The following is a 209,172-nucleotide window of genomic DNA, read 5'->3' on the forward strand; positions in this document are numbered from 1 at the left end:
TCGAGCAGCGCGGTGACCTGGGGCATAAAGCCCATGTCGGCCATCTGGTCGGCCTCGTCCAGCACGGTGATGGCGACCTGGTTCAGGCGGCAGTCACCACGGCCGATGAGGTCCTTGAGCCGTCCGGGCGTCGCGACGACCACTTCGGCCCCACCGCGCAGCGCGCTCGCCTGCCGGCCGATCGACATCCCGCCGACGACGGTGGCCATCCGCAGCGCCAATGACCGGGCGTAGGGGGTGAGTGCGTCGGTGACCTGCTGGGCCAGCTCGCGGGTGGGGACCAGCACCAGGGCCAGCGGCTGGCGGGACTCGGCGCGCTGTCCGGCGGTGCGGGCCAGCAGGGCCAGACCAAAGGCCAGCGTCTTGCCCGAGCCGGTACGTCCGCGGCCGAGAACATCGCGTCCGGCCAGCGAGTTCGGCAGCGTGGCGGCCTGGATCGGGAACGGGGCCGTCACCCCTTCAGCGGTCAGTGACGCCAGCAGCGCGGGCGGCATGTCCAGTGCGGCGAAGTTCTCGGCCGGGGGGAGTGCGGGGGTGTGGGTGACGGGCAGCGCGAACTCTTCCGGCCGTGCGGCGGGCCGACGCCGCTTGGCGCCGGACCGGTTCGACGCCTGCGAGCGGTACCCACCGCGGCCGGAGCCGGAAGAGCCGGCGGAACGGTTCCGGGAAGAGCGTTCGTTCGGGCGAGCTGTGCGGTTCATGAAGAACCTTCCTCGATGCGGTACGTCGAAGAATTCCCGGCAGCTGTCAGCCACACACAAAAGAATCGCAGCACGGACCGTAGAAAACAGATGGAACGAGGCGGGGCGGAATCGACCGCCGGCGCGTGAAAAAAAGTGCCGCCGCAAAGCAAGGCGAACACGGTGCCGGAGCACGGGACTGGACGGACTGCCGTTCTGCCGCAGCAGGCTGCGGTTCGGCACCGAACAGGCTGCCCCTTGTCGCTCGTGCGGCCGCGATCGGCACACACAGCGCATTCCGCAAAGGGCAACGAGCTGGGGCCCGCACCCAAGGTGCGGGCCCCAGCTGCGGTGTGACGCGTCAGTGTCAGGCGGGGAGAATGTTCTCGGCCTGCGGGCCCTTCTGGCCCTGCGTGACGTCGAAGGTCACCTTCTGGCCCTCCTGCAGCTCACGGAAGCCCTGGGTGGCGATGTTCGAGTAGTGGGCGAAGACGTCAGCGCCGCCACCGTCCTGCTCGATGAAGCCGAAACCCTTTTCCGAGTTGAACCACTTCACGGTGCCAGTAGCCATGTCATATCTCCTTCGGGGCAGTGCCCGGGGCCGCACTGTGCGAACCCCGCGTCGCCGCGATGATTGCCCCTCCGGAAAAACCGGAAATACAAAAGCATTCCCCGCCGGCCTGGAAGGCGGGCGAGGTAGCGTCAAGTCTTTGGGAACCACAACTGCAACTGAGATCGACACTAGCACGGCACCGGCGGCCCTGCGCGGGTGTTGCTCCCGTCCATATCCGGCCGGAAAAATCCCCACCGGCCTGGCAGGTATTTCTGTCGTTGCGGCATCAGATATTCACCACCGGCGCACCGGCCCTCCGGTCGGGAAGCGCGGCCCGCCGCCCGCTCTCGCCCGGGCCTGATGCCGCGCGCAGCCGGTCCGTCCGCTGCTCGCCGCACGGCCTGCCCGCCGCCGGTCACGACGGCGCCCGCCTGGTTCCCGCCGAGCGTGGCACGGGGGCCGGCCGGTCCCCGCCCCCTCCCCGTCCCCCGGCTCATCGGCCCCGCCGTTCCGGACGGCCGTGGCGACGCCGTAAATCTATGCCAGCCGCGATAGACATTCGAAATCCAGGTGGTTAATATTTCTCTTGTAGTCAGCGAAATTGCCTGCTGTCCCGGTATGCCCCGCGGGGGTATCCGGGCCTCGGAGCGGAAGCGGGGCCCGGCCGGGCAGTCCGGCCGGTGCGCGGTGCCGGCAGATGGTGTTGACGACCTCGGGGCCCGGTGCGTACGCGCCAGGGCCCTTCGACGCGTCCAGCAAAGAGGTGCACGTGCCCCCGGAGCCCCGACCGCATGTCACCGACAAGTTCGATGACGATGACTTCCCGGCTTACACCATGGGGCGTGCCGCGGAGATGATCGGCACGACACCCGCTTTCCTGCGGGCGGTGGGCGACGCCGGGCTCATCGTTCCGCTCCGCTCCGAGGGCGGTCACCGCCGTTACTCCCGCCATCAGTTGCGCATCGCCGCGCGGGCCCGTGCACTCGTGGACCAGGGCACCCCGATCGACACCGCCTGCCGCATCGTCACCCTCGAAGACCAACTCGAAGAGGCCCGGCGGCTCAACGAAGAACTCCGCAGGGGCCCGACCGGCCCGAGTCCGTCCAACGGCTCCTGACGGCAGCCGGCGCCCACGGCCCGCGGACGGTCCGCAGCGGCAGCCGGGCCCCTGGCGCCACCGTGCCGCAGCTGCGGGACCCGCACGGCCTGGCAGGCTCCGGCGATCGGGGCCACGATGGGGACAGTGGGGCGGCGACGTCGTACCCGGGCGGAGAGGCGTCATGACGTCTGACCGACGCCGCAGGCCTCTCACCGCAGCGGCCGATCCGGGTGTCCCCGTCGGCCGATCACGAGGTCGTCCGGCGTGCTGTGGCGGACCTGCTCGGTGCCGGCCCCGACAAGGAGGGCGGCCATGGAGCCGGAAGTCATCACCGTTGGACTCGATGGCTCGCCGGAGAGCCTGGCGGCCGCGCACTGGGCCGCCGACGAAGCGGACCGGCGGCAGTCGGTGCTGCGACTTCTCCATGCGTGGATACTGCTGGCTGCCGAGGCGCCGCACACGCCCCCGGACCGGGACCGGAACGCCGGGGCCCGGGAGATCGTGCGGCGGGCCCGGGACGAGGTACGCGCACGCCATCCGGGTCTGCGGATCGTCGAGGACCTGATGGGGGCAGAGGCCGAACCCGCGCTGCTGGGCGCGGCCGGCGAGTCGCAGCTGGTCGTGCTCGGATCGCGGGCGCTCGGGCCGTGGGAGAGCTATGTACTCGGCGATGTGAGCCTGAACGTGGTGGGCCGGGCAAAGGGGCCGGTCGTTCTCGTCCGGGAGGTGGGCGGGCGTGCGAAACCACCGCGCCACGAACGGCCGGACGGTCCGCCACCCGCCCCCGAAGCGCGGGTCGTCGCCGGCCTCAGCCTGAACGGCCCATGCGAACGAATGCTCGACTTTGCCTTCGACGCCGCGGCGAGCCGGGGGCTTTCGCTGCAGGCCGTCCACGGGCGTCCGCTCCCCGTGCACGCCTACACGCCGTGGGGCCTGGACCCCGATGCCGCGACGGAACTCACCAAAGAAGCGGATATCGAGCTGCAGGACGCCCTGCGTCCGTGGTGTGAGCGATTCCCCGAGGTGCGGGTACAGCGAACCGTTCTGCCGGAGAGCCCGACCCGGGCCCTGGTCCAGTCGGTCTTCGGGGCCGAACTGCTGGTGGTGGGCCGCAAACTGCACCGTCCCCCGCTCGCGCCACGCGTCGGCCCGGTGGCGCATGCCGCCATCCACCATGCGACCTGCCCCATCGCGGTGGTGCCGCACGAATGACCGGCCTTCTGCGATCGAGCGTGACCGAGGATGCGCCGGACCCGTCCGGCCCTGCGCACACCGCACCGGTCCGAGGCAGGCTTGTCCATACCGGATTCCCCGCCCGCGAGGCCGGTGAGATCCGGCCCGTGCACCACCCGGAGGGACTGGCCCAAGATGAGGCACCGCAGCGTTGCCGACCTGATGACGCCCCACGCCGTCGTCGTCCAACGGGGCACTCCGTTCAAGGAGATCGCCCACCTGCTCGACGAGTACGACATCACCGCCGTCCCCGTTCTCGATGAGGACGAGCGGCCGGTGGGCGTGGTGTCCGAGGCCGATCTGCTGCGCAGGCAGCTCGCCAAGCTCGGGGCGACCACTGCCGAAGCGATCATGACGAGCCCCGCCGTGGTGGCGCGACCCGAGTGGAGTGTCGTCGAAGCGGCCAGGACGATGGAGAAGAAGAAGGTCAAGCGGCTGCCCGTGGTCGATGACACCGGCCGTCTCATCGGTGTGATCAGCCGCAGTGACCTCGTGCGGCTGTTTCTGCGCCGGGACCGCGCCATTCAGGAAGAGGTGCTGGAGGAGGTGCTGACGCGGACGCTCGGTGTGTCGCCGTCCGCGGTCACGGTCGATGTTGCGGAGGGCACGGTGACGCTCACCGGCGCTGTGGACCACAAGAGCCTTGTCCCTATTGCCGTGCGGCTGTGCGAAAGCGTCGACGGGGTGGTCGAGGTGGTCGACCGGCTCGCCTACCTGCAAGACGACACCGCCGCGCAGGAGCAGGGGGCGGGGGCGTCGGAGTAGACGCGGCCGGCGCGCGGTCCTCCGGCAGGCGGCCCCGGCAGCAGGCGCACCCCGGCAGGCGGCACCCCGGCTGGCGACGCCCTGCCGGCAAGCAGTGCCCCGTGATCGGCTGAAAGCAATGGTTCACGTGATATGAGCCTATTTCTGCATATCGTTCTCCTGGGCGGCCGGCCGCGCCGCCCAGGAAACGGCGGAGGGATGTCATGGAGCCGAGCGTCCACGACGACGGGCCGCACCACCCCGCCGTTGGCCCTCTTCGTCTGCCAGGCCGACCGCCGCCCGGTCCGGCACGCCCCGCGTTCTGGCGCAGCCCGCTGCGGGGGCCGTGGCTGACCTCGGTCTTCGGGCTGGTCCTGCTCGTCGGCATCCCCGTGCTCTTCGTCACCGGACTGCTCTCCTACGCCGCCTACAACCCCGACCTGGCCCCGGGCAACGACCAGACACCGGGCAAAGGCGGACTGGGCTTCTACCTTTTCTCCTGGCCGACCAGCCCCTATTGGCTCTACCGCCTGACCCAGGGCATCCATGTCACGCTCGGTGTGGTGCTGATCCCCGTGCTGCTGGCGAAGCTGTGGTCGGTCATCCCGAAGCTGTTCTCCTGGCCGCCGCTGCGCTCACCGAGCCATGCGCTGGAACGGCTTTCGCTGCTGCTTCTCGTGGGCGGGGCGCTGTTCGAGTTCGTCACCGGCGTGCTGAACATCCAGCTGCACTACATCTTCCCGGGCTCCTTCTACACCCTGCATTTCTACGGCGCTTGGGTGTTCATCGGTGCCTTCCTCGTCCATGTCGCGTTCCGTGTCCCCGTGATGGCAAAAGCCCTGCGCAGCCGCCGCCTGCGCACCGAGCTGCGTACCCCGGCCGCCCGGACGACCAGCGAACCGGCCGACGGCACCGGGCTGGTGACCCCGCACCCCGCGCCTGCCACCATGTCGCGGCGTGGCGCTCTCGGCCTGGTGGGTGCGGGGTCGCTGGGTCTGCTGCTCGTCACGGCCGGGCAGAGCATCGGCGGCTCCCTCCGCAGCACCGCGCTGCTGGCTCCGCGGGGTCAGGAGCCGGGACGGGGACCCAACGGCTTCCAGATCAACAAGACCGCGGCGAGCGTAGGGATCCGGGCCCGCGACATCGGCCCCGACTGGCGGCTGGTCGTACGGGGCAACGGCCGGGAGAGGAGCTGTACCCGCGCACAGCTGCTCGCCCTCCCGCAGCACACGGCCGCCCTGCCCATCGCCTGCGTCGAGGGCTGGTCCACCGACGACCAGCACTGGAGCGGCGTCCGGCTGACGGACCTCGCCGCCCTCGTCGGACTGCGCCACGGCCCACCGGGCGTCTTCGTCGAGTCCGTGCAGCGCGCCGGCGCCTTCCGTTCGACGCAGCTGCGCGACAACCAGGTACGCGATACCAGATCGCTGCTGGCACTCCGGGTCAACGGCGCCGACCTCTCCCCGGACCACGGATACCCGGCGCGCATCATCGTCCCCGCCAACCCCGGTGTGCACAACACCAAATGGGTCACCCGCCTCACCTTCGGGGACACGACGTGAAGGGCTTCGGCGCCCGTTACTTCGGCGCCCGCTACGGGGCGTCCCCGCTCCATCTCCTCCTCGTCCTGTGCTCCTTCTTCCTGGCCGGGTACGCGGGCGTCCGACTGCTCACCGGAGACACCCTCGGCGTCCTCCTCTGGTTCGTCGGCGCGGCCCTCCTGCACGACCTGGTGTTCCTGCCCCTCTACACCGTCACCGACCGCATGGCGCAACGGCTCGTCCGGCGCCGGGACCGGCGGCGCGACGCGCAACCTCCGGCGTCCGCGGAGACTCCGCCGCCCGTGGTGGCAGGCGGGGTCAACTACCTCCGGGTGCCCGCCTTCGTCGCACTCCTGCTGCTGGTGGTGTGGTACCCGCTCATCCTGCACCGGGTCCCGGAGTTCTCGCTGTACACCGCCCTGCCGTCCGAGGTGTTCTGGGACCGTTGGCTGCTGATCACCGCGGCGCTCTTTGCGGCCTCCGCGGTGTGTCTGCTGATCGCCCTGTGGCGCACGTATGCGGCCGGCGCACGATCCGAGGATCACCTGCCTCCGGCACCTCCGCCGGCAACGCCTCCGGCACCTCCTCCGCCGCCCCCGCCTCAGCCGCCCCCTCCGCCTCCTCCTCCGGCTACGCCTCCCTCGCCTCCCCCTCCGCCGGCGCCCCCAGGGCGGAAGGAGTAGGCGCAGAGCGGAAGGAGTAGGCACGCGGGCTGCGGCCGGTCGTCAACGGCGGCCGCCGGTCACGGTCACCAGCCGGTCAGCAACAGATGGTTGACCAGCAGGGCGAGGAGGCCCTGCGCGGCCAGCCACCAGGAGTGGAAGCGGCGGGGCAGCAGCGCACACGCGGGCAGTGTCCACACCGCGAAGGGCAGCCAGATCCGTTCGGTCTCCGCCTTGCTCATCCCGGACACATCCGCGAGCAGCAGCATGCCCAGCCCTGCCGCGACCAGAACGGCGAGGGCGCCCCGCCCGGCCGGCGCCTCGCGCCGCATTCCGCGCACCGCCGTCCACAGCGGACCGGCGGCACGGCGCAGACCCGCGACCGTGGCCAGGCCCACGCTCAGTACCTGGGCGGCCAGGTTCGCCCACAGGAAGTAGCTGTACGGGCGTACCTTCGCGGCGCCTTGGTAGTAGCGCTCGACGAGGGTCGTATAGCCGTCCAGCCACCAGAACCCGGCCGAGGTGAACGCCACCACCCACACCAGCACGCCCAGAAGCACCCAGGGCAACGGGCGGGCCGAGCGCGCGATCAGCAGCACCGCTGCCCCGGGGATGACGAGCAGGGTCAGGCCGTAGGACAGGTACCAGGCCCAGCCCAGCAGCAGCCCCGCGCCCAGCGCGGCAAGACGCGGTACCCGCGTCCTCCGCGTGGCCGCCATGGCCAGCAGGGCGAGGGCCCAGGCGGCCACGCCCGCGAAGTAGCCGTCGGCGCTGACCCCGATCCATACCGCCGCGGGGGCCAGCACGAGGAAGGGGGCGGCCCGGCGCGCCAGTTCCTCACCGGCACACGCATGGACGGTCACCAGGACGGCTGCGGTGAGGGAGGTCCCGACGGTGAGGCACCAGGCCGCGGCCCAGGCGCCGCCGCCCAGCCCGATCCGGTCCAGGCCGACGAACGTCAGCAGTGCACCGGGCGGATGACCGGCCACATGCGCCGGCCAGAGGCCGGGCGAGCCGACCAGAATGTGGTGGGTGAAGTCCCGCAGAAAGGCGCCCACATCGTGCACGTCGTCGACGGACTGCAGGTACTCCAGGCTCGTGGTGAGCCGCCCGGCGACGCCACGGCCCCACCCGTCCACGAGCGCGAGCGACCACGTCCAGGCCATCGCCGCGGCCCACACGGCCGGTACCAGCGCCCGCCACGGCAGACGCCGCGCGGTCGACGGACCGTAGACCACCACCAGTGCGGCGACGGCCACCGCCGTCGGAGTGCCGGGGCCGACGTGCGGCAGCCACCATGCGTACAACGGGGGCCAGCCCAGCCGCAGAATTCCCTCGGAACCGTAAACGGTCCGGTTGATGACGCGTCCCACGACCGCCGCCAGTACGCACAGCGCCACCGCACCCGCAACCGCCCACAGGTCACGGCGGCATGCGCGCTTGCCTGCACTTGCTGTCACCCGGCCACGGTAAGTCAGCTCGGGCCGCATACCCCGGGCGACACCGGGCACGAGGGAGCCGGCTCAAAGAGACATGCGGCGGGCGGGGGAGGGCCGGGGCACTCGTAGGGTCACGTGGGGTGGATGTCGGCGGCCACGATCACTCCGTCCACAACGGTGTAGGTGCCGGCGTAGTGACGATGGGATTCATCGGTCTGCGTGGCGTCAAGCTCGACCGCCACCTTGTTGCCCTGCACCGATTCGATCGTGACGTCGTACTTCGACACGGTGTTGAAGGACGCCACAAAGGCGTCGTACGACCGGCCCGCGATGTGCTGCCGCCCGCCGATCGCCCAAGCGGCAACGAAATCACGGTCGTTGACGACGCTGAAATACGTCTGGACCACATCCACGGGCTCCGGTGCGGGCTGACTCGGGACGACCGTGAGGCGGGCGGCCGTGACCGGGGCCGTAGTCGTAGTCGTAGTCGTACGGGTAGTCGTAGCCGTCGTCAGGGTCGTTTTCGCGGGTGTCGAGGTTGTTCGGGAACGGGCGCTGTCCGCCTGGGCAATGCCGGTGCATGCGCCGACGCCGGTAAGGACCACGACAAGGGCCAGGATCACGGCGGGGATCACGGCGGGGACCACGGGGAGGGAGACCCGCGTGGTGGTCACCGCGGGCATGCGGTGTGGGCAGCCGGGCGGGCCGGTTCCGGTAGGCGGCCGCGGTGAGCAGTCCTGCGGCGCACGACGGTTGTTCGCACGAGGAAGTCCTGGATGCTCTGTCATCGGTCATCCCGGGCGGTTCGAGGATCTGGATCTTCTTACCCCCATCGTGCGCGACGCATCTCGTAGCTGCATCCGCTGGTCGGGTTGCGGTTCGCGGAGAGCGGCCCGTGTGACGGGGACGAGGAGGCCGGGGCCGCACCACCGTGATGCGCTGAAAGGCATCGCGGGGCGGCGGTAGCAGGCAAGGGAGCGGCCGTTGTGCGCGGGGAGTCACTCATCATGACAAGGAGTGCACGTCGGATGACTCTCCTCGCAGTCGAGCCGGTCGGGTCTCTCGCTGTAGGTGATGACTCTCCTCGCAGTCGGGCCGGTCAGCTCTCTCCCTGTAGGTGATGACTCCCGCCGCACTCGTACTCGTCCTGACCCGCCCGCGCGATTACAGGCGGACGATGACGAGGGCGATGTCGTCGCGGGCGCCGGCGCTGACGCCGAGGCGTGTCAGCAGCGCGTCGGCGAGGCGTTCCGGACTGAACCGGCTGTAGCGGGAGAGGGCATCGGTGAGGCGGGCGAGACTGGCGTCGATGTCCTCGTCGCGGCGTTCGATGAGCCCGTCGGTGTAGAGGACGAGGGTGTCGCCGGATGCGTACGGAAGGCGGGCCTGCGGGCGCGGCTCGTCCTCGGTGTGGGCGCCCAGGGGCGGGTCGGTGGCCTGGTCCAGGAGTGCGTGGGTGCCGTCGGCGCGCAGCAGGACGGGGGGCGGGTGGCCGGCGCTGCTGTAGACGACCTCATGGCGGCCGGTGTCGATCAGCGCCTGGACGACGGTGGTGGCCAGGGCCTTGTCGACGGAGCGGGCGTACAGGCCCAGCACCTTCAGCGCCTGGGCGGGACCCTCGACGGAGCGGTCGGCGGCGCTGAGGGCGCTGCGCAGCATCCCCATGACGGCGGCGGCTTCCAGGCCGTGGCCGACGACATCGCCGACCGCGACGGCGAAGGCCTCCCCGGGGAGGTCGACGATGTCGTACCAGTCGCCGCAGATGTTCAGTGAGCCGATGGCGGGGAGGTAGCGCACCGCGATGTTCCGGTGCCGGGCGAGGTCGGGGGAGTGGAGCATGGACTCCTGGAGGGTGAGCGCGACCTGGCGTTCGCGGGCGTGCGCCCGGCGCAGCTCCTCGTTCAGGTGCTGCAGCGCACGCGCACGGACGTACAGCTCGGCCTCCATCGCCTCCTCGCGCTCGCTCAGCTGCCCGCCGGGCAGCTGACGGGACCGGCGGGAGTGCACGAACGCCGTGACATCCTCCACCCGGTGGACGATCCATGCCACCGTGCCGTCCGCCCCGATGACAGGGGTGTTGATGGTGGACCACCAGCGCTCCTCGAACAGGCCCGGCTGGTCGGCCACGGGGATGTCGTACCGCTGGACCGCCATGGTGTCCGGCTCCCCGGAAGCCAGCACCCGGTTCAGCGAGGGGTGCAGGTTCAGCACCCCTTCGGCGTCGGGGTCGGCGGGGTTGTCGGGGAAGGCGTCGAAGACGTACTGGCCGAGCAGCTCGTCCCGGGTGCGTCCGGTCGCCTGGAGGTATGCCTGGTTCACGTCGACGATCACCAGGCCCGGGTCCAGGACCAGGCAAGCGCTCGGCGTCGCGGCGAACAGCGCCGCATGATCGAGCTCCGGTCTCCTCACGGGTTCCCTGCCCATCCTCCTGCCGCTCACGGCCCCATGGGGCCAATCTATGAGGGGCCCGGCGCCTGCGCCCGCCGGGACGCCGTCGCCCCGCGCGACGGCCCGGGGCGGTGCCCTTGGTCGGCCGGGTCCCAGGGTGTCCGCGGCACGGCAGTGGCCCGGGGGCTGCCCGTCCTCGTGGTTCACCCGCATGGCTCCGCAGCTCCGGCTCAAGGACGCACGGCTGCGGAGCTGCTCAGGGGCGAAGCACCTTGCGGGCCGCTCGCGCCGTCGGCGCTCTCACCCGGCGGGCACCGTCTGCCGTGCCGTGAAGTGTGCGCGGAGGCTCGCGGTGTAGCGGCGCAGCAGCAGGATGGCGGTGGCGGCGAGGCCGGTGAGCAGGCCGAGCCAGATGCCGAGGGTGTGGAGTCCGGCGGCGTAGCCCAGGAGCCATGCGGCAGGCAGGCCGATGGCCCAGTATCCGATGAGGGTGATGCGGAAGCCGCTCTTGGTGTCGTCGAGGCCGCGCAGGAGGCCGACGCCGATGTTCTGGGCGCAGTCGAAGAACTGCAACACCATGATCACCAAGAGCAGGTGGGTGGCGATCGACACCGCCTGCGCATCGCGGGCACTGCCGGTGTCGAAGAAGGGGCTGAGCACGAGGCCGGGCAGCGTGACGTAGACGATGCCCACCACGACCATCACTGCACCGGCGCAGGCCAGGGCGGTGTTCTTGATCCGCAGAGCGGATTCGGGCCGGTCGAGGGCGAGTTCGCGGCTGACGTTGAGGGATGCGGCGTGCGAGAGGCCGACGGCGACCTGGAAGACGATGTAGACGAGTTGGTTGACGGCGGTGTGCGCGGCCAGTGCGGCGCTGCCGAAGGAGCCGGCCATCAGGGCGGTGACGGAGAAGAATCCGGCCTCGGAGCCGTAGGTCGCCGCGATGGGTACGCCGAGCTGGACCAGGCGGCGGACGGTGGCGCGGTCGGCCTTGGCGATACGGAGGCTGAGGAGGGGGGCGAGGACCGCGTCCTTCTTCGCCGCCAGGTAGAGGGCGAGGAAGGACAGCAGGTAGACCAGAGAGGTGGCCACGCCGACGCCGGGCAGGCCGAGCTTCGGCAGGCCCCAGGTGCCGTGGATGAGCACCCAGTTGATGCCGGCGTTGACGGCGACCGAGGCGATGGTGATCTGGAGCAGGGCCTGCGGACGGCGCATGCCGACGGTGAACTGGCGGATGGCCTGGAACCAGAGGCAGGGCAGCAGACCGGGGGCGAGGGCCAGCAGCATGGTCTGCGCGCGGTCGACGACGTCGGCGTCCTGTCCCAGGAGCGTCAGCGCCTGCCCGATGAGCAGCATGAGCACGGCGCCGGCGATCCCGGCGAGGGTGGCCACGGCGAGGCCGGCGCGGACGATCTCGCGCACCTCGTCGTCGCTCTCGCCCTGCGCCGTGGTCTGGCCGGTTGCCTGCGCCGACTCCGCGCGGGCGGAGGCGGCGGCGATCTGGTTGCCGACGGAGGTGACCAGGCCGACGCCCATGGTGCGCAGCTGGTTGAAGAGGACGATGGCCAGTCCCCCCGCCGCGAGGTCGGCTGTGCCGAGCATGCCCATCATCACGGTGTCGGTGGTGGTCAGCGCGACCTGTGCGAGCTGCGTGAGGATGAGCGGGACGGCGAGGGTGGCCAGGGCGCGACTGTCGCGGAGGAGGGTGGTCAGCTGCATGGCGGGCATCAAATCCTGCGGAGTTTGGTGAGCTTCTCGTCGATCTCCCGCTCGACGGCGGGATCGCTGAGGTTGCGGGCGTTCATCCAGTCGTCGTTGAAGACGGTGTCCAGGTACTTTTCGCCACCGTCATTGATCAGGGCGACCATTGTGCTGCCCGGCGGGAGGGCGGGCAGGCGGGTGAGGGCCTCGTGGACGACGCCGCCGGCCGAGCCGCCGATGAGCAGTCCCGTGCGGGCGAGCGCGCGGGCGGTGGCGAAGGCTTCCACGTCCCCGACCTTGACACCCTCGTCGATCAGGTCGAAGTCGACGAGGGCGCCGATCTCGGCGCCCTCGGGCGTGCCGGTGCCCGACTGGTAGTAGTCGTGTGCGGGGCCGCCGAAGGCGATCGATCCCTTCGGCTCGACGCCGATGGTGGTGAAGTCGGGTACCAGTTTGCGCAGTTCACGGGCGGTGCCGCAGAGCATGCCGCCGGTGCCGACCGCGCCGATCACGACGTCGATCTCCCCGTCGAGCGCCTGGTGGAGTTCGTGGGCGACGGGGAAGTAGCCGACGCCGTTGGCGGGGTTGTTGTGCTGCTCGGTGAAGATGGTGTTGTCCTCGCCGCGGGCCAGCTCCTCGGCGAGCTCTTCGCGGGCGGCGGTGGCCAGCTCCTCGGTCCCGTCGTCGACGACGTAGACCAGCTCCGTGCCGAGCGCCTTCATGCCGCGCAGTTTGTCGGCGGCGGCATGGTGGTCGACGACGGCGGTGAAGGTGTAGCCGCGCTCGGCGGCGATGATCGCGAGGCCGAGTCCGGTGTTGCCGGAGGTGGATTCGATGATGCGGCCGCCGGGCCGCAGCTCGTCGGCCTGCTCGGCGGCGTCCACCATCGCGCGGGCCATGCGGATCTTGGCGCTGCCGGTCGGGTTGTACATCTCCAGCTTGAGCAGGAGGCGGCTGCCCGTTTCGGTGCGGCACAGCTCCAGCAGCGGGGTGTATCCGATGAGGTGGGATATGCGGGAGACCACGGCGGGGCGCGCGAGGGCCTCTTTCATGGGAAGACTCCTGGGCGGGTCGAAGGTCAGCATGCGGGGCGGCGGTCCAGGCGCCAGCGCGGGCAGTCGCCCAGCCGGTCCAGCACGACCTTGGGCGGCAGCGGCAGGTCGTGGAAGGGGGACTCGTTGGAGTCCATCTGGTAGCCGGCCGTGTTCGGGTAGACGAGCAGGTCGCCGACCCGTGGGCGGGCGGGGAAGGGGACCTTGCGCCAGGTCACCATGTCCGACTCCAGGCAGGACGCTCCCCCCACACAGGCGGGGTGCACCTCGCCGCCGTGCACCCGGCCGGAAGGCGTCACCAGCTGCGGGTCGGGGAGGTATTCGCTGTTGAACCACTGCTCGGACAGGCTCAGGCTGGTGCCGTCGACGGTGACGATCCGGTATCCGTCACGGTCCTTGGCGCCCTGGATGCAGAAGACCGTGGCGCCCGCTCCGTCCAGCAGGGCGCGGCCGGGCTCCATCATCAGCAGCGTGCCGGTGTCCTTCAGCCGGGCCGCGAGGGTGTCCCGTCCGCCTTCAGGGACGGTGTCCAGGATGGTGCGCAGTGCGCCGGCTCCGGCGACGGGCGAGTGGTAAGGGTAGAAGTCGCCGCTCTGGAACGTCTTGTGTGCGTGGTAGTGCTCGGGGCGCTGGCCGCCGAGGAAGCCGTGCCAGTGGTCGGCGGAACTGTAGTCGACGGCGAAGCCGCCGCCGATGCTGATCCGGTCGGCCTGCAGTCCCCGCACCCGGGCCTTCAGGCACCGTTCGACGAGTTCTCCGGCGAGGTCGGCGCGCGGCTGGGTGGCGTAGCCGGACAGATGGAAGCTGAAGCCCTCCATCCGCACCGCGTCCCCGGCGCGCACGCACCGGTCCAGTGCGGTCTCCAACTCGGCGTCGTTCATGCCGAAGCGGCTGTGCGGTTGTGCGGGCGGCAGCCGGCGCAGCAGCAGGCGGGCCGGGCGCACCGTGCCGGTCAGGGCGAGGGTGACGAGCAGGTCGAGTTCATCCAGCGCGTCGACGGCGATCAAACAGCCCTGGAGGAGTGCCAGGCGCAGCAGTTCGTCGCTCTTGGCGGGGCCGGTGATGACGATGTTCTCGCCGCGCACCCCGTGCCCGAGGGCTTCACGCAGCTCCCCGACGCTGGCCACGTCGACGCCGGCCTGGTGGGCGGCGCAGCGCTCCATCCATACGGCCGCCTTGTTGGCCTTCTTCGCGTAGTACACCCGTCCCTCCACACCGGCGTCGCTCAGGGCGGTGCGGAAGGTGGCGAGGTTGGCGTCGAAGCGGTGCGGCAGGAGGAAGTGGAAGGGGCCGCCGAAGGCGTAGGACAGCTCGTGCAGCAGACCGCTGTCGAGCACTTGGTCGGTGTCCGGGTCGGGGTGGGCAGGGAGTGTCGGCAGGTTCGTGGTCGGGACGGTCACTGCCACAGCGGCACCTGCACTCCCAGGCCCTGGTCGAGGGCGAGTTGGGCGAAGCGGTGGCCGAGCGCGATGTCGGTGACGACGAGTCCGCTGTTGTAGGCGAAGATGCGTTCCTCCGCCGACCGGCGGCCCGCGACGATTCCTGAGATGACGGGCGGGAACTCGGTGTCGACAGTGGGGAAGTTGCCTTCCTCGTCGGCCATGTCCGTGCCGGTGACCTTCATCTGTGCCTCGCTGGTGGCCACCACCCGGTCGGCACGGTGGAGCGTGGAGGGCGCCAGCCCGTGGCCCACGAGGATCGAGAGCGCACCGGGCTTGAGCCAGCCCGCCTCCACCGCGGCCGGGGTGTGCCCGCCGGCGGTGGCGACGAGGATGTCGGCTTCGCCCGCCGCGGCCCGCAGATCCGTGACGATCTCCACGTCCCGGTCGGGGAAGTGCGCGCGCAACTCCTCGCGTACGGCGTCGATGCCCTCGGGGTGGGTGCCGAAGAGCATCAGGCGGTCCAGGTCCGGCAGGGTCGTCAGCAGGAAGGGCAGGGCCAGACGGCCTTGGGTTCCGGTGCCGATGACCAGGGCGCTGCGGGCGCCGGGCCGGGCGCACTCGCGGGCCAGGAGGGCGGAGACGGCGGGGGTGCGCAGGGAGCCGATGCGGCCGCAGTCCATCATCGCGACGGGCAGGCCGGTGAGGTCGTCGTAGAGGGTGAGCGCGGTGTAGTAGTGCTGCTCGTCGCGGCCCTTGTCGAGTCCGTGCTTGTAGGAGGTCTTGATGGCGACGACGTTGCGGGAGCCGTCCCGGCCGAGCATCGCGTAGGAGACCGAGTGCCCGTCGTCGGGCTTGACGGTGAGTTTGCGGGGGTTGTCCGACTGGCCTGCGTGCAGGGTGCGGTAGGCGCCTTCGACCGTTGCGACGACATCGGCCAGGGATATGTCGATCCCGGCGAGGTCCGTCGTCGACAGGATGCGCAGGGTTTTGTCGTCGGCGGGTATGGAGTGGGCTTCGTGGGCCGCGGTGGTCTCGGTCATGTCCGTCCTCGGTGCGGGGGCGTCAGGCGGTGAGTGGTCAGGCGGCGTGGGCTTCGATGGCGGCCTGACCGTAGCCGTGCTCGTCCTGCTCGGCCAGGGGGCGTGTGCGGCGCGCGGGGACACGGACGGAGGCACGCTTGAGCCACCGGTCGGTGCCGTCGTAGCGGGGACGGAAGGGCACGCGGCCGTGGACCACGAGGTCGTTGTCGACGATCAGGACCTCGCCGGGGCTCAGGCTCACGGCGCCCGAGACGCGGGCGAGTTCGGCCTCCAGTCGCTCGTAGGCGGCCCGGTGGGCGGGGGCGGCGTCATCGAGCGGTGTGTAGGCGGGATCGAAGCGGAGCGTGAGCCCGTCCTCGGCGTGGAAGAGGGTGGGGACGGGGGCCGGCTGCCCGCCGTCGAAGCCCTGGGCCTCGGTGTAGGCGTCGTCGGGGAGGATCGGCAGCCGCGGCCGGGTCAGCAGCGCGATGTCGGCCTCGTCGAGCCGGACGTTGCGGATGCTGGCGGCGGTGGTGGCGATGTGGTCGTGGTTGCGCATGCAGCCGAGCATCAGCAGGTGGGCGCGTCCGGGGTGGAAGGCGTCCTCGGTGTGCGGGCTGAGCAGGACGGTGCTGCTGGCGCCGGTCTGCTCCGTCTCGTGGCCCGGGGCGGGGACGATGTTGTGCACGAAGCGGCCGTCCTGCTGGCCTTCCCAGGCGATCGGGTTGCCCATGACGGTGGCGAGCAGCAGCAGGACGATGTCGTGGACGGCGGCGCTGTCGCCTGCCGTGGCCCAACTCGAAGGGGTGGGGCCTATTTCGGTGTCGTCGACCTCCAGGCCGCGCAGCACGAACAGGCCCGCGTCGGTGTCGACGGGGCGCAGCTCGTGGCGGGTGGACTCGCTCAGGTCGGCGGCGAATTCGGCGACGCGGGCGAGGAGTTCGGGGGAGGTGGCAGAGGTGCCGAATTCGGTGAGGATCTTCTCGGCGGCCTGGCGCAATTCTCCGGTGCGGGTGGCATCGAGCTGACGGACGGGTGCGGCTCCCGTGCTCATGTCGAGGTCATCCATTTCGGTTCGAAGGCGGGGTGAGGTCCGGTGCAATGCCGTCCCAACACGGCGCAGCACACTGAACGGACCGGGCAAGGGGGCGGTATGGGGGTTTTGCTCCATGCCGGCGTCCGGTGGACGGTGACGAAGGTACCCATGACTCTTAGGTAAGGCAAACCTAACTTTGCTTTCGGGTCTTGTGTCCGCTTTCGCGGAAGTCTCGCCCGCAAAGGGCCCGTTGACGTCCATCAATCGAAGTGCTCGACGTCGAGCGCCCTTGCGGAAACGGTTGTCATTAGGGTAGGCAAACCTAAGCAATCGGAACTGAGCGGAGCGAGGCAACGTGAACTTCAACAGGCGACAGGTGCTGTGGGCCGGCGGCGGCATAGGCGCGGCCGCGCTGTTGGCCGCCTGCGGAGGCGGCAACGACGCAGCCTCATCGGGGTCCGGTGGCAAGCCGAGAAAGGGCGGCACTCTCCGCATCGGCGCGCTCGGGCGTTCCTCGGCCATCACGCGTGACCCGCACGGCAATCAGGGCAACGAGAGCGACTACCTCGTCATCGCCCTCGTCTACGACACCCTCACCGCACCGGGCCTCAAGGACAACACCGTCGGCCGCCTGGCCACCTCTTTCAAGCCCTCCAAGGACCTCAAGACCTGGCGCTTCTCCGTCGCCAAGGGCGCGACCTTCCACGACGGCAGCCCGGTCACCGCCGACGACGTGGTCTGGTCCCTGCGCCGCCTGCGCAACACCCCCGCCGGCGCCGCCCGGCTGCCCGGCATCAAGGCGGACAACATCACGGCAGAGGGCAAGGACACCGTCGTCCTGGTCTCCGACTTCGCCAACGCCGAGCTGCCCATGCTCACACGCCTGTCGACGTTCATTCTCAAGAAGGACACCCCTGAGAAGGAGATCGCCAAGGCGCCGGGCACCGGCCCCTTCAAGCTCGACTGGTACCGGGGCGGCAACGCCCGCCTGCTGCGCAACGAACACTGGCACGGCGGCAAGGTCTACCTCGACGCCATCGAGGTGACCATGTTCGAGAGCCCGCAGGCGATGGCGAACGCCATGATGTCCGGTCAGATCGACGTCGCATCCAACGCCGGAGCCGTGGCCGCCCGGACCGCTGATGCCCGTCAGGACATCAAGGTCATCCGCCGTCCCAACGACATGGCCATGCCGATCGTGATGCGCACCTCCAGCGGGCCGTTCGCCGACCCCAAGGTCCGTGAGGCGATGAAGCTCGTCGTGGACCGCGAGGCGATGGTCAAGCAGGTGCTGTCCGGGTACGGCACGGTCGCCAACGACATCCTGGGCACCGGCGACCCCGACTACGCCAAGAGCATCCCGCAGCGCCACCGCGACCTCACCAAGGCCAAGAAGCTCCTCAAGGAGGCCGAGTTCGACTTCTCCAAGACCTACGAGCTGGTCACCACCGAGGACATCTCCGGGCTCGCCGAGTCCGCGACGCTGTTCGCCTCCCAGGCCCGCGAGGCCGGAATCAAGGTCAAGGTCGTCAAGCAGGAGTCCGGCACCTTCTACCAGAAGACCTGGCTCAAGGGTGACTTCTACACCAACTACTGGGGCACCAACGACTCCGTGGTCTTCTTCGCCTCCAAGACCATGACCACCGAAGCCGGCCAGAACGAAGCCGACTGGTCCGACAAGGGCTTCGACGCCGCGTACCACAAGGTCATCGCCACCGCGGACCCCAAGGCCCGGACCGCAGCCCTGCGCGACCTACAGCAGATCGAGTACGGCAAGTCCGGCTACCTGCTGTGGGGCATGGCCGACGGCATCGACCTGGCCGCCCCCAAGGTCCACGGTCTGCCCAAGCTCCCCGGCTACGGACGCGTCCAGCTCGAAAACGTCTGGCTGGCCACGTGACCGACACGACCACGCGCCCGGCCGAGGCCGCCACCCGGCCCGTGGCCGCCTCGGCCGCGCGCCGCGCCGGCGCCCTCGGCCTGCGGGCCGCCGCCGTACTGGGCAAACGCATCCTGATGCTGCTGGTGCTGCTCGCCGTGGTGTTCGCGGCGATCGAGCTGCTGCCCGGCGACGCGGCCTCGGCCACCTCCGAACGCGGCGAGGGCGCCGCTGGCGTCGCCGCCCGCCGGCATCTGCTCGGCCTGGACCGGCCGGTGTGGGAGCGCTTCTGGGACTGGATCACCGCCCTGCCCACCGGCGACCTCGGCACCTCGGCCCGCGGTGAACGCGTCAGTGACCTGCTGGCTGCGCCCCTGCCCAACACCATCGTGCTGGGCACCACCGCCTTCGTCCTGACCGTGATCGCGGCACTGGCCCTCGGTATCTGGGCAGCCGCCCGCCCCAGGGGCATCGTTGACCGGGTGGTCGATCTGACCTCCACGACTGCCTTCGCGCTCCCGGAATTCGTGGTCTCCATCGGGCTGCTGCTCGTGCTGTCCCTGTGGACCGGCTGGCTGCCCGCCGCCACTGTCACCGGCGGTGACGGTGCCCCGGCAACCTGGACCATGCTGATCATGCCGGTGCTCGCCCTGACCATCCCGCAGACGGGCTGGAACACCCGCATCGTCCGCGCCGCCCTCGCCGATCAGGCGGCGACGCCGCATGTCGAGGCCGCCCATCTGGACGGTCTGTCCGTCCGGCATGTGCTGCTGCGGCACGCCTTGCCGGGGGCCTGGCCTGCCATCGCCACCGGCATCGCCACATCCACCGGCATGCTGCTCGGCGGAACGGTTGTGGTGGAGACCCTCTTCAACTACCCAGGAATCGGAACGGTGCTGGCGGGAGCGGTGGCCGACCGTGACACCCCCGTCATCGCCGCCGTCGTGGCCTGCGCAGCCGCCCTCATCACCGCCGTCCTCCTCCTCGCCGATCTCGTCCGCGCCCGCACCCTGGGAGCCCGCACATGACCGCTACCGCGGTTCTCGACCAGCGGGCCACACGCCGCCCCTGGCCTCGGATCTTCCTGCCCGTCCTCCCGGCCGTCCTGCTCGTACTCGTAGCGGTCCTGGGGCCGTTGCTGGCCGCGCACCCCGTCGACAAGCCCGTCACCGCCCCCTACGGCGAAGCGGGCACGGACGCTGTCCTGGGGGGCGACCAGCTCGGACGGGATGTGCTCAGCCGGCTCCTGCACGGCGGCAGCGCTCTGATCGGCAGCGCCCTGACCGTGGCGTTCATCGTCACGCTGCTGGCCACGCTGTTCGGATGCTTCGCCGTCCTCAGTCCCCGGCTCGGGCGGCTCGTCGAGCGCATCGCGGACACCTCCATCCTGCTGCCGCCGGTCCTGGGCATCATGCTCCTCGCACTGGCCTGGCCCGGCGGCGGCCGACTGGCCATCACTCTCGCCGCCATCGTTCTGGGTACTCCCTACGCGGTGCGCATCGTGGCCAGTGCGGCCGCCCCGTTCACCACCGCAGGGTTCATCGAGGCGGCCCTCGCCAGCGGCGAGGGCACGGCACATCTGGCCCTGCGCGAAATCCTGCCCAACCTCCGCGCCACGATCCTGGCCCTGTTCGGCCTCCGCTTCGTCGACGCGGTCTACGTCATCTCGATGGCCGGCTTCCTCCAACTCGGCCCGCAACCCCCCGAAGCCGACTGGGCACTGATGATCCGTGAGAACGGGCCCGGCATCCTGCTCAACCCCTGGGCCGTCGTCGCCCCCGGCCTCGCCATCGGCCTGCTCGCCATCAGCGTCAACCTCGCCGCCAACGCGCTGGCGCCCGCCACCGCACGAAGGGCTGCCCTGCGATGACCACCACCGGCCGTTCCGCGCCCACTCCCCAGGACACCGCCTCGGCCGTGACCGACACCTCGCCGCCCGTTACGGTCACCGACCTCGCCATAGGGTTCCCCGACGGCCCGACCCTGCTGCGCAACACCGGCCTCAGTCTGCGCACCGGCCGGATCACCGCGCTCACCGGCCCCTCGGGCTCCGGAAAGACGACTCTGCTCCGTGCCCTCATCGGTGACCTCCCCGCAGGGGCCGAGGTCACCTCCGGCTCCGTCGAAGCCCTCGGTCAGGACGTGTTCACCCTCACGCCCGACGCCCTGCGCGCCCTGCGCCGCCACCGCATCGCCTACGTCGGACAGGACCCCGGCTCCGCCCTCAACCCCCGGATGACCGCCGGACAGCTGATCGCCGAAGTCGCCACCGACCCCACACCCCAGGCCGTCGCAGCCCTGATGACCGAGTGCCGGCTGCCCGAAGAACTTTCCCACCACCGCCCCGGCGCTCTGTCCGGCGGGCAGCAACGCCGGCTCGCGCTGGCCCGCGCCCTGGCTCGGCACCCCGATGTGCTTCTGCTGGACGAACCCACGGCCGGCCTCGACGCGGCCCTCCGCGACGAGATCGTCGCCCTGCTGCGCCGGCTCGCCGCCCACCGCGGCATCGCCGTCATCCTGGCCTGCCACGATCCACAGGTCGTCGAGGCCTGCGCGGACACCGTCATCACCCTCCACGCCCCCGCCAGGGCCCAGGCTGCCTCAGCCCCGATCCGCAAGACCGGCCGCCCCCGCACCCCCGGACCCCCGGCCGCTCCGGACGACGGCCTGCGTGCCGCACGTCTGCAGGTCGCCTTCACCCACAAGGGCCACACCCACCAGGCCCTGAAGGAGGCGGACTTCCACGCCCCGCCCGGCTCGGCCACCGGCATCATAGGCCCCTCCGGATCCGGTAAGACCACACTGCTACGGACCCTGGCAGGCCTCCAGAAACCCGACGCCGGTACCCTCACCTGGAACGGGCAGCCGCTGCCCGCCACCGCCCGCAGGCGCCACCGCGACCAGCAACGGCGCATCCAGCTCGTCCCGCAAAACCCCCTGGGCGCCCTCAACCCCGCCCGCACCATAGGCGCTTCCCTCACCCGCCCGCTGCAACTCCACCGCACCGTCGGCAGGTCCGAGATGCCGGCCCGTGTCGGCGAACTCCTCGACGACGTCGGCCTCCCCGCCGACTTCGCCGCCCGCTACCCCCATGAACTGTCCGGCGGCCAGCGCCAACGCGTCTCCATCGCCCGTGCCCTGGCCACCGAACCCGACCTCCTGCTCTGCGACGAAGTCACCTCGGCGCTCGACCCGACGACGGCCACCGCGGTGATGGACCTCCTCACCCGCCTGCGCACCGAACGCCGGCTCACCCTCGTCCTCGTCAGCCATGAACTCGACCTCGTCACCGCCTACACCGACAGCGTCCACCTGCTCCGCGACGGCCGCGTACACCTGACAGGTGCCGGCGAAAGCGCTGCCGGACAACCGGCCTGACAAGGATGGGTAGGTGGGACGGCGGGGCCGCGGCGGAGGAGAGCAGCACCGGGCGGGCGTGGGGCGCACAGGGCTGCGGGAGGCAGGTCAGGCCGACCGGGGAAGCCGGCTCACGACGGGCGAAGTCCAGCAGTCCGGCGTCGTCCGTGGAGCGGGCAACGCGGAAGTCGGCGCGGCGGTGCTTGCGCAGACCGGGGCGGTCGGCGATGTCCCGCACCTCCCGCTCGGCGTGCCATTCCTGCAGTTCGCCGCCCCGCTCCCCCCGACGCCGCCCGCGCGCTCGCCGTCGATCGGGATGCGGGTGCACCGGGCGCCGGGTGAGCACCGCCCGATTCGGCCGGGCCGGAGCCGGCCGCAGATACGCGACGGCCGTGCTGCATCGCATATGTCGCGCTGCGTGAGGCGGTAGCAGCCGACACCGTCCTGCTCCGGGCCGTTGAAGCCGGCGGTGACGGGGTGGCCGGCGGTGTCGGGGTGGCCGGCGGTGTCGGGGTGGCCGGCCTCTTGGGCGGCTGCGGCATCAGCAGCCATCAGCGGATGCCGGGAGCGGCCTGCGCCGACGGTCAGCGGTCCGCCTTGCCGTGCCCCGGTGACTTCTTGCCCTGGAAGTCCTCGGGGGACGCCCGGAAGCGGCCCGTCGCGTGGGCTTCCCCGGCAGGGGCACGGCGCCGTCGTCCGGGGGCACCTCATTTGGTCCCGCTGAAGATGCACGGGTCGGGATGGCGATGAGACTTGGTGTATGGCAGAACAATCCCGAACGCGGGTTCGGTCGTCCACGGCTGCCCGAAAGCACAAGAAGACATCGGGGAACGACCCCGGGGAGGTGGCTCGTCGGGCTGCCGAATTGCTGCAGAGCCTGATCAGCCAGCGGGTGGAAGGTGTTTCTGCGGTACGGCGGACCGACGACGGCTGGTGCGTCGAGGTGGATGTGCTGGAGCTGGCGCGGATTCCCGATACCACGAGCCTTCTCGCGACATACGACGTGAAGCTCGACGATGACGGCGGGCTCCTTGAGTACTACCGGACCCACCGCTATCGACGAGGTGCGGCCGACCAGTGAACGCGGCACGTTGACCAGCTGAAAGGGCACCCCACATGACCACGGCGACTTATTCAGGATTGTCCGGCGAGGTAATTCCCTGCCCGCCCAGGGCAGGAACGCTATACGACGTGATGGAACTCATCCTGGACCGGGGGATGGTCATCGATGTGTTCATACGGGTGTCCCTGGTCGGGATCGAGATCCTCAAGATTGATGCCCGCATCGTGGTGGCCAGCGTCGATACGTATCTGCGTTTTGCGGAGGCGTGCAACCGACTGGATCTGGAGCACGATTCGGGAAGTGTGACCGTCCCGGAGCTCTTCGGCGGCCAGGCCGCGAAGAGCGTCGGAAAGCACAAGGCCAAAAAGGCCGCCAAATCCATTGGCAACACCGTCCGCTCGGTGGTGGGCGGCGATGACGACTCGGATGACGAATCCGAGGAGGAAGCGCAGCCGCAGCGGCGGCGCAGCAGTTCCGCCCGGTCCGGAGCCGCCTCCCGCCGACGGCGCTCAGAGGAGGAGTGATCAGTGACGGACGACGGCATCTACGTCTACGGCATCGTCCGGGCCGACCACCCGTTGCCCTCGCATCTGCGCGGAGTGGGAGATCCTCCAGGGGCGGTGGACCGCATCGGTGAGGGACACGTTGCCGCGGTCGTGAGCCAGGCGCCGCCGAACCTGCGCGCCCGTCGGCGCGACCTCATGGCGCACCAGGAGCTGTTGCTGGCCCTGGCCGCGGCCGGGCCGGTCCTGCCCATGCGGTTCGGCATGGTCGCACCGGACGAGGCAGTGGTCCGCCGGCAGCTTTCGGACGCCGAGGCGCACCATCTGGCCGCCTTGGCCGACCTCGCGGGAAGGGTCGAGATCAACGTCAAAGCGATGCCTGCTGACGACTCGCTCGCCGCGCTCGTCACGGGGGACGCGACCATCCGCGGCCTGCGCGAGGCGGTGCGCCGGCGGCCCAGCTACGAGGCGAATATGCGTCTCGGTGAGGCGGTGTCCACCGCGCTGTCGCGCCGGGCCGCTGAAGCGGGCCATGAGATCGTGCGGGCGCTGACACCCCGGGCGCATGCGGTCACCGCCGGGCCGGAGGTTTCCGGTTGCCAGGTCAATATGTCGTTCCTGGTGGACCGGAGCGACAGCGCCGGCTTCACCGCGGAGGCGGAGCGGCTAGCCGGGCACCACCGCGATCGCGTCGAACTCCGGGTGGCGGGCCCGCTGCCCTGTTACAGCTTCCTCGAACCGCGGCCGCTCGCGGCGAGGGCGAGGGCCGGAGGCTGAGGTGGGGCTGATCAGCGGTGTGCTCACCCTGCCGCTCGCGCCCGTGCGGGGGGTGGTCTGGGTGGCCGATCAACTCGCTCAGGCAGCCGACCGTGAGCTGCACGACCCGTCCGTGATCCGCGCCCGGCTCGTCGCGCTGAACCATGAATTCGAATCCGGTCACCTCGGCAAAGAGGCATTCGAACGTGAAGAGGAGCAACTGCTCGACCTGCTCTACGAGAGCTGACGGGGCGGGCCAAGAGGAAGGAGCGACCACATGACCGACGTCGATGAGAGATGGGCCGCTTCTCCTGCCAACGGCCCGACCACCTCGAACCTCGCCGACATCCTCGAACGCGTCCTCGACAAGGGGATCGTCATCGCCGGCGACATCAAGATCGACCTCCTCGACATCGAGCTTCTCACCATCAGGCTGCGGCTGTTCGTCGCGTCGGTGGAGACGGCCAGGAAGGCCGGCATCGACTGGTGGGAGACCGACCCCGCGCTCAGTTCCAAGGCGGCACGGAACGAGTTGCGGGAGGAGAACCTCCGGTTGCGTGAGCGGGTGGAAGCACTGGAGTCCGCCGAGGACGGCGGCTCGCCCTCCTCCCGGCCGCAGGACAGGGCAGGGGCGGGGACATGACGGGCCGGGGCAGGGGCAGGGACACGGCGGACGGGGACATGACGGGCAGGGACACGGCGGACGGGGACATGACGGGCAGGGACACGGCGGACGGGGACATGACGGGCAGGGACACGGCGGACGGGGACACGGCGGGCAGCGACCCGGCGACGGAGCAGCCCGGCACCCCGGACGGAGCTACCGCGACCTACGTATTCGCCGTATGCCGACAGCTCGACCCAGCCGCCCTCGCGGGGCTCGCCGGCCTCCCCGGCTTCACCGAATGCTTCCCCGTGCGCGGTCTGCGGTTCGGGCCCCTCACGGCGGTCGTCCAGCACGTACCCGCTGCCGAGTTCAGCGAGGACGCATGGCAGCAGCGACTGTCGGACCGTGCAGAGCTGGAACGCTGTGCACGAGCCCACCACGAAGTGGTGACCGCGGCCGCCGCCTGTGGCCCCACGGCACCGTTGGCCCTGGCCACTCTCTACCGGGGGGACGAGCGCGCGCGCCAGGCCCTGGAAGCGGACACGGGCCGCTTCACCGCGGTGTTGGCCCGCATCGAAGACCACGCCGAATGGGGGGTAAAGGTCTACCTCCCCACGTCGGCCCCCGCGCCCTCCGAGACTGCACCCGCCCGACCTCTTGCGAACGGCGGCGGGGCGGCACACGGAGCGGGCCGCGCCTACCTGGAGCGGAAGCGGGGGCTGCACCAGGCGCGAGAGCATCAGCACGACCGCGCGCTGCAGACCGCCGAAGACATCGATGCCGCCCTGAGCCGCCTGGCCACCGCGGCCCGCCGGCTGCGCCCGCACAGTCCGGAGATGACGGGGGAGAAGCACCGCCTGCAGGTTCTGAACGCCACCTACCTGGTGACGTCCGTATGCGAGAAGAGACTGCGGGACGCGGTGACGGGCCTGCGACACCGCACGGGAGCAGAGGTCGAGCTGTCAGGCCCCTGGGTCCCGTACTCCTTCGTCGGGGAGGTGTGAGCCGTGTCCGCCGGGCACCCCGTCCCCTGGGAAACACCGGGCCCGCTCTCCGGGCCCATCGGCGTCCCGCTGGTCGACCTTCTGGACCGCGTCCTGTCCACCGGGGTCGTCATCAGCGGGGACCTGGTCATCGCCATCGCGGACGTGCCCCTGGTGCGGCTCTCCCTGCACGCGCTGCTGTCGTCGGTCAGCGAACGGGTGCCCGCGCCCTGGTCGGACTCGGGCCCGCTATGAGCGAACGCACCGGCCCGCGCGAGAGCAGATTCGACATCGACCGTGACCAAATGGGCCGCGACCTCGTCTCGTTGGTCCTCACCGTGGTGGAGCTCCTGCGGCAGTTGATGGAACGGCAGGCGATCCGCCGGGTGGAACAGGGAGACCTGAGCGACGTGCAGGTGGAACAGATCGGGGAGACACTCATGCACCTCGAAGAGCGGATGACCGAGCTGTGCGATCAGCACGGCCTGCGCCTCGAAGACCTCAATCTCGATCTCGGGCCTCTGGGGTCCCTCCTGCCGCGCAATTGAGGGCCTCAGGGCTTGTCCTCCGTACCGGCAGGAGTGCGGAGACGCGGGGAGTCGCCGACCGGGCTCCCGGAGACCTGTTTGCCGTTGGCCCAGGCGACCAGGACGAAGGTCACGCTGATCAGGAGTGCCCAGGCTCCGATCTTCTCCCCGGCGACGGGCTGCCAGCCGTGCAGCTGGTCGGGGTAGCGCCAGGCCCCGAGGTAGGTGGCGATGTTCTCCGCGAGCCACAGGAAGAAACCGATCAGGGTGAAGCCGAGCGCCAGCGGCATGCGGTGGCGGGTGTGCCCGACGGTGAACCTCACCTGGGTCCCGGCCGTGGCCGCGAGCAGAGCGGCGGCGAGGGGCCAGCGCAGGTCCGGGAGCCAGTGGTGGCTGAAGAAGTTCACATAGATCGCCACGGCCACCACCGAGGTCGCTCCGGCGCGGTAGCGGCTCAGCTCCAGATCCATCACATGCCAGGCGCGGCACACGTAGCTGCCCACCGCCGCGTAGAGGAAGCCGCCGTAGAGGGGCACGCCCGCGAACTTCAGTACAGCCGGCTCCGGATAGCTCCAGGACCCCAGGGCGACCTTCACCACTTCGAAGGCCAGACCGATCACATGACACACCGCGATGACCGCGACGTCCCGCCCGCTCTCCCAGCGGCAGGCCAGGAACACCGCGGTCAGCAGCACCCCATAGGCGACCAGCAGGTCATATCGGGCGATGGGCAGCTGCGGCAGCGCCTGGGACACGGCCACGCCCGACAGCAGGGCGATGGCGAAGGCACAGCAGCGCGTCTCCAGCCAGGCGAAGAGGAGGGCCTTCCGCAGAAGGGTGCTCACGGTCGACATATCTCTGTCGACGCAGGGGGACCGGGTACCGGTTGCCGCCGCCCCGGGTACCGGTTTCCACCGCCCGGCGGACGCGGGCGTACAGACCCGTGGCGGACGGGGGCGCGCGTCGTTCGCCCCCCTCCTCTTGCCGGCTCTTCTTGTCCGCCCTTCCGGGACCGCATCTTGTCCGCCCTTCCGGACCGCACTACCTTGCCGATGTGGATCTCTTCTCACGCTCATGGGCAGCGTTGCGCACGGCGGTCGCCGAACTCCCGGACCAGGACTTCGAGCAGCCGTCCGGCTGCACCGGCTGGCTCGTGCGGGACCTCGTGTGCCACCTGATCATCGACGCGCAGGACGTCCTGATCACCCTCGCCACCCCCGCCGGAACCGAGCCGACCGTGAACGCGGTGACCTACTGGAGGGTCGAGGACCAACCGCCGACCGGTGAGGACCCGCTCGATGCGCTGACCGTCCGGCTGGCCGCCGCGTACGAGGAACCGCGCCTGCTCACCTTCCACCTCGACGACGTCGGCTCCGCCGCCGGACGCGCAGCCGGACGCGCCGACCCCGGCGCCCGGGTGAGCACCCGGGACGAGGTCCTGACCGTGGGCGACTACCTCGCCGCGTACGTCCTGGAATGGACGCTGCACCACCTCGATCTGATCGCGTACCTCCCGGACGCGACGGAACCGCCCGCGGAGGGCCTGGCCCGGTCCCGCGCGATGCTGGAACAGATCGCCGACGCCGCGTTCCCCGCATCGTTCACCGACAAGGACGCCCTTCTGATCGGCACCGGCCGCCGGGCACCGACCGACGGGGAGCGGGCCGAACTCGGCGAGCCGGCCGGGAAACTGCCGCTCGTCCTCGGCTGATACGCCCACTGCGGACCGGCCGGGTGGGTGAGGCGGGGCGTCCCGGACCGCCTCCGTCCCGACGGCCGCCTGCAAAAGCCCGCCGCCGGACGGTCAGCCGAGACGGGCGACGGTGCGCACCGGAGCGCCCTCGGCGGCCGGGCGGAGCGGGAAGAGCGAGAGCTCGACCGGGCGCCGGGCGGCCTGGGCGTCGAGGACGGGCCCCAGGCCGGTGAGGTTCTCGGCGATGACGACGCCGCGCCGGCTTTGCACCGGCGGCGGTGGGCGGGGAGCGGGCCCTCGTGGTGCGGATCGCCGGGACCGGGGTTGTGCGGATCGCCGGGACCGGGAGTGGGGTCGACGCTCAGGGCGTCGATGGCTGCTCCGGACGGCGCACAAGGAGGCCCGGTGGGCGCTGGCGCCCGCCGCGACGTTGGGCGGACCGGAGCCGGCAGCGTACGGTCGCCGCCCTGAACGTCCATGAGCAGACCGTGATGTACCGGACGCAGCGGGTCGACCAGCTCACCGGGTGCACTCTCGCCACCACGGGTGACCTCGCGGAACTCTGGATCGCCCGCAGGCCAGGGAGCTCCGCGCCGGCCCGCACGCGCGGAGGGGACGTGGCGCCCACACGGGTGTCCAGGCCGTTGACCACCGGGGCGCGGCAGCGGATCCGGCGGGCCGGCCAACCGGCAGCTACATGGGCGGAGTTGACCAGGCCGCAGGGCTCAGCGCGCGAGCGGTCGCTCCCCGTTGCCGTGGGCCATGAGGTCTTGTTCCGCCGGCGTCAGCTCGGCGCGTTCCAGGGATCCAGGAGCCCTGCCTCCGCTCGCGTCCCGGAAGGGGTACGCGTCCGTGACCAGCTCCGGCGCCCCGTGCCGCGAGGGCGGTATCCGGCCACTCGGCCGACCTCCTGGGAGTGTCGTCAGGCTCCCCGGTCGGCGTCGGAGAGCGCTGCGATATGGGCGCGGTAGGCAGCGATCTCGTCGTCGGTGAGCGCCAGGCGGCCGGGGCCGGGCTGGTCGGCCGGAAGCCTGGTGGCCTGGACGGCCGCCTCATACAGGGGGCCGGGAAGATTCAGCAGCAACTGGCCCTGCTCGGCGGTCTCGATCACCACCCAGGAGTCCGCGTTCTCGTCGTGAACATCGGCGGCCCCGATGGTGCTGATGGCGGTAACGGTCAGAACCGGAGGTATTTCGCTCATGCCACCTCCCTATCAGGCATGGCCTGCCACGGCGAATCGCCGGCGGCCCCGGCCATGGCCCCGTCTTGCTTCCGCGAGTGGAATCCGTCCCGGCTCGCGAAGTAACGCATGTCATGGGTGGGCGGGCCGCAGACATACGTGGCCCACCCACCCATGACGGATTCCTGGCGTCAGTCCTTGAGCGCGTCCTTACCGGTTTCCTTTGCGTCGCGCAGGTTTCCCTTGGATTCCCGCACCACGCCGTCGGCTTCGAGACGCTCATTGCCGACCGTGCGGCCGACTTCCTTTTCCGCCTTCCCGGTCGTCTGCTCCGCCTTGGCCTTCGCCTTCTCCACGGCGCTCATGATGAGGTCCTTTCGTCGGCGTCATCATTCCGCTGCCCGCAGAACTCCGCGGGAAACGGGGGAGTTTCCCGCGGAGGGGGTGGCCCGGCGCACGGCCGGAGACGAGCCGCTGCGGAGACGGGCCCCTACGAGGACAAGAGCCCGAGCGCACGGCGTTCCCGTATCCGCACCGGTGGTCCGCTTCCCCACCGTTCTTCTCTCACCGGTTTCTGAGAGGTGATCGCCGCTGTGTGGACCTTGTGGACGAACCCGGCTCCCTAGCGGTCGAGATCCAGCAGGGCGCCACCGCCGGTGTGCATACCGCCGATGGGCCGGTGGTGGTGGTGCCTGCCGTGATGGTGCTTGCACGTGTGGTGGTGGCGGCCGTACCGGTGGTGGCCGGACCGGCCGTGGTCGTGATCCCGGTTCCCGTCACGGTCCCGGTCGCGGTCCCGGTCACGGTCGCCTCTCCGGTGACGGCCGTGGTCGTCATGGTGTGCCGAGGTGGCGCTGACCGTGGTGCTGTCCTCGGCCGCGGACGAGGCCGTCGCGGCGGGCGCGCCCACCGCGAATACCGCGGTAATGACGGCTGAGGCGAACAGGGTGCGGGCAGTGCGCATGGGCATGTTCCTTTCGGCCTACTGCGAAGGGCGACACAGCGTCGGCCTTCTGATCGCAGTAGCGATATATGACCCGCTGTCAGCTGCTTTGTCACGGCGCACCACTTGAGAGCCTCGCAAAGATGCGCTTTACGGGTGGCCTGAGCGAGAAATTGACTCGTCGGGCCGAGAGCGATTCACGTCGAACGGTTCAGGTCGAACGGCGCGCCGCAGCGGCGTACCTCCTCGCTCATCCACCCCGCGCCCCTACAGCTCATTCACCCCTCCCTCTCGCTCACGGCAAACCTCCTAGCTCACGGCAAGCCTCCTCGCTCATGGCGGGCCTTGCCTCGTCGGCCCGCGCCCCCCCGCGGTGCCTCGACGGGAGCGAAAGGCGGCAGGGGGGCCATGCGCCCCGATATGCCCCATGTGTCGCGGTGTGATGTGCGGTGATATCCCCGTCGGCACGCCAGGGGGAGTCGCTGAAGATCGTGAGGACGCTGGTGTGTGGCATTGCCTGGCCCGGAAGCTCCCATTGTTCCTCGAAGCTTCAATTTTTCCTCAAATCTATGAGGCTTTCGGAGAATCGGATGAGTAATTGCCCGGTCGCATCCTGCTACCGAACCCGTCCCGCCGGCCGCCCATTCGGGAATTCCGCGAAATGTCCAGAGAGGCGAGCTGAGAATTCGGTATGCATTCCCCCAAGGAATCTCACTATTCAGGTAACGGCTCTTTGCAGGGCCGTGAATGCTCCCTACTCTGAGGCAAATTTTCAGCCAGTCCTGTCTTGAAAGGCCTCCTATGGCAAGCGTTGACGAGATCGCTCCCGAGAGGGCACGGTCCTCCGGCTCCCTCCGGAGGGACGTGGGACTGATCGGCCTGATGTGGGCGTCGGTCGGCTCCATCATCGGATCCGGGTGGCTCTACGGGGCGCAGAAGGCCGTGGTGGTGGCGGGACCGGCCGCGCTGATCTCCTGGATCATCGGCGCGATCGCGGTGGTGCTGCTGGCGCTGGTGCACGCCGAGCTCGGTGGCCTGTTCCCGGTGGCCGGTGGTACGGCGCGGTATCCGCACTACGCCTTCGGTGGCCTGGCCGGAATGTCCTTCGGCTGGTTCTCCTGGCTCCAGGCGGCGACGGTCGCCCCGATCGAGGTCGAGGCCATGATCGGTTACGCCGGTCACTGGTCGTGGGCCCAGGGGTTCCAGCACGCCAATGGGACCCTCACCACGAGCGGCTTCCTCGTCGCGCTCGTCCTGATGGCGATCTTCGTCGCGGTGAACTTCCTCGGCGTGAAGGTGCTGGCACACACGAACAGCGCGGCGACCTGGTGGAAGATCGCCGTACCCCTCGGGGCGATCTTCATCATCGCGGCGACCCACTTCCAGCCGCACAACTTCACCTCGCAGGGCTTCGCCCCCTTCGGCGCCAAGGGCGTGCTCAGCGCCATCAGCACCAGCGGCATCATCTTCGCGCTGCTCGGCTTCGAGCAGGCCATCCAGCTCGCCGGGGAGAGCCGCAACCCCAGGCGCGATCTGCCACGCGCCACGATCGGGTCGGTCGTGATCGGCGCGGTGATCTACATACTTCTCCAGGTGGTCTACATCGGCGCCCTGCCGCTGGCCTCCTTCGCGCACGGGTGGGCCAAGCTGGACTACGCGGGCATCAGCGGCCCCTGGGCCGGCCTGGCCACCGTGGTGGGTCTGGGCTGGCTGGGCTGGGTCCTCTACGCGGACGCGATCATCTCGCCCGGTGGCACCGGCCTGATCTACACCACCTCGACCTCGCGCATCTCCTACGGCCTGAGCAAGAACGGCTACGCGCCCCGGCTGTTCGAGAAGACCGACGGCCGCGGTGTGCCGTGGTTCGGGCTGATCATCTCGTTCGTGACCGGTGTGATCTGCTTCCTGCCGTTCCCGAGCTGGCAGGAGCTGGTCTCCTTCATCACCTCGGCGAGCGTGCTGATGTACGCGGGTGCTCCGCTGGCGTTCGGTGTCTTCCGCAACCGGCTGCCGCACCACGAGCGCCCGTACCGCCTGCCCGGCGGCGGTGTGATCTCGCCGGTGTCGTTCGTCGTCGCGAGCCTGATCATTTACTGGGCCGGCTGGGACACCCTCCAGCGACTCGGCTGGGCGATCATCATCGGGTATGTGCTGCTCGGCAGCTACGCCTGGTACGCGACGAAGAAGCAGCTGCCGAACGCTCCGCGACTGGACTGGAAGGCCGCGCAGTGGCTGCCGGTGTATCTGGTCGGCATGGGCCTCATCGCCTGGCAGGGCGGCTTCGGCGGCCAGGGGCACCTCCCGCTGTGGTGGGACATGGTGCTCATCACGGCGTTCTCGCTGGGCATCTACTACTGGGCCCGCGCCACCGCCGTCTCGTCCGAGGCGATCGAACAGAACATCGAGGAGGTCGCGGTCGTGGACGAGGGCGGTCACTGACCGCACCACGACCTGACGCCCCGCAAGCCGAGGGGTCCGGCCGGTCAGCCGGCCGGACCCCTCGGCTTTTCGCTGCCGTACGGCCCCGTGCCGCCGCGCGCGACCGCTCCGCCGGCGTGCCCGCGACCGCCGCCACTGCGCCCCGCAACGGCTTCCGCGCCGCTGACACGAAGACGGGTTCCCGGGGGAGCCGCCCGCTAGAGCAGGTCGAGAGCCGCGCGTACCGCGGTGTGCAGATCGGCGCCCCGGAGGTCGAGGTGCAGGGCCGAATCCAGGACGTACCGCGGTTGCGCCTGCCAGCCACGGGTGTGCAGGCGGGTGTGATGGCGGGCGGTCTGACGGTGCAGGGCGCACAGGAAGTGCAGGCCCGTCACGTCCATGAACGGCACGTTCTGCATGTCCAGGACCACGCCGTCCAGTGTTGCGGGCAGCGAGGCGAGGACACCGTCACATGCGGGCTCGCAGGCGCGGTCGATCTCACCGCAGGCCATGAGCAGCACGGTGTCGTCCAGATACTGAGTGCTGATGGTGAAAGGAATAACGCCCTCAAAGAGTTGGGGTGGCAGTCTCCAGCAGCCGCAACACTGCGGGCACACGGCAGGCGCCGCGTGCGGTCCGGCGTTTGCGGGCCGCCACGGCAGGAGCTGCCGGGGACCACATCCCGCTTCTCGGAGCACCGGGTGAGCAGACTCACGAGCCGAACCAGGCTGTTCCGTCACCTCACTGTCCCACATCGCGCCGCTCGTTCGGAACCTGTGGCGCCACGGCCGTCGGGGCCGCACCGTCGTGCTGTCCGAGGACGGGTGGATCAACTGGGTTGTCCCGGGGGCGACTTGACCGCACAGCGGCAATGCAGTGGCAATGCGGGGGCGCAGTACGGCAATTCCCGGCGCGCCGGGGCGTCACCGGAGGGGGCCGTCCGGCCGGCGTGCGGGCCTTCGCCGTTTCAGGTGTGCGGGGCCGGCGTCTCCCGTGAGGAGGCCCCGCGCCACCCCGGGCCGAGAACGGAGAGCGCCCCGCCCGGGCATATCCGACGCTCCCTCCCCAAGTGCTTGCCCGCCGGCAACAAATACGCCATCTCTTTCTGCGCAAGCGGCCCCAAAGCAGTTGCTGCGGCGTTCACAGCAGCCGCAAGGCATGGAATCCAGCCAATTAACCGGACGTCGAAAGCAAGCCACGGAGCGAGCGGCTGCGCTGGCCGGTCAACAACCATGGAGGCCGGCCGCGATGGCCGATGAGCGCGGCAACAACGGGCCTGGCCTGCCCGGCTCCGCTGCGGACGCTGCGGCGGTGAACGCCTTCCGGCGCACCGGTGGTGGCCTCGGCCCTGGCCCGGATCTGCTCTTGAGGCTTGCTCTCCCCGCAGCGCTTTGCCAAGGTCTGGGACTTGCCGCGGAGCAGTGGTGGCATCATCCTGCGGCGGGGAAGGGTGGCCCCCTTGGAGCGCTCTGCCGCTCTCCGGGGAAACGCTCAATACCCACTTCCCCGCACGTGGATCGAACGGACAGTCGAAAATTGTTTGCCTCACGAGCAACAGGGGTCGCTTGCGGTCTCCTGGCGGGCCGAACTGAATGGGTAGAGAAATCACGCTCAGTCAAACCGCAGGGGGTTGCTATTGTATGACTGGGAGTGAAGACTGTCGGTCAAGCTGGACTGGCGTGAAAGCGCCCGGGGGCGCGGAGCGTTGACAACATCAAACTGTACCTGCGGGTAGTGTTTTGCGTTTCTCTCGTTCTCTTTTCGGGCGCCGTTGGCTCGTGTGCGGATCGCCCACCTTTACGTGTGCGGGGATGCCTGGCGCGTGTCGTGTGTGGGGGTTTTCAGTGGGGGATGTGTGGTAGCGAGATGGTCAACGGCGGCTTCGCTGCCGTGTGTTCGGGCGATGAGGAAAGGTCGGGCAGGGGATTCGCGGTCTGAGGCATCGAGCCGGCAGGCGGACCCGACGCCAAGTTCTCGATTGCCTGCGCCAAGGGGTGGGAGGGGGCTCGGTATGCGGAATGGCAGGTCCGGCTCTGTCCGGGAGTTGCCGTCGGTCTGTACGCGGGGGCGTGCCGGCCGACCGCCGAGGCTGCTTTTCTGCTGCTGTCGCCGTTGAGCGCACCCGCAGTGGTGTGCAGGCGCTGTCGAAGCAGGTCACCCGGCACGTGAGGGTCGGTGCTGCCGCGCCCGCGCCGAGCACGTAACCGGATTCAGTGGTCTGCGCAGACAATGCGTTGCGGGGCCCGTTGGGTGATCATATCGGCCTGCCTTCAACCGTTGTTCATGTTCGCGCATCTCTCTGGGCATTCATGTTGTCGGGGGATCTCGGATGCCCTTTTGGGATATCGCGGCAACGTGCTGAAGGCCATGCGCCGAGACTGGCATCGTCAATTCTTGCACAGGAAGTACAAAATTAATCCGAAGGCAATCGAGAGCATGAAAGGGCTGTGATAGTAAGCCTGTTGCGTCCTACGGCGCTCCGTCATTTCGAGGGGTATGGCCGCCGACAGTCCAGCGCATAACCGCCGGCGAGGAACGAACCCTCCCGGACCCGCACTTCAGGGAGAACCGGTGACCAGCAACGAACTGAAAGAGGCACCTTTCGTCTTCGACGATCTGGTCGGCCGGTGGAGCAGCTTGGGCGAGGCCGGTCCCGTGCGCCATGACGAGGGGCAGAACGTCTGGCAGGTGCTGGACCACCGGAGCGTGGCCGCGGTGCTCGCCGACCCGGCGACGTACTCCTCGGACTTCTCCGGGCTGACCCCCACCCAGCCGGACTTCGAAACGTTCCGCCAGGGCAACTTCGTCGGCATGGACCCGCCGGAGCACCGCAAGCTGCGCACCCTCGTCAGCCAGGCGTTCACCCCGCGGGTCGTCGCCGGACTCGAACCGAGGATCCACGCCATCACGGCGGAACTGCTCGATGCCGTCGGGGACCGCGACCGGTTCGACGTGGTGGACGAGCTCGCCTACCCGCTGCCCATCCTCGTGATAGCCGAGCTGCTCGGTGTGCCGGCCGGTGACCGCGGGCTGTTCCAGGAGTGGGCGGCCACGCTCTTCGGCGGGGACGAGATCGGCGAATCGCTGGACATGAGCGATATCGAGCGCGCACTGGACTCCATCGCACCCACCGTGCGCGAGATGAACGGCTACCTCCTCGACCACATCCGCCACCACCGGAAGAACCCCGGTGAGGGGCTGACCAGCAGGCTGCTGCAGGCCGAGGTGGACGGCGTGCGCCTGGCGGACCAGGAGATCGTCGGCTTCGTGGCCCTGCTGCTGGTCGCCGGGCACATCACCACCACCGCCCTGCTGGGCAACGCCGTGCTCAGCTTCGACGAGTACCCCGAGGCCGCCGCGCAGGTGCGCGCCGAACCCGGCCGGCTGCCGGACGCCATCGAGGAGGTGCTGCGCTGGCTGCCGCCCTTCCCCGAACTGGGGCGCCGTACCACCCGTGAGGTCGAGCTCGGCGGCAGGACCCTTCCCGCCGACGCCATCCTGATGGCCAACCTGGCCGCCGCCAACCGCGACCCGGCACGGTTCACCGATCCCGGCACCTTCCACGTGATGCGCAACCCCAACCCGCACCTGACCTTCGGCCACGGCATTCACTTCTGCTTCGGCGCACCCCTGGCCAGGCTGGAGGCACGCATCGCGCTGCGACAACTGCTGGACCGCTTCTCCTGCCTCGCCATCCCCAGCCGCCGTGAGGTCGAGTTCCAGAACCCGGCCGTCATCGTCAGTGCGCGTCGTCTGCCGGTGGAGGTGCGGAGGGCATAGCGCCGTTCGCAGAGAAGAGCGTGCCCGGCACCAAGGGCCGGGTGCACGCGAGGAGATCGGTTGCCGAGTGCCCTCGGCGATCAGGCCCAGGGGCTGGTCCGTCCGCGCCGTGAGCGGGTTGCCGTCACGGCAGGCAGGCGCGCCATTCCCCCGTGAGTTCGAGTTCCGGGAGTTCCTTTCTCATGCCGCATGCTTCGAGTGCTCCGGTCGCGAGCCGGCAGCCGACCCACATACGACGCCTCTTACAAGAGCGTCTGGACACGCTCGCGCGCACCCATCAGGTGCCGGGGGCCCAACTCGCCGTGCAGGTCGACTCGGTGACATACACCGTCCAGACGGGCGCGGCGGACGTCACCACCGGCGAGCTGTTCACCGCGGACACGGCGGTCCCGCTGGGATCCGTCACCAAGCCCTACACGGCCGCGGTCGTCCAGCTCCTGGCCGACGACGGTGACCTCGCGCTGACCGATCTCGTCGGCACGCATGTGCCGGAGCTGCGGCGGGCGCCGCACCTCACCGTGCGGCAGCTGCTCAGCCACACCGGGGGACTCCCGACCGGGCCCGACTCGGACGACGCGGCGGCGCTGACCCCCGCCCGCTACCTGTCCGCGCACTGTTCCGGCCGGGACACGGTGTGCGCGCCCGGCAGCGGCTTCTCCTACTCCAACGCCGGGTATGTCGCCGCCGGCCGGCTGATCGAAGCGGTGACCGGCATGCCCTGGCAGGATGCCGTGCGGGCGCTGCTCCTGGAGCCCCTGGGCACCGTTCCCGCCTTCCTCGGCGACAGCGTGCCGACGCGTCCGGTGGCCCGCGGCCACTCCGTGAACACGACCTCGGGCCGCGTGCTTGCGGTGCAGCAGAACCTGGCGCCGGTGGAGGCCCCGGCCGGTGCCCTGCTGGCGAGCGCGCTCGACCTGGTGGCCCTGGGCCGGGCCCTGATCGGACACGGCCCCCGTACGGTTCTGACGCCCGAGGCCGCGGAGGAGATGCGCCGCCCCGTACCGGGCGCCGCCCCGGGCGTCCTGGCGGACGGATGGGGCCTGGGCCTCGCGCTCTTCCAGCAGGGCACCCAGCAGTGGTGCGGCCACGACGGCAACGCCCAGGGCACCTCCTGCCATCTGCGGGCCGAACCGGACAGCGGCACGGTGGTCGCCTTCACCAGCAACGCCAACAACGGCACCGCTCTGTGGCAGGAACTGGCCGAGGACCTCGACCGGATCACCGGGGTGCAGGTCCCCTCGGCCGCGCGCCCGCTGGAGCGCGGCAGCGCCGTCGCACTTCCCCAGTGCGCCGGGACCTATCACAACGGAACCGTCGAGTACCGGATCGCCGCGGACGCCGAAGGCTCCCTGACGCTGACCGTGAACGGCGACACCCCGGCGCCCCTGCTCTGTTACGCGGATCTGACCTGTGACCTGGTGGATCCGGCGTCCGGCCGCCGCCATCCCGGCGGCCGCTTCGTACGGGATCCGGACAGCGGCGCCATCGACCGCGTCCAGATCTCCGGCCGCACGGCACGCCGTACCGTCACCGCCTGAATCGGGCCTGCCGCGGACCAACCCGGTGCGACTCCCCGCTCTCTCGCACCCGGCTCCGTCCGAACGCTCCGGCGCCCCGCCCGGGACCGCTCTTCCGGGCCGCCCGATGTCCTGCTGCACCGCCCCGTCCCCGCTGAGAAGGACCGACCTCCATGACGGACCAGCACGAGAGTTCAGCCCCGGAGTCCGCATCGCCGCAGGACCGGACGGTTCCTCCGGTCTCCGAGTCGGGCCCGGCCCGCCCGGGGCCCGGGATGCCGCTCGGGGACCTGTTCGCCGCCTGGGTGGCCCGCACCCCGGACGCACCCGCGGTGACGGACGGCCGGCGGACCTGGTCCTACCGCGAGCTCGACCGACTGGCCAACCGCCTCGCCCACGACCTCATCGGACGCGGGGTGGGGCCGGAGCGGACGGTGGCGGTGGTGCTGCCGCGCTCGGTCGAACTCGTCATCGCGGAACTCGCCGTGGCCAAAGCAGGCGGTGCCTTCCTGCCGGTCGACCCGGGGTACCCCGCCGAACGCCGCGCCCTGATGCTGTCCGACGCCCAACCGGCAGCGGTCATCGACGACCTGGCGCAGACCCGTCCCCCCACGGGGCCGGACCGCGCGCCGCAGGACGGCGACCGGCTCGCGCCGCTGTGCGCCGAGCACCCCGCCTACGTCATCTACACCTCGGGATCCACCGGCACCCCCAAGGGGGTGACGGTGCCCCACGCGGGCCTGGGCCCCTTCACCGCGGCGGCCGCCGTGCAGTACGACGTCGCGCCGGGCGCCCGCGTTCTGCAGTTCTCGTCCCCGAGCTTCGACGCCTCCGTCCTGGAGCTGTGCCTCTCCTTGCTGTCGGGCGCGACCCTCGTCGTGCCGCCCGACGGGCCGTGGCTGGGCGAGGAACTCGCAGCCGTCCTGGCGGACCACCGCATCACCCATGCGCTCATCCCGCCGGCCGCGCTCGCGACCGTGCCCGCCCCGTCGGACGCGGACGCCCTGCCCGACCTGCGGACCCTGATTGTGGGAGCCGAAGCCTGCCCGGCCGAGCTGGCCGACCGCTGGGCGGCGGGGCGCCGGCTGATCAACTCCTACGGTCCCACCGAGGCCACCGTGGTCGCGTCCTGGACCGGGCCGCTGGCCGTGGGCGGCGGCACACCGTCGATCGGCAGACCGCTGCCGCACACCCGGGCCCATGTGCTGGACGCGGCGATGCGGCCGGTGCCGGCCGGAACCGGCGGAGAGCTGTACGTGGGCGGTGCCGGGGTGGCCCGCGGCTACCTCGGCCGCCCGGGGCTGACCGCCACGCGCTTCGTCGCCGACCCGTACGGCCCGCCCGGAACCCGGCTCTACCGCACCGGGGACCTGGCGCGCTGGAACGCCGACGGCGAACTGGAATTCCTCGGGCGGGCCGACCGGCAGGTCAAGGTGCGCGGCTTCCGCATCGAACCCGGGGAAATCGAGGCCGTGTTGACCCGGCACCCCCGCGTCGGTGAAGCGGTGGTCATCGTGCGCGAGGACGAGCCCGGGCGGCAGCGGCTCGTCGCCTACGTCACCCCGGCCGACCCCGTCCGGGCGCCGCAGCCCGCGGAGTTGCGGGCCGTGGTCTCCCGCAGCCTGCCGGCCCATATGGTGCCCTCCGCCGTCGTCGTCCTCGACGTGTTCCCGCTGACCGCACACCACAAGATCGACCGGCGGGCGCTCCCCGCACCCGAACCGGCCCGCGCCCCGGAACGGGGGCACATCGCCCCCCGGACACCCGCCGAGCGGACCCTGGCCGGCATCTGGTCGGACGTGCTGTCGGTGCGCACCATCGGCACCGGGGACGACTTCTTCGAACTCGGCGGCGACTCCGTCCTCGCCGTGCGGGTGCTGTCCCGGATCCGGGCGGAACTCGGCGACCGGCTGTCCGTGCGCGACCTGTTCACCGCCCGGACGATCGCCGCGCTGGTGCCGCTCCTCGGCGACCCGGCCACCACGGGCCCGACGGCACCGGTCACCCCGGTCCCGCGCGACCGTCCGCTGCCGCTGTCCGGTGCGCAGCAACGGCTGTGGTTCCTCGACGACCTGACGGCCGGCGACACCGAGTACAACACCGGCGTCGGGGTACGCCTGGGCGGTCCGCTGGACGCCGCTGCGCTGCGCCGCGCCCTGGACCGGCTCGCCGCGCGCCACGACTCCCTGCGCACCACCTTCACCACGGTGGACGGGCGTGGTGTGCAACGCGTCGACACCGCCGCCTGCCTGCCGTTGCGGACCGTCGATCTCGGCGCCCTCCCGGCCGACGGCCGGGACGCGGAGGCCGAGCGGCTGCTCGTCGAGGAGCTGGAGACCCCCTACGACCTGCGCGAGGGCCCCCTCACCCGGGCCCTGCTGGTCCGGCTCGCCGAGGACGAGCAGCTGCTGCTCCTGGCCCAGCACCACATCGTCACCGACGGCTGGTCGGTCGGCGTGCTGGTCCGTGAACTGGCCGCGCTCTACGCCGCCGAGGCGGACGGCAGCCCGGACGGCCTGGCAGAACCAAGCCTCCAGTACCCCGACTTCGCCGTGTGGGAGCGCACGAACCCCACCCCGGACCGGCACGCCGACGACCTCGCGTACTGGAAGCGGCACCTCACCGGTCTACCGCAGCTGGACCTGCCCACGGACCGGCCCCGGCCGCCGGTGCGCACCACGTCCGGCGCGGCACACCGCCACGACCTGCCGGCCGACCTGGCCGAACGCCTCGGCACGCTCGCCCGGTCCAAGGGCACGACGGTCTTCACCCTGTTCGCCGGGGCGGCCTCGGTGCTGTTCTCCCGCTACACCGGCCAGCGCGACATCGTGTTCGGCACCGTCACCAACGGACGCACCCACCGGGAACTGGAGGAGGTGACCGGCTTTTTCGTCAACACCCTGGTGCTGCGCAGCGATGTCGACCCCGCCGCCACCGTCGACCACTTCCTGGACACCCTGCGGGCGACGCTGCTGGACGCCTTCAGCCACGACAGCGTCCCGTTCGACCGGGTCGTGGAGGAGCTGGCCCCGCAGCGGGACCCCAGCCGCACCCCGCTGGTGCAGGTCCTGGTCGTCCAGCAGACCGCCATGGTGCACCCGCAGGAAGCCGGCGGCATACGGATCGAGGAGCATCCGCTGCCGCGCCCGGCCGCACGGTTCGACCTGGTGCTGGAGTTCCTGCCACGCAGCGACGGCTCCTTCGGGCTGACCGTCGAGTACAACACCGATCTGTTCGATGCCCGCACCGTCGCCCGGATGTGCCGTCAGCTGCACCTCTTGCTGGCGGGGATGGCGGACGGCCCGCAGCGGACCGTCGCCGAACTGCCGCTGCTGACCGACGACGAGCGGCGCACCATGCTCGACGCCTGGAACGCCCCGCAGCAGGACGGCCCCGACACCACCCTTCCCGAGCTCCTGGAGGCGCAGACCCTCCGCACTCCCGGCCGGACCGCCGTCGTCTGCGGGGACACCCAGCTCACCTACGACGAGGTGAACCGGCGCGCCAACCGCCTCGCCCGGCTGCTGGTCCGCCGTGGGGCCGGACCCGAGACCCTGGTGGCGCTGGCCCTGCCGCGCTCTGCCGACCTGGTCGTCGTCCTGTGGGCGGTGCTCAAGGCGGGCGCCGGCTACCTGCCGGTGGACCCCGGCTATCCGGCCGAACGCATCCGCTTCATGCTCACCGACGCCGCGCCGGCCCTCGTCCTGACCACCCGGGACACGGCCGGTGCTCTGCCCGAGGGCGCCGAGCGGCTGATACTGGACGACCCGGAGACCGCGGCCGAGTGGGCCGGGCACACGGAGGACGACCTCACCGATGCCGAACGGGTCCGGCCGCTGGATCCCGGCCACCCCGCGTACGTCATCTACACGTCCGGCTCGACGGGCCGTCCCAAGGGTGTCGTGGTCACCCACCGCAGTGTGGCGGACCTGGCGGCCTGGGCGGGAGCACAGTTCGGGCCGGAGCGGCTGACGCATGTGGTGGCCTCCACCTCGCTCAACTTCGACGTCTCCGTCTTCGAACTCCTCTGCCCCCTGCTGTCCGGCGGCAGCATCGAAGTGGTGGCCGACCTCCCGGCCCTCGCCGACCGGCCGGGCACCGCGTCGCGGCAGGCGGGTCTCCTCAGCGGGGTACCGTCGGTGATCTCCCGGCTGCTCGCCCGGGACACCGGCACCGTCACGGCCGACACGGTGGTCCTGGCGGGCGAGGCGCTGCCCGCGCAGACCGTACGGGAGATCCGGGAGACGATGCCGTCCTCCCGGGTCGCCAACATCTACGGCCCGACCGAGGCCACGGTGTACGCCACGGCATGGTTCGCCGACGACGACACGCCCGAGCAGGCCCCGCCCATCGGCCGGCCCGTCGCCCGGACCCGCTGCTACGTCCTGGACAGCATGCTGCGCCCACAACCGCCGGGCGTGACAGGTGAGTTGTACCTCGGGGGAGGGGGCCTGGCCCGCGGGTACCTCGGGCGTCCCGGCCTGACCGCCACCCGGTTCCTCGCCGACCCCTTCGCCGCCCCCGGCAGCCGGATGTACCGCACCGGCGACCTGGTGCGGTGGACCACCGACGGTGAGCTGGCGTACCTGGGCCGGGCCGACCAGCAGGTCAAGGTGCGGGGCTTCCGTATCGAGCTGGGCGAGGTCGAGGAGGCGCTGCTGCGCTGCGCGGGGGTGGCCCAGGCGGCCGCCGCCACCCGGGAGAGCGGCGGCCACAAGCGGCTGATCGGCTATGTCGTCCCGGCGCCCGGGGCGGAGCTCGTCCCGAGCGCGATCCGCCGCCTGCTCGGCCGCAGCGTGCCCGACTACATGGTGCCCGCCACGGTCGTCGTCCTGGACGCGATGCCGCTCAACCCCAACGGCAAGCTGGACCGCGGCCGGCTGCCCGACCCGGACTGGACCACTGCCGGTACGGCGGACTACGCCGCGCCGCGCACCGCCACCGAACGGGCGCTCGCCACCGTGTGGGCCGACGTCCTGCGGGTCGAGCGCGTCGGCGTCGACGACAACTTCTTCTCGCTGGGCGGCGATTCGATCCTCAGCATCCAGGTCGTCGCCCAGGCGCGGCAGGCGGGCCTGGCCGTCACCTCGCGCGACGTGTACCGGCACCAGACGGTCGCCGCCCTCGCGCAGTGCGTGGACGCCGCCGGGCAGCCGGCCCCGGGCCCGGCCCCCGAGGCGGAGGCCACCGGCCCGGCGCCGCTGACACCCATCCAGCACTGGCTGTTCGAGAGCGACCCCGAGCGGGCCGGACACTTCGGCCAGACGATGTCCGTCGAGCTGGCCGACGGCCTGGACACCACGGCGCTGGAAGCCGCCCTGCACGACGTGGTCGCCCACCACGACGCCCTGCGCTCGCGCTTCGTGCGGGACGGCGACGGCCGGTGGCGCCAGCACATCGACCGTGACGCCCCCGCCTTCGCGCTGCACCGCCACACCGGCCCCGACGACGACGCACCGCACCACGGGCCGTTCGACCTGCGCCGCGGCCCCCTGCTGCGCGCCGTGCTGCACGACCGGGGCACCGGTCTGCCCCCCGTCCTGCACCTGGCCGTCCACCACCTGGTGGTCGACGGCGTCTCCTGGCGCCTTCTGCTGGAGGACCTGGACCGGGCCTACCGCACCCGGCGCGGGGGAGCGGGCGCCGCGCTGCCGCCGAAGTCCTCGCCGCTGCGCCACTGGGCGAATCGGCTGACCGGGCACGCCGAAGCAGGCGGCTTCCGGGACGAGACGGCCTACTGGACGGAACTTGCCCGCACCGGTGACCCGGCGCTGCCCGCGGACCTCGCCGGCGCCAACACCTATGCCTCGGCCCGCTCGGTGACCGTGCGTCTCACCCCGGCGGACACCTCCGCCTTGCTGCACACCCTGCCCGGGGCCTTCCGTACCCAGGTCAACGATGTACTGCTGAGCGCGCTGGGCCGGGTGCTGCACGAATGGACCGGCCGCGACCGGGTCCCGGTGGACCTGGAGGGCCACGGCCGGGAGGAACTCTTCGCCGACGTGGACCTGAGCCGTACCGTCGGCTGGTTCACCACCCGCTACCCGGTCGCCCTCACCGTGACGCGGGACGCCGACTGGGGCACCGTGCTGAAGTCGGTCAAGGAGCAGCTGCGCGCCGTGCCCCGCCGCGGTCTCGGCTACGGCGTCCAGCGGCACCTGATCCGCCCGGAGGGCCTGCCCGGCACGCCGACCGCGGACATCAGCTTCAACTACCTCGGCCAGTTCGGCACGCCGGGCGGTGACGGCAGCCTCTACCGCGGCCCGTACCGCGAACTGGCGCTGGACGCCGACCCCGCCGCGCCGCGCCCGCACGCGCTGGAGGTCGTCGGCCGACTGGACGGCGACGCCCTGGAGTTCACCTGGTTCTACTCGGCGAACCTGCACCACGAGGAGACCGTCACCCGGCTTGCCGGTCACTTCGCCCGAGCGCTGGGGGACATCGCCCGGCACGCCGCCCGGCCCGGAGCCGGCGGCCGCACCCCGTCCGACTTCCCGCTGGCCGCGCTCGACCAGCCCACCGTGGACCGGCTGGTGGGCGACGGCAGCACCGTCGAGGACATCCACCCGCTCACCCCCACCCAGGCCGGCATGCTCTTCCACCGGCTCTCCCAGGACGACCAGAGCGTCTACTTCCAGCAGCTCACCTTCGTCCTGGACGGCGTGCCCGACCCGCAGGCCCTCGCCGCGGCCTGGCAACAGGTCACGGACCGCACCCCGGTGCTGCGCGGACGCGTCGTCTGGCAGGACGTGCCCGAACCGCTGCTGGTGGTGGAGCGTGGCGCCACCGTGCCGGTCACCCAACTGGACTGGCGTGCCCTGCCGGACGACGAGCGCCGGGCCGCACTGCGGGAACTGCTCGACCGCGACCGGCTGCGCGGGATCGACCTCGACTCCGCCCCGCTGCTGCGCCTGGTCCTGGCCAGGGTCTCCGACACCGAGGTACAGGTGGTGTGGTCCTTCCACCACCTGGTGCTCGACGGCTGGAGCCTGTTCCAGGTGCTCTCCGATGTCTTCCGGTGCCACGCCGCGCTGCGCGGCACAGCGGCAGCGGACGGCGCCGCGCCCGTGGAGGCGGGCCTGTCCGGCCGCCGGCCGTTCCGCGACTATGTGGCCTGGCTGCGCGACCGCGACTGGGCGGAGGCCGAACGGCACTGGCGGACCCGGCTCGACGGGTGGCGCGAGCCCACCGCACTGCCCTATGACCGCGAGCCCATCGAGACCCACCGCGCGGAGTCCACCGAGGCGGTGCGGATCTCGTTGCCCACCGCCACCACCCGCCGGCTGGACGGCCTGGCCAAGGACGCGGGCCTGACCATGAACACGCTGGTACAGGGCGCCTGGGCGCTGCTGCTGGCCCGTCAGACGGGGCGCCGGGAGGTCGTCTTCGGCACCACCGTGTCCGGACGGCCGCCGGAGCTGCCGGGCGTCGAGGCCATGAACGGCCTGTTCATCGCGACCGTACCGACCCGGCTGACGGTCCCCGCCGACGGCACCCTGACGGCCTGGCTGCGCCGGGTGCAGGAGATCCAGACCGAGGACCGGGGCTTCGACTTCGTGCCGCTCGCCCGGATGAAGGCGTTTTGCGACCTGCCCGAGCGGGTCCAGCTCTTCGACAGCATCGTGGTGTTCGAGAACTACCCGGTCGGCGGCGACCTCGCCGCCGCGCACGGACTGCGGCTGACCGGTCTCGACGGCATCGAGACCACCAACTACCCGCTGAGTCTGGTCGCCTACCCGGGCCCGGAGCTGGCCCTGCGGCTCGGCTACGACCCGGAACTGTTCGATGCGGCCACCGTGGAGCGGATGGGCGAGTACCTCACCGTGCTGCTGGAGGGCCTGGCCGCGGATGACCGTCGCCCGCCCGCGCGGCTGCCGGTGCTCGGCGCGGCACGCCGCCGCCAGGTGGTCGAGGAGTGGAACGACACCGCCACCCCGCTGCCCGAGGGCACGGTCGCCGAACTGTTCGCCGCCCAGGCCCGGCGCACCCCCGACGCCACGGCTCTGGACGCCGGGGACACCCGGCTGACCTACCGGGAACTCGACGCCCGTACGGATGCGTTGGCCCGCCGGCTGGCCGGGCTCGGCGTGCGTCCGGAGTCCCCGGTCGGGGTTCTCATGGACCGGTCGGCCGCCCTGGTCATCGCCCAGCTGGCCCTCGTCAAGGCAGGCGGGGTGTACGTCCCGCTGGACGGCCGCGCACCACGGGAACGGCTGCGGCAGGTGCTGGCGGAGACCACGGCGGAGCTGGTGCTCACCGACGCCCCCTGGGAGGAGGCCGCCCGCGAGGCGGCACCCGGCGGGCGCACCCTACTGGTGACGGACGAAGCCACACCGGCCGACGCCGTCGCGCCGCAGGGCACGCCGCTGCCCGCCCTCCACCCCGACAACGCGCTCTACCTGATGTTCACCTCCGGATCCACCGGCCGCCCCAAGGGGGTCGCGGTGCGCCACCGGGACGTCGTGGCGCTCGCCTTCGACCGCGCCTTCGACGGACACGACCGGGTCCTGCTGCACTCCCCGCAGGCCTTCGACGCGGCCACCTACGAACTGTGGGTGCCCCTGCTGCGCGGCGGCCGGGCCGTCCTCGCCCCGCCGGCCGACGTGGACGCCACCACGGTGCGCCGGGCGATAACCGAGCAGGGCGTCACCTGCCTGTGGCTGACCGCCGGGCTGTTCCGCCTGCTGGCCCAGGAGGACCCCGGGTGCCTGCGGGGCGCCCGGGAGGTGTGGACCGGCGGCGAGGCCGTGCCGGGCGCCGCGGTACGCCGCGTCCTGGATGCCTGCCCGGACCTGACCGTGGTCGACGGCTACGGCCCCACCGAGACGACCACCTTCGCGACCCGGCGGGCCTTCCGCTCCGGCGACCCGCTGCCCGCCGCCCTGCCCATCGGACGCCCGCTGGACAATACCCGCGTCTACGTCCTGGACGATGCGCTGCAGCCCCAGCCGCCGGGCATCCCGGGAGAGCTGTACCTCGCCGGCGCCGGGCTCGCCCGTGGCTACGGCGGCCGCCCCGGTGCGACCGCCGAACGCTACCTGGCCGACCCGTTCGGCCCGGCCGGGACCCGGATGTACCGCACCGGCGACATCGTGCGCTGGAGCGCCGACGGTGAACTCCACTTCGTGGGGCGCGCCGACGACCAGATCAAGATCCGGGGCTTCCGGGTCGAACCGGCCGAGATCGAGGCCGTGCTCACCCGCCATGCCGCGGTCGCCGAAGCGGTGGTGACCGCCCCCGCGGACGGCGGCCGCAAGCGCCTGGTCGCCTACCTCGTCCCCGCCCCGGAGGCGACGGTGCCGCAGGCGCAGGAGCTGCGCGCCCACCTCGCCGCCGAGCTGCCCGACTACATGGTCCCCGCCGCGTTCGTGACCCTGGACGCGCTGCCCCTGACGGGCAACGGAAAGGTGGACCGGCGCAGGCTGCCCGCCCCCGACTGGTCGGCCGCCACCGCCGGCGAGCACCTCGCGCCGCGCACCGAGGCCGAGCGGATCCTCGCGGAGATCTGGTGCACCCTGCTGGGCGTCGACCGGGTGGGCGTGGAGGACAACTTCTTCATGCTGGGCGGCGATTCGATCCTCAGCATCCAGGTCGTCTCACGCGCCCGCCGGGCGGGCCTGACCTTGACCCCGCGGGACCTGTTCCGTCACCCCACCGTCGCCGCCCTGGCCGCCGCCACCGGCGCCGCCGCACCCCTCAGCGGCACCGGCCCGGTGACCGGGGACGTCGCCCTCACCCCGATCCAGCACTGGTTCCTCGACGCCCGGCCGGAGCATCCCGGGTACTTCAACCAGTCCCTCGTCATCGAACTCGCCGAGGAGCCCGACCCGCGGGCCCTGCACGAGGCGCTGCACGCCCTGTGGGCCCACCACGACGCCCTGCGGACCCGCTTCGAACAGCAGGCGGACGGCACCTGGCACCAGCACTGCCCCGCCCCGGACGCCACCGCACCGCAGTTGCTGCAGGTGCACGACCTGTCCGGACAGGACGAGGAGGAGTGCGCCGCCGCGGTCGAGGCCGCAATGGCCGAGGCGCACGCCGGCTTCCGGCTGGACGCGGGCCCGCTGCTCGCCGCCCACCTGTTCACCGGCGCCCGGAACCTGCCGCCGCGGCTGTTCCTGACCGTGCACCACCTGGTGGTCGACGGGGTCTCCTGGCGGGTGCTGCTGGAGGACCTGGAGAGCGCCTACCGGCAGGCCCGCGCCGGTGAGCCGCTGAGCCCGCCCGCCCGGACCACCTCGGTACAGGAGTGGGCCCGCCGGCTGCACGACCGCACCGAGGCCGGTGGCTTCGACGGCGAACGTGCGCACTGGAGCGCGGTGGCCCAGCACTGCGCGGCCCCCCTGCCCGTTGACGCCGACGGGACCAACACGATCGCCGACCTGCGCTCGGTCACCGTCCGCCTGGACCGCCGGCGGACCGGCGACCTGCTGCAGAAGGTGCCCGGCGTCTACCGCACACAGATCAACGATGTGCTGCTCACCGCGCTCGGCCGGGTGCTGGCCGACTGGACCGGACAGCGCACCGTCGCCGTCGGCCTGGAGGGACACGGCCGCGAGGACCACCTCTTCGAGGGTGTCGATCTGTCCCGTACGGTCGGCTGGTTCACCTCCCTGTTCCCCGTCGCCCTGGACGTCCCGGCCGGTGACTGGGCCGCGGCGCTCAAGTCCGTCAAGGAACAACTGCGCGCGGTGCCCGGCCGGGGCCTCGGCCACGGAGCGCTGCGGTACCTCGCCGGAGCCGCCGAAGTCACCGGCACGCCCCAGCCCCTCATCAGCTTCAACTACCTGGGTCAGTTCGACTGGACCGGCGACGGCGAGCTGATCCGCGCGGTACGCGGCGGGCTGGACGGCGCCGCCGCGCCCGGGACCGTCCGGCCGCACCTGCTGGACGTGGTGGGCCGGGTCGAGGAGCGGTGCCTCGAACTCACCTGGTACTACAGCAGCCGGGTGCACCACGAGGAGACGGTGACCACGCTGGCCACCGGCATGCTCGCGGCGCTGGAGGACATCGTCGCCCACTGCGCGGGTCCGGACGCCGGCGGCCGCACCCCCTCCGACTACCCGCTCGCCCGCCTCGACCAGGCGGCCGTGGACCGGGTCGCGGCGGACGGCCGCGCGGTGGAGGACATCTACCCGCTGACCCCGATGCAGGCGGGCATGCTGTTCCACAGCCTGATGGACCCCGACTCCCACACCTACTTCAACCAGGTCCAGCTGGTGCTCTCCGGTGTCTCCCAACCGGCCGCGCTCGCCACGGCCTGGCAGCAGACGGCCGATGCCAACCCGATGCTGCGCACCCGCCTGGTGTGGGAAGAGACCGCCGAACCGCTGCAGGTCGTCCAGGCGCGGGCCACCGTGCCCGTCACCCACCACGACTGGTCCGGGTGGACCCCCGAGGCCTGCGAGCGCGCGCTGACCACCCTGCTCGCCGAGGACCGGGCGGCCGGTCTCGACCTCGCCGCCGCCCCGTTGATGCGGCTGGCCCTGATCAAGCTGTCCGACGACCGGGTCCGGCTGGTGTGGACGTTCCACCACATCCTGCTCGACGGCTGGAGCGCGGCCCAGGTCTTCGACGAGATCTGCGAACGGTACGCGGCGCTCACCGCGGGCCGCCGCCCCGAGGTCCCCGCCCGCCGGCCCTTCGGCAGCTACCTGCGCTGGCTGGCGGAGCAGGACGGCACACAGGCCGAGCGGCACTGGCGTACCGCACTGGCCGGATTCACCTCGCCGACCGAACTCCCCCGCGACCGCAAGCCCTTGGAGGCCCACCGCGCCTCGTCGTCGGGCTCGGTCCACGTCACGCTGGACGAGGCGGACTCCGCCCGTCTGCGGGAGACGGCCCAGCACGCCGGCCTCACCATGAACACCGTGCTGCAGGGCGCCTGGGGCCTGCTGCTGTCCCGCTACGGCAACAGCGACGACGTGGTCTTCGGCACCACCGTCTCCGGGCGGCCCGCCGCGCTGCCCGGTGTCGAGTCCATGGTCGGCCTGTTCATCAACACCCTCCCCACCCGGGTCCGGGTTGACGGGCACCGCGGGCTGCTGGACTGGCTGCGCGACCTGCAGACGGCCCAGTCGGAGTCGCGGCGCTACGACTTCGTCTCCCTGGCCGAGCTCCAGACCTGGAGTGAAGTCCCGCGCGGGACCGGCCTGTTCGACAGCATCGTGGTCTTCGAGAACTACCCCTTCGACAGCGACGCCCTCGCCCGCCACGGCCTGGGCATCCAGCAGGAACGCGATCTGGAGCCGACCAACTACCCGCTCAGCGTGATCGTTGCCCCCGGTGAGCGCCTCACCGTGGCGCTGGACTACGACCCGGCCGCCTTTGACGCGGCGACGGTCGAGCGGCTGGGCACCTGCCTGCGGGTCCTGCTGACGGAGATGGCGGCCGACCCGGACCGCCGCCTGGGCGACCTGCCGCTGCTCGCCGAGGACGAACGCGGCCGCATCCTGCGGGAGTTCGGCGGAACGGCCGTCGCACAGCCGCAGCGCGTGCTGCCCCAGGTGTTCGAGGCGCAGGCGGACCGTACCCCGCACGCCACCGCCGTGCTGGCCGGCGACGACCGGCTCACCTACCGGGAGCTGAACGAACGCGCCAACCGGCTGGCCCGGCTGCTGATCGCCTCGGGCGCGGGACCGGAGCGGTTCGTCGCCCTCGCCCTGCCGCGCACGGCCGACCTGATCGTGGCCCTGCTGGCCGTGCTCAAGAGCGGCGCCGGCTATCTGCCCGTCGACCCCAAGTACCCGGCCGAGCGCGTCTCCTTCCTGTTCGACGACATCGGACCGGACATCGTGCTCACCACCGCCGCACTGGCCGGCCGGCTGCCCGAGGGGCCCGCCACCCGGATCGCGCTGGACGACCCCGGTACGGCGGACCGGCTCGCCGGACAGTCCGCCGCCGACCTCGGCGACGGCGAGCGGAGCGGTGCGCTGCTGCCCGCCCACCCCGCCTACGTCATCCACACCTCGGGCTCCACCGGCCTGCCCAAGGGCGTGGTGGCCACCCACGGGTCGGTCGTCGCACTGGCCGACTGGGCGGCCGGCGAATTCGGCGGCCGGGGTCTGTCCCACGTCGTGGCGTCCACCTCGCTCAACTTCGATGTGTCGGTCTTCGAGATCTTCAGCCCGCTGCTGTCCGGCGGCTGCGTCGAGATCGTGAGCGACCTGCTGGCCCTCGCCGAACGCTCGGCACCCTGGACCGCGAGCCTGCTCAGCGCCGTCCCCTCCGCCCTCGGCCAACTGCTCGCCGAGGACACCGTGCACGTCACGGCCGACACCGTGGTGCTGGCCGGTGAGGGGCTCGCGGCCCGTACCGTACGGGAGGTCCGCGCCGCCGTCCCCGGCTGCCGGGTCGCGAACATCTACGGCCCCACCGAGGCCACCGTCTACGCCACCGCCTGGTACTGCGACCCCGCCGATCCCGACCGCACGCCGCCGATCGGCAGCCCGGTCGCCGGCGCCCGGGCCTATGTCCTCGATCCGCACCTGCGGCCGGTCCCCGTCGGCGTACCCGGCGAGCTCTACCTCGCAGGGACCGGCGTGGCGCGCGGCTACTTCGCGCGGCCCGGACTGACCGCCGGGCGCTTCCTGGCCGATCCGTTCGGACCCGCGGGCGAGCGGATGTACCGCACCGGCGACCTCGTGCGCTGGGACGCCGACGGGCAGTTGGAGTACCTCGGCCGCGGTGACGACCAGGTCAAGGTGCGCGGCTTCCGCATCGAACTGGGCGAGGTCGAGGCCGCGCTGGCCCGGCACCCCGAGGTGGCCGAGGCCGCAGCGCGGGTCGTGGAGACCGACGGCCACAAGCGCCTGGTGGGCTATGTGGTCACCAGGGGCGCGGCGGGCGCCGATCCCGCCGCGGTGCGTGCCTTCCTCGCCCGGAGCCTGCCCGACCACCTGGTCCCCGCGGTCGTCGTCCCCCTGGAGCGGCTGCCGCTGGGCGCCACCGGCAAGCTCGACCGGCGTGCCCTGCCGGCGCCCGACTGGGCCGCCCCGGCGGCCGGTTACGTCCCGCCGCGCACGGACACCGAGCAGGCGCTCGCCGAGATCTGGGCCGCGGTGCTGGGCGTGGACCGGGTGGGCGCCGAGGACAACTACTTCGCGCTCGGCGGGGACTCGATCCTCAGCATCCAGATCGTCTCCGCGGCCCGCCGCGCCGGCCTCGCACTGACCCCGCGCCACCTGTTCGTCCACCAGACCGTCGCCGCCCTGGCCGCGGCCGCGGCGGAACTGCCGGCCACGGCGTCCACCGCCGAACAGGGCCCGGTGGTGGGCGAGGTACCGCTCACCCCCGTCCAGCACTGGCTGTTCGACAGTGTCCCGGACAGCCCCGGGCACTTCACCCAGTCGCTCTCCTTCCAACTGGCCGCCGAGGTCGACGAGGGCGCGCTGCGGGCCGCCCTGGCCGCGGTGCTGGAGCACCACGACGCTCTGCGCACGGTGTACGAGACCACCGGCGGCGGCCACCGGCGCCAGTACACCGCGGCGCCCGGTGCGGCCCCCGCCCTGGAGGTCCACGACCTCGCCCGCCTGGAGCCGCAGGACCGCGCCGCGGAGCTGCGCGCACTGACGGCGGAGCTGTGCGCGGGCTTCGACCTCGCCAACGGACCGCTGCTGAAGACCGCGCTGTGCCACCTGGGCGACCAGGACCGCCCGGTCCTGGTGCTGGCGGCCCACCACCTGGTCGTCGACGCGGTGTCCTGGCGCATCATCCTGGAGGACCTCGACACCGCCTACCGCCGGGTGCGCGCGGGGGACCGGGCCGCGCTCGGCCCCAAGACCACCTCGTTCCGGGCCTGGGCGCAGCGGCTGCACGACCACGCCGCGGGCGGCGGCTTCGACGACGAACTCGCCCACTGGAGCGGTGCGGACGGCCTGACGGACCTGCCCACCGACCACCCGGGCCGCAACTCCGCGGACTCCGAGGACACCGTGACCGTCCGCCTGGAGGCCGAGGAGACCCGCCGGCTGCTCCAGGAGGTGCCGGATGTCTACCGGACCCGGGTCAACGACGTCCTGCTGTGCGCCCTGGGCCGGGTGCTGGCCCGCTGGACCGGGCACGACCGGGTACGGATCGGGCTGGAGGGCCACGGCCGCGAGGAGATCTTCGACGACGTCGACCTCTCCCGCACCGTCGGCTGGTTCACCACCATGTTCCCGGTCGCGCTGGACCTTCCGCCGCACGCGGACATCGCCACGGCGCTGAAGTCCGCCAAGGAGGGCCTGCGGGCGCTGCCCCGGCACGGCCTGGGACACGGCGCGCTGCGCCATCTGCGCACCCCCGCGGCCCCGGGGCTGCCGGCCGACCCGCAGATCGCCTTCAACTACCTCGGCCAGCAGGACTGGAGCGCGTCCGGCGGCGACGGCCTGCTGCACGCACCGTACGGCGCGCTGGAAGGCGACATGGACCGGACGGCCGACCGGCCGCATCTGATCGATGTCGTCGGCATGGTGGCGGACAAGCGGCTGGAATTCACCTGGTCGTACTCGACGAACCTGCACCTGCGGTCCACCGTGGCCGCACTGGCCGAGGAGATGGCCGTCGAGCTGCGGGAGATCGTGCGGCACTGCGCGGAACCGGACGCCGGGGGGCGCACCCCCGCCGACTTCCCGCTGGTCCGCCTCGACCAGGAAACCGTGGACCGGCTCGTCGGCGACGGCCGGGACGTCACGGACGTCTACCCGCTGACCCCCACCCAGACCGGCATGGTCTTCCACGGGCTCGACGAACCCGACCAGGGGCTCTACATCGAACAGGCCACCTTCGTCCTGGACGGCGTCACCGACTCCCGGCTGCTGGCCGCCGCCTGGCAGCAGGTCGTGGACCGCACCCCCGTGCTGCGCAGCGCGGTGGTCCTGCACGAGGTGCCGGTACCCCTGCAGACCGTCCACCGCTCCGTCGCCCTGCCCGTCACCGAGCTCGACTGGAGCACCCTGACGCCCGGCCGGCGCGACACCGAGCTGGCGTCCCTGCTGGCCGAGGACCGGGACCGCGGGCTCGCCCTCGACCGGGCGCCGCTGCTGCGGCTCACCCTCATCCGGCTCTCCCCGGCCGAGGTACGGGTCGTGTGGACCTTCCACCATGTGCTGCTCGACGGGTGGAGCGTCTTCCAGGTCCTCTCGGACGTCTTCTCCTGCCACGCGGCGCTCGCCGGGGGGACCGCCCCGCACCTGCCCGAGCGCAGGCCGTTCGCGGACTACGCCGCCTGGCTCGCCGCCCACGACACGGCCCCGGCCGAACAGCACTGGCGCGGTGCGCTGGCGGGCCTGACCGCCCCCACCCCGCTGCCCTACGACCGGCGCCCGGCGCCAGGTGCCGCCACCCGCGCCGGCACCTGGCTCTCCGAGCGGCTCGGTGAACGGGAGAGCGCGGCGCTCCAGGACTTCGCCCGGCGCCACCACCTCACCCTCAACACCGTCGTCCAGGGGGTCTGGGGCCTGCTGCTGGCGCGCTGGAGCTCAGAGCGCGAGGTGTGCTTCGGCACGACGGTCTCCGGCCGGCCCGCCGACCTCCCCGGTGCCGACGCCATCACCGGCCTGTTCATCAACACCCTGCCGGTGCGCTGCGACGTGGACGGCGGCGCGGCCCCGGCCGACTGGCTGCGCTCTCTGCAGTCCGCACAGGCCGACGCCCGCGGCTTTGAGCACGTCCGGCTGTCCGACCTGCGCAACTGGAGCGAACTGCCCGCCGGGACGCCGCTGTTCGAGAGCCTGGTGGTCTTCGAGAACTACCCGATCAACGACACCGCGGCCACCGCACACGGCCTGAGCGTTCGTGATCTGCACGCCTTGGAGGCCACCAACTACCCGCTCACCGTGGTGATCTCGCCCGACACCCGGCTGAGCGTCGAACTCGGCTACGACCCGCGGTACTTCGAGGAGTCCACCGCCCGGTCCCTGGCCGCCCAACTGGCCCACACCCTGGGCGCCCTGGCGGAACCCGGCGGCGCGACGACCGTGGACGGGATCGACATCCTGCCGCCGGAGGAGCGCGAGCGGCTGACCGGGCGCGGTGCCCCGACGGTCGGTGACACGGTCCCGGCGGCCACCCTGGCCGGACTCGTCGAGGCGGCGGTCGACCGGTGGCCGGACGCCCCCGCGGTGAGCGCACCGGACCTTCGGCTCTCCTTCGCGCAGCTCGAGGCGCGGGCCAACCGCCTCGCGCACCATCTCCTGACCGGGGGGACCGGCCCCGGCGACCTCGTCGCCCTGGTCCTGCCGAGATCGGCCGATATGGTCGTCGCCCAGCTCGCGACCGCCAAAACGGGCGCCGCCTATCTGCCGGTGGATCCCGGATACCCGGCCGAGCGGATCGCGCTGATGCTGCGGGACGCGGCCCCGGCCGTCACCCTGGAGGCCGCCGAGGTCCACGACCTCCTGGCCGCCGGGGACGATGCCGCACCCGCCCCCCGGCCCACCGACCGGGACCGCGTGCGCCCGCTCGACCTCGACGACCCGGCCTATGTGATCTACACCTCCGGCTCCACCGGCACCCCCAAGGGCGTGGTCGTCACCCACCGCGGCCTGGCCGCCTTCGCCGCCGCCGAGGCCGATCACTACCACGTACGGCCGGGCGACCGGGTGCTGGCCTTCGCCACCCCCAGCTTCGACGCCTCGGTACTGGAGCTGTGCATGGCCCTGCCGGCCGGTGCCCGTCTCGTGGTGCCGCCGCCCGGACCGCTGCTCGGCGAGCAGTTGGCCGAGGTGCTGCGCGGTGAACGCATCACCCACACCCTGCTGCCGCCCGCCGCGCTCGCCACGGTGCCGCCGGCCCTCGCGGGAACGCTGCCGGACCTGCGCACCCTCATCGTCGGCGCGGACGCCTGCGGCGCCGACCTGGTCGGCCGCTGGGCCCCGCACCACCGGATGATCAACTCCTATGGGCCCACCGAGACCACGGTCGTCGCCACCTGGTCGGGACCGCTCGTCCCCGACGGTGCCGCGCCGCCCATCGGACGCCCCCGGCCGGGCAGCCGCAGCTATGTGCTGGACGAGCGGCTGCGGCCGGTCGCCGACGGGGTCCCGGGCGAACTGTGGATCAGCGGGCCCTCGCTGGCCCGCGGCTACCTCCACCGCCCCGGCCTGACCGCCACGCGGTTCCTCGCCGACCCGTACGGCGCACCGGGCGAGCGGATGTACCGCACCGGCGACCTGGTCCGCCGCGACGCCCGCGGCGAGCTCCACTACCTCGGCCGCACCGACCACCAGCTGAAACTGCACGGCCACCGGATCGAGGCAGGAGAGGTCGAGGCCACCTTGGCGGGCCATCCGGCCGTCCGGGACGCCGTGGTGGCCGTACGGGAGGACGAGCCCGGCACGCCGCGCCTGGTGGCCCACCTGCTCGCCGCACCCGACGCCGAGATCCCGTCCGGCGCGGAACTGCGTACGTTCGCCGCCCGGACGCTGCCCGGCCACATGGTCCCCTCGGCCTTCGTCGTCCTGGAGCGCTTCCCGCTCACCGAGAACGGCAAGACCGACCGCGCGGCCCTGCCCGCACCCGGCCCTGACCTGCCCGAGCCCACCGCACATGTCGCGCCGCGCACCCCCACCGAAGAGTTCCTCGCGGACGTCTGGTCCCAGGCCCTGGAGACGTCCGTGGGCGCCGAGGACGACTTCTTCGCCCTCGGCGGCGACTCGCTGCGCAGCCTGCTCATCGCCTCCCGGGTCAACGAGACCTTCGGCGTGGAGCTCACCCCCCGGGACGTGCTGACCGCCCGCACGGTCGCCGCGCTGGCGGACCTGGTGGAGGAACACGTCCTGCGCGAACTCGAAGACGCCGCACGCGGCACCAGCGACCACAACGAACGGTGAGGAACGACGACATGACGTCTTCGCATTCGAAGAAGGACCGTGCCGCGGCCCTGCCCCAGGAGTTGCAGGAGGCGCTGCGCCGCCGTCTGGCCGGACAGGCCCCGCCGGCCGCCGCCAAGGCCCGGCAGCAGATCCCCCGCGCGGACCGGTCCCGGCCCCTGCCGCTCGCCTTCGCCCAGCAGCAGTTGTGGTTCCTGGACCAGCTCCGGCCCGGCGACTCCCGCTACAACAGCGCGGTCGCCCTGCGGCTTACCGGCCCGCTGGACCGCGCCGCGCTGTCCCGGGCGCTGGACGCCGTACTGGAGCGCCACGAGTCCCTGCGCACCACGTTCGACGCCGTCGACGGCCGGCCCGTGCAGACCGTGCACCCGGCCGCCCCCGTGCCGCTTCCGCTGCGCGACCTGGGGGAGGAGCACGATCCCTCAGCCGGCGCGGGGGACCGGACCGCACCGGTCCGGGAAGGCCTGGACGACGTGCTGCTGGCGGAGTACTCCCGCCCGTTCGACCTGCGGACCGGTCCGCTGCTGCGGGCCCTGCTGATCCGCCTGGCCGACGACGAGCACGTCCTGCTGCTCACCGCGCACCACATCGTCACCGACGGCTGGTCCATGGGCGTGCTGCTGGACGAACTGTGCACGCTGTACGACGCCCTGGCCCACGGCGAGACGCCCGCGCTCGCCCCGGTGGCCACGCAGTACCCGGACTTCGCCGTATGGCAGCGCGAGCGGCTGTCCGGCGCCCTGCTGGAGGAGCAGCTCTCCTACTGGACCAAACAGCTCGACGGGACCGTGCCGCTGGAGCTGCCGCTCGACCGTCCCCGCAGCGGGGAGGAGGCGGGCGACGGCGCGGTCCACACCTTCCGGGTCCCGGCGGCCACCGCGGCCCGGCTGCGGGAGGTGGCGGCGCAGCAGCACACCACCCTGTTCGCGGCCCTGATCGCCGCCTGCCAGGCGCTGTTCGCCCGCTGGTCGGGCCAGGACGACATCGCCGTCGGATCACTGACCCCGGGCCGCGGACGCACCGAACTGGAGCGCGCGGTCGGCCTCTTCGTCAACACGGTCGTGCTGCGCGCCCCCGTCGACACCGCGCGCTCCTACCGTGAGCTGCTGGACGCCTCCGCGACCGCCGTCCTCGACGCCTTTGCCCACGGCGACACCCCCTTCGAACGGCTGGTGGAGGCCGCGGGAGCGGTACGGGAGGCGGGCCGCAACCCGCTCTTCGACGTCATGGTCCTGCTCCACCCGGCCCCGCCCGCGGCCCCCGGCCTGCGGAGCATCGCGGCCGAGGCCGTCACCGTGCCCCGCCGCGCGGCCACCTTCGACCTGAGCGTCGAGTTCGTGCCCGACGGCGACGGGCTGACCGGCCTGCTGGAGTACCGCACCGACCTCTTCGACGCCGCCACCGCCGAACGGATGGCCGGGCAACTGGTCCTGCTGCTCGGCGGAGTCGCCGCCGAACCGGACCGGCCGCTGGGCGAACTGTCCCTGCTGTCGGAGCGGGACCGGCACCGGCTGACCACGGAATGGAACGACACCGCGCTGCCCGTCACCCCCACCACCTACCCCGCCGCATTCGAGGCGCAGACGGCCCGCACCCCGCACGCGACGGCACTGGTGGCCGGGGACACCACGCTGGACTACGCCGCGCTCAACGCCCGCGCCAACCGGCTCGCCCACCATCTCATCGGCCTTGGCGCCGGCCCCGAACAGCTCGTCGCGCTGCGGCTGCCGCGCACCGCCGACATGATCGTGGCGATCCTCGCCGTCCTCAAGACCGGTGCCGGATACCTGCCGGTCGACCCCGAACTGCCCGAAGAACGGCTGCAGTTCCTGGTGGCGGACGCCCGGCCGATGCTGGTGCTCGACGAGGCGGTGCTGCGCGCGGTACCTGCCCCGGCCCGCACCGGCGACCCCGCCGATGCCGATCCCACCGACGCCGATCCCGCCTACGCCAACCCCACCGACGCCGACCGCCATGCGCCGCTGCACCCCGGCAACACCGCCTACGTCATCTACACCTCCGGGTCCACCGGCCGCCCCAAGGGCGTGTCCGTGGAACACCGTTCGCTGATGAACCTGCTGGCCGGCCACCGCAACGGCTTTGTCGCCGCGGCGGGCGGCGGCCCCCTGCGGATCGCCCTGACCGCGTCGTTCTCCTTCGACACCTCCCTGGAGGGCGTGCTGCTGATGGCCGACGGCCACCGGCTGCACCTGGTCGACGAGTCGACCCGGCTCGATCCGGCCGCCCTGGTCGACCACGTCGTCGAGCACCGCATCGACTTCCTCGACCTGACCCCCTCCTACCTGCGCCAGCTCCTGCCCGCCGGACTGCTCACCGACCCCCGCCACCACCCCCGGCTGCTGATGCTGGGCGGCGAGGCCGTCGGCCCCGCGCTGTGGCGGGAGCTCGCCGGGCTGGACGATGTCGCCGCCTACAACTTCTACGGTCCCACCGAGTGCACCATCGACGCCCTGGCCTGCCGGATCGACGGCACCGCCCGGCCGGTGGTGGGCCGGCCGTTGGCCAATGTGCGCGCCCATGTCCTCGACCACCGTCTCCGGCCGGTGCCGCCCGGCGTCGGCGGCGAGCTGTACCTGGCGGGCGACCAGCTCGCCCGCGGCTATCTGCACCGCCCCGGCCTGACCGCCGCGCGGTTCGTGGCGGATCCGTTCGGGCCGCCCGGCAGCCGGCTCTACCGCACCGGTGACCTGGCCCGCTGGACCGCCGACGGACGGCTCGACTACCTCGGCCGCGCCGACGACCAGGTCAAGATCCGCGGCCACCGCATCGAGCCCGGCGAGATCGAGGCGGCGCTGCTGGCCCTGCCCGCCGTCGCCGGGGCGGCCGTCGTCGCCGTCGCCGACCAGCGCGGCCACGCCCGCCTCGCCGCCTACCTGGTGCCCGCCGCCGGGAGCGGTCCGCTGGCCGCCTCCGAGCTGCGGGCGGCCCTGGGGCGCACCCTGCCGGCGCATATGATGCCCGCCGCGTTCGTCGCCCTGGACGCCCTGCCGCTCACCACCAGCGGCAAGCTGGACCGCCGCGCGCTGCCCGCCCCCGACCTCGACGCGGCCCCGCGAGAGCGGGAGTTCGTGGCACCGCGCACCCCGGCCGAGCGGGCACTCACCGGGATCTGGTCCGCCGTGCTCGGCCTCGCGCAGGTGGGGGTCACCGACAACTTCTTCGAGCTCGGCGGCGACTCGATCCTCAGCATCCAGGCCGTCTCCCGGGCCCGCGCCGCCGGGCTGCGGCTGACCTCCCGGGACGTCTTCCTGCACCAGACCGTCGCCGAGCTGGCCGCCGCCGTGGACCTGCGCACCGCCCCGGCACCCGTGGCGCACCAGCCGCACGACGCCGGACCGGCCCCGCTCACCCCCATCCAGGAGTGGTTCTTCGCCACCCACGGGCCGCTGCGGCACTTTTGCATGTCGATGCTGCTCGACCTGCCGCACGACGTCGACCCGGACGCCCTGGAGCGGGCCCTGTACGCCGTGGCCGCCCACCATCCGGCGCTGCGCACCCGGTTCGTGCGCGCCGACGACACCTGGCGCCAGCACCCCGTCGACGCCGTGGCACCCGGCCTCCTGACCACCCACGACCTGTCCCGGGCCACCGGCGCCGCCCGGGACGCCGCGCGCACCGAGGCGGCCGACGCCGCCCGCGCGGACCTCGACCCCGCCACCGGCACCCTGCTGCGCGCCGCCCTGCTCCGCACGGAGCCGGGCAGCCGGCCGCAGCTGTTCCTCACGGCCCACCACCTCGCCGTCGACAGCGTCTCCTGGCGCATCCTGCTCGCCGACCTGGAGAGCGCCTACCGCCGGGCCGCCGCGGGCGAGGCGTTCCCACTGGAGCCTGCCACCACGCCGTTCACCATCTGGGCGGCGCAACTGGCCCGGCAGGTGCAAGACGGCGGATTCGACGGCGACCTGGCGTACTGGACGGCCGAGGCCGCGGTGGCACGTACCCCGCTGCCGGTGGACCGCCCCGGCACCGCACTCGCCGGTTCGGTCCGCACCGTCCGCGCCCGGCTCGACCGCGACACCACCGAAGCGCTGCTGCGCCGGGTGCCCGGGGTCTACCGCACCCAGGTCAACGACGTCCTGCTCAGCGCGCTGGGCCGGGTGCTCGCCGACTGGGCGGGCACGGACCGGGTGACGGTGGCCCTGGAGGGGCACGGCCGGGAGGACATCGACGCGCACGACGCGCACGACGCGCACGACGCGCACGACGCGCACGACGCGCACGACGAGAACACAGCGTCCGGCTCCGTCGACGCCGCCGACCTCTCCCGGACCGTCGGCTGGTTCACCACCCAGTACCCGGTCACCCTCACCCTGGACGGCCCTTCGCGGGAGCCGGACTGGGGCGCGACCCTCAAAGCGGTGAAGGAACAGCTGCGGGCCGTCCCCCGCCGCGGCCTCGGCTACGAGGCGCTGGCCCGTCTCGGCTCACCGGACCCGGCCGCCCGCACCTTGCGCGCACTTCCCCTGCCACAGGTCTGCTTCAACTACCACGGCCAGTGGGAGAGCACGCCCGGCCAGGACTTCGCGCCCGCCGGCGAGGCCCCCGGCCGCGACCTGGCCGCCGACGAAGCGCTCGACCACCTGCTGGACATCTCGGCCGTGGTCGCCGACGGCGTGCTGGAGCTGACCTGGCACTACAGCGACCAGGTGCACGACGAGAGCACGGTACGGGAGTTGGCGGACGGCACGGCCCGGGCACTGGCCGCGATCGCCGCCCACTGCGCGCACCCGGACGCCGGCGGCCGCACCCCCTCCGACTTCCCCCTCGCCCGGCTGGACCAGGCCGGGGTGGACCGTCTGGCCGGGGACGGGCGCGCCGTCGAGGACATCCTCCCGCTCACCCCGCTCCAGGAAGGCATGCTCTTCCACCGCCTGATGGGCGGGGCCGACGACGTCTACCTCGACCAGGCCGGCCTGCTGCTGGACGGCGTCGCGGACCCGCGTGCGTTCGCCCGGGCCTGGCAGCGGGTCGTCGACCGGATGCCGGTGCTGCGCACCTCCGTCGTCTGGGAGGACGTGCCCGTACCGCTCCAGATCGTGCACCGGCGGGTGACCGTGCCCACCGTCCACGTCGACTGGCGCGCGCAGGACGACGACCGGCAAGCGGCCGAACTCGCCCGGCTCCAGGCCGAGGACCTGGCCCTGGGCCTGGACCTCGGCACCCCGCCCCTGATGCGGCTCACCCTGATCCGGCTGCCCGGCGGCAGGCTGCGGCTGCTGTGGACCTCGCACCACCTGATCCTGGACGGCTGGAGCCTGGCACAGGTCCTGACCGAGGTGTGCGAGGAGTACGCCGCACTCGTCGCGGACCGCACGCCGGCGCCACCCGTGCGCCGCCCGTTCGGCGACTATGTGCGCTGGCTGTCCGGCCGGGACGGCCGCGAGGCAGCGGAGCACTGGCGCACCGTCCTCGCGGGCTTCGCCACCCCGACGCCGCTGCCCTGCGACCGTCCGCCCCGCGAGGCGCACCGGGCCCGCTCCGCCGCGGTGCTGACGGCGAGCCTGCCCGTCGAGCTCTCCCGGGAGCTGCTGCACACCGCCCGGCGCAGCGGACTCACCCTCAACACGGTCGTACAAGGCGCCTGGGCGCTGCTGCTGGCGCGCTACAGCGGAGAGCCGGACGTGGTGTTCGGCACCACCGTGTCCGGCCGCCCGGACGCACTCCACGGCGTCGAGTCCATGGTGGGGATGTTCATCAACACCCTGCCGACCCGGGTACGGGTCGACGAACGCCGCAGTGCTGCCGACTGGCTGCGGGACCTCCAGGACGCCCAGTCCGAATCCCGGCGCTTCGAGGCCGTCTCGCTGGCCCAGCTGACCTCGCTCAGCGACGTCCCGGCGGGCACCGCGCTGTTCGACAGCATGGTCGCCTTCGAGAACTACCCGTTCGACGACGCCCGGACGTCCGGCGCCGGGGTCCGCATCCTCGACGTCGCCTCGCGGGACGCGACCAACTTCCCGCTGGTCCTGCGCGCCCACCACAGCGACCGCCTCGGCTTCGACCTCGCCCACGACCCCGACCTCTTCGACCCCGCCACCGTCCGTGCACTCGCCGACCGGCTGTGCCTGCTGCTCGCCGAGATCGCCGCGGGACCGGACCGGCCGCTGCGCGAGCTGGCGTGGACCACCGCCGAGGAACGCCGGCGGATGCTGGTGGACTGGAACGGCACGGAACACGGGCGGCCCGAGCACACCCTGATCGACCTGTTCGAGGAGCGGGCGGCCCGCACGCCCGACGCCACCGCCGTGACCTGCGCGGGCACCACCCTGTCCTACGCCGAACTCGACGCACGGGCAGGCCGGCTGGCCCACCGGCTGGCCGAGCACGGAGCAGGACCCGAGCGCTTCGTGGCACTCGCCCTGCCCCGCTCCCCGGACATGATCGTGGCGATCGTGGCGGTGCTGAAGACCGGCGCCGCCTACGTACCCGTCGACCCGGAGCTGCCCGCGGGCCGCATCGCCCACGTGCTCACCGACGCCGCCCCGGCCCTGCTGGTGACCACCACTGCCGTCGCCGGACGGCTCGGGGACGCCACCTGCCCCCGGCTGCTCCTGGACGATCCCGAGATCCGCGCCGACCTCGAACGGCGCCCCGCCACCGGCCCGGTGCCCGCCCGCCACCCGCTGCCGGAGCACCCCGCCTACGTCATCTACACCTCGGGCTCCACCGGCCTGCCCAAGGGCGTGGTCGTCCCGCACGCCAATGTGGTGCGGCTGTTCTCCCGCACCCGCGACCGGTTCGCCTTCGACGAGCACGACGTATGGACGCTGTTCCACTCCTACGCCTTCGACTTCTCCGTCTGGGAGATCTGGGGCGCGCTGCTGCACGGCGGCCGGCTCGTCGTCGTCCCGCACGAGGTCGCCCGTTCCCCCGAGGAGTTCCTGCGCCTGCTGGTGGACGAGCGGGTCACGGTGCTCAACCAGACACCGTCGGCGTTCTACCCCCTGATGCGCGCGGACGCCGAACACCCCGGACTCGGGGAGCGGCTGGCCCTGCGGCGGGTGGTCTTCGGCGGGGAGGCGCTGGATCCGGGCCGGCTCACCGACTGGTACGAACGGCACCCGGACACCGCGCCCGTCCTGGTCAACATGTACGGGATCACCGAAACCACCGTGCACGTCTCCTACGCGCCCCTCGACCGTGCCACCGTGGCCGAGGCCACCGGCAGCGCCATCGGCCGCGGCCTCCCCGACCTGCGGGTCCGGGTGCTGGACGCCGGCCTCGCCCCGGTGCCGCCCGGCGCCGTGGGCGAGATGTACGTGGCGGGGGAGGGCCTGGCCCGCGGCTACCTGAACCGGCCGGGCCTGACCGCCGCGCGGTTCGTGGCGGACCCGTTCGGGCCGCCCGGCACCCGGATGTACCGCACCGGCGACCGGGCCCGCTGGCGGCCCGACGGCACCCTGGAGTACCTCGGCCGGGCCGACCAGCAGGTCAAGATCCGCGGCTTCCGGATCGAACCCGGCGAGATCGAGGCCGCGCTGACCGCCCACCCGGAGGTCGCGGAGGCCGTGGTCGGGGTGCGCGAGGACACCCCCGGAGTGCGACGGCTGGTGGCCCACGTCGTGGGCACCACCGGCCGGAGCGGCCCGCCGTCCGCCGCTGAACTGCGCGCGCACCTGGCGGACACCTTGCCCGCGCATATGGTGCCCGCCGCCTATGTCGCCCTGGACGCGCTGCCGCTGACCGTCAACGGCAAGCTCGACCACCGGGCCCTGCCCGCCCCCGGCCCGGACGGCTTCGCCGCCGGCGAGGACCGCACCGCGCCGCGCACCGAGGCGGAACGCCTGGTCGCCCGGGTGTGGGCGGACGTCCTGGACACCGGAGAAATCGGCGTGGAGGACAGCTTCTTCGCCCTGGGCGGCGACTCGATCCTCGCCATCCGGGTCACCTCCCGGCTCCGCGCCGCCCTCGGCGCCGAGGTCTCGCCCCGGCTGCTGTTCACCCACCCCACCGTCGCCGCCCTGGCCGCGGCTCTGCCGGACCCGGCCGCCGCCCACCGGACACCGGACGACACGATCCCCGCGGCGGACCGCACCGCCGCCCTGCCGCTGTCGTTCCCGCAGCAGCGCCTGTGGTTCCTGGACACCTTCGAGCCGGACAGCACCGCCTACCTGACCTTCTTCGTGCTGCGCCTGCGCGGCCCCCTCGACGAAGCGGCCCTGCGCACCGCCCTGGACGCCCTGGTGGCCCGGCACGAACCACTGCGCACCACCTTCGCCGAGCAGGACGGAAACGCCCGCCAGCACGTCCACGCCCCCCGGGCGGTGGACCTGCCGCTGGACGACCTGTCGGCCACCCCGGCGCACGACCGCGAGCGCGCACTCGACGCGCTGCTGGCACGCGAGGGCGCCACCGGCTTCGACCTGGGCAACGGGCCGCTGCTGCGGACCCGGCTGATCCGGCTCACCGCCGACGAACACGTCCTGACCCTGGCCATGCACCACATCGTCACCGACGGCTGGTCCACCGCGGTGCTCGGCCGGGACCTGGGCGAGCTGTACGCGGCGGCCCTCCAGGACCGCCGCCCGGACCTGCCCCCGCTGCCGCTCCAGTACGCCGACTACGCGGCCTGGCAGCGGGCGCGGGCGGCCGCCTCCGACGGTGGGCAACTCGCCTACTGGCAGCGGAAGCTGTCCGACGTAGCGCCGCTGGAGCTGCCCACCGACCGGCCGCGGCCCGCCGTGCGGACCGAGAACGGCGCCCTGCTGGAGTTCTCCCTGCCCGCCCCGCTGACCGACCGGCTGCGGGAGACCGGCCGCCGCGCCGACGCCACCCTCTACATGACCCTGCTCGCGGCCTGCAAGGTGCTGCTCGCCCGCTGGGCCGGCCAGGAGGACATCGCCGTCGGCACCGTGGCCTCCGGACGCGAACGCCCCGAACTGGAGCACCTGGTCGGGATGTTCGTGAACACCCTGGTGCTGCGCAGCCGGGTGCCCGACCACCTGCCGTTCACCGCGCTGCTGTCCGAGGTGCGCGCCACCGTGCTGGACGCATTCGCCCACCAGGACGTGCCCTTCGAGCAGCTCGTCGGTGCGCTCCAGCCCGAACGGGACACCAGCCGCACCCCCCTCTTCCAGGTCATGGTGGCCCTGCACAACCTGGGCGGCGAGGCACCGCGCCTGCCGGGCCTCGACGTCGAGACCGTCCAGCCGCCGGGCCGGCACGCCGCGTTCGACCTCGGCTTCGACTTCGTGGAGCGCGACGGCGGCCTCACCGGTTACGTCGAGTACAACACCGACCTGTTCGACGCGGACACCGTCGAGCGGGCGACCGCACGACTGCGGCTGCTGCTGGAGGCGGTCGCGGAGGACCCGGGCGGGGCGGTGGGCGAACTGCCGCTGCTGTCCGACGCCGAGCGGCGGCAGGTACTGGAGGAGTGGCAGGGCGGCACCCTGTCCGTCCCCGACCTGACGTTCGTGGACCTCTTCGAGGCCCAGGCGGCCCGTACCCCGCACGCCACGGCCCTGGTGGCACGGGACGCCACGCTGGACTTCGCCGCCCTCAACGACCGGGCCAACCGGCTCGCCCACCACCTGATCGCGCTCGGCGTCGGCCCGGAGCGGGTGGTCGCCGTGCAACTGCCGCGCACCTCGGACCTGCTGGTGGCGCTCCTCGCCGTCCTCAAGGCCGGCGGCACCCAACTGTCCCTCGACCCCGAACTGCCCGCCGAACGGCGCGCGTTCCTGCTCTCGGACGCCGCACCGCAGACCGTCCTGACCGCCGACACGCTGCGCGACGCCCCTCTGGACCGGCAGCCCGGCCACAACCCCACGGACGCCGACCGGACGTCCCCCCTGTGCGGCGCCCACACCGCCTACATCAACTACACCTCCGGCTCCACCGGCCGGCCCAAGGGCGTCGCCGTCGAACACCGTCAGCTGGTCAACCTCTGCCACGACCACCTGGCCGGGCTCGTCACCCCGCACGCCACCGACGGACGGCCGCTGCGTTTTGCGCTGAGCGCCGCCTTCTCCTTCGACACCTCATGGGAAGGCCCGCTGCTGCTGGCGCTCGGCCAGGAGGTCCACCTCGTCGACGAGGACGTGCGCCTGGACCCGGCCGCCTTCGTCCGCCAGGTCGCCGAAAGCCGCCTGGACTGCGTCAATGTGACACCGTCCTTCCTGCACGAGCTGCTGGCCGCCGGTCTGCTCACCGGCGACCACCACCGCCCCCGGATCGTCATGGTCGGCGGCGAGGCCGTCGGCACCCCGCTGTGGCGGGAGCTGCGGGAGACCGCGGGCGTCACCGCGTACAACGTCTACGGCCCCACCGAATGCACCGTCGACGCCGTGTACGGCCCCTTCGCCGACCCCGCTGATCACGGGCGTCATGCCGACCGCGCCGGCCATGGGCGTCATGCCGACCCCGCTGATCACGGGCGTCACGCCGACCACCTCGATCACCCGGACCGCGTCGATCGTCCCGTGATCGGCCGTCCGGGCCGTAACCTGCGCGCCTACGTGCTCGACGGCGCGCTGCGGCCGGTACCGGTCGGGGTGCCGGGCGAGCTGTACCTCGCCGGTGCCCAGGTCGCCCGCGGCTACCTGGGGCGGCCCGGGCTCACCGCCGGGCGGTTCCTCGCCGACCCGTTCGGCCCGCCCGGCACCCGGATGTACCGCACCGGCGACCGTGCCCGCCGGGACCGGCGGGGGCGGCTGGAGTACCTGGGGCGCAGCGACGACCAGGTCAAGGTCCGGGGGTTCCGGATCGAACCCGGCGAGATCGAGGCCGCCCTGCTCGGCGACCCCGCGGTGGCCGACGCCGTGGTGGTGGCCGTCGAACACGGCGGCCGGGCACGGCTGGTGGCCTATGTGGTGCCCGCCGGGGCGCAGACGCCCGCGGCCGAGGAGCTGCGGGTCCGGCTGCGCCGCACCCTGCCGGACTACATGGTCCCCGCGGTGTTCGTCCCCCTGGACCGGATTCCGCGCACCAGCAGCGGCAAGACCGACCGGCGCGCCCTGCCCGAGCCCCCCGCCCAGCCCGACACCGCCACCGAGTACACGGCCCCGCGCACCGACACCGAGACCTGCCTCGCCGGCATCTGGGCGGAGGTGCTCGGCGTCCCCCGGGTCGGCGTCGAGGACAACTTCTTCGCCCTGGGCGGCGACTCGATCCTCAGTATCCAGATCGTCTCCCGGGCCCGCCGGGCCGGCCTCGGACTCACCTCCAAGGACGTCTTCCGCCACCAGACGATCGCCGAACTCGCCCTGCGCACCGCCTCCGTGACCCCGCCGCCCGCCGACGGCCCCGGGGCGCCCGCCGGCCCCGCGCCGCTCACCCCCATCCAGCACTGGTACCTCGACGGCCGCCGGCCCGGGGACGCGCTGCGCTTCACCATGACCAACCGGCTGGAGCTGGCCCCGGCGAGCGACGAGCCCGCGCTGCGCCAGGCGGCCGCCGCCCTGGTCGACCGCCACGAGGCGCTGCGCACCCGCTTCCGCCACACCGACGGCACCTGGCGCCAGGAGGTGCTGCCGGCCGCCCCCGGCGACGTCTTCTCGCGCCACGACCTGACCGGTCTCGACGCCCCCGGGCAAGAGGAGGCCGTGCAGCGCGCGACCGCCGCCGCACAGTCCTCCCTCGACGTCACCGAGGGCCGGGTTGCCCGGGTCCTCCACTTCGACTGCGGACCCGAACGTCCCGCCCAACTCGTCCTCACCGTGCACCACTTGGTCGTCGACGGGGTGTCCTGGCGCATCCTGCTCGGCGACCTGGAGGCCGCCTACCACGACGCCGCCGCCGGACGCCCGCCCGCCCTCGCCCCGGCGAGCAGCGGCTACGGACACTGGGCGGCCCGATGGGAGCGGCACGCCCGTTCGGGCGCCCTCGACGGCGACCTGGCGTACTGGACCCGGACCTGCCGGGCCCCGGCCGACCTCCCCGTCGACCGGCCGGGCCCCCACACCCACGGCACCGCCGCCACCCTCACCGTCCGCCTGGGCCGGGCCGAGACCGACGCCCTGCTGCGCCAGGTCCCCGACGTCTACCGCACCCAGGTCAACGACGTCCTGCTCAGCGCCCTCGGCCGCACCCTGACCCGCTGGAGCGGCCAGGACTCCGTCCTGATCGGCGTGGAGGGCCACGGCCGCGAGGACCTCTTCGACGAACTGGACCTCTCCCGCACCGTCGGCTGGTTCACCGCCGAGTTCCCGCTCGCCCTCTCCGTCGCCCCGGACGCGGACTGGCGCGACACCGTCCGCTCCGTCAAGGAGCAGTTGCGCGCCGTGCCGCTGCGGGGCCTGAGCTACGGCGCGCTGCGCCACCTCCTGCCACAGAGCCCGCTGCCCGAGGCACCACAGCCGCGCGTCGGCTTCAACTACCACGGCCAGTGGGACATCGCGTCCACCGACCGCCCCGACGACGAGGGGCTGTACCGGGCCGCCCTGCCGCCGGCCGGCCAGGACACCGATCCCGACGAGCCCCGCACCTACCTGCTCGACGTGACCGGCGTGGTCCAGGACGGCCGACTCGAACTCGGCTGGACCTACCCGCCCGCGGTGTACGACGAGTCCACCGTGCGCCGCCTCGCCGAGGACACCGTCACGGCCCTGACCGAGATCGTCGCGCACTGCGCCCGGCCGGACACCGGCGGCCGCACCCCGTCCGACTTCCCGCTCGCCCGGCTCGACCAGCGCCAGGTGGACCTGGTCGTGGGCGACGGACGGGACGTGGCGGACCTCCATCCGCTCACCCCGCTGCAGGCCGGCATGCTCTTCCACGGGCTGGTCGACTCGGCGGGTGCCTACTTCGACCAGATGGCCGTCCGGATCGCCGGGGTCGCCGACCCGCAGGCGTTCGGCGCGGCCTGGCAGCAGGTCGCCGACCACACCCCGGCGCTGCGCAGCAGCGTCCGCTGGCAGGGCCTGCCCCGGCCCGTGCAGGTCGTGCACCACCGGGCCGTCCTGCCCGTCGCCCACCACGACTGGCGGACCCTGACCCCCGTCGAGCGCGACCGTGCGCTGGGCCGGCTGCTCGCCGAGGACCGGGCGGCCGGGATGGACGTGACCACCGCACCGCTCAGCCGCATCGCGGTGGCCGCGCTGCCCGGCGACGAGATCCTGCTGGTGTGGTCCTCGCACCATCTGATGCTCGACGGCTGGAGCACCGGAGCGCTCTTCGCCGATGTGTGCGCGCAGTACGCGGCGACGGTCGAGGGGCGCACCGTCCGCCGGCCGGCCCGCCGCCCGTTCCGCGACTTCCTGCAGTGGCTGGCGGAACAGGACGAGGAGGAGGCCGAGCGGCACTGGACCGGCACCCTCGCCGGGTTCACCGCCCGCACCCCGCTGCCCTACGACCGGCCGCCCGTCGAGGCGCACCGCGCCCGTTCCGACGCGCTGGTGCACATGGAGCTCACCCCCGAGATCTCCGACCGGCTGCGCGAGACCGCCGGGCGGAACGGCCTGACCGTCAACACGGTGGTGCAGGGCGCCTGGGCGCTGCTGCTGGCGCGCTACAGCGGCCGCCAGGACGTGGTGTTCGGCACCACGGTCTCCGGCCGCCCGGCCGAACTGCCGGGTGTGGAGTCCATGGTCGGGATGTTCATCAACACCGTTCCGACCCGCGCCCGGACCGACGGCGACCAGGGCGTCCTGTCCTGGCTGCGCGACCTGCAGGACCGGCAGAGCGACTCGCGGCGCTTCGACTTCGTCTCGCTCGCCCGCATCCAGGCCCTCAGTGAACTGCCGCCGGGTGAGGCGCTGTTCGACAGCATGATGGTCTTCGAGAACTACCCCTTCGACGAGGCGGCCGCTGCCGGAGCGGGCATCCGCATCCAGGACGTACGCGCCGAGGACGCCACCAACTTCCCGCTGTGCCTGCGCGCCTACCTCGCCGACCGCCTCGGCTTCGACCTCGCCTATGACGGGGCACTGTTCGACCGTACGACGGTGGAGCGGGCCGCGGCCCACCTGGAGACCCTGCTGACCGCGCTCGCCGACGGCACCGCCCGCCGCCTGGACGACCTCGGCCTGCTCACCGCCGCCGACCGCGCGGTGCTGCACCGGTGGAACACCACCGCACGTCCCGCCGCGGGCACCTCGCCGGTGGACCTGTTCGCCGAACAGGCGCGCCGCACCCCGGACGCGATCGCCCTCGCCGAAGTGGACGGGTCGGAGGTGACGTACCGTCAACTCGCCGACTGGTCGGACCGGATGGCCGCCCGGCTCAGGGCGGACGGCCTGGCCCCCGAGGGTCGGGTGGCGCTGCTCATGGACCGCTCGGCCGCCCTCGTGGTGGCCCAGCTGGCGGTGCTCAAGGCGGGCGGCGCCTATGTGCCCGTGGACGGCCGCGCCCCCGAGGAGCGCCGCAGGATGCTGCTCGAACACGCCGGAGTGACGGCACGGCTGACCGCCGAGGACGTGGCCGCCGCACGGACCGCCGCACCGGCCGCTGCGCCCGCTCCGCCGCCCGCCGACCCGGACCGCCTGGCGTACGTGATGTTCACCTCCGGGTCGACCGGCACCCCCAAGGCCGTAGGGGTGCGCCACCGGGACGTGGCCGCGCTCGCCACCGACAGCCGCTTCACCGGCCCCGGCTGCGCACGGGTGCTGCTGCACTCGCCGGTGGCCTTCGACGCCGCCACCTTCGAGGTCTGGTCACCGCTGCTGAACGGCGGACGCGTCGTGGTGGCCCCGCCGGGCGCGGTGGACGCCGCCCTGCTGCGGCGGCTGGCCACCGGGGGAGGGGTGACGGCCCTGTGGCTGACGGCCGGGCTCTTCCGGCTGCTGGCCCAGGACGCGCCGGACTGCTTCGCGGGGCTGCGCCAGGTGTGGACCGGCGGCGACGTGGTCCCGGCCGCCGCCGTGCGCCGGGTGCTGGCCGCCTGCCCCGGCCTGACCGTGGTGGACGGCTACGGACCGACCGAGACCACGACCTTCGCGACCTCCTTCGCCATGAGCGACGCCGCGGCGGTCCCCGGCACCGTGCCCATCGGCCACCCGCTGGACGATATGCGGGTCCATGTCCTCGACGCACGGATGCGGCCCGTGCCGCCGGGCACCGCGGGTGAACTCTTCCTGACGGGCGAGGGCGTGGCCCGCGGCTACCTCGGCCGCCCCGGCGCGACCGCGGACCGGTTCGTCGCGGACCCCTTCGGGCCGCCCGGCGGCCGGATGTACCGCACCGGGGACCTGGCCCGCCGGCGGGTCGACGGCACGGTGGAGTTCCTCGGCCGCGCCGACGACCAGGTCAAGATCCGGGGCTTCCGCGTCGAGCCCGGCGAGGTGGAGGGCGCGCTGGCGGCCCACCCCGGCATCGCGGACATCGCCGTGGTGGCCCGCGAGGAACGGCCCGGGACCAAACGGCTGGTCGCCTATGTGGTGGGCCACGACGGTCTCGACATCGAGGCGCTGCGCGCCCACGCCCGGCAGACGCTGCCCGACTACCTGGTTCCCACGGCGTTCGTGCCGCTGGCGGCGCTGCCGCTCAGCACCAACGGCAAGGTGGACCGGGCGGCCCTGCCCGCACCCGGCACGGGCACGGACCGGCCGGAGCCGGTCGCCCCGCGCACCGAGGCCGAACGCCGCACGGCCGAGGTCTGGGCCGAGGTGCTCGGCGTGGAACGGATCGGTGTGGAGGACGACTTCTTCGCGCTCGGCGGCGACTCGATCCTGAGCATCCGGCTGGCCTCCCGGCTGGCGGAGGCGTTCCGGACCGACGTCACCCCGCGGGCGGTGTTCACCCACCCGACCCCGGCCGCGCTCGCCGCGCTGCTGGCGCAAGGGGGGAGTGCCCCCGCGGGCCACGGCGCCATCCTCCCGGCCCCCCGGGACACCGCGCCGCCGCTGTCCTTCGCCCAGCAACGCCTGTGGTTCCTCGATGCGTTCGCGCCCGGCAGCACCGAGTACATCACCCCGCTGGCACTGCGCCTGCGCGGCCGGCTCGACACCGCAGCCCTCGGCGCCGCCCTGACCGCGCTGGCCGCCCGGCACGAGTCGCTGCGCACCACCTTCGACTCCGAGGACGGCCAGGGCATCCAGGTCATCCACCCGCCCCAGGACGTGCCGCTGCCGCTGCACGACCTGTCGGCGCTGCCCGCAGGCGACCGTACGGCGCAGCTCGAACGGCTGCTGGCCGAGGACCGCACCCGCCCCTTCGACCTGCGCCAGGGCCCCCTGCTGCGGACCCAACTGGTCCGGCTGGCGGACGACGACCACGTCCTGACGCTGACCCTGCACCACATCATCACCGACGGCTGGTCCACCGCGGTCCTCACCGGCGACCTGGCCCACCTCTACCGTGCCGCGCTCGGCGAGACCACGACCGAACTGCCGCCGCTGCCCGTGCAGTACGCCGACGTCGCCCACTGGCAGCGCACCGCACACGGCGCGGCCGCCGAGGACCAACTGCGGTACTGGCAAGAACGCCTCTCCGGGACCGAACCCCTGAACCTGCCCACCGACCGGCCGCGCCCGGCCGTACAGACCAGGAACGGGGCGACGGCCCCGCTCGTCCTCCCGCCCGAGACGGCCCGCAGACTGGCGGAGTTCGGCCGGGCCCGGCAGACCACCCTGTTCACCACACTGATCGCCGCCGCGCAGACCCTCTTCGCGCGGCTGTCCGGACAGCACGACATCGCCGTCGGAACCGTCACCTCGGGCCGCGACCGCGCCGAGACCCAGCGCCTGATCGGCTTCTTCGTCAACACACTGGTCCTGCGCTCGACCGTCGATCCCGACGAGGCCTTCCCCGCGTTCCTGGCACAGGTGCGGGAGACGGTACTCGACGCCTTCGCGCACCAGGACGTGCCGTTCGAGCAGGTGGTGGACGAGGTCCAGCCGGTCCGCGACACCAGCCGTACCCCGCTCTTCCAGGCCATGGTCGTGCTCCAGAACGCGCCCGGAGCGGCACTGGACCTGCCGGGTCTCCAGGTGAGCGACATCGAGCCGGACACCCACCACGCCGGCTTCGACATCACCCTGGAGTTCGCCGAAACCGACTCCGGCGCCCTGCACGGCCTGCTCACCTACAACACCGATCTCTTCGACGCCGCCACCGCCGAGCGGATCGTCGGCCAGCTCACCACGCTGCTGACCGGCATCGCCGAGAACCCGCACCGCCCCCTCGGGGCCCTGCCCCTGGCCCCGGACGACGCACTGCGCCGCCTGCTGGCCCACGGACGCGGCACCGCCCGCCCGGTGCGCCCGGCCACCCTGCCCGAACTGTTCCAGCGGCAGGCGGCCCGCACACCCGATGCGGTGGCACTGGCCGACGGCGCGCGCGAACTGACGTACGCGGAGCTGGAGCGCGCGGCCAACCGGCTGGCACACCAGCTGATCGGCCGCGGTGTCGGTCCCGAGGACGTGGTGGCGCTGGCGCTGCCCCGCTCCGCGGAGACCGTGGTGGCCCAACTGGCCGTCGCCAAGGCCGGTGGCGCCTTCCTGCCCGTGGACCCGGCCTACCCGGCCGAGCGGCGCGACTTCATGGTGCGCGACTCGGCGGCCGCCGTGGTCCTCGACGACCCGGCCGCCGTCTGGCGAAGCGACGGCCCCGACTCCGCGCCCACCGACTCGGACCGCCGCACGCCGCTGACGGAGGCGCACCCCGCCTACGTCATCTACACCTCCGGCTCGACCGGCACCCCCAAGGCCGTAGTGGTCACGCACACCGGCCTCGCCGGTTTCGCCTCCGCCGCCGCCGACCGGTACGAGGTGCGCCAGGGAGACCGGGTCCTCCAGTTCGCCTCACCCAGCTTCGACGCCTCCGTCCTGGAGCTGTGCCTCTCACTGCTCGCCGGCGCCACGCTCATCGCGGGGGAGGAGGGGCCGCTGCTCGGTGACCGGCTGGCGCAGGTGCTCGCCGAGCGCCGGATCACCCACGCCCTGATCCCGCCGGCCGCCCTGGCCACCGTGCCGACCGAGGCCGCCGACGCCCTGACCGGCCTGCGGACCCTGATCGTCGGCGCCGAGGCCTGCCCCGCCGACCTGGTGGCGTGCTGGGCCCCCGGCCGCCGCATGATCAATTCCTATGGCCCGACCGAGGCGACGGTGGTGTCCACCTGGACCGGCCCACTGACCCCGGAAGCGGGCGCCCCGCCCATCGGCCGCCCCATCGGCAGCACCCGGGCGTACGTCCTGGACGCCGCCCTGCGTCCCGTACCGGTCGGCGTGACCGGTGAGCTGTACGTCGCCGGGGCCGGACTCGCCCGTGGATACCTGGCACGCCCGGGCCTGACCGCGGCGCGATTCGTCGCCGATCCGTTCGGCGCCCCGGGGGAACGGATGTACCGCACCGGCGACTTGGCGCGCTGGGGTGCCGACGGCGACCTGCGCTACGCCGGCCGCGCCGATGACCAGGTCAAGGTACGCGGCTTCCGCATCGAGCCCGGCGAGATCGAGAGCGCACTGCGGCGCAGTCACCGGGTGCGGGAGGCGGTGGTCGTCGTACGCGCCGCGGCCGGCCAACACCCCACCGGTCCCGCACGGTTGGTCGCCTACGTCGTCCCGTCCGTCGTCCCGTCCGACGTCCCGGCCGACGGTGCCCCGGTGCCGCTGCCCGTCCCGGAGCTGCGCGACCACCTGGCCCGCCTCCTCCCGCCGCACATGGTGCCGTCGGTCTTCGTCCCCCTGGCCGGCCTGCCCCTCACCCCGAACGGCAAGACCGACCGGCGCGCCCTGCCCGATCCCGACCCGGCCTCCGGCGCCACCGGCCCGCACATCGCGCCGCGCACCGACACCGAACGCCGGATCGCCCAGATCTGGGCCGACGTGCTCGGCCTCGACACCGTCGGAGCCGAGGACAACTTCTTCGACCTCGGCGGCGACTCGATCCTGAGCATGCAGGTGGTCTCGCGGCTGCGCCGGGCCGGACTGCACCTGGCCACCAAGGACCTGTTCACCCACCAGACGGTGGCGGCACTGGCCACCGTCGTCACCACCGGACCGGACCGGACCGACAGCGGTCCGGTGACCGGCGACCTGCCACTCACCCCCATCCAGCAGTGGTTCTTCGCCACACCCCGCGCCAACCACCACCACTTCAACCAGTCCGCGCTGCTCGAACTGGACGGCACCCCCGACCCGGCCGCCCTCCAGGAAGCGCTGACCGCCCTGCTGGAGCACCACGACGCGCTGCGGATGCGGTTCACCGGGGACGCCGGCCGATGGCACCAGCACAACCCGCCGCCCTCGCAGCCGCACGGCCTCCTCGTCCGGCACGACCTGACCGGTCTGCCGTCCGACGAGGCCGACACCACCATGGAGAAGGCGGCCGACGACCTGCACACCAGCTTCGACATCGGCCGGGGCCCGCTGCTCCGGGCGGCGCTGTTCACCGGCGACCCGGACCGCCCCGCCTTCCTGCTCCTGGTGGCCCACCACCTGGTCGTCGACGCGGTGTCCTGGCGCATCCTGCTGGACGACCTGGAGACCGCCTACCGACAGGCCACGGCGGGGCAGGCCATCACCCTCGACGAGCGGACCACCGCCTTCAGGGACTGGGCAAGAGGCCTGGCCGCACATGTCGCCGACGGCGGGCTGGACCACGAACTGCCGTACTGGGAAGAGGCAGCGGCCCCCGCGCCGCTTCCGGTGGACCACGCCGGCGACGCTCCGTCCGGCGCCTCGCGCACCGTGACCGTGACGCTCGACGAGCCGGACACCACGGCGCTGCTGCGCGCGGCCCCCACCGCCTACCGCACCCGCATCAACGACGTTCTGCTGGCCGCCCTGGCCCTGGCGCTGGCCCGCTGGACCGGTCACGACCGGGTCTGCATCGACCTCGAAGGGCACGGCCGTGAGGACGTCCTGGACGGGGTCGACCTCTCCCGCACGGTCGGCTGGTTCACCACCGTCTACCCGGTCGGCCTCCAGGTGTCCGATCCCGCCGACCTCGGCGCCTCCCGGGACTGGCGGGCCCTGGTCAAATCGGTCCGCCGCCAACTGCGCGCCGTCCCCGGCAACGGTCTCGGCTTCGGTGCGCTGCGCACCCACGGCCCCGCCGAGGTGCGCGAGCGCCTGGACCGCACCGGCCGCGGGCAGATCGTATTCAACTACCTGGGCCAGTGGGACGCCCGGCCGGGCGGCTCCTCCGGGGCACTCGTCCGTGCCGAGCACGGTTCCTTCGGCCAGGACCACGACCCCCGCGACGGCGGCTCCCACCTGCTGGAGGCCGTCGGCGCGGTGCAGGACGGCCGGCTCGCCTTCACCTGGCACTACCGCCCCGATGTGCACGAGGAGACGACCGTACGGGCGGTGGCCGAGGACTTCGCCGAGGCCCTCCGCCGGATCGCCCAGCACGCCCGGGACAGCGCATGAGGGAGCCGCAGAGCGGGTTGTCCCCGCCCCACCCGCCGCGTACGGCGGATTACCGAAAAGCCCCCCGTACACCGCCCGTTCACGGCAGCCTGAACGAGATCAACTGCCCGCCCGGTCTCGCTGACGGCATCACGTGACCGCACCCCCGAGCGCCCGCCCGCCGCGGCCCCCGCCGGCCGCCCGAAGAAACCACTCGACCCGAAGAAACCACTCGACGAAACCGCCCGACGAAACCACTCGGCGAACCGCCCGACGAGACCGCCCGATCAACACCCCAACCCACGATGGGAGAGCGTGACATGGACGAGAACGCCCGCTACCAGGTACTGCGCAACGACGAGGACCAGTACTCGCTGTGGCTGGCCGACCTGGAGGTCCCCGACGGCTGGCACGCCGTGGGCAAGGAGGGCACCCAGGACGAGTGCTCCGCCTACGTCGACGAGGTCTGGACCGACATGCGCCCCCGTAGCCTGCGCGAACGCATGGACAGCGCCGCCTCCTGACCGATCCGCCCCGCAGGGCCGCGGCCGACCGCCGCGCCCTGCCCCTGCCCGCACCACCCTCCGTGCGGGCCGCGACCACGAGCCACCGGCCGGCGCGGCCCGCACGGCCTGTCCACCGGCGCGGGCCCGGGGCGCCTGCCCACCGGCGCGGCCCGCACCGCCTACCCCACGACACCGCCGGGCTCTGCTACTCCGCCCGACCGCGCACAGGACCGCGCACAGGACCGCGCCAGGACAGCGCGCCGGCACCGGGCCGAGCAGCTTGCCGACCGGCCTTCCCCTCGCGGTCGCTCCTTCTCCGGCCACCGTGCCGCCCCCAGCCGTGCTGCCGCGCCGCCGGCCGCCGTGCCGCCGAAGAGCCCTCGCTGCTGACCACCGCCGGAAACGATTTCCCGCCGGCCTCTTCCCCCTCCACCTCCCTTCCCTTCCTCTCCCCTCCCTTTCCCCTTCCCTCTTCCTTACGGCCTTTCGCCTTTCCCCGACCGGCCGGTAGCCGACGGAGCCCCCGCCGACCGCAGACCAGACCGCGGCCGGCGCCACCCCCTTGTCTACGGCAAATGACGGCGTACGCCTGAATTACCTGTCATATCGGATTTGGCGCCAGGTAGTGACGATAGGCCGTTATTACGCTATACCAGTGACATGCGCCGCACAGGCCGGATGCCTGGGAGCGGAGTTCGGGACTTTTACGGGGTGAGGAAGCTGCGGATCGCGGGGGATTTTCTCAGTGGCCGGTCCGTGACAGGGACCCGTTCTGCCTGGCCGAAGCGTCGGGCGCCGCTCCATTCCGTCAGCGGACCGCCGCGTTCGACGGCATGACGGGGTAAGTCCGGGCGCACGGGCCGGAGTTTGTACGGGCCGGAGTTCGCACGAAATCACACACGCTCGCACATGCCCGGACGCGTTCTGCGTGCCCGCCTCGCGACTGGCGCATTCCCCGGAAGCCGGTCCTTCTGCTCCGTTCCGGCGCTTCCTTTCGCCTCACCGAGATCACTTTGACTTTCACCATGAGAAGGGACCCTGGAATGACCCCGATCTTGCGTACCGAGCGACTGATTCTTGCGCCCTACCGGCCCGAGGACGAAGAGGTCTTCGTGACTCTGCTCGGTGACGAAGAGGTCTGCCGCTGGATGGGCCAAGAACGCGTACCCGAAGAAGAGATCCGGGCCATATTCCAAGCGATTCTCCACGAGATCTACGCCAAAAACATGTTCGATGTATGGGCGGTGTGGTCCGAGGGCGTCTACGTGGGCCACGCAGAGCTCAAGAAAACAGGCAACGTCGACGGCTACGAGATGATCGCCGCACTGGTCAAGGAGAGCCGGGGACGGGGCGTGGGCAATGAGCTGGTGCGCGGTCTGCTGCACTACGCCGCTGACACCCTGCAGCTCAACGAGGTCTACGGAATGGTGGGCGCCGAAAATGCCGCCAGTCTGGCGCTGGGCAAAAAACTGGGATTCACCCACGTCCGCGACGTCGTCGCGGACGACGGTACGGTGACGAAGATGCTGGTCCTTCCCACCGGCAACAGTCCGGACCCCGGTGCAAGTCCGGCCGCCGTCCCGGTGGGCTGAGCGAGACCCTCCCGTGCGGTGCGGAGGGTCTGCACGCGGACAAGACGGAGGCCGGCGGCCTGCCGGGGCGGCCGGCCCGCCCGTGGTGTCAGAGACGGCGCCCGAAGAGTTCCAGCATGTTGCGCCAATGACGCGCGTCCGCCTCGGCGTTGTACGCGGTGGTGTCGACCTGGGTGTAACCGTGGTCGGCGCCTTCGTACAGCTCGCTGCGATAGCGCACGCCCGCCGTGTCCAGGCTCTGCTCCAGGCTCTTGATCTGCTCGACCGGCATCGAATGATCGTGGTCGGCGTGGCCGAAGTACAGCTCCGCGGTGATGCGGTCGGCGAGCAGGTGCGGGCTGTCCTCGGCGTCGGTGACCAGGCGGCCGGCGTGGAAGGCGGCCGCGGCGGCGATCCGGTCGGGAAGGGCCGCGGCGGTGCGGATGGCGAGGACCCCGCCCATGCAGTAACCGGTGGCGCCCACCGGGCCGTCAGTGACCTGGGGGGAGGCAGCCAGCCAGTCGAGGTAGGCTCCGGCGTCCCGCATCGCCAGACCCGGGGTGAGGGTCTGCATCACCGGGAAGAGCTGCTCGAAGATCTCCGGCCGCTGGGAGGGGTCGATGAAGTCGGGCAGCTCCACCACCGGGGCGCGTCCGGCGCGGTAGAAGACATTGGGTGCCAGCACCGTGTAGCCGTGCCCGGCCAAGCGCCTGGCCATCTCCTCCAGCGACGGCCGCAGTCCGAAGGCGTCCATGTACAGCAGGACGCCGGGGTGCGGCTCGCCGTCGTCGGGGTGGGCGAGATAGGCATCGGCGATGCCGTCCGGAGTGGGGATGTCCAGGGGGCCACCGTGCACGCTCGTCATGTCCGCACCTTTCATCGGGTTCCGGGCGATGCGCGAGGCGCCGCCCGTCCGCCGGCCGGCGCGTCGGCGGATTCCCCCACAGTAGCCAGCTGCGCGAAGAAGCGTCTGCCGAGGAGACCACATGTCAGCGTGACGAGACCTCAGGTCACGCTCCCGGCGGGACACTCCCTCGCCGGGAGCAGCAGACTCGCCGTCGTGCCGCCCCCCCCGCAGTCGATCTGTCAGGAGCCCACCACGGACGCCCCTCAAGTCTGTGCATGCCCGCACAAGTCCCTTGCGTTTCCCCTGTGTTGGAATCCAGACATGGCCACTACCTCCCCCGGACCCGTGCCGCTTTCCCGGAACGAGCCCTCGATCCGGCCGCGAGCCGAGGTCGAGCGGTTGGGTGACGAAGCGACGCGGCAGAAGGACCTGGCACACCGCAGGGCTGAGTTCTGGGTCAAGGCCGATATCGCTCTGGGGTTTCCCGCGGCCCTCCTCGCCGGCGTATCCGGAGCCGCGGGCCTGGCGTCAGCGGATGCCCGCGTTCCTGCGGCGTTGGTGGCTCTGACCGCGGCGGGGTTCGCGGCGGGAGCCGGCTTCCTCAGGAGCGACAGCAGGCGGCTGGCCAACAAACGCGCCCGGCAGGCATGGGCTCTCGTGGAGGCCAGGGCCCGCATGAAACTGGCCCAGGACAGCGTGCTCCCCGAGGACCTCGCCGAGGTGCTGGCAAGCCGCCAAGTCGCCCTGGCGGCCTATGAAGGAGAAGAGCCACCAGCCGGTCCGGCACCGTCCGCCCCGGGCTGACGCATGAAGCGCCGCCGGCCCGGCCAACCGTAGAAAACAGGCACTGTCCGACCAGGTACGCCGACCGGCCGACCGCTTCGGAGTCCGTGCAACCTCTCCGCACCCCCAGCGGGTCAGCGGCGGGCCCACTGCCCTGTCGGGGGCGCGGCCGAGGTCATGGGATGGCAGTGCCAGGTCGTGCTCAGACCAGGGTGGAGATGCAGAACGGATGCCCTGCGGGGTCCAGCAGGACGCGCCACCGGTCGGGGTCCGGCTGGAATTCCGGGGTGACGGCCCCCAGGGCGAGCAGCCGGGCCTGGGCGGCGTCCAAGTCGTCGACGCCCAGTTCGATGTGGGCCTGCTTCTCCTGGGAAGGGTCCGGCCAGGTGGGACGGCGGTAATCGGAAAGCCGGTTGAACCCCAGTCCGGCCCCGCCCTCTTGGCCGAGCAGGACGAAGTGGTCAGTGGAGAAGACGATGGGCAGGCCGAGAGCCTCGCCGTAGAAGCGGGCCAGTTCGGCGGGGTCCGGGCAGTCGAAGGTGACGGCCGAATAGCGGAACGTGGGCGCGGAGGTATGTGCCGTAGTCATGGAGCAGACGCTATGGCGGGACCCGGACAGATTCGGTCCTGGTCATGTGGAACACTCGCGAATGTGATCAGCGCATCCGCCCGCCTGCTGCGATTGGTCTCCTTGTTGGCCGCCCGGCCGTCGTGGACCTGCGGTGAACTGGCCGCCCGGATGGCAGTGACCGAACGCACGGTGCGGCGGGACATCGCCAAGCTCCGGGAACTCGGCTACGCCGTCGAGTCCGACCCCGGCCCCTGGGGCGGCTATCGCCTCCGGGCCGGAGCGCGGGTTCCCCCGTTGATCCTCGATGACGAGGAGGCGCTCGCCGTGGCCGTCGGGCTGCGCGAGGCCGCGCTCAGCGGCGCTCTCGGCGGCGACCAGGCCGCGCTGTCGGCCCTGCTGAAGCTGCGTCAGGTTCTGCCGCGGCGGATCGCGGACCGGCTGGGCGAGATGGATGCCACCTTCGTCCACACGCCCAGACCCGACGAACCGCAGATCTCGGCCGGCATGCTGCTGGAACTGTCGGCGGCATGCCGCCGGGGCGAGCGTGCCCGGCTGTCGTACCGCGACTGGGCAGGGAAAGCCACGGTCCGGGACGTCGACCCGTACCGCCTCGTCCACACCGAACGCCGGTGGTATTTCGTCGCCCGGGACGTCACCCAAGCCCAGTGGCGGACCTTCCGGGCCGACCGGGTCGACCGACTGCAACCAACCGGGCACCCGGTGGAACTCGTCGACCCACCCGACCCGGCGCTGCTCGTCTCCCGCTCGGTCGCGACCGGCCCCTACCCGCTCCGGGTGACGATCCGCCTCCCGATGGCCATGGACCAAGCTCTGAGGCTGATCCCGTCGTCAGTCGGTACCCACCGTCCCGAAAGCCCCGACGTCACGATCGTCGACATCGGCGGTCCCGACGCAGAAGGGCTCGCCGGATACCTCCTCAGCCTGGCCACACCACTGCGGGTCCTGTCGCCGGACGCGGTACGGCAAGCCCTGCTCCGCCGTATCCAGGAACTCTTCGAGCACAACGCGAACGGTCAGCCCGGGTAGCGACGTTGCACGAGAACGGGTGCCGAGCCCGGCGACCGGAACAACGCGCCACTGATCGGCGTTGTCCGTCGCGTCGGAGGACGCGGGTCAGGCCCGCGACGACAGCGGTGGTGACCACCACCCGGCCGAGGATGGCCCCGCGGCTGACGCCGTTTTCGCGGGCGAGAGCGGCGGAGGAGGTGCCCGGTGCCGCGTACGAGGCGGAACATCCCGGAGGTGTGCTCGGTGTCGCCCGGCCGCGCGTACGTCCGCAGCACGCGGAACTTCGGGCGCTGGAGGGGGTGGAGGCGGCTGGCGGTGCCCGGGTCCTCCTCGAAGACGACCGGGGCCTCGATCCCGGCCTCGTCCGGGACGAGGTTCTGCCGCGCCGTCGACTGCTGGTCGGTCGAAACCCGCTTGTAGACCAGGTTCGCCACCGAGGGCGGCCTCCTCCGCCTGGAGGAGGCGGACCCCATCTGTCGTCAACCCTGTCATCAATCACCATCGGATGTGATGGGATCGACGGCGCCCTGGCGTCCCGGAATGCCCGGGTTCATGGGACGCGCCCGTCCTGTCGTCCAACGATCGTTCGCCGACAGGACGGGCTGATCGGGATGTTCCTGGGCTCGTAGGGTCAACGGGGTTGGCTGTACGGCGATTCACTGCGACTGCGGCTGCGGCCGCGGCGTGGGTTCCGGCCCGGCAGGGGGCCTTGTCGGCGTCAACTGCGGGTCAGGTTCCTCGGCAGTCAGCAGTGGATCGCCGAGCACGAAAGCAGTTCCGGCGGCGCTGACCGATCTCAGCGGAACGCAGCGACATTGCGGACGGCCCAGTCGGCGAAGGGGCGCGGGGCGCGGCCGAGGACCCGCTGGACGTCCGGGCTGATGCGCAGCTCGTCCGGGCTCGGGGAACCGAGGATGTCCAGAGTGTCGTCGGCGAGCTCCGCCGGCATGCTCCGGGTCATGGCGGTCTTGGCCTCGTCGCGGGTGAGCTCGTGAAACCTCACCGGCGAGCCCAGCGCGGCGGCGATGGCCTCCGCCTGCTGGCTCGGAGTGATCACCTCCGGGCCGGTCAGCTCGTACACACCGCCGGTGTGCCGGTCATCCAGCAGGCAGGCCGTCGCGACCGCGGCGATGTCCGCCGGGTCGATGATCGGCACCCCGACGTCACCGAAGGGCGCGGCGACGACCCGATGCGCCCGGACGGACTCTGCCCACCACAGGGCGTTGGAGGCGAAGCCGCCCGGCCGCAGGATGACCCACTCCAGGCCGGACTCCCGCAGCATGTCCTCCAGCGCGCGCATCGCGATCCGCGTTTGGCCGGAGGGCCTGGTCACCACGCCCAGCGTGGAGAGCAGGACGACCCGGCGGACCCCGCTGGCCGCAGCTTCGCTGATGAGGTCGGCAGGGTTGGCTCCAGTGGCGTGCAGGTCGCCGGACAGCAGCAGAAACAGCGCCTTCGCCCCGGCCAGTGCGGGCGTGAGGCCGGCCGGCTCGGCCAGGTCGGCCACCACGTGACGGACGCCGTTCGGCACCGCCGCCGTGTGCCGTGACACCGCCGTCACCTGCTGGCCCGCCTCGGCCAGTGCCTGCGTCAACGGCCGGCCGATATTCCCGGTAGCCCCGGTCACCACGATCATGATCAGCTCCTTGTCGGATGTCCTCTGTGGTCTTCACGCTAGGACGGGGGCTAACTTTTGGTAAGGACATACCTTGAGGTAAGCTCATGACGTGGCGGGAGGCGTGCAGCGCAGAGAGGCCGCGGCGGGGAAGTCGTATGACGTGTTTCACACCGACTGCCCCGCGCGCGATGTGGTCGACCATGTGACCAGCAGGTGGGGCATCTGGGTGCTGATCTCTTTGCGGAGCAACAGCCTCCGGTTCTATGAGCTGCGCGAGAGCATCCAGGGCGTCAGCGAGAAGATGCTCGCCCAGACTCTGCGCGCGCTGGTTCAGGACGGCCTGGTCTGGCGGGAGGTCGAGCCGACGACGCCGCCCCAGGTCACCTACGGGCTGACCGAGTTCGGCCGGGACGTCGGCGAGCCGCTGACGGAGCTGTTCGACCGGATCACACGACGGCTGTCGCCGCACGGCGCGGGTTAGCGTGACAGCGGCTGGTGGACATCCGCGACGCGCTGGACGATCTGCTGAGACAGCTCTTCGCCCTGATCCCATAGCGCCCTCCGGCCGCCCTGAACGCGCTGCATGACCTCCAGGTGGAAGATCACCACAGCCGTGACCCGTCGTGCCCTGTCCTCTCCCGAAGAGGGCACCTGGCCCCGTGCTGAGGTACGTGGTCAGAGCGGGCGGTCCGGAGTCATCGCAACCGACTCCGGACCGCCTTCGACTGCACGGGGCTGGTCAGGCCGCCTGGTCGCAGCCGTCGGTGCCGGGACTGTCGCCGCGGAGTGGGCTGAAGTCGACGTCCAGGTATGGGGCGTACGCCTCGGGCTCGCGTCCGAGTTCGTGAGCAGAGCAGGGAACTTCGCGGTCTTCTCCTGCTCGACGGGGGCGTTGTCGGTGATGACGCCGGCATTGACGCCAGTCGGCGTACTCCTCGGACCCGGCCACCGCGACACCCCGGCGAGCGCGGCGAAGACCCCGCGCCCGGGCCGAGCACCTTGGGTGGGTGGACGGAACCCACCCTTCAGACACCGGCATCCCGTTCGGCCAGTTTCTTGAGCGTCAGAAGCTGTTTGCGCATCATGATGAGATCGCCCCAGGCCAGAAGCCTGCGGCGCAGTCTGCGGGGGAGTGACCCCTTGGCCTCGGCAGCGACCTTCACCACCACGCGGCAGCCTTCTCCGAGCGGGCTCAGGCTGTAGCTCACCGCCATCCGGCCGTGCCGTTCGGCGAGACGGGCCGGCAGCACGCCGGTGATGTGTGTCCCGGTCTCGAAGCCCGCGATCTCGAACACGAGGAAGGGCTGGCCCAGGGCCAGTTCCGGTAGCCCCTGGACCAGTGCGCGCGGACTTTTCTGTCCACGGAAGTCGATCCAGTCGTAGCTGTACGGCGCGATGGTCAACTGCCGAAGCCACCGGAAGACGAGGCTGGGCGGCGCCGCCACGTCCACGGCCCGGACCCACCCCTCGGCGGGTACCGCCACCAGAGAATCACAGGGATAGCGCGCTTCCTGCTCCGTAGTGGTGGCGCCCCAGACCTTCCCGGTCAAGTCCATGCCACGACCCTACGTGACGCTCCGGCGGTCACTCACGGCCGTCCTGGCGTCCGTCGTCACGGGCCCCCAAGAGCAGGCGCCGCCAGGGAACGCCCGAAGCCCCCGAACCGATCGCGCACCAGCTCGATGGCCGCTAAACAGGCGCGATGACCGATCCTTGCACGCTCCGCGCCGTCACCGAGGACGAGTTCCACGGCCGGGCAAGAATGATCGCCGAGGCCCATGGCGTCGACCGGTCCGATGAGGAGATCGCCAGCCAGCGTGCAGCAACCGTATTGCCGCGTACCGTCGTCGCGTTCGACGGGGATGCTCCGGTAGGTGGCGCGTCTCTCTGCAGGCGGCTGTTGACGGTTCCCGGGGCCATCATGCCGGTGGCAGGAGCCGCCACGGTCGGTGTGACCCCCACTCATCGGCGCCGCGGGATCCTCACCTCGATGATGCGGCGTCCGCTGACCTATCTGCACGTGCACGGCGCAGAGCCGATCGCCGTGCCGTGCCCCGCCGGGGCCGCGGTCTACGGCCGCTACGGCCATGGGCCCGCCACGCAGGGGAACCATCTGCGGTGCGACAAGCGAGGCAGGCTTTTCCGCCCCGGACAGACTTCGGCCACGGCACGGTCCGGCTCATGGGCCGCGCTCAGGCTCGCCCTCTTGTGGAGAAGATCTACGACCAGGTCCGGCGCAGCTCGGTCGGCTGGCCCGACAGGGGTGCCCCTCACCGGAAGGTCCGTCTGTTCGACGAGCCGCACTCGCGCGGTGGGGCGACTGCGCTGCGCTTTGCCGTGCATCAGGAGCCGGACGGTCAGTCCACCGGGTACGCCCTGTCGCGCCCGAGGTCGACTGCTCGGGCGCGACCGAATCCGCGTGACGCATCACGTGACGCACCATGGCCACACCGCGTGACGCACCATGGCCGCACATCGAGGGCAGCGCCGGCCGTGCCGCGAGCACCCGGGCGCGGCGGTCGGCCGTGGCGGTCAGCGTTGGTGGCGCTGGGCCTCGGCGATCTGCTGGACGAGGGAGGTGGGCGAAGCCCTGCGCTGGGCGGCAGCGGCCAGGCTGGGGAAGAGCCCGCCGATGGCGCTGCCCAGGCGTAGTTCGAGGGGTGCCACATTGACTTCGGCACGGTTGCGTTCGATCGCCCTGAGGGCGCCGGCCGCGACCTGTTCGGGGCTGACGGTACGTATGCCGGCGGGGGGCGTGGCGCCGGTGTCGGCGAACATCCCCGCATCACGGACGAAGCCGGGTTGCACGAGGGACACGCCCACCCCCGTGCCGTGCAGATCCTGGCGCAAGGCGTGAGCGAAGCCGCGCAGACCGAACTTCGCGGCGCTGTAGAGCGAGGTGGAAGGGGAGGACGTCCGGCCCGAGATCGAGCCGATCATGACCAGGTGGCCGCGGCCGGCGGCCACCATGCGCGGCGCCAGGAGCCGGGACAGCAGGAGCGGTGCGCGCAGGTTCACATCCAGCGACCGGTCGATCTGGCGGGGTGTGTAGTCGAGCAGGGGGCCGCTGGAGGGCAGGGCGGCATTGGCGACCAAGATGTCGACGGGCCCGGCCCGTTCGGCGAGATCCTCGACTGCCTCACGGTCGCTCAGATCCGCGACCAGAGGCCGGGCACCCCACGACATTTCGAGTTGCTTGAGCGCATCGGCGCGTCGGCCGGTGACCACCAAGTGGGCACCGCTGGCCGCGAGCGTGCGGGCCAGCGCGTTGCCGATACCTCCGCTGGCGCCCGTCAGTAGAACGGTCGAGCCCTTGATCTTCAGCAAGTCGTCCTCCGTTACTGTTCGTTCGAACGAACAGTAACGGAGGACGGAGGGATCCGCGAGGCCCGACGGTAGATACACGCCTTCGCGGTGAATCCGTCAACGAGGCTGATCGGCCGCCGGCGGTGGATGACGTCCTGACCGGTCGTGGGACGATGACGGCATGCCGAACACCTCCCAGGCCCGCGCACGCATCATTGCGGCCACGCTACGGATCATCGGCGATGACGGGATCGCCGCGGTCACCAACCGTCGCATCGCCAAGGAGGCCGGCGTCTCTCTCGGCTCGATCACCTACCACTTCGCGACCCAACACGACCTGCTGCGCGAGAGCTTGCGCTCCTTCGTCGACCAGGAGACCCGCCGTTTCACCGACCTGGCCACACGCTACTGCGCGGGCCGGACCACCCCGGAGCAGGCGGCCACCCTGATCGGCCAGGTCGCCGCCGACACCGCCTTCGACAGCGAACACATCGCCCCCTTCGAGCTCTACATCCAGGCCGGCCGCGACCCCCAGCTCCGCGCTGCCGCGCAGGAGTGCTTCGCGGCCTACGACCAATTGGCCGCCTCTCTCCTGGGCGCGATCGGCACACCCGACGCCGAGCGTCTCGCCGGCCCCACCGTCGCCCTCATCGTCGGCCTGCAACTGCGCCGCCTGGCCACCGGCACCAGTACCGACGACCTTGTCGATGCGCTGCTCCTGCTCGCGGGGGCTCCGGCACGGACGACGTGAGCGGTACGAGCGGGCTTTCCGTACGGAACGAGGTCCGTGGTCCGTGCTCCCGTGGCCCGTGCTCCCGTGGTCCGTGGCCCGTGGTCCGTGGGGGCATGGGCAGGCACAGCTGGGGCCTGTCCGGCGATCACGTGTAGGTGACCACTGACGGATGGCCAGAGGTTCAGGATGGACCCATGGCAACCATCGTGGCTTTCCCCGCGCACCCCGACGACGAGGTATTGCCTATCGGGGGCACGTTTGCGCGCGCCGCCGCCCACGGCCATCGCACGGTGATAGCGGTCGCCACTGACGGCCTGATGGACGCCGTTCCCAAGGACGCCGAGGCGCCGCGCCTGCTGGAGCTGAGGGCGAGTGCGACCGTGCTCGGCGTGGCCCGTGTCGCGCACCTGGGGTACGCCGGCAGTGAGGCCGGCCCGCGGCGCCATCACCTACCGGCGCATCCGGGCACGCCGTTTGACCCTCTGAGACCTTCCGGGCTTCGCCGGTACGCACCGCCACGCGAGGCCGGCGGCGGTCAGGTAGGCGAGCGCGCCGATGGCCATGCTCAGGCGCGTTCCGGCGTTGTAGTCGACGGCGGTGGCGAGCAAGGTGCCGCCGAGGGCTACACCGGTGGCGCTGCCGATCTGGCGGGTGGTGTTGAACAAGGCGGAGGCGGTCCCCGAGTACGCCTCAGGTGCGGCGCCCATCACGGTGGAGGTCGAGCCGGTGAGGGCGAAGGAGGTGCCGAAGCCCGCGGCCATCATCGGGAGCACCAGCAGCGGGTAGGACGGGGCGGCTCCCGCCGCGGCCCAGCCCGCCAGCCCCAGGGCTGCCAGGAGCATGCCGCAGACCACCAGCGGGCGATCGCCGGTTGTGCGGGTCAGCCGCCCGGACAGGACGGAGGCGAACATGGTCATCGCCACCGCCGGGAACAGGGCCACCCCGGTGCCGAGGGCGCTGTAGCCGCGCTGGTGCTGGAAGTCCAGGCTGGCGGTGAACACCATGCCGTAGAAGCCGAAGTTGAACAGCAGGCCGATCAGGGCTCCGCCGCGCATCGCAGGTGACCGCAGCAGGCGCGCCGGCAGGGCGGGAGACCGGGCCAGCCGCTCGCGCACCGCGAGTGCCCCGACCGCCGTGGCGGCCAGACCCAGTCCCGCGAGAACGACCGGAGCGGACCAGCCGCGGCGCCCGGCTTCGTTGAGGGCGGCCGTCAGCAGTGCCACCGTCGCCACGACCAGACCTTGCGCCGGCCAGTCCAGGACCCGGTCGGCGTGCCGGGGCGAGGGTGCCACCTGCCGCAGCGTCAGTACGAGGCAGGCCACGCCGACCGGCAGATTGATCAGGAACACCCATCGCCAGCCCGCCGTGGAGACCAGCAGTCCGCCCAGCAACGGCCCGGCGGACGCCGCGATACCCGCCATCGAACCCCATAGCCCGAAGGCCCGTGAGCGTGCGGCGGCTGCCGGGTAGGACTGCTGGAGCAGAGCCAGCGAACCAGGCACGATCAGTGCCGCGCCGAGTCCTTCCGCCAGCCGGGCGGCAACCAGGAACAGGGCGCTCGGCGCGAGCGCGCACGCGGCCGAGGACGCGGTGAACACGACCACGCCCGTGCAGAAGACCCGACGGTTCCCCAGCCGGTCGCCCAGCGCCCCGCCGGTCAGCAGGAACCCGGCGAAGACCAGGGTGTACCCGTCGGTGATCCACTGGATGCCGGTGAGCGAGGCCGACAGCTCCCGGCCCACCACCGGCACGGCGACGTTGATGATCGTCACGTCCAGGATCACCATGAAATACCCGGCGCACACCGCCAGCAGCGGCGCCAAGGACTGCCGCCCGGACTCCGGGGCCTGCTCCGGAGCCGGTACGGGTCCGCCGCCGGCTGCCGCCGCGCACATCATGTCGACCACTCCATCCCGTCTGCCGGGGAACCGCCCGAGATGAACCGTAAGGCGGATGGGGCGCATCGTGCGGGACCCGGGCTGACGTGGACGGCTTCCGGCGGGAACAGAGGCCGAGCGGGACGGGGCGCCGGCTCGCCGCCGGGGTGCGGAATGCGGCATGGCGCGCCCCCGTGCACCGTGCCCCTGCTCCCTGCTGCCTGCTGCCTGCTGCCTGCTTCTTGCTCCTTGGTCCCTGCTCGAAGCCGAACGACGTCGCCTGGACACGTCTCCTGGACGGCGTGCAGGGACACCCGACGGACACACACCGGAGCCGGCCGGAACATTTCTTCGTGTGCGGGAATGAGGGGCGCCCCGACCCCCGGTTGGTTTCCTCCGTACGCAGCGCAACGCTGCACCGAACGAAGGGGAGACGCGAGCTGATCGCGCACCGCTCCGGCGTCATCGGCGCGGACGACGGCTTCACCCCGCAGGAGCCTGCCGACGACCGGATCACCGCCGAACGGCTTGCCGGGCAGCGGCCGTTCTGGCAGCCGGGCGTCGGCCACGGCTATCACGCCCTGGTGATCGGCGCGCTCACCGGTGAGGTGGTACGGCGGACCACCGGCCGTTCCCTCCAGGAGGTCTACGAGGAGGTTCAACGGCCTGGGCGCGCCGCTCAAGCCGGAGACGGTCGCCGAGTTCTCCCGCATCCACTCGGTCGGCACCGACCTGGTCACCCACCACCCGAGCACGTTCGCCCTGGGCTTCGAGGCGGTCAGCATGGTCTTCCCGGCGCTCGGCGCGAACGCCTTCGGGCACAGCGGTGCGGCCGGTTCGCTCGCTTTCGGTGACGCGCGCTCGGGTCTCGCCTACGGCTACACCCGCCGCCGGTTCGCCTTCCCGGGGGTGCGGCGCCGGAGAACGCCCGCCTGCCGAAGGCGCTCTACGAGGCCGCGACCGCCTGACGCGTGAGCTGCGGGGGGATGGTCAGCCCTTAGGCTGCCCCCGGCACCAGCCTCGACCCAGGAGCGCCCCTCATGTTCGACCACGCCCAGAAGCCCCCGTATCCCGACGCCCTTCGACCGGACGAATCACCGGCTCCGCACGCACTGCTCGCGCCGGTGATCGGACTCCTGGGCACCTGGGCCGGGCGGGGCCGTGGCGAGTACCCGACGCTCGCCGAGGAGTTCACCTACGCGCAGGAGGTCACCTTCAGCCATGACGGGCGTCCCTTCCTCCACTACGAGGCACGCGCCTGGCTGCTCGACGCGGACGGCACCCCGCTGCGCCCGTCGGCCAGGGAGAGCGGCTGGTGGCGCCTGCAGCCTGAGGGGCGGGTGGAGGCATTGATCACCCAGCCCACCGGCATCGCGGAGATCTCGGTCGGCCGCGCCGACGACGGCACGGTCGACCTCGCCACCCATGAGGTGGCTCTCGCCCCCACTGCGAAGGAGGTCACCGCCACCCGCCGCCGCTATACCCTCACCGACGAGAACACACTCACCTTTGTCCACGACCTCGCGGCGGTCGGTCAGCCGCTACAGCACCATCTCTCCGCGCAGCTGCGACGCGCGGACAGGATCTAGGCCATGCGGTTGGCATAGGCATAGGCGCAGGCGCAGGCGCAGGCGCAGGCACGGGCACGGGCACGGGCACAGGCATTGGCCCAGGCGCAGATGTGCCGGTGCCTGCGCCGGGTTGCACGTCGGCGTGGTGACTTGCTGATCGTTGGAGAATGCCTTCGACGGCCTCAGCGCCATGACATCTCCGGAAGGCACCCCGAGATCGCCCCCAGGTGGTCCCCTTTTCCGGGAGCATGCACGCTTCTGCATCGAGTACCGGTCCGTCAGTCGACGGTCGGCCAGTCCCACCCCAGCTGAAGGAAGAGACCGAGCCGGTCGGAGACACCGCGGATCTCGCTGATCCGGCCGGCGGTGACGGTGAAGACGAAGATCGCCTCGTTCTCGAAGCTGAGGCCGGTCGGCACCGGCATCCGGGGATGGCCACCGGAGCTGACGCCGCTCTGGGTGATCCGGGCGACGACCTTGTCGCCCTCGGCGATCAGTTCATCGATCCGTGCACGGTAGGGCGCCAGTGCCGAGAGCTGGGTGGCAATGGCTGCGAAGGCTGCGCCGGGCTCATCCGGTTCACCGTGGATGACCTTGTTGTGGTCCACCACGTCCGCTGCCAGATAGTCGCCCAGGTCGGCGATGCGGGCTTGGTTGAGTGCGGTGAAGAAGTCTGTGACGAGCTGCTTGTTCTCGTTGTTCACGTTGTTCTCGGTGGTGATGAACATGCCCCATCCCCCTCTTACGGCGTAAGGTTTCGACTGGGCGCTACTCTTGCCTTACGGCGTAAGAAAGTCAACTGGGGATGCGATAGATGGGAACGACCAGCAAGCGGGTGGGGCTCACCCGCGACAAGGTGCTGCGCGCGGCTCTGGAAGCCGCAGACCGGGACGGCGTCGAGAAGCTGTCCATGCGCCGCCTGGGCGCCGAGCTCGGCGTCGAGGCGATGACCCTCTACCACTACCTGCCCAACAAAGCCGCCCTGCTTGACGGCCTGGTCGAGCTGGTGGTCTCGGCCGTGCGACCGTCCTTCGACGGGCCGGTAGACGAATGGCCGCTGCGCCTGAAGGAGTTTGCCGCTGCCTTCCGAGCCGAACTGCTCCGGCATACCGGAGTGATCGCGTTGGTCGCCACGCGGCCTGTCCGATCTCCCCCAGCTGTGCAGGCAGTTGAGGACACGGCAGCAGCGCTCGGGCGCGCCGGGATCGCTCCGGTCGAGGCCATGCGGATCGTCAACTCCGTCACCACACTGGTGATCGGGCACTGCCTCGCCGAAGCAGCCGACACCCCCGGGCGCCCCGAGCAGCCCACCGACGACGCCCTCGACCTCACTGCGTTCCCCACCCTGTCCGAAGCGGTCGCGGGCGGACTCGGCACGCCGGCCGACCACCAGGCCCGCTTCGACCTCGCACTGGACGCCCTACTGGTCGGCCTCCGGGAAGCCCTTGCCAAGGCGACGCAGAAGTAGGCGGCATCCCGGCCGGCGATTGACGGGATTTCCGGGCCGGCTTCAGCAGAGTGCCTGGTGAACTTGTTCCCGTTGGCCTCCGGGGCCGCAGTACCCCGCTGCTGCCCGCCCGCCGCCACCGAGGCCCCCCGACGGGGCCGGTCTCCGGCCGGGTTCGGGTTGACGGGCTTCTCTACGGATGAGCCAGGGCATGCCCTGGCGTGACGCGCCCCGCCAGATGGGGAGTTGCTCGCGTCGACTGCGTGGCGCCGCCGAGAGGAGGTGAACTTCCGCCGATGACCGTACCGGCGGCACGGTTCACCCGCGTCGCTTTCCGCCGACCGTGACGCCGGTGTCCGAGCCGGGCAGCCGCCAAGTGAACGGGCTGAGTTCCTTCTCCCATCCGGGCGCCTCGGCAAGGATGCCGGCGGCGTCGGGTGCCCGCAGGAGGCAACGGTGACGCAGGAGTTCACGCCGTTCACCGACTGCCAACTGCGCCGCGTCCTCGTTGAGGTCATCGGGAGCGTCGCTATCCGCGTCGCCGGCGACATTGAGCTGCAGGGACGTTGACGTGCGGTAGTCGAGGCGGAAGTCGGTGGCCCACTGCGATGAGGCACCCCATCCATGCGACTCGTCGACCGTCGGCCGGTAGTTGCGCCGGGAAGTCCAGTACAGCGGGAAGCAGTCGGCGACGCCGCGCTGAGCGTGGTTCCTCCCGGCCCGCACACGGACACCCGCCCGGCTGAAGAGCAGGTCGCCAAGCATCAGCCCCGGCCATACGACCTGCGTGATCCGGATCGGTGTATCGGGGTCGTCGGCTTGCTCGACCTCGACGATCTCATGGAAGAACGGGTCGAATACGCCCACCGCCGCGTCCTCGTCGTCGAACGCCGTCATACCCAGCCCGGTGAACAAGTCGACGTACTCGGACAGGGAGACCCCTGGCCATTGCAGACGACGGACCGGCCACGACGGTGGTCCGGATGGAGTGTCACCGGAGGGCTGGAACCCCAAGAGCAGGACATCGTTCACACGGCTGAGGGCGTAGAGCTCTCGGATGAGGAGCCTGCTCCCGTGCATCGCCGCCTCGCCGGTCCACCAGCCATCGTGGAAGGCGGCCCGCGCCAGCCACGTGCGATATTCGTCCCCGGCGCGCTCCAGCCACGGCACCGAGGTCACCTCGTACGCATCCGGACCTTCGTGATCATGCAGCGCCCGGAAAAGTGCCCGTGCGTTTGCCCCGTTGTCGTACATGAGCGGAGCCTACGGGACAGCCCTTGGTCGCCGGCCCGCCACCGACCCGCTCGATCCCTGTGTGAGGTCTCGTTCCTCGGTGTTGCCGCCCGTGCCCTGGCGGACATCGCGAGCGCCCTGCCACCGCCCGCCGGAGGGCACTCACCGCCTGCCGGAGGCTGGGCCCGGGTCCGGAACCAAGGCCGGGGCCAGGCCCGGGTCCGGAACCAAGGCCGGGGCCGGAACCGGGGCCAGATCCAGAGCCAGGGCAAGCCGGCCATCCGCACGCACGGGAGTCCGCGCACGGGCCCCTCGTCAACCGCACCGACCACCCGGGCGACCTCCCGGGTCTCACCAGCCGCCCTCGGACCACACACCGATGGCGGAACGGAACCCTCCGCATTGGACCGCACACCGGTGCCGGAACCCTCCCTACCCGACTGCACGGCGTGCGTGCCGGCACTGCACCGGCCTGCCGAGTGACCACTGTTGGCGCCTGACCGGGGGCGATGACCGTCAGGCGCCTTCTTCTCCATCCCCTCTTTCCCTTCGCGTGGGCTCGCTGATGGCAGCGGATTCGACGAGCAGCGGGGCCCAGCACCTCCCCGACCAGGTCCCTGCGCGGCGTCCTTACACCGAATCCGGGACGGACTCGCCGTTTCGAGTGATCCGGTGCTCCGTTTGACGTTGGTGCTTCTGCGAGGTGGTTCATTCGGTGCTGGGCTGGCGCCACAGACCGCCATAAGCCGTGCCCCGGCTGTCTTTGGCGTGCCCTTGTTTCCTTTCCACGTCCATTTCCAGGTCCGCGTGCCAGGAGCCGGATTCGCCTTTGCGTGAAGCCCCTCGACGCTCCGAAGCACCCGAGGCCCAGCGAAGGAGAAAAGTGACCACCATCGAGGAACGGCCATGAACGAGACCCGCCCTGGCGTCCGCCGTGAGCACACCGGAGCCGAGCGCGCCACCGAGAAGACCTATCAGCAGCTCGCCCGCGAGCTTCTGCTGGTCGGCGCCGAGCCGGCCAATGAAGACCTCAAGCTGCGCTACCTCGACGTACTGATCGACAACGGGCTGGAGCCCACCGTCGTTCCCCAGCGCATCCTGATCGTCGGAGCAGGAATCGCCGGCCTGGTCGCCGGTGATCTGCTGACCCGTGCCGGGCACGATGTGACGATCCTGGAGGCCAATGCCAACCGGGTCGGCGGCCGGATCAAGACCTTCCACACCAAGAAGGGCGAGCCACCGCCCTTCACCGACCCCGCGCAGTACGCGGAGGCCGGGGCGATGCGCCTGCCCAGCTTCCATCCGCTGACCCTGGCCCTGGTCGACAAACTCGGGCTGAAGCGGCGGCTGTTCTTCAACGTCGACATCGATCCGACGACCGGCAACCAGAGCGCCCCGCTACCGCCGGTGATCTACAAGTCGTTCAAGGACGGCAAGATCTGGACGAACGGCGCCCCCAGTCCCGAGTTCCGGGCCCCGGACAAGCGCAACAACACCTGGATCCGCACCAACCGCACGCAGGTACGGCGCGCCCAGTACGCCAAGGACCCGTCCGCGATCAACGAGGGCTTCCACCTCACCGGCTGCGAATCGCGGCTGCCCGTCGCCGAGATGGTCCACCAGGCTCTGGAGCCGGTGCGTGACTACTACTCCGTGCTGCAGAGCGACGGGACCCGGGTCAACAAGCCCTTCAAGGAGTGGCTGGACGGCTGGGCCGAGGTCATCCGGGACTTCGACGGCTATTCGATGGGCCGTTTCCTACGCGAGTACGCCGGGTTCAGCGATGAGGCCATCGAGGCGATCGGGACGATCGAGAACATGACGTCGCGGCTGCACCTCGCGTTCTTCCACAGCTTTTTGGGCCGCAGCGACATCGACCCCGCCGCCACGTACTGGGAGATCGAGGGCGGCAGCCGGCAGCTTCCGGAGGCACTCGCCAAGGATCTGGGGGACCAGATCGTGATGGGCCAGCGGATGGTCCGGCTGGAGTACTACGATCCGGGCCGCGACGGCCATCAGGGCGGGCTCGCCGGGCCGGGCGGACCCGCCGTCGCCATCCAGACCGTGCCCGAGGGCGATCCGTACGGAGAGCTGCAGACCTGGACCGGTGACCTGGCAATCGTCACCGTCCCCTTCTCCAGCCTGCGGTTCACCACCGTGACCCCGCCGTTCTCCTACAAGAAGCGCCGCGCCGTCATCGAGACGCACTACGACCAGGCCACCAAGGTGCTCCTGGAGTTCTCGTGCCGCTGGTGGGAGTTCACCGAGGCGGACTGGAAGCGGGAGCTGGACGCCATCGCACCCGGTCTGTACGAGTACTACCAGCAGTGGGGCGAGGACGACGCCGAGGCCGCGGTGGCCGTGCCGCAGAGCATGCGGAATCTGCCCACCGGCCTCCTCGGCGCCCATCCGAGCGTGGACGAGAAGCGCATCAGCCAGGACCAGGTGGAGTACTACCGCAACGCGTCACTGCGCGGTGGCGTGCGGCCCGCCACCCACGCCTACGGCGGTGGCTCCACCACCGACAACCCCAACCGCTTCATGTACTACCCCTCGCACCCCGTCCCCGGCAGTCCGGGAGGCGTGGTACTGGCCGGCTACTCCTGGTCGGACGACGCGGCCCGCTGGGACTCCTTCGACGACGCCGAGCGCTACGGCTACGCCCTGCTCAACCTCCAGTCGGTGCACGGCCGCCGGATCGAGGTCTTCTACACCGGTGCCGGCCAGACCCAGAGCTGGCTGCGCGACCCGTACGCCTGTGGTGAGGCGGCCGTCTACACCCCGCATCAGATGACCGGCTTCCACCTCGACGCGGTCCGGGCCGAGGGACCGGTGCACTTCGCCGGTGAACACGTCTCGCTCAAACACGCCTGGATCGAAGGCGCGGTGGAGACGGCCGTACGTGCCGCCATCGCGGTCCACGAGTCTCCCGCGGCGTCCGGGAGCGCCGCTGCCGCGCGGACCGCGGCACCCCGCGAGCGCCGGGCCGGCGCCACGTCGTCGGCCCCGTCACGAGAGGAAGTGGTGACCTCATGAACGCCTCCCAGACCTGCACCGTCGCCGAGTACCTGGCCATCAGGCTGGAACAGCTCGGCATCACCCATCTGTTCGGTGTTCCGGGCGACCATCTGGGTCCGTTTCTGTCGACCCTGCACGAGAAGACCACGGTGCGCTGGGTGGGCACCCCGACCGAGGGGGGCGCGGGCCAGGCCGCCGACGGGTATGCGCGGGTGAAGGCCGCCGACGCGCAGACCGCGCTCGGCGAGCAGGGCATCGGCGCGGTCGCGGTCACCTACAGCGTGGGCGCGTTCAACCTGCTCAATGCGATCGGCGGTGGCTTCGCCGAGTATGTGCCGCTGATCGCGATCAACGCCGCTCCGTCCTACGAGCAGTGGCTCAACCAGCAGGCGATCGGCCTGCTCACCTCGCACATGTCCCAGCGACCGGAGAGCAACCTGGAGGTCTACCGCCAGGTGACGGTGGACGCCCAGGCGATCTCCAACCCGGGCCTGGCTCCCACCCAGATCGACAGCGCGATCACCGCGTGCCTCTCCCACCGCCGGCCGGTCTATCTGGAGGTCATGGATGACGTCTGGGAGGCGCGGTGTCCCGCACCCCAGGGCCGGCTGACGCGGCGGGAGCGACCCGTCACCGCGAAGAACCAGCGCATGCTCGACCAGGCGGTCACCGCGTGCATGGAGTTGGTGCGGCATCACCGCAATCCGATCCTGTGGGCCGGTGAGGAGATCGAGCGCTTCCGGCTGTCCGACGAGTTCGAAAAGCTGGTGCGCGAGACCCGTATCCCGTTCTGCACCACCATCGGCGCCAAGTCCGTGGTCTCCGAGTACACCCCGGGCTTCTCCGGCGTCTACAACGGCAAGGCCAGCAGCCCGGAGGTGGCCGAAGTCTTCAACAATGCGGGCTGCCGCATCGGGCTGGGCTCGTGGGCGACCTCGAAGAATCTCGGTGGTGCACGGTCGATCGGCGACGACTGGACGGTGGCCGCTCACGACGGTGTGCACGTCGGGGCTTCGTACTTCCCCGATGTGCAGCTCGCCGGGTTCATCCCCGCGCTACGGGAACGCCTGGTCGCCGAGTTCGGAAGCGGTGCCTTCGAAGCGGACTACTTCACCCGCGCGCATGACGAGGGCCTGGACGTCCCCGGCAGCACCGCCGCCTACCTGGACTCCCAGACCGGCGGTCCGTACCCGCAGAACGTGACGTACGACAGCCTCTTCCGGCACCTCAACGCCTTCCTCGAAGCGCAGACCAGCGAGTCCCGGGGCGAGCGCACCAACCCGTTCACGGTGGTGTGCGACGCCGCGTTCGCGCTGATCGGCTCGATGAATCTGCGGATGGCGGAGCGTGCCTCGTACGTGGCGCAGAACAGCTGGCTGTCCATCGGCTACTCGGTCGGCGCGGCTACCGGCGTGGCCCTCGGCCGGCGCCATGTGGCCAAGCGCCCGATGGTCTTCGTCGGCGACGGCTCTTTCCAGGAGACCTGCCAGGAGATGTCCACCCATGTACGGCACGGTCTGCGCCCGGTGGTGTTCGTCCTGGACAACGAAGGCTTCTACGGCATCGAGCAGATGCTCGTCCAGCCCTGCTACTACCAGGAGGGAACACCGCGGTCCGACGGCGCCGAGTTCTACAACGAACTGCACCCCTGGCGCTACGAGAAGCTCGCGGAGGTCTTCGGCTCCGCCAAGCACCCGATGAACGGATTCGCCGTCCGCACGCACGACGAACTCGCCGCCCTGCTCCAGCGGATCGCCGAGCCCACCGACACGATCAACCAGGGCCCGATCGTCGTACGGGTGCAGCTCGGGCGGCACGACTATCCCCAGGCACTCAAGTACAAGATCGCCGAGAACTGTCCGCCGCCCGGCGGTGCACCGCGGGAGGGGACCGCTCGATGACCGGCACCGCCGAACGGCGGACCGGAGCGGCGGCGCCACCGCCGACTCCGCGAAGGCGCTCCGGCACACCATGAGCGACCTGTCCGGGCCGGACTGAGCAGTTCCGGGGCCGGCTCGCCGACACCTTCGGCGAGCCGGCCCCGCCCCTTGCCTGTACCGGGTCCTTGCCTGCTCAGGGTTCTTCCCCTTACCGGTCTTGCCGTCGGCACGACGGGCTGCCAGTGGTCGCCCTCGGCCGCGTCACCGGCCACGCCGCAGCCGCCATGGCCCCGGGGGGGCCAGGACCCGCCACCCGGACCGGACCGTCGGCGGGCTTCTTGAAGCCCCCGGTGGAACCGTGCCGCCAGTGGCCGCTGGTCGCCCTGATCACCGAGCTGGCGACCGCCCGCGCCCGGTCCGCCGCAGCGGATGCCGGAGGCTCACCTCCCGATGGGTGACGGGGTGCCCAGCAGCCGGGCGGCGCCGACCTGGTGCAGATGGACGACGATGTCGTGCGACCGCGCGAGTGCGATCCGGTACTCCACCCCGGGCCCGGGATAGGCCGTGCCGATGCTCTTGGTGGGGCGGGCCGTGGCCAGCCAGGCGCGGGCCGCGGGCGGGGCGGTTCGCAGGTCCAGGACGTAGTCGCGGTGCCGTACCCGGTCCAGGGTGTACTCATTGCTGCCGGGTTTTGCGGGGCCCACGGTGTAGGCCCGCACCTTTCCGTCGTCTCCGGTGGCATTGAACGACCCCCGGTCGAAGGTCGTGCCGACGCTCACATAGCGCATGCCCAACTTGTCGCGCAGGAAGCTGCCTTGCATCGTGGGGTAGTGCTCCGGGTCAGGGGTCTGCAGGGCTACATGCGCATCATGAGCCGACAGCATGACCTTGTCTCCGGTGCGCTTCTGCCACCAGGCCACGTTGTCCGCCATGACCGCATCGCGGTAGCGCATGCCCGCCGCGCTCTGCCGCGGGTCGTCGAAGTCAAAGGCGTATCCCCTGGCCGTCTGGTCGATGGCGGTGGCGTGCTGTACGGCCCAGGCGTGCGCCTCCCCATCGGTTCCCGCGCCGGGCCGCTGCCGCTTGAGCAGGTCCAGCGCACGCCCCGTCCTGTGGGCGATCGCCTTCCGTTCGGCCAGCGGCAGCTTCTGATAACCGTTCATATAGGCATCGACGGTGGTCGTGGGCCGCAAGCCGCGATAGAGCTCGGCAAAGCGCGGCAGCAGCGACGGGTGGGCCTTGGCCACATAGGCGGTCACCTTGTCGTAGAGCTCCGGACCGGCGTACCCGAAGTCATCGCCCATGAACTGCACCGGATCGTGCGGATGCAGCCGGTTGTAACTGCGCATCCATCGCAGCAGGTTCAGGTAATCGGAGTTGTTCCACCACGAGTAGCTGTTCTGGAACTCCTCGCGCATGATCCGCCGTGGATCGCCCTTGCCGTGCAGCACATAGTCGTTGAGCCGTAATCCGGTGCTCCAGCTCCCCTCCAGGGCAAAGCTGCGAAAGCCCTTCTCCTCGACGAGGTAGCGGAAGACCCGGTGCTTCATGGCGAAGAATTCATGGGAGCTGTGGGTGGCCTCGCCCAGACCCACCACCCGGGCGTCCTTCACCATGCGGCCGACCGGACGCAGATCGTCCAGGTTTCCCCGGGGGTCGGTGGTACGCAGCGGGTGCGCATCGCGTTCCAGGGCGGGCACCGGCGACTGCGCCGAGGACGGGGGAGCGGCGGCGACCACCGCGCCGAGCGAAAGGAGCAAGGCGGCGAGAGCGGGCTTGTGTTGTCTCATGCCCCCAAGACTTCCTGCCGGCAGGGACGGCGACCATCCGCCCCGCCCCCCGGTCAGGGGTGGGGCTACCTCCACCGGCACTCCGGCCCGCCGCCGTACCGGACCTTCCTCTGCAGGGAGATCCCCCAGGCGCTCCACCTCATTCGGGACGGCTGGACGGCCAACCTACGAACCTGTGACCCGGGTTCCCCAACTCGCCGGCGCGGCCGGTTCCACCACGTCGGACGCGATGTACGCGGCGTACGCGGCGATGCTGGAGGTCGGCCGCGCAAAAGACCATCTTCGTGGCCGCTACCTGCGGCTGCGGGGCCTCCAGCGGGAGATCGAGGAGGGCCTGAACGTGATGGAGTCCTCCAACGGCGCGAACTCCGTGATCGCCTACGGCAAGGGCGGGGAGATCGCATCCAACCGGCGCGACGAGCAGGAGATGTTCGTGCTGTGCCTGAGGATTCTGCAATCGGCCCTGGTCTACGTGAACACCCTCATGCTCCAGGACGTCCTGGACGGGCCGGAGTGGGCGGATCTGCTCACCCCGGCCGACCGGCGCGGCCTGACGCCGCTGTTCTGGTCTCATGTATGTCCGTACGGCGAGGTCAACCTTGGCATGGCCGCCCGCCTCGACCTGGCGGCCACGGTGCCCGGCCCCCGCGCTGCGGGTGGTGGAGAGCCGGCCAAGGAGCGTACGGACACGTGAGGTCAGATGTCAGGCCCGGTGACGTAGGTGAAGGTTCCTGAAGGGGTGCCGCCGGGGCCTGTGACGGTGACGTCGACGGTGCCGTCGGTGCCGCTGGGCGGGGTGGTGGCGGTCAGGGTGGTGTCGGAGATGACCGCGAAGGTGGCCGGTGTTCCGTTGAAGGTGACCTGGTCGGTGTCGGCCAGGCCGGTGCCGGTGATGGTCACCGCGGTGCCGCCGGTGGTGGGCCCGGTGTTGGGGCTGACGCCGGTGACGGTGGACGGGTCGAGGTAGGTGTAGGACAGGCCGTCGGTGGTCCCGCCGGGGGTGATCACGGTGACGGCGACGCCGCCTGGCGCCGGGGCACCGGCGGCCCTGACGGTGATCTGGGTGTTGGAGACGGTTTGGATGACGGCTCGGGTGGCGCCGAAGTACACATTGATGGTCCCGGCGAGGTTGCGGCCGGTGATGACGATCTCCTGGTCGCTGCCTGCGACAGGGCCCGCGGCGGGGCTGATGCCGGTGAGGGCGGGGGGCGGCGTGTAGTAAAAGGTTCCCAGGGTTCCGGTGCCGCCCGCGGTAGTGACCGTCACGGGAACGGCACCGGATCCGGCGGGGGCGGTGACAGTCATCGAGGTCGCGGTGTTGGCGGTGATGACGGCCTGGGCGGTTCCGAAGTGCACGGCGGTGGCGTTGGCCAGGTGGTGGCCGGTGAGTGTCACGGGGGCCCCGCCTCCGGTGGAGCCGTGGTCGGGGATCACGGTCGTTGCCAGGACACTGACGGTGCCCGCGAGCGTATTGGTCACATACGCGTGCGTCCCGTCGGGAAAGAATGCGATGTCGGTCGGGCCGTCTCCCACACCGATGTTCTCCACGACGGTGTTGGTGGCGGTGTCGATCACGCTCACTGTGTCCGGTTCGGCGTTCGGCACGTACACGTGGGAGCCGTCCGGGCTGACCGCCGGCACACGCGGCTGGGCGCTGACACCGATCGAGGCAGTGACGGTGTTGGTGGCCGTGTCGATCACACTGAGAGCGGAGTCGCCGACGACCGTGACGTAGACACGGGTTCCGTCCGGGGTGACGGCCAGCAGGATGGGGAAGCTGCCCACGCTGATGGTGTCGGTGACCGTGTTGGTGGCGGTGTCGATCACGCTGACCGTGCCCGGGACCTGGTTGGCCACGTAGGCGCGGGTGCCGTCCGGGGTGATGACCACGCCGGTCGGCGCGTCACCCACGGTGATGGTGTCGGTGACCGTGTTCGTGGCGGTGTCGATCACACTGACGGTGGAGAAGCCGACGGTCACATAGACGCGGGTGCCGTCGGGGGTGATCGCCGCGACGGTCGTGGGATCGCTTACCACGATGTCTGTGATGACGGAGTTCGTCGTGGTGTCGATGACACTGACCAGGGCGGCACCGGAGAAGGTCACGTAAGCGCGCGTCCCGTCCGGGGTGATCGCCACGAAAGTCGGCCCGGCGTTCGTAGGGATGGTGTCGGTGACGGTGTCGGTGACGGTGTCGATCACACTCACTGTGTTCGAGTCACGATTGGCCACATAGGCACGGGCGCCGTCAGGCGTGAGAGTGATTCCCTGGGGCGTATCGCCTACGGGAATGACAGCCCCTGCCACGAACGCGGCTCTCAGCCTGAAGCCGCGTGCCTGAGCCGGCAGTGGCGAATGCGGTGCGAGGGTGAACATGACACTCCCTGAGGTAGGTGGGACTCTCTCTTGTCCCACATCCGGAGATGTCTGCTCCACCGCATGGGCCGACAGCGGGCAGGCGACCGGCCGAGACCGGACCGGCGACATACACACCGTGCGAAGTACCCTCCGGATGAAGGCTTTTAACATTCGCGTCATAAATCCGATTCTCCGATTACCGCTTTACCGAGAGCCGGTTCGCGTGACCGACCCCACCGAGGTTGGCCATCGCGGGGCAGCTGCGGCCTGTACCGCACCGCGGTGTTGGTGAATCGACCGATTGCTGAGCAAGATCGGCAAGCGGCGGCGTGCGGCTGGATCGGCGCCGGATCATGCCCATAAAACGGTGTCAGAAAGCCGATGTGCTCAAATACTCAAGGAGCACCCTTTTTGCGCGATCTGGCAGGTGCAGCCACCCCAAGACGACGACACCGCCGATCTCCTCGCCCCACTCCGCCACGGCTTGGTGCACGCAGTCACTCCACCGTTGGAACCAGTCGGGCAGTGCGAGCACCAGCCGGCGGGTGTGGTCGATCCAGGATTCCAGCGGCATCAACGTGCTGGATGCGTACGGCAATTACCGCAACTACGCCACCAATGCATCGATGTCCGTCACCCCGGGTCCCCTCCGTGTCACGGCGAGACTCTAGGGACGGACCGGACTGGACCGGACCGGACTGGACCGGACTGGACTGGACCGGGCCGGACCGCACCGGACCGCACCGGGGCCAGTGGCCACAGGAGTCCCGAGGGGCAGACGGGCGTGACGAGGGAATGGGGCGGAATGGGTTGGAACGGGGGTGATGCGGGGGTGGGCGGACGGAGGAACGAGCGTGACTGCGGGGGGTCGGCGACTACGAGGCGTACGTGCAGCCGTGCTCACCGTAATACCACTCGTACTGGCCCATCACCCACGGGTCCGCCGTGATCGTGAAGGTGCCGTGCGGGGCGGGGCAGTGGAACGTCGTGGTGACGATGTCACGACCCGGCGGAGGAGGCTCCGGCGACGCGGTGGCCGCGGAGGCAATGCCGGCGCTTCCGGCACCGAACAGTGCAGCGATAAACGCCATCGCGATGATCTTCTTCATCATGTCTCCCAGTTCCATCGCGTGCGGGAGCTGCCTCTGAGGACGATACACGCAACCACCCAATTCAGGACAAGAGGAAAAATCGCCCGATATGCAGGAGGGGTGCGCGGGCCCGGCCACTGCCGGGTCTCAGGGCCGGAGCGAGCCCCGGCCCTGAGGTGGTTCCTGGGTGGTGGCGGACCGATAAGGAAACGTGAGCCGCTTCGTTCCGGTCTCGGTTCCTGGGTCTCGGTTCCTGGCTCTCGGGTCTCTGGTCTCCGGCGACGGCAGGCGACTGCAGGGGCGACTGCGACGAGGCCGGCGGTGCATGATCAGGAGCAGTGTGGCGTGGCGGTGCTCGGCCGGCTCGACGCGCTCGTCAGCCTTTTCCGTCTGAGCGGCGGGGTCCAGGCCGGCCAGACCGCGAACGTGCTCCACCTTCCGGGCACCAGAATCGAGATCAGCTTGCAGAGCAGGGTTCAGCTTCAGCAGAGCCAGACGCTGGCGGATGCACTGGCGGATGCACGGGGGGATGCGCTGGATGCGCCTGCCATGACGCGCTGCCGCCCGCACGCAGTGAGGGGTATCGCGGCGCTCAGGAGGAGCGCGGCGGCGAAGTGTCTTCGTCGTCGAAGTAGGGAGAGGGGCATGCCGATCACCCGACGCATGAGGGCACCCTCATGCGTCGGCAGCGTCGCAACTCCCGTCCGCCGCTGACGACTCACGAACGGAAACAACGTCAAGTCGCGCCGGTGGCCGCGATATACCGTGTGGCCATGTCGGCGTTCATACAACAGCTCCCCGCCCTGATCGGTGTGGTGATCGGCGCCCTGGGATCGTACTTGGCGAACATGCGTGGCGATCAGGCCCGCTTCCGTCGCGAGCAGGCGGCCCGTTGGGAGGAGCGGCGCCTGACGACCTACGCCGACTTCGCCAGGGCGCTGAAGAAGAGTGTCACCCTGACGTACCGGATCGCGGCGCATCTCGGCAATGACCCTCACCCGCATCCCTTGTCACCCGAGGAAGCGGCGGCTCACCTGGCCGATGCCACTGATGCCCGGGATCCAGCCGGGGAGGCACTGTTGATGCTTGGCACCCCGGATGTGGTGGAGAAAGGCCGCGCATGGGTCGTCGTGGTGATGGAGATGGAAGGGTTCCTGCGAGACCGGACTCATAGCCCGGAAGCCTGGTCGGACCTGCTCAAGCGCCAACGCGCCACACGTGAGGGGTACTACGCGGCCGTCCGACGCGACCTGGCGCTCCCCCCTGGCCATTCCGGGGAATGGCGGCTTGCGCCGCCGCGGACTCCCTGAGGTCGCCCTGGCCCCCGGACCCCCGGAGCTTCCGCCCACGGCCCGCCACGCCCCTGACTGCGGTCGCCCTCGCCCACTCGCCTCCGAGCCTCCGCCGACAGTTGCCACGGTGGCGCAACTGTCCCGGCCGGCCTGCGGCACCGCCCTTAAGGTGACGCGAATACCGAGGTCGGGGGCGTGTGTCGCGCCTGACCCGACCGGCGAGGAACGCCGAGCGATATCGCGGCCCGGGTCAGGGCGCAGCCGCGTACCGAACCGGCCGACGGACGCGGTCCTCGCCTCCGTCGGCCCGACCGCCACAGCCATTCGGCAGCCGGGGCGCGTCTCCTACGCAAGCTCCAGTCGGCGCGTAGGAAGGTCCACGACCGAGGGTGCTTCCTGGCGTCCACGATGCCCGGCTGGCCGCAGCTGATCCTGAAGCTGGACGAGGGGCTGCCGCTCGTCGTGCACTTCCTCGCCGACGACCGGGAGCGGCGCCCTTCGGTGTCGCAGTCGCTGGTACGGGACCGGCTCGCCGCCATCTCCGAACCGGCGAGACGTGAGCCGTGCCGCCATCCGCTGAGCGAGCCGATCACCACCTCGGAACTGGCCGGCCGCATGGGCATCGGCTGCGATTGTGAACGAAATGCTGCGCGCGCATGGCGGGAGAATCAGAAAGTGAGACAAGGGCCCTCACCGCATTGACGTGGCTGAATTTCGCTGCCAGCCTCCCGAGTGTGAGTCACTCGGAGAACTTCACCGCACGCCTGCACGTCGATCTGCGACGCCAGGCCAGTGCCATCTGTGCCGCCGGTTGCTAGAGCTGCCGACCGGCGTCAGCGCCTGAGCGACCCCTGAATAAACCCGGTGCACTCACCGGCCTGGGATTTCCTCGCCGCCTGGTGATTCTCGCCGCATACCCCACCCGGAATCCTGCCGGGTTCGGGTGCACGAGCCGACTTGTTTCGCCCCACCATGCGTGCGCCTTTCCCCTTCAGTTTTTTCGCACCTCGGGTGGTCTTTACGCCCGCCGGAAGCGGAACTGTGGAGCTGGCAGGCCGCGGAGGACTTCGCTTGGACGTATGTCTTAGGCGCTCGACCACCGCCGCATCGGTCATCGTCCCGACCGCCGCCCCGCAGCGCACCCGGCATCTCCTACCGGCCCTCCATCCATCTCCCACCCGCCCCTCCATCCCTCCATCCCACCATCCCGAGTCCGTAACAAGCGCCGTACGCGTCCCACACCGCGCTCCACCCACCACTCGAACAGGACCTTCCATGGGCACGCTGATCACCCCATCGAGCCGACGACAGTTCCTCACCCTGCTGGGCCTCTCGGCGGCCGCGGTCAGCTGCGGCTCCGGGGGTGGCGGCGCGGCCAAGGACCAGACCAAGACCCTGCGATACCAGGGGTGGGCGGGGTCCGTCATCCTGCCCGAACTGGCCGAGGATCTCGGCTTCCTGGAGGACGTGAAACTGAAGTGGGTCGGCAACACGATCAGCGGGCCGCAGGACATTCAGTCGGCCGCCACCGGACAGGTCGACTTCGGCGGCGCGTTCAACGGAGCCGTCGTCAAACTCGCTGCCAGAAAAGCTCCCATCACGGCGGTCATCAGCTACTACGGCGTCGACAAGGCCGCATACAACGGCTTCTACGTGCTCAAGGACAGCCCGATCCACTCGGCCCGTGACCTGATCGGCAAGAAGGTCGGGATGAACACCCTCGGTGCGCATTCCGAGGCGATGCTCGACATCTACCTGCAACGCCACGGCCTGTCGCAGGCGGACATCAAGAAGGCCGAGCCCTTGGTGGTGCCCCCGGTCAACACCGAGCAGTCGCTGCGGCAGCAGCAGATCCAGGTGGGCGTTCTCGGCGACATCCTGCGCGACAAGGCCCTGCAGACCGGCGGCCTCAGACCGCTGTTCACCGACTACCAGTTGCTCGGCAACTTTTCCGCCGGCATCTATGTGGTGAACGACCGGTTCCTCAAGGAGAACCCCGACACCGCGCGCAGATTCGTCACGGGCGTCGCGCGCGCCATCGAATGGGCCCGCGCCACACCACGGGACGAGGTCATCGCCCGGCAGGTCGAGATCGTCAAGAAGCGTGGCCGGAACGAAAACACCGCCCCGCTGAAGTACTGGAAGTCCTTCGGCGTCGCCGAGAGCGCCGGGCGCATCACCGACCAGGAGCTCCAGTTGTGGATCGACTGGCTCAGTAAGCGCGGTGACATCGAGAAGGGCCAGGTCAAGGCGTCGGATCTCTACACCAACGAGTTCAACGCGTACAGCCGGAAGGACAAGCCGTCCGGGGCCAAGACGCCTTCCAAGAGCGGGAGCTGATCCCATGCCGGAATCCACCACACCCAAGATCGAGTTCGACCGGGTGCGCAAGACCTTTCCCGCCAAGAAGGGGCGGACCAAGGGCCGCGGCCCGGCGCACCGTGACGGCGAGTTCACCGCTCTGGACGGTGTCGACCTGCGGATCGAAGCGGGGGAGTTCGTCGCTGTGGTCGGCCCCAGCGGATGTGGCAAGTCCACGCTCCTGGACCTGCTGGGCGGGCTCACCCGGCCGACCGGCGGACGGATCCTCCTGGACGGGGAACCGGTGACCGGGCCCGGCCTGGACCGCGGCATCGTCTTCCAGCAGTACGCCCTGCTGCCCTGGCGCACCGCCCTGGGCAATGTCGAGTTCGGCCTGGAGGCGACTGGCGTACCACGCCGTGAGCGCGTAGCACGTGCCCGCGAATACCTGGACCTGGTCGGGCTCTCCGGATTCGAGAACCGCCACCCGCACGAGCTGTCGGGCGGCATGCGCCAACGCGTGGCCATCGCCCGCTCTCTCGCCTACGACCCCGACGTCCTGCTGATGGACGAGCCGTTCGCCGCACTGGACGCCCAGACCAGGGAGTCGCTCCAGGACGAACTGCTGAGCATCTGGCAGCGCACCGGAAAGACCGTCGTCTTCATCACCCACGGCATAGAGGAGGCCGTCTACCTGGGGCGGCGGGTGGCCGTCATGACCTCCCGGCCCGGCCGTATCAAGCAGGTCGTGCCCATCGGCTTCGACTCCCGCACGGAGACGGACGACCTGCGGTCCAGCCCCGAATTTGCACGGTACCGACACGAGATCTGGACGCTGCTGCACGACGAGGTGACCAGGACCCAACTGCTGGAGAAGGAGGAGGTCTCCGTATGAGCCTCGCAAGCGGTTCGAGCACTCGGCGCAAGACCTCTGAGGAGCTCAAGACCTCTGAGGAGCTCAAGACCTCTGAGGAGCTCAAGACCTCTGAGGAACTCAGGGCTCCGCAGGAACCCAGGCCCCCGCAGGAACCCACCAGGCCCCCGCAGGAACTCAAGACTCCGGAGGAACTCAAGACTCCGGAGGGACTCAAGACCCGGGTGGCGCTCTCCGCGCCGGCCAACGCCACGCCGTCGGCATCCAGCGAGGAGCCCGCGACCGCCCTGCCGATCGCGCTGAGCAGGCCGCGGCCCCACCGCCCTCCCCTGCTGCCCCGCATCCTGCGCGCGGTGCTGACCGGCGCCACCAGGTCGGCGGCGATCGTCGCCCTGCTGCTCGCGTGGGAGCTGGCGCCCCGCTTCGGCCTGGTGGACCGGACCTTCCTGCCGCCCTTCAGTGAGGTCGCCCAGGCGTGGTGGGGACTCGTTGCCAACGGACAGCTCGCCGACAACGCACAAGCGAGCCTGCTGCGTTCGTTCACCGGATTCGGTATTGCCGTCGCCGTGTCCGTACCGCTGGGCCTGCTCATCGGCTGGTACCGGCCCGTCGCCGATCTCCTCAACCCGTTGCTGCAGGTCTTCCTCAACACCGCCGCCCTGGCCCTGCTGCCGGTGTTCGTGCTGCTCCTGGGCATCGGCGAGACGTCAAAGATTTCCATTGTGGTGTACGCATGCGCGTGGCCGATCCTGTTCAACACCATCAGCGCGGTACGCACCGTCGACCCCACCCTGCTGAGGCTGGCGAAGTCCATGGACCTGTCCGCCCCGCGGCTGTTCCACAAGGTGATCCTGCCGGCCTCGGTGCCGACGATCTTCACCGGAATCCGGTTGGCCGGAGCGGTGTCCATCGTCGTCCTGGTCGCCGCCGAGATGGTCGGTGCCAAGGCCGGTCTCGGCTATCTGATCAACGCGTCCCAGTACAACTTCGCCATTCCGCAGATGTATGCGGGCATCGTCACGATCTCCGTCATCGGCGTGGCCTTCAACCAGCTGCTGGTGGCGGTGGAAATGCGGCTCAGCTCGTGGCGCGTCCCCGCGACGAGCTGACGCCCCTCCCTCAACCCACCTGGATCCCACGAACCTCCCTGCCCTTCACCTCCTGAGATGGCCGAAACCCCTGAAAGGAATACGCACATGAGCACCAGCACAGGCTTCGACATCCGCCGGATCGGCGGACGCATCGGCGCTGAGATCGTCGGCGTCGATCTCGCCGCCGACCTCGACCCGGCGATCGTCGCCGAGATCAACGCCGCTCTGCTGGAACACAAGGCGCTGGTCTTCCGCGGCCAGCAACTGGACGACGCGGCCCAGCTGCGCTTCGCCTCCCTCTTCGGCGAACTCACCACGGCCCACCCCACCGTCCCGTCCGTGGAAGGGCAGCCCCACATCCTGCCCGTCGACGGGGACGAGGGCATCCGCGCCAACCACTGGCACACCGACGTCACCTTCGTCCGCACACCCCCGAAGGCATCCACCCTGCGCAGCATCGTTGTCCCGCCCTACGGCGGCAACACGCTGATCGCCAACTCGGCCGGTGCCTACCAGGACCTGCCCGAGCCGCTGCGCGAGCTGGCGGACAAGCTGTGGGCGGTGCACACCAACGCCTACGACTACGCCGCCCCGAAGACCGACAAGGCGGCCGAGCACCGCAAGCAGTTCGTCTCGCGCACGTATCGCACCGCCCACCCGGTGGTACGCGTGCACCCCGAGACGGGGGAGCGCGGCCTGTTCATCGGGGGCTTCGCACAGACCATCGAGGGCCTGAACCCCTCCGAGTCCCGGGATCTGCTGCGGATCTTCCAGTCGTATGTGACGCGACCGGAGAACATCGTCCGGGTCACCTGGACACCGGGTGACCTCGTCCTCTTCGACAACCGCAGCACCCAGCACTACGCGCCCGACGACTACGGAGACCTCCCGCGCCTGCTGCACCGCGTGACCGTCGCCGGGGACGCTCCGGTGGGCCTCGACGGCACCTCCAGCCGCGCCCTCGAAGGCGGTGACGCGAGCCACTACACACCCGCCGTGGCCTGACGGCTCACGGGCCCGTCTGGCCGCCGAGATCCATGTCCCTGCACCTCCTGGGGCCCCTGCACCTCCTGGGGCCCCAGGAGGTGCAGAGGGGGTACACCGGCACTCAGCCGCGTGCCCATGCTGCTTCCGCTTCCGCTTCTGCTTCCGCCGCCGCGGCGGAGAACACGCTGAGTGGAGAGGTGCATCCATCGGGTGATCGTGGGTGGCCCGGCGCCACCCGACTGATGGCGATGCGTGCTCCCCCGTCGACTCTGCGTATGCCTCGTGCGCGATTGTGACGGGGCCGATAGCGCGCTCGCGGGGCCTGTGCGCATCCTTCCCGGGTCCAGCGAGAGAGCGAGAACGGTGATGTCCATTCCCCGCAAGTCCATGTCCCTGACGGCCGGTGTGCTGGCCGGCACCACGCTGGTGGTGACGGTCTGCGGCGTCGGTGGCGCCGCGGCGTCCCAGCCCGACGACGCCAAGGGCCGGAACACGTCCGCCCCGGTGCTGCCCGCGCGCTTCACGCAGCAGAAGATCCAGTGGACGGCCTGTGGTGCGGACGTCACCCCCAAGGCCGTACCCGGTGCGGAGTGCGGCTGGGTGAAGGTGCCTGTGGACTACGCCGCCCCGGACGGGAAGACCGTCAAACTGCGGGTGTCGCGGCTGCGGGCAAAAGACCACAGCCGTCGGCTGGGGTCACTGCTCTTCAACCCCGGCGGGCCCGGCGAGGGCGGTGCGGCCGACGTGGCCGACGGAAACTGGCAGGCCGGCAAGCAGGCTCGGGCCCGCTACGACCTGGTCGGCTTCGACCCTCGGGGCATAGCCGGTTCCGAGCAGATCAAGTGCCCCGACGGCGTGGCGCAGCAACCCGATTACCCGCCGCGTACCGAGGCGCAGGCCAGGAAGGCCTTCGCCGACGCGACCAAGCGTGGCCAGGCCTGCCAGCGGGCGAGCGGGGCTGTTCTCGCGCACATGGACAGCGTGAGCGTCGCGCGCGACCTGGATGTGCTGCGTACGGTCCTGGGCGATGCCAAGTTGAACTACACCGGCTTCTCCTACGGCACCTTTCTCGGCCAGCAGTACATGAAGCTGTTTCCCGACAAGGTGGGCCGGATGGTGCTCGACAGCGTCGTCAACCCCGCCGCCGACATGCAGCAGGTCGCCCGCCGCGACGTCAAGACGTCCGATGACGCGATGCGGCGGTACGCCCACCATCTCGTCGCGCGCGGGGACGACCGTCTGGGAGCCACCACCGGGGAGATTCTGCGGAGGATCACCGGGTTCGCCAAGAAGCTGGAGCGGAAGCCACTGCGAGGGGTCGACGGCGAGAAATTCACCGACGCCACCCTGTCCATGTATCTGAACACGGCCGTGACGGCCGAAGAGACCTGGAAACCGCTGACCAAGGCGCTGGTCTCCGCCCTGCACGGGGACGGGGCCGCCTTCGAGCGCTTTGACAAGGAGACGGCCGACGGGAGCGGTGGCGGGAAGCCGACGCCGCAGGAGGAGCAGGCCGCGGAAGACGAATCCGCGAGCATGCCGGCGGTGCTGTGCCTGGACTCCCCGTCCGCGCCGAAGTCCCCGAAGGAGATGCTCGACACCGCCGATGCGTTCGCCAAGCAGTCGCCGCTCTTCGGGCGTTCCTTCGCCTGGCAGATGATCGACTGCGCAACGTGGCCGGTCGCCCCCACCGGTGCGGCCGAGCCGATCAAGGCCACCGGGGCGGCACCGGTGTTGCTGGTGTCGTACACCGACGATAAGCAAACTCCGCTGGCGAACGCGCAAGCGGTGCACCGGCAGTTGGCCAACAGCTCGCTGCTGGTACGCAAGGGACATGGGCACGCGGCGTACGCCTCGGAGAATCCGTCCACGTGCACCGACCGAGCCGTCGACAGGTATCTGGTCGGGGGAAAGCTGCCGGACAAGGTCGCCAACTGTCCGCGCTGACACGGTCGTGTCGTCCATCGAGGACGGAGGGAACGACTTACGACAGGTAGGTGTTCCGGGCGGCGTTCCAGGCAGGCAGGTACGCAGGCAGGTACGGACGCGTGACGGTGCCCAGAGGGCGTGGGTGTCCGAGTCCGGACCGGGTGGGGTCAGCGCACTCCGCCCTTCGTCGCCGAGGACACCGATTCTCGCGTCCGCCGAGCGCGCGGGCCGTGCCGGAACCACCTCCACAGGACCAGCAGGAGGCAGGCCGCCAGGCAGCCGGCTCCTGCCACGGCCAGTGGCCCGCTGTCGCCAGTCGCCGCGGCGCCGCTGGGATCGGCCGCGGGGCCCGTGGCGACCACGCCCAGCCCGGCCGCGACGGTGATGACGGTCTTGGTCAACCCGGAGGCCTCACCGGCGCGTTCGGGCCGGATGGCACCCTGGGTGGCGGTCAGCGTCAGGGCGTTGCCGAGGCCCAGCGCCGCCCCGCCGGCGGTGACCGCCGCGAGATACGGCGGCAGTCCGGAGACGAACGCCGCGCCCAGCAGCACCACCGCGCCCGCCCCCAGGCTCGTCGCCATGACCGGTACGGCGCGCACGCTGGTCACCCGGCCCGCGAACGGCGCCGCGGCCGCCATGGCCGCCGCAGGGGCGAGGAACGCCACCCCGGCCACCCAAGGCGTCAGCTGCCGGCCCTCTTGGAGGGAGAGCGGTACGACGAGGAGGAAGACCACGGTCGCGGCGTTGGCCACCGCGCCCGCCGCGGTCAGCGCCACGTAGGCCCCGTTGCGGAAGAGTGCGGGGGCGATCAGCGGCTCGGCCGTGCGGAGTTCGATCCGTACGAAGGCCGCCGCGGTCAGCGCCACCAGGCACAGCGTGCCGACGCCGGCGGGGGACACCCAGCCCCACACCGGGCCGCGGTCGATGAAGACGGCCAGTGCCGCGATGGCGGCGGCCCCGGTGATCAAACCCGCCCAGTCGCTGCGCCCGGAGGGTGTGGTGTCCCGCGACTCCGGGGCCCGGCGGGCGCAGACCGCAGCCACCACACCCAGCGGCACGTTGAGCCAGAACACCGCCCGCCACGACACCCATTGGGTCAGGGCACCGCCGACGAACGGGCCGCAGGCGGTAGCCAGTCCGCCGATGCCCAGAGCCCACCCCGTGGCCCGGCCGCGCACGGCGGGCGGGAAGACGTTCGTCAGCAGTGCCAGTCCGGCCGGCATGATCAACGCGCCGCCCGCGCCCTGTACTACGCGGGCCGCCACCAGCACCGGCAGCGAGGGCGCCAGTGCACACCACAGCGACGCCAGTCCGAACAACGCCAGTCCCGCGATCAGCAGGCGGCGCCGGCCGAACAGGTCGCTCATCCGGCCCGCGCCCAACATGAGTGTGCCGCACGACAGGAGGTATGCACTGACCGCCCACTGCAACTGGTCGATGGATACACCGAGTTCGTCCCTGATGTGCGGCAGGGCCAAGTTCAGGGCGAAGGAGTCGAGCTGGATGCAGAAGACACCCAACGCGACCGAGACCAGCGCCCAGCCGGCTCCGCTTCGCCCCTCGACGTCCCACACAGTCACAGCACTTCCCCTCCCCGCTGCCTGGCCGGGCAACGGCGTCATCTCCTGAACGTCTCTGGTTGCCGGGAGTGGGGGATGGGTGCGCCGGAAGGCAACGATGCTCAAGAGGGTTGGCCCAAGAAGGGCAAGCAAGAAGGGCAAGCAAGGGCTTGGACGTCGACGTCATCAGGGCTTCAGGAGCTGTGCAGGGAGTCTGCGCGGAAACTCACCGAGGTGCGGGAGCCGCAGACGCCCAAGGCGCCAGAATGCAAAAGCGGGGGCGGACATGGGCACCGAATGCCTCGGTCGCCGACCCGTCCCGTCACAGTACCTCAGCCACCTGCACTGCCACCGGGGGCGGTGTCAGCCCGGGCAGGAGAGCCGATGCCGAACTCGATTCCCAGGCCCGGCCCGAGGCGGACCTGGGCTTCCTGCAGCGGCTCTTCCTGCAGCGGCTCTTCGTGCAGCGGCTCTTCGCGGCCGTACCTTCCGGCTGCGGGAGTCCTGCCGGCCCGCCGTGCAATCCGCCCCCTGGCCCGGCGCGGTGCACAGGACGGAGATCGCCGCCCGGGTGCCCACCGTCCGCGGGCAAACAGGGGGAGAGGGGCGGAACCGTGGAGGGGAGTGGCCTTGTGCCCCTGCGATCAGGCGGACCCCAGGTCGGCGGACACCCAGTGTTCCGGCCGCATATAGATGGCGACGTGCTCACCGAGCTGGGTGTGGTCGTACTCCACGAAGTCGGCGACCTTGTCCTGTGGGAGGTATCGCGCGGCCATCTCCCAGGATCGCTCGCGGCTGTCTGATTCCGTCCTGGTGACCGGTCCTTCCACCGACACGTAGCGCACGGTCGGCTCGGTCCGCTGCACCATCAGACTGAAGCGCCCTGCGGACCAAATCGCTCGCGCTTTGCGGGAATCAGGCCCGGTACGCACCCACAGCTCGCCGCCCGGCGTGTAGTGATACCAGATGGGCACCGTCAGCGGTGCGCGGTCCGGCCGCTCGACCACCGACAACGCACCGATGTGAGGTTCCGCCAGAAACTGCTCTCGTTCTCGCATCGACAGTGCCATGTGCCGACCATAGCCCGACCGACAGCTCGCCGACGTGAAGGCCCGGTCCGGTCCCGATCCCGATCCCGGTCCGGCGCACCGGCCATCTGGTTGAAGAACCAGCACCTGAGATCCGTGAAGCCAGGAAAGGCTCCGCCGTAGGCATGACTACCGCCTTCGAGGAAACACCCTGAGGAGACTCGATAAGGAGCCTGGATCATGTTGATGCCCGACCCCAAGGACGTGCGGACCCTTCTGAGCCGGTATGCCGATGCACGGTTGGCTCACGCCGAAAGGTCAACTCTCAAGTCCGCCACCCGACTGGACGACGTGTCGTACACCCTGTGCGTGGCCACAGCGACCACACAGATCAACGACGCCCTCGCCGCCGCCGACCGCATTCTGGCGCAGTTCCATCCTCCTTCCCCCAGCCGCCCGTGAGGGCGTGCGGAGAACCAGCTACGTCATGCATGCGCAAGCGGAAAGCCCTTGCGCCCGGGGGCCCTGCGCTCGTCGGCCACTGGAGCATGAGTCCGGCGCCCACCCCAACGCGGCCAGTAAGCCGCCGCGCTGGCGGACCTGATCGGCGAGCGCGACGAGACCATGGATCCCTTCGAGGAACTGCACGCTCCCAAGAGGTGTCTCCACCCTCGAAGACGCGCGGGTAAATGCCGCGCGGTGCTGGTCGCCGCAGTGGGCGTCATGAACCTGCGGCGTGATGGCCATGCCCTGTACCCAACGGCGTTGATCTGCAACTGAGTTCCGGTCCCGTGCCTCCTCCCGGGACGTGCCACCCGGGGGCCGGGAGCAGCCTGGATTTTGGACGCAACGCCTTGGAACGGGAGTCGCCGGGCATACGCGAGCAATGGACCAACGTAGCGCAAGCACGACACCGCCGGCAGGCCCCGCCTGGGCAGGGTGGCTCTACCTCGGGCTGGCGGTGCTGGCCGGTACCCAGCTCTTGGCGACCGTGCTGCAGTCGGGAGCCGGCGATCCGAGTTTTCTTCCCAGCCTGGTCGGTGTGATCGCGTTTCCGGCCCTGGCCGGGGCGGCTCTGCCGCGTCGAACTGCCGTGAGGCAGCTCTGACAAGATTGCCGGCAAAGGCAGGCCTGCCGCTGCCCGCGGTCCTGGCGGCCGGTACCCGGCATTCGGCGGAGAAGACCGGTCGGCAGGCGACGACAGCGGGGACGATCACCGTCGGATCCATTGCCGATGCGCTGTTGCTCGATGCCGACCCCTACGTGGACATCGCGCACCTGGTCGACCGTTCCCACCACATCGGGACGTTGCGGGCTGGGCGGCCAAGCTGGGGTGAGGGCCACCCCGAGCCTGACACGGCCGATTCCAGGTTCAGATGTTCCGGCACGACAGATGAGGTCCTCGAACCTCGTTGGTGCACACCAACGGGCGAGACAACGGTTCCTGGCCTCAACGCCACGAGCCCGCGCTGCCGGTGGCTGATCTCATCCCGATCACCGAGGACAGATCCACAGGGACGGCTGCCCCTTCCCGTCCGGCTGAGGTTGTTCGTTGTTCGTGTGAAGGTCGACGAGCTGCTGTGCCGGACGGTGGCATCTATTTGTCTGTCACGGCAACGACCTGCGCCAAGACCGATCGGACCGGCACAGCAGAGTTCAGGAGCAGCGGCGGCGCGCGATCGGAAGGCACTGTCATGCCGCATAGCGCACCATCGGTGACCCACGCTTTCGCGCAATCCCGCCTCCGGACGCCTCGGCAACTGGCACGTTCACTGTTAGTTGAACGCCCTAAGCGCCGGGTCCGTGACCGCCCACGCGAACTCCGCTACTGCCACCCTGACACTCCAGCGACATTCGCCACTCAAACTTCAGCGAGACGAACCTACTGGTCATCAAGGATCAGTGAGAACGCTCAACCTTCGCTGATACAGGACAGCCGTCGCGCAGCCGCTCGGGAGGAGCACTTCGGTGAGCAGTTGTCGGAGCGATTGTTCGAGCGGAGAGGGTGGGGCGGTTGAGGGCAGCCGCCGGGGTGGCGGGACGGGCCGTAGGCAGGTCGTGGTGGGGCAAGGCCGTAGGCAGAAAATCCACCGCCCCGCGGGAACTCGGCACACCGCTTGCCCGACTAGTGGGCTGTGGAACGGAGCGAGGAGCGGTCAGGGTCCCCAGCAAAGCGGCAGCCGGGTGGTGCGGGCGGCCTCGATGTGCGGCTTCGGGGGGTGGTGTGCCGCCATGGCCGCCTGGAAGCGGTGACCGGGGTCGATCTGGAAGTGAGAGCCGGTGAGCGGATCGCTCTGACCGGTACGAACGGGTCGGGGAAGACGACGCTGTTGCGGGCGGTGCTCGGTCTGCACCGGCAGGTCGACGGGGAGATCGTGGTCGGTGGCCGGGGCTGCCGCAGCGCTGCCGAGTGGGCTTGGCGGAGGAGAGCGTGCGGGTGGATTCCGCAGCGGCCGGCACCCGGGCGCTTTCCGCTGCTCGCACGGGAGTTGCTGGCGAGCAGCGGTGACCTGGCGGAGGCGGAGCGGGCGGCCGAACGGTTGGGCATGGGCGGTCTGGCGGACCGGCCGGTGGGCAGTCTCTCGGGTGGTCAGTTGCAGCGCATGCACCTGGCGCGGGCGGTGGGCTGCGTGGCGGCCGGAGCGGGTGTGCTGCTCGCGGACGAGCCGACCGCGGCGCTGGACTTCGCGGGGCAGGAGGAGGCCGCCGAGGTGCTCACCACGCTGCCGGTGACGCTGCTCGTGGTGACCCACGACCGGGCCATGGCCGCGCGGTGCGACCGGACGCTGGAGATGGCTGCCGGACAGCTGCGGGAGGTGTCGTGAGCGCGTGGGGGCAGGTCGGTGACCTGTGGCAGCTGGTCCCGGTGCAGCGGGCCGGGACGGGGCTTTTGCTGGCCGCCTTCGGGTTGCCGGTCGTCGGGGTGGTGATCGTCGGGCTGGACATCGTGCCGGTGCGTTTCGCGATGATGCATGTGGCGCTGCTGGGCATCGCCGTGGGCCAACTGCTGGGCCTGGACCCGGTGTTGTGCGCGCTGGTGGCGTGTGCGCTGGCCGGGGCGGGGGTGGCGCCGCTGGCCCGCACCGCCGAGGGCCTGTCCGGAGCGATGGGCCTGCTGATGAGCTTGGCCATAGCTGCCGCCTTGTTGATGCTGGCGCTCTCCGGGGTGAATGCCAATGGGGCGTTCGCGCTGTTGTGGGGGTCGATTCTGGCGGTGCGGCCGGCCGATCTCGTCGTGCTGGGTGTGCTGGCCGTGGCCGTACCGGGGCTGTTCATCTGGCGCCGCCGCGGTCTGGCGCTGCTGCTGCACGACCGCGAGCTGGCGTGGTGTTCCGGCGTGGCGGTGCAGCGGCTGACCGTGGTGCTGCTGGTCCTGGTGGCGGTCGCGGTGGCCGGTGCCATCCGTCTTACGGGCGCGCTGCTGGTGGACGCGCTCACCTTGCTGCCGGCCCTCGCCGCCCGCCGCCTCGGCCGTTCGCTGGTGTCGATCACGCTCTGGGCGATCGGCATCGGCGTCGTCGTGAACGTCGTCGGCTTCCTGATCTCGCTGGCCTGGGACCTGCCGCCCGGTCCGGTTCTCGTCCTCGCCGCGGGGGCGGTCGCCCTTGCCGCTCATCTCGTACCCGAACGGAGAACCTCATCATGGCGCACGTCCGCATCCTCTTCCGCCCCCTCGCCGCAGTCACGGCACTGAGTGCGGGGCTGCTCCTGCTGACCGGCTGCGGTGACGGCTCCGCTAAGGCCGGTACGGACAAGGCCGGCGAGTCGGGGCCGGCGTCGTCCGGTCCCGTGGTGGTCGCCACCTCCAGCTGGGAGGCGGCGCTGGCCAAGGCGGCCGGGGCCAAGAACGTCACGTCCCTTGTTCCCGCGTCGGTCCGGCATGCGCCCGACTATGACCTGAAGCCGTCCGACCTGGCAGCGGTCGCCGGAGCCGATTACGTCCTCTACGCCTCGTTCGAGCCGTTCGCGGGCCGCATCAAGGACGCCGCGGGCTCCAAGGCGAAGCTGATCGAGGTCACGCTGGACAACGCGCCCGCGACGACCAAGGCCGAGGTGACGAAGCTGGGCAAGACGTTCGGGACGCGGCAGACCGCGGCCAAGTGGAACACCAAGTTCACGGCGGAGTGGGCCTCCCTTGCCGAGCAGGTGAAGGCCACGTGGCCCGGTGGTAAGGCTCCGGCGGTGGCGGCCCAGACGTTCACGACGTGGGCGGCCGAGCTGGCAGGGGCGAAGGTGGTCGGTACCTACGGGCCGGAGGCGGTCACGCCGGCCCAGCTGTCCGCACTGTCGGCGAAGAAGCCCACGTTCGTGCTGGACAACGAGAACATGTCGACCGGGACCGTACTGCCCGGCTCGGGCGCCAAGCAGCTGAACGTCGTGAACTACCCGGGCGCGGACCTCGACCTGCTCGGGGTCTACCGCAAGGCGGCCGGCCAGATGGAGAAGGCATTCGCCGGTTCCTGACCGGCCGGCTGGCACGAGAGGGGGAGGGGCCGCGGTGTTGCGGTCCCTCCCCCTCCCGGCCTCAGCCGGCTTGTGCGTGCTCGGTGGGGAACTCGGCAGCCGCCCTCTCCCGCAGGGCGGCGCGATCGGGCTTACCCGCCGGGGTGAGGGGCAGCTCGTCGGTCACCAGCAGCAAACGCTCCGGGTGTTTGCGGCGCTCCAGACCACGCGCGTCCAGGTGGCCGCACAGGCTCTCAAGCTCGGGCTTTCGTTGGGCCCTTGGCACCACACACGCCGCGAGTCGTTCGCCCATCAGGGGATCGGGGATGCCCACGCACATCACCTCGCGGACGTCCGGGTGGGAGGAGAGCTCGCCTTCGACCTCGGCGGGGCTGATGTTGGCACCGCCGCGGATCACGATGTCCTTCAGGCGGCCGACGACCCGCAGGGTGCCGTCGGCGTCCAGCATGCCGAGATCCCCGGTACGGACCCAGCCGTCGGCGGTGCGGTACCGCATGTTCAGCTCGGGTGCACCGACGTAGCAGAGCGGGGTCATCGGGCCGCGCGCGACGATCTCTCCCGGTTCGCCGGAGGCGCCTCCGGGCAGCGGGGCGATACGGATCTCACACACGCCGGGGTCGGGCCGGCCCACCTTGATCCCCGGGCCGTCGTCCGCAGGGTCGTCGGGGGCGCCCCGCCCGGTCAGGCCGCCGTGGCAGTTGACGCCGTCGGCGGAACCGTAGAGGTTGACCACCGGGCAGCCGAAGGCCCGGCGGGCTTCGTCGCGGGTGGCCGCGTCGAGTGCGGAGCCGCCGAGTATCAGGGCGGTCAGCCCGATCGGGGTCTCGCGTGTGTCCGGCAGCCGGTCGAGCATCATGCGCACCATGGTGGGCACGCCCAGTACATGGGTGGGCCGGTGGGCGAGGATCGCCTCCAGGGCCGCGTCGGGCGTGAAGCGGTCGAGCAGGACGAGGGATCCGCCGTGCCGGGCGAGGGTGACGGCGGTTCCGCTGCTGCCGAAGGCCGAAGCGAGCGGTACCAGGAAGAGGCAGCGAGGGCGCATGCCGTCGCGGAGCAGCGGCGCGAGTGTGTTGCCACGGCCGCCCGCGAGCGCATTGTGCGAGTACGCCACCATCTTGGGCTCGGCCTCGGACCCGGAAGAGACCAAGATCCGGGCCGCGGTGTCGGGGTCGGGGCGCGCAGGGGTGAACGCGGTCGTGTCGGCGCGGAGCAGATCGGCCAGCGACAGGCAGCCGTCGGGGACCGGGCCGGGGCCGGCTGCGATCACGGCGCGCAGAGCGGGCAGTTCGCCGGACGGTTCGGACAGCTCGGCCAGCTCCCGCGCGTGCTCGACGCCACGGTGTTCGGAGACGGCGATGACCGCGCGGGCCCCGGAGCGGCCGAGCAGCGACACGGCCTCCCGCCCGCCACGCCCGACCGGGAAGGGCAGGACGACAGCGCCCAGCGCGGCCACGGCGAGGTCGGCCGCGACCGCCTCTCTGCTGTTGGGGAGTTGGACCCCCACCACGTCCCCGGGACGGACGCCTGCTTCGGCGAGCCCGGTGGCCAGACATCGTGCCTGGTGGTCCAGTTCCGTGTAACTGACCTCGCCGCGAGCGTCGATCACGGCTGTGGCGTGCGGGTCGGCGGTCCGGCGGGCCCGGAACAGCGCATACAGGTCCAGGTCGGGGCAGTGGCCCTCGGCCGCCCAGGCGCGCCGCAGCGTTGCGGGGACCAGATCGTGGAACCGGGAGGGGAGCGGGGATGTCATGCGAACCTCCAGGGCGAGGGGACGACGAGGGAACCGTGGGAATCGCGGGTGAAGGCCCCGCGCAGGCGTGGGTCCTCAGGAAGTGCGCCGAGGTCGGTGGTGACGGCGGTGGCGGACCGGCCCTGCTCGCGAAGGGCTGCGACTGCCCGGTCGGATGACAGCTCTCGCAGGCGCGCCGACTCGGCACATGCCGTGCGGGAGGAGTCGTCGGCAGGCGCCAACCATCCGTCGGCGGTCGCCAGCGGACGGCGGAATCCGGCCGGACGGCGCGGGGCCCGGCCCGCCGCGGCCCGTCGCACCGCGGGCGCGGTGAGTGTCTCCGCGGCACCGAGCAGTGAGGACTCCACCCGTACGCCGTGCCCGGTGCGCTCACGGAGCAGAAGACCGGCGAGCACGGCCTCGGCGCCGACGAGTCCGCCGAGCACATCGATCAAGGTCATGAGGGAAGGGGCGGGCGGCTCGTCGGCCGGCCGGGCCGCTTCGCCGACGGCGGTACGGGCCTGCACCATGAAGTCGGTGCCCATGGGGGCGTCGGGCAGGCGGCCGGCCCAGCCGCTGGTATAGGCGTACACCAGGCGCGGGTTGACGGGCGCAAGATGGCCGGCGCCCAGCCCGAACTGTTCCGCCTTGCCCGGGGCCCAGTTGTGAAGGAAGACATCCGCGCCGGCGGCCAGCTCCCGCAACTCGGCCTGCCCGACGGCCGACTTGATGTCGACCTCCACGGCACGCTTGCCACGGTTGAGGGCGAGCCAGCGTGCGGAGACCCCCGAGGCGCAGGGGGGCATGCCGCGCAGCGGGTCCCCGCCGGGCGGTTCTATCCGTACGACGTCCGCGCCGAGCAGGCCGAGCAGATGGGCGGCGAGCGGGGCCTGGATGCGGCGGCCCGCTTCCAGCACGGTCAGGCCGGAGAGCGGAAGGGCGCCGAAGGAAAGGGCGCCGGAGGAAAAGGAGCCGGAGGAAAAGGGGCCGGAGGAAAGGGATCCGGAGGAAAGGGAGCCGGAGGCGGGCGGGGTCCCTGCCCCGGGAGAGGACGCCAGGGTCCATGGTGCGGCGGGGGCCGCCTCCGCCGCCCGCTCGGCCAGCGTATGCAGTGCGCACACCTCGGCTCCCGACGAGGCGGCGGCCTCCCGTATGCGCGTCCAGGAGGCAGTGCGCGCGGTCCGGTGCAGCTCCTCGGGCAGGGGTGCGCAGGCGGTGGCGTAACGGAACTGGAAGGCGGGCCAGCCGGCGCGTATCGCCTGCTCGGGCGCGCCGAGTGCGCGCCAGAACCGGGCCCAGGGCGCGGGCTCCAGCGCCTCCAGCTCGAAACGGGTGCCACCTGCGGCGGTGAACGGCGGGCCGCCGGGAGCCGGGGTGACCGCCTCCCCCTCGGGTGCGTTCGCCGCCGCGGCGTACTGGGAGATCGTCAGCAGCGCTGCCCGGTCGGCCCCGGTGGCGAGGTCTGTGGCCCCGCCCCCGCCTCGCGCCCGGCCGAGGAGTGCGGCGAGAAGGCCCTGCACGGTGAGGACGGACGCGCAGGTGGCTGCGTAGTCGACGGCGAGTCCGCGGGGTGCGCCGTCGCGTCTGCCGTGCACCTGCATCATCCCGGTGGCCGCTTGGACGGTTGCCTCGTCGGCGGCGTCCGCTTCCGGCAGGACGTCCGCCCACGCGGTGTACGCAGTCACCTCGCCCAGCCCATGGCCGGTTGCGGTGAAGCGCGCGGGGCCGGTCCGCGCGGCCGGCGTCTCCGGCGTGCATGCGCCCAGCGACCGCAGATGGGCGAGTGCCGGTGCGGTGAGTGCGGCAGGCCCCGAGACCTGTACGTCCACCTCCTCCAGCGGCCGATGCGCACCGATGACAGTGGGGCTTCCCACGGTATTCACGGTATTCACGGCGTTCACGGCGTTCCTCTCCGGCGACGGCAGTGTGCGCCGCGTGTCTCGTACGGACGTAGACGTACGGGAACCAGACGACGACCGGGGCCGACCAACTCCACGGCCAGTAAGTCGGACTGCCGGTTCACCGAGTTCCCGGTGGATACGGAGGAAAGCGGTGAACCCCATGGATCGTGCGCAGGCCACCCCGAGGTTTCCGAGTGCGGACGCGGCCCTCGGCCCTGGCTCGTTCGGGCTGCCGGACTGTCCGCCCGAAGCCGCCGAGCTGCGTGGACGCGTAGCAGCGTTCGTACGGGAGCGGGTGATGCCCGCCGAGCCGGTGCTCGACGCGGGCGGACCGGCCGCGCACCACGTGTTGCGCAACCTCCGGACGGAGGCGAAGGACGCCGGGTTGTGGGCCCTGCCGTTGCCCGTCGAATGGGGCGGACGAGGGCTGCCGCTGTCCCGCTACGCGCAGCTGGCCGAGGCCGAGGGGGCCAGCGACCACGGTCCCGCCGCCCTCGGTTCGGGCCCCCTGCTGGACGTGCTGATGCTCGGCCGCCACGCCGCCGAGCCGGTTCGTGGGCGCTATCTGCAGCGCATCGCGGCGGGTGAGCTGCGCATCTGCTACGCGATGACCGAGCCCGACACTCCCGGCACCGACCCCGCGCTCACCGCGACCCGCGCCGAAGCCGGTCCCGACGGGACGTGGACCGTGCACGGGCGCAAGTGGTTCATCACAGGAGCGGGCGACGCCGACCTGGTGACCGTGACGGCCCGGACCGGCGATGACCTGTCGCTGCTCCTGGTGCCCACGTCCGCGCCCGGCTTCCGGGTGGTGCGCGAACTGCCGGTGCTCGGCGTGGGCGGCCAGTGGGAGATCGAACTCGACGGCGTCACCGTGCCCCCGGACCACCTGGTCGGCGAGCGCGGCAAGGCGCTGCGGATCGCCGGGGAGCGGCTCGGACTCGGCCGCGTCCTGCGGTGTCTGCGCTGGCTCGGACAGGCCGAACGGGCCTTTGACCTGATGTGCGTCCGAGCCCGGTCGCGGAGCCAGTCATCGGGTCCGCTGGCCGACCGCCAGCTCGTCCAGCAGCTCGTCTTCGACGCATTGCTGGCGATCCGCACGACCAGGCCGCTGGTGTACGAGGCGGTGGCCCGCCTGGAGGCGGGCGACGACGCCCGGCTGGAGACCGGGCTCGCCAAGGTCGCGGCGGCCCGGATGCTGCAACAGGTCGCCGACGCCGCGATCCAGGTGCACGGCGCGGCTGGCCTCGGACCGGACACCGCGCTGCCTGGGCTGTTCCGTATGGGCCGTGCGGCACGGCTGCTGGACGGCCCGGACGAGTTGCATATCGCCGCGGTGGCCCGCCGTGTCCTGCGCGATGACGACGGCACCTCGTGAACTCTGCCGGCATGCCGTGATTTCGGCGGGTCGCGCTGAGAACTCCGCGGTCGCGCTGAGATCCGCCACGCCGCGATCTCCCCCTCGTCCGCGCCGCGACTTCCGCTCTGGTCACATCGTGAACGGCTCCGTCAGCCCGGTGAGTATCGCCAGCCCCCAAGCGAGGAAGAAGTCTCCCCAGATCAGCTCATGGTGCGTGGCGAGGCCGCGCGCGGCGTCGTAGCAGCCGTCCAGCAACGCACCTGAGTCCGACAGGTGCGCCTCGGCCAACCGGCGCAGGATCAGGTGCCCTCGGGTCGTCAGGCGGTCGGCTTCCTGCCCGTCGCCCGCTGCCCGCACGAGCGTGGCCAGCTTCAGCGCGGCCACCGCCTCGATCGCTGCGGCGGAGGTGTCCACCGGGCCGAACGGACACCCGTCCTGAGCCGGAGGGATGAGCCGTGCGGCCGGCGCGAGGCGCAGTGCGGCAAGCCGCCTTGCCGCCTCCCGCAGCCGGTCGTCGTCCCCGAGCCAGTGGAGCCCGTCAGCGGCCCCCAGCAGCAGCCACGCCGCCGTACGGCTCCAGCCGGGCGCGGGCTCGGAGCAGGCCGTCCAAGCACCGTGCGGCCGGGCCTGCCACGCAGGGCGCGGCGGGTCCTCGGACAGGCACAATTCAAGATGCCGGGTGAGATGGCCGTACGCGGCAGCCTGACCACTGCCCCCACTGCCCCCACTGCCCCCAGCGCCCCCAGCGCCCGGCGCGCGGGCCAGCAGCGGCACGAGCCCCGGTACACCGTCCGCTCGCGCCAGCAGTCGCGGCCCGCCGAAGGCGTCGCCCCACGGCACCAGCCCCAACTCGCCTTCGTACGCGGCCAGGCAGGCCCGCGCCGCCTCCTCTCTCAGCCGGCCCGCCGCCTCGTCGCCACCCGGACCGGCGGCCAGCGCGCTGCCGTACCAGAGCACCAGCCCGCGGGTGGCGGTGTCCTGCCGGACCCAGTACCGCAACCGCTGGGTGCAGGCGGCCGCCGCCGCACGGTGCGCCGAGTCGCCCGAGGACAGCCCGCGCAACCACAACAGCCCCGCCCAAAACCCCCCGGTCCATGAACCCCGCGAGGTGGACTTCCACGAGCCGCTGTCCCGGTCCGCGTACAGCGGGAAGCGCGGACCGACCTCGTCCGCCGTCACCGAGACCCGCTCCAGCAGGGAAGCGAGCGCCTGGTCGGCCCAACCCGCCGTACCTGATGCGGTCCAACCCACCGTTTCTGAGGGCGTATTCATTCCGTCTCCTCTTGGCGACGCGACCGAAGCGGCACGGCAACCATTGCCGCCCCTGCGAACTCGGCTGCCACCAGCAGCCATCCCGGCCCGTAGCCGGCGGCCGAGACGAGGGAGCCGAACAACGGCGGGCCCACCGCGAACCCGGCGAAGAAGCCCGCCGACACCAGCGCCGAATCCTGCCCGGCACGCCCCGGTGCCGCTCGTTGCAGCACCAGGACCATGGACACCGCATTCGCCGACACCGCGAACGATCCGACGGCGATCGCGGCCACCCACACCAGCGGATGCGCCAGGACCGCGACGGCGAGAAGCAGCGCCGCACCCACCGCCCCGGCGGCCAGCACGGCGGGCAGCGCCTCGGCTCGTCCCGGCCGCCCTGCCACCCGCGACCACCCCATGCGCCCGCCGATACCGGCAGCGCCCAGGACGGCCACCAACGCGGCGGCCGTGGTCGGGGAGAGACCCAGGCGCTGCGAACCGAACAACGCCAGGTAGGTGTTGACCGAGGCGATACCGCAGCCGAGCAGCAGGGAGAAGATCGCCAGCTGCCGCGTCAAGCCGCGCAGGGGCCGCGGAGGGCGGCCGCTCGGAGCCGCGGCGACCGCGTCGGGCGGCAGCACGAGGGCTGCCCACATCGCGGCCAACGCGGCCGTGCCCGCTGCCGTCCACACTGCGCCACGCCAGCCCACCCCCGCGGCCAGCAGTGACAGCGGCAGCCCCGCCACGAAGGCACCGAACTGGACCCCGGACTGCTTGAGCCCGGTGACCCCACCCCGCCGCTCGGCCGGAACGGCCGCCAGGATCAGCTTGTTGGTCGCCGGGTTGGCCAGGGCCTGCGGCAGACCGCCGAGCGCCACCGCCAGCAGCAGCACCGCCGCCCCCGGAGCGGCCCCGATCAGTGCCAGCGACACGGAGGCGAGCAGCAACAGCGCCACCAGACAGCGCCGTGGACCCACCCGGTCCACCAAGCGCCCCGCCGCCGGCGACAGCAAGGCCGCTGCGCCAAAACCCGCCGTCGTGGTCAAGCCCAGCACCGTACGGGAGATCCCCAGCTCGCCGACCAGCCGCGGCCCGAGCGCGCCGATCAGGAAGAGCTGCATCATCGAGAAGGCCATCGCGGACGTCAGCAGCAGTGTCACCGCCGGGCCCGCATCCCGCGGCCGGGCCATATCGCCGTCGGGCGCAGCGGCTCCCGATTCCGTCCCACGCTTCACCCGCACCGCAGCCCTCCCGAAACACCGGCCCCGGCCTCGCCTGAGGCCGGGCCCAGTCAGTCGTACGGGCCGGGCCATCAGTTCCCGGTCATCAGTTCCCGGTCACTGCGAGTTGCTCGACGCAAGCAACGGCATGCCGGGGAAGCTCCTGCTGTCCTGCTGTCCTGCTGTCCCGCTGTCCCCTTGTCTCGTTGTCCCGCATGGTCGATGGGGGCGCACTGCGGAATTGCCGAAGCACTGCGTAGCGGAGGCGGTCCGCCGAGCGCAGGAGGGCCGCCGAGCGCAGGAGATCCGCCGAGGGCAGGCGTGATGCCTGCCCTCCATCTCAGGTGCTCTGCCACTCAGTTGACCACCCACGAGGTGGTTTAGCGGATCCGGACAACAACTGAGCCCGAGGCGCCATGCACCCTCCCGATCGGATGAACCGGCTGGCACGATGACCAACATGACTGCCGGGTCGGTTTCACGAGCTGCGCGCGCCGCAATCTTCGCGGTGGTGTGCGTGACGACCGCAGCCCTGGGACATGCGTTGATGTCCGCGCAACCGTTGCCCTCGTGGGCTCTCGCTGCCGCACTCGGGGCAACGGGCTCGGCGGCTTGGTGGTCGGCAGGGCGGGAACGCGGCGGGTTCGTCGTGACCGGTTCCGCCGTCGTGGCACAACTGGCTCTGCACTCCCTGTTCGGCCTGGCGCAGTCGTTCCGGTCCGGCCTCGACCTGGAGGCGGCCCAAGCCTCGTCAGCGACACCCATGGGCGACATGACGGGGATGAGTCATCTGGCGGGCACGGCCGGCAAGCTCGCCACCTCCACCGCGCACCTGGGCGATATCGGTGCCCTGCGCGGCGACATGAGCCGGATGCAGATGGCGCACTCCGGCCACGGCACCTTCGGTATGTTCCTTGCCCATGTGCTGGCCGCGCTGGTCTGCGGGTTGTGGCTGTGGCGCGGCGAGGCGGCCGCGTTCCGGCTCGCTCGCAGTGTGGCCGCGGTGTGGTTCGCGCCCCTGATACTGGTCCTGGCGACGCTGGGCTGGACCGGCCTGAAGCCGACCGCTCGTCCGGTGGCCGGTCGCGGTCACGTCCTGGGCCTGCGCGGGGTGTTCCTGCATCACGTCCTGTCCCGCAGAGGCCCGCCGAACCCGTCCTTCTGCTGCTGACCGCCCGCCCTGGGACTTCCCCGGCACTGCTTGCCCGGGACTCCGCACTGCCGTCAGGGACGCCACTGCCGTCAATGACGCGATGTGGTCGATGTAGTCCGGGATCCCCACTCCCTTTTCTGCAAGGTCCCCTGCAGCGGTGGCGGGCGCAGTACCGGCGTGTCCGCGCGGCTGCCGCCCCCGTACCTCCGTGAGCGCAGCCGGACCACACGCCGGCCCCTTGCCCCTGCGGCTCTCCGGCCTGCCCGTAGCGCCCGTCGACCGTCGCGCCTGGACGTCGGCACCGGCCTTCGTACGGGTTCCCGGAATACCGCTCACCGACGAGGCCGTGCCATGCCTTGGTACGCCCCGCACCCTCCGAAGGACATGTGGCGATGATTCCTGCCCTTTTCGATCCGGCCGGTGGCAAGCGGACCCCCGCGGACGACGAGCATTTGACCGCCCTGGCGCTGGCCGCCCGGAACGGTGACCCCGATGCCGCCGAGCGTTTCATACGCGCCTCCCACCGCCATGTATGGCGATTCGTGGCACATCTGAGCGGCGAAACGAACAGCGCAGACGACCTCGCCCAGGAGACGTTTCTCCGCGCCCTCACCGGCCTGCCGAGATTCGCCGGCCGCTCCTGCGCCCGTACCTGGCTTCTGTCGATCGCCCGCCGGGTGGTGATCGACCGCTACCGTTCTGCCGCCGCCCGTCCGCGCATCGCCGATGTCGACGACTGGCAGGCGGTCGCGGAACACCGCCAGCCCAGCGGACTGCCGGGCTTCGACGACGGTCTCGCCCTGAGTGAGTTGCTGGAAGCACTGGACGGCGAACGGCGCGAGGCATTCGTGCTCACCCAGTTGGTCGGGATGCCGTACGCGGATGCTGCCGCGATCGTGGGCTGTCCCATCGGCACCGTCCGCTCCCGGGTGGCCCGTGCCCGTGCCGACCTCACCGGCTGGCTGAGGTCAGCCGAGAGGTGCGCACGAGTCCCTCAGGCGGTTGCGGCGTGACCGACCCCGGTTTCGCGTGATCACCGTGTTGCCGGTGCGCCGCCCCGTACGGCGAACAGCACTCCTCCGGGTTCCTCCGGGTTCCTCCGGACTCCTCCGGGGTGGCGTGCCGGAAGTTCCTGCAGCTCCCGGCGTGGCCGCCCGTGCTCAGCTCCCGGCGTCTGCGTAGGCCGGGCTCGGCCCCGGCGAAGAGAGAACCTCGCCCCTCTTACCTCACCCCCCATTTGCCTCAACCTTCGGCGTTCCCGTCCGCTGAGCCTCTGACCTGCAGAGAGGCCAGACGTACGGGGCGTTCCGGGCACCGAAAACCTGCCGCCATAGTTTCCTCATGGAAATAGTTGCCGGATGGCAGTTTTGCGTGTGGTCACCGGGTAGGTGAGGGCGTGACGGCATGACGGGGAGAGCAGGGAGGAGCAGTCATGGCAATGGCAGCGGCGCAGGCCCATATCTCGGTGAATCGCTCGGACAGGGGCACCGCATATGAGGCTGCTCGGTCGGCTGTGCCGCAGGTGGAGGAGGCTCAGCGCGTCGCCCCGCAGGACGCGCGTCGCCTGTCGAAGCTGTTCTTCGAGCGGTTGTCGGACCTGGAGGAAGGCACCCCGGAGTACCAGTACGCGCGCAACACGCTCATCGAAATGAACCTGTCGCTGGTGCGCTATGTCGCGCGCCGTTTCCGCAGCCGCGGGCAGGAGATGGAAGACATCATGCAGGTCGGCACGATCGGTCTGATCAAGGCCATCGACCGCTTCGATGTGTCGCTGGAGAACGAGTTCACCACCTTCGCCATCCCCTATATCACCGGCGAGATCAAGCGGTTCTTCCGTGACACGACCTGGTCCGTGCACGTCCCGCGGCGTCTGCAGGAGCTGCGCGTGGACCTTGCCCGCGCTCGCGAAGAGCTCGAAGGGCGCGGCAATCCCGAGCCGTCCGTCGCCGACTTCTCGGCCCATCTGGGGCTGGGGGAGGAGGAGGTCATCGAGGGGTTGGTCGCCTGCAACGGTTACGACGCCGGCTCCATCGACCGGCCCATCGAAGCCGGCGGCAGCAAGCAGCAGACCGGGCTCGTTGCCGACCTGATAGGCAACGAGGACCCCGCCCTCGCCCTGGCCGAGGACCTCCAGGCCCTCAAGCCACATCTGGCCCAGCTGGACGAGCGTGCGCGCACTCTCCTGGAACTCCGCTTCGGCTCGGAGATGACCCAGACCGAGATCGGCGAGGAAATGGGCCTGTCCCAGATGCATGTCTCCCGCCTCCTGACCCGTACGTACGCCACCCTGCGCGAATGCCTCCTCGCCGAGGCGTAGCCGAGTCCTCCTGCGCGGCGAACGAGTCGGTTGCGTAAGGGCAGGTGGTGTCACGCGCCCGTGGGTGCGGGGCCGTTCGGGTGCGGGCCTGAGCCTCCTGCACTGAACGGCCCCCATCCCCGGGTGGAGCAGCGCGCCGCCTTGATCAGCCGCCGGCCTGCCATGGGGCGGGGCCGGTGCCCGCTTCCCAGGCGAAGAGCTTGTCGTGGTCGAGGCACCGGATGCCGCTCTGCTCCGCGTAGGCAACTGCGGGCCCGGTGAAGGTACTGGTGGTGACGACTGCGGCGACGTCGGCGTCATGGACGGTGAAACAGGTTCCGCCGAAGCGCTGGAGGTCCTGGGACCCGACCCGGTTGGCTTCGGCGTATTGCTTGCACTGGATGACGAGACGGAGCCCATCGGGCGTCACGGCGAGAACATCGGCACCCAGGTCATGGGCGCCGCCGACGACGCGGACCTCCCGGCACCCGTCGCGTTCACACAGCAGCGCCACCATGCGTTCGAATTCATCCGGCCCCACGTCGGCATCGTCGGCCAGATAGACGTCCTCGTCCGACAGGTCCTCCTCGCTCTGGACGCTGAGTTCGGGGGAGGCCGGGGGCGCTTGGGCACAGGAGGTACCGGCCCCTCGCGGTATGGCTGGGCCGCGATTTCTGCGCCGGATGACGACCAGGGCCGTTGCGGCGAGCACCAGGCCGAGAAGGGCGACTGCCCCAGGGCGGATAGCCGAGCCCGGCAAGAGCGCCTTGAGGACGAGTCCGGTGCCGAGGACACCGCTGACGACGAGACCGAATGCCGTGGTCAACTGCCGCATGCGGAAACGAGGACGGCGAGTTGCGGCATGCTCCCGGCGTATCGGCGTCACCATGAACGAGTGTCTCCCAGCCTTGAGTTGAAGATCGTTCAGGTCTCCTGCCCCACGGCTTCCGGTTCATTTACCCGAAGATCACTCCTGGGAAGAACCCCTCCCTCGGCAGGCACCGGGCTCGTGGTACATGCCGCCCGTGTCCTTGCCGCCGCATTGATTGTCCGGCTGTGGCCCGATGGCGGGGACGCGGAGGACCCCGCCGCCCGGCGGCAGAAGTTCCCTCCCCGTGTCCCCTCCGGATCCCGGTGGGTGACCCGGCGTGGGCCGTTCGAACTGTCACTTTGTGTTACCCTCAAGCCTTTGGACGGCTTGGGACGCGGCGATTCCGTCGGTCCGGTCCCCTTGTTTCGTCGGCTGCTCATTCCTGCCGGGCCTTCCTCGGTACGTTCCCCATGCGGAAGGCTCTTCATGAACCCCCCGGACCGCCTCCGCACCTCGCACGGCGACCACGCCCGGCCGGTGACCGACACCCCGACGGTGTCCCCGGTCGCCTCGTTCGCCGACCTGGACCTGCCGGCCGAGGTGCTGCGAACGCTCACCGAGCTCGGCCTGCGCGAGCCCTTCCCGATCCAGGCAGCCACGCTGCCCAACGCCCTCGCGGGACGCGACGTCCTGGGGCGCGGGCGCACCGGATCGGGCAAGACGCTCGCCTTTGGTCTGCCGCTGCTCGCCCGGACGGCCGGGCGGCGCGCGGAGCCGAAACAGCCCCTCGCTCTGGTCCTGGTACCTACCCGGGAGCTGGCCCAACAGGTCAGCGAGGCGCTCGCGCCGTATGCCGACGGGCTCCGGCTGCGGATGGCCACGGTCGTCGGCGGTGTGTCGATCGGCCGGCAGGCCGCTGCGCTGCGCGACGGGGCAGAGGTCATCGTCGCCACCCCCGGCCGCCTGCACGACCTCATCGAGCGCAAGGCCTGCCGCCTGGGACGGGTACGGATCACCGTCCTCGACGAAGCGGACCAGATGTGCGACATGGGCTTCCTGCCGCAGGTCACCGAGGTGCTCGACCAGGTGCACCGCGACGGCCAGCGGATGCTGTTCTCCGCCACCCTGGACCGCGACGTCGACCACCTGGTCCGCCGCTACCTCCACGACCCCGTCGTCCACTCGGTCGACCCGTCCGCGGGGGCGGTCACGACGATGGACCACCATGTGCTGCTCGTCCACGGCCCCGACCGGTACGCCGTCACCACGGAGATCGCCGCCCGCGACGGCCGCGTACTGCTCTTCCTGGACACCAAGCACGCGGTCGACCAGCTCACCCGGCACCTGCGGGCCAGCGGAGTGCACGCCGCGGCCCTGCACAGCGGCAAGTCCCAGCCGCAGCGCACCCGCACCCTCGCGCAGTTCAAGAACGGCCGGATCGCCGTCCTGGTGGCCACCAATGTCGCGGCCCGCGGCCTGCACGTCGACGACCTCGATCTCGTGGTCAACGTCGACCCGCCCACCGACCCCAAGGACTATCTGCACCGCGCGGGCCGCACGGCCCGGGCCGGTGAGTCCGGCAGCGTCGTCACGCTGGTGCTGTCCGGCCAGCGCCACGAGATGAGCCGGCTGATGGCCGAGGCCGGCATCGAGCCCACGATCACCAAGGTGCGCTCGGGCGAGGCGGAGCTGAGCCGGATCACCGGGGCCAAGGCTCCCTCCGGCACCCCGCTCGACGGTGGGCCCGCCGCGCCCCGGGCCAAGAACACCAACGCCCCCTTCCGCGGCCTGGGCACCAGCAAGGACGCCTCCCGCGGCACCGGCGGCAAGTCCCGCAAGGCCGGCGAGGCCCGTAAGCTCGCCGAGGCCCGCAAGGCGGCCCGGGTCCGCCGCGGCAGGGGAGCCGCGTAACCCGGCTGCGGCTGCAGAGGTCGCCAACCGGGCCAACGCCGTCACCCCGGGCAACAGCACCCGCCTCCGGCGCAACCAACCTGCCGCCGCCCGGGGAGAGCCCCCGGACATCGACCAGGTCCTCGACCACGTCCCCGGACCGCTCTGCCTGCGGGCCCTCTTTGGCGCCATGCCTGCCACCCCTGCCTACCCCCGGGCCCCGGTCGGCCAAGTGCTGAAGAGCGGCACCGCGGCCCGGCCGTCCGCGCGGTCCTGACCGCGCGGCGCGGCCGCCCTCATCACCACAGGTGTCACCCCAGGTGGTTCAGGCGCGACGACCACGCGGTTCGGCCCGATCGCGGCCTTCTGCAACACGCTTATAGTCCACTGCCTTCGATTGGTTCCCCGAGAAGCGCAAGTGTGGTGCTGGACACGCCTCCAGCACACGGACGAAGACCTGCTGATGGCCGAATATGCACTAGCTGCCGCAGTACCTCCGACGTGGCGAGCTCATGGTCGCACTTCGGGGTGACCAAAATTGGATCCTACTGGCTCGTAACTTTCCCTCTCGGGCTGGAACTTATTTTCCCAGCTTGTTGCCTGGGTCATTCAAAGCCGATAGCGTGCCAATGGTGGTGATCAAGATCCGGGGGGATGTTCAGATCATTGGAGGGGGGTCGTTTCGATTGGATGCACAAGTGTTGGCTCCGTTCTCCGATCGAATGACGATGGACATTGCGGCAGCCTCATGGTGACTTGGGTCTTCATCGCGACGATTTTCGCGATGGTGGCCGCACCGGGGCCGTCATTCATGGTGTTGGTGAATGAGACGCTGCATTTTGGACGTGGGGCCGGGATGGTGACCATTCTCGGCAGCAGCACCGGGCTGCTCCTGTGGGCGGCGACCTCCGCCCTCGGACTGGCCGCACTGACGCAGACCTCTCCGCTGGTGTTCACCACCTTCAAGCTGGTGGGTGCCGCCTACCTCTGCTATCTCGCGGTGATGACGGTGCGCAACCGGCGGAACTTCGGCCACCAGCCGGACCAGGCGCCCGAGGGGCACGGCGCGGCGGACCTGTGGCGGTCCTACCGGTCCGGGCTGGTCACCAGTGCCGCCAACCCCAAAATGGCCACCGTCTACCTGGCGCTGATCCCACAGTTCCTGCCGGCCGGCGGCGGTTCGCCCGCCGACGTGGTCACGCTGACCAGCGTGCAGATCATGATCAGCGCCGGCTGGTACGCGGTGGTCGTCACCCTGGTCGGCCTGGCAAGGCGCTTGCTGGCCATGCCGGCGGTGCGGGTGGGGCTGGCCTGGGTGAGTGGGGTGGTTCTGCTGCTGCTCGGGCTGCGCACCGCAGTGATGACGGGACCCATGGCCTAGCGGAACAGCCGGAAAGGCCAAGAACTGTCCAGGGAAGAGGGATTACCTTGATGTCTCCTGAGAAAGTTGACACTCAGGTATGCGAGATCATCGCAACCGTACTCGGTTCGTCCGCACCGGCCGAAATCAAGATTGATGACGAGTTGCGCGAGATCGGGATCGACTCGTTGACCATTCTTGAAATCGTCGTCCGAGTCGAGAAGGAATGTGGCATCACGATCGGTGACAGCGAGATATTTCAGGTCGCACTGCGGCGGGTCGAGGATCTCGTGAAGTTGGTCCAGTCGCACGTGGAAAATTCCTAGAAACGAGGGTTGGAAACGCATGGTGAATTCGGCAGAAACCTCGCTGACCGCTGAAGAAATCGTTCCCACTCACTGGTACAACGTGCTGTCCGACCTCACCGGCGTTGAGGACGCGGCGAAGCTGCGCCAGGCACGGCCGGAGGCCCGCGAGGGCGGCGGCACGGTCACCCCGCAGATCCCGCTGTCGATGTACCGGCAGAGCATGGGTCAGGAGCGGTTCGTCGAGATCCCGCAGCCGGTGCGCGAGGAGTACCTGCGCTGGCGGCCGACCCCCCTCAACCGGGCACGCAGGCTGGAGCAGCTGCTCGACACCCCGGCCCGGATCTACTACAAGTACGAGGGCACCAACACCACCGGCAGCCACAAGCTGAACACCGCACTGGCCCAGGCCTACTACTACAAGCAGGCCGGTATCACCAGCCTGACCACCGGCACCGGTGCCGGCCAGTGGGGCTCGGCCCTCGCCGTCGCCTGCCGCATCTTCGGCCTGGAGTGCACCGTCTACATGGTCCGGGTCAGCTACGACCAGAAGCCCTACCGCCGGATCATGATGGAGATGAACGGGGCCAAGGTCATCTCCAGCCCCAACGAGAACTCCGAGGCGGGCCGCGCCGCGCTGGCCCGCGACCCGAACACCGACGGCAGCTTGTCCATCGCCAACGCGGAGGCCTTCGAGCATGCGCGCCAAGTGGAGCGCTGCAACCTCTCGGTGGGCAGCGGGGAGAATCACGTCCTGCTGCACCAGACCGTGATCGGGCAGGAGGCCGTCCGGCAGTTCCGTGCGATCGGCGACTTCCCGGATGTGGTGATCGGCTCGGTCGGCGCGGGCAGCAACTTCTCCGGCATCTGTCTGCCGTTCTTCCACGAGAAGGTGCGCGAGGGCTTGGAGACCCGGTTCGTCGCGGTGGAACCGGAGGCATGCCCCAAGCTCACCAAGGGGCGCTACGCATGGGACTACAACGACTACACCGGCATCACGCCGATGACCAAGATGTACACCCTGGGGCACACCTTCGTCTCCCCGGGCATCCACGCCGGCGGCCTGCGCTACCACGGCGCCGCCCCACTGGTGAGCGCGATGTATCACCAGAAGCTGATCGAGGCGGTGGCCTACCCGCAGCGCCCGGTGTTCGAGGCCGGCCTCACCTTCGCCAACGAGGAGGGCATCATTCCGGCGCCCGAGTCGGCGCACGCCATCCGGGGCGCGATCGAAGAGGCGCTGTTGGCCAAGAAGGAGGGCAGGGAGAAGGTCATCCTGTTCAACCTCAGCGGCCACGGGCTGCTCGACCTGTCGGCCTACCAGCAGTTCCTCAGCGGGAACATGACCGACATGGCGGCGTCGGACGAGTTGATCGCCGCCTCGCTCGGACGCTTGCCGGCCATGGACGACCTCGGCGCGGCAGCGCGCTGAAGGCGAGCCTGACAGATGGGGGGACAGGTCGTGGAACACCTGACTGACGCGGTGCTGGACATCGCGATCGTGGGCACAGGACCGCGCGGGATCTCGGTGTTCGAGCGGATCGCGGCCAATCTGACGGCCGAGGCGGAGCCGCCGAGCGTCAGAATCTGGCTGATCGACGCGGTGGAACTGGGAGCGGGCCGGATCTGGCGAACCGACCAGGAGACCTGCTTCCTGATGAACACCGTGGTCGGTGAGATCAGCATGTTCTCCGGGGTCTTCGACGGCGAGCCATGCCGGCCGGGCGCCGGCCTGTCCTTCCAGCAGTGGTTACACACGCAGCCGGATCCGGCACTGTCCGGTCTGGACCGTGACGACTACGCACCGAGGTACGCCTACGGCCGGTACCTGCGGTACGTGTACGACTCGGTGGTGCGTGCCGTGCCGGGGCTCGGCGAGGTCGTCGAGATGGTCGGCAAGGTGACCTCGTTGCGGGACAACGGGAACAGCTACGAACTTCGCGTGTCCACTTCGGACGATGAGCGCACCGTGACCGTCGACGCGGTGGTGATCACCACCGGGCACGCCCGAGCGGAGCTGTCCGAGCACCAGTCCGAGCTGGCGCGGTTCGCAGCGGACCGGCCCGAACTCCGTTATCTCAGCGGGGATTCGGCCGCCGACCTGGAACTGCAGTCGATCCCGCCGCGTGCCGCGGTCGGCGTCGTGGGGCTCGGCCTCTCCTTCTACGACATCCTGATGTCCTTCACCGTCGGTCGTGGCGGGAAGTTCAAGGTGAACGGCGACGGGGTGATGTGCTACGTGCCCAGCGGCAATGAGCCCTGGGTGGTCGCGGGCTCGCGCAGCGGACTGCCGATCCGTTCGCGGGGCCGCAACCAGAAAGGGGTGGCCGACCGCGCGGCACCAAAGTTCCTCACCTCGGCCGCCATCGGCAGGCTGCGCGAGCACAACGCGCTGCACCGGGGCGGCCCGGCCCTGGACTTCGACCGGGACGTGCTGTCCTTGCTGCAGGCCGAAATCAACTATGTCTACTACACCACCCAGGCAAGGACCCAGCACGGGCCGGAGCGTGCCGAGTCGGTCGGCGCCGAGTTGTGCGCACTCGGCCCGGAACCGGAGAGCTGGCGCGAGGTGGCTCTGCGCCACGGCCTCGCGGACGCGGAGCCGGTCGACCTGGACCAGCTGTCCAGGCCGTTGCACACCAAGCGGTTCGACTCCGGTGCCGACGTGGTCGCCGAGGTGCGACGTATCCTGCTCGCCGACATCGCGGAGGCCGGTCAGGGCAACGTGGACAGTCCGCTCAAGGCCGCGCTGGACGCCATCCGGGATTCCCGCGAAGTGCTGCGGCACGCCGTGGACTTCGGTGGCCTGACCCCGCGATCCCATCGGGCCGACTTCCTCGGCCGGTTCGCCTCGCGCACCTCGTCGCTGTTCACCGGTCCGCCGCTGGAACGCACCGCGCAGTTCCTCGCCTTGATCGACGCCAGGGTGCTCGACGTGGCAGGGCCGGATGTGGTGCACGGCTGCGACGCCGAGCAGGGCCGGTTCTTCATGGAATCCCCGGCCGTCGAGGGCTCGCGCAGGCACTGCGACGTGCTCATCGACTCCCGGATCCCGACCGCCGGCCTGATACGCAACACCGATCCGCTGATGCGGCAGCTGGTCGAGGAGCGGATGGCCGTCGACTTCGTGCACGGCGACACCGAAGAGACATTCGAAACGGGTGCACTGCACATCACCCCGGCCGAGCGTCGGGTGATCGCCGCCGACGGCCGGCCGCACCGGGCCCTCTACGCGCTGGGCATCCCGACCGAGCGGGTGTGCTGGTTCACCCAGATCGGCAACGGCCGGCCGGGCGTGCCCACCTCGTTCTCCCGGGACGCCGACGTGATAGCACTCAGCGTGCTGCGCCGGGCCGAGTCCAACACCTTCCAGTGATCGGGGACAAGTTGTCCGGGCAAGACGATGCGTACCGGGAGTTCCGGGCCGCGCGGGACCTCCTTCTGCACCACGCCGACGACCAGGACGCCGCGCGCAAGGCGTTCCGGTGGCCCCGGCCACGACGGTTCAACTGGGCGACCGACTGGTTCGACCGGATCGCCGAGGGCAACGACCGGGTGGCACTGCGCATCGTCGGACAAGGGGAGCGGACCTTCCAGGAACTCTCCCGACGTTCCGACCGGGTCGCCGACTGGCTGCTGTCGCAGGGCATCCGCCGGGGCGAGGTGGTGATGCTGCTGATGGACAACCGGATCGAGCTGTGGGAGCTGATGCTCGCCCTGATCAAGGTCCGGGCCGTTATCGCACCCGCCTTCATCACCATCTCGCCCGAGGAGCTGCGCACCAGGATCGGCAGGGCCGGAGCCCGGCATGTGATCGCCGACCATCGGATCGTGCCGGGGCTCGCGGTGGACGGGCTCCGGACCAGGATCATCGTGGGTGGGGAACACGAGGGCTGGGTCGACTTCGCCGCTTCGGCCGAGCACGAGGGCGACTTCGTGCCGGAGGGCCCCACCGAGGCCGACGAGCCGCTGTTCTACTACTTCACCTCCGGCTCCACCTCGCGGCCGAAGCTGGTGGTGCACACGCACGTCAGCTACGCGATCGGGCATCTGGCGAGTATGTACTGGAACGGGCTGAAGCCGGGGGATGTGCACCTCAACGTCTCCGCCCCGGCCTGGGCGAAGTACCCGTGGAGCTCGCTGTTCGGGCCCTGGAACGCCGAGGCCACCGTGGTGTCCATGGACAATGCCGACGCGACCCCGCAGCGGCTGCTGGAGGTGCTCCGGAGCGGGACGGTCACCAGCTTCTGCGCGCCGCCCAGCATCTGGCGGGCACTGATCCGGACCGGGTTGCCCGACGGTCTGCCCGGGTTGCGGCATGCGGTCAGCGTCGGTGAACCGCTCATGGGTGATGTGGTCGAACAGGTCCGCAGGCTGGCCGGGGTGACCGTCCGCAACGGGTTCGGGCAGTCCGAAGTCACCGCCATGGCCGGGGTCACCGCCTCCTCTCCGGCGGACCCGGTCTCCATGGGCTATCCGCTACCGGGCTACGAGCTGGTGGTGGTCCGGCCCGACACCGACGAGCCGGCTCAGGAGGGGGAACTGTGCCTGGACCTGGCCAACGAACCCGTCGGCATGATGCGCGGCTATCTCGACCCGGAGGACAACGCCACCAGCCATACCCCGGGCGGCCTCTACCGAACCGGTGACCTGGCCCGGTGGGACAGCGACGGTTCTCTCGTCTATCTCGGGCGTCGCAAGGACGTGTTCGAGGGGCAGGACGGGACGCTGATCGCTCCGCTCGAACTGGAACATGTGTTGGTGCTGCACCCTGCCGTCGCCGAACTGTCCGTGGTACCGGTGTCCGAGGGCACGGCACTGGTACCCAAGGCGTACGTGGTGCTGGGTGCCGGGTGGAACGCCAGCCGGGCCACCGCCGAGGTGCTCTTCGCGCACCTGCACACACAGCTGCCCGCGCCCAAGCTCGTGCGCTTCCTGGAGTTCGTGGACGACCTGCCGCGCACCGAATCAGGGAAGGTCCGGCGCGAGGCCGTCCGGGCGCTGCGCAGGTCCCGAAACGTCGAGTTCGCCGCCGAGCCGCCCACCGCCCTGGCGTAGCCTCGAACGTTCAAGGGTCGTCGTCGGCTTGGTGAAGAGCACCAACTTGCCATCTCCGTCGAAGGTGTTGGCCGTGGTGGCGAAGCAAGTGGCACGGATCGCGGACGTCGAATGTGCCGACGATATCGCCTGACCATTACTCACCGATGTGCCGAGAATGGAGTGTTGGTCTCGATGACTGTACCTCGCATGCGCGATATGAGAGGGCCGACGGCGGGATGAGAACGCGACGCCTGAAATTCGACCGGTCAAGAGGGGAAGTTGGAATCCGGAGAGCAACCAGTGGCCACGTTGAGTACATGAAAAAACGCCAAATTTGCCTTAACTTTCAGCCTTTTCCCGTTTGATTTCGACGCGTGTCGCGGCGTAGCGTGGGAAGTGGTTCAGCTGGACGGCTGGACGACCATCAGAGATCCGAGGAGGCACGATGAGCTTCCGAAGCGTATTCCCCCGCAGGCATGGCGGCGGTGACGACTGGGGCGACTACGGCCGAGGTGGATACGGTCGTGGACGTGGAGGCCGTTATGGGCGAGGCCGTGGACGCGGCTTCGGCCGTGGACGCGGCTTTGGCCGAGGTGGCGGTTTCGGTCGTGGAGGCCGTTTCTAGCGGCCCATGGGTCAACTTCGAGGCTGGTCCCCGATGGTGAGGGCTGGCCTCGAAGATGCTGCGAGACGGGGGCTCGCGAACGTGCCGATATCCGTTCGCGCTATCCGAATCGGGGCGCAATCTGATGCCGCTTCTTGACTCGCGGACCTCGATGAGGAATACATCGTCAGCGAAGGCGGCTCGAAACCTTGCCATGCTCGCGGCCCGTGAACCCGTGTTTCTCCACAGCTCATTGAGTTCACGGCGTCCCCCCGCGTTCCGGGAGCTTGAGCCAGGGAAACGCTGCGTGAGGCGCAAATGTCCACACGCAGCGCGCTTCCGGGCCTTCCCTGCCCGTATTCATCAGTATTCCCGCCGACGGCTTGCATCGCAATCCCAGATGTGCCAGGCGCCCTTTGTGAAATCCTCCCGACTGCATAACGATGCGCCATGCTCCCGATGGGCAGTCCAGTCGGCGGCCTTCACCGGTACAACCGGCTTGGGATTTAGCCGGCTAGGGGAAGAGACGTGGGATGTCGTTATCGGCCGACGTCCTTCAAGTCGCCCAGTGCGTCGCCGAGGTCGAGTTCGGTGCGGCCACGGGTCTGGAAGCCCCGCTCGAACAGCTCTGCCGTGCGTTGCTGCGCTGACTCCCCCCGAACGAGCTGCTGGAACAGGGCGGCATCCGCGCGTACGTCGGCCAGCGGCGGCAGGCTGATGGCGTTGACGGCGGCTTTGGCCGCGATCAGCCCGTCGCGGGGGAAGTCCCCGATGCGCGCGGCGAGGCCGGCTACGAATGCGTCCAGCTCGGCGTCGGGCACCGCGCGGTTGATCCATCCGTAGCGTTCGGCGAGTTCGGCATCGAAGTCGGCCGACGTCAGCACGGCTTCGAGCGCTCGGCCCCGGCCCAGCAGACGGGTGAGGTGCTGGATCGCTCCCGCGCCGGGCGAAGTGCCGATGCCGACTTCGGGCTGGCCCAGGACCGCGTTCTCGCGGGAGGCGAAGCGCATGTCACAGGCGAGGAGGAACTCGCTGCCCGCACCCCGTGCTCGGCCGCGCAGCTTGGCGATGGTGACGGTTGGGATCTCGCTGAGCTTGCGGAACAGCATCCCCAGGGAGGCGTCGCCCGGGCCGCCGGCTTTCGCGGCCTCAGCGGTGTACTCGGGCACTTTGGTCAGGTCGACGTGCGGGAAGAAGAAGTCGGGATCCGCGCTGTCGAAGACCACCACCCGTGCGGTAGCCGAGGAAGAGAGTTCCTTGAGCAGTCCGACCAGGTCGCGCACGACCTCGGGACCGATGAGGTTGATCGGCGGGGCGTGGAAAGTGGCGAACAGGACGTTGCCGTCCAGCGTGGTGCTGATGGATGCGTACGAGGCGGTCATGTTCTCTTCCTCTCGGCGCTCGTCACGGCCAGGTAGCGATCCGGGCCGGCAGAGCTGGTGCTCCTCAAGCACAGCGCTGGTGCTCCTCAAGCCACGGACGACAGCGCGGCCAGCTGCTGCGGGCCGCTGTCCGCGGTCAGGGAGCGACCTCGACAGGACCGGCGTCACGTCCCCGGGCCGGATGCGGGGCACATCGGATACCGGGCGAGTGGAGCGGCCGGGGCAGGGTCAGCTGGGAACGATCAGATCGATCCCGTAGGCCGCTACCGAGAGGCAGGCGGCGAAGCACAGCACGGCCGCGACTGCCGCCACCTTCCGGTGCCGGCCCCGGGGCACGTCGGGGGCGGGCTCTCCGTGGCCGGCGCGGGCCCACGCGGCCAGTCCGAGCGAGAACATCACGACCACCACCACGGTGATCCCGAGGCTGACACCGGAGACCCCGGCAAGAGTGCCCCAGTCGATGTCCATCTCCTGTCCCTTCCGCCGTGCCTTCCCCGACGACGGCCCGCCCGGTCGAGCCGGCTCACTCAGGCGGCCGACTTGACAGTGGGCTCCGCAGCGGGGGCCGGCACGTCATTGACGTTCTCCGGGCTCACCGGACGGCGGCGCGAGAGCACGTAGAAGCCCGCCGCGGCAGCCAGCGCGACGCCCGCCACCAGGGCCACCCCCGCGTTGCCCTGGTCGGCCACCCAGGCTGCCAGGCCCCCCACGGCGGCCGCGGCCGGCAGGGTCAGCAGCCAGGACACCGCGATCCGCCCGGCGACTCCCCAGCGCACGTGTGCCAGCTTGCGGCCCAGGCCCGCGCCGAGGATGCTGCCCGTGCACACCTGGGTGGTCGACAGCGCGAACCCCATGTGCGACGAGGCGAGGATCACCGCGGTCGCACTGGTCTCGGCGGCGAAGCCCTGCGGGGCCTGGATGTCGGTGAGCCCCTTGCCCATGGTCCGGATGATCCGCCAGCCGCCCACGTAGGTGCCCAGGGAGATCGCCAGGCCCGCGCTCAGCACCACCCACCAGGGCGGCCCCGCACCATGGCCGAGCGCTCCGCTAGAGATGAGTGCGAGGGTGATGACCCCCATCGTCTTCTGGGCGTCGTTCGTGCCGTGAGCCAGCGCCACCAAGGACGCCGATCCGATCTGACCCACGCGGAAGCCCTTACCGACGGCGCGCGCCGAGGTCCTCCGGGTGATCACATAGGCGAGGTAGGTGGCCAGCAGCGCTACCACGCAGGCCACCACGGGCGAGGCCACCGCAGGAATCACGATCTTCTCGATGATCGCGCCGAAGCGCACCGCGGAACCTCCGGCCCCCACCCACACCGCGCCGATCAACCCGCCGAACAGGGCGTGGGACGAGCTGGACGGCAGCCCGAGGAGCCAGGTGACGAGATTCCACAGGATTGCCCCGATCAGCCCGGCGAAGATCATCACCAGGGATACCTCGCTGTCGTGGACGATGCCGCCCGAGATCGTCTTGGCCACCTCCGTGGAGAGGAAGGCTCCGGCCAGATTGAGCAGACCCGCGACGGCTACGGCAACCCGGGGGCTCAGTGCCCCGGTGGCGATGGAGGTGGCCATCGAGTTGGCGGTGTCGTGGAATCCGTTGGTGAAGTCGAAGGCCAGGGCCGTGAGGATCACGGCCACGAGCAGGAAGGAGACAGATTCCATCCCGGTCCTCCACATCGAGGGCGGTCCGGCCGCGCGGGCCCACCGGACGATGTGTGCGAACCGCGCTCCCCTCCCACGCTAAGCGCCGCTCCGAATCGCCGCCAATGCGACGGCGCGGGCCGGTCGGTGGCGGCTGGATGCGGCAGCGCCGTGCCGGACTCGGCGGCGGGCGTTGAGCAGTACGACGACCTCGATACGGAGCTGGGCGCCGGGCGCAGCCGAGGGCCGGCACATCCGCCCGCCAACGGGAGCGCACGACCGTGCAACCACCCGGAAAGTCTGGTCGTTTTCCCGGTACTTGAGGCGCGGCCGCCCGCTTCGGTGGTGCTGCCCGTGATGACGACCTAGTCTCAACTTCCGCTGCACCATGCGGCACTGCTTCGTGTCGACGCCCGGCGAGGCGCGCCCCACAGGTGCCATGACAGGAGACACCGTGATGATCGACGAGTTACTGCCGGAGACGGTCTCCGTGGCGGAGCTGTCCGGCGAACCGCCGGACGGGGCGCTCCTGCGCGAGGAGGAGCCCGTTGTCTCGCGCGCGGTCGGCAAGCGCAAACGCGAGTTCGCGGCAGGCCGTTGGTGTGCCCGCCGGGCGATGGCCGAACTCGGCTCACCGCCGGTACCGATCCTGCCGGGGCCACGCGGGGAACCGCAGTGGCCGGCCGGTCTGGTCGGCGCGATCACCCACTGCGAGGGGTACGCCGCCGCCGTCGTCGCACGGTCCGCGCAGGTGCTCGCCCTGGGCGCCGATGCCGAGCCCGCGAAGCCGCTGCCGGACGGGATCCTGGAGGCCGTGACGCTGCCCGGGGAGCGCGCCGTACTGCCCCGAACCCCTTGCGGTACGACGCCGTTGCCCTGGGACCGGATCCTGTTCAGCGCCAAGGAGTCCGTATACAAGGCGTGGTTCCCGATGACCGGGCGTCCGTTGGGGTTCGAGGACGCAAGCATTTCCCTCGACCCGTACGAGGGGACCTTCACCGCACGGCTCCTGGTGCCCGGATGGCAGCTGGGTGATTCCGTGCTGTCCGGGTTCCGGGGCCGCTGGACCGTGCGGGCGGGTCTGGTCATGACCGCCATCGCCCTACCTGCCGCCGCGGGCGACCGGGCGAGCCCGGCGTACGGGCCCGCCATGGCGACGGAGCTACCGCGGTGACGGGCCGCGACACCACAGCCGGCTGTGTCCGGCGCCCGTCGGGCAAGGCGCGCGAGACCGCCGATGCCGGGACGGGACGGCGCGTACCCGCCCTACGGCCAGGACGTCACCTGGCCGCCCGGCCGGTGTCGAAGAACGAGCCGAGGTTCCGGCGCCCGGACACCCGGAGCTTGCGGTACACGGACGTCAGATGCTGCTCGACGGTGCGCTGGGTCACGAACAGCTCCTCGGCGATCTCCCGGTTGGTGTCGCCGGCCGCCGCCATGCGTGCCACCTGGCCCTCACTCGGGGTGAGCGACTCCACGCCGCTTGAGGTGACCCGGCGCGGACGGGCACCGGTGGCCAGCAGTGCTTCACTGGCCCGGGCGCGCAGCCGCACGGCACCGAGCGAGTACGCCAGATCGAGCCCCTGGCGGAGCACCTCCCGGGCCGCCTCCGTGTGTCCGTGCGCATGGAGCGCAGAGCCGTGGTCGACCAGTACACGGGCCCGTTCGAGCCGCGCCGGCGAGTTCTGGAGGACGGACCGCGCTTCCTCCAGGACGCCCAGTTTCCCGGAGGCGCCCTCCGTCGCCGCGAGGAGCCGCAGAGCGGTGCCCAGCGCATCGGTCAGATTTCCCGTGCGGGCTCGTTCCACCGCCTCCTCCGCGAGCTCCCGGGCCGGCGCGACGGCTCCCAGGGCGAGGTGGGCACGACCGGCCCAGACCCACCAGGACGACACGGCAGGACTCGTCCGGGTCCACTGATGCTGCCGTTTGCCGGACTCCAGGAGGTCCGTCAGTGCCGCCTTCGGGTCCTGACGGACGAGCCGCAGCCGCCCCCTCGCGCACAGGAACTCGTTCCACTGCCAGGTGTCCAGGCTCGTCGACGGGAAGGCCTGCGCAGCCGCGGCATCGGCGGCGTCGAGTGCACCGGAATCGATCAACGCGTGGATCTGCGTCGCAATGGGCAGCGCCAGGGTGCGGCCCCACAGCCTGGGCGGCACCACGTTCAGCGACGACCGGGTGGCCGCCAGCGACTCGGACAGCTCCCCCAGGCGGTAGCGTGTCTCGGCCCGCAGCGCCAGGCACAGCCCGTACAGCAGCAGGCGCTGGCCCTGCCGGGTGGCGTCGATGACGCGCTGAAATGCAGTGTCCGCCTCGTCCGTCAGTCCCGCGTACAGCAGCGCCGTCGCCGCCGTGGCCTGGAAGAACGGCGGGTCGATGCCGGGCACGCTGCGCTCCAGCATCGTGCGCGCCGCGGCGGCCGACTCCTGTGCCCGGTCCGCACGAACCGAGCTGAGGCCGGCACGTGCGGCGATCAGCGCCCGCTCACCGGGTGTGTCACCGGGCAGAGCGATGTCGAACGGATACTCCGGCAAGGTCACTGCGAAGCTCTGCAGACCCTCGGCCGAAGCCATGAGCCGCTGGCCCTCCAGAAGAAGCTGCAGGTCGGGGTCGCGGACCGTCGGTCCCTGCTCGGTGAGCAGCCGCACCGCCTCAAGCGACTGGCCACTGCGGATCAGACCGCCGGCCAGCGAGTTCAGCAGCCGAAAGCGCAGGGGCGGTTCGTGCACATGCGCCATGGACGCCCGCAGATGCCGGACACTCGCCTGTGGGTCCACACCGGCCTCGGCCAGGCCCAGTTCCACGAGTACGGACGGGTCCGCGGGTGGGTGCCCCTCCTCGGGCAGACAGTGCCGCAGCAGTTGCACCGCCAGCGCCGGGGCACCACGGAACGACGCCTCCCGGGCGGCCTCCCGCAGCACGGTGACCGCCCAGTCCCCGGTGACCGGCAGGGGGGTCACCAGCAGGTGGCCGGCCACCTGCTCGGCGCGCGCCCCTGCGTCCAGCATCAGACGGGCAGCGCGCTGGTGCGCCTCCGCGAGCCGCTCGGGTGGCATGTCCGCCACGATCACTTCCCTGATCAGGCCGTGGTTGAAGGACCACGCCCGGCCGTCGTCGGCCTCCGAGACCAGACCGTTGGACCGCAGTGTCCGCATCGCGGCACTGTGGGTCGCGTCATCCAGTTCGGCCAGCCGTGCACACACTTCCGGCGGGGCTTCGTCGCCCATGACAGCCAGGGCGCGGGCCGCCGCCGCGGCGGACTCCGGCTGTCCCTGCAGCATGGACCGGACCGCCCCGTGGAAGGAGGCACCGTCGTTCGCGGTGACGTGCTGCAGACCGTCTACGGTCGGCAGGTGACCGCCGAGCCGCAGGACGGTCAGCAGGGAGTGGACGAGCAGTGGATTGCCGCCGGTGATCGCCAAGCAGGCGTCGTGGAACTCGTCCTCCGCCGCATGGCCGAAGACGGACTGTACGAGGTGGCCGACCCCGTCGCCGGTCAGCGGGCCGGGCCGCAGCACCCGGCACAGCGGCTGTCCTGCGATGTCGCTGAGGAGCCCGGCGTCCGTCGCCTCGTCGCCGGTGCGCCGGGACAGGACGAGCAGGACCGGAAGTCCCTCGATCCGGCGGGCGAGATGGGCCAGGAAACGCAGCGAGGCCAGATCGGCACAGTGCGCATCATCGACGACGATGACGATCGGCGACTCCGCCGCCAGATTGCAGGTGAACCAGTACAGCCCGTGCAGTACGGCGTACGACATGTCCTCGGTGGCGAGCACGGCGTTGCACGGGAGCGTCACACCGGTGAGCGCCTGCGCGGCCGTCCGGGCACTTCCGGTCAGCAGCCGGGTGCGCTGCGGTTCGTCGAGGCCGGCCAGCAGCGGTTCGAAGAGCTGGCGCACGACTCCGAACGGGAAGTCGCGCTCCAGCGCGTCGCCGCGCGCCTCCAGCACACGAAGACCCTCGACGGTGGGAGCGGAAACCAGCCTGCTCAGCAGCAGACTCTTACCGATGCCGACGACGCCCTCCAGCAGCGCGATACCGCCTGATCCGGCGCGGGCGTCCTGCACAAGAGCGGAAAGGGAGGACATTTCCTCCTCGCGATTGACGAGTGTCAACCGGTCCCGCCGGCATTCGAACGCGTCGGTGGGTATCCCGTCGGTCATCGGGAGTCTCCTCTGTCCGCACCTGCACCCCGGCACGGTCGTGCCGGGCGGTCCGCCGTGAGCAGGGGCCCGGCGTGCGGGCGGCCGCCGGGCGACGGCCGGTCCGTTCCCGCGCGGACCCCGCGTGCCACGCGGCGACGCTCGGGCACGCGGGGCTGTTGCCTGTCCATGACCACTTCCTTGCCCCGTCCTCGTAGGGACGCTTTCTCCAGCTTCTCCCATCTGGAGGGTAGGGGAGACTCCGGGGGTGTCACCCGGGGCCGGACCCGGCACGGGAGGGGCGGCGTGGCGGCCCCCTCCGGCCACTGCCGGGATCCGGTGAGCTGACATGGTCTCAGCCGACCGGGAGGGAAAGGGCGATGGGCCGGTGCCCGGGCTCATCCACCGCGGTACCGCGCAACACCGGCTCCGCAAGGAGGGGGGAGTGCCCTCGCGGAGCCGGTGCGCTACAGGCCGGGTGCACGCGGTGCCGGCCTCGCCGTCGTGCAGCGTGACTCTCGGGGACGCGGGGGCCCATGGCCCGGAGCAGGCACGCTGACGACGGCATCTCTATCGTGACCGAAGGAAGGTGAGGAATTCCCTAGAGTCCGGGGGCGGTTCCTCGATGGGGGCGATGGACGGCCGCCCCGGTGCGGGGCCGAGGGGCCTCGGCGTACGGCGGCGGGAGTGGTCGGCGGACAGCGATGGGGCGCCCCGTCCGGGACGCCCCATCGCCGTGCCGGTCCCCGCTGAACCCCTACGAGGCCCGGGAGTTCGCCGTCGCCGGTGCGGTCCGTGTCCCGGGGTGGGTCGAACGGTGGGCGAGGCGCGCGGAGGACGGCCGCCGGGTGCTGCCGGGAGTGTCCGCCTGGCTGCGGCTGCGCCTGCGCCGGTTGTCGGTGTCCTTCACGAACTCGGGCAGGACCCTGGGCGGCCAACTGCCGATGGTGAGCATCCCCATGGAATGCGCCCGTGCGACCAGCGCGGCGCGGTTGGGCGCCTTGAGTCTGCGCAGCATCAGGCCGACGTGGTATTCCACGCCCTGCCTGCTCAGGTAGAGCCGGGCGGCCAGTTGCACCGTCGAGGCGCCACTGGCCACGCCTGCGAGGATCTGTGCGTCGAGTTCGGTGAGCAACTGCTTGCGGCTGACCGGCGCATCGTCCTGGCCGGTGAGCGACGCCGACTCGTCGTCGGGCCGGACGACCACGACGAAGGACGGTTCCTGCTCCGGTACGCTGCGCACCGCAATGCCGGTGAGTTCGCCCGAGAACGGCACTGTTTCGCCCCGGATCCCCACCATCCGTTCCACGAACCGTGGGCGGTGTCCCTCAGCCAGACGGGCGAAGTGCCGGTTGAGCAGAGCCGGTGCGCTGGGGTGCAGAAGCGAGTAGAGGCTACGGCCACAGGCTTCTGTGGAGTCCTGGCCGAACAGGTGGAAGAAGTCGGCGTCGGCGGCCACGATCGCCAGTGAGGCATCAAGGCTCGCCATACAGGCTTGTTGGTGCGGGAGCGGGCGCCGCCTTTCCCCGGGGGCGGGTTGCTCGGACGCACGTGGGAGGTGGGGGGGGGGGGGGTGAGGTGCCGCCGCCAGAGGAATCGGGTCGGCGTCGTGCTGGGATGTCAAGGGAGCTACCGTCTTTCTCGGTCGACGTACCGGGAAACCCGGCCGTCGAAGGAGGCATTGGTCGTCCCCGCTCCTTCGGTATGTGGAGCGAAGTGCCTTTCATTGCATTGGTATTCCGTTGCTCAGAGCGTAGGAATGCCGAATCCCGGGAGTCAACGCGAGATGTGGCAAATCGCAAAACACTGTGGTGTTTCGGTGCGGTGGTTCGGTGTCAATACGGTGCGGTAGTAATGACTCTTTGTCATGGTGAGATTGTTGAGCGCAGCCGGCGTCCCGCCAAGCGACGCCTGTTGCAAAGGAGAGGGCGTGCCGGTCAGTAGGACACGGCCATGACAAGGGGGGCGGACTACCGGTCGAGTTCTCGCAATGCCGTGGCGAGGTGCGCCCGTCCTGGAATTGACGCCTTTCGATAGCAACTTGTCAGATGCTTTTCCACGGCCCGGCACGTGATGTTCAACTTGTCGGCGATCAACTGGTTCGTCAGTCCCGAGGCGGCGAGTTCGGCCACCTTCCGTTCCGCGGGGGTCAGTTGACTGCGCGTGGCCTCGGGGTCCGGTGGAGCCCCGGCGAGCGACTCCTCCACGCGGCGGGCCAGCCAGGGGACGTCACACTCGGCGGCTTCCTCACGGGCATGGCGCAGCGCCGCCCGGCCACGGGCGTCGGCCGGGCCGACCTGCCGGCCGAGATCCAGCAGGGCCTGGCACCGCTCGAAGCGGTTGGCGGAGTGCCGCAGCACCTCCACGGCCTCCAGCAGGACTTCGGTGCTGTCCGGGCCTTCGACCATATGGCTGTGCACACGCAGCGCCCGGCCGAGCGGCCCCGGTGCACCCCAGGCACGGGCCCGTTCCACCTCCAGCGCACTCAGTTCGACGGCCGGCTTGCGCTCACCGAGGTAGAGGTGGAGAAACGCGGCGGCCGAGGCCCAGGGGAGCAGCGCCGGATTGAGCCATCCACACTGTTCAAGACGCCGCCCGGCACCGAGGAAGTAGTCCAGGGCCGATTCCAGGTCGCCCTTCCGGGCTGCGCTCTGCCCCTTCAGCATGGACAGCCCCGACGACACGTACGGCTCGTCCTCCGCCCGGTACTTGACGGCGAGCAGTCGATCGGCGAGCTGGTCGTCCCCGGTCAGGATCGCGCACGAGGCCAGGGTCATCGAGGACAGCGTGAAGACCTCCTCGTGCTTCGCCCCGGCCAGCTCGAAGGCCGCGAGCGCCTGCCCTTTGGCCTGCGTCAGACGGCCACGGGCCAGCGAGACGAGCGCCTGCTCGGTGCCGATCATTGCCTCTTCCACGCGGGACTGCCGGCCCACCGCGTTCTGCTGGGCCGCATCGAGCCAGGAACCCAGCCTCTCGACCGAGTCCGCGGCCACGAGACATGCCACCACCAGAGGCAATGTGGTGTGCACATGCGAGGGCAAGGCCGGCTCGCACGCCAGGACCCGGTTCGCCTGCTGCGCCACCTCATCGGCAGGCAGCGCATTGGAGAACGTCGCGGCGCCGAGCAGCGGGGCGAGCAATTCCCGCTCGGCCACGGTGCCGGTCCTCGGCTCGGGGCCCAGACCGACGAGGCGGGCCGTCGAATCGGCCAATTGCTCCGCATCGGGCAGGGCCGCTTGCCGGATGCGAGCCTCCAGGCGCAGCGCCAGCTCCCGGTCCGGCCCCTGCAGCAGGTGCTCGGGGCCCAGCGCGTCCGCCGTCTCCCGCAGCAGCTCGTGAACCGGCAACAGCGTCGAGGAGAAGGAGCTGGGCGCCAGCCGGACCACGGCCTGGGCGCGCTGTCGCGGTCCGTCGCACAGCAGAGCGGCCTGTGCGATGTGCCGGACGGACGCATACGGGGCGAAACTCCGTTCCGAGGTGGCCAGGTCGACCAGCAGGTCCGCCCGGTCGCTGTCCGGCAGGCTGTCCAGCAGAGCCCGTCGCAGATAGCGTGCGGCAATCTCGGGGGCACCCCTGCGCTGCGCGGTGAAAGCTGCCGAGCGCAGCACTTGGGTGGCCCACGGGAACGTCGGCGCCGTGAGCGCCATCAGGTGCCTTGCCACCTGCTCGGGCGGGCGGCCGGCCCGGTGCAGCAACTCCGCCGCCAGCTCGTGCATGGCGGTCCGTTCCTTCAGCGGGATGCCCTCCACCACCGACTCCCGCACGAGGGAGTGGACGAACCGGGGGCACTGCATGCCGGTCGTCAGGCCGAGGTCCGCCAGTTGCCGCAGGGCATGGTCCCGCCCCGCGGTGTCCAGGTCGGCCAGCCTGCTCAGCAACTCGGGGTTGGTGTCGTCACCCACCACGGCCACGGCTCGGGCGGTCCTCCTGACCTGCTCCGATTGAGCGTCCAGGCGCTGCAGCAGCCGATGCTGCAGCGAGGCCGGGCGGAGTGCGGCGACGGTTTCCGCGTGGCCCGCGGTGGGCTGGAGGCTCCGGGGGGCCGCATCTTCCAGAAGGCAGGTGAGGAGCAGGGGATTGCCGCCGGTGGCCTGGTGGCAGGCCAGCGCGAATGCCGCGTCCACCGCTTCCCCGTAGTACCGCCGGATCATCTCGTGGGAGTCGTGCAGAGTGAGGTTCCCCGGGCGCAGGACGTGCGTGGCGTGCCGGATGACGCTCTGGACGGCAGGATGCCCGGTCAGGGAGTCGCCCTCGCGGACGGCGCACACGAGCACGACCGGCAGGGCGGACAGCCGCTCGCCCAGGTGCCGCAGCCACCGGAGGGTCGCCGAGTCCGCCCACTGCAGTTCGTCGACGAGCATAAGAACGGGCTGGTCACGAGCCATGTTCTCCACGAGTGCGGTGAGACCGTCCAGGGCGTCCGGTGCTGCTCCGTCGGGCCGGCCGGCGTCGAACGCGCGCCGAGCGCGACTGACGACCCCTGGTTCCCACCGCGCCCTCTCCTCCGGCGAGGCGTGCCGCAGCACCGGTTCCAGGAGCTGGCGGGCCACCCCGAAGGAGAAGTCCCGCTCCATCGGAGCCGCGCTCACCCGCAGGTGCTGGGCTCCCTGCGCCGCCCCGAGTTCGCCGATGCCGTCGAGGAGGGCTGATTTGCCGACCCCCAAGGGACCGGTGGCCAGCACCAGGGCCCCTCGTCCGCTCCTCAGGGCGGTGGCCGTCAGCACGAGTTCAGCCTCGCGGTCCAGCAACATCAGGTTCAGGTCCCTTCAGACCGCGAGAGGGCGTCGTAGCGGCCGGTGCGGAGGGTGTGGCACGCGGTGCGGGCAGCAGGGCAGGCGGTACCGGCGGACTTCCCGGCCGCACCACCGTGGGCGCGCAGAGCACGGAGCGCGTACCGCTACGGAGCACAGGGGCCGTACCGATACGGGCATGCCGACGCGAGGGCGCCGGCGGAGGGGCAGGAAGCGCAAAAATCCGGCCGGCGGCACGGTCGAGGAAGCCTGCCGGGTTTCTGCCGCTCACGCCGAGCACACGGTGTATATGGCAGCCAGTTGGTTTCTGTTGTCATTTCTGTCGGCGCTCACCTTCCAACAGAAGCGCGGGTCCCGGGTATTTCGTCATTCGCCGTGTCAAGGTTGCCACATCGTTCCGGGAAACCCTCTCAGGGGTGCGCAATGAGGCACTGGTGAAGCAAAGCAAGAGCGGCCCGCGCGACGCGGGGGCGGGCCGTGCGGAAGTACTCGGCAGTAGGGGCCCCGGGGAAACAAATTTGCCTGCGAGCGGCGTCCGTCATGAAATCTTTCGCGGGAGGACTCGGGCTCGGAGTGGCTACGGCTCTGAGCGGCCTCGGCGCCAGGGAGCGCACGGTGAGGGCAGAGAAGAATTCGGCTTCGAGGCCGCCGGGCCGTCACGAGGTGACCGGTGTTTCGCACGCACAACGGGTGCGACGTGAGAATCTTGCGGAAAATCTGAGGCTTCGTCACCGGCCGGGCGCCCTCGGGTGCACAGAGCGTGGCCGTGGCGGCGCCGGTGCGGTCTCCTTGGACGAGGCCGGCGCTCCGGGGCTCACCCCGGAGCGCCGTTCCCCGCCCGGCTACGGCAGCGTCCTCATCCCCGCGACCAGGGTCCTGGCCTGCACATTCAGATGGTGGCTGTACTTCAGAAGTTCACTGATCTGACATAGCGTCGCCCAACGGAAGCCCGCGGGCGTCCCGGTCGGGAACTCGTCGCCCACCTCGATGATCAGGTAGCGGCTCCGGGCGTGACGGAACCGGCCGCCCTCCTCCGACAGCACGGCATCGAACAGCGTCCGCTCCGGACGGCGGTCCAGCACCACATCGAGATACCGGGGACGGTCCTCGGCGGGAAGCCGGGCGTAGCTCTCCGGAGTGCACTGCACGGTGGGCCCGAGTTCCACCACATCGAGAAAACCCGGCTCGACCCGCGCGCTCAGCAGGGCGTGCGGCACCCCGCGGATCCGCTTCACCAGCAGCGCGGCGACCCCCAGGCCATGCGGTTCGAGCAGTGGCTGTGACCAGGTAGGAACCTCACGCCGGTGCGAGCTGACATCAACGGCGACGATACTGAAGAAGAGCCCGCTCTCATGTGAGATCGCTTTCTCCGAGCGGCGCCAGCCCTCCGTCTCCCGCAGGGGCAGTGGCTCGGTGGTGATCTCGTGCCGGGCCCGTCGCGTCGTGACCCAGCTGCGGATCTCCGTATCGGAGTGCAGGCCGGAGTTGGCCGTCTCCGAGCCCGCCCGCCAGTCAGGGATGCAGGAAAGCACCGTACGGGCATCCATGTTGACCAGATCGGGGTGGCGCAGCAGCGCACCGAGCTGGCCCAGAGTGAGCCAGCAGAAGTCCTCGCCCGCCTCGACCTCGGGGCCCACCTCGATCACCATGTTGCGGTTGCGCTTCCGGAAGAACCACGAGCCCTGTTCGGACTGGAGCACATCGGCCAGCACCCGCCCCGGATCGGCGTCGATGAAGCAGTCCATGTACGGAACGGCGGAACCGCCGTGCACCCGGGTGTAGTTGCTCTTGGTGGCCTGCACCGTGGGGGAGAGCTGCACCCCGTTGATGTTCCCCGGCTCCGGCTTGGCCTGCATCAGACAGTGCAGTACTCCGTCGATCTCGCAGACCGCGATCCCGAGCACACCGATCTCCGGCTGGTGGATGATCGGCTGGCACCATGCGCCCACCGGCCCGTAGTCGGATCGGACCCGGATGCCCTCGATGGAGAAGAACCGCCCGCTGTCGTGCCGCAGGTTCCCGTCTCCCGGAGCAAAGTTCCACCCCTGCAGCTCCTCGAAGGGTATGCGGCTGACCTGGAGCGCGTGAGTGCGCTGCCGCTCCTCGAACCATGCGTGGAACGCGTCATTGCTCATCACCCCGCCTTCGGTGGCCAGGGCGGAGACAGCCAGCCGCGAGGGCAGTGCACCGGCCCGCCGGGAAGACACTGCGGAACCGGATGTGTGCAACGGCTCCGCTGCGCTGTCCATTTGCATTGCTGCGCACCTCCACGCTGATGTGTGTACGGCACCGGTCGGCCGCCATCTCCCCTCGCAGCCTGCACCGGGGAGTTCTGGCATTCACCTAGTCTCTGCGCCTTGTCCGCCGACGGCCGGGCGGCTACGAGCCGGTCGCCAGGGGAGCAGCGATGCCTCCGGGCCGGGCGCCGAGCGCTCCGGACGAGCGATGTCCCGAGAGGGAAGCCCTGCTCAGGACGGTGCGGAAGGCCCACCGCCTCGCCTAGGAGTTCCCCTAGTGGTGGCCTTCGACGGTCCTTTCCGTGCCCGGCGCTGTGGAACGGTGAGTTCAAGCCATGACTGTGCTGTTTCGGGTTGGGAGTGCGATTGATGAACGGGTGGGAAACCGCGGACTCCACGATGTCCTCGACGCACGGCGAGCCGATCGCCGTCATCGGCCTTTCCTGCCGCCTGCCCGGGGCGGCCGATCCGGACGCCCTCTGGGAACTGCTCCGCGAAGGCAGGAGCGCCGTCACCGAGGCGCCGGCCGACCGATGGAACGCGGAATTCCTCGCGCAGTCAGGGGTCTCCGAGCCCGCACGGGGCGGATTCCTTGACGATGTCGCCGCATTCGACGCCGGATTCTTCGGACTCTCGCCCCGTGAGGCACAGTCGATGGACCCCCAGCAGCGGCTGGCCCTCGAACTCGGCTGGGAAGCCCTGGAGAACGCCCGCCTCCGTCCGGAGCGGCTCCACGGCCACCGGGCCGGGGTGTACATCGGAGCCACCGTTGAGGACTACGCCGTCCTCGTGCACCAACAGGGCCCCGAGGCTCTTGACCACCACACTCCGACCGGTCTCAACCGCGGACTCATCGCCAACCGCCTCTCCTACCACCTCGGCCTGCGCGGCCCCAGCATGACCCTGGACAGCGCTCAGTCCTCGTCGCTCGTGGCGGTCCAGGCCGCGTGCGACAGCCTGCGTCGCGGAGACTGCGAGGTCGCCCTTGCGGGCGGGGTTCACCTCAACCTCGCCCCCGGGAGCACCCTCGCCATGGCCCGCCTCGGCGCGCTCAGCCCGAGCGGTCTCTGCTACACCTTCGATGCCCGCGCCAATGGGTTCGTACGTGGCGAGGGAGGCGGCCTCGTCGTCCTCAAACCACTCGCCAGGGCAGTGGCGGACGGCGACCACGTCCACTGCCTGATCCGCGGCGGGGCGGTCAACAACGACGGAGGCGGACCCGGCCTCACGATCCCGGACGCCTCCGCGCAGGAAGAGGTGCTGCGCCTGGCCTGCGAACGGGCCGGCGTCCACCCCGGTGACGTCGATTACGTGGAGCTGCACGGCACCGGCACCAAGGTCGGTGACCCCATCGAGGCGGCATCGCTCGGCGCCGTACTCGGTACCGCACCACGACGCAGCACTCCGCTGCGAGTGGGTTCGGTCAAGACGAACATAGGCCATCTGGAAGGCGCCGCCGGCATCGCAGGACTGCTGAAGGTGGCGCTGTGCGTGCGACACGGCCACCTCGTCCCGAGCCTGAACTTCACGACACCCCACCCCGACATCCCCCTCGACAGCCTGAACCTTTGGGTACAGACGGAGACGGACGCATGGACGGCGCAGGAGGGTCGGCAACTCGTTGCGGGGGTCTCCTCGTTCGGCATGGGCGGGACGAATGCACATCTGATGGTGGCGCGGGCTGCGGAGCCGGATCAGGCCGAGGAGGCCGAGCGCGCTGAGGAGGCCGAGCAGGCCGCCCCGGCATCGTTGCCTGGGCTGACGGACACCTCGGGTGCGGGTGTGGGTGTGGGTGCAGGTTCAGGCACGGGTGTGGTGGTGCCGTGGGTGGTGTCCGGGCGTTCTGCTCAGGCGTTGGCGGCTCAGGCGGAGCGGTTGGTGTCGCGGGTGGCAGGAGCCGGTCTTTCGCCGGTTGACGTGGGTTGGTCGTTGGTGGCGTCGCGGTCGTCGTTCGAACACCGGGCCGTCGTGGTGGGGTCGGCGACCGACGGACTGGCTGCCGGAGTCCGGTCGGTGGCGGAAGGACGCCCCGATGCCGCAGTGACGCTCGGCGGCGTGTCCGGCTGCTCGGGCGGGGCGGTGTTCGTCTTTCCTGGTCAGGGGTCGCAGTGGGTGGGGATGGCGGTGGAGTTGTTGGATTCTTCGCCGGTGTTTGCGGGTCGGTTGGCGGAGTGTGAGGCGGCGTTGGAGCCGTTTGTGGACTGGTCGCTGGGCGAGGTGCTGCGTGGGGGCGAGGGTGCGCCGGGGCTGGACCGGGTGGATGTGGTCCAGCCCGTGCTGTGGGCGGTGATGGTGTCGTTGGCTGAGGTGTGGCGTGGCCATGGTGTGGAGCCTGCGGCGGTGGTGGGCCACAGTCAGGGGGAGATTGCGGCGGCGTGTGTGGCCGGGGCGTTGAGTTTGGAGGATGGCGCGCGGGTGGTGGCGCTGCGGAGCAGGGCGATCCGTGCGTTGTCGGGGCGGGGCGGGATGGTGTCGGTTGCCCTTTCCGCGTCCGAGGTGGAGGAGTTGGTCGGGCCGTGGGGTGGGCGTGTTTCCGTTGCGGCGGTCAATGGCCCCACGTCCGTGGTGGTCTCCGGTGATGCCGGTGCGCTCGATGAGCTGATGGATGTGTGTCGGGAGCGTGAGGTGCGTGCGCGGCGGGTTGAGGTGGATTACGCCTCGCATTCGGCTCATGTGGAGGCGATCCGTGCGGAGTTGCTGGAGGCGCTCGCGCCGGTGGTGCCGCGGAGTTCGTCGGTGCCGTTGTTCTCCACGGTGACGGGGGAGTGGCTGGACACGGCGGAGATGGATGCCTGGTATTGGTATGCGAATCTGCGGGGGACTGTGGAGTTCGCTCCCGCCGTCCAAGCCCTCGCCGCTGCAGGTCACCAGGTGTTTGTCGAGGTCAGCCCCCACCCCGTTCTGACGATGCCGGTGCAGGAGACCGTTGAGGCCGTGGGCACCGAAGGGGTCGTGGTGGGCACACTGCGTCGTGGCGAGGGTGGCCTCGCCCGGGTCTACGCCTCGCTGGCTGAGCTGTATGTGCACGGTGTGGACATCGACTGGTCCCCGGCCTTCGCCGCACACCACCCCAAGGTCGTGGACCTGCCCACCTACGCCTTCCAACGTGAGCGGCACTGGATAACGAACTCAGCGGCGCCATCGGGCCCGAACACCGCTGAGCACCCCCGCCCACCCGCAGCAGACGAGCCGGACCGGACCGCTGACATCAGCACCGGCAGCCCGGGACCGCAGCGACCGACACTCGCACTCGTACGGGACCACGCTGCCGCGGTGCTGGGCCATCGGGAGCCCTCCGCGCTCCACGTCGGCTGGACGTTCAAGGATCTGGGCTTTGACTCGGTCACCTCCGTGGAGTTGCGCAACCGGCTGAACCGCGTACTCACGGTACGACTGCCGTCCACGGCCTTGTACAGCCATCCCTCGCCCGCTCGACTGGCCCGCTATATCGACGCCGAACTCCTGGGCGCTACCGACGCCACCGAGCCGGCTCACCGCCCGGTCATCGACCCCGATGAGCCGATTGCCATCGTGTCGATGGCCTGCCGCTACCCCGGTGGCGTCGGGTCCCCCGAAGATCTGTGGCAGGTCCTGCGGGACCGGGTGGACACGGTGACGCCGTTCCCCACCGACCGCGGCTGGGACACCGACGGGCTGTACGACCCCGACCCCGAACGTTCGGGCACCAGTTACGTACGCGAGGGCGGCTTCCTCGACGCCGCATCCTTCGACGCCGGGTTCTTCGGGATCTCGCCGCGCGAGGCCCTGGCCATGGACCCGCAGCAGCGTCTTCTCCTGGAGACCTCCTGGGAGGCGCTGGAACGGGCCGGCATCGACCCGGCAGGGGTGCGCAGCAGCCTCACCGGGGTCTTCATCGGTGCCATGGCACCGGAGTACGGCCCCCGTCTGCATCGGGCGGGCCACCACGTCGAGGGCCACGTTCTGACCGGAACGACCACGAGCGTGGCCTCCGGACGCATCGCCTACACACTCGGTCTCGAAGGGCCGGCCATCACTGTGGACACGGCGTGCTCCTCATCCCTGGTGGCTCTGCATCTCGCGGCACAGTCGCTGCGCGCGGGAGAGTGCACACTCGCGCTCGCCGGTGGGGCCACAGTGATGTCCACCCCCGGCATGTTTGTGGAGTTCAGCCGGCAGCGGGGGCTTGCGCCGGACGGACGGTGCAAGCCCTTCGCCGCTGCCGCTGACGGAACGGCCTGGGGCGAGGGCGCCGGGATCCTGCTTCTGGAACGTCTGTCGGAGGCCCGGCGCAACGGCCACCCGGTACTGGCACTCATCCGCGGCACCGCCACCAACCAGGACGGCGCCTCCAACGGCCTCAGCGCCCCCAACGGTCCGTCGCAGGAGCGGGTGATCCGCGCCGCGCTCACCACTGCCGGACTGCAGCCGTCCGACATCGACGCCGTCGAGGCACACGGCACCGGGACGGCGCTCGGCGACCCCATCGAGGCGCAGGCGCTGCTCGCTACCTATGGCAGGGACCGTGACGAGGACCGGCCGCTGTGGCTCGGTTCGCTGAAGTCCAACATCGGGCACACCCAGGCCGCGGCGGGTGTCGCCGGGATCATCAAGATGGTGCTCGCCCTACGGCATGGTGTCCTGCCGGAGACACTGCACCTTGACGCACCGTCCTCCCATGTGGACTGGTCGGGGGGCACCGTGCGGCTGCTCACCGAGGCCCAGCCGTGGGAGGAAAACGGGCAGGTGCGCCGGGCCGGTGTCTCGTCGTTCGGCATCAGCGGCACCAATGCGCATGTGATCGTGGAACAGCCACCGGGGGACGTCCCGTACGAGGCGGCCGACGAAGACGAGGAGCGGGTCGAAGCCGCCGACGAGGAGCGGGTCGGGGCCGGCGACGAAGCGGACGACGGCGCCTCTGTGCGGGCGGTCGTGCCATGGGTGGTGCACGGCCGGACCCCGGACGCACTGTGTGCCCAGGCAGCAGCGCTCGCTGCCCATCTCGGTTCGCTCCCCGATGCCACACCGTACGACGTGGCGCATTCCCTGCTCACGACTCGTGCGGCACTGGAACACCGGGCAGTGCTCATCGGCGACGACCCTGCCGCGCTGCTCGCGGACCTGCGCGCCGTGGCCGAGGGCGCCCCCAGTTCCTCTACCGCCACCGGCTCCGTCCCCCCTGCCCCCGGACCGGGAGCGGTGTTCGTCTTTCCTGGTCAGGGGTCGCAGTGGGTGGGGATGGCGGTGGAGTTGTTGGATTCTTCGCCGGTGTTCGCGGGTCGGTTGGCGGAGTGTGAGGCGGCGTTGGAGCCGTTTGTGGACTGGTCGCTGGGCGAGGTGCTGCGTGGGGGCGAGGGTGCTCCGGGGCTGGACCGGGTGGATGTGGTCCAGCCGGTGTTGTGGGCGGTGATGGTGTCGTTGGCTGAGGTGTGGCGTGGCCATGGTGTGGAGCCTGCGGCGGTGGTGGGTCATAGCCAGGGGGAGATTGCGGCGGCCTGTGTCGCCGGGGCGTTGAGTTTGGAGGATGGCGCGCGGGTGGTGGCGCTGCGGAGCAGGGCGATCCGTGCGTTGTCGGGGCGGGGCGGGATGGTATCGATCGCCCTTCCCTCGTCCGAGGTCCCGGGACTGATCGAGCCGTGGGGTGGGCGGGTCTCGGTTGCGGCGGTCAATGGTCCTACGTCCGTGGTGGTCTCCGGTGATGCCGGTGCGCTCGATGAGCTGATGGGTGTGTGCCGGGAGCGTGAGGTGCGTGCGCGGCGGGTTGAGGTGGATTACGCCTCGCATTCGGGTCATGTGGAGGCGATCCGTGAGGAGTTGTTGGAGGTTTTGGCGCCGGTGGTGCCGCGTTCGGCCGAGGTGCCGTTGTTCTCCACGGTGACGGGGGAGTGGTTGGACACGGCGGAGATGGATGCCTGGTATTGGTATGCGAATCTGCGGGGGACTGTGGAGTTCGCTCCTGCTGTTCAGTCTCTCGCCGCTGCAGGGCATCGGGTGTTTGTGGAGGTCAGTGCGCATCCCGTGCTGACGGTGCCGCTTCAGGAGACGGTCGAGGACGCGGGTGTCGAGGCGGTGGTGACGGGCACGCTGCGCCGTGACGACGGAGGCCTGTCCCGGCTCTACACCTCACTGGGCGAGCTGTACACGCACGGCGTGGACGTCGACTGGTCCACCGTATTCGCCGACCGCCGCGCGCGCCGGGTGGAGCTGCCGACATATGCGTTCCAGCGCCGGCGCTTCTGGCTGGAGCCGGACGCTCCGGCTGTGGCGGCAAGCCCCGAAGAAGAGGCGTTCTGGACAGCTGTCGGGGACCAGGACGCGAAAGCGCTGGCGGGCACGCTCGGGCTGCCCGGTGCCGAGGCCCTGCACGACGTGCTTCCTGCGCTGTCCTCATGGCACCGCAATCGGCGGCAGCGCGGTACCGCGGATGGTTGGCGCTATCGCATTGTGTGGCGGCCCCTCACGGAACCCGCCGCCCGCCAACTCGACGGCACCTGGCTCGTGGTGGTTCCGGCCGGGTACGAGGAGGACACGCTGGTGCACAGCGCCCGCGTAGCGTTGGAGGAAGCGGGCGCGCACACCTACTCGTTGGTGATCGAGGACGGCGCCGGTCTCACGGAACGGCTGAATACCGGGGCTGCTCCGTTCGCCGGTGTGCTGTCGCTGCTGGCCCTGGACGCACGGCCGGACCGTGCACACCCCTGCGTTCCCAGCGGTCTTTCGCTCTCCCTCGCACTGCTCCAGGCACTCGGAGATGCCGGGGTCGACGCCCCGCTGTGGTGCGTGACCCGAGGCGCGGTCGCCACCGGAACCAGCACCCGTGGCGCCACCGGCGCGGACGATGCCCCCGTGCATCCCGACCAGGCGGGGATATGGGGGCTCGGCAGGGTCGCGGCGTTGGAGCACCCGGAGCGCTGGGGTGGCCTGGTCGACATGCCCTGTCAGAGCGATGACCAGTCAGCGGCGCTGCTTGCGCGGATCCTGGCCGCCGGTGACGACGAGGATCAGCTGGCTGTCCGAGACACCGCCCTCTTCGGGCGGCGGCTGGTCCCCGCACCGGTCGCCGGTACCCCCGGCCGACGTGCTTGGCGGCCCCGCGGTACCGTCCTCGTCACCGGCGGCACAGGGGCACTGGGCGCGCACATCGCCCGCTGGCTCGCCGCCAACGGTGCGGCACATCTCGTCCTCACCGGCCGCCGTGGCGCCGATACCCCCGATGTGGCCGCACTGTGCTCCGAACTCAGCGAACTCAGCGACCAGGGCGTCCACATCACTGTGGCTGCCTGCGACGTCGGCGACCGGCAGGCGGTGGCGGACCTCGTGCGGCAGATCGAGGGCGACGGGGAGCCCATCCGGGCCGTGGTGCACGCCGCCGGGGTCAGCGCCCTCGGCCCGCTGGCGGAGGCCGGCCCGGCGGACCTCGCGGCGACGCTCGCGGGCAAGGTCGCCGGAGCCGACCACTTGTCGTGCGTACTCGATCCCGCCTCACTCGACGCCGTCGTCTACTTCTCCTCCATTTCCGGCACCTGGGGAGTGGCCGACCACGGTGCTTACGCCGCAGCGAACGCCCTCCTCGACGCCCGTGCCGAACGTGGCCGCGCCGATGGGCTGCCGGTGCTGTCCGTCGCCTGGGGCCCCTGGGCCGGCGGCGGCATGATCGCCGACTCGGTCCACGAGGTGCTGCGGCGCCGCGGCGTGCCCGTCATCGATCCGGACACCGCGATTACCGCACTCCAGCAGGCGCTCGACCTCGATGAGACATCGATCGCGGTCGCCGATGTGGACTGGCAGCGCTTCGGCAGCGTCTTCGCCTCGGTTCGGCCCAGTCGGCTGCTGACGGAGATCCCGCGCTACGCGGCGGACGGTGACCATGACCGTGACCATGATGGCGATGGCGACCGCGGTGGCGGTGGCCGTGGCGGTGACCGTGGCGGTGGCGGTAAGGAGCGAGCGCCCGCCCGATCGGAACTCGCCGAGCGGCTCGCGGGACTCGACGTCCGGCAACGCACAGCAGCAGTGTTGGCTCTCGTCCGCGAACAGGTCGCTTCCGTTCTCGGTCACGACAGGACGGCGCCGGTGGACACCGAACGCCCCTTCAAGGAGCTGGGTTTCGACTCGTTGACCGCTGTCGAGCTGCGCAACCGTCTGAGCCGGGCCACCGGCCTGCAGTTGCCCAGGACCGTGGTGTTCGACCATCCGAGTCCGGTCGCGCTCGCCGCGTACGTAGACGTCCAGCTGGCCGATGAGCAGGAACCCGCGACGAAGCCGGCCGTGCCGCCCGCTCCCGTCCTCACGGGCGATGAACCGATTGCGATCGTGTCCATGGCCTGCCGCTATCCGGGCGGCGTGCAGTCGCCCGAGGACCTGTGGCGGTTGATCCGGGACGGCGTCGATGCGGTGTCTCCCTTCCCCACCGACCGGGGCTGGGACCTGGACGGCATATATGACCCGGACGCCGACCAGCCGGGTAGCAGTTACGTCCGGGAATCCGGATTCCTGCACGACGCCGGCGACTTCGACGCCGATTTCTTCGGGATATCGCCGCGCGAGGCACTGGCCATGGACCCGCAGCAGCGGCTTCTGCTGGAGACCTCCTGGGAGGTCTTCGAGCGCGCGGGCGTTGACCCCAAGTCCCTGCGCGGCAGCGCAACCGGTGTCTACATGGGCGTCACCGACCAGGAATACGGCAGTCGTCTGCGTGCGGCGAACCCCCAGCAGATCGAGGCATACCTCGCGACCGGATCGGCCGCCAGCGTCGCTTCCGGACGGGTCGCCTACACGCTGGGGCTGGAAGGCCCGGCCGTGACGGTGGATACCGCATGCTCGTCGTCGCTGGTCGCCTTGCACATGGCGGTGCGAGCACTCCGCTCGGGGGAGTGCTCGCTCGCCGTCGCGGGCGCCGCAATGATCATGGCGGATCCGGGGCCGTTCGTCGGCTTCAGCCGTCAGCGGGGCCTGGCACGGGACGGGCGTTGCAAGCCGTTCTCCGCGGCGGCCGACGGCTTTGCACTCTCCGAGGGTGTCGGTGTGCTGCTGGTGGAACGCCTGTCGGACGCCCGCCGCAAGGGCCATCCGGTGCTGGCGGTCGTCCGTGGTACGGCGGTCAATCAAGATGGTGCGTCGAACGGGCTCACCGCGCCCAACGGTCCCTCGCAGCAGCGGGTGATCCGGGCGGCGCTGGCCGACGCCGGTCTGTCGGCCGGTGCGGTGGACGCCGTGGAGGCGCACGGTACGGGGACGTCGCTGGGCGATCCGATCGAGGCGCAGGCGCTGCTTGCCACGTACGGGCAGGAGCGGGACGGGGACCGGCCGCTGTGGCTCGGCTCGGTCAAGTCGAACATCGGGCACACCCAGACCGTTTCCGGTGTGGCCGGTGTGATGAAGATGGTGCTTGCCATGCGGAACGGCGAGTTGCCGGCGACATTGCACGTGGATGAGCCGTCACCGCATGTGGAGTGGTCCGCGGGCGCGGTGGAGCTGTTGACCGAGACTCGGCCGTGGGCGGTGGAGCAGGGCAGTCCACGCCGGGCCGGCATCTCTTCCTTCGGCATCAGCGGGACCAATGCGCATGTGATCGTCGAGCAGGGGGAGGAGCCGGCCCAGACGGAGCGGGCGGACCCGACGCCGTCGTATGAGACGGCGGACGGCCCGGTGCCGGCCTCGGTCCCGTCTGCGGCCTCGGTCCCGTCTGCGGCCCCGGTCCCGTCTGCGGGTGCGGGTGCGGGTGCGGCTGCAGGTTCAGGCGCGGGTGTGGTGGTGCCGTGGGTGGTGTCCGGGCGTTCTGCTCAGGCGTTGGTGGCGCAGGCGGAGCGGTTGGTGTCGCGGGTGGCAGAAGGCGGCCTTTCGCCGGTTGAGGTGGGTTGGTCGTTGGTGGCGTCGCGGTCGTCGTTCGAGCACCGGGCGGTCGTTGTGGGCTCGGAGACCGAGGAACTGGCGCAAAAGCTGGGGGAGTTGAGCCCTTCAGCCGCCGTGGCCGATCCGGGGAGGGCGGTGTTCGTCTTTCCTGGTCAGGGGTCGCAGTGGGTGGGGATGGCGGTGGAGTTGTTGGATTCTTCGCCGGTGTTTGCGGGTCGGTTGGCGGAGTGTGAGGCGGCGTTGGAGCCGTTTGTGGACTGGTCGTTGGGCGAGGTGCTGCGTGGGGGCGAGGGTGCGCCGGGGCTGGACCGGGTGGATGTGGTCCAGCCCGTGCTGTGGGCGGTGATGGTGTCGCTGGCGCAGGTGTGGCGTGGCCATGGTGTGGAGCCTGCGGCGGTGGTGGGCCACAGTCAGGGGGAGATTGCGGCGGCGTGTGTGGCCGGGGCGTTGAGTTTGGAGGATGGCGCGCGGGTGGTGGCGCTGCGGAGCAGGGCGATCCGTGCGTTGTCGGGGCGGGGCGGGATGGTGTCGGTCGCCCTTTCCTCGTCCGATGTGGAGGAGTTGGTCGGGCCGTGGGGTGGGCGTGTTTCCGTTGCGGCGGTCAATGGCCCCACATCCGTGGTGGTCTCCGGTGATGCCGGTGCGCTCGATGAGCTGGTGGATGTGTGCCGGGAGCGTGAGGTGCGTGCGCGGCGGGTTGAGGTGGATTACGCCTCGCATTCGGGTCATGTGGAGGCGATCCGTGCGGAGTTGTTGGAGGTTTTGGCGCCGGTGGTGCCGCGTTCGGCCGAGGTGCCGTTGTTCTCCACGGTGACGGGGGAGTGGTTGGACACGGCGGAGATGGATGCCTGGTATTGGTATGCGAATCTGCGGGGGACTGTGGAGTTCGCTCCTGCTGTTCAGGCTCTCGCCGCTGCAGGTCATCGGGTGTTTGTGGAGGTCAGTGCGCATCCCGTGCTGACGGTGCCGCTTCAGGAGACGGTTGAGGACGCGGGTGTCGAGGCGGTGGTGACCGGCACGCTGCGCCGTGACGACGGAGGCCTGTCCCGGCTCTACACGTCTCTCGGTGAGCTATATGTGCGCGGTGTGGAGGTGGACTGGTCGCCGGCTTTCGCGGCGCACCGGCCGCGGCTCGTGGAGCTGCCCACCTATGCCTTCCAGCACCGCCGCTACTGGCTGGAGTCCGGGCAGTCGTCGGTGGCCGGTGCGGTTGATCCGGTGGATGCGCGGTTCTGGGACGCGGTGGAGCGTGCGGATCTGGAGGGCCTGGCGGGGACGTTGGGGCTGGCCGGGGACCCGGGGGCGCTGCGTGAGGTGCTGCCGGCGTTGTCGTCGTGGCGGCAGGGTCGGCAGCAGCGGAGCACGGTCGACGGCTGGCGCTACCGGATCGTCTGGCGCCCCCAACCCGAGCCGGTACAGGCTCAGTTGGACGGCACCTGGCTCATCGTCGTTCCTGCCGACTACCTGGACGACGACCTCGTACAGGCGACTTCCCGTGGTCTCGGCGACCGGGCCCGGATCCTGCCCGTAGCGGCAACCGCCGACCGTGCGGAACTGGCGGAGCAGTTGGCGGCGCAGTGCCACGCAGCCGATGCGCCGCTGCATGTGGTGTCGCTGCTCGCGCTGGACGACCGGGATGTCGACGGCCACCGGGGGGTGCCCAGCAGCCTCTTCAGCGCCCTGTCCCTCACTCAGGCACTGGCTGACGCGGAGGTGCCTGCCCGTCTGTGGGCGATCACCCAGGGCGCCGTCTCCACCGACGCCTCCGCACGGGGGCCGGAATCTCAGCCGGTGTCCGACCCGATCCGCCATCCCGGTCAGGCGGCGATCTGGGGTCTGGCGCGCGTCTTCGGACTCGACCATCCTGATCGCTGGGGTGGCCTGATCGACCTGCCGGGGACCCTGGACGAGCAGGCGTTGCGCCGCTTTGTGTCGCTGCTCAGCGGTGGCGGCGGCGGCCCGGACGAATACGCCGTCCGCGCCTTTGGTGTCCATGTCCGGCGTATGGTCCGCGCGCCCCTGGTTCCGGAAGTCGGGGCCGAGCAGTGGCAGCCCCGCGGGACGGTCCTCATCACCGGCGGCACCGGCGCGCTCGGCGCCCATGTGGCGAGGGCGCTCGCTGCCGACGGCGCGGAGCACCTCGTACTCGTCGGCAGGCGTGGCCCCGATGCTCCCGGTGCGTCCGAGTTGTCCGCCGAGCTGACCGCACTCGGGACGCGCGTCACGGTGGCCTCGTGCGAGGTGACCGACCGGGCCGCAGTGGCCGAGCTGTTGGACTCGCTCGCCGGTGAGCCGCCGCTGACCGCCGTCGTGCACACCGCGGGCGTCGTGGGCGAAGCCCGCCCCCTCACCGAGGTCTCCTTCGACGATGCCATGGCCGCAGTACACGCCAAGGTCTCCGGTGCGTGTCACTTCGACGAGTTGCTGGCCGACCATCCGCTGGACGCCTTTGTTCTGTTCTCCTCCGGGGCCGGAGTGTGGGGCAACGGCGGCCAGGGGCCCTACGCGGCAGCCAATGCCGCCGTCGACGCCCTCGCCGAATGGCGCCGGACCCAGGGCCGCCCCGCCACCTCCATCGCCTGGGGTGCCTGGGCGGGAGGCGGAATGGTGGACGACGCCGTGGCCGAACAGCTGACTCGCCGAGGCGTCCCCGGCATGGATCCCGGCCCGGCCGTACACGCCCTGAGGGAAGCCGTCGAGCACGGGGAGACCACACTCGTGGTCGCCGACATCCGGTGGGACCGCTTCCTGCCCGCTTACACGGTGAGCGGGTCCCGGCCGCTCCTGGACGAGCTGCCGGAGGTAAGGCAACTGCTCGCCGGCCAGGAGGAGCAGGCGGACGAGGGAGGCGACCAGGGTCCGGACCTGCCGGACAAGCTGGCCGCGCTTTCGGAGCCCAAGCGCAAGCGCCTGCTGCTGGACCTTGTCCGCACCCAGGCCTCCGCCGTGCTGGGCCACTCCTCGGCCGACTCGGTCAGGCCCACACGGGCCTTCCGTGAGCTGGGCTTCGACTCGCTGACCGGGGTGGAGCTGCGCAACCGGCTCAAGGCGGCCACCGCGCTGACCCTCCCCGCCACGCTGGTCTTCGACCACCCCACACCCACCGCGCTCGCCGCACACCTGCGGGACGAACTCCTGCCACCGGAACCGGAAACGGAACCGGAAACGGAACCGGAGTCAGGAGACGGAACCTCCCTGATCCCCGAGCTGCAAGAGGTGGCGAGCGCACTGCAAAAGGCCACCGACGACGACACACGGCGAGCGCTCACCGAAGGGTTGCGCAGCCTGCTTGCCCACTGGGAAAGCCAGACACCGCCACCAGCGGAGGCCGTCGACGACGAACTCTCGGAAGTGAGCGACGAGGACATGTTCGACCTGATCGACAGGGAACTCGGGATCGGCTGACCCGTACGTACACCGACCGCCGGTTTCTTGAAGGGCTGACGCTACATGGACAACGAGGACAAGCTCCGCGACTACCTCAAGCGGGTCACCACGGACCTGCGGCAGACCCGCCGCAGGCTGCAGGAGGTGGAGTCGCGAGAGCAAGATCCCATCGCGATCACCGCCATGGCCTGCCGTCTTCCGGGCGGGGTGCGCTCTCCTGAAGAGCTGTGGCGGCTGGTGGCCGAAGGCACTGACGCCATCGGGCCCATGCCGACCGACCGCGGCTGGGACGTGGACAAACTGTACGACCCGGACCCCGACCGGGCGGGCAGCAGCTATGTGCGGCAAGGCGGCTTCCTCTACGACGCCCCGGAGTTCGACGCCGGCTTCTTCGAGATCTCCCCGCGCGAGGCCCTGGCGATGGACCCGCAGCAGCGTCTCCTCATGGAGACCTCCTGGGAGGTCTTCGAGCGCGCGGGCATCGACCCGACATCGGTACGGGGCAGCGGAGCAGGCGTCTTCGTCGGGTCGAGCAATCAGGGCTATGCCGCTGCCGCAGACGGGAGCACGGCCCCGGAGGGTGTCGAGGGTCATCTGCTGACCGGCGGATCGGCAGCCGTGCTTTCCGGGCGGCTCGCCTACAGCTTCGGTCTTGAGGGGCCGGCGGTCACCGTGGACACCATGTGCTCCTCCTCCCTGGTCGCCTTGCATCTGGCCGTTCAGGCACTGCGGCACGGAGAGTGCGACATGGCGCTCGCGTGCGGAGCCACCGTGATGTCCACGTTGCGGAACTTCGTGGAGTTCAGCCGGCAGCGGGGGCTGGCACGGGACGGGCGGTGCAAGCCGTTCGCCGCGGCCGCCGACGGCACCGGGTGGGGCGAAGGAGTCGGCGTCCTGCTGTTGGAGCGCTTGTCACAGGCACGTAGCAATGGCCACCCGGTGCTGGCGGTGATTCGGGGCAGCGCCACCAACCAGGATGGTGCGTCGAACGGGCTCACCGCGCCCAACGGTCCCTCGCAGCAGCGGGTGATCCGGGCGGCACTGGCCAATGCCGGTCTGTCGGCGGGTGCGGTGGACGCCGTGGAGGCGCACGGTACGGGGACGTCGCTGGGCGATCCCATCGAGGCGCAGGCGCTGCTTGCCACCTACGGGCAGGACCGGGACGGGGGCCGGCCGCTCTGGATCGGCTCCCTCAAGTCGAACATCGGACACGGGCAGGCCGCTTCCGGCATCGCCGGAGTGATGAAGATGGTGCAGGCGATGCGCCACGGCGTGCTGCCGGCGACGCTCCACATCGACGCGCCGTCACCTCACGTGGACTGGTCGACGGGGAACGTCCGCCTGCTCACGGAGGCGATGCCATGGCCCGAGACCGACGCGCCGAGGCGGACCGGGGTGTCGTCCTTCGGTGGCAGCGGCACCAACGCCCATGTCCTGCTCGAACAGGCACCGGTGGAGGAACCTGCCGACGAACAGCCCGCAGAGGACACTCCCGCAGCGGCCGCTCCCGCAGCGGACGCGGCGCCCGTCGCGCTGCCCTGGGTGATCTCCGGGCGTTCCGCGACGGCCTTGCGTGCGCAGGCAGACCGACTGGCTTCGTGGGCGGAGACCGCCGGACAGACGCCGGCGGAGACGGGGCATGCGCTGGTGGCCTCGCGTGCGGCCCTGGAGCACCGGGCCGTGGTGGTGGGGTCCGACCAGGACGCATTGGCCGCCGGACTGCGTGCCGTGGCGGAGGGCGAGACACCCGCCGGTGCGGTGGTCGGCGATGCCGGAGCCCTGGAGGGCGACGCCGATGTGGTGTTCGTCTTCCCGGGCCAGGGGTCGCAGTGGGTGGGGATGGCGGTGGAGTTGTTGGATTCTTCGCCGGTGTTTGCGGGTCGGTTGGCGGAGTGTGAGGCGGCGTTGGAGCCGTTCACTGACTGGTCGTTGCGTGAGGTGCTGCGTGCGGCCGAGGGGGCCCCGGGGCTGGACCGTGTCGATGTGGTCCAGCCGGTGTTGTGGGCCGTGATGGTGTCGTTGGCGGAGGTGTGGCGTGCCCATGGTGTGGAGCCTGCGGCGGTCGTCGGTCACAGTCAGGGGGAAATTGCCGCGGCGTGTGTCGCCGGGGCGTTGACTCTGGAGGACGGCGCGCGGGTCGTAGCGCTGCGGAGCAAGGCGATCCGCGCGCTGTCGGGTCGTGGCGGGATGGTGTCCGTGGCTCTTCCGTCGTCCGAGGTGGCGGACGTGATCGAGCCGTGGGGCGGTCGACTTTCGATTGCGGCGGTCAATGGCCCCACGTCCGTGGTGGTCTCCGGTGATGCCGGTGCGCTCGATGAGCTGATGGATGTGTGCCGGGAGCGTGAGGTGCGTGCGCGGCGGGTTGAGGTGGATTACGCCTCGCATTCGGCTCATGTGGAGGCGATCCGTGCGGAGTTGCTGGAGGCGCTCGCGCCGGTGGTGCCGCGTCCGGCCGAGGTGCCGTTCTTCTCGACGGTGACGGGGGAGTGGCTGGACACGGCGGAGATGGATGCCGGGTACTGGTTCACGAATCTGCGGCAGACGGTGCGGCTGGAGCCTGCGGTGCGTGCGCTGCTGGCTGCGGATCACCGGGTGTTCGTGGAGGTCAGTCCGCATCCGGTGCTGACGATGCCGGTGCAGGAGACCGCCGAGGCGGCGGGTGCGGATGCCGTGGTGACGGGGACCCTGCGTCGTGATGACGGCGGTCTGTCGCGGCTCTACACCTCCCTCGGTGAGCTGTATGTGAACGGCGTGGACGTCGACTGGTCCCCCGCCTTCGCCGCGCCCCGGCCCGGAGTCGTCGAGCTGCCCACGTACGCCTTCCAGCGTCGCCGTTACTGGCTGGAGTCGGGTCAGTCGTCAGCGGCCGGTGTGGTGGATCCGGTGGATGTGCGGTTCTGGGAATCGGTGGAGCGTGCGGATCTGGAGGGTCTGGCGGCGACGTTGGGTCTGGCGGATTCGGGGGCTTTGGGCGAGGTGTTGCCGGCGCTGTCCTCGTGGCGGCAGGGCCGGCAGCAGCGGAGCACGGTCGACGGCTGGCGCTACCGGATCGCCTGGCGGCCCCAACCCGAGCCGGAACAGGGCAAGGTGTCGGGCACCTGGCTCGTCGTCGTGCCCGCCGACTACCTGGACGACGACCTCGTACGCGCCACTCTCCAGGGCATGGGGGACAACGGCGCCGAGACCGTGCTCCTCGTCCTGGAGGAGTCGACCACCGACCGTCAGGGCGTGGCCGATCAGCTGCGCAACTCCCTCACGGTCGGCGTCCTGAGCGGCGTCGTCTCTTTCCTCGCCCTGGACGAGCGGCCCCTGACCGGGCACCCCGAGGTCACCGTGGGACTGGTCCAGTCCGTGGCCCTGATGCAGGCGCTCCTCGATGCCGCCGTCGAGGCTCCGCTGTGGCTGCTCACGACCGAGTCCGCCGCCACCGGTGCCGCCGACGACGACGTCCGGCACCCGCTCCAGGCAGCCGTCTGGGGCCTGGCCCGGGTGTTCGCCCTGGAGCACCCCAAGCAGTGGGGCGGCCTCGTCGACCTGCCCGCCGAACTCGACGACCGTGGGGCGGCCCTGCTGTCCGGGGTCCTCGCCGCGGGCGGGGACGAGGACCAGCTTGCCCTCCGCGGCTCCGCACTCCTCACCCGCCGGCTGACCCGCGCCCCACTGGACAGCGAGCCGGCCACCCCCTGGCGCACCAGCGGAACCGCGCTGGTCACCGGCGGTACCGGTGGCCTCGGTGCGCACACCGCCCGGCTGCTCGCCCGTAACGGAGCCGAGCATCTGGTGCTGACCAGCCGACGAGGCCCGGACGCACCGGGCGCGGACGAACTGAGCGATGAACTCGCCGAGTTGGGCGCTCGGGTCACCATCGCCGCCTGCGATGTGACGGACGCCGATGCGCTGGCCGAGCTGGTCGCCCAGGTCGAGTCCGACGGCCCGGCCATCCGCTCCGTCGTGCACACCGCCGGAGTCGGTCTGCTCGTGCCGCTCGCCGACACCACACTGGAGGAGTTCGCCGAGGGCGCCCGGGCCAAGCTGCTCGGTGCCCGCAACCTCGACGCGCTCTTCGACCGTGATGGACTGGACGCATTCGTCCTGTACTCGTCCGTCGCCGGCACCTGGGGCAGTGGCGATCACGGAGCCTACGCCGCGTCGAACTCCTACGTCGACGCGCTCGCGGCACACCGGCGCGCCCGCGGTCTGACGGGCACCTCGATCGCCTGGGGCATCTGGAGCCCGGAAGGCGGCGGGATGGCCGTCGAAGTGGTCCAGGAACAGCTGCGCTGGCGCGGCATCCCGTTCATGCCGGCGCACCTGGCCGTACTGGGGCTCCAGCAGGCGCTCGACCACGATGAGACGTTCCTCGCCGTGGCCGACATCGACTGGGAACGCTTCGTCCCCGTCTTCACCGCCGCGCACCGCCGCCCGCTGCTGCACGAGGTCCCCGAGGTACTGCGGGCACTGGAGGCCGACGAGGCCGACACGGACGCCGCCGAGAACACCTCCGAGTCGCTCCGCTCCCAGCTCGCCGGGCTGGTTCCCGCCGAACGGGAGCGGCAGCTCTCCGACCTCGTACGCAAGCAGGTCGCGGCCGTACTCGGGCACTCGGACACCTCGGAGGTCGAGGTCGGCCGGGCCTTCCGCGAGCTGGGCTTCGACTCCCTCACCGCGGTGGAGCTGCGCAACCGGCTCAACACGGCCACCGGCCTGAAGCTCCCCGCCACCGTGGTCTTCGACCATCCGACCGTGAAGGCGCTCGCCGGGCATCTGGAAACCATTCTGGTCGGTCACGGTGCCGAGGGCGTCGGCACCGCCCTGCCCGCACCGGCCGCCACTCCGGAATCCGCGGCCCTCGCCGCGTCGGCCGAGGACGACGCGATCGCCATCGTGTCCATGGCCTGCCGCTACCCGGGAGGCGTGCAGTCGCCCGAAGACCTGTGGCAGTTGGTGCGGGACCGGACGGACGCGATCTCGGAGTTCCCCGCCGACCGTGGCTGGGACCTCGACGGGCTCTACGACCCGGACCCGGACCGTACCGGCACCTGTTACGTCCGCGAAGGCGGATTCCTCGACGCAGCCGGTGACTTCGACCCCGAGTTCTTCGGGATCTCGCCGCGCGAGGCCCTGGCCATGGACCCGCAGCAACGGCTCCTCCTGGAGACCTCCTGGGAGGCGATCGAGCGCGGTGGCATCGCCCCCGGAACGCTGCGGGGCACTCCGACCGGCGTCTTCTTCGGGGCCGCCTACCAGGGATACGGCAACGGCGAGGCCCCCGAAGGACTGGAGGGGCACCTCATCACCGGAACGGTGACCAGCATCGCCTCCGGCCGCATCTCCTACACGCTCGGGCTGGAAGGCCCTGCGGTAACGCTGGACACGGGCTGTTCGTCCTCGCTGGTTTCGCTGCACCTGGCCGTGCAGGCGCTTCGCTCCGGGGAGTGTTCCCTGGCGATCGCCGGAGCCGCGGCCGTGATGAGTGAACCGATCGGCCTCGTGGGCTTCAGCCGGCAGCGCGGGCTGGCGCGGGACGGCCGGTGCAAGCCGTTCTCGGCGTCCGCCGACGGCATGGGCATGGCAGAGGGCGTCGGTGTCCTGCTGGTGGAACGCCTCTCGGACGCCCGCCGCAACGGCCACCGAGTGCTGGCGGTCGTCCGCGGGACGGCGGTCAACCAGGACGGTGCCTCCAACGGTCTCACCGCGCCCAACGGCCTGTCCCAGCAGCGGGTGATCCGTGCCGCGCTCGCCAATGCCGGTATGTCGGCCGGTGAGGTGGATGTGGTGGAGGCGCACGGTACGGGGACGTCGCTGGGTGACCCGATCGAGGCGCAGGCGCTGCTTGCCACGTACGGGCAGGAGCGGGAGGCGGCGGACCGGCCGCTGTGGCTCGGCTCGGTCAAGTCGAACATCGGACACAGCCAGGCCGCATCCGGCATGGCCGGTGTCATCAAGATGGTGCAGGCGCTGCGCCACGGCGAGTTGCCGGCGACGCTCCATGCCGACGAGCCGTCGCCGCACGTGGAGTGGGCGTCGGGCGCGGTGGAACTGCTGACCGAGGCTCGGCCGTGGACCGTGGAACACGGCCGTCCGCGCCGCGCCGGCGTCTCCTCCTTCGGTGTGAGCGGGACCAATGCGCATGTGATCGTGGAGCAGGCGGAGGAGGCCGAGCGGGCGGAGGAGTCCGAGCGGGCGGAGCCGGCTGGGGAAGGGGAGTCTGCTGCGTCGTGCTCGTCCTCGTCCTCGTTGTCCTCGCCTTCGCCTTCGCCTTCGCCTTCGCCTTCGCCTTCGTCTTCGGCGTCGTCTTCGGCTCCGGGCGGAGTGCTCGTGCCGTGGGTGGTGTCGGGACGTTCCAGTGAGGCGTTGGTGGCGCAGGCGGAGCGGTTGGCGTCGCGGGTGGCAGAAGGCGGCCTTTCGCCGGTTGAGGTGGGTTGGTCGTTGGTGGCGTCGCGGTCGTCGTTCGAGCACCGGGCGGTGGTCGTGGGCTCCGATACCGCTGAACTAGCTGCAAAGCTGCGAGAGGTGAGCCCCACTACGGCGGTGGCCGACCCGGGCAGGACGGTGTTCGTCTTTCCTGGTCAGGGGTCGCAGTGGGTGGGGATGGCGGTGGAGTTGTTGGATTCTTCGCCGGTGTTTGCGGGTCGGTTGGCGGAGTGTGAGGCGGCGTTGGAGCCGTTCACTGACTGGTCGTTGCGTGAGGTGCTGCGTGCGGCCGAGGGGGCCCCGGGGCTGGACCGTGTCGATGTGGTCCAGCCGGTGTTGTGGGCCGTGATGGTGTCGTTGGCGGAGGTGTGGCGTGCCCATGGTGTGGAGCCTGCGGCGCTCGTCGGGCACAGTCAGGGGGAAATTGCCGCGGCGTGTGTCGCCGGGGCGTTGAGTTTGGAGGACGGCGCGCGGGTCGTAGCGCTGCGGAGCAAGGCGATCCGCGCGCTGTCGGGTCGTGGCGGGATGGTGTCCGTGGCTCTTCCGTCGTCCGAGGTGGCGGACGTGATCGAGCCGTGGGGCGGTCGACTTTCGATTGCGGCGGTTAATGGCCCCACGTCCGTGGTGGTCTCCGGTGATGCCGGTGCGCTCGATGAGCTGATGGATGTGTGTCGGGAGCGTGAGGTGCGTGCGCGGCGGGTTGAGGTGGATTACGCCTCGCATTCGGCTCATGTGGAGGCGATCCGTGCGGAGTTGCTGGAGGCGCTCGCGCCGGTGGTGCCGCGTGCGGCCGAGGTGCCGTTCTTTTCGACGGTGACGGGGGAGTGGCTGGACACGGCGGAGATGGATGCCGGGTACTGGTTCACGAATCTGCGGCAGACGGTGCGGCTGGAGCCTGCGGTGCGTGCGCTGCTGGCTGCGGATCACCGGGTGTTCGTGGAGGTCAGTCCGCATCCGGTGCTGACGATGCCGGTGCAGGAGACCGCCGAGGCGGCGGGTGCGGATGCCGTGGTGACGGGGACCCTGCGTCGTGATGACGGCGGTCTGTCGCGGCTCTACACCTCACTGGGCGAGCTGTATGTGCGCGGCGTGGAAGTGGACTGGTCCCCGGCTTTCGCGGCGCACCGGCCGCGACTCGTGGAGCTGCCCACCTATGCCTTCCAGCACCGCCGCTACTGGCTCGAATCGCACAAGTCCGCAGCAGGTACGGCCACGTCGGGACCCGTCGATGCCGCAGACGCCCGCTTCTGGGAGACCATCGAGCGCGAGGATGCGGAGGCTCTCGCCGAGAAGCTCGGGTTGTCCGACGACGGTGCGCTGCGCGAGGTGCTGCCCGCGCTGTCCCTGTGGCACAAGCAGCGGCAGCAGCGGAGCACGGTCGACGGCTGGCGCTACCGGATCGCCTGGCGGCCCCGGCCGGAGCCCGAGCGGACCCGCTTGGACGGTACCTGGCTGGTCGTCGTGCCTGACGGACACCAGGACTCCCCTGTGGCCGAGGGCGTCGTCCGCGCGCTCGGGGCGGGCGCCGTGGACATCAGGACCCTGATCGTCGGAGCCGAGGACGCCGACCGGGAACGGCTCGCGGGCCGGCTGCGGGACGAGGCCGCGACGGGGGACGGGACCATCGGCGGGGTGCTGTCCCTCGCCGCCCTGGACGAGCAGCCGTGGACCGTCACGGAGTCCCTGCCGGCCGGGCTGGTCCTGATGACGTCGCTGCTGCAGGCGCTCGGTGACGCCGGGATCGACGCTCCGCTGTGGTGTGCGACCCGTGGTGCGGTATCGGTCAACCGTGCCGATGCCCTCGCGCACCCGACGCAGGCGATGGCGTGGGGACTGGGCCGGATCGCCGCGTTCGAATATCCGCAGCGGTGGGGCGGACTCGTCGATCTGCCGGGCGAGTTGGACGAGCGGGCCGGCCGACGGCTGATCGCCCTGCTGGCGCAGGATTCCGGTGAGGACCAGGTGGCCTTGCGTGCTTCCGGTGTCTTCACCCGCCGGATGCTGCGTTCGCTGCCGGGTGACCGGCCGGCCGGGGAGGGCTGGCGGCCGCGCGGCACCGTCCTGGTGACCGGTGGTACGGGCGCGTTGGGCGGGCATCTTGCCCGCTGGCTCGCCCGCAACGGTGCGGAGCACCTCGTACTCGTCAGCCGCCGGGGCCCCGAGGCGCCGGGCGCCGCGGAGCTCGTCGAGGAGCTTGCCGGGCTCGGCGTGCGGGCGACCGTGCGGGCGTGTGACGTCAGCGACCGGACGGCGGTGACGGCACTCCTCGGGAGCCTGCCGCCGGAGCAGCCGCTGACGGCTGTGGTGCACACCGCGGGAGTCCTCGACGACGGGGTGATCGACCAGCTCACCCCGGAGCGCGCCGCGACCGTGTGGGAGCCCAAGGCGGGGGCGGCGTTCGCCCTCCACGAGGCGACCCGGCAGCTGGACCTGTCGGCGTTCGTCCTCTTCTCCTCCATGGCGGGCACGCTCGGCGGCCCTGGCCAGGGCAGCTATGCGGCGGCGAACGCCTGCCTGGACGCGCTCGCCCTGCAGCGCCGCGCGGAAGGGCTGCCCGCCACCTCGATCGCCTGGGGAGCCTGGGGCGGCGGCGGTCTGGTGGGCGAGGAGCTGGCGCAGCGGCTCCGTCGTGACGGAGTGCCGCCGATGGATCCCGACCTGGCCGTCTCCGCCCTGCAGAGCGCCCTGGACGAGGACGAGACGTTCCTGGTCGTCGCCGATGTCGACTGGCGCAAGGCCACGGCCCGGCGGGTGACCGCGGTGTGTGAGCTGCCCGAGGTGCGGGCGTCGGCCGGCGAGGGGACCGAGGAGGCCGCAGGGCGCGGCGATGCCGCGCCGTTCGTCCTGCGGCTGCGGGAACGTGCCCCGGGGGAGCGGCGTGCGGCGCTGCTGGACGACGTACGGGCCGAGGCCGCCGCCGTCCTCGGCTACGACCGGCCCGACGCGATCCCGGCCGACCGGGCGTTCCGCGAGCTGGGCTATGACTCGCTGACCGCCGTCGAGCTGCGCAACCGGCTTGCCGAGGCGACCGGCCTCCGGCTGCCGGTCACGCTGGTGTTCGATCATCCGACGGCGGCCGCGCTCACGGCGTTCCTTCACGACGGACTCTTCGGCACGGTGCCGGAGAGCACGAACCCGGCTGCACCTGTCGCCCCGGTCGACGACGATCCGGTCGTCATCGTGGGGATGAGCTGCCGCTATCCGGGCCGGGCCGACTCGCCCGAGGAGCTGTGGCGGCTCCTCGACGAGGGGACCGACGCCGTCTCGGGCTTCCCCACCAACCGCGGCTGGGACATCGAGCGGCTCTACGACCCGGACCCCGACAAGCCGGGCACCTGCTACGCCCGCGACGGGGGGTTCCTCTACGACGCGGACCACTTCGACCCGGCGTTCTTCGGGATCGCGCCGCGTGAGGCGGTCGCGATCGATCCCCAGCAGCGGCTCCTCCTGGAGACCTCCTGGGAGGCGATCGAACGCGCGGGCATCGACCCGGACACGCTCCGTGGCACGGCGGCCGGGGTCTTCGTCGGCTCGAACTACAACGACTACGGCTCCCGTGCACACACCGCCCCGGAGGGCATGGAGGGATATCTGGCGACGGGCAGTGCCAGCAGCGTCGCCTCCGGCCGTATCGCGTACACCTTCGGCCTGGAGGGCCCTGCCGTCACGGTGGACACGGCGTGCTCGTCGTCGCTGGTCGCACTGCACCTGGCGACCCAGGCCCTGCGGTCCGGCGAATGCACCCTCGCGCTGGCCGCCGGTGTGACGGTGATCTCGACCCCGCAGACCTTCATCGAATTCAGCAGGCAGCGGGCGCTCTCTCCCGACGGCCGCTGCAAGGCGTTCTCGGCGGATGCCGACGGCGCCGGATGGGCCGAGGGCGTCGGTGTCGTCCTGTTGGAGCGGCTGTCCGAGGCCCGCCGGCGCGGACACCCGGTGCTGGCCGTCGTCAAGGGCACGGCCGTCAACCAGGACGGCGCCTCCAACGGTCTGACCGCCCCCAACGGGCCGTCCCAACAACGCGTCATCCGGCAGGCGTTGGCCACCGCAGGACTGGCCGCACCGGACATCGACGCCGTCGAGGCCCATGGGACCGGCACCCCACTCGGTGACCCGATCGAGGCCCAGGCCCTCCTTGCCACCTACGGCCAGGAACGGTCCGCGCAACGCCCGCTGTGGCTCGGCTCGGTCAAGTCGAACATCGGCCACACCCAGGCCGCGGCCGGGGTCGCCGGAGTCATCAAGATGGTGCAGGCGATGCGGCACGGTGTGCTGCCGCGCACCCTCCACGCCGCGCGGCCGTCGCCGCACATCGACTGGTCGGCGGGGAACGTACGCCTGCTGAGCGAGCCGCAGGAGTGGCTGCCGGGCGACGGCCCGCGCCGGGCAGGCGTCTCCGCCTTCGGCATCAGCGGCACCAACGCACATGTGATCCTGGAGGAACCCGAGCCGGTGGCCGTCGAGCCCGGCGCCGCACCACAGGACCGCCCGGCGGCCGCCGACGCCCCGGCGGCAGTCGTCCCCTGGCTGCTGTCCGCACGGGGCGTCACGGCCCTGCGGGCCCAGGCCCGGCGGCTGGTCGAACACCTCGCCCGCCACCCCGACCTCGCGCCCGCCGATATCGCGCTGTCCCTGGCGACCTCGCGTGCCGCGTTCGAGGACCGGGCGGCCGTACTCGGCCGGGACGCCGGTGAACTGACCGAGGCGCTCCGGGCGTTCGCGGAAGGCCGGGAGCACCCGAGGGCCGCCGTGGACCGCGCCCGCCCCGGAAAGCTGGCCTTCCTCTTCCCGGGCCAGGGCTCGCAGCGCGCCGGGACCGGACGGGCCCTCTACGCGACCCACGACGCCTTCGCCGACGCCCTGGACGCGGTCTGCGCACACCTGGACGGCCATCTCGACCGGCCCCTGCGCGAGGTGCTGTTCGCCGAGCCCGGCACGCCCGACGCGGAACTGCTCGACCGCACCGTCTACACCCAGGCGGCCCTGTTCGCCCTCGAAGTCGCCCTGTTCCGGCTGCTCGAAAGCTACGGTGTGCACCCGGACCTGCTGCTCGGCCACTCGATCGGTGAACTGGCCGCCGCGCATGTCGCCGGGGTCTTCTCCCTGGCCGACGCCTGCCGCCTGGTCGCCGCCCGCGGCCGGCTGATGCAGGCCCTGCCCGCCGGCGGCGCCATGGTGTCCGTCCAGGCGGCCGAGGAGGACGTACTGCCGCTGCTCGCGCCCTACGAGGAGCGGGTCGTGATCGCGGCGGTCAACGGGCCGTCCGCCGTCGTCCTCAGCGGCGACGACGACGCCGTCACCGAGGTCACCGGACAGCTGGCCACCGCGGGCCACCGGACCAAACGGCTGCGGGTCGGCCATGCCTTCCACTCCGCCCACATGGACGCGATGCTCGACGAATTCGCGTCCGTCGCAACCGAGTTGACCTACCAGCCGCCGGCCGTCCCCGTCGTGTCGAACGTCACCGGCCGCCCGGCCACGGCCGAGGAGCTGTGCAGCCCCGACTACTGGGTACGCCATGTACGGCAGGCGGTCAGGTTCCACGACGGGATGCGGACCCTGGAAGAGCTGGGCGCGCGGACCCTCCTCGACCTCGGGTCGGGGGTGCTGACCGCCATGGCGGACGAGTGCCTGAGCACGGACGGGATCTCCGCCGGTGCACTCCTGCGCCGGGACACCGACGAACCGGAGTCGCTCACCACCGCGCTCGCCCGGCTGCATCTACAGGGCCACGGCCCGGACTGGGACCGCTGCCTCGCGCCCTCGGGCGCCCGGCGGGTGCCGCTGCCGACCTACCCGTTCCAGCGGCAGCGGTACTGGCTGGAGGCCGGCACGGACCTGACGGACGTGTCCGCCGCCGGGCTGGAGGCGGCAGGCCATCCGCTGCTGGGCGCGGCCGTTCCGCTCGCCGATTCCGACGGCGCCCTGTTCACCGGGCTGCTCTCGGCGGGGCGTCAGCCGTGGCTGGCCGACCACGCCCTGGACGGCACGCTGCTCTTCCCCGGCACGGCATTCCTGGAACTGGCACTCCAGGCCCGCGAACGGACCGGCGCCGGCCACCTGGAGGAACTCACCCTGCAGGCCCCGTTGGTGGTCCCGGAGGACGGTACGGTGCAGCTCCAGCTCACCGTCGGCGAGGCGGACGAGGCGGGCCGGCGACCGGTCTCCGTGCACTCGCGCCCCGCGCCCCGCACGGATGACGAGGAGCAGCCCTGGACCCGGCACGCCGAGGGCACCCTCGCCGACGGCCCGCCCGAGCGGCGGACACCCGCCGACCTCACTGCCTGGCCCCCGCCCGGCGCCGACCCGGTCGACCTGTCCGGCCTGTACGAGCACACCGCCGCGAGCGGCTTCGCCTACGGACCGGCCTTCCGCGGTCTGCACGCCGCCTGGCGCCGGGGCGACGAGGTGTTCGCCGAGGTCACCCTGCCCGAGCAGTACCGCGACGCCGGCTTCGTCCTGCATCCGGCGTTGCTCGACGCCGCCCTGCACACGGTCGCACTGGCCGCACCCGACACCGAACGGGCCGTGCTGCCTTTCAGTTTCCGGGAGGTCACCGCGGCAACGGCCGCACACCCGGACGCCCTGCGGGTCCGTCTCGTCCGGCAGACCGACGACACCTACGAAGTACACCTGGCGGATGCCGCCGGTACCCCGCTCGCCGCGATACCGGCGCTCGTCCTGCGACCGGTCGACTCCGCACAGCTGGCCGCCGCCGGACCGAAGCCGGCCGACCTGTACCGGATGGACTGGGCGGACCTGGCGATGAGCGGACAGCCGGCCGAACCGTATGCGGTCATCGGGACGGACGGGATACCGCACGTACCCGGAGGCCACGGCGCCCGGTACGAGGAACTGGCCGCGCTGGCCGCGGCCGTCGACGCCGGGGCCGAGGTGCCCGGCACGGTCCTCGTCGGCTGCCCGCAGACCGAGGGCGACCCGGCCGGGGCCACCCGACGGGCCGTGCACCACGCACTGGAGGTGGCGCAGGCCTGGCTGAACGATGAGCGGTTCAGCGCCTCGCGACTGGTCCTGTGCACCCGCGACGCCGTGGCCGACCGGGCCGGCGCGCCGGTGTCGGGACTGCCGCAGTCGGCCGTCTGGGGCCTCATCCGCACCGCCAAGGCCGAGAACCCGGGACGCTTCGCCCTGCTCGACCACGACGGCACGGCACCGTCCGCGGCCGCGCTGCCCGCCGCCCTGGCGACCGGTGAACCCGAGATCGCCCTGCGCGACGGCGCTGCCCGGGTGCCGCGCCTGGTACGGGCCCGGGCGGCCGAGCCGTTCCGGGGCCTCGGCACCGGCGGAACGGTGCTGATCACCGGGGCCGGCGGCATGCTCGGCCGGCTCGTAGCCCGTCATCTGGTGGCCGCTCATGGCGTGCGCAGCCTGCTGCTCGCCAGCCGCCGCGGGCGGACCGCGGAAGGGATGCCCGAACTGGAGAAGGAGCTGCGCGAACTGGGCGCGGAGGTCGACATCGCCGCCTGCGATCTCGCCGACCGGGACGACACCGCCCGGCTGCTGGCGTCGGTATCCGCCGAACGTCCGCTCACCGCGGTGGTCCACACCGCGGGCGTCCTCGACGACGGGGTGATCGGTTCGCTCACCGCGGACCGCATGGACACCGTGCTGCGGGCCAAAACGGACGCCGTACTCCACCTCGACGAGCTGACGCGCGACCTCGACCTCACGGCGTTCGTCCTGTTCTCCTCGCTCGCCGGGACCTTCGGCGGCGTCGGGCAGGGCAACTACGCGGCGGCGAACGCGTTCCTCGATGCCTTCGCCCATGCCCGCCGGGCAGCCGGCCGGCCCGCCATCTCCCTCGCCTGGGGCCTGTGGGCCGAACGCAGCGGGATGACCACCAAGCTGGACGAGACCGACCTCCACCGGATGGCACGGGGCGGGGTGCGGCCCATGCCGTCGGAACAGGCGCTGGCGCTGCTCGATGCCGCACTCGCCACCGAAGAGCCGTTCCTCGTCCCGGCCAGGCTCGATATGGCCGCACTGCAGAACGCGGCCGGCGAGACGCCCCCACTGCTGCGGTCGCTGACCCGGCCGCGGCCCCGGACCCCCGTCGGCCGGCCGGGCCCCGCGCCCGCCGCGGAAGCCGAACAGCTCTGCACCCGCCTCGCCGCGCTGCCGGAGACGGAGCGGCGCCAGGCGGTGCTCGACGCCGTCCTGGGCCAGGCCGCGCTGGTCCTGGGGCACACCTCGGCCGAGGCGATCGACCCCGAACGCGGCTTCCTGGACCTGGGCTTCGACTCGCTGACCGCCGTCGAGCTGCGCAACCGTCTCACCACCGTGACCGGGACCAGGCTGCCCGCGACCCTGCTGTTCGACTACCCCGAACCGGACGGACTGGCCGATCACCTGCTCGGCAGGCTGGCCGCCGCAGTGGAGCAACAGCCGCCCCACGGCGGCTCGGTGTCCGACCCGCTCGACGCCTGGGAGGCACAGACCGCGCGGCTCATGGACGACACGGCCGCCAGGGCAGCGCTGCGCAGCCGGCTCCAGGGACTCATGGACCGGCTCGACAGCCTCCCCGAGGACGCGGACGCCGCGTTGGAGAGCCGACTGGGCCAGGCGTCGGACGACGAGCTGTTCGACTTCATCGAGAAGGAACTCGGCGGGTCGTGAGCCGCTGAGCGCCCGTACACCGGCTCCGGCTGCCCGCTGAAGGGCCGCCGGAGCCGGTGCGCTGCGAAGAACACGCATCATCCGGGGCCGCCGTCTGCGGACCGCGGTCCCTTCGTGCGCAGCGCCGACCGGTACCGGTGCGGCGCACTCCCGGGAGGGGCCGTCGAGGCAGGCCGGGCACGTCCTAGGGGTTCTCTTAGAGTCCCCGGCCAGCGCTCAATTCGACCGGCCGGCGCCCACAGAATGTGATCAGCGAGTAGAGAAAACCAGCGTCATGGCCGACCGATATGAGGCAGGCGCCGCCGGTCCGCCGGGCGGCCCGGGGAAGGGAGCTGAACTGTGAGCGAGGGAAAGCTCCGCGATTACTTGAAACGAGTGACGGCGGATCTCCACCGGACCGGGAAACGGCTGCGTGAGTGGGAGGACCGTGACCGCGAGCCCGTCGCCATCGTGGCCATGAGCTGCCGCTATCCGGGCGGGGTGCGCTCGCCGGAGGACCTCTGGCAGCTGGTCGCCGACGGCACCGACGGCATCACGCCCTTCCCGGAGGACCGCGGCTGGAACGTGGACTCCCTCTACCACCCGGACCCCGCCAACCCCGGCACCTGCTACACCCGGGAGGGCGGCTTCCTCCACGACGCCGCCGACTTCGACCCGGACTTCTTCGCCATGTCGCCCCGCGAGGCGCTGGCCACCGACCCGCAGCAGCGCCTCCTCCTCGAAACGTCCTGGGAGGCCTTCGAACGGGCCGGTCTGCGACGGCAGACCCTCAAGGGCAGCCCCACCGGCGTCTTCGTCGGCGTCATGTACAACGACTACGGCTCGCGGTTCACCGAGCCGCCCGCCGGCCTCGAAGGACATCTGGGCAACGGCAGCGCCGCCAGCATCGCGTCCGGCCGGGTCGCCTACACCTTCGGCCTCGAAGGCCCGGCGGTCACCGTCGACACGGCCTGCTCCTCCTCCCTGGTCGCCCTGCATCTGGCCTGCACCGCACTGCGCCAGGGGGAGTGCTCCCTCGCGCTCGCCGGCGGTGTGACGGTGATGTCCACCCCCGTCACCTTCCTGGAGTTCAGCCGCCAGCGCGGGCTGTCCGCCGACGGGCGCTGCAAGGCGTTCTCCGACGACTCCGACGGCACGGGCTGGGGCGAGGGCGTCGGCATGCTGCTGCTCGAACGGCTCTCCGACGCCCGCCGCAACGGCCATCGGGTACTCGGTCTCGTGCGGGGCACCGCCGTGAACCAGGACGGGGCGAGCAGCGGGCTGACCGCCCCCAACGGACCGTCCCAGCAGCGGGTCATCCGCGCGGCGCTCACCGCCGCGGGCCTCACCGCCGCCGACGTGGACGCCGTGGAGGCACACGGCACCGGGACCCCCCTCGGAGACCCCATCGAGGCGCAGGCGCTGCTGGCCACCTATGGCCAGGAACGGGAAGCCGGCCGCCCGCTGTGGCTCGGCACGGTGAAGTCCAACATCGGCCACACCCAGGCCGCGGCCGGGGTCGCCGGAGTCATCAAGATGGTGCAGTCGATGCAGCACGGTGTGCTGCCCCGCACTCTGCACGCCGAGCGGCCCGCCACCCGCGTCGAATGGAGCGAAGGCGACGTCCGGCTGCTCAACGACGCCGTGGACTGGCCCGACGGCGACCGCCCGCGGCGCGCCGGGGTCTCGGCCTTCGGGGTCAGCGGGACGAACGCGCACGCCGTGCTCGAACAGGCGCCGCCCGACGGGGACGCACCCCGCGCCACCGGCCCCCATGCGGCGGAGCCGGAGGAGGCCGAGGAGGCCGAGGACCCCCGGGAGCCCGGGAAGCAGACCGCCGAGGCGCCGCTTCCCGTGGTGCCCTGGGTGCTCTCCGCCCGCAGCGAACCGGCCCTCAGGGCCCAAGCGGACCACCTGCTCGCCCATGTACACGAGTTGCCCTCGACCGTCGGCGCCGGGGACATCGGTGCTTCGCTGGCCGCCACCCGTACCGCCTTCGAGGAGCGCGCGGTGCTGCTGGGCGGGGACCGTACGGAACTGCTGCAGCGCCTCGGCCGGTTCGCGCAGGGCGACGACACCGCGGCCGTCCGCGGAAGCGCCGGCCGGGGCAAGACGGCGTTCCTCTTCGCGGGCCAGGGAGCCCAGCGGCTCGGGATGGGCCGTGAACTCCATGAGGCGTTCCCCGTCTTCGCGGAGGCCTTCGACGAGATCTGCGCCCACCTCGACCCGGCGATGGCGCAGCCGCTCGCGGACATCGTCTTCGGCCAGGACGCGGCAGCGCTGGACCGGACCGGCTTCACCCAGCCCGCCTTGTTCGCCTTCGAGGTGGCGCTCTTCCGGCTCGTCGAATCCTGGGGCCTCGCCCCCGACTTCCTGCTGGGCCACTCGATCGGGGAACTGGCCGCCGCGCATGCCGCCGGCGTTCTCTCCCTGCCGGACGCCTGCCGGCTGGTGGCCGCCCGCGGGCGCCTGATGCAGGCGCTGCCGGCCGGTGGCGCGATGTTCTCCCTCCGGGCCGCCGAGGCCGAGGTGCTGCCGCTGCTGGCCGACGCCGGCGAACGGCTGAGCATCGCCGCCGTCAACGGGCCCCGAACGACCGTCGTGGCCGGCGACGAGGACACGCTCGCAGCACTCGTCAGGCGCTTCGAGCAGCAGGGCGGCAAGGCGAAACGACTCCGGGTGAGCCACGCCTTCCACTCGCCGCTGATGGCACCCATGCTCGCCGAATTCCGCGCCATAGCCGAAACCCTGACGTTCCATCAGCCACGCCTCCCGGTCATCTCCAACGTGACCGGAGAGCCCGCCACCGACCTGGCGACCGCCGATTACTGGGTACGGCACGTACGGGAAGCCGTACGGTTCGCGGACGGCATCCGGGCACTGGAACGGCGCGGGGTCACCCGTTTCCTCGAAATCGGCCCCGACGCCACCCTCACCGCCCTGGCCCAGGGCTGCCTCGACGCGGACACCGGCCACCTTCTCGTACCCGCCCTGCGCAAGGACCGTGCCGAGCCCCACAGCGTCCTCACCGCCCTGGGCGCACTGCACACCCGCGGCACCAGCCCCGACTGGAACCGCCTCTTCCCCGGCGCCGACCACGTCGACCTGCCCACCTACGCCTTCCAGCGCGAGCGTTACTGGCTGGCGCCCGAGGCGGCCCCGGCGCACCGCACGGGCGAACACCCGCTGCTTCCGACCGCCATCACGCTGGCCGACCGCGGCGCCGTCGTCTGCACCGGACGCCTCGCCCCCTCCGCGCACCCGTGGCTTGCCGACCGGGCGGTCGACGGCCGCGCCGTGCTCCCCACGAGCGCCCATGTCGACCTGGCGATGCACCTCGGCGCGGTCGCCGGCTGCGAGCACCTCGCCGAACTCACCGTGGACACCCCCCTCGTGCTGCCCGAGCAGGCCGCCGTCGAGATCCAGGTGGTGCTGGGCGCCGCCGCGGAACCGAACGGGCAGCGGACCCTCACGGTGCACGCCCGCCCCGCCGACCGGCGGGACGAGGAGACGCCGTGGACCCGGCACGCCCACGGCGTGCTCGCCCCCCAGCCGCCGCAGCGCCCCGACCACGACCTCCGCAGCTGGCCTCCCGCCGACGCCCGGCCCCTGGACCCGGACACCTTCCACGGGGCGCAGGAAAGCGGCACGTCCCCGCACGGCCTGCCGTCCGACGGGCTGCGCCGCGTATGGCGGCACGGTGACACGGTGTTCGCCGAGGCCGCACTGCCCGAGGCGTACCGCGGCGACGCCGCCCGGTTCGCCCTGCACCCGGCACTGCTCGACGCGGTGCTCCAGGCGCTCCCGGCCGCGGGGCACCCCGACGCCGTCGCCGTCTCCTGGCGTGACGGCGTGGTGCACGCGGTGGCCGCGGAATCGGTGCGCGCCCGCATCGCGCCGGGCGCCGACGGCGGCCTGGACATCCACCTCACCGACGAACTCGGCCAGCCCGTCGCCTCGTTCGGCTCCGTCACACCGGTCCCCGCCGCCGAGGTCGCACTGCCGCAGACACCCTCCGGCCGCGACGCTCTCTTCACCGTCGAGTGGACCGAGCTGCGGCCGCCCTCCCCGCAGCAGCCGCCCCACCGGATCGCCGTCCTCGGCGAGGAGAGCCCCGGAGTCGGCACGGCAGCGCCCGCGCCCCACACCGAACTGGACGCGCTCGCCACGGCCGTGGAGCAGGGTGCCGACGCCCCCGACCTCGTCGTCGTCCCCTGGCGGACCGCGGAATCCGGCGAACCGGCCGCCACCTCCCATGCCTCGGCCGGGGACGCCCTGGGGCTGCTCCAGAGCTGGCTCGCCCGGCCCGGCCTGGCCGGCGCACGGTTGGTCTTCCTCACCCGGGGCGCTGTCGCCACCACTGTGGACGAGACCGTCACGGACCTGCCCGCCGCCGCGGTAGGGGGTCTGGTGCGCTCCGCACAGTCGGAGAACCCCGACCGGTTCCTGCTGGTGGACACCGATGGCGACGACCTGCCCGCCGCAGCGCTCGACGCAGCACTACGCTCCGGCGAGACGCAGCTCGCGGTCCGCGCCGACCGCGTCCTGGCCCCTCGTCTCACCCGGCTCCCCCGGCCCTCCGGGGACGACACCACGCGCAGGGAACCCGCGGCCGGAGCCCGCTTCGACTCGTTCCGCACCGTTCTGGTGACCGGAGCCACCGGAACCGTGGGCGCCGCCCTGACCCGACACCTGGTGACCGGGCACGGCGTACGGCAGCTGCTGCTCGTCGGCCGACGCGGTGCGGCCGCGCCCGGCGCCGAACAGCTGGCCGCAGAGCTTCGCGGGCTCGGCGCCCGGGTGACCCTCGCCGCCTGCGATGTCGCCGACCGCGCGGCCCTGGCCGACCTGCTGGCCACCCTCCCCGAAGCACACCCCCTGGGCGCGGTCGTGCATGCCGCCGGAGTGCTCGACGACGGGGTGATCTCCTCCCTCACCCCCGAGCGGATCGCCACCGTCCTGCGCCCCAAGGCCGATGCCGCGGTCAACCTCGACCGGCTCACCCGGGACCTCGATCTGTCGGCCTTCGTGCTGTTCTCCTCGGCCGCCGCCACCTTCGGCGGCCCCGGACAGGGCAACTACGCCGCCGGCAACGCCTTCCTGGAAGCGCTTGCCCACCGGCGCCGCGCCGAGGGCCGCCCGGCCACGGCGCTCGGCTGGGGACTGTGGGCGGAGAGCAGCGAGATGAGCGCCCGCCTGGACGAGGCGGACCGGCGGCGGATGGACCGCGGCGGCGTCGGCACGCTGTCCACCGAGGCGGCGCTCGCCCTGTTCGACCGCTGCCTGGCCCAGGACCGGGCCGTCACCCTCCCGGTACCGCTCGACATCGCGGCGATCCGCAGGAGCGGCCCATCGGTCGCCCCCCTGCTCCGGGAACTCGCCGGCCGGCCCACCAAGCGGACCGCGGCCCCGGCGCCCGGACCGGGCACCGGCCCCGGGTTCCCGGCGGCCCACGCACTGGCCGCCCTGGCACCGCAAGAGCGTCACGCACAGATCCTCGACCTGGTGCGCACCGAGATAGCCGCCGTCCTCGGCCACAGCTCAGCGGGCCGGGTCGACACGGACCGTGCCTTCGGGGACCTCGGCCTCGACTCCCTGACCTCCCTCGAACTGCGCAATGCGCTCGGCCGCCGCACCGGACTCCGGCTGTCGGCCACCCTGGTCTTCGACCACCCCACACCCGCGGCCGTCGCCACCCACCTGCTCGCGGAACTACTCGGCACCGGAGCGGAGTTCCAGGCTTCCGGGGCCGACGCCGCGACGGCCGGCGAGCCCGTGGCGATCGTGGCGATGAGCTGCCGCTTCCCGGGCGGTATCCGGACACCGGAAGCGTTCTGGGACCTCCTGGCCGCCGGCGGCGACGCCATCGGAGAGTTCCCCGACGACCGCGGCTGGGACACGGCGGCGCTGTACGACCCCGACCCGGAGCACGAGGGCACCACATACACCCGCCGGGGCGGCTTCCTCACCGACGCCGACCGCTTCGACGCCGGATTCTTCGGCATCTCGCCCCGCGAGGCCCTGGCAATGGACCCGCAGCAGCGGATCCTGCTGGAGGTCTGCTGGGAGGCGTTCGAGCGGGCCGGTATCGACCCGCTGTCCCTGCGTGGCAGCCGTACGGGCATCTTCGCCGGCACCAACGGTCAGGACTACACCACCGTCCTGGGCAATGCCACCGAGTCCGTGGGCGGATACCTGGGAACGGGCAACGCGGCGAGCGTGGTATCCGGCCGGATCGCCTACTCCTTCGGCCTCGAAGGTCCGGCCGTCACCGTGGACACGGCATGCTCCTCCTCCCTCGTCGCCCTGCACTGGGCCGTCCGTGCCCTCCAGTCGGGGGAGTGCTCGCTCGCCCTGGCGGGCGGCGTCACCGTGATGTCGACCCCCGCCGCGTTCCTGGAGTTCAGCCGCCAGCGCGGGCTGTCCGCCGACGGCCGCTGCAAGGCGTTCGCCGACGGAGCCGATGGCACCGGCTGGGGCGAGGGCGCGGGCATGCTGCTGGTCGAGCGGCTGTCCGACGCCCGGCGCAACGGACACCCGGTGCTGGCCGTCGTCCGCGGCAGCGCCATCAACTCCGACGGCGCGAGCAACGGCCTCACCGCGCCCAACGGCCCCTCCCAGCAACGGGTGATCAGGGCCGCGCTCGCCGACGCCCGGCTCACGACCGGTGAGGTCGACGCCGTCGAAGCACATGGCACCGGCACCACCCTCGGCGACCCGATCGAGGCACAGGCCCTCCTCGCCACCTACGGCCGGGAGCGCGCCGAGGACCGGCCGCTCCGGCTGGGGTCGGTGAAGTCGAACATCGGGCACACCCAGGCCGCGGCCGGGGCGGCCGGAGTGATCAAAATGGTGCAGGCCATGCGCCACGGCCTGCTGCCGCAAACGCTGCACATCGACGCGCCCTCGTCCCATGTGGACTGGACGGAAGGCGCCGTGGAGCTGCTGGCCGCCCCCGCCACCTGGCCCGAGCACGGACGCCCCCGCAGAGCCGCGGTCTCCTCCTTCGGCTTCAGCGGCACCAACGCCCACCTCATCCTCGAACAGGCCACCCCGGAACCGGACGGACCCGCCGCACCCGCGGACGGCACGCAGTCGACGCCGGACACCCAGCAGGCCCCCGACACCCAGCAGGCCCCCGACACCCAGCAGGCCCCCGACACCACCCCGCTGCCCGTCGTCTGGCCGCTGTCCGCCCGCAGCCCCGAAGCGCTCCGCGACCTGGCCAGGGCCCTGCACACACACGCCGAACACCACGCCGACCTGCCCGCCGCAGCCGTCGGCCACGCCCTGGCCACCACCCGCGCATCCTTCGAGCACCGCGCGGTCGCCCACGGCACCGACCGCGACACCCTGCTGCCCGCCCTGGAGGGGCTGGCCTGCGGCCACAAGCCGGCAACCGGGGCCCTCGACGGCGTGGCCCGTCCCGGCGCACGCACCGCCTTCCTGTTCACCGGACAAGGCGCCCAGCGCCCCGGCATGGGCCGTGAACTGCACCGCACCTTTCCGGTGTTCGCCCACGCCCTCGACGAGATCTGCGAACACTTCGCCGAGCATCTCGACCGGCCGCTGCGCGACGTCATGTTCCACGACACCGACGGACTGCTCCACCGCACCGAATACACCCAGCCCGCACTGTTCGCCATGGAGACCGCTCTCCACCGCCTCGCCGAGAGCACCGGCCTGCGCGCCGACTACCTGCTGGGCCACTCCATCGGCGAGGTGACCGCCGCGCAGATCGCCGGGGTGTTCTCCCCGGCCGACGCCTGTGCCCTCGTCGCCGCCCGCGGCCGGCTCATGCAGGCGCTCCCGGAGAACGGGGCCATGGTCGCGCTCCAGGCGACGGAGGCCGAGGTGCTGCCGCTGCTCGACGGGCTCGACCAGCACGTCTGTCTCGCCGCCGTCAACGGCCCCGACTCCGTCGTGCTCTCCGGTGACCGCCCCGCCGTGACCCGGCTCGCCGAACGGTTCGCCGCCGACGGCCGCAGGACCAAGCAGCTCCAGGTCAGCCATGCCTTCCACTCGCCCCACATGGACCCGATGCTGGCCGAGTTCCGCACCGTCGCCGAGACGCTCACCTACCACCCGCCGCGCCTTCCCGTCGTGTCCAACCTGACCGGCGAGGTCGCCACCGAACCGGACCGCCCCGACTACTGGGTGCGTCAGGTCCGGCAGGCCGTCCGGTTCCACGACGGCGTCCGCGGGCTCGCAGAGCAGGGCGTACAGCGCTTTGTCGAACTCGGCCCCGACGGCACCCTCTCCGCCATGGCAGCCGGCTGCCTGCCCCCCGACTCCACCGGCACGGCAGTCATCCCGCTCCTCCGCGACCGGACGGCCGAGTCCCGCTCGCTGCTCGACGGCCTCGCCCGTGCCTATGTCCACGGCGCGGACCTCGACTGGTCCGCCGTCGCCAACGCCCACCCGGGCCGTCCGGCCGTCGGCGACCTGCCCACATACCCCTTCCAACGGCAGCGCTACTGGCCGACTCCCCGTACCCCCGCCACCGCGGGAATCGGCCCGGCCGACCACCCGCTGCTGAGCGGAGCCGTCGAACTCGCCGACGGCAGCCACCTGTTCACCGGCCGGCTCTCGGTACCGGACCAGCCGTGGCTCGCCGACCACGCCCTGGGGGGCACCACGGTCGTCCCCGGCACGGCCTTCCTCGAACTCGCGGTTCTGGCGGGCGACCGGGCCGGCTGCCGCCGCGTCGGGGACCTGACCCTGGTCAGCCCGCTGATCCTCCCCGAGCAGGAGGCGATGGACCTGCAGGCGGTCCTCGGCGCCGACGACGGGCAGGGCCACCGGCCGTTCACCGTCCATGCGCGCCGTGCCGACCCGGCTCCCGGAGAGCCGTGGACCCTGCACGCCACCGGCACCCTCACCGCCGCCCACCCGGAGCCCACGGCACCCGCCCCGTCGGCATGGCCGCCGCCCGGCGCCGAGCCGCTGCCCACCGAGGACATCTATGAGCAGCTGAGCGCGGGCGGGTTCGGTTACGGACCGCTCTTCCAAGGACTGCACGCCGCCTGGCGGGACGGCGACCAGGTACACGCCGAAGTGACCCTGCCCCCGATGGCACACCAGGACGCGGACCGCTTTGCACTGCACCCCGCGCTGCTCGATGCCGCCCTGCACGCGACCGCATACCTGCCGACGGGGGACACCGACAGCGGACGGCTGCCCTTCTCCTGGCGTGGAGTGCAGCTCCACGCCACCGGGGCGACGCAGCTGCGGGTCCGCCTCGACCTGTCCGCACCCGACACCGTGTCCCTCACCCTTGCCGACGCCGACGGCCGGCCCGTCGCCGACATCGAGGCGCTGACGCTGCGCGAGATCTCCACCGACCGGATAGCGCTCTCCGCACGGTCCTCCGGCCCCCTCTACCACCTCGACTGGCCCGTGGCCCCCGTGCCCACGACGCCCCCCGAGGAGCCGGCCCGCCTCCTCGTGCTGGACAGTGCGCACCTCGCCGCCGGCCTGGCCGACGCAGGCCTGCCCCTCGCCCGGCTGACCGGCCCCGCCGACCTCCAAGAGGCATGCGACACCACCCTCGTGGAACTCCCCGCCGTCGAACCGCACGAGGCGGCGACCGGCGCACTGGCACTGGTCCAGGCCTGGCTGGCGGAAGCACCTGCCGCGGCCCGGCTCGTTTTCGTCACCCGGGGAGCCGTCGATGCCCCCGGCACCACCCGCCACGATGCGGCGGCCGCCTCGATCTGGGGCCTGGTGCGCTCGGCACAGTCCGAGCACCCCGGCCGGTTCGTCCTCGCCGACCTCGACGGCCAGGACGCCTCGTACGCCGCGCTGCCCGTGGCGCTGGCCGCGAACGAGCCCCAATTCGCCCTCCGCGGGGGCATCGTGCACCTGCCGAAGGTCGCCCCGGTCCACGCCGGCACCGCACTGCGCGACCCCGCCGACGGCACCTGCTGGCGGCTCGGCATGACCGGCAAGGGCACCCTCGACCACCTCGCCCTGCTGCCCCACGACGCTGCCGCGCGCCCGCTGGAACAAGGTGAAGTGCGTATCGCGGTGCGGGCCGCCGGGGTGAACTTCCGCGATGTGCTCAACGTGCTCGGCATGTACCCCGGCGACGCGGGAGCCTTTGGCCTTGAGGGTGCGGGGGTGGTCGTGGAGACGGGTCCTGGTGTGACCGGTTTTGCTCCGGGTGATCGGGTGATGGGGTTGTTCCCGTATGCGTTCGGTCCGGTGGCGGTGGCTGATGAGCGCATGGTGATCCGGGTTCCGGAGGGCTGGTCGTTTGCGCAGGCGGCGTCGGTTCCGGTGGTGTTCTTGACGGCGTACTACGCGTTGGTGGAGCTGGGCGAGGTGCAGGCGGGCGAGTCGGTGCTCGTGCACTCTGCCGCGGGTGGTGTCGGTATGGCTGCGGTGCAGTTGGCGCGGCATCTGGGCGCGGAGGTGTTCGGCACCGCGAGTCCGGGGAAGTGGGAGTCCCTGCGCAGCTCGGGTCTGGACGGGGCGCATATCGCGTCCTCGCGTGATCTGGACTTTGAGGGGTCCTTCCTCGCCGAGACCGGTGGCCGGGGTGTGGATGTGGTGCTGGACTCCCTGGCGCGGGAGTTCGTGGACGCCTCACTGCGACTGCTGCCGCGGGGCGGTCGTTTCCTGGAGATGGGCAAGACCGACATCCGGGAGCCCGCACAGGTGGCTGCCGCGCACGAGGGGGTGCAGTACCAGGCGTTCGATCTGATCGAGGCGGGCCCGGACCGGATCAGGGAGATGTTTGCGCAGGTCCGTGCACTGTTCGAGCGGGGTGTGCTGGAGCCGTTGCCGGTGACGGCGTGGGATGTGCGCAAGGCTCCGGAGGCTTTCCGGTATCTGAGCCAGGCCCGGCATGTGGGCAAGGTCGTGCTGACCGTGCCGGCTCCCCTCGATCCGCAGGGCACGGTGTTGGTGACGGGTGGTACGGGTGGTCTGGGGGCGCTGGTGGCCCGGCATCTGGCCGCCGAGCACGGCATCCGCCACCTCCTGCTGGCCAGCCGGCGCGGAGAGCAGGCTCCTGGTGTGGACGCGCTGCGCGAGGAACTGGCGGCTCTCGGCGCCGAGGTCACCGTCGCGGCCTGCGACAGCGCCGACCGCGAGGCACTGCGCGCGCTGCTGGACTCCGTACCGAAGCACCACCCCCTCACCGCCGTCGTGCACACCGCAGGCGTACTCGACGACACCGTCGTCACCTCGCTCACCCCGCAGCGGCTCCGCGCGGTCCTGCGCCCCAAGGCCGATGCGACGCTCCATCTGCACGAACTCACCCGCGACGAGGACCTGGCGGCGTTCCTCATCTTCTCCTCGACCGCCGGCGTGTTCGGCGCTCCCGGCCAGGCCAACTACGCGGCCGCCAACGCCTTCTGCGACACCTTCGCCGCCGAGCGCAGGGCCGCCGGGCTGCCCGCCACCTCGCTCGCCTGGGGACCGTGGTCCCGGACGACAGGCATGACCAGCGGACTCACCGAAGCCGATCGGCAACGCATGGCACGCGCGGGACTGCCCGCCCTGCCCCCCGACCTCGGACTCGCCCTCTACGACGCGGCACTCGGCCGGCCCGAGGCAGCCCTGCTGCCGATGCTGGTCGATCCCCGTGCCCTGGCCTCGGGCGGGCCCGTCCCGCCGCTGCTGACCGGACTCCTGCCGACCGCGCCCCGCCGGACGGCGGCCGCGGACCCGGCGGGACCGGCGGGACCGGCCGGAGCGGCCTCCGCCGGGACACTGACCCGTACGCTCGCCACGCTGAACCGCGACGAGGCACACCATGCCGTGCTCGACGTGGTGTGCACCCAGGTCGCCGCCGTACTCGGCCATGCCTCCGCGGCCGAGGTCGGTGACCAGCAGTCGTTCAAGGACCTCGGTTTCGACTCGCTGACCGCAGTGGAGCTGCGCAACCGGCTCGGCACCGCGACCGGAGCCCTGCTGCCCGCCACCCTCGTCTTCGACCACCCCACGCCGCTGGCCCTCGCCGAACACCTCTGCACGACACTCGTCCCCGGTCCGCCCCCGGGGGAGGCCCCCGACCCGGAGGACGAAGCAGGGGTACGGCAGGCCCTGGCCGCCATCCCCCTCGAACGCCTGCGGGCGGCCGGGCTCCTCGATGCCCTGCTGGCACTGGCGGAGCCGGCGACCGCGCAGGCGGACCGCGAACCCGGGGCCGACGCCGCTCCCGCCGCCATCGAAAGCATGGAAGTCGACGACCTGGTGCGCCTCGCCTTCGGCGAAGCCGACGGCTGAGCACCGTCGTCCCGACGAAGCCACACCCGACGAAGCCGGAATGATGGAGAGCTGACACATGGCCACGTCCGCGGATCAGATCGTCGAAGCCCTCCGGGCCTCGCTGCGGGAGAACGACCGGCTGCGCAAGCAGAACCAGCAACTGGTCGATGCAGCGGGGGAACCCCTCGCCATCGTCGCCATGAGCTGTCGCTTCCCCGGAGGCGTGCAGACACCCGAGGAGTACTGGCAGTTGCTTGCCGGGGGCGTCGATGCGCTGTCGGAGTTCCCCGCCGACCGGGGCTGGGACCCGAGCGCACTCGATGGGGCGACCACCCGCGGCGGCTTCGTCCACACCGCCGATGCCTTCGATCCGCAGTTCTTCGGGATGAGCCCGCGCGAGGCACTGGCCACCGACCCGCAGCAGCGGCTGCTCCTGGAGGTGTCCTGGGAGGCCCTGGAAAGGGCGGGGATCGACCCGAAGACGCTGCGCGGCAGCAGGACGGCAGTCTTCGCCGGATGCAGCAATCAGGAGTACGGCTCCGGCCTGCGCGGCAACGTCCCCGAGGGCGTCGAGGGGCACCTCCTCACCGGCACCACGGGCAGCGTCGTCTCGGGCCGGGTCGCCTACGCTCTGGGCCTCGAAGGCCCCGCCGTCACCGTGGACACCGCCTGCTCCTCCTCGCTGGTCACCCTGCACCTCGCCGCGCAGTCCCTCCGGGCCGGTGAATGCGATCTCGCCCTTGCGGGCGGCGTCGCGATCATGTCCACCCCCGCCGCCTTCGTCGAGTTCGACCGGCAGGGTGCACTCGCCGGCGACGGCCGGTGCAAGCCGTTCTCCGACGACGCCGACGGAACGGGCTGGGGCGAAGGCGTCGGGATGCTGCTCGTCGAACGGCTCTCCGACGCCCGGCGCAACGGCCATCCCGTGCTGGCTCTGGTACGCGGCAGCGCCCTCAACCAGGACGGCGCGTCCAACGGCCTCACCGCCCCCAACGGGCCCGCTCAGCAACGTGTGATCCGCTCTGCGCTCGCCGGCGCCGGGCTGTCCGCCGCCGACGTGGACGCCGTCGAGGCACATGGCACCGGTACGACGCTGGGCGACCCGATCGAGGCACAGGCGCTGCTCGCCGCCTACGGCCAGGACCGCCCGGCGGACCGGCCGTTGTGGCTGGGTTCGGTGAAGTCCAACATCGGTCACACCCAGGCGGCCGCGGGCGTGGCCGGCGTGATCAAGATGGTGCTCGCCCTGCGGCACGGCATCCTGCCGCAGAGCCTGCACACCACCCGGCCTTCCACCCACGTGGACTGGTCGGCGGGCAGCGTCCGGCTGCTGACCGAGCCCGTGGCCTGGCCGGACGGCGCACGGCCGCGCCGCGCCGCCGTCTCCTCGTTCAGCATCAGCGGCACCAACGCCCACACCATCCTGGAACAGGCCCCGCAGGCCCGCGAACAGGCCGCGGAAGACGGGGAACAGACCCTGGAAGACCGCGAACAGGCCACCGAAGCCGCCACCTCCCACCGCCCCCCGGCACGCCTCCCGCACATCCCGTGGGTGCTCTCCGCCCGCAGCGCGGACGCGCTACGGGCCCAAGCCGGCCGGCTGCTGTCGCACCTGGACACCCACACCGACGCGGACCCGCACGATCTGGCCTACTCGCTCGCCACCAGCCGGTCGGCCTTCGAACACCGCGCGGTGCTCCTCGGCACGGACCTGGCCGAGCTGCGGAGCCGGCTGACCGCACTGGCCGAGGAAGGCCCTGCCGCCGCAGCGGTGGTCACCGGCTCACCCGTACGCGGCAAGACCGCGTTCCTGTTCACCGGCCAGGGCGCACAGCGCCTCGGCATGGGCCGTGAGCTGTACGAGGCGTTCCCCGCTTTCAAGGACGCCTTCGACACCGTCTGCGAGCACCTCGACACAGAGCTCGACCGGCCGCTGCGCGCCACCGTCTTCGGCGACGACGCGGCTGCGCTGGACCGAACAGGCCACACCCAGCCCGCGCTCTTCGCCTTCGAAGTGGCCCTCTTCCGGCTCCTCACCTCGTGGGGTGTCAGGCCCGACTTCATGATGGGCCACTCGATCGGCGAACTCGCGGCCGCGCACACCGCCGGAGTGCTGTCCCTTCAGGACGCCTGCCGACTGGTGGCGGCCCGCGGACGGCTGATGCAGTCCCTCCCGCCCGGCGGCGCCATGGCCTCCCTCCAGGCAGCCGAAGCCGAGGTGCTGCCGCTGCTGGCCGCCGCCGGTGACCGAGTGAGCATCGCGGCGGTCAACGGCCCCGAAGCCACCGTTATCGCAGGCGACGAAGCAACCGTGGACACCATCGCCGGCCACTTCCGAGACCTGCGGCGCAAGGTCTCCCGACTGCGGGTCAGCCACGCCTTCCACTCGCCGCTCATGGACCCCATGCTGGAAGAGCTGCGGGCCACGGCCCGCGAACTGACCTACCGGCAGCCGCAGATCCCCCTCGTCTCCAATGTCACCGGCCGCCTCGCCACGCCCGACGAACTGTGCAGCCCCGACTACTGGGTGCGCCACGCCCGCCAGAGCGTACGCTTCGCCGACGGTGTGGGCGCCCTCGCCGAGCGCCACGTCACCCGGCTCGTCGAACTCGGCCCCGATGGCACCCTGACCGCGATGGCCGCGGCCTGTCTGCCCGACGGCGACCGGCTGCTGACACCCCTCCTCCGCAAGGACACCCCCGAGGCCGCAAGCCTGCTCACTGCCCTCGGCAGGCTCCACGCCTCCGGTGCCCCCCTCGACTGGGCCGCCCTGCTGCCCGGCGCGCGCCGGGTAGACCTGCCCACCTACGCCTTTCAACGCACCCGCTACTGGCTCAACGCCACGGCCCCCGAGGACGCCCCCGGCAGCCGGCCGGCCGACTCCGCTTTCTGGACCGCCGTCGAGCAGCAGAACCTGCCGGAACTCGCCGACAGCCTCCGCGTCGAGCGCTCCCTCCTCGAACCGGTCGTCCCCGCACTCGCGGCATTCCACCGCGACCGGCAACAGCACTCCACCGCCCGGACCTGGCGGTACGCAGAGCAGTGGGAGCCGGTCACCCCCCGCCCCGCCGCGACCGCACCGGCCCACTGGCTGCTCGTCGTACCCGCCACGGACCCGGAGCACCAGCAGCCCGTCGCCGACGCCCTCACCACCGCGCTGGCCGGGCACGGCGCGACCGTCACCACGGTGAGCCTGCCGCCGGACGCCGGGTCCGACCACATCGCGCAACGGATCGAGGAGACCCGCCTCCGGGACCGCGACCCGGACGCGATCAACGTCCTCTCCCTCCTCGGCCTGTGCACCGCCCGCGACCCCCACCACCCCGAGGCCCCTGCCGCCCTCGTCCTGACCGGTGCGCTCGTCCAGGCGCTCCTCCGCACCGACGCCCCCGTCCGGCTGTGGACCGCAACCCGGGGCGCCGTCAGCACCGGCCGCTCCGACCGGCTCGGTGCCCCTTCGCAGGCCGCCCTCTGGGGCCTCGGCCGCACCGCGGCCATCGAACACCCCGACCACTGGACCGGCCTCGTCGACCTGCCGGAACATCTCGACGACCGCGCCCTGGACCGACTCTGTGCGGTGCTCGACACCCCTGGCCACGACAGCGAGAACGGCAATGAGTTCGCCATCCGTGCCTCCGGCCTGTTCGCCCGCAGGCTGATCCGGACCACCCGCCCCGAACAGCCCCACGGGTCCGCCTGGGCCCCGTCCGGCACCACGCTGATCACCGGAGGCACCGGCACCATCGGCTCCGCCCTCGCCCGCCAACTGGCCCGGGAAGGCGCCGAACACCTGCTGCTCATCAGCAGGCGAGGACCCGACGCCCCAGGAGCCCAGGACCTCGTCGCCGACCTCGCCGCCCACGGCACCCGGGCCACGCTCGCCGCCTGCGACCCCGCCGACCGCGACGCACTGGCGCAGCTGCTCGCCGCCGTCCCCGAAGACCAGTCGCTGACCAGCGTCTTCCACACGGCAGGCGTCCTCGACGACGGCACCCTCGTCAGCATGGACGCCGAACGGTTCGCCACCGTGCTCCGCCCCAAGACCGAGGCCGCGGCCAACCTCCACGAGCTGACCCGCGCACACGACCTGACCGCGTTTGTGCTGTTCTCCTCCATCGCCGGCGCTCTGGGAGCAGCCGGCCAGGCGAACTACGCGGCGGCCAACGCGTGCCTGGACGCACTTGCCCAGCAGCGGCGCAGTGAGGGCCTGCCTGCGACCAGCATCGCTTGGGGCCCCTGGGCACACGAGGGGATGGCCGCCGACCCCACCCTGCGTGCCAAATTCAGCAGGGCGGGCCTGCCGCCCATGGAGCCGGAAACCGCGCTCGTCGCGTTGCACCAGGCACTCCACCACGACGAGACACACCTCGTCATCGCCGATATCGACTGGACCCGGTTTCCCGCGGGCCGCAGCGCGCTCTTCAGCAAGCTGCCCGAAGCAGCCGCCCAAAATTCCGGCCAGGACGCCGAGCCCGAGGGTGTCCGCAGCCTCCTCGCACCGCTGCGTACCCCGGCTGAACAGGAACATCACCTGCTCCGCCTGGTGCGGCAGACCACCGCCACCGTACTGGGCTACCCGGGCCCCGAATCCGTCGAGGCCGCACGGACCTTCCAGGAACTCGGCATCGATTCCCTGACCGCGGTCGACCTGCGCAACACCTTGTCCGCGACGGTTGCGCTGCCGCTGTCCCCGACGCTCGTCTTCGACCATCCGACGCCGCTGGCACTCGCGCGTCATCTGCGGGCCGAACTGCTGGGGGACCCCGCGGCACAGCACACGGCCGCACTCGCGCCCCCCGTACAGGACGACGGGGAGCCGATCGCCATTGTGGGAATGGGCTGCCGCTACCCCGGAGACATACGGTCACCCGACGACCTCTGGAAGCTGATCGTCGACGGCGGCGACGCCATCACGCCCTTCCCCGAGGACCGTGGCTGGAAGATCGACGCCCTCTACGACCCCAACTCCGGTTGTCCCGGGACGAGTTATGTACACGAGGGTGGATTCGTCCGCAGCGCCGGCGATTTCGACCCCGGATTCTTCGGCATCTCGCCCCGCGAGGCACTGGCCATGGACCCCCAGCAGCGGATGTTGCTGGAGGTCTCCTGGGAGGCCGTCGAACAGGCCGGAATCGCTCCGCTGTCACTACGAGGCAGCCGCAGCGGTCTCTTCGTGGGCTGCGGCTACCAGGGCTACGGGTCAGGTACCGGCGATATGCCCGACGACCTCCGGGGCCACCTGCTCACGGGAAGCTCCGGTGCCGTGGTCTCGGGCCGTGTGGCGTATGCGCTGGGTCTTGAGGGCCCCGCGGTGACGGTGGACACGGCGTGCTCGTCCTCGCTGGTCTCCTTGCACCTGGCGGTCCAGTCCCTGCGTTCGGGCGACTGCGACCTCGCCCTCGCCGGCGGTGTCACCGTGATGTCGACTCCGGGGGCGTTCATCGAGTTCAGCAGGCAGCGCGGCCTCGCCGCGGACGCCCGCTGCAAGGCGTTCGCGGAGGCTGCGGACGGCACCAGCTGGGGTGAAGGCGCCGGCGTCCTGGTGGTGGAGCGACTCTCGGATGCCCGCAGGAACGGCCACCGGGTACTGGCCGTGGTGCGTGGCAGTGCGGTGAACCAGGACGGTGCGTCAAACGGCCTGACCGCGCCGAACGGCCCCTCCCAGCAGCGGGTGATCCGGCAGGCGTTGGCCGGCGCGGGCCTCTCGGCCTCGGAGGTGGATGCGGTCGAGGCGCATGGCACCGGTACGTCGCTCGGCGACCCGATCGAGGCGCAGGCCCTGATAGCGACGTATGGTCAGGGCCGCGACGAGGGCCGGCCGTTGTGGCTGGGGTCGGTGAAGTCGAACATCGGGCACACTCAAGCTGCCGCGGGTGTGGCGGGTGTCATCAAGATGGTGCTGTCCCTCCAGCACGGCGTTCTGCCACGGACGTTGTACGCGGATGAGCCGTCATCGCATGTGGACTGGTCGGCGGGCAGGGTACGGCTGCTGACCGAGGACGTGGCCTGGCCGGAGGACGACCGCCCTCGTCGGGCAGGTGTGTCGTCCTTCGGGGTGAGTGGCACCAACGCACATGTGGTGATCGAACAGCCTCCGGTGGACGAACCCCAGGATGCCCCCTCTCCGGCGACCGGCCCGGCCCTCGTGCCCTGGGTACTGTCCGGACGCAGCAAGGCGGCATTGAGGGCGCAGGCCGAGCGGTTGTCGGCGCATCTGAACGCCCGGCCCGAACTGGGCCCGCGGGACGTGGGACGGTCGCTCGCCACCACCCGATCGGCGTTCGAGCACCGAGCCGTCGTGCTCGGCGAGGACCGGGAAACGCTGGTCGACGGCTTGAACGCGCTCGGCCGGGGCGAACCGCAGGGGAACATTCCCGAGGGCATGGCCGCATCCGAAGGCGCCCTTGCCTTCTTGTTCACGGGGCAGGGTGCGCAGCGGTTGGGGATGGGCCGGGAGTTGTACGAGGCCTTCCCGGTTTTTGCGGATGCTTTTGATGCGGTGTGTGCGTACTTCGATGGTGAGTGGGCAACGCCGCTGCGGGATGTGGTGTTCGGCGCGGATGCGGATGCGGATGCGGATGCGGATGCGGATGCGGATGCGGGTGTGGCGGGTGCGGGTGCGGGTGCGGAGAGGCTGAATCTGACAGGTTTCACCCAGCCGGCGTTGTTTGCGGTGGAGGTGGCGTTGTTCCGGCTGGTGGAGTCGTTCGGTGTGCGGCCGGATTACCTGGTGGGTCATTCCGTTGGTGAGTTGGTGGCGGCTCATGTGGCGGGGGTGTGTTCGCTGGAGGATGCGTGTCGTCTGGTGGCGGCTCGCGGCCGTTTGATGCAGGCATTGCCAGCCGGTGGGGCGATGGTTTCCCTCCAGGCCACCGAAGCCGAGGTACTGCCGCTGCTGGAAGGGCATGCGCAGCGGGTGAGCATTGCCGCGGTGAACGGCCCGCACTCGTGCGTGATAGCCGGTGAGGAATCCGCGGTCGCGCAGATCGCCGGGCGCTTCGAGTCCGAGGGCCGGAAGGTGAAGCGGCTGCGGGTGAGTCATGCCTTCCATTCGCCGTTGATGGAGCCGATGCTCGACGAGTTCCGCGCCGTCGCGGAGAGCGTGGCGTACACGGAGCCCCGTATCCCCGTGGTCTCCAACGTGACCGGCGAACTCGCCACGGCGGAGGACCTGACCTCCCCCGGCTACTGGGTTCGGCATGTGCGGGAGGCGGTCCGTTTCGCCGACGGCATCCGGTGGCTGGCGGAGCACGAGGTCACCCGGTTCCTGGAGATCGGACCGGACGGCACCCTGACCGCCATGGCACAGGACTGCCTGACCGGAGCCGACCACCTCCTCGTGCCCGCCCTGCGCAAGGACCGGCCCGAGGCGACCGGTCTCCTCACCGCCCTCGGCCACGCCTACGTCCATGGTGTCGCGGTCCAGTGGGCCGCACGCTTCACCGACACCAACGCCCACCACGTCGATCTGCCGACCTACGCCTTCCAGCACCAGCGTTACTGGCTCGGGCTCGCCCACACCGATGCCGCAAATCTCGGATCGGCCGGACTGCAAGCTGCCGAGCACCCACTGCTCGCGGCCACCATGACGCTCGCCGATTCCCACACCGTCGTCTTCACCGGCCGGCTCTCCGTGCAGAACCACCCGTGGCTGGGGGACCACACCATCGAGGGGACAACCCTCGTGCCCGGCACGGCCTTCCTGGAACTCGCGCTCCGCGCTGCGGGCCAGGCCGGTTGCGACCACATCGAGTCGCTGGCCATCGAAGCCCCCCTGGTTCTCCGGGCGCAGGAAACCGTCCAGCTGCAAATGCGCATTCAGGAGCCGGACCTCCACGGCGCCCGCGCACTCACCATCCACTCCTGCCGCATCGGGAGCACCGGTGTCGCGGAGGAACCCTGGATCCGGCACGCCACGGGTCTGCTCGGAGCGGCCGGTCACCAGGAGACCTTCGACTTTGCCCGCTGGCCTCCGGAAGGAGCGCAGCCTGTCCCCATGGACGGCCTGTACGAGGCGTTCGCCGACGCCGGGATCGATTACGGTCCTGCCTTCCGCGGCCTGCGAGCCGTATGGCGGCGTGACGCCGACCTCTTTGCCACGGTGGAGATGCCCGAAGCTGCCGAGGCATCGTCATTCGGCCTGCACCCCGCGTTGCTGGACGCCGTCCTTCACGCGCTGGCGCTCGAAACGGACGGGGATTCCGTACTCGGACAGCTGCCGCTTTCCTGGCAGGGCGTGAAGCTCTACGCCGCAGGAGCCACCGTGCTCCGGGCACGCATTTCAGCGTGCGCGGACGGCGGTGTTTCGCTGCAGCTGGCGGACGCTGTAGGACAGCCGGTGGCGGAGGTCGATTCCCTCACCCGCCGGCCGATGTCCGCCGAGATGTCCAGCCGTGCCTGGCAAGGCACCGGCCACTCCGACGCGCTGTACCGGGTCGACTGGGTTCCGGTGCCCGAGACGACCGCGGAAGCCGTTGAGTTCGTTGATCTCCATGACCTCGGCTCTGCACCGGTCGAAGACGTTCCCCCGTACATCGTGCTGCGGCTCGACGGAGCTACCGAAGCCTCCGCCGGATCTCCGGCGGCCGCACGGGCCGCAACGTATCGGGCGCTGTCCTGCATACAGCAATGGACGGACTCCGAGCGCTACTCCGCCGCACGACTCGTGGTGGTGACGCGGAACGCCGTCCCGGCGGAGCTGCCACAGCCAGAACCCGCGCAAGCCATGATCTGGGGCCTCGTCAGAGCCGCACGCGTAGAACACCCGGATCGCTTCGTCCTTGTGGACGTGGACGGGACGGAAGCCTCACTGGGGGCACTGCCGACCGCCCTTGCCACCGGAGAGCTCGAACTCGCCCTGCGGACGGGTACGGCCTATCGGCCGAGGCTGAGTTCGAACATCCGGCGGGACGAACTGCCGCTGCCGGACCGGTCGCAGGACGCGTGGTGTCTCGATAACCCCGACGAGCGCGGGTCGGAGAGCTTGCGCCTGGTGGAGCGCCCCGAGGCGAAGGGCGAATTGGAAGCCGGCCAGGTGCGTATCGCGGTGCGGGCCGCCGGGGTGAACTTCCGCGATGTGCTGAACGTTCTCGGGACGTATCCGGGTGACGCGGGACCACTGGGCCTTGAGGGTGCGGGGGTGGTCGTGGAGACGGGTCCTGGTGTGACCGGTTTTGCTCCGGGTGATCGGGTGATGGGGTTGTTCCCGTATGCGTTCGGTCCGGTGGCGGTGGCTGATGAGCGCATGGTGATCCGGGTTCCGCAGGGCTGGTCGTTTGCGCAGGCGGCGTCGGTTCCGGTGGTGTTCTTGACGGCGTACTACGCGTTGGTGGAGCTGGGGGAGGTGCAGGCGGGCGAGTCGGTGCTCGTGCACTCTGCCGCCGGTGGTGTCGGTATGGCTGCGGTGCAGTTGGCGCAGCACTTGGGCGCGGAGGTGTTCGGCACCGCGAGTCCGGGGAAGTGGGAGTCCCTGCGGTCGTCGGGTCTGGACGGGGCGCATATCGCGTCCTCGCGTGAGCTGGACTTCGAGCGGTCGTTCCTGGAGGCGACCGGTGGCCGGGGTGTGGATGTGGTGCTGGACTCCCTGGCGCGGGAGTTCGTGGACGCCTCACTGCGACTGCTGCCGCGGGGCGGTCGTTTCCTGGAGATGGGCAAGACCGACATCCGGGATGCGCGGGAGGTCGCGGCTGCCCACGCGGATGTCAGGTATCGGGCGTTCGACCTGTGGGAGGCCGGTCCTGAGCGGATCGGGGAGATGCTGGCTGCGCTCCTCGATCTCTTCGAGCGGGGTGTGCTGGAGCCGTTGCCGGTGACGGCGTGGGATGTGCGCAAGGCTCCGGAGGCATTCCGGTATCTGAGCCAGGCCCGGCACGTGGGCAAGGTTGTGCTGACCGTGCCGACTCCCCTCGATCCGCAGGGCACGGTGTTGGTGACGGGTGGTACGGGTGGTCTGGGGGCGCTGGTGGCCCGGCATCTGGCCGCCGAGCACGGCATCCGCCACCTCCTGCTGGCCAGCCGGCGCGGAGAGCAGGCTCCTGGTGTGGACGCGCTGCGCGAGGAACTGGCGGCTCTCGGCGCCGAGGTCACCGTCGCGGCCTGCGACAGCGCCGACCGCGAGGCACTGCGCGCGCTGCTGGACTCCGTACCGAAGCACCACCCCCTCACCGCCGTCGTGCACACGGCCGGTGTGCTGGACGACGGCGTCCTGTCCTCGCTGACGCCGGAGAGGCTGGACAAGGTAGTCGCGCCGAAGGCAGACGCGCTGATGCTCCTGGACGAGTTGACCCAGGACGAGGATCTGGCGGAGTTTGTGGTGTTCTCGTCCGTGGCGGGAACGCTTGGCAGCGCCGGGCAGGCCAACTATGCGGCGGCGAATGCGTTTGTGGATGCTTTCGCCTGCCGGCGTAGCGGGTTCGGGTTGCCGACGAAGTCATTGGCGTGGGGGGCGTGGACTCCGGACGCGGGTATGACAGGCGAATTGAGCGAAGCCGACCTGCAGCGTATGGCACGCGGCGGGATCACACCGTTCACCGAGGAGCGGGGTGTGGAAGCGTTCGACGCCGCTCGGCACACCGCAGTACCCGTGGTCGTCCCGGTTCAGCTGAATCACACCATGTTGCAAGGGCAGCATGCTGCGGACGCCCTTCCTCCTCTGCTGCGAGGTCTTCTGGGGACCAGTGCTCGACGTACGGCTGCGTCCTACTCGGCTGAAAAGAACCCGTCGGACGCCCTGCGGTCCCGGCTTTCCCCCTTGTCGCCGGACGAGCGGCAAGCATCGCTCCTGGAACTCGTCCGCACGCAAGCGGCTCTGGTCCTTGGCCACCAGGGTCCCGAGCTGATCGAGCCCACACGCGATTTCCGGGGGCTCGGCATCGACTCACTCACTGCCGTGGAATTGCGGAACCAGCTGAACGCGGCCACCGGACTGCAGCTGCCCGCCACTCTCGTCTTCGACCATCCGTCCCCGCTGGTGGTGGCTCGCCACTTGGCAGCTGAATTGTCCGGTTGGGGTGAGACGGCTGAGGCGGGGACCGTGGCTCCGGCAGCCGCGGCTTTGTCGGATGAGCCGGTGGCGATTGTGGCGATGAGTTGTCGGTTCCCGGGTGGGGTGGGGTCGCCGGAGGAGTTGTGGGGTTTGTTGGTTGAGGGTGGGGATGGTGTGGTGCCGTTCCCGGTGGATCGTGGTTGGGATGTTGAGGGGTTGTATGACCCTGAGCCGGGTCGGCCGGGAAAGGTGTCGACGCGTGAGGGTGGGTTTTTGCCGGGGGTTGATGGTTTCGATCCTGGGTTTTTCGGGATTTCGCCGCGTGAGGCGGTGGCGATGGATCCGCAGCAGCGTTTGTTGTTGGAGGCGTCGTGGGAGGCGTTTGAGCGGGCGGGGATTGTTCCTGGGTCGTTGCGTGGTTCGCGTACGGGGGTGTTTGCGGGGACGAATGGTCAGGATTACACGGGGTTGTTGGTGGCGTCGGGTGAGGAGGATTTGGGGGGTTATATCGGTACGGGTAATGCGGCGAGTGTGGTGTCGGGGCGGTTGTCGTACACGTTTGGTCTTGAGGGTCCTGCGGTGACGGTGGATACGGCGTGTTCGGCGTCGTTGGTGGCGTTGCATTTGGCGGTGCAGTCGTTGCGTGCGGGTGAGTGTGATGTGGCGTTGGCGGGTGGTGTGACGGTGATGTCGACGCCGGGGTTGTTTGTGGATTTCAGTCGGCAGCGGGGGTTGGCTGCTGATGGGCGGTGCAAGGCGTTTTCGGATGCTGCGGATGGTGCGGGGTTTTCCGAGGGTGTGGGTGTGTTGGTGGTGGAGCGGTTGTCGGATGCGCGGCGTCATGGTCATCGGGTGTTGGCTGTGGTGGCGGGTAGTGCGGTGAATCAGGATGGTGCGTCGAATGGTTTGACGGCGCCGAATGGTCCCTCGCAGCAGCGGGTGATCCGGCAGGCGCTGGCGGGTGCGGGGCTGTCGCCCGCGGATGTGGATGTGGTCGAGGCGCATGGCACGGGGACGTCGTTGGGCGATCCGATCGAGGCGCAGGCGCTGCTTGCGACGTACGGGCAGGATCGGGATGAGGACCGGCCGTTGTGGCTGGGTTCGGTGAAGTCGAATATCGGGCACACGCAGGCGGCTGCGGGTGTGGCGGGTGTCATCAAGATGGTGCTGGCGCTGCAGCACGGTGTCCTGCCGCGGACGCTGCATGTCGATGAGCCGTCGTCGCATGTGGACTGGTCGGCGGGGGAGGTGCGGTTGCTGACGGAGTCGGTGCAGTGGCCGGAGACGGGAAGGCCGCGCCGCGCCGGTGTGTCGTCCTTCGGCATCAGCGGCACCAACGCCCACACCATCATCGAACAGGCACCGATAACCGATGATCCGACCGAGAACGAGGAGCCGCTCAAGCTGCCGGCAATTCCCTGGGTCATTTCGGGGCGTGACGAGGCCGGCTTGCAGACGCAGGCCCAGCGACTCCTTGCGCACGTGAAGGAGTCCCGGCTCGACCTCGCCGATGTGGGCTTCTCGCTGGCAACCTCAAGGGAGATATTCGACCACCGTGCTGCGTTGCTCGTGGACGATCACGAGACGGCCGTCCAGGGGCTGACCGCACTTGCCGAGGGACACCAGGCCGCCGGCGTCGTTCGAGGGGCTAAGAGGCAGGGGCGGTCAGCATTCCTGTTCACGGGCCAGGGTGCGCAGCGTCTTGGAATGGGCTGGGAGCTGTACGACACCTTCCCCGTCTTCGCGGACGCTTTTGATGCGGTGTGTACGTCCTTCGATGGCGAGTTGGGTGCGTCAGTAAGAGGCGTGGTGTTCGGTGAGAATGCGGATGCGGATGCGAATGCGGATGCGAATGCAGAAGTGGATGCGGAGGCGCTGAACCGGACGGCTTTGGCTCAGCCGGCGTTGTTTGCGGTGGAGGTGGCGTTGTTCCGGTTGGTGGAGTCGTTCGGTGTGCGGCCGGATTACTTGGTGGGTCATTCCGTTGGTGAGTTGGTGGCGGCTCATGTGGCGGGGGTGTGGTCGCTGGAGGATGCGTGTCGTTTGGTGGCGGCTCGTGGTCGGTTGATGCAGGCGTTGCCGGCGGGTGGGGCAATGGTGTCGATCGAGGCGGCGGAGTCCGAGGTCTTTCCGTTGGTGGAGGGCCAGGAGCAGCGGGTGAATGTCGCCGCCGTGAATGGTCCGCGGGCGGTGGTGGTTTCCGGTGCGGAATCCGCGGTGTTGGAGATTGCGGGGCGTTTCGAGTCCGAGGGTCGGAAGGTGAAGCGGCTGCGGGTGAGTCATGCCTTCCACTCGCCGTTGATGGAGCCGATGCTCGACGAGTTCCGCGCCGTCGCGGAGAGCGTGGCGTACACGGAGCCCCGTATCCCCGTCGTCTCCAACGTGACCGGCGAACTCGCCACGGCGGAGGATCTGACATCCGCCGACTATTGGGTGCGGCATGTCCGTGACGCCGTGCGGTTCGCCGACGGTATCCGGTGGTTGGAGGAGCATGAGGTGACGCGGTTCCTGGAGATCGGACCGGACGGCACCCTGACCGCCATGGCACAGGGCTGTCTCTCGGCACCTGACCTCCAGCTCGTAGCCACCATGCGGAAGGACCGGCGGGAGTCGGAAGCCTTTCTGGCCGCAGTCAGCGGCATGTTCGTCAACGGCGCGACGGTGCACTGGCAAACGCTTTTCCCCGGGGCGCGGCGGGTGGATCTGCCCACCTACGCGTTCCAGCGTGAGCGCTTCTGGCCGAACTCCTCGGAGGCCGTGGCCAAGGGCGTCGATGCTCGACCGTCGGACGACGGAGCCGCGTGGTTCTGGGAGGCCGTTGAGCGCGGAGATCAGGACACCTTGGCCGACGAGCTGGCCGTTGCCGGCGATGCCTCGTGGGATGAGGCCCTCAGTGCTTTGTCGTCGTGGCGGCGGCAGCAGCGTGAGCGGTCGGTGGTGGACGGCTGGCGGTACCGGGTGGAGTGGAAGCCGTTGGTGGGGCTGTCGGGTGGGGTGCTGCTGGGTGGTCGTTGGCTTGCGGTGGTGGGTGTGGGTGATGTGTGGTCCGAGGCTGTGGTGGAGGGGTTGGCGGCGTGTGGTGTGGCGGTTGAG

At 71.2% G+C, this 209,172-nt stretch carries 107 protein-coding genes and 1 pseudogene; 66 read left to right on the forward strand and 42 right to left on the reverse strand.

Going from position 1 to position 209,172, the window contains the following annotated elements; translation table 11 throughout:
• Together ACF088_RS27740 and ACF088_RS27745 are read right to left on the reverse strand one after the other, a co-directional pair.
• The coding region (locus ACF088_RS27740; protein WP_392378575.1) for a DEAD/DEAH box helicase at nt 1-701 on the reverse strand (701 nt) is incomplete at its 3' end.
• Nucleotides 702-1,047: 346 nt separating this feature from the next.
• Nucleotides 1,048-1,251, reverse strand: coding sequence for a cold-shock protein (locus ACF088_RS27745; RefSeq protein WP_042152846.1), 204 nt, complete (start codon nt 1,249-1,251; stop codon nt 1,048-1,050).
• A 751-nt stretch (nt 1,252-2,002) separates the two neighbouring features.
• On the opposite strand from ACF088_RS27745, the gene ACF088_RS27750 reads away from it, so the two are divergent.
• The 5 genes from ACF088_RS27750 to ACF088_RS27770 all read left to right on the forward strand — a co-directional run bounded on the left by ACF088_RS27750 (nt 2,003) and on the right by ACF088_RS27770 (nt 6,533).
• Nucleotides 2,003-2,350: a MerR family transcriptional regulator gene (locus ACF088_RS27750; RefSeq protein WP_392378576.1), complete on the forward strand. Its 348-nt coding sequence runs from the start codon at nt 2,003-2,005 to the stop codon at nt 2,348-2,350.
• Nucleotides 2,351-2,644: 294 nt separating this feature from the next.
• The gene (locus ACF088_RS27755) at nt 2,645-3,544 is read left to right on the forward strand and encodes a universal stress protein (protein ID WP_392378577.1); all 900 of its coding nucleotides are present in this window, start codon (nt 2,645-2,647) and stop codon (nt 3,542-3,544) included.
• A 156-nt stretch (nt 3,545-3,700) separates the two neighbouring features.
• Nucleotides 3,701-4,330 (forward strand): CBS domain-containing protein, encoded by a 630-nt coding sequence (locus ACF088_RS27760; RefSeq protein ID WP_392378578.1) that lies wholly within the window; start codon nt 3,701-3,703, stop codon nt 4,328-4,330.
• 203 nt (nt 4,331-4,533) lie between these two features.
• Nucleotides 4,534-5,871, forward strand: coding sequence for a molybdopterin-dependent oxidoreductase (locus ACF088_RS27765; protein WP_392378579.1), 1,338 nt, complete (start codon nt 4,534-4,536; stop codon nt 5,869-5,871).
• Nucleotides 5,868-6,533: a hypothetical protein gene (locus ACF088_RS27770; RefSeq protein ID WP_392378580.1), complete on the forward strand. Its 666-nt coding sequence runs from the start codon at nt 5,868-5,870 to the stop codon at nt 6,531-6,533. Before ACF088_RS27765 ends, ACF088_RS27770 begins: the two co-directional genes overlap by 4 nt.
• Before the next feature lie 65 nt (nt 6,534-6,598).
• On the opposite strand, the gene ACF088_RS27775 is transcribed toward ACF088_RS27770, so the two are convergent.
• From ACF088_RS27775 to ACF088_RS27810, 8 genes are all read right to left on the reverse strand, one after another.
• Nucleotides 6,599-8,002, reverse strand: a complete 1,404-nt coding sequence (locus tag ACF088_RS27775) for a hypothetical protein (protein ID WP_392378581.1) — start codon at nt 8,000-8,002, stop codon at nt 6,599-6,601.
• Between the two features lie 80 nt (nt 8,003-8,082).
• On the reverse strand, nt 8,083-8,625 hold the full coding sequence (locus ACF088_RS27780; protein ID WP_392378582.1) for a hypothetical protein: 543 nt from the start codon (nt 8,623-8,625) through the stop codon (nt 8,083-8,085).
• Nucleotides 8,626-9,115: 490 nt separating this feature from the next.
• Complete coding sequence (locus ACF088_RS27785) at nt 9,116-10,375, reverse strand: PP2C family protein-serine/threonine phosphatase (protein ID WP_392378583.1); 1,260 nt, start codon at nt 10,373-10,375, stop codon at nt 9,116-9,118.
• A 264-nt stretch (nt 10,376-10,639) separates the two neighbouring features.
• Nucleotides 10,640-12,058, reverse strand: a complete 1,419-nt coding sequence (locus tag ACF088_RS27790; RefSeq protein ID WP_392378584.1) for an MATE family efflux transporter — start codon at nt 12,056-12,058, stop codon at nt 10,640-10,642.
• A gap of 8 nt (nt 12,059-12,066) precedes the next feature.
• Nucleotides 12,067-13,092: a cysteine synthase family protein gene (locus ACF088_RS27795; protein WP_392378585.1), complete on the reverse strand. Its 1,026-nt coding sequence runs from the start codon at nt 13,090-13,092 to the stop codon at nt 12,067-12,069.
• 26 nt (nt 13,093-13,118) lie between these two features.
• On the reverse strand, nt 13,119-14,498 hold the full coding sequence (locus ACF088_RS27800) for a Y4yA family PLP-dependent enzyme (RefSeq protein WP_392378586.1): 1,380 nt from the start codon (nt 14,496-14,498) through the stop codon (nt 13,119-13,121).
• Nucleotides 14,489-15,514, reverse strand: coding sequence for an ornithine cyclodeaminase family protein (locus tag ACF088_RS27805; RefSeq protein ID WP_392378587.1), 1,026 nt, complete (start codon nt 15,512-15,514; stop codon nt 14,489-14,491). Before ACF088_RS27805 ends, ACF088_RS27800 begins: the two co-directional genes overlap by 10 nt.
• A gap of 37 nt (nt 15,515-15,551) precedes the next feature.
• Complete coding sequence (locus tag ACF088_RS27810; RefSeq protein ID WP_392378588.1) at nt 15,552-16,547, reverse strand: TauD/TfdA family dioxygenase; 996 nt, start codon at nt 16,545-16,547, stop codon at nt 15,552-15,554.
• A 337-nt stretch (nt 16,548-16,884) separates the two neighbouring features.
• Between ACF088_RS27810 and ACF088_RS27815 the strand changes: the two genes are divergently transcribed.
• The 12 genes from ACF088_RS27815 (at nt 16,885) to ACF088_RS27870 (ending at nt 26,225) form a co-directional block, all read left to right on the forward strand.
• On the forward strand, nt 16,885-18,429 hold the full coding sequence (locus ACF088_RS27815) for an ABC transporter substrate-binding protein (RefSeq protein ID WP_392378589.1): 1,545 nt from the start codon (nt 16,885-16,887) through the stop codon (nt 18,427-18,429).
• Nucleotides 18,430-18,545: 116 nt separating this feature from the next.
• Nucleotides 18,546-19,436 (forward strand): ABC transporter permease, encoded by an 891-nt coding sequence (locus ACF088_RS27820; RefSeq protein ID WP_392378666.1) that lies wholly within the window; start codon nt 18,546-18,548, stop codon nt 19,434-19,436.
• A complete protein-coding gene (locus ACF088_RS27825) occupies nt 19,433-20,278 on the forward strand; it encodes an ABC transporter permease (protein ID WP_392378590.1) in 846 nt (281 codons plus the stop codon). The genes ACF088_RS27820 and ACF088_RS27825 overlap by 4 nt, the downstream gene beginning before the upstream one ends.
• Nucleotides 20,275-21,786: an ABC transporter ATP-binding protein gene (locus ACF088_RS27830; protein WP_392378591.1), complete on the forward strand. Its 1,512-nt coding sequence runs from the start codon at nt 20,275-20,277 to the stop codon at nt 21,784-21,786. The genes ACF088_RS27825 and ACF088_RS27830 overlap by 4 nt, the downstream gene beginning before the upstream one ends.
• Before the next feature lie 739 nt (nt 21,787-22,525).
• Nucleotides 22,526-22,846, forward strand: coding sequence for a gas vesicle protein (locus tag ACF088_RS27835; RefSeq protein ID WP_392378592.1), 321 nt, complete (start codon nt 22,526-22,528; stop codon nt 22,844-22,846).
• A gap of 35 nt (nt 22,847-22,881) precedes the next feature.
• Nucleotides 22,882-23,352 (forward strand): gas vesicle protein GvpJ, encoded by a 471-nt coding sequence (gene gvpJ, locus ACF088_RS27840; protein ID WP_392378593.1) that lies wholly within the window; start codon nt 22,882-22,884, stop codon nt 23,350-23,352.
• 3 nt (nt 23,353-23,355) lie between these two features.
• On the forward strand, nt 23,356-24,108 hold the full coding sequence (locus ACF088_RS27845; protein ID WP_392378594.1) for a GvpL/GvpF family gas vesicle protein: 753 nt from the start codon (nt 23,356-23,358) through the stop codon (nt 24,106-24,108).
• 1 nt (nt 24,109) lies between these two features.
• Nucleotides 24,110-24,334 carry a gas vesicle protein GvpG gene (locus ACF088_RS27850; protein ID WP_328389800.1) on the forward strand — a complete coding sequence of 75 codons (225 nt, stop codon included), beginning with the start codon at nt 24,110-24,112 and terminating at the stop codon, nt 24,332-24,334.
• A gap of 30 nt (nt 24,335-24,364) precedes the next feature.
• Nucleotides 24,365-24,730 (forward strand): gas vesicle protein, encoded by a 366-nt coding sequence (locus tag ACF088_RS27855; protein ID WP_392378595.1) that lies wholly within the window; start codon nt 24,365-24,367, stop codon nt 24,728-24,730.
• Nucleotides 24,731-24,768: 38 nt separating this feature from the next.
• Nucleotides 24,769-25,698: a GvpL/GvpF family gas vesicle protein gene (locus tag ACF088_RS27860; RefSeq protein ID WP_392378596.1), complete on the forward strand. Its 930-nt coding sequence runs from the start codon at nt 24,769-24,771 to the stop codon at nt 25,696-25,698.
• Nucleotides 25,699-25,701: 3 nt separating this feature from the next.
• Nucleotides 25,702-25,932 (forward strand): gas vesicle protein, encoded by a 231-nt coding sequence (locus ACF088_RS27865; protein ID WP_392378597.1) that lies wholly within the window; start codon nt 25,702-25,704, stop codon nt 25,930-25,932.
• Nucleotides 25,929-26,225 carry a gas vesicle protein K gene (locus tag ACF088_RS27870; RefSeq protein ID WP_392378598.1) on the forward strand — a complete coding sequence of 99 codons (297 nt, stop codon included), beginning with the start codon at nt 25,929-25,931 and terminating at the stop codon, nt 26,223-26,225. Before ACF088_RS27865 ends, ACF088_RS27870 begins: the two co-directional genes overlap by 4 nt.
• A gap of 5 nt (nt 26,226-26,230) precedes the next feature.
• On the opposite strand, the gene ACF088_RS27875 is transcribed toward ACF088_RS27870, so the two are convergent.
• Nucleotides 26,231-27,058, reverse strand: a complete 828-nt coding sequence (locus ACF088_RS27875; protein ID WP_392378599.1) for a DUF817 domain-containing protein — start codon at nt 27,056-27,058, stop codon at nt 26,231-26,233.
• Between the two features lie 200 nt (nt 27,059-27,258).
• Between ACF088_RS27875 and ACF088_RS27880 the strand changes: the two genes are divergently transcribed.
• Nucleotides 27,259-27,915, forward strand: a complete 657-nt coding sequence (locus tag ACF088_RS27880) for a maleylpyruvate isomerase N-terminal domain-containing protein (protein ID WP_392378600.1) — start codon at nt 27,259-27,261, stop codon at nt 27,913-27,915.
• A gap of 93 nt (nt 27,916-28,008) precedes the next feature.
• Here ACF088_RS27880 and ACF088_RS27885 read toward each other — a convergent pair whose 3' ends face one another.
• The gene (locus ACF088_RS27885) at nt 28,009-28,167 is read right to left on the reverse strand and encodes a hypothetical protein (RefSeq protein WP_392378601.1); all 159 of its coding nucleotides are present in this window, start codon (nt 28,165-28,167) and stop codon (nt 28,009-28,011) included.
• 56 nt (nt 28,168-28,223) lie between these two features.
• Here ACF088_RS27885 and ACF088_RS27890 point away from each other — a divergent pair, with 56 nt between their 5' ends.
• Nucleotides 28,224-28,868 carry a helix-turn-helix domain-containing protein gene (locus ACF088_RS27890; RefSeq protein WP_392378667.1) on the forward strand — a complete coding sequence of 215 codons (645 nt, stop codon included), beginning with the start codon at nt 28,224-28,226 and terminating at the stop codon, nt 28,866-28,868.
• Here ACF088_RS27890 and ACF088_RS27895 read toward each other — a convergent pair.
• The 3 genes from ACF088_RS27895 to ACF088_RS27905 form a co-directional block, all read right to left on the reverse strand.
• Complete coding sequence (locus tag ACF088_RS27895; protein ID WP_392378602.1) at nt 28,820-29,098, reverse strand: hypothetical protein; 279 nt, start codon at nt 29,096-29,098, stop codon at nt 28,820-28,822. The two genes, ACF088_RS27890 and ACF088_RS27895, sit on opposite strands and share 49 nt — an antisense overlap.
• Nucleotides 29,099-29,268: 170 nt before the next feature.
• Nucleotides 29,269-29,442, reverse strand: coding sequence for a CsbD family protein (locus tag ACF088_RS27900; RefSeq protein ID WP_392378603.1), 174 nt, complete (start codon nt 29,440-29,442; stop codon nt 29,269-29,271).
• Between the two features lie 257 nt (nt 29,443-29,699).
• Nucleotides 29,700-30,041 (reverse strand): hypothetical protein, encoded by a 342-nt coding sequence (locus ACF088_RS27905; RefSeq protein ID WP_392378604.1) that lies wholly within the window; start codon nt 30,039-30,041, stop codon nt 29,700-29,702.
• 780 nt (nt 30,042-30,821) lie between these two features.
• Between ACF088_RS27905 and ACF088_RS27910 the strand changes: the two genes are divergently transcribed.
• Complete coding sequence (locus ACF088_RS27910) at nt 30,822-32,459, forward strand: APC family permease (RefSeq protein ID WP_392378605.1); 1,638 nt, start codon at nt 30,822-30,824, stop codon at nt 32,457-32,459.
• A 197-nt stretch (nt 32,460-32,656) separates the two neighbouring features.
• On the opposite strand, the gene ACF088_RS27915 is transcribed toward ACF088_RS27910, so the two are convergent.
• Nucleotides 32,657-33,193: an STAS domain-containing protein gene (locus tag ACF088_RS27915; RefSeq protein ID WP_392378606.1), complete on the reverse strand. Its 537-nt coding sequence runs from the start codon at nt 33,191-33,193 to the stop codon at nt 32,657-32,659.
• A gap of 1,816 nt (nt 33,194-35,009) precedes the next feature.
• On the opposite strand from ACF088_RS27915, the gene ACF088_RS27920 reads away from it, so the two are divergent.
• From ACF088_RS27920 to ACF088_RS27945, 6 genes are all read left to right on the forward strand, one after another.
• A complete protein-coding gene (locus tag ACF088_RS27920) occupies nt 35,010-36,218 on the forward strand; it encodes a cytochrome P450 (protein ID WP_392378607.1) in 1,209 nt (402 codons plus the stop codon).
• Between the two features lie 182 nt (nt 36,219-36,400).
• A complete protein-coding gene (locus ACF088_RS27925) occupies nt 36,401-37,756 on the forward strand; it encodes a serine hydrolase domain-containing protein (protein ID WP_392378608.1) in 1,356 nt (451 codons plus the stop codon).
• A 152-nt stretch (nt 37,757-37,908) separates the two neighbouring features.
• Entirely contained in the window at nt 37,909-56,547 is an 18,639-nt protein-coding gene (locus tag ACF088_RS27930) for a non-ribosomal peptide synthase/polyketide synthase (protein WP_392378609.1), read from the forward strand.
• Nucleotides 56,548-56,558: 11 nt separating this feature from the next.
• Nucleotides 56,559-76,820 carry a non-ribosomal peptide synthase/polyketide synthase gene (locus tag ACF088_RS27935; RefSeq protein ID WP_392378610.1) on the forward strand — a complete coding sequence of 6,754 codons (20,262 nt, stop codon included), beginning with the start codon at nt 56,559-56,561 and terminating at the stop codon, nt 76,818-76,820.
• 299 nt (nt 76,821-77,119) lie between these two features.
• Entirely contained in the window at nt 77,120-77,323 is a 204-nt protein-coding gene (locus tag ACF088_RS27940) for an MbtH family NRPS accessory protein (protein WP_129298174.1), read from the forward strand.
• 1,025 nt (nt 77,324-78,348) lie between these two features.
• Nucleotides 78,349-78,897 carry a GNAT family N-acetyltransferase gene (locus ACF088_RS27945; protein ID WP_392378611.1) on the forward strand — a complete coding sequence of 183 codons (549 nt, stop codon included), beginning with the start codon at nt 78,349-78,351 and terminating at the stop codon, nt 78,895-78,897.
• 88 nt (nt 78,898-78,985) lie between these two features.
• On the opposite strand, the gene ACF088_RS27950 is transcribed toward ACF088_RS27945, so the two are convergent.
• Complete coding sequence (locus tag ACF088_RS27950; protein WP_392378612.1) at nt 78,986-79,741, reverse strand: dienelactone hydrolase family protein; 756 nt, start codon at nt 79,739-79,741, stop codon at nt 78,986-78,988.
• Between the two features lie 303 nt (nt 79,742-80,044).
• On the opposite strand from ACF088_RS27950, the gene ACF088_RS27955 reads away from it, so the two are divergent.
• The gene (locus ACF088_RS27955) at nt 80,045-80,527 is read left to right on the forward strand and encodes a hypothetical protein (protein WP_392378613.1); all 483 of its coding nucleotides are present in this window, start codon (nt 80,045-80,047) and stop codon (nt 80,525-80,527) included.
• 181 nt (nt 80,528-80,708) lie between these two features.
• On the opposite strand, the gene ACF088_RS27960 is transcribed toward ACF088_RS27955, so the two are convergent.
• On the reverse strand, nt 80,709-81,095 hold the full coding sequence (locus tag ACF088_RS27960) for a VOC family protein (RefSeq protein ID WP_392378614.1): 387 nt from the start codon (nt 81,093-81,095) through the stop codon (nt 80,709-80,711).
• Nucleotides 81,096-81,158: 63 nt separating this feature from the next.
• Between ACF088_RS27960 and ACF088_RS27965 the strand changes: the two genes are divergently transcribed.
• Nucleotides 81,159-82,124 (forward strand): helix-turn-helix transcriptional regulator, encoded by a 966-nt coding sequence (locus ACF088_RS27965; protein WP_392378615.1) that lies wholly within the window; start codon nt 81,159-81,161, stop codon nt 82,122-82,124.
• A 778-nt stretch (nt 82,125-82,902) separates the two neighbouring features.
• On the opposite strand, the gene ACF088_RS27970 is transcribed toward ACF088_RS27965, so the two are convergent.
• The gene (locus ACF088_RS27970) at nt 82,903-83,742 is read right to left on the reverse strand and encodes an SDR family oxidoreductase (RefSeq protein WP_392378616.1); all 840 of its coding nucleotides are present in this window, start codon (nt 83,740-83,742) and stop codon (nt 82,903-82,905) included.
• A 91-nt stretch (nt 83,743-83,833) separates the two neighbouring features.
• Here ACF088_RS27970 and ACF088_RS27975 point away from each other — a divergent pair, with 91 nt between their 5' ends.
• Entirely contained in the window at nt 83,834-84,205 is a 372-nt protein-coding gene (locus ACF088_RS27975; protein WP_392378617.1) for a winged helix-turn-helix transcriptional regulator, read from the forward strand.
• A 544-nt stretch (nt 84,206-84,749) separates the two neighbouring features.
• On the opposite strand, the gene ACF088_RS27980 is transcribed toward ACF088_RS27975, so the two are convergent.
• A complete protein-coding gene (locus ACF088_RS27980) occupies nt 84,750-85,280 on the reverse strand; it encodes a hypothetical protein (protein WP_392378618.1) in 531 nt (176 codons plus the stop codon).
• A 146-nt stretch (nt 85,281-85,426) separates the two neighbouring features.
• On the opposite strand from ACF088_RS27980, the gene ACF088_RS27985 reads away from it, so the two are divergent.
• Nucleotides 85,427-86,182 carry a GNAT family N-acetyltransferase gene (locus ACF088_RS27985; protein ID WP_392378619.1) on the forward strand — a complete coding sequence of 252 codons (756 nt, stop codon included), beginning with the start codon at nt 85,427-85,429 and terminating at the stop codon, nt 86,180-86,182.
• A 74-nt stretch (nt 86,183-86,256) separates the two neighbouring features.
• Here the strand turns inward: ACF088_RS27985 and ACF088_RS27990 are convergent, their stop codons facing one another.
• Complete coding sequence (locus ACF088_RS27990; protein WP_392378668.1) at nt 86,257-87,048, reverse strand: SDR family NAD(P)-dependent oxidoreductase; 792 nt, start codon at nt 87,046-87,048, stop codon at nt 86,257-86,259.
• A 163-nt stretch (nt 87,049-87,211) separates the two neighbouring features.
• Between ACF088_RS27990 and ACF088_RS27995 the strand changes: the two genes are divergently transcribed.
• Nucleotides 87,212-87,781, forward strand: a complete 570-nt coding sequence (locus ACF088_RS27995) for a TetR/AcrR family transcriptional regulator (RefSeq protein WP_392378620.1) — start codon at nt 87,212-87,214, stop codon at nt 87,779-87,781.
• Between the two features lie 176 nt (nt 87,782-87,957).
• Nucleotides 87,958-88,128: pseudogene (locus ACF088_RS28000) on the forward strand (PIG-L family deacetylase); the annotation flags it as partial.
• An 84-nt stretch (nt 88,129-88,212) separates the two neighbouring features.
• Here the strand turns inward: ACF088_RS28000 and ACF088_RS28005 are convergent.
• Nucleotides 88,213-89,661, reverse strand: coding sequence for an MFS transporter (locus tag ACF088_RS28005; RefSeq protein WP_392378669.1), 1,449 nt, complete (start codon nt 89,659-89,661; stop codon nt 88,213-88,215).
• A 332-nt stretch (nt 89,662-89,993) separates the two neighbouring features.
• Here ACF088_RS28005 and ACF088_RS28010 point away from each other — a divergent pair, with 332 nt between their 5' ends.
• Nucleotides 89,994-90,494 (forward strand): serine hydrolase domain-containing protein, encoded by a 501-nt coding sequence (locus tag ACF088_RS28010; protein ID WP_392378621.1) that lies wholly within the window; start codon nt 89,994-89,996, stop codon nt 90,492-90,494.
• Between the two features lie 186 nt (nt 90,495-90,680).
• Entirely contained in the window at nt 90,681-91,229 is a 549-nt protein-coding gene (locus ACF088_RS28015) for an FABP family protein (RefSeq protein ID WP_392378622.1), read from the forward strand.
• Nucleotides 91,230-91,489: 260 nt separating this feature from the next.
• Here ACF088_RS28015 and ACF088_RS28020 read toward each other — a convergent pair whose 3' ends face one another.
• On the reverse strand, nt 91,490-91,939 hold the full coding sequence (locus ACF088_RS28020) for an ester cyclase (RefSeq protein ID WP_392378623.1): 450 nt from the start codon (nt 91,937-91,939) through the stop codon (nt 91,490-91,492).
• Between the two features lie 86 nt (nt 91,940-92,025).
• On the opposite strand from ACF088_RS28020, the gene ACF088_RS28025 reads away from it, so the two are divergent.
• Entirely contained in the window at nt 92,026-92,679 is a 654-nt protein-coding gene (locus ACF088_RS28025; protein WP_392378624.1) for a TetR/AcrR family transcriptional regulator C-terminal domain-containing protein, read from the forward strand.
• A 297-nt stretch (nt 92,680-92,976) separates the two neighbouring features.
• On the opposite strand, the gene ACF088_RS28030 is transcribed toward ACF088_RS28025, so the two are convergent.
• A complete protein-coding gene (locus tag ACF088_RS28030) occupies nt 92,977-93,912 on the reverse strand; it encodes a hypothetical protein (RefSeq protein WP_392378625.1) in 936 nt (311 codons plus the stop codon).
• 885 nt (nt 93,913-94,797) lie between these two features.
• Between ACF088_RS28030 and ACF088_RS28035 the strand changes: the two genes are divergently transcribed.
• Entirely contained in the window at nt 94,798-96,927 is a 2,130-nt protein-coding gene (locus tag ACF088_RS28035) for an FAD-dependent oxidoreductase (RefSeq protein WP_392378626.1), read from the forward strand.
• Nucleotides 96,924-98,810, forward strand: a complete 1,887-nt coding sequence (locus ACF088_RS28040) for an alpha-keto acid decarboxylase family protein (protein ID WP_392378627.1) — start codon at nt 96,924-96,926, stop codon at nt 98,808-98,810. Before ACF088_RS28035 ends, ACF088_RS28040 begins: the two co-directional genes overlap by 4 nt.
• Nucleotides 98,811-99,229: 419 nt before the next feature.
• Here ACF088_RS28040 and ACF088_RS28045 read toward each other — a convergent pair whose 3' ends face one another.
• Nucleotides 99,230-100,579, reverse strand: a complete 1,350-nt coding sequence (locus ACF088_RS28045) for an erythromycin esterase family protein (protein ID WP_392378628.1) — start codon at nt 100,577-100,579, stop codon at nt 99,230-99,232.
• A 175-nt stretch (nt 100,580-100,754) separates the two neighbouring features.
• On the opposite strand from ACF088_RS28045, the gene ACF088_RS28050 reads away from it, so the two are divergent.
• On the forward strand, nt 100,755-101,273 hold the full coding sequence (locus ACF088_RS28050; protein ID WP_392378629.1) for a Tn3 family transposase: 519 nt from the start codon (nt 100,755-100,757) through the stop codon (nt 101,271-101,273).
• A gap of 2 nt (nt 101,274-101,275) precedes the next feature.
• Here ACF088_RS28050 and ACF088_RS28055 read toward each other — a convergent pair whose 3' ends face one another.
• From ACF088_RS28055 to ACF088_RS28065, 3 genes are all read right to left on the reverse strand, one after another.
• Nucleotides 101,276-102,955 carry an IPT/TIG domain-containing protein gene (locus ACF088_RS28055; protein ID WP_392378630.1) on the reverse strand — a complete coding sequence of 560 codons (1,680 nt, stop codon included), beginning with the start codon at nt 102,953-102,955 and terminating at the stop codon, nt 101,276-101,278.
• 352 nt (nt 102,956-103,307) lie between these two features.
• Complete coding sequence (locus tag ACF088_RS28060; protein ID WP_392378631.1) at nt 103,308-103,511, reverse strand: hypothetical protein; 204 nt, start codon at nt 103,509-103,511, stop codon at nt 103,308-103,310.
• A 301-nt stretch (nt 103,512-103,812) separates the two neighbouring features.
• A complete protein-coding gene (locus ACF088_RS28065) occupies nt 103,813-104,049 on the reverse strand; it encodes a hypothetical protein (RefSeq protein WP_392378632.1) in 237 nt (78 codons plus the stop codon).
• 752 nt (nt 104,050-104,801) lie between these two features.
• On the opposite strand from ACF088_RS28065, the gene ACF088_RS28070 reads away from it, so the two are divergent.
• The 8 genes from ACF088_RS28070 (at nt 104,802) to ACF088_RS28105 (ending at nt 112,520) form a co-directional block, all read left to right on the forward strand.
• Nucleotides 104,802-105,338, forward strand: a complete 537-nt coding sequence (locus tag ACF088_RS28070) for a hypothetical protein (protein WP_392378633.1) — start codon at nt 104,802-104,804, stop codon at nt 105,336-105,338.
• Between the two features lie 390 nt (nt 105,339-105,728).
• Nucleotides 105,729-106,022 carry a hypothetical protein gene (locus tag ACF088_RS28075; RefSeq protein ID WP_392378677.1) on the forward strand — a complete coding sequence of 98 codons (294 nt, stop codon included), beginning with the start codon at nt 105,729-105,731 and terminating at the stop codon, nt 106,020-106,022.
• Entirely contained in the window at nt 105,977-106,138 is a 162-nt protein-coding gene (locus ACF088_RS28080; RefSeq protein ID WP_392378634.1) for a putative leader peptide, read from the forward strand. Before ACF088_RS28075 ends, ACF088_RS28080 begins: the two co-directional genes overlap by 46 nt.
• 457 nt (nt 106,139-106,595) lie before the next feature.
• Entirely contained in the window at nt 106,596-107,660 is a 1,065-nt protein-coding gene (locus tag ACF088_RS28085) for an ABC transporter substrate-binding protein (RefSeq protein WP_392378635.1), read from the forward strand.
• 4 nt (nt 107,661-107,664) lie between these two features.
• Nucleotides 107,665-108,516, forward strand: coding sequence for an ABC transporter ATP-binding protein (locus ACF088_RS28090; RefSeq protein ID WP_392378636.1), 852 nt, complete (start codon nt 107,665-107,667; stop codon nt 108,514-108,516).
• Nucleotides 108,513-109,604 carry an ABC transporter permease subunit gene (locus tag ACF088_RS28095; protein ID WP_392378637.1) on the forward strand — a complete coding sequence of 364 codons (1,092 nt, stop codon included), beginning with the start codon at nt 108,513-108,515 and terminating at the stop codon, nt 109,602-109,604. The genes ACF088_RS28090 and ACF088_RS28095 overlap by 4 nt, the downstream gene beginning before the upstream one ends.
• A gap of 87 nt (nt 109,605-109,691) precedes the next feature.
• On the forward strand, nt 109,692-110,591 hold the full coding sequence (locus ACF088_RS28100; protein ID WP_392378638.1) for a TauD/TfdA dioxygenase family protein: 900 nt from the start codon (nt 109,692-109,694) through the stop codon (nt 110,589-110,591).
• Nucleotides 110,592-110,939: 348 nt separating this feature from the next.
• Nucleotides 110,940-112,520 (forward strand): alpha/beta hydrolase, encoded by a 1,581-nt coding sequence (locus tag ACF088_RS28105; RefSeq protein WP_392378639.1) that lies wholly within the window; start codon nt 110,940-110,942, stop codon nt 112,518-112,520.
• 149 nt (nt 112,521-112,669) lie between these two features.
• Here the strand turns inward: ACF088_RS28105 and ACF088_RS28110 are convergent, their stop codons facing one another.
• Nucleotides 112,670-114,082: an MFS transporter gene (locus tag ACF088_RS28110; RefSeq protein WP_392378640.1), complete on the reverse strand. Its 1,413-nt coding sequence runs from the start codon at nt 114,080-114,082 to the stop codon at nt 112,670-112,672.
• Between the two features lie 623 nt (nt 114,083-114,705).
• Entirely contained in the window at nt 114,706-115,131 is a 426-nt protein-coding gene (locus tag ACF088_RS28115) for a pyridoxamine 5'-phosphate oxidase family protein (protein WP_392378641.1), read from the reverse strand.
• Between the two features lie 198 nt (nt 115,132-115,329).
• Between ACF088_RS28115 and ACF088_RS28120 the strand changes: the two genes are divergently transcribed.
• From ACF088_RS28120 to ACF088_RS28140, 5 genes are all read left to right on the forward strand, one after another.
• Nucleotides 115,330-115,551, forward strand: a complete 222-nt coding sequence (locus ACF088_RS28120) for a DUF5133 domain-containing protein (protein WP_392378642.1) — start codon at nt 115,330-115,332, stop codon at nt 115,549-115,551.
• Nucleotides 115,552-115,975: 424 nt separating this feature from the next.
• A complete protein-coding gene (locus ACF088_RS28125; protein WP_392378643.1) occupies nt 115,976-116,197 on the forward strand; it encodes a hypothetical protein in 222 nt (73 codons plus the stop codon).
• Between the two features lie 1,132 nt (nt 116,198-117,329).
• On the forward strand, nt 117,330-117,914 hold the full coding sequence (locus tag ACF088_RS28130; protein WP_176956716.1) for a metal ABC transporter ATP-binding protein: 585 nt from the start codon (nt 117,330-117,332) through the stop codon (nt 117,912-117,914).
• A complete protein-coding gene (locus tag ACF088_RS28135; protein ID WP_392378644.1) occupies nt 117,911-118,783 on the forward strand; it encodes a metal ABC transporter permease in 873 nt (290 codons plus the stop codon). Before ACF088_RS28130 ends, ACF088_RS28135 begins: the two co-directional genes overlap by 4 nt.
• Nucleotides 118,732-119,553 (forward strand): ABC transporter substrate-binding protein, encoded by an 822-nt coding sequence (locus tag ACF088_RS28140; RefSeq protein ID WP_392378645.1) that lies wholly within the window; start codon nt 118,732-118,734, stop codon nt 119,551-119,553. The genes ACF088_RS28135 and ACF088_RS28140 overlap by 52 nt, the downstream gene beginning before the upstream one ends.
• Nucleotides 119,554-119,614: 61 nt before the next feature.
• Here ACF088_RS28140 and ACF088_RS28145 read toward each other — a convergent pair whose 3' ends face one another.
• Nucleotides 119,615-121,303, reverse strand: coding sequence for a class I adenylate-forming enzyme family protein (locus ACF088_RS28145; RefSeq protein ID WP_392378646.1), 1,689 nt, complete (start codon nt 121,301-121,303; stop codon nt 119,615-119,617).
• Nucleotides 121,300-123,156, reverse strand: coding sequence for a CoA transferase (locus tag ACF088_RS28150; RefSeq protein WP_392378647.1), 1,857 nt, complete (start codon nt 123,154-123,156; stop codon nt 121,300-121,302). The genes ACF088_RS28145 and ACF088_RS28150 overlap by 4 nt, the downstream gene beginning before the upstream one ends.
• A gap of 187 nt (nt 123,157-123,343) precedes the next feature.
• Between ACF088_RS28150 and ACF088_RS28155 the strand changes: the two genes are divergently transcribed.
• A complete protein-coding gene (locus tag ACF088_RS28155; RefSeq protein ID WP_392378670.1) occupies nt 123,344-124,561 on the forward strand; it encodes an acyl-CoA dehydrogenase family protein in 1,218 nt (405 codons plus the stop codon).
• A gap of 111 nt (nt 124,562-124,672) precedes the next feature.
• Here ACF088_RS28155 and ACF088_RS28160 read toward each other — a convergent pair whose 3' ends face one another.
• Together ACF088_RS28160 and ACF088_RS28165 are read right to left on the reverse strand one after the other, a co-directional pair.
• Nucleotides 124,673-125,815 (reverse strand): sugar ABC transporter permease, encoded by a 1,143-nt coding sequence (locus ACF088_RS28160; RefSeq protein ID WP_392378648.1) that lies wholly within the window; start codon nt 125,813-125,815, stop codon nt 124,673-124,675.
• Nucleotides 125,812-126,984: an MFS transporter gene (locus tag ACF088_RS28165; RefSeq protein ID WP_392378671.1), complete on the reverse strand. Its 1,173-nt coding sequence runs from the start codon at nt 126,982-126,984 to the stop codon at nt 125,812-125,814. The genes ACF088_RS28160 and ACF088_RS28165 overlap by 4 nt, the downstream gene beginning before the upstream one ends.
• Before the next feature lie 679 nt (nt 126,985-127,663).
• Here ACF088_RS28165 and ACF088_RS28170 point away from each other — a divergent pair.
• The 3 genes from ACF088_RS28170 to ACF088_RS28180 all read left to right on the forward strand — a co-directional run bounded on the left by ACF088_RS28170 (nt 127,664) and on the right by ACF088_RS28180 (nt 130,484).
• On the forward strand, nt 127,664-128,185 hold the full coding sequence (locus ACF088_RS28170; protein ID WP_392378649.1) for a hypothetical protein: 522 nt from the start codon (nt 127,664-127,666) through the stop codon (nt 128,183-128,185).
• Nucleotides 128,186-128,559: 374 nt separating this feature from the next.
• A complete protein-coding gene (locus ACF088_RS28175; protein ID WP_392378650.1) occupies nt 128,560-129,180 on the forward strand; it encodes a sigma-70 family RNA polymerase sigma factor in 621 nt (206 codons plus the stop codon).
• A 425-nt stretch (nt 129,181-129,605) separates the two neighbouring features.
• The gene (locus ACF088_RS28180; protein ID WP_392378672.1) at nt 129,606-130,484 is read left to right on the forward strand and encodes a SigB/SigF/SigG family RNA polymerase sigma factor; all 879 of its coding nucleotides are present in this window, start codon (nt 129,606-129,608) and stop codon (nt 130,482-130,484) included.
• 145 nt (nt 130,485-130,629) lie between these two features.
• Here ACF088_RS28180 and ACF088_RS28185 read toward each other — a convergent pair whose 3' ends face one another.
• Nucleotides 130,630-131,298 carry a restriction endonuclease gene (locus ACF088_RS28185; protein ID WP_392378651.1) on the reverse strand — a complete coding sequence of 223 codons (669 nt, stop codon included), beginning with the start codon at nt 131,296-131,298 and terminating at the stop codon, nt 130,630-130,632.
• A 462-nt stretch (nt 131,299-131,760) separates the two neighbouring features.
• On the opposite strand from ACF088_RS28185, the gene ACF088_RS28190 reads away from it, so the two are divergent.
• The 6 genes from ACF088_RS28190 to ACF088_RS28215 all read left to right on the forward strand — a co-directional run bounded on the left by ACF088_RS28190 (nt 131,761) and on the right by ACF088_RS28215 (nt 139,887).
• Entirely contained in the window at nt 131,761-133,185 is a 1,425-nt protein-coding gene (locus tag ACF088_RS28190; protein ID WP_392378652.1) for a DEAD/DEAH box helicase, read from the forward strand.
• A 763-nt stretch (nt 133,186-133,948) separates the two neighbouring features.
• Nucleotides 133,949-134,545, forward strand: a complete 597-nt coding sequence (locus ACF088_RS28195; protein ID WP_392378673.1) for a LysE family translocator — start codon at nt 133,949-133,951, stop codon at nt 134,543-134,545.
• A 50-nt stretch (nt 134,546-134,595) separates the two neighbouring features.
• On the forward strand, nt 134,596-134,850 hold the full coding sequence (locus ACF088_RS28200) for an acyl carrier protein (RefSeq protein ID WP_392378653.1): 255 nt from the start codon (nt 134,596-134,598) through the stop codon (nt 134,848-134,850).
• Nucleotides 134,851-134,869: 19 nt separating this feature from the next.
• Entirely contained in the window at nt 134,870-136,261 is a 1,392-nt protein-coding gene (locus ACF088_RS28205; RefSeq protein ID WP_392378654.1) for a TrpB-like pyridoxal phosphate-dependent enzyme, read from the forward strand.
• A 30-nt stretch (nt 136,262-136,291) separates the two neighbouring features.
• Entirely contained in the window at nt 136,292-138,205 is a 1,914-nt protein-coding gene (locus ACF088_RS28210) for an FAD/NAD(P)-binding protein (protein WP_392378655.1), read from the forward strand.
• A gap of 11 nt (nt 138,206-138,216) precedes the next feature.
• Nucleotides 138,217-139,887 (forward strand): AMP-binding protein, encoded by a 1,671-nt coding sequence (locus ACF088_RS28215; RefSeq protein ID WP_392378656.1) that lies wholly within the window; start codon nt 138,217-138,219, stop codon nt 139,885-139,887.
• A gap of 1,125 nt (nt 139,888-141,012) precedes the next feature.
• On the opposite strand, the gene ACF088_RS28220 is transcribed toward ACF088_RS28215, so the two are convergent.
• From ACF088_RS28220 to ACF088_RS28230, 3 genes are all read right to left on the reverse strand, one after another.
• The gene (locus ACF088_RS28220) at nt 141,013-141,855 is read right to left on the reverse strand and encodes an enoyl-CoA hydratase/isomerase family protein (RefSeq protein ID WP_392378657.1); all 843 of its coding nucleotides are present in this window, start codon (nt 141,853-141,855) and stop codon (nt 141,013-141,015) included.
• A gap of 228 nt (nt 141,856-142,083) precedes the next feature.
• Complete coding sequence (locus ACF088_RS28225; RefSeq protein WP_392378658.1) at nt 142,084-142,323, reverse strand: hypothetical protein; 240 nt, start codon at nt 142,321-142,323, stop codon at nt 142,084-142,086.
• Nucleotides 142,324-142,382: 59 nt separating this feature from the next.
• Complete coding sequence (locus ACF088_RS28230; RefSeq protein ID WP_392378659.1) at nt 142,383-143,522, reverse strand: anion permease; 1,140 nt, start codon at nt 143,520-143,522, stop codon at nt 142,383-142,385.
• 418 nt (nt 143,523-143,940) lie between these two features.
• On the opposite strand from ACF088_RS28230, the gene ACF088_RS28235 reads away from it, so the two are divergent.
• Nucleotides 143,941-144,675 (forward strand): 4'-phosphopantetheinyl transferase, encoded by a 735-nt coding sequence (locus ACF088_RS28235; RefSeq protein WP_392378660.1) that lies wholly within the window; start codon nt 143,941-143,943, stop codon nt 144,673-144,675.
• Nucleotides 144,676-144,781: 106 nt separating this feature from the next.
• Here ACF088_RS28235 and ACF088_RS28240 read toward each other — a convergent pair whose 3' ends face one another.
• From ACF088_RS28240 to ACF088_RS28255, 4 genes are all read right to left on the reverse strand, one after another.
• Complete coding sequence (locus ACF088_RS28240; protein ID WP_392378661.1) at nt 144,782-147,661, reverse strand: ATP-binding protein; 2,880 nt, start codon at nt 147,659-147,661, stop codon at nt 144,782-144,784.
• A gap of 736 nt (nt 147,662-148,397) precedes the next feature.
• On the reverse strand, nt 148,398-149,237 hold the full coding sequence (locus ACF088_RS28245) for a LuxR C-terminal-related transcriptional regulator (protein WP_392378674.1): 840 nt from the start codon (nt 149,235-149,237) through the stop codon (nt 148,398-148,400).
• Between the two features lie 373 nt (nt 149,238-149,610).
• Nucleotides 149,611-152,391 carry an AAA family ATPase gene (locus ACF088_RS28250; protein WP_392378662.1) on the reverse strand — a complete coding sequence of 927 codons (2,781 nt, stop codon included), beginning with the start codon at nt 152,389-152,391 and terminating at the stop codon, nt 149,611-149,613.
• Between the two features lie 842 nt (nt 152,392-153,233).
• Nucleotides 153,234-154,640, reverse strand: a complete 1,407-nt coding sequence (locus ACF088_RS28255; protein WP_392378675.1) for an NDP-hexose 2,3-dehydratase family protein — start codon at nt 154,638-154,640, stop codon at nt 153,234-153,236.
• Between the two features lie 357 nt (nt 154,641-154,997).
• Here ACF088_RS28255 and ACF088_RS28260 point away from each other — a divergent pair, with 357 nt between their 5' ends.
• From ACF088_RS28260 to ACF088_RS28275, 4 genes are all read left to right on the forward strand, one after another.
• The gene (locus ACF088_RS28260) at nt 154,998-167,864 is read left to right on the forward strand and encodes a type I polyketide synthase (protein ID WP_392378663.1); all 12,867 of its coding nucleotides are present in this window, start codon (nt 154,998-155,000) and stop codon (nt 167,862-167,864) included.
• A 45-nt stretch (nt 167,865-167,909) separates the two neighbouring features.
• Nucleotides 167,910-182,897 (forward strand): type I polyketide synthase, encoded by a 14,988-nt coding sequence (locus tag ACF088_RS28265; RefSeq protein WP_392378664.1) that lies wholly within the window; start codon nt 167,910-167,912, stop codon nt 182,895-182,897.
• A gap of 450 nt (nt 182,898-183,347) precedes the next feature.
• Nucleotides 183,348-195,113 carry an SDR family NAD(P)-dependent oxidoreductase gene (locus ACF088_RS28270; RefSeq protein ID WP_392378676.1) on the forward strand — a complete coding sequence of 3,922 codons (11,766 nt, stop codon included), beginning with the start codon at nt 183,348-183,350 and terminating at the stop codon, nt 195,111-195,113.
• A 58-nt stretch (nt 195,114-195,171) separates the two neighbouring features.
• Nucleotides 195,172-209,172 (forward strand): type I polyketide synthase (locus ACF088_RS28275; protein WP_392378665.1); only part of this gene is annotated, 14,001 nt, incomplete at its 3' end.

The sequence above is a fragment of the Streptomyces sp. NPDC015125 genome (genome assembly GCF_043080045.1).
Classification (GTDB): domain Bacteria; phylum Actinomycetota; class Actinomycetes; order Streptomycetales; family Streptomycetaceae; genus Streptomyces.

Bases quoted from the DNA above. Each gene is read 5' to 3' on its own strand.
- ACF088_RS28005 (WP_392378669.1), bottom strand. From the start codon at position 89,661: ATGATGTGCGCGGCGGCAGCCGGCGGCGGACCCGTACCGGCTCCGGAG.
- ACF088_RS27970 (WP_392378616.1), bottom strand. From the start codon at position 83,742: ATGATCGTGGTGACCGGGGCTACCGGGAATATCGGCCGGCCGTTGACG.
- ACF088_RS27925 (WP_392378608.1), top strand. From the start codon at position 36,401: ATGCCGCATGCTTCGAGTGCTCCGGTCGCGAGCCGGCAGCCGACCCAC.
- ACF088_RS28055 (WP_392378630.1), bottom strand. From the start codon at position 102,955: ATGTTCACCCTCGCACCGCATTCGCCACTGCCGGCTCAGGCACGCGGC.
- ACF088_RS27950 (WP_392378612.1), bottom strand. From the start codon at position 79,741: ATGACGAGCGTGCACGGTGGCCCCCTGGACATCCCCACTCCGGACGGC.
- ACF088_RS27765 (WP_392378579.1), top strand. From the start codon at position 4,534: ATGGAGCCGAGCGTCCACGACGACGGGCCGCACCACCCCGCCGTTGGC.
- ACF088_RS27910 (WP_392378605.1), top strand. From the start codon at position 30,822: ATGGCAAGCGTTGACGAGATCGCTCCCGAGAGGGCACGGTCCTCCGGC.
- ACF088_RS27810 (WP_392378588.1), bottom strand. From the start codon at position 16,547: ATGAGCACGGGAGCCGCACCCGTCCGTCAGCTCGATGCCACCCGCACC.
- ACF088_RS28265 (WP_392378664.1), top strand. From the start codon at position 167,910: ATGGACAACGAGGACAAGCTCCGCGACTACCTCAAGCGGGTCACCACG.
- ACF088_RS28065 (WP_392378632.1), bottom strand. From the start codon at position 104,049: ATGATGAAGAAGATCATCGCGATGGCGTTTATCGCTGCACTGTTCGGT.
- ACF088_RS28205 (WP_392378654.1), top strand. From the start codon at position 134,870: ATGGTGAATTCGGCAGAAACCTCGCTGACCGCTGAAGAAATCGTTCCC.
- ACF088_RS28100 (WP_392378638.1), top strand. From the start codon at position 109,692: ATGAGCACCAGCACAGGCTTCGACATCCGCCGGATCGGCGGACGCATC.
- ACF088_RS27895 (WP_392378602.1), bottom strand. From the start codon at position 29,098: ATGAGCGAAATACCTCCGGTTCTGACCGTTACCGCCATCAGCACCATC.
- ACF088_RS28145 (WP_392378646.1), bottom strand. From the start codon at position 121,303: ATGACATCCCCGCTCCCCTCCCGGTTCCACGATCTGGTCCCCGCAACG.
- ACF088_RS28015 (WP_392378622.1), top strand. From the start codon at position 90,681: ATGTTCGACCACGCCCAGAAGCCCCCGTATCCCGACGCCCTTCGACCG.
- ACF088_RS27870 (WP_392378598.1), top strand. From the start codon at position 25,929: ATGAGCGAACGCACCGGCCCGCGCGAGAGCAGATTCGACATCGACCGT.
- ACF088_RS28035 (WP_392378626.1), top strand. From the start codon at position 94,798: ATGAACGAGACCCGCCCTGGCGTCCGCCGTGAGCACACCGGAGCCGAG.
- ACF088_RS27820 (WP_392378666.1), top strand. From the start codon at position 18,546: ATGCTGCTGGTGCTGCTCGCCGTGGTGTTCGCGGCGATCGAGCTGCTG.
- ACF088_RS27960 (WP_392378614.1), bottom strand. From the start codon at position 81,095: ATGACTACGGCACATACCTCCGCGCCCACGTTCCGCTATTCGGCCGTC.
- ACF088_RS28235 (WP_392378660.1), top strand. From the start codon at position 143,941: ATGACAGGAGACACCGTGATGATCGACGAGTTACTGCCGGAGACGGTC.
- ACF088_RS27830 (WP_392378591.1), top strand. From the start codon at position 20,275: ATGACCACCACCGGCCGTTCCGCGCCCACTCCCCAGGACACCGCCTCG.
- ACF088_RS28260 (WP_392378663.1), top strand. From the start codon at position 154,998: ATGAACGGGTGGGAAACCGCGGACTCCACGATGTCCTCGACGCACGGC.
- ACF088_RS28040 (WP_392378627.1), top strand. From the start codon at position 96,924: ATGAACGCCTCCCAGACCTGCACCGTCGCCGAGTACCTGGCCATCAGG.
- ACF088_RS27875 (WP_392378599.1), bottom strand. From the start codon at position 27,058: ATGTCGACCGTGAGCACCCTTCTGCGGAAGGCCCTCCTCTTCGCCTGG.
- ACF088_RS27805 (WP_392378587.1), bottom strand. From the start codon at position 15,514: ATGACCGAGACCACCGCGGCCCACGAAGCCCACTCCATACCCGCCGAC.
- ACF088_RS27915 (WP_392378606.1), bottom strand. From the start codon at position 33,193: ATGTGGGACAGTGAGGTGACGGAACAGCCTGGTTCGGCTCGTGAGTCT.
- ACF088_RS28045 (WP_392378628.1), bottom strand. From the start codon at position 100,579: ATGAGACAACACAAGCCCGCTCTCGCCGCCTTGCTCCTTTCGCTCGGC.
- ACF088_RS27795 (WP_392378585.1), bottom strand. From the start codon at position 13,092: ATGAAAGAGGCCCTCGCGCGCCCCGCCGTGGTCTCCCGCATATCCCAC.
- ACF088_RS27945 (WP_392378611.1), top strand. From the start codon at position 78,349: ATGACCCCGATCTTGCGTACCGAGCGACTGATTCTTGCGCCCTACCGG.
- ACF088_RS28095 (WP_392378637.1), top strand. From the start codon at position 108,513: ATGAGCCTCGCAAGCGGTTCGAGCACTCGGCGCAAGACCTCTGAGGAG.
- ACF088_RS28030 (WP_392378625.1), bottom strand. From the start codon at position 93,912: ATGTACGACAACGGGGCAAACGCACGGGCACTTTTCCGGGCGCTGCAT.
- ACF088_RS28125 (WP_392378643.1), top strand. From the start codon at position 115,976: ATGGACCAACGTAGCGCAAGCACGACACCGCCGGCAGGCCCCGCCTGG.
- ACF088_RS27785 (WP_392378583.1), bottom strand. From the start codon at position 10,375: ATGGGCAGGGAACCCGTGAGGAGACCGGAGCTCGATCATGCGGCGCTG.
- ACF088_RS28025 (WP_392378624.1), top strand. From the start codon at position 92,026: ATGGGAACGACCAGCAAGCGGGTGGGGCTCACCCGCGACAAGGTGCTG.
- ACF088_RS27955 (WP_392378613.1), top strand. From the start codon at position 80,045: ATGGCCACTACCTCCCCCGGACCCGTGCCGCTTTCCCGGAACGAGCCC.
- ACF088_RS28255 (WP_392378675.1), bottom strand. From the start codon at position 154,640: ATGGACAGCGCAGCGGAGCCGTTGCACACATCCGGTTCCGCAGTGTCT.
- ACF088_RS27980 (WP_392378618.1), bottom strand. From the start codon at position 85,280: ATGGACTTGACCGGGAAGGTCTGGGGCGCCACCACTACGGAGCAGGAA.
- ACF088_RS27855 (WP_392378595.1), top strand. From the start codon at position 24,365: ATGACCGACGTCGATGAGAGATGGGCCGCTTCTCCTGCCAACGGCCCG.
- ACF088_RS28075 (WP_392378677.1), top strand. From the start codon at position 105,729: ATGCCCGGCTGGCCGCAGCTGATCCTGAAGCTGGACGAGGGGCTGCCG.
- ACF088_RS27790 (WP_392378584.1), bottom strand. From the start codon at position 12,058: ATGCAGCTGACCACCCTCCTCCGCGACAGTCGCGCCCTGGCCACCCTC.
- ACF088_RS27760 (WP_392378578.1), top strand. From the start codon at position 3,701: ATGAGGCACCGCAGCGTTGCCGACCTGATGACGCCCCACGCCGTCGTC.
- ACF088_RS27935 (WP_392378610.1), top strand. From the start codon at position 56,559: ATGACGTCTTCGCATTCGAAGAAGGACCGTGCCGCGGCCCTGCCCCAG.
- ACF088_RS28020 (WP_392378623.1), bottom strand. From the start codon at position 91,939: ATGTTCATCACCACCGAGAACAACGTGAACAACGAGAACAAGCAGCTC.
- ACF088_RS28165 (WP_392378671.1), bottom strand. From the start codon at position 126,984: ATGGCCCGGCCGCGGGATGCGGGCCCGGCGGTGACACTGCTGCTGACG.
- ACF088_RS28240 (WP_392378661.1), bottom strand. From the start codon at position 147,661: ATGACCGACGGGATACCCACCGACGCGTTCGAATGCCGGCGGGACCGG.
- ACF088_RS28105 (WP_392378639.1), top strand. From the start codon at position 110,940: ATGTCCATTCCCCGCAAGTCCATGTCCCTGACGGCCGGTGTGCTGGCC.
- ACF088_RS28250 (WP_392378662.1), bottom strand. From the start codon at position 152,391: ATGTTGCTGGACCGCGAGGCTGAACTCGTGCTGACGGCCACCGCCCTG.
- ACF088_RS27775 (WP_392378581.1), bottom strand. From the start codon at position 8,002: ATGCGGCCCGAGCTGACTTACCGTGGCCGGGTGACAGCAAGTGCAGGC.
- ACF088_RS28155 (WP_392378670.1), top strand. From the start codon at position 123,344: ATGGATCGTGCGCAGGCCACCCCGAGGTTTCCGAGTGCGGACGCGGCC.
- ACF088_RS28080 (WP_392378634.1), top strand. From the start codon at position 105,977: ATGGCGGGAGAATCAGAAAGTGAGACAAGGGCCCTCACCGCATTGACG.
- ACF088_RS28085 (WP_392378635.1), top strand. From the start codon at position 106,596: ATGGGCACGCTGATCACCCCATCGAGCCGACGACAGTTCCTCACCCTG.
- ACF088_RS28220 (WP_392378657.1), bottom strand. From the start codon at position 141,855: ATGACCGCCTCGTACGCATCCATCAGCACCACGCTGGACGGCAACGTC.
- ACF088_RS28185 (WP_392378651.1), bottom strand. From the start codon at position 131,298: ATGCGGCAGTTGACCACGGCATTCGGTCTCGTCGTCAGCGGTGTCCTC.
- ACF088_RS28120 (WP_392378642.1), top strand. From the start codon at position 115,330: ATGTTGATGCCCGACCCCAAGGACGTGCGGACCCTTCTGAGCCGGTAT.
- ACF088_RS27905 (WP_392378604.1), bottom strand. From the start codon at position 30,041: ATGCGCACTGCCCGCACCCTGTTCGCCTCAGCCGTCATTACCGCGGTA.
- ACF088_RS28060 (WP_392378631.1), bottom strand. From the start codon at position 103,511: ATGCCGCTGGAATCCTGGATCGACCACACCCGCCGGCTGGTGCTCGCA.
- ACF088_RS27860 (WP_392378596.1), top strand. From the start codon at position 24,769: ATGACGGGCAGGGACACGGCGGACGGGGACATGACGGGCAGGGACACG.
- ACF088_RS28115 (WP_392378641.1), bottom strand. From the start codon at position 115,131: ATGGCACTGTCGATGCGAGAACGAGAGCAGTTTCTGGCGGAACCTCAC.
- ACF088_RS27835 (WP_392378592.1), top strand. From the start codon at position 22,526: ATGGCAGAACAATCCCGAACGCGGGTTCGGTCGTCCACGGCTGCCCGA.
- gvpJ (WP_392378593.1), top strand. From the start codon at position 22,882: ATGACCACGGCGACTTATTCAGGATTGTCCGGCGAGGTAATTCCCTGC.
- ACF088_RS28175 (WP_392378650.1), top strand. From the start codon at position 128,560: ATGATTCCTGCCCTTTTCGATCCGGCCGGTGGCAAGCGGACCCCCGCG.
- ACF088_RS28200 (WP_392378653.1), top strand. From the start codon at position 134,596: ATGTCTCCTGAGAAAGTTGACACTCAGGTATGCGAGATCATCGCAACC.
- ACF088_RS27745 (WP_042152846.1), bottom strand. From the start codon at position 1,251: ATGGCTACTGGCACCGTGAAGTGGTTCAACTCGGAAAAGGGTTTCGGC.
- ACF088_RS28190 (WP_392378652.1), top strand. From the start codon at position 131,761: ATGAACCCCCCGGACCGCCTCCGCACCTCGCACGGCGACCACGCCCGG.
- ACF088_RS27930 (WP_392378609.1), top strand. From the start codon at position 37,909: ATGACGGACCAGCACGAGAGTTCAGCCCCGGAGTCCGCATCGCCGCAG.
- ACF088_RS28225 (WP_392378658.1), bottom strand. From the start codon at position 142,323: ATGGACATCGACTGGGGCACTCTTGCCGGGGTCTCCGGTGTCAGCCTC.
- ACF088_RS28195 (WP_392378673.1), top strand. From the start codon at position 133,949: ATGGTGGCCGCACCGGGGCCGTCATTCATGGTGTTGGTGAATGAGACG.
- ACF088_RS28140 (WP_392378645.1), top strand. From the start codon at position 118,732: ATGGCGCACGTCCGCATCCTCTTCCGCCCCCTCGCCGCAGTCACGGCA.
- ACF088_RS28230 (WP_392378659.1), bottom strand. From the start codon at position 143,522: ATGGAATCTGTCTCCTTCCTGCTCGTGGCCGTGATCCTCACGGCCCTG.
- ACF088_RS27755 (WP_392378577.1), top strand. From the start codon at position 2,645: ATGGAGCCGGAAGTCATCACCGTTGGACTCGATGGCTCGCCGGAGAGC.
- ACF088_RS28090 (WP_392378636.1), top strand. From the start codon at position 107,665: ATGCCGGAATCCACCACACCCAAGATCGAGTTCGACCGGGTGCGCAAG.
- ACF088_RS27985 (WP_392378619.1), top strand. From the start codon at position 85,427: ATGACCGATCCTTGCACGCTCCGCGCCGTCACCGAGGACGAGTTCCAC.
- ACF088_RS27940 (WP_129298174.1), top strand. From the start codon at position 77,120: ATGGACGAGAACGCCCGCTACCAGGTACTGCGCAACGACGAGGACCAG.
- ACF088_RS28070 (WP_392378633.1), top strand. From the start codon at position 104,802: ATGTCGGCGTTCATACAACAGCTCCCCGCCCTGATCGGTGTGGTGATC.
- ACF088_RS28160 (WP_392378648.1), bottom strand. From the start codon at position 125,815: ATGAATACGCCCTCAGAAACGGTGGGTTGGACCGCATCAGGTACGGCG.
- ACF088_RS27900 (WP_392378603.1), bottom strand. From the start codon at position 29,442: ATGAGCGCCGTGGAGAAGGCGAAGGCCAAGGCGGAGCAGACGACCGGG.
- ACF088_RS27825 (WP_392378590.1), top strand. From the start codon at position 19,433: ATGACCGCTACCGCGGTTCTCGACCAGCGGGCCACACGCCGCCCCTGG.
- ACF088_RS27995 (WP_392378620.1), top strand. From the start codon at position 87,212: ATGCCGAACACCTCCCAGGCCCGCGCACGCATCATTGCGGCCACGCTA.
- ACF088_RS28180 (WP_392378672.1), top strand. From the start codon at position 129,606: ATGGCAGCGGCGCAGGCCCATATCTCGGTGAATCGCTCGGACAGGGGC.